Source organism: Luteimonas abyssi (assembly GCF_001482195.1).
In the GTDB taxonomy this organism is placed as follows: Bacteria; Pseudomonadota; Gammaproteobacteria; order Xanthomonadales; family Xanthomonadaceae; genus Luteimonas; species Luteimonas abyssi.
In genome coordinates, this window is sequence record NZ_KQ759763.1 from 1,146,992 (window position 1) to 1,377,677 (window position 230,686).

Here is a 230,686-nt window from a genome sequence, read left to right on the forward strand (position 1 = left end):
GCGCCTCCGTGGCGCCTTCCGGGCGCTCGTACTGGGCGCGGAACTTCGCCAGCAGCGGCAGGCCGAGCGCTTCGGCCAAGCGCGCATTGTCCTGGTTGCCCCAGGCCAGTGCGACCGGCAGGGCACCGGCCTCGCGCAGCGCCGCGAGCAGCCGTTGCGCGTCTTCGACGGGCGGCGTGGCCGGCAGCGCGCCGAAGTCGATCACCACCGCCGCACGGGCGAACAGGTTGGGGGCGCGGGTGATGCGGTCGCGCATTTCCGCGGCCAGGCGCTGGGGATCGAGCCGGCGCACGCGCAGGTTGGCGATGCCGACCTGGCCGAACTTCAGCTCGCCGGCCGGTTCGAAATCGAGGGCGTTCGCGGCCATGCTCAGACTCCGACCTGCTGCGGCGGCGCCTGCGGGCGCCGCGCGCGCGGCAGCCAGTCCACGTCCGGCAGCGCGTCGCCGTAGCGCTCGTGCACCCAGGCGTAGCTGCACAAGGGCTTGATCAGCATCGAGGCGCGCACGTCGGAGGCGGGCATCACGTGCTGGCCGACTTCCTGAAAGCCGAAGCTGCCGTGGAACAGGCGCGCGGGATCGCTGTCGTGCTCGATGAAGACCTCGCAGGCGAGCGCCGGGTAGCGCAGTTCGGCATAACTCTGCACGTCGGCGTAGAACGCGCGCCCGACGCCGCCGCCGCGACGGCGGCTGGCGACCACGATACGGTCGATGTAGAAGAACGGGTCCTCGCTGTGCTGGAGGAACCATTGGAAATTGCTGCTGTCGTGCCCGCTGCGGGCACCGAAACCGACCAGGAAGCCGGCCAGGTTGCCGTCGCGCTCGGCGACGCGGAAGTACTCGGCGCTGTCGTGAAAGCGCCGCAGGCGGGCCGCGTCGAGCGGCAGGATCGAGAGGCCGGCAGCGTTGTTGAGGGCGAGGATGGAATCCAGCTCGTGCTCGCGCACGTCGCGGATGACGATCGACATTACAGGGCTTCCTCGGGATGCCGCCGGCAACGGGCCGCGGCGGTACACGGAACAGAAGCCCGAATTATCGCACGAGCGCCCATGCCGGCGGGCGTCTCCCCGCCGCGCCATGACTTCCGGCAAGCTCGCCGCCTGCCGGCTTGGCCTAGCATCGCGCCTGGATGATCCAGAATCTCAACCACAATCGCCTGCTGCGCTATGCCGGCCTGTTCACCTGGGTGGTCATCGGCCTGCCGTTGCTGGTGCTCACGATCTCGCATGCCGATCTGGCGGTGCCCGATCCCGAGGAGAGCGTGCTGTTCGGCAGCGCGCTGCGCGCATGGCTGGCGTGGGGCGCGTTCGGGTTCTGCTACGCCTGGCTCACCCGCGGCCTCGGCGAGCGCCGGATCGGTGCGCTCGATCACATGCTTGTGGTGTTGCTGACCGGCAGCGCGATCGCGATCAGCTATTACAGCCAGAGCGGCCTGGGCAGCATCCTGTTGATGGTGGTGGCCTGCGTGCTGCCGTGGCTGATGCCGGTATGGCTCGGCATCGTGCTGCTGGTGGTGTGCGAGTTCGTGATCGTGCCGGTCTACATGCGCGGCCTGCAGTTCTCCTGGCTGGAAGCGGTCCTGCAAGCCAGCTTGTACGTGGGTTTCACCGGTTTCGCCTTCGTGACCGGCATGGTCGCCCGTCAGCAGGCGCAATCGCGCGACGAGCAGCGGCGGCTGAATTCGGAACTGCGCGCCACCCGCGCCCTGCTCGCCGAGAGCGTGCGGGTCAATGAGCGCACCCGCATCTCCCGCGAGCTGCATGATCTGCTGGGCCACCACCTGACCGCGCTGAGCCTGAATCTGGAAGTCGCCAACCACCTGACCGACGGCGTCGCCCAGGAGCACGTGCACCAGGCTCATACGCTGGCCAAACTGCTGCTCAGCGACGTGCGCGAGGCGGTCAGCCGTCTGCGCGACGACGACGCCATCGATCTCGGCGCCACCTTGCGGCCGCTGGCCGAGAATGTGCCGACGCTGCGCATCGAGATGGACATGCCCGAGCCGTTCCTGCTCGACGATCCCGAGCGCGCCCACGTGCTGCTGCGCTGTACGCAGGAGATCGTCACCAACGCGGTCCGTCACGCCCAGGCCGAGCACCTGTGGTTGCGCTACAGTCTGGCCGACGACGATGTGCGCCTGGACGCGCGCGACGACGGGCGGGGGGCGGAAATCACGACGATCGGCAACGGGTTGCGCGGCATGCGCGAACGGCTGGCGGCCTACGGTGGGACGGCGGAGATCGAAACCTCGACCGGGCGCGGTTTTCATCTGCGCCTGCGCCTGCCGCTGTCGGCACCGGCCGAACGCGTCGCCCGCGCGGCGCAGGGCGCCCGGGTCGTCCCGCGCGCGGGCGCGCAGTCATGACAACAGGCGTCGCCGACCGGGGCGTCGCCGCAGTGAGGAGAACCGCATGATCCGTGTGTGTCTGGTCGACGATCAAACCCTGGTGCGACAGGGCATCCGTTCACTGCTGGCGCTCGACGGCGGCATCGAGGTGATCGCCGAGGCCGGCGACGGCCGCCAGGCGGTGGACACCATTCCGCAGGTGAAGCCCGATGTGGTGCTGATGGACATGCGCATGCCGGAAATGTCCGGCCTGGAGGCCTTGCAGACGCTGTCGCGTGCCGGACAACTGCCGCCGACCATCATCCTGACCACGTTCGACGACGATCAGCTGGTGCTGGCCGGTCTGAAGGCCGGCGCCAAGGGCTATCTGCTCAAGGACGTCTCGCTCGATCAACTGGTCGGCGCGATCCGGACCGTGGCCGGTGGCGGGTCGCTGGTGCAGCCGGCGATGACCCAGCGCCTGCTGTCGGGGCTCGAGCACATGCGCAACGAATTCGTCAGCCTCGATCGCCCGGATCCGCTGACCGACCGCGAGACCGAGATCCTGCGGCTGATGGCCGGCGGCTTCTCCAACAAGGAGATCGCCAACTCCCTTGGTGTGGCCGAGGGCACGATCAAGAACCACGTGTCCAACATCCTCTCCAAGCTCGGCGTGCGCGACCGCACCCGCGCGGTGCTCAAGGCGTTCGAGCTCAAGCTGGTCTGAGGTGAGGATGCCCGGCCCGCCGCGGGGCGGCGGGCGCTCGCGGCCACGCGAGGCGGTGCCTCGCAAGCGGTGGCCGTTCGCCCTCTCCAGGCTCGGCGCGCGCGACCGCACCCGTACCGCGCTCGAGGTGTTGGCTCGAGCTTGTCTGAGGGGCGCCCTGTATGGGCAGTCGCAGGTTCGGCCTGCGGCCAGGACCGCCCGCGGCGGCAGGCGTTCATGTTGCCTAACATCCGCCGGTACCCGCCTCTGGACGGGCCGGGGCGCGTTACCGGTCACTTCGGTGCACGTAACCTGTCGCCCGTAGCGAAACATCTTGATACGATTGAGGGTCTGCGCCCCGGCACTGCCCGGTTCTGGTCCTGGAGAACCCTGAATGACCCGTCTGATTGAGCTCCTGATTTCCCTCGCCATCACCGCCGTGCTGTTCGTGGTGATCGGCGTGATTCTGCCCGCCAACCGTTCGCTGGAGGAGCAGATCGAGACCAACCGTCGCCAGACCATCGTCTTCGACACGCTCAACAGCTTCCAGCGCTTCCATTCCTGGCATCCGTTCGCGGTGCAGGATCCCGGCATCGACATCGAGCTGTCCGGCCCGCAGTCGGGCGTGGGCGCCACCATGCGCTACAGCTCGGACGTGAGCGCCATCGGTTCGGGTTCGTGGGAAATCGTCGAGTCCGAGCCGCGCAGCCGCGTGGCCATGGCGATCGAGAACGAGCAGCGCGGCAATAACAAGCGCACCGAGTTCATCCTGCGCCCGACCGGTCGCGGCGGCCGCAATATCGAAATCACCCAGACCTACAACGTCGAGTACGGCTGGAACCTGCTGGGCCGTTATGCCGGTCTGTACGTCGCGCGCAACGTCGGCGACAACATGCAGTTCGGCCTGCGCCGCCTGAGCACGATGCTGGCTGCGGTGCCCAACGTCGATTACGCGGTCGAGGACAGCAAGCTGGTCGGCCTGCGTGTCGAGGACCTGCCGGCGGAGAACCTGCTGGTGGTCAAGGCCGGTGCCGTCGAGCGCCGGAACGAGGCGATCCGCGCGTCGATCAACGACAACGTCGAGTGGATCAACCGCACCATCGCCGCCAACGATCTCGAAGCCGCCGGCCCGCTGCGCATCATCACCTCGGAGCTGGGCAGCAATACCTACACCTTCGACATCGCGATGCCGGTGCGTCCGGCGGGCAGCGGTCCGGTCGAGACCAGCGACGAGGCCGCCGAGGGCGATGCCGCCGAGACGCCGGCGCCTGCCGTGGCCGACGCCGGCGAGCTGCAGGACCTCGATCTGCTGGGTCCGGTCGAGTACCTGCGCACCGAGCCGACCCGCGTGGCGCGTGCCGAGTACACCGGCTTCCTGGCCGAACTCGACAATGTCCGCAACGCCGTGCGCGCCTGGGCCTTGACCCAGGGCTACGAAGTGACCGGGCGTCCGTTCGAGAACTACGTCGCCGGCGCCGATGCGGCCTTCACCGCCGACGGCCAGTACGAGGTGTTCTGGACCATCAAGTGATCCGGTCCTATCCATGACGAACCGCCACACGCCGCGCCTTCGGGTGCGGCGTGTGCGTTTGTGGGATCTACTGTCGCGATCCGGAGGCGAGCGGCGATGAGCCACGAGACATCCCCTGGGCCCGGTCCTGCCTGGCTCGCGGCCGCCGGCGCGGTCTGCGCGGCGCTCGGTGTCGGGCTGTCGGCCTATGCGGCACATGCCGTGGACGGCCCGGCGCAGGCGCGGTTGTCGCTGGCCGCACTGTTCGCATTCGGGCACGGCGTGGCGCTGGCGGCGCTCGGCGCGCGCCGTCGCCACACGCTGGCGCAGGTGGCGCTGTGCATGCTGCTGCTGGGAATGCTGTTGTTTTCCGGCAGCCTGGCCGGTGCCGTGCTGGCCGGGTGGGGCACCCGCGCCGCGCCATGGGGCGGGATGTTGATGATGCTCGGTTGGCTGGTGCTGGCGTTCGACTTTCTGCGACGCTGATGGCACATGCCGCAGTTCGCACGAGCATCGGTGCGGAGCGGTCCTTGAAGGGCTGGATGTCGGCTGACGGTCGCTGCGGTCGATCCCTGACCGGTCAGACGATGCCGGTCAGACGAGGCTGACGGTCGCGCTTTCGTAACGCCAGTGCCACGGCTCGTAGACGATGCCGTGCGGATTGTCGCGCGGGTAGCTCAGCACGAAGCCGTACGTGCCGGCATGCGCATCGAGCCAGGCGTAGGCGTCCGTCGCCTCGAAACTCTCCTCGGCCGATGGTTCGCCGGGAGTGCCGATATCGAGTGCCCGGCCGGTGTGATGTTCGCTGAAGCCGGGCGCGGCGTTGACCGCCAGGATGTCGCGCACCGACTGACCGCGGGCGCGTTTGCGCGCGAAGATGCCCAGCTGGTAGTCGTGACTGCGGTATCCGGAGATCGCCTCGAGGGCAATGTCGTCGGCGCGCGCGGCGCTGCGCATCCGCGCCCACGCGCGTGCGGTGGCGGCGTCCAGCCAGAGCGGCCGCCGGTAGCGGTCGTATCCGGCGAAATCCAGCCAGGCAGGCTCCGGCAGCAGGGCCAGCCCGGTGTCGTCCGCATAGTCGTCGGCGTCGAGGCCGAGCACCGCCAGGCGCGCTTCCAGCCCGTGTGGAGACAGAGTGTGGCCGCGCGGCATGTCGTGACGCGCGCTGCGCGGCGCATGGTCGAGCGCATCGAGTGCGACATCCACGGACAGCCCGGCCGTCCACCGCGGCAGCAGCGGCAGCAGGCCTGCGTCCATGGCAACCGCGAGATAACGTCCGTCCGACTTGCGACGCAGCAGCCAGCGACCCTGGGCCAGCGCGCGTGCGTCGTGATTGCTGCGGGCCCTGAGCAGGTCCGCGGGCCACAGCTCGATATCGGGCGTGTTGATCAGGATGCGGGGCGGCGTACGCATTGCGGAATCCGGGAGCCTTGTCCGGCTCAGTGTAGGCGCTTCACCGATGAACCGCTGGCGGGCCGTGCGGCAGTGCCGTGCGCGAGCTGGCCCCGCGGCGCGGACATCGGAGACATTGGTTTACGCAGGCACGCGGCGAGCGGTGATTGCCGCTCTGCGGAGCGACGTGTCGAATCTAGGACGTGCGATGCGCTCGCACGGATATGCCGATGAAAGAATGGGGGCGCGATCATGGATCGCGCCCCCATCGGGTACTGCAAGCGGCGGCGTCCTGAAGCGCTACATCGGATCCAGCGATGCGAGGTAGCGCCGCGGAGCGCGGCTGGCCCGGTCGATGCGCTCGATCAGGACGACGGCTGCGCCGGAGCCGGCTGCGGGGCGGCCGGCTGGCCGTCCGGACCGGCCGGCGGCTGCGCGGGCTGCAGCATCAGACCGGCGATCGCGCCTTGGGCGTCGAACGAGACGATGGCGTTGAGCACGCCATTCTCGAACTGCAGCGGCGTCACCACGATGTCGTAGCCGTCCTGCTGCAGGAACAGCGGCTCGCCGCGTGCCTGCAGGGCGCCAGCCTGTTCGGAGAGACCGGTCCAGCCCTCGCGCAGTTGGGCGGCGTCGACCTGGGCGCTCATCTCCGCGTTGAAATCCGAGGCGAGCGCATCGAACTGCTGGGCCTCCAGACGGTCGATGGTCGCGCTCGCGCGCTGCTTTGCCGCGGCTTCGGCTGCGGGATCGGCAGCGGGGGCCGGAGCGGCCGCCGGCGCCGCTTCCGGTGTCTGCGCGACGGCGACCGATGCGGTGGAGGCCGTGGCGAGCGCGACGAGCAGTGCGGTGATCAAGGGCGTGGTCTTAGCCTTCATGGGGATGGTTCTCCTGGAGGGGTGGGCTGGGCGCAAGCCGGGTCGACTGGCTGCCGCGCCGTGCGATGGAGGCCGGAGCCCGATGAATTGGGGCGACGACTGCGGGCGCAGGATAGCGGGCCGAATGTAAGTCTTTCGGTAGCATCGTGTGAGCATTGGCGAAGACGAGCCGCCTGTGCGGGGCTGTAACCGGTTCCGGCGGGCGCCTGCGGCTATCGCGCGTGCAACCAGGCGGCGATATCGTCGATGAGCGCAGCGTCGACATGGCCGGGTGCGGTGTAGTCCTGCAAGGAACCCGGCCCGGTGCCGGCGATCCCCAGATGACTGAGTGCGGGATAGGCGCGCAGCGTCGCGTCGCCGTCATGCCCGGCGAAGGCGTCGGACCAGAGTGCCCAGTCGGTGTCGGTGACCTGGATATCGCGCCCGCCGTGCAGCAGCAGCAGCGGCTTCCGCAGCGCGAGCGCCTCCGCGACGGGCGCGACCGATTCGAGATCGCGCCAGTACGAGGCCGGCTGGCCCAGCGGGGACTCGGTGTCCGCCAGCGCCTCGCCGGCGCGCAGCCGCGCGATCGAGCGGCGCAACCTGTCGACCGTCCCGCGCCCGGCATCGTCCGGCCCTGCGCGAGTGGCGATCGCCCGCTCGGTCTGTTCGACCAACAGGTCGAGTACCGGCCGTGCGGGTGCCGCGAACAGGATCGCGCCGCTCGCGTCGGACGCCTGCGCGATCCGCGGCGCGAGCATGCCGCCCAGGCTGTGGCCCAGCACGAACACGCGCCCGGGGTCGATGCCGGGTTCGGCGCGCAGCAGGAGGATCGCGGCCACGGCGTCGTCGACGACTTCGTTGTCGATGGTGACGCCCTGCGGGAAATCGAAGGGGCGTGCGCGGGTGCGCTTGTCGTAACGCAGGGTCGCGACGCCCCTTGCCGCCAGTCCGTGCGCGATGTCCCGGAAGGGTGCATTGGGACCGATGCTCTGGTCCCGGTCCTGCGGACCGGAGCCGTGGACCAGCACGACGGCGGGCGCGCGGGTTGCGCCGGCGGGGATCGTCAGCGTGCCGGGCAGTGCGCGTGCCGGGTTGCCGATCGCGATGTCGCGGACCTCGATGCCGGGCGGAACCGCCGGTGCCGGGGGCGTCGCGTCCACGGTCGCCGCGGCGTGCGCGTCGGGCAGGGTGCCCGACGCGGGTGCCGACGCAGTCGCGAACGCCGCCGCGACCGCGAGGAGCAGCCGAGCACACGACGTGTGGCGGAACGGGAGCGGGTTCATGGGAGCAGGGTCACGGGACTGGGCGCGGGCCCATCGGGAACCCTCATCCCGGACGCTTCAGGAACAGCAGCGTCGGCCCCCATTGAGTGACGTGGACGGCGTTGACCAGTTCCCAGCCCTGCTGGCCGAGCGTACGCAATCGTTCCTCGATCGCCGCAGGTTTGACGACCCGCATGATCGTGCCGCCCTTGATCTCCTCGACCTTGTACTGCCAACGCTCACTCATCGCGATCGTGCTCCTTGTCTGGATGCTTGTCGGGGTCTGGATGTTCGTCGTGATTCGCCTGCAATCGCCCGGCCTGACGCAAGGCGTCGCGCAGGACGTATTCGATCTGTGCGTTGGCGCTGCGCAGTTCATCGTCCGCCCAGCGTTGCATCGCCGCGAGGACCTCGGCATTGATGCGCAGCGGGTAGCTTTTCCTGGCCGTCATCCGCGTCCGCGCCGACGGCGCACTACGTCGAACAGGACGACCAGACCCAGGCCGTTGACCGCGATCGCCAGGGCCAGGGCCACGGCCAGAATGCGATTCTGGTCGCCGGCGGCCCAGGCGAGTCCCGCGCCACCGGCCAGCATCGCCAGCCCGACCAGACGCAGCAGGGTCGCCATCCGGCGCCGCTCGCGCGCGAAACTCTGCGCGAGAAGAAACGCCGGCACGCTGCTGGCGGCGATCACCAGGGCGGGGAGCAGGCCTTCGCGCATCAGTACAGCGAGCCCGCGTTGACCACCGGCTGGGTGCCGCGGTCGCCGCACAGCACCACCAGCAGATTGCTGACCATGGCGGCCTTGCGCTCCTCGTCGAGCTCGACCACGCCGTTCTTTTCCAGTTCGGCCAGGGCCATCTCGACCATGCCGCAGGCGCCGGCGACGATGCGCGCCCGTGCGGCCACCACCGCGTTGGCCTGCTGGCGCTGCAGCATGGCCTGCGCGATCTCGGGAGCGTAGGCGAGGTGACTGATACGGGCTTCCAGCACATCCACGCCGGCCTTGCTCAGGCGCTCGTCGAGCTGTTCCTTCAGGTGCTCGGAAATCTCGTTGGGATGGCTGCGCAGCGACACCTGACCCTCTTCATGCTGATCGTAGGGGTAGCTGGTGGCCATGGCGCGCAGTGCCGCTTCGGACTGGATGTGGACGAAACTCTCGTAATTGTCGACGTTGAACACCGCCTCGGCGGAGTCGACCACCTTCCACACGATCACCGCCGCGATCTCGATCGGGCTGCCATCGAGTTCGTTGACCTTGAGCCGGCCGCTTTCGAAGTTGCGAACGCGCAACGAGATCTTGCGCTTGGTGAAGAAGGGATTGTTCCAGCGTAGGCCGTTGTCGTGCACGGTGCCGGTGTACTTGCCGAACAGGCTCAGTACCGCCGACTGGTTGGGCTCGAGCATGTACAGCCCCATCAGCCCGCCCAGGGCGAGCGCGCCGAGCAGGATTGCCCCGGCGAACACCGCAATGCCGCCCCCACCGAGCAAGCCGACGCCGGCGAAGAGATAGGCGCTGCCCAGCAGCACCGCGAGCAGCACCAGCAGGACCGGGATTCCCGGCAGCGAGCGGGTCGGGTTTTCCTTCATGACAGCGTCTCCAGCGGCCTCGGTGATGAGGCCAGATATTCAAGTGATATCCAAATGATATCTCTGTGTCAAATTCGCTCGGGCCGACGCCTGCGTTGCACCGCCTACAATGGGCGCCCGTTTTTTCGCCTGTCCTAAGGAATCCCGATGGTCCGTCTCGGCACGCCGCTGTCCCCGTCCGCCACCCGCGTCCTCCTGCTCGGTTCGGGCGAGCTCGGCAAGGAAGTGGCGATCGAGTTGCAGCGTCTCGGCGTGGAGGTGATCGCCGCCGACCGCTATGCCGATGCGCCGGCCATGCAGGTCGCGCATCGCAGCCACGTGCTGAACATGCTCGATGGCGCGGCGATCCGTGCCCTCGTCGAGCAGGAGCGGCCGCACCTGATCGTTCCCGAGATCGAGGCGATCCACACCCCGACCCTGGTCGAACTGGAGCGCGAGTTCGCCGAGGCCGGCGCCGACACCCGCGTCATTCCCACCGCCCGCGCCGCGCGCCTGACCATGGACCGCGAAGGGATCCGTCGGCTGGCCGCCGAGACCCTGGGCCTGCCCACGTCGCCGTACCGGTTCGTCGACACCGTGGAGGATTACCGGGCGGCCGTGGCCGAGATCGGCCTGCCGTGCGTGGTCAAGCCGGTGATGTCCTCGTCGGGCAAGGGGCAGTCGCTTGTGCGCGGCGAAGACGACATCCAGCACGCCTGGGATTACGCCCAGACCGGCGGCCGCGCCGGCGCCGGGCGGGTGATCGTGGAAGGCTTCGTCGACTTCGATTACGAGATCACCTTGCTCACCGTGCGCCACGCCGGAGGTACCGCGTTCTGCGCGCCGGTGGGCCACCTGCAGCGCGATGGCGACTACCGCGAGAGCTGGCAGCCGCAGCCGATGTCCGATACCGCGCTGCGACGCGCGCGGGACATCGCACGGGCGATCACCGACGATCTCGGCGGCTGGGGCCTGTTCGGGGTGGAGTTGTTCGTGAAGGGCGATGAGGTCTGGTTCTCCGAAGTCTCGCCGCGGCCGCACGACACCGGTTTGGTGACGCTGGCGTCGCAGACGCTGAGCCAGTTCGCGCTGCACGCGCGGGCCATCCTGGGGTTGCCGGTGCACGCCGGTGCGGATGGCATGATCGCCGCGCTGGGGCCGGCGGCCTCGTGCGCGCTGCTGGCCGAAGGTCACGGCGTACCGGAGTTCTCCGGCGTGGACGACGCGTTGCGGCAGCCCGAGACCCAGTTGCGCCTGTTCGGCAAGCCGCGCGTGGAAGGCCAGCGCCGGGTCGGTGTGACCCTGGCGCGCGCCGAAGACGTGGAGACCGCGCGTGCGGTGGCGCGGGATGCCGCGGCTGCGATCGATATCGCCCTCGTGTAGACCATGTGCGTTGCCCCCTAGGGTCGACCCCGGGATGATCCCGGCGTCGACAGCGGCGACACTCGGGCGAGACATCCGTTTACGGAGATCCGCCATGACCGTGTCCGCCGTGACCGATCGTGCTGGCTGGCTGCCGCCGCCGGAGCCGCCGATGCCCCGCCACACCGTCGCCCTGCACGACACGCTGGGCGGCATCGCCAGACAGTACGGGCTGACGCCCGAGGCCCTGCTGTCGGCCAATCCGCAGATCGCCAATCCGGATGTGCTGTACCCCGGCGATGCGTTGGCATTGCCGGGGCGCGTCGAAGTGGGTGCGGGACAGACGCTGTCGGAGATCGCCCGCGACCATGGCGCGTCGCTGGAGGCGACCATCGCCGCCAATCCCGGACTGGCCGATCCACACCGGATCGAGCCCGGTCAGCTGATCGCGTTGCCCGGCGCGCACAATGCGCCGCTTCCGCCATCGACACCGGATGTCGCGACGCCCGGAGTTCCGACGTCCGACATCGCGACGCCGGGTGCCGTCCCGGCGAGCGGCGATTCCGGCCAGACGCCGGCGGCGAACGACGACCACGTGCCCGGCGGACTGTCCGAGCAGTACGAGACCAGCGGTCGCGGCCCCGGCACGGTCTCGACCGGCGAGGGCGATCCCGGAGGGGTGTCCTACGGCAGCTACCAGCTGGCCACCAACCGTGGCCGGCCGCAGGAGTTCATCGCCAACGAGGGCGCGCCCTGGGCGGCCGAGTTCGGCAACGCCGCACCGGGGACGGCGGCGTTCTCCGATGCCTGGCGCGCCATCGCCGCGCGCGAGCCGGAGGCGTTCGCCCAGGCCCAGCACGCGTTCATCCAGCGCACCCATTACGATGTGCAGATGAACCGCATCGAACGCAACACCGGGATCGACCTGCGCACGCACGCGCCGGCAGTCCGCGATGCGGTCTGGTCCACGGCGGTGCAGCACGGTCCGCAGACGCCGGCGATCACCCGCGCGATGGCCGACGTCGAAGCGCAGGGGCTGGCACCGGCCGACGGCGACGCCTACGACCGCGCGTTGATCGATGCGATCTACGACGAGCGCGGCCGGCGCGGGGCGGACGGTGCGTTGGTGTACTTCGGCAGCGCGCCGGTGACGACGCAGGAAAGCGTGGCCGATCGTTTCGTCCGCGAGCGCGCGGATGCGCACGCCATGTTCGATGCGGGCTGACCCCATGGTCGCGAATGCAGCGCCTTCTGGATGCTGGGACCGGAGACGACCGCCGGGCGTGCATCGCCTGCGCGTGGCCGCCGTGGTCGCCATGCTCGGCGGGGCGCTGGCCGCATGTGGACCGGCGGGCCCTGCTGCAGGGGGGACGGACGCCGGGCGAGCTTCTGCATCCGATCAGGTGTCCGCCGAAAACGCCGCGGTCTCGAACGCGACGGCCTCCAACGATCCCTTCTCCGCGTCCGCCGCGGAAGTGTCGTCACCCGCGGGAAATTACGTGCGCGAGGGACGCAGCTTCGCCCGCCTGGCCTTGGCGCCCGATGGCGATGCATGGGAGATCCGTCTGCATGCGGGAGGCGATCCGGAGGACGGCGCGGGTATCGCGGCCGATTGCGAGGTCCACGCCCGCGGTCGCCTGCGTGACGGCCGGATCGACGCGGCGGTGGTGCCGTTCGAAGGCCAGACGATCAGCGTGAGCGCAGCCGATCTGGACGCGTCGCCGGCCAGCATCGTCGTGGCGCTGGACGGCGATGTCGCGCAGGTGGAGAGCGACTTCGATGGCTGCAGCCTCGGTCTGACGCTCGGCGGGCGGTTCCAGCGCGAGGACTGACGGCGTCCGGGTGTCAGCGCCGGGGAGTATCCACGGCTGGAATCCCGATGCCGATCGCGACCGGTCGCTCAGCGCGCCAGATCGAGCCACACCAGCCGGTGGTCGCTGCCGTCGACGATTTCCGCGCCCGGCGTGCCCGGGGCCGGCCAGTAGACGCCACTGTCGATCAGACGCATCCCCGTGGAGGGCAGGGCGTAGTCGAGGCGCAGCACACCGACCCGCGGGCCGAAGTCGCCGGTGCCGTGTGCAGGTGTGCCGCGACGGTCGGCGTGGGCTTCGCGCCTGGCGCCTGCGGCGGCCAGCCCACCTTGGCTGGCGGGCGTGGCATGCCGCATGACCCGTGGGTGTTCGATCAGTTCGACGATCGCCTCGTGCCGACCGTCGCCGTCGGCCGGATCGTTGTTGAGATCGCCCAGGATCACGAAACGCGCCTCGGCGTCGAGCCCGCCGCAACGGCCCGCGTCGTCGCACAGCCACGGGTGCTCGCCGGGCGACAGGTAGTCGGTCCATAGCCGGATCTCGTCGGCGTTGCGGCGGCCGTTGCGGTCCTCGGGGCCGTCGAAGACCGGTGGCGTCGGATGCGAGGCGAGCACGTGCACCGTGCCCAGGGGCGTGCGTACCGGCACGTCCCAGTGCGATTTGGACGAAAGCCGAAGCTGCGACCACACCGCATCGGTGTGGAACGGGCGGCCGTCGTCGGGCCAGACCGGGCGTCGGGCGTCGGGCATCTCGCTCCAGCGCAGGTGCTGGAAGGTGCGCGCCTGCGCCGTATCGATGGGGTACTTCGACAGCAGCAGCATGCCGTACTGCCCGGGATGCAGGCCGTAGCCCCAGGCATCGTTGCCGTAGGCGCGTCCTTCGGTGCCGATCCGGCCATCGCCATCGAGGTCGAGCCCGCTGGCCACGCCGGTGTTGACCGGGGCGAAGTAGCGGTACGGATAGCGCAACGCCTCGCCGCCGCCGGCCTGGGCGACCTCCAGATAGCGGCGCTGGAACACGTCGGCGGCTTCGCCGGCGGCGTCGTGGTCGAACTCGTTGAGCAGCACCACGTCCGGACGCACACGTTGCAGCACGGCGGCGACCTTGCGGGCGTCGTCGTCGCCGGCGCGCAGACGTGCGACCAGGCCCCCGGCCGTTTCGGCGTAGAGCGACGCGTTGTAGGTGGCGATACGCAGATCGGCGTCGGACATGGCGCGGCGGTAGGCGGCGGGGTCGCCGTGGACGTGGACGCGAACGCAGCCGGCCAACAGGCACAGGGCGGCGGCGGACAGGAGCAGGAATCGGATCATCGGGAGGGTTCGGGTTCGGTCATGTCGTGCCAGCCGCGGCCGTCGAAGGATTCCAGCGGACGGAAGCGGCGTTTGTAATCCATCTTGCCGTGGCCGTCGATCCAGTAGCCCAGATAGAGATGCTGCCGGCCTTCGCGCAGGCCCCATTCGATCTGCCGCAGGATCGCCAGCGTGCCCAGGCCGCGCGCGACCTCGTCGGGCTCGTAGAAGGTGTAGACCGCCGACAGCGCCCCCTCGACCAGGTCGGTGACCGCGACGGCGAGCAGACGCTCGCGCGTGCGCAGTTCGAGAAAGCGACCCTCGGTCCAGCGGCCGAGCAGGAACTGGTCGAACTCGGCCGCGCCGTGGCCGTCCATGCCGCCATCCGGATGCCGTGCGCGCAGGTAGCGGCGATACAGTGCCAGTCGCTCGTCATTGCGCTCGGCCGGTTGCACACGCATTTCGACGTCCGCATTGCGGGCCAGGCAGCGCCGCTGGCTGCGGTCGGGCGCGAAGCGCGCCAGCGGAATCCGCACCGGCACGCAGGCGCGGCAGTCGATGCAGTGCGGCCGGTAGACGATGTCGCCGGAGCGGCGGAAGCCCCAGTCCAGCGCCTGGGCGTAGAACCGCGGCAGACGCGGGTCGCGCGGGTCCAGCACCAGATCGCGCGCGTCGCGCTCGGGCCAGTAGCCGCAAGGATGGGTACCGGTGTGAAACAGGCGCAGGCTGTCGGTGTCGACGGTCATGGTGCCGTGCCTCCGATCACCGGCCACCATCCTGCGAGGGCGCCCGCCAAGGTGCCGGCCACGACATCACGCGGCGTGTGCCGCCGCAGTGCCAGCCGGGATGCCGCCACGGCCACCGTCAGCGCCGCCATCGCCAGGCCGGCGACCGGTTGCCAGGCCCATAGCAACACCGTGGCGTAAGCGGCGAAGGCGGCATGCAGCGACAGCTTGCACAGGCGTGTGGTCAACAGGGCGACGGCGACGATCGCCGCGGCCATGGCCAACCGTCGTGCCAGCGCGGGATCGGGCAGCGCCAGCAGCGTGCCGATCGCCAGGAGCGGCAACAGGAACCGGTTGAGGTCGCGGCGTTCGCCGTCGCGGCTGGCGTCCACATGCGCCCAGCGTCCCTGCCGGACCCGCCACCACGACCAGCCCATCACGGCGGTGCCGGCAATCGTCAGGCCGGCCATTGCGCCGGCCGTGCCGGCGGCGCCGACGGCGGCCATCGGCAGCAGCAGCGCGAGCGCCAGCACCGGCAACGGATGGCCGGCGATCGAAACCAGACGGGCGATAGGGGTCGACATGCCTGTGCAGCATACCGAAGCGGTTCGCGCGACCTGCGACTGTCGAGGCGCTGAACACGCGCCCGCGCCGGTCAACCGTGTCGTGGCGGCAGGCGTTGATGGGACACCTGCGGTCGGAACGGCCGCCTCTTGGAGATTGGACACGATGAAGATCCGGATGCTCGCCGCGGCCACCGCCGCGATGTTGATCAGCCTGGGCGCCCACGCGGCCCCGCAGGAGGGCGGACCGCGCCAGAACGCGCGCGCGATGCAGCTCGACACCAACGGCGACGGCGTCGTGGACCGTGCGGAGGCGGCGCAGTCGCCACGTCTGGCACGCCATTTCGAACGGCTCGATCGCGATGGCGATGGCCGCCTGACCGCGGACGAGTTGCGTCAGGCGCGTCAGGGCAAGGGGCCGCGGCACGCGCGCGGCCCGCAGGGTGTCGACGGGCTGGCACGTCTGGACACCGACGGCGATGGCCGCATCAGCCGCGCGGAACTGGAGGCCGCCCAGGCCCGCCGCGAGGCGCACCGTGCCGAGCATGCGCAGCGAGGCGAACGCGAGCGTGGGCCGCGGTCCGCACGCTCCGGCGAGCGTCCGCAGCGTCCGGACCTGCTGGCGAATTTCGATGCCATCGACACCAATCGAGACGGTGTGCTCGACCGTCGCGAGCTGCACACCTGGCTGGAGGCGCAGCGTCCGCAGCGCGAGGCCGAACGCCGGCAGCGGCTGGAGGCGCGCTTCCGCGCTGCCGACCTCAACGGCGATGGGCGGCTGAGCCGGGTCGAAGTGGCGGAGGCGATGCCGTGGCTCGAAGACCGCTTCGCCTGGCTCGATGTGGATGGCGACGGTTTCCTCAGCCTGGAGGAATTGCGGCCGCCGGCGGCGCGCTGAGGCCGACGCAACGCGCCGCGGCTGAGGACGCATGGTGGATTGTGGGGTCGCCCGGGTCACGATGGCCCGGGCTTTTTTTGCGTTCGTCGCCAGACTGCAGGATCGTCGGCGACAAGGAAGCCCATCGGTGTCGTGCTTTTTTCCTGAGGTCCCGTTCGGGGAAAGACCCTGTCCACTGGCCACAGGTTTTCCCGAATGCCGGGGGAGGTCGCATGCATTCCGTCCAGGGCGAACTGCGCGAGCCGCGCACTCCGAACGGCATTCGGAGGGTGGACAGGTCAGGGGGTGGACAGGAACGCGATCGCCAGTGCGCCGAGGACGGTGATGTTGCTGATCAGGACGCCACTCGGGCCGAACGACAGCCGGTAGCCCAGCTGGCGCCAGTAGGCCGACTCGGGATTGCGGGCGGCATCGCGCGCGGCCAGCGGTTTCATCACCCTGGGCAGGGTGACCAGCATCATGTAGTTCAGCACCACGAGCGAGGCGACGATCGCGATCGCCATCGGAACGCGCGACGCGAACGCGAGTGAGCAGAGGACGGACACGCCGATGCAGGCCGCCCCCACCACCAGGTAGCGGTCGTAACAGCGCAGGATCGCCTTGCGTTCGGCATCGTTGTCGGCGTAGCGCACCAGGACCTTGCGGAACAGCCAGGCGGTCAGGGCGCCGCTGAGAACGCCGGTCACCACCGCACCGACGGTGCCGAACACCAGTTTGCCGACCAGGCCACCGGCCATGGTGCCGCCCGTGGTCGCCATGCCGGCCGCGGCGGCCGGCTTGCTGATGCTGCCCAGTCCGGCAGTGACCGCGACGGCGAATGCGGTACCCGGTGCACTGCCGCCGGCGAAATCGCGGAAGCGCTCCAGCAGTTCCGTGCGCAGGCAGCGGCGCGCGCGCGACAGGCGCTTGCGCACGGCCGCGTCCGACAGGCCCAGCAACTCGGCGACCTGTTTCGAGTTCTGGCCCTCGCGGTAGTACAGCAGCAGGACCTCGCGGCTGTCCTCGGGCAGCTCGGAGATGAGCTCGGCGGCGATGGCGTCGCGTTCCTGGTCAAGCAGGCGCCCGGCGGGACAATGGTCGGGATCGGCCGCCCGCGCGATGGCGAGTTCGGCGACCTCGCCATCGAGCGGGCGGTTGCGGTTGGCGCGCAGGTGGTCGCGGGCCAGGTTGCGGGTGATCTGCCGCAGCCAGGGCAGGAAGCTGTTGGGATTCTGCAGGCGGGGCAGGTGGCGCCAGGCGGACAGGAAGGCCTCCTGCGCGATGTCCTCGCTGGTGCCCACGTCGCGGGTGATCGCCAGGGCCACCGAGGTGACCGTGTTCTGGCTGGCGGCCACGATGCGCCCGTAGGCATGCGCGTCACCGCGCGAGGCGGCGGGCAGCTCGCGGCGGATCAGGTCGTCGATGTGCAGGGGGCAGGCGGCGTCCATGGTGCATTCCGGCAGGGCGGTCCTTCCCCGACGACGATGGGCGGCAAGTGTGACCCGCGCCGTCGCCGGGGGCCAGTGCGCCGACGTGCCGAAGTCCACGGCGGTCGCCGCGATCCGCCGGGCAGCCCGATGACCGGGCGGTGGCCACGTGCGCCGCGCTGCGGCCTCAGAAGGTGTAGATCACCATGGCGGCGATGATCGCGATGGCGATCAGCAGCACGCGGCGATAGCGCATGATCGTCTGCTGGGTGCTACGCGGGAGGACCGGGTCGGCCGGGGCCGGTGGGACGGCCTGGTGGCTGCCCAGCGGCGAATCGGCGACCGGCCGGGTGGTGGGCCGGGTCAGCCCGGTGGCGCGCATGATCTCCCGCGCACGCGGCTGGTCCTCGGAATGGATCACCCATACCGCCGCGTCCGGGCCGTTGCCGCCGTTGGCCCGGTAGCTGAAAGGACGGCGGCGCTTGCCGTGGTACGAGCGGCCGTTGGTGATGCGTACCTCGATCCCCTCGTCCTCGAGGAGTTGGGCCACTTTTTCCGCGTTTTCCAGCCGCGGGCTGCTGAATACTTCTCTCACGTCTTCAGTCTCTCAATTCACTCGTTCGAGGGCACCTGGGCCGCCGCGGCGGCGTCGCGCACGACGCGGATCAGGCCTTCCTGTGCAGTGCTGGCGACCAGCCGCCCCTGGCGGTCGTAGATGGACCCGCGGGCCAGCCCGCGCGAATCCTGGGCATTGGGGCTGTCGATCGCGTACAGCAGCCAGTCGTCGACCCGGAACGGCCGATGGAACCAGAGCGCATGGTCGAGCGAGGCCATCTGCACGTTGGGCTGGTAGTAGCTGATGCCGTGCGGGAAGGTCGCGGTGCCCAGCAGATGGAAATCCGATGCGTAGGCGAGCAGGGCGCGGTGCAGCTCGGGCGCATCGCCGACCCGCTCGCTCAGGCGGAACCAGACCTGCTGGTAAGGCGGGCGCTTGGGTGGGTCGAGCTCGTCACGGGGGTAGACATGACGGAACTCGAACGGGCCGGTGCGGCTGAGCCAGCGCTGCACCTTGGTCGGCAGGGTCGCGAAGACCTGCTCGGGTACCGAGGGCGCGGGTGCGATGTCTTCCGGTGCGGGCACCTCGGGCATCGAAAGCTGATGGGTGGCGGCCCCGGCCTCCTCGCCCTGGAACGATGCCGCGCAGAAGAAGATCACCCGGCCGTGCTGGATCGCGGTGACCCGGCGCACCGAGAAGCTGCCGCCCTCGCGGGTGCGATCGACCTCGTAGACGATCGGGTGTTCGACATCGCCGGCGCGCAGGAAGTACGCGTGCAGCGAGTGCGCGGCGCGCGGTTGCGTGAGCGTGGCCTGTGCCGCCGACAGCGCCTGGCCCAGGACCTGGCCGCCGAACACGTACTTGGTGCCGATGTCGCGGCTCTGGCCGCGGAACAGATCCTGCTCCAGGCGTTCGAGGGTCAGCAGGTCGACCAGTTCGGAAACGTGCGCGTTCATGCGATGGCGGGGCGAGCGGGGACCGTGAATTATAGGGCGCGACCGCTGCACGCCCTGCCAACGCGGCTTCGCTCGCATCGGCCGCGTTGCCGGAGGCGGCACAATGCCGGCGTTGCGCGACGCAGCGGGGCACGTCCGGCGTCCGGTGCGTCACGCGGTGCGGGGCGGGACCCAGCGTTCCAGACCGCAGTGCGCGAGTACCGTGTCCCAGGGAAACATCGGGCCGGGATCGACCTTGCGCGCCACCTCGACCGCGGGATCGTCGGCGGAGGGAACGCGTTCGGTGTCGAGGTCCTCGTGGCCGGCGATCCGGCGCAGTGCCGGCAGGCGCGCACGCAGCTGCGCCAGCAGGTCGAGCAGGCCGGCGATCTGGGTGTCGGGATACGGCTCGTCCATGGTTTGCCGGTCGCTGTGGTACCAGTGCGGATACCGGCCCCGGTTGACCAGCTCGATACCGACCGAATCCGCGTTCCAGCCGCGCACGTGATGTGCGACGCGTTCGGCGGGCACGTACTCGACCAGTCGGCCGTCGCGATCGATGTACCAGTGCCCACTGGCGCCGGTGCCGGCATCCGGATAGAGCACGCGCTCTCCATACTCGCGGGCCATGGCCAGGTCGGGCAGCTCGGTGCAGTGGATCACCACGAGATCGACCCGTGCGGGGTCGCGTGCGACCAGACGTTCGACGTAAGGCAGCGGCTGGAGATCGATGGGGCGGGAGCTCGTCATGTCCCGATGCTATCAGTGCGGCCGAGACGGCGCGCGATGCCCGCTGCTAGCATTCGGCGGATGACCAGACTGCCTCCGCCCGGTTCCGATCTGTATCGGCTGATGACCTGTTTTCCCGTGCCCGGTCGCGTCGATTGGCTCGGCCTGCGCCCGGCCCGCGATGTGGACATGATCGAGGTCGGGGCGGCCACCGCCCGGGCCGGCGGCGGTCTCGAAGGCGATCGCTACGCAGGCGGCAGCGGCAAGCGCGGGGTGACCTTGATCCAGGCCGAGCATCTGGCCGCGATCGCCGCGCTGGCCCGGGTGCCGGACCTCGCGCCGGCACGCCTGCGACGCAATGTCGTGGTGGCCGGCATCCCGCTGATCGCGCTGAAGGGACAACGGTTCCGGATCGGCGACGTCGTTCTCGAAGGCACCGATCCCTGCGATCCGTGTTCGCGCATGGAGGCCACCCTGGGCGCAGGTGGCTACAACGCGATGCGCGGCATGGGCGGTCTGTGCGCGCGCGTCGTCGAGGGCGGCGTGCTGCGCGTCGGTGACGCGGTCGTCCATCTCGATGCCGCCGGGGCTTCGGCGTGAGCGCATGCGGTCATTGCATCCTGTCGCACGGGTTCGAAAGCGGACCCGATGCCGCCAAGGTCACCGCGCTGGCCGAAGTGGCCGAGCGCCTGGGATGGAGCCACGAACGGCCCGACTACACCGATCTCGACGCGCGTCGCGACGTGAGCCGGTTCGGCGATGTGGCAGCCCGGCTCGCCCGCCTGCAGACGCTGGCCCAGGATGCGGCCGCGCGCGGACCGGTGGTGCTGGCCGGTTCGAGCCTGGGGGCGTGGATCTCCGGCCGGGTCTCGCTGCAGGTGCCTGTCGCCGGGATGTTCCTGATGGCGCCTCCGGTGCGCATGGGAGAGGCGCCACCGCTGGAAGCCGCGGCGGTGCCGGTGTCGGTCGTGCACGGCTGGGGCGACGAGCTGATCCCGGCGGCGGATGTCGTCGCGTGGGCGTCTGCGCGGCGCGCAGCGTTGCTGCTGGTCGACGATGGTCATCGGCTGGCCGCGCACGTCGAGGCCTCGGCGGAGGCGTTCGCGCGGCTGTTGGCCGCACTCTGACTGATCGCGCCTGCGCGCGGCCGCAACCGCGCATCGATGCGCGCGCATGCGCGTGCGGGACGCCGCATCGGCGACAATGCGCGTTCCCCGTGTCCGGACCCGAGATGAAGTTCTTCGCCAGCTGCGCCAAAGGCCTCGAATACCTGCTTGCCGACGAACTGCTCGCGCTGGGCTGCGAACGGGCGACCGCGGCCGTGGCCGGGGTGAACGTCGAGGGCTCGCCGGAGGACGCGCAACGGGCGGTGCTGTGGTCGCGTATCGCCAGCCGGGTCCTGTGGCCGCTGGCCGAGTACGACTGTCCGGACGAGGCCGCGCTCTACGCCGGCGCGCGCGCGGTGCCGTGGCAGGAGCACCTGTCGCCGGGCATGACGCTCGCGGTGGATGCGCACGTCTCCGGCGACGCCATCACCCATGCCCGTTACGCCGCACAGCGGGTGAAGGACGCCGTGGTCGACGCGATACGCGCCCACGACGGCACCCGCCCCGATGTCGATCTCGACGCGCCGGACCTGCGCCTGAGCCTGGTGGTGCGGAAGGGCCGGGCGTTGCTGTCGGTCGATCTCGGCGGCGGCCCGCTGCACCGTCGCGGCTGGCGTCAGGCGCGCCATGAAGCGCCGTTGAAGGAGACTTTGGCGGCGGCGGTCCTGGCTCGCGGCGGCTGGGGACGATTGCACGGGCAGGGCGCGGCCCTGCTCGATCCCATGTGCGGCAGCGGCACGCTGCTGATCGAGGGGGCGCTGATCGCGGCGGATGTGGCGCCGGGGCTCCAGCGCGACGATGTGCCGGGCCTGCCCCCGAGCCGCTGGACCGGTTTCGACCGCACCCAATGGCGTGCGCTGTACGACGATGCCACCCAACGCGCTCAGGTCGGACTCGCTGCGCTGACGCCGCGCTTTCTCGGCACCGATCTCGATCCGCAGGCGATCGCCGCTGCCCGCGACAATGCGGAGCGGGCCGGCGTCGCGCACGCGCTCGACCTGCGCGTGGCCGACATGGGCAGCCTGGCATCGTCCGATCTGCCCGTGGCCGGTGCTTCCGGTCCAGCCGCGGTCCCCACGCCCGAGGCCGTGGCGGCCGCTGCGCAGGATCCGCTCGATGTGGACGGCGGTCGCCGCGAACAAGGCTCCGACCGGTCCGGACACCGCGATGCCGATGCATCCAGACCCGAGGCCGCCGCTCCGCCGCCTGCCGGTCTCGTCGTGGCGAACCCGCCCTACGACGCCCGCCTCGCCGCGGACCCCGCGCTCTACCGGGCATTGGGCCGTACCCTGCAGCGCGTGGTGCCCGGCTGGCGCGCCAGCCTGCTGTGCGGCGACGACGAGCTTGCCCGTGCCACCGGCCTGCGCGCGCGCAAACGCTACAAGGTGTTCAACGGTGCGCTGGAGTGCAGCCTGATCGTGGTCGATCCGGTGGCCGAGCCGGTCCGCGAGGACGCCGCGCCGCGGCCGTTGTCGGAGGGCGCGCAGATGGTCGCCAACCGTCTGCGCAAGACCCAGAAGGCGAGCCGGCGTTGGCGGAGCCAGGACGGGGTCGACTGCTATCGCGCCTACGATGCGGACCTGCCCGAGTACGCCGCCGCGATCGACGTCTACACGCCGCTCGATACCCCGGATGCGCCCTGGCTGCATGTGCAGGAGTACGCCGCGCCGGCCGAGATTCCCGAGCACGTGACACGCCGGCGCCTGGCGGACCTGCTGGCCGCCGCACGCGATGTGTTCGGCGTGCCGCGCGAGCGGGTCGCGGTGAAAACCCGTGCGAAGGGCAAGGGCGGCAGCAAGTACGGTCGTTTCGATGCGCGCAGCGAGTTCCTGCGAGTACGCGAGGGCGATGCCGTGCTGCAGGTCAACCTGTTCGATTATCTCGACACCGGGCTGTTCCTCGATCATCGCCCGTTGCGTGCGCGCATCGCGCAGGAGGCCGACGGCAGACGGTTCCTCAATCTGTTCTGCTACACCGGGGCGGCCACGGTGCAGGCCGCCGTCGGCGGCGCGGTGCAGACCACCAGCGTCGACTTGTCGGGCACCTACCTGCAGTGGCTCGCCGACAATCTGGCGGCCAACGGGATCGGCGGCCCCGCACACCGGCTGGTACAGGCCGATGCGCTGCACTGGCTGGAGGCCGAACGCGGCGAGTACGACCTGATCTTCTGCGACCCGCCGACGTTCTCCAACTCCGCGCGTGCCGACGATTTCGACATCCAGCGCGAACACGTGCGCCTGCTGCGTGCCGCGGTGGCGCGGCTGGCACCCGGCGGGGTGCTGTACTTCAGCAACAACTTCCGTCGTTTCCGCCTGAGTGCCGACGAGGTCGAGGTGTTCGCGGTCTGCGAGGAGATCAGTGCCGCGACCATCCCCCCGGACTTCGCACGCAACCCGCGCATCCATCGCGCCTGGCGATTGCAGCGGCGCTGACGAAGAAGGGAGCCGATGGCTCCCTTCTTCCGTTGCATGGCGCGATGAGGCTTGGTTCAGCGCCAGATCGTGACCTGGTCGTCCTCCGCGCGCTGCATCGGCGTGTCGGCCTTGCAGGAGAACGCCGCGCCGAACGCCGGCAGATTGGTCAGCGGACCGTTGACGCGCCACTGACCCGGTGCGTTGGGCGCCTCCTGCGCGGCACGGGTGGCGGCGAACGCCGCGCTCTGCTGACGCCACAGCTCCGCCCAGGCGGCGAAGAACTGCTGTGCCTGCGTCTCCTCGGGGTCCGGAACCGCGGTGCTGAAGGCCTGCCAGGCGAGTTCCACGCCGGCCAGGTCGGCGGCGTTCTCGTCGCGGGTGCGCTCGCCGTCCACGCTGACGGCGGTCAGACCGGGGTAGGGGAATGCGGAGTACTGCCGTGCCAGCACCGAGGTGATGCCGTCCCAGCCATTGCGGTCGGCCTGGCTCCACCAATCGCGGATCTCGCCTTGCGCATCGACCGCGCGACCGCGCACGTCGACGCTGCGGCCGAGTTCGTGGCCGACCAGCGCGCCGTAGGCACCGTAGTGGGCAGGGCCTTCGCGGGTCATGTCGAGCACCGGCGGCTGCAGCACCGCGGCGGTCACCAGCAGTCGGTTCTGCACGATGTCGTAGGCGAGCGCGGGGTGCTGCGGCAGCACGTCCCAGCGCCGCGGCACGTCGGTGCGGCCGATGCGCTGCATTTCCTCGCGGTGACGCCAGGCCGAGGCCTGCAGCATGTTGGTGCCGAAGCTGGCGCGGTCCATGGCCGGCAGTGCAGCGGTCAGGTCCTCGTTCGGGGCGCCGATGTCGATGCGCAGCGCTTCGACCTTGGCCTTGGCTTCGGTCTTGGCCTGTGCGCTCAGCCAACTGCTGCGCTCGATGCCGTCCAGCAGCGCGTCGCGCACCTGGTCGGCAATGATCTCGGCTCGCGCCCGGGTGCCGGACGACAGGTGACGGGCCACGTACTCGCGGGCCAACAGCGGCCCCGCGGCGCGGTCGATCGCTTCGAGCACCTGCACTTCGCGCGAGTCCGGCTGCGCCTCGCCGCGCAGGATCTGCCCGCGGAAGGCGTAGTCGGCATCGCGCCACGGTTGCGACAGGTAAGGCGCGACCGTGGCGCCGAGGTGGAAGCGCAGGTAGTGCTGCCACTGCGGAACGGGCAGTGCACCGACCAGTGCGTCGAGCTCGGCGAACAGTTCGGGATTGGCCAGCGAGATGTTCTCGTCCTCGACGCCCTGCGTCTTGAGGAACCCGGTCAGCTGCAGGCGGCGATAGCGACGATCGGTGTCGCGCACCGGCGCCAGCGCGTAGTTGTTCTTCGGATCGCGCGCGGTGAGCACGTCGCGCGACTTCTGCGCGATGCGCATTTCCAGGTCCAGCACCTGGGCGGCGGCATCGGCCGCGTCCTCTTCCGAGACGCCGGTCAGGCGCAGGATCGGAATGATGTACTCGTCGCGATAACGCACCAGCAGTGCCTGGCTCTCGGCATCGGGGCGGGTGTAGTAGGCCGGATCGGGCAATCCCAGCCCGCCCTGGGTGAAGTAGCCGATGTGGCGCGTCGGGTCGGCGAGGTCGAGGTCGGCGCTGAAGTTGAACAGCACCGGGATGCCGATCTGGTGCAGGCCGGCGATGACCGCAGGAATCTGGCGGACGCGACGGATACCGTCGATCTGGCCGAGCAGCTGCGCGATCGGCTGCGCGCCTTCGGCTTCGACCGCGGCTTCGTTCATGCCGCTGGCCCAGAAATCGCCGAGCACGCGCTGCACGTCGTTCTGGGGCTGCTGTGCGGCCTGCAGGAGCTCGATCTGCTGGCGCTGGGCCAGCTGTCGCAGTTCGCCCAGCGCGCTGACGGTACCGCGTGCCGGTGCCGGGGTTGCGGCCAGCCAGTCCTTGTTGTGGAAGCTGTAGAAATCGGTGCAGGCGGTCGGCCCGGGCGGCGTCCGCGGTGCGCTGCCGCGGCGTTGCGCATCGGCGTCGGGGACGATGCCCACCAGCAGGGCGATGCCCACGGCGAGAAGGGTGGGGCGGGCGAAAGCGGTCATGCGGTCGATCGGCATCAGCGAGCTCCGTGGCTGCGTGTGGCGTCCTGGCGGCAGTGCCGCGGGTGGCGCGAAGTCTAGCAAGCCGCAGGCCGCCGCAGACGGTCGGCGAAAACGAAAAAAGCCCGGCACTGCCGGGCTTTTTCCTTAGGAACGTGCCGCGTGGCGGCGGGCGTCACCAGATCACGATGCGCTCGTTTCCATCGCGGACCATGGCGTCGCCCGGCTGACACGAGAACGCCGCCGCGAATGCCGGCAGGTTGGACGGCGCGCCGATGGCCCGGAAGCGTGCCGGCGCGTGCGGGTCGGTGGCCAGGCGGACGCGCAGCTCCTCGGGGGTGAAGTTGCGGCGCCAGACGGTCGCCCAGTTCAGGAAGAAGCGCTGGTCCTGGCTCAAGCCGTCGACCATCGGGTCGTCCTGACCCTGGCGGGCCTGCTGCAACGCGTCGAAGGCGACGGCCAACCCGCCGAGGTCGGCGATGTTCTCGCCCAGGGTCAGGCTGCCGTTGACGTGCTCGCCGTCGGCGGCCTCGTAGCCGTCGAACTGCGCGACGAGGCGATCGGTGAGGGTCTTGAACCCGGCCGCGTCGGCCTCGGTCCACCAGTTCTCGAAGTTGCCGGTCGGACCGAAGCGGCTGCCCTGGTCGTCGTAGCCGTGGATCATCTCGTGACCGATCACCGCGCCGATGCCGCCGTAGTTCATGGCGTCGTCGGCCTCGGGATCGAAGAACGGCGGCTGCAGGATCGCCGCCGGGAACACGATCTCGTTGGCCTGCGGGTTGTAGTAGGCGTTGACCGTCTGCGGCGGCATGAACCACGCGTTCGGATCCACGGTCTCACCGATCTTCGACAGGTTCCAGCGGTAATCGAACTCGCGTGCCGCCAATACATTGCCGATGTAGCTGTCGCGTCCCGTCTCCAGGCCGCTCCAGTCGCGCCAGGCGTCCGGATAGCCGATCTTGGGGGTGAACGTCTCCCACTTCGCCATCGCCTTGCGCTTGGTGTCGTCGCTCATCCACTCCAGTCCTTCCAGACGCGCACGCAGGGCCTGGCGGAGGTTGTCGACGAGTTGCTCCATGCGCGCCTTGGAATCGGCCGAGAAGGCGGCGCCGACGTAGAGCTGCCCCAGCGTCTCGCCGGCACCGTCGTTGAGCGTGGCGAGGGTGCGCTTCCAGCGCGGCTCGATGTCCTGCTGGCCGCGCAGGGTGCGGCCGTAGAAGGCGTAGTTTTCCTGCGCGAAGGCTTCGGCCAGGTAGGGCGAGGCGTCGTCGACGGTGTGGAAGCGCAGATAGGCCTTCCAGGTCTCGACCGGCACGTCGGCCAGCATCGCGCTGACTTCCTGGTGGAATTCGGGCATCGCCAGCGAGAACATCGTCGGCACCTCGACATCCTGCGATTCGAAGAACGCGGTCCACGGGAAGTTGGGCGTGAGCGCGTCGGCGTCGGCGGGGCTGACCGGGTTGTAGTACAGCGACGCGTCGCGCGAGAGCTCCACCCGCGAGCGCGACTTGTCGGCCAGCCGGGTCTCGAGGGCGACGACCTGTTCCGCCTGCCCGGCGGCTTCGGCCGCGGGTACGCCCGACAGCTCGAGCACGCGGGCGACGTGTTGTCCGTAGGCCGCGAGCTTGTCGGCGTGGTTGGCCTCGAAGTAGTAGGTCTTGTCGGGCAGGCCGAGGCCGCCTTGCGAGGCGTAGGCGATGTTGACCGTGGAGTCGGCGAAATCGGCGTTCGGGCCGAAGCCGAACACCAGGCCCTCGCCGCGCGAGGCGGCGGCGCGCAGGTATTCGGCGACGGCGGGACCGTCGGCCAGCGCGTCGATGGCATCGAGATGGGACTGGATCGGGGTCAGGCCCTGCGCCTCGATGGCGGCCTCGTCCATCCCGGTGGCCCAGAAGTCACCGACGATCTTCTCCACGCCCGAGGCGTCGGGATCGGCCGCGGCCTGCTCGGCGAGCTGGCGCTGGGCCGCCAGGGAGCGCTCGACCAGCATTTCGAACGAGCCCCAGGTGGTGCGATCGCCGGGGATCGGATGGTCCGCCAGCCAGCGGCCGTTGGCATGGGCGTCGAAGTCCTGGCACGCAGCGACGCCCGGGTCGAGATCGCTGGCCTGGAAGCGGTTGACCGGCGGCAGGCTGGCCTCGTCGAGGCTCAGTGCGTTCGCCGCGGGATCGGATGCGGCGCCTTGTGCGCCGGTCGCGGGCGCAGGGTCGCGGTTGCAGGCGGCCAGCGACAGCGAGACGGCCAGCGAGAGGGTGAGCAGCTTGGGGAGCTTCGGCATAGGGGTGGACTCCGCCCGTGAGGGCCGTCGGATGGAAAAGGGGCCCTGGACCGGGCATCCGCGCAATCTACGCCTGTCGCACCGCGGGCGATGGGTGTCGAAGGTCATGCGTGAGCGTCCTCGGCATCTGCCCGCACCGATCCGCCAGGTGCGGCCATCCGGTGTGCCCGATGAGGCAAAGTCCCCATTCGGGCGGGGACCCTCCGGTCGGAGCGGTGCATCCACGGCCGGCACCGGCATGCCTCGGCGCCGCCTGGGCGCTTCGGCCGCTGGCGTTCTGGAACGGGCGCTTCAGCCCAGGCGGGGCGCGCCTAGTCCGCGGTCCGTTCCGGGGATTCCGAGGCCGCTTCGGCGCCGCTGTTCAGCGCCTGGCTTTTGCGGCGCGGGGGAGTGAAGGGTGTCGGCTGCGGGTTGAAGCCGGTGTTGGTCCGCATGATCTTCATCCCGGCACGGACGTCGGCGCCGGCGGCCATTTCCAGATCGAAGCGTTCTTCGTCGAGGCGACGGACCTCGGCGGCGATCTCGGCGGCCTCGTCGGGATCGACGCCGAGCTCGCGCAGGGCGGCTTCACCGAACAGGACGGCGGATTCGAACGTCTCCCGCACCTGGTAGTCCACGCCGGCGCTGGCGAGCTCGAGCGAGTGCCGGCGGTCGTAGGAGCGCACCAGCAGCTTGGCCTGCGTGAAGTTGTGGGTGGCCAGTTCGACGATCAGGTTGGCTGCCCGACGGTCGTCCACGCAGACGGCGATCGCGCGTGCCTGGCCGGCACCGGCGGTGCGCAGCACGTCCAGGCGGGTGCCGTCGCCGTAGTAGAGCTTGAAGCCGAATCGGGTCGCGCTGCGGATGCGGTCGACATCGATGTCGATGATGGTCACGTCCACATCCCGCGCCAGCAGCGCCTGGCTCATGACCTGGCCGAAACGGCCGAAGCCGATGATCAGCACCGAACCGGATTGCTCGTGGACTTCCTCGATCCCGTCCAGCGACGGCGGGGCCTGCTTCCTGAAATGCTTGAGCGCCAGGACGGCCAGGGGCGTCAGCGCCATCGAAATGACCACCACCGCAGTGAAGTTGTTGTTGGTCGGCGCGTCGATCACGCCGGCGCTGCTGGCGGCCGCGTAGAGCACGAAGGCGAACTCGCCGCCCTGCGCCATCAGCACTGCGCGGTCGAGCGCTTCGTCGTGCGAGGAATCCAGCGCGCGCGCGACCAGGTAGATGCACAGTGCCTTGGCGAGCATCATCGCCGGGACGAGCAGGGCGATCAGCTGCCAGTTCTCGGCGACCACCGACAGGTTCAGCGCCATGCCCACGGCGATGAAGAACAGCCCGAGCAACAGCCCGCGAAACGGCTCGATGTCGGTTTCGAGCTGGTGCCTGAAGGTGGACTCGGAGAGCAGGACGCCGGCCAGGAAGGCGCCCATCGCGGTGGACAGGCCACCCATGTCCATGAGCAGCGCAGCGCCGAGGACCACCAGCAGGGCGGCGGCCGTCATGACCTCGCGCGCACCGGTCTTGGCCAGCAGGCGGAACAGGGGGTTGAGCAGATACAGACCGGCGGCGACCAGCGCGGCCAGCGACATCGCCGCGATCAGGATGCCCGCCGCCCGCCCGCCTGCGCCGGTGTCCGCGGGCAACGGCGACATCAGCGCCACCACCGCCAGCAGCGGTACGATCAACAGGTCCTCGAACAACAGGACGGACACGATCTTCTGCCCGCGAGGCTGGGCGATGTCGCCGCGCTCGGCGAGCAATTGCATGACGATCGCGGTGGAGGTGAGCACGAAACCGGTGGCGCCGACGAAGGCCGCCGCCAACGGCATGCCGAAGAGCCAGGCGATGGCGGTCAGCGCGGCGCTGCAGCTGCCGATCTGCAGCGCGCCCAGGCCGAAGATCTGCCGGCGCAGGCCCCACAGGTGCGACGGCCGCATTTCCAGTCCGATCACGAACAGGAACATCACCACGCCCAGTTCGGCGAAATGCAGGATCGCCTCGGGATCCGCGAACAGCGCGAAGCCGAACGGTCCGACCACCAGGCCGGCGCAGAGGTAGCCCAGGACCGAGCCCAGGCCCAGCCAGCGGAACAGCGGCACGGCCACCACGGCCGCGCCCAGCAGGGCCACGGCATTGAGCAGTTGATGGCTCTCGGCACCGGCGGCCATCAGGCGACTCCCGGCAGGTGGCGGCAGGCGGGCGGCGGCATGGACACCGCCTGGGGAATGGGCTTCATGACGTGATGCCGGGCCTGCCAATGATGAACCGATCGTGGCACAGATCGAGAGCACAGATCGATATCCCGGCATCGGGCGTCCGGCAAGCGGTCCGTATGGCGTACAATGGCGGGGTTCTGCGACACGGCTGTCCCTGCTCCGGCAGCGACGATCCTGGTGGTCACGCGGCTTCGCGCCCGGTCCATCCCGCACGTCCGTCGTCGCGCAGACACGGCCCGGAAGCCTTCCAGGCTGTCATCCACGTCACCCGCAGCGCGGTACCGGATAGCGCGGGGACGGCCTCGCGCCATGTCGGCCGGAGATCCCGGCCGCGTGCGCGCGTTCGCTTCAGGAGATCGCTTCATGACGTTCGAAACCCTCGGGCTTTCGCCCGCGTTGCTGCGTGCGCTGGCCGACGCCGGCTACACCCAGCCGACGCCGATCCAGGCCCAGGCCATTCCGCTGGTGTTGTCCGGGCACGATCTGCTCGGCGGTGCCCAGACCGGCACCGGCAAGACCGCCGCCTTCAGCCTGCCGCTGCTGCAGCGGCTGTCCAAGCTCACTCCGGCCAAGGGGCCGCGCAAGCCGCGTGCCCTGGTGCTCGTGCCGACCCGCGAACTGGCGGTGCAGGTCGCCGACAGCCTCAAGACCTATGGCCGCCATCTGCGCCTCAACGTGACCATGCTGTTCGGCGGCGTGGGCATGCAGCCGCAGATCGAGAACCTGCGCCGTGGTGTCGACATTCTCGTGGCCTGTCCGGGCCGCCTGCTCGATCACATGCAGACCGGCCACGCCAAGCTCGACGCGGTCGAGATGCTGGTGCTCGACGAGGCGGACCGCATGCTCGACATGGGGTTCCTGCCGAGCATGAAGCGGATCCTCGCCCGGGTGCCGGCGCAGCGGCAGACGCTGCTGTTCTCGGCCACGTTCGAGGCCCGCATCAAGGCGCTGGCGCTGGAGTTCATGCGCGACCCGCAGCAGGTACAGGTGGCCGCCAACAACACCATCGCCGAAACCATCGTGCACCGTGCGCATCCGGTGGATGCTTCGCGCAAGCGCGATCTGTTGATCGATCTGCTGAGCCGTCGCCATACCGACCAGGTGCTGGTGTTCGGCAAGACCAAGCATGGCTGCAACCGGCTGGCCGAGCAGTTGGACAAGGCGGGACTGACCGCGGTGGCGATCCACGGCAACAAGAGCCAGGCGCAGCGGCAGAAGGCGTTGGATGCGTTCAAGGCCGGCAAGGCGCGCATCCTGGTCGCCACCGACGTGGCCGCGCGCGGGCTCGACATCCCGAACCTGCCGCTGGTCATCAACCACGATCTGCCGATGGTCGCCGAGGACTACGTGCACCGGATCGGCCGTACCGGCCGCAACGGTGCGAGCGGCGAGGCGCTGTCGCTGGTGTCGGCCGACGAGGCCGGCCTGCTGCGCGATGTGCAGAAGATGCTCAAGGCCGAGATCGCGATGGAGGAGGTCGAGGGCTATGCGCCGACCCAGCCGCTGCGTCTCGACGGCCCCATGCCGCGTGGACCGAAGCGCCCGGGCGGCGGTGGTGGGCCGCGTCCGCAGCGCAAGCCGGGTGCCCGTGGGCACGGCAAGCCGCAGGAGCGCGGTGCGCAGGGGCATGCCGGCCCGCGTCAGCCGCGTGGGGACGGCGAGCGTGGCCCACGGCGTCGGCGTCACGCGGGCGGCGGCGCGCAGGGCTGATACCTGCCGGATCGCCTGAGCGATCCATCGAGGTCAGGCGGGCGGGTCCGGTCGTACCGGATCCGCCCGTTCGCGTATCGGGGGCGGTCGGTGCCGGGTTGCGGAATGCCTCAACGCGGGCGAGACGAGTGCGCGGCCGTGTCCGTCGCGTCGGGATCCTGGCCGGATGCGGAGCTGGACCGGGCGGCGGGCGGTGCGAACGGAATGGTGTCGGGCGCCGAGGCGCCGCCGGAAATGATGAAGCTCATCGCCTGGTCCACGGTCCAGTCGGTGGGCGTGAGCTTTTCCACCGGCACGACTTCCAGATAGCCCGACGTGGGGTTCGGCGTGGTCGGTACGTAAACCGCCGCCAGTTCGCGGCCGGTACCCGCCTCGTGCATGACCCGGGTGACCAGGCCGATCGATTTCATCTGGTCGTGGGGGAAGTCGATCAGCACCACGCGTTGGGTCGTGCCCGGCTTGGTCTGCAGGATGTCGAGCAGCTTGCGGGCGCTGGCGTAGATGGTGCTGGCCAGCGGCACGCGCGCGATCAGGCGCTCCAGCCAGCGCAACAGGGTCTGGCCGACGACGCGACGGGTCAGCCAGCCGACCGCCAGGATCGCCACCACGGTGGCCAGCAGGGCGATGGCGTTCTGCACCCACAAGGCGTTGGCCCAGCCGGCGCCGTCCGGGAACACGTCCGCGATCCGCTCCGACAGCGGCGCCACCCACGGCAGGCTGATGTTGCTCAGCAGGACGAACACGAACTTCACCACCACCCAGGTCAGCCAGATCGGCAGCAGGGTCAGCAGGCCGGCGAGAAACAGCCGCTGCAGGCGGCGGGCGAAGGAGATCGATTCGGACATGGAGACGTCTACGGTTCCCGGATCAGGCGGAAGCCGACATCGTCGTAACCGCGGTTGACGTCGCGGGCGCGCTCCTGCTCGCCGCGGCGCCAGCTGTCGCCGCGCACCCGGCGGCGTTCGCAGCCGTTGTCGCAGTCCAGCAGCCATTCCGCGACGGCACGCTCGCCGGCCTGGACGGGTGCGGCGGCGTCGGCCTCGGTGGCGGTGGGCAGCCGGTAGCGGTGCCCGTTGCGTTCGCTCAGCCATCGCGCGTAGGCGCTGGCGTCGTCCCAGGACACGCAGACCACCGGGTCGCCGTCGGCCTGCTCGAAACCCGGCGACGTCCAGTCGCGATGGGACAGGACGCGCAGGACCGACGCGCGTTCGCGACACAACGTCACCGAGCGCCCGCTCGCCTCGGCGAAACGTCCGTACTCGCTGCGACTGATCGGACGCCGGGTCATCGCGTAGGCGCCGTCGCCGTCGCGCACCACGGTCATCTGCGCGGGGTCGCCGGACAGGGTGTCGCCCACGCGGGGGATCGCGTCGACCCGGCGCTTCAGGGCGGCGTACGCGGACGGGTCGAGAGCGGCGGACTCGGCCAGGACCAGGGTGGCGTGCGCGGTCTCGCGTTCGAAACGCAGGGCGGCGGCGTCGGCGCGGGCCGAGAGGGCCGCGATCGCCTGCCGGCGCAGGTTCGCCAGAGCCGGGTGCGCCTGTTGGCCGGTCGCGTCGGCCAGGCGCGCGATGCGCTCGAAATGGCGGCGGGCCAGGTCGTCCTGGCGGTCGGTGATCGCCTGCACGGCCTGGGTGCCCAGGGCCGCGAGCAGGCGGCCGCTGAGGTCGGGCAGCTCCAGGTGATCCGGGGTGGCGGCGGCAACGGCGAGCAACCCGTCGTAGGCGTTGTCGCCGGCCGGCGCGACGAGGCGACGCTCGCGCAACTGGCGCTTGGCGTTCTCGATCAGCACGCTGGCTTCCGATGTCGGCGCCGCGCGCAGCAGCGCGCTCTCCGGATGTTCGAAGGCTTGCCGGGCGTTCTCCTCCTGCGCCACGACGGTCTCCTGCGGCACGGTCGCCGCCCGGAAGAACTCGGCAGGCCCGCCATCCATCTGGCGCAGCGCCATACCCGCACCGGCGGCGACGATCAGCGTCAGCGCGACCCAGGCCGCGACCGGCAGGCGCCGGATCCGGGTCAGCCCGGCGACGGTCGCGTCGCGCGGCGAGAAGGCGCGCTGGGTGCCCCGGGGAACATGCTCCAGCGCCTGGCGCATGTCGTTGGCGTCGTGGAACCGCTTGAGCGGGTACTTCGCCATCGCGCGGTCGATGAACTTCTGCCAGTGCCGCAGGGCAGGGGGCAGGCGCGGGATCGGATCCTGCGCATGCATCACCGCCATCGACAGCGCATCCTGCGCTTCGAACGGCAGGTGTCCGGTGAGCATTTCCCAGGTCAGCACGCCGACGGCGTACAGGTCGGCGCGCATGTCGACCTCTTCGCCCCGGGCCTGTTCCGGCGCCATGTACGCGGTGCTGCCCAGCGCGAGGCCGGCGCTGGTCACCCGGCTGCCGTAACCGCGTCGCAGGGCGATGCCGAAATCCGCCAGAAGCGGACGGTCGGCCTCGTCGAACAGCACGTTCTCCGCCTTGACGTCGCGGTGGATGACGCCTCGGGCATGCGCGTACGCCAACGCGGACAGCAGCGCGCGCAGGATGTCGCGGATGCGCGTCGGGTCGTCGCGCAGGTCGCGCTCGCCCAGGTGCCCGCGCGGCATGTAGGGCATCACGAAGAAGGGACGGTCGTCGCCGGTGCGGCCGATCTGGTGGATGCCGACGATGTGCGGATGGTCGAGCCGGCCGATGGTGCGCGCCTCGTTCTCGAAGCGTCGCCGGCTGACCTCGTCGGCCAGGGCTTCCGGACGCATCACCTTGATCGCGACCTCGCGCCCCAGCGCCTCCTGCCGGGCGAGGTAGACCGTGGACATGCCGCCTTCGGCGATCAGGCGCAACAGCCGATAGCCGGCGATGTCCGGCAACGGCGTGCGCGTGTCGTTGGGCCTGTAGCGATCCGGCATGCCGCCCCCTGTCAGATGCGAAGCATAGCGGTGCGGTGGCGGGTACGGGTGAATCCTGTCACAGCCTCCATCCCGTCGACGTGCGGGAAGGCAGGCGCGTGCGGTCGGTCAACGACGATCGCGCTTGCGCCGGACATAGACCTGCTTGCGGACCCTTGCCACCGGTTCGCCCGCGGCATCCAGGATCTCGGTGTCGAACCAGTGCAGATGCTTCTCGCCGCTCGCGGTGGCGCTGCGGATCGTGTCGAGGGTGGCGTCGTCGAGATGGAATTCGGCATGCACCACGCCGCGGCCCGGATTGATGAATTCGATGTTGCCCGCGCGATCCCATACGTAGTAATCGCGGCCGAGCGCCCGCATGACCAGCAACATCCAGAACGGGTCGGTCATCGCGAACAGGCTGCCGCCGAAGTGGGTGCCGACGTAGTTGCGGTTCCATGGCCGCATGCGCAACTCGACCCGAGCGGTGCGCCAGTCGCGATCGAGTCGGGTGACGTGGATGCCGGTGAACAGGAACGGCGGCCACAGGTTGAGCAGTGAGCGGAACACGAAAGGCGACATGCGGTTCGGGGGCTGGCGGCGCAGGGCCACCAGCTTACCATTCGCATGAGTATGGTGGGCCTCCCGGGTCAGAACAGCAGCGAGGCCATCCGCCGACGGTACTGACCCACCAGGGCCGCGTCCTCGATGATCCGGAATGCGTCAATCAGGCTGCGTCGCGGCAGGCCCTCGTCGAAGTCGCGGTCCTGTCGCAGCATGTCCAGGAACTGCTCCAGGCCGGCCTCGGGTCGGCCCTCGACGATCTCGCGCACGCCGAGCAGATGGCGCGCCCGCAGGTCGGCTGGATCGGCCGCCACGGCGCGCTCCAGGGCCTCGCGCGACGGCGCGTCCTTGAGCAGCGCGGAAAAGCCGAGGCGGGCGCGTGCCTTCACGCTGCGGTCGTCGGTGGCGAGATTGGCGGGCAGGGCATCGAGCAGGCGCTGGGCTTCGTCGGCCTCGCCGGTATGGAGCAGGGCGAGCGCCAGGTCGAGCTTGAGTTCCTCCTTGTCCGGCTCCGCGGCCACGGCGTCGCGCAGACGGAGGACTTCGGCGGCAGGGTCCACCGGCGCGGCGGTGTCCGCGTGGCCGGGATCGGTGTCGGCGGCCGGGGCCGGCTCGATGCCGTGGCGGGTCAGGAATTCGCGCAACTGGCCTTCGGGCAGGGCGCCGGGAAAGCCGTCGACCGGCTGTCCGTTGACCAGCAGGAAGACCGTCGGCACCGAGCGGATCTGGAAGGCGGCGGCGAGTTCCTGCTGCTGATCGACATCGACCTTGGCCAGCACGAAGGCGCCGTTGTACTCGGCGGCCAGCTTCTCGAGCAGGGGGCCGAGGGTCTTGCAGGGGCCGCACCAGGTCGCCCAGAAATCGATCAGGACCGGCGTCTGCATGGACTTCTGCAGCACCTCCGTCTCGAAATCGGCGGCGGTGGCATCGAACACGTGAGGCGTCGGGTCGGACATGCGCGGGTTCCTGGATCTCGGCAAAGCTCCGACAATGGAGCCGTCGCGGCAGGAAACCAAGTCCCGATGCCCGCTCCGCATCCATGCGATCGCCCATGCCAACTCCTGCACCACATCGTCCGTCCCACTCCTACGGTCCCGTCGCGACCGGCCTCCTGGTCACGCGCGCGCTGTCTCTGGTGGCCGCGGCGTCGGCGCTGGCGGGCGCCGTGCTGGCGGTCCTGGTCTGGCCGGAGTTCTCCCACGCCGAACATCCGTTGCCGCTGCCCGGCGCTGCGGGCCTGCGATCAGCGGGGCTCTACAACGGGCTGGTCTTCGTGCTGCCCGGCGCACTGGGCGCACTGCTGGCATGGCGGCTTTACGGGGACCTGGACCGGGCGGATCCAGACGCATCTCCGGGCGCGCGCGGCGGCTGGAGCGGATGGTGCGCGCGCATCGGCAGTCGTCTGCTGTTGATCGCCGCGCTGGCGCTAGCGGCGCAGGGCGTGTGGTCGCTGGATCTCCAGGACCTCGATGGCGGTGGCGGCCATGCCGCGTCCTGGCTGGTGTGGTGGCTGACCGCGGCCGCCGGCCTGCTGCTGATCGGTATGCGCCACTGGCGGATACCGGCGTGGACCGCGGCGGCTTTTCTCGTGGCGTTGTCGTCCTGGCCGCAATGGCCGTGGCCGGAAGCGTTCAGTCAGCGGTTCGCACTGGCGATCTGGCTGGCGTGCTGGATCGCCTGGGCGTGGCGGCGGCATCCGCGGCGCGTGCAGGGCTAGGGCCGGCCCTGTCCGCGCGCGCCGGCGACTGCGCCGGCAAACCGGCGCTCAGAGCGTGTGCGAGGTATGCAGGACCCGGTTGCGCCCCGCGGCCTTCGCACGGTAGAGCGTGGCGTCGGCCAGCGCTTGCAGCCGTTCGGGGTCGGTGCTGTCCTCGGGGGCGGTGGCGATGCCGAAGGAGGCGGTGATCGGCCCCAGCGGTTTGCCCATGTGCAGGATGCTGGACCCGGCGATCGCCTGGCGGATCTCCTCCGCCCGCTGGATCGCGGTGGCGGCGTCGGTCTCGGGCATCACGATGGTGAATTCCTCGCCGCCGTAGCGGCAGGGGATGTCCTCGCTGCGCACCAGCGTCCGCAGCGACTGGCCGACGTGGGCGAGCAGGGCGTCGCCGGCCGCGTGTCCGTGGCGGTCGTTGAAGCGCTTGAAGTGATCGATATCGAGCATCAGCAGCGACAACGGCAGGCGACGGCGTTCGCAGCGCAGCATCTCGCGGGAGAGGTTCTCTTCCAGATAGCGCCGGTTGAACAGGCCGGTCAGCGGGTCGCGGATCGATTGCACGCGCAGGGTTTCGCGCAGTTGCAGGTTGGCCAGCGCCATGCCCATCTGTTCGGCGATCGAAATGATGATGGCCGCATCGTTGTCTTCGTCCGCTGTCGGGCTGCTGGGGGCGCTGACGTGCAGCAGGCCCAGCGCGTTGCCCTGGGCGACGAGGGGCACGCACAGCGTGGAGATCCCCTCCACTGGCGCATCCGGATCCACGTGGGCACAGCGCAGGCCGCCACTGCGGCCGCGGATGTAGTGCGGCTGGCCGCGGCGCAGGGCCCAGCACTGGTCCTGCAGCAGCACGTCGTCGTTGCTGATGATCCGCTCACCGAAACCGCCGACGCTTTCGAGGAAGTTGCGCGAGGCGCGCGACAGGTAACAGCGTCCGTTCGCACCCGGCACGATCTCGGTGATGGTGCGTGCGGTCAGGGCCATGATCTCGTCGCGGGTCTGGCAGCTCTGCAACATGCCGGCGTAGACGCTCTGCGCGCGACGCTGTTCGGACAGCGCATCGCGCGCGGCGAGCGAACGCTGCAGGTCGCCGACGGCGGTCCGGGCCTCGCGCTCCAGTTGCAGGCTGCGCCGGTTCTCGCGCAACAACCCCCAGACCAGCAGGCCGAGCAGGGCGAGCGCGACCGACAGCGCCAGGACGACGAAGACGACCAGCAGGGTGGCTTCGCGTTCGCTGTGCTGCTGCCGGACCTGAAGAAGATCGGATTCGGCGGCCATGATCTGGCGGCTCAGGACGCCCAGGCGCTCCATCCGGCTCACGCTCTGGTCGATCCGGCGTTCGCGCTCCGCCTCCGTCAGCGCGTCCACGGCGGGCAGGTCCATGAGGATCTCTATGGCCTGGAGGTGTTCGCGGACCGCCGAGGCGTACTGGCCGGCGCGGGTGTGCTGGGTCGGGTTGTCGCGGGTGAGGACCGCCAGTTCGTCGGCCTGCCGCGCCGCGCGGGTGGTGGCCTCGAAGAACATCGGTCGGAAGTTGTCCCGCGCGGTGATCCGGTAACCGCGGGCGCTGGCCTCGGCCATGTGCAGGGCCGCCTCGGTGGAGACCAGAAGGTTGATCACCCGGTAGGTGTGTTCCAGCGAGCGGTTGGCCGCTTCCAGGTTGCGCACCCCGACGACCGCTGCGATGCCGGCGCCCAGCAGCAGCGCCAGCGCGACCAGGACCGATGGGAGCCGGAGCTGTCTGCTGCGCAGGGAGCGCAGTCGGGGACGGGCGAGGGACATGAGCGGCAGTCTACCCGTGAGTGCGCGCCAAGTTGTTGAACTCACGGGATTGTGTGCGGCTGGCCCGGCGCCTGGGTTAGTCTTGCCGGCTGTTCCGAACTCCAGCAGCCGCCGTGTCCATCGACGCCCCCGCATCCGAAGCCCCGCACGCCTACCGACCGGACACCGTGGAGGCGGCCGCGCAGCGGTTCTGGGACGAGACCCGGGCCTTCGAGGTGGTCGAGGACGATCGTCGCGCCAAGTTCTTCTGCATGTCGATGCTGCCGTACCCGTCCGGGGCGTTGCACATGGGCCATGTGCGCAACTACACCATCGGTGACGTGATCAGCCGTTATCAGCGCATGAACGGCCGCAACGTGCTTCAGCCGATGGGCTGGGACGCCTTCGGCCTGCCGGCGGAGAACGCGGCGATCAAGCACGGCACCGCGCCGGCCAAGTGGACCTACGCCAACATCGAGCACATGCGTGGCCAGCTCAAGGCGCTCGGTTACGCGATCGACTGGAGCCGGGAGTTCGCGACCTGCCAGCCGGACTACTACGTGCACGAACAGCGCATGTTCGTGCGGTTGATGAAGCAGGGCCTGGCCTACCGCCGCAATGCCGTCGTGAACTGGGACCCGGTCGACCAGACCGTGCTCGCCAACGAGCAGGTGGTCGACGGGCGCGGCTGGCGTTCCGGTGCACTGGTGGAAAAGCGCGAGATTCCGCAGTGGTTCCTGAAGATCACCGACTACGCGCAGGAGCTGCTCGACGGCCTGGACGCGTTGCCGGGCTGGCCGGAATCGGTCAAGACCATGCAGCGCAACTGGATCGGCCGCAGCGAGGGCCTGGAGATCCGGTTCCGGGTGGAGGGCGCGGAGGCGCCGCTGACGGTCTACACCACCCGTCCGGACACGCTGATGGGCGTGACCTTCATCAGCGTCGCCGGCGAGCATCCGCTGGCGCTCAAGGCCGCGGAAGGCAATCCCGAGCTGGCCGCGTTCCTGGACGAGCTGAAGCAGGGTGGGGTCTCCGAGGCGGAGCTGGAAACCCAGGACAAGCGCGGCATGGCGACCGGCCTGTGGGCGATCCACCCGGTCACCGGCGAGGACATCCCGGTCTACGTCGCCAACTTCGTGCTGATGGGCTACGGCACCGGTGCGGTGATGGCGGTGCCCGCGCACGACCAGCGCGACTGGGAGTTCGCCAAGGCCTACGGGCTGCCGGTGCGGCCGGTGATCGTGCCGGCGGCGGTGCGCGATGCGCTGAACGAGGTGGTCGGCGACGTCGCCCACGACGCCGACCCGTTCCAGGCCGCCCTGGCCGGCGGTTCGGTCGATGCCTACGACACCTCGGCCGCGGTCGCGGTGGTCCAGCGCTATCTCGACGCGATCGAACAGCAGGGCGCCTACACCGAACGCGGGTTCCTGATCAATTCCGGCGAGTACAACGGGCTGGATTTCGATGCGGCGTTCCGGGCCCTGGTGACGCGTTTCCAGGCCGACGGCCACGGCGCGCACAAGGTCAATTTCCGTCTGCGCGACTGGGGCGTGAGCCGGCAGCGCTACTGGGGCTGTCCGATCCCGGTGATCTACTGCGATGCCTGCGGCGCGGTGCCGGTGCCCGAGGACCAGTTGCCGGTGGTGCTGCCCGAGGACGTCGCCGACGCGTTCAAGGCCGGCGTCGTGCGCTCGCCGATCAAGTCCGACCCGTCCTGGCGCCAGACCACCTGCCCGCAGTGCGGCGGTGCGGCCGAGCGCGAGACCGACACCTTCGACACCTTCATGGAGTCGAGCTGGTACTACGCCCGTTACACCTCGCCCGGCGCGACCGACATGGTCGACGCACGGGCGAAGTACTGGACCCCGGTGGACCAGTACATCGGCGGGATCGAACACGCGATCCTGCACCTGCTGTATTTCCGCTTCTACCACAAGCTCCTGCGCGACCAGGGACTGCTCGACAGCGACGAACCGGTCGTCAACCTGCTGACCCAGGGCATGGTGATCGCGGAGACGTTCTTCCGCGAGACCGCGAACGGTGGCAAGGACTGGTTCAACCCCGCGGACGTGGCGGTGGAACGCGACGACAAGGGCCGGGTGACCGGTGCCACCCTGGTGGCCGACGGCCAGCCGGTCTCGGTCGGCGGCATCGAGAAGATGTCCAAGTCCAAGAACAACGGCGTCGATCCGCGCGCCATGGTGGACAAGTTCGGCGCCGACACGGTGCGCCTGTTCTCGATGTTCGCCGCGCCGCCGGAGCAGTCGCTGGAGTGGAACGAGGCCGGCGTCGAGGGCATGGCGCGTTTTCTGCGTCGGCTGTGGAACCAGGTCTCGCGTCATGTCGAGGCGGGACCTGCGCCCGCGCTCGACATCGCCGCGCTGGATGCCGGGCAGAAGACCCTGCGCCGCCAGTTGCACGAGACGATCCAGAAGGTCGGCGACGACTACGGCCGCCGGCACAGTTTCAACACCGCGATCGCGGCGGTCATGGAACTGCTCAACCATGTGGCGAAGTTCGACGACGCCAGCGACAACGCCCGCGCGCTGCGCCAGGAGGTGTTCGAGGCCATGGTGCTCATGCTCAACCCGATCACCCCGCACGCCAGCCACGCCCTGTGGCAGGCGCTGGGCCATGCGCAGACCCTGCTCGAGGACAAGGCGTTCCCGGTCGCCGACGCAGCCGCGCTGGCCCGCGACGCGGTCACCCTGGCCGTGCAGGTCAACGGCAAGCTGCGCGGTACCCTGGAGGTGGCGGTCGACACCGAGCGTGCCGCCATCGAGGCCGCCGCCCTGGACGAGCCCAACGTCGCCCGGTTCCTGGAAGGGCTCCAGGTCCGCAAGATCATCGTCGTTCCCGGCAAGATCGTGAACATCGTGGCCGGCTGAGCCGGTCCGCTTGCCGCCCCCCTCCACGTCGTCCAGACTCCCGCCATGCGCAGATTTCTCCGGTCTCTTCCGCTCGTCCTGTTGTCGGCCCTGCTGCTCGCCGGCTGTGGGTTTCACCTTCGCAACGCGTTGACGTTGCCGCCTGACCTCGGGCCGGTGCGGGTGATCGCGAGCGACCGCTTCAGCCCGCTGATCGATCCCATCGAAATGGCGCTGCAGCGTGCCGGCGCCCAGGTGGTGCCCGCAGCCACGCGGGATGTGGCGACGCTGGAAGTGCTGTCCGAGCGCTGGGCGACCACGCCCATCGCGATCGACGAAGCAGGGCGTGCGCTGGAGTACTCGCTGCGTTACGCGGTCGTGTTCAGACTGAGCGACGCGCAGGGCCAGGACATCGTGCCGCAGCAGGCGATCGAGATGGCGCGCGATTTCACCCAGAGTGCGGACGAGCTGATCGGCACCGAGAGCGAGCGCGAGCTGCTCAGCCGCGAAATGCGTCGGGAGATGGTGGCCTCGATCGTGCGCCGGATCGACGGGGCCTCGCGCCAGCCGTGAGCGGCCGGGCGGCACGATGGAACTGACGCCCGAGCGCCTGGCCGGCCAGCTGGGGCAGGGCGCCTTGCGACCCGTGTACCTGATCGCCGGTCCCGAAATGCTGCGCGTGCTCGAAGCCGCGGATGCGGTGCGCGTCGCCGCGCGTGCGCAGGGCTACGCCGAACGCGAGGTGTTCGAGCCGGACGGGCGCGACATCGACTGGAGCGGCCTTGAAGCCAGCCTGCGTGCGCCGAGTCTGTTCGCCGCCCGCCGGGTGATCGAGATCCGCCTGCCCACCACCAAGCCGGGCAAGGACGGCGCCGCGGTCATCAGCGGGTTCTGCGAGGCGCCGCCGGACGATGTCCTGCTGCTGATCACCGGCGGCGAGTGGAGCCGGCAGCATGGCGGCAAGTGGAGCGAGGCGGTCGCCCGGGTCGGCTTGGTCGCGGTCGCCTGGAGCGTGAAGCCTCACGAAATGCCGGAGTGGATCGAGCGGCGCCTGCGCGGGCGCGGGCTGGCCGCCGACCGCGAGGCCGTGCAGCGCCTCGCCGACCGGGTCGAGGGCAATCTGCTGGCGGCGGCGCAGGAGGTCGAAAAGCTCGCGCTGCTGGCCGAGGGCGGCATACTCGATGCTGCCCGGATGGACGATCTGGTGGCCGACGCGGCGCGTTTCGACGTGTTCCGCCTGGTCGATGCCGCCCTGTCGGGCGCGGCGGCGCAGGCGGTGCGCATGCTCGCCGGCCTGCGCGCCGAGGGCGAGGCGGTGCCGGCGTTGATGGGCATGGTGGTGATGGAGCTGCAGCGCGCCGCGGCGCTGGCGCGGGTGCAGGCGCGCGGTGGCAATCTGGCCAGCGAGTTCCGTGCGCAGCGCGTGTGGGAATCGAAACAGGCGGTGTACCGGCGCGCCCTGCAGCGGCACCCGCCGGCGCGCTGGGAACGGTTCATCGCCGAGGCGGGTCGGATCGACCGCATCGCCAAGGGCCGCGCGGCCGGCGACGCCTGGCAGGCGCTGGAGCGACTCCTGGTCGCGGTGGCGGAGCCGAACGCCGTGACGCTGGCGAACTGAACGATGGGCGAGGCCCCCCCGCTGCTGGTGCTCTACGGCGGCACCTTCGATCCCGTCCACGAGGGGCATCTCGCCGTGGCGCGCGCCGCGCGCGATCTGCTCGGGGTGCCGATCCACCTGATGCCGGCCGCGGACCCGCCGCACCGCCCGGCCCCGGGAGCCGGCGTGTCGGCACGGGTGGCGATGCTCGAACACGCTGTGGCTGGCGAGCCGGGCCTACAGGTGGACCGCCGTGAAGTGGAACGTCCGGGACGCAGCTGGACCGTGGACACCCTGCGCGCGCAGCGGGCGGCCGAACCGGGCAGGCCTGTCGCGCTGTTGCTGGGGGCGGACGGTTTTCGCGGTCTGCCGCGATGGAAGGAGTGGCGCGCACTGCTGGACCTGAGCCATTTCGTCGTCGCCGAACGCGACGGGGACGACGATGCCGGACTCCCAGCCGTACTGGTCGAAGCGCTCGCCGGGCGCTGGGTGACGTCGCCGGATGCGTTGCGCACGGCGCCGGCCGGTCTCGTACTGCGGCTTCGCCAGCCGTTGCACCCCGCCTCGGCGACCGAAGTCCGGCGCAGGATCGCCGCGGGCGAGCCCTGGGCGTCCCTGGTGCCGCCGGCGGTCGCGGCGGAAATCCGTGAGGCCGGTCTCTATGCACACGGCGCGGACGCGGACGCGCGGCTATAATCCGCCCCAAATCCAAGAGTTCATCGCTTTGACCAGCCCCGCCCAAGTCATCAAGACCCGCCTGCCCAACCCGCCGCCGGCTGCCGACGATCTGCTCACGCAGGTGCGCGCCGCCACCGAAGAGCTCAAGGCGAAGGACACCGTCGAGATCGATGTCCGCGGCAAGACCAGCGTCTGCGACTACATGGTGGTGGTGTCCGGCACTTCCAGCCGGCACGTGAAATCCATCGCCGACGAAGTCGTGAAGTACGCCAAGCGCCTGGATGTGCAGCCGCTCGGCGTCGAGGGCGAGCGCGAGGCGGAGTGGGTGCTGGTCGACCTGGGCGATGTCGTGGTCCACGTGATGCTGCCGCGCGTGCGCGAGTTCTACGCGATCGAGCGGCTGTGGACGGTCGGCGACGAGCCGCCGGAGCGCTGAGCCGGCGGTGAAGGCCCGCCTGATCGCCGTCGGCGAACGTGCGCCGGCCTGGGTGGCGGACGGCTTCGCCGAGTACCGCAAGCGGCTGTCGCACTGGCTGCCGCTGGATCTGACCGAGATCGAGCCCGGCCTGCGCGGCAAGAGCCGCGACCCGGTGCGCGCCTGTCAGGACGAGGGGACGCGAGTCCTGGCCGCACTGCCGAAACAAGCCACGGTGGTCGCGCTCGACGGTCGTGGCCGCATGCATTCGTCCGAGGATCTCGCACGTCGCCTGGAGCACTGGCGCGGACAGGGGCGCGACCTCGCGATCCTGATCGGTGGCCCTGAAGGCCACGCCGATGCGGTCCTCCAGCGAGCGGACGAGCGCTGGTCGCTCGGTCCGCTGACGCTGCCGCACATGCTGGTGCGGCTGGTCGCCGCCGAACAGCTCTATCGCGCTGCCGCGCTGCTGGCCAACCATCCGTATCACCGCGCCTGAGCGCGCGTCGCCGGTCCGGACGGCATCGCCCGGACCGGAGGCGCGCCGGGGCGTGCGACCTGCTGGCGGTCCAGGTGGAAGTCCGCCGGGACCTACCCGTTCGAACGACCGCGATGCCGTCCTGACGTGCCGCCTCGAAGCGCCATTGCCGGAGCACGTGGCGACGTGCCGCCTCGTCGAGGACGCGATGCCCGCTGCTGCCGTGGATGGCGACCTCCAGCGGGCGACCGTCGATGTCCACCAGCACCCGCAGGACGACGGTGCCCTGCAGGCCATGGCGGAGCGCTGCCGGGGGGAGGGCGGTGCCGTGGCGTGCGCGTACCGCAGGACGTTGCCGTCGGCCGTCACCGCGGAAACCGGCGCGGGGCCCGCGGCCGGGTGCGCGAGCGTCGGCGCGCTCGGGGCGACCGCAGGACGCGCCGGACGGCGTGTGGATCCGATGACGGTTCCGCCCGCAACGAAAAGACCAGGCCCGCGGACGCGGGCCTGGCCGATGGTGGTCCCGATGCCGGTGCGGCGATCTGCGCCGCCGCTCCGGGTCAGTCGCCGTCCGCAGCGGGATCGGGGTCGTCGCCGGGGGTGCGGTCCAGTCCGCCCTGATCGGGATCGGGCTTGCGGCGCTCGCCGCGATGGCGGGCGTCGTCGTGATCGCGGGGCTGGCGTTCGGCGTAGCCCGAGTCGGCCGCGTCATCCTTGCCGGGAGTGCCGTCGTGGCGGGAATCGTCCGATTCGTGCGGGGTCGTGTCGCGCGGGGTCATACGTCCTCCTCAGCGGCCGAGCTCGAACACCACATCGAGGGAAATCGACACGGTGTTCTCGCCCGGAGAAATTGGGCTGCCCGTCGCCTGGACTGCATCCATCGCCGCCATGCGCATCATCGGCACCGGCGGGTTGAAACCGCCGCCTTCGCTGACGCTGACGATGCGGCGCACGCGCAGGCCGAGCGATTCGGCATACATGTCGGCCCGCTTGCGAGCCAGCTCGATCGCCTTGCGGCGCGCCTCGTCGTAGGCCTCCTCGGGCTGGTCGATCTCGAAGTTGGGACCGTTGACCTGGTTGGCGCCGTTGGCGACGAGGGCATCGATCACATCGCCGATCCGGGCCACGTCGCGCAATTTCACGCTCACCGTGTTGTTGGCCTGGTAGCCCGTGATCGTGGGCGATTCGTTCTCCGAATGGCGGTACTGCGGGTAGATGTTCAGGCCGGAGGTCTGGATGTCGCGGTCCTGGAGGCCGGCCTCGCGGATCGCACGCATCAGGCGGTTCATCTGCTCGGCGTTGGCACGCAACGCGGCGTTGGCATCGGCCGCCTGGGTCACGACACCGGCGGACATCGTGGCCACATCCGGCGTGCGGCTGGCCTCGGCCTGCGCGCTGACGGAGAGCAGGGTGCTGTCGGGCGCGGTCTGGAAGGCTGCGGCGTTCGGCGTCTGGGCGTGGGAGCTCATGGCGGCGGTGGCGAGGGTCGCGGCGAGGAGGGCGGCGGCAAGCGGGCGCAGGATCATGCGGGATGTCTCCGGTTTCGAATGAAAGGGTCGGTGCGTAGCGGTGAACGGGCCGTGAGCCTGAACGGGGTTAATCGCGTTCGCGGCGCAGTGGCCGGCGATGTGGACGGGTATCCTTGTCGGCATGCTGCTGCTGGCTTCGAAATCGCCCCGGCGGGCCGAATTGCTGGGGCGTCTGGGCGTCCCGTTCTCGGTCCTGGACATCGATGTTCCCGAATTGCGCGCACCGGGCGAGACACCGGAGGCTTACGTGTGCCGTGTCGCCCGCGACAAGGTCGAAGCCGGCTGGCGGGCGGCGTCGACCACCGCGGAAGCGGTGCTGGCCTCGGACACCGAGGTGGTGCTCGACGATCGGGTCTACGGCAAGCCGGCCGATGCGGCCGATGCCGTGGCGATGCTGGAAAGCCTGTCGGGGCGCACGCACCGGGTGCTGTCGGCGGTCGCCTTGCGCACTGCGCAAGGACTGAGCGAAGCGCTGGTGGCCACCGAAGTCACGTTCGAGCGGATCGATCCGCGCGACATCGCGGCCTACGCCGCCAGTGGCGAGCCATTCGGCAAGGCCGGCGCTTACGCCATCCAGGGTGGCGCGGAGCGCTTCGTCCGGCACCTGTCGGGCAGTCACTCGGGCGTGATGGGGCTGCCTCTGCACGCCACTTCGGCGTTGCTGCGGGCAGCCGGACTGTTGCACGCGGGCGGCGTGCGATGAGCGGAACCCCGACGCACGGGTGCAGCACGGACACGGCGGCGCCCTGCGTCGCTTTCGGCCGCGACCGCGGCATCACCTTCGAATAGGGCCGGGCATGTCCGAGGAAATCCTGATCAACGTCACGCCGCGCGAGACCCGGGTCGCGGTGGTCGAGAACGGCATGCTGCAGGAACTGCACATCGAGCGCGGTGGCAGCCGTGGGGTGGTGGGCAACATCTACAAGGGCCGTGTGCAACGGGTGATGCCGGGCATGCAGGCGGCGTTCGTCGAAATCGGCCTGGATCGGGCGGCGTTCCTGCACGCCAGCGACGTGATGCGCGCGCTGCCGCCGCCTGAGATGGATGCCGAGGCCGGCGCGCCGTCGGTGCCGACCCCGGTGCCGCCGATCGCCGAATTGCTGCGGGAAGGACAGGATGTGGTGGTGCAGGTGGTCAAGGAGCCGATCGGCACCAAGGGTGCGCGCCTGACCACGCAGATCAGCATCCCGTCGCGCTACCTGGTGCTGCTGCCGCAATCGAGCGTGGTCGGCATTTCCGCGCGGATCGAGGACGACGGCGAGCGCCGTCGCCTGAAGACGCTGGTGTCCGATCTCGCCCAACAGGCCGGCGCGCACGGCTACATCGTCCGGACCAATGCCGAGGGACAGCCGCCGGAGGCGCTGGCCGAGGACATCGCCTATCTGGCGCGGGCCTGGGCGCTGGTGGGCGAGGCGGCGCAGGCCGCACGCCTGGGCACCTGCGTCTACGAAGACCTGACCCTGCCGATGCGCGCGGTGCGCGATCTGATGCGTCGCGACGTGGACAAGGTGCGGGTGGATTCGCGCGAGACCTTCGAACGCCTGCGCGGGTTCGCCGCGCAGTACATGCCGGCCTTGGCCGACGGCGACGGCGACGCGTTGGCCGAGCGGATCGAGCATTACACCGGTGCGCGGCCGATCTTCGATCTCTACGGCGTGGAGGACGAGATCCAGCGTGCCCTCGACAAGCAGGTGCCGTTGAAGTCCGGCGGCTACCTGGTGATCGACCAGACCGAGGCGATGACCACCGTCGACGTCAATACCGGGTCCTTCCTCGGACAGCGCAATCTCGAGGAAACCGTCTACCGCACGAATCTGGAAGCGGCGCAGGCGGCGGCGCGGCAGTTGCGGCTGCGCAATCTGGGCGGGATCGTGATCATCGACTTCATCGACATGGTCGATCCGGAGCACCGGCGCCAGGTGCTGCGCACGCTGGAGAAATCGCTGACCAAGGATCACGCCAAGACCACGGTCTACGACTTCTCGCCGCTGGGCCTGGTCGAGATGACCCGCAAACGCACCGTCGAGAGTCTGGAGCGCCAACTGTCGGAGACCTGCACGGCGTGCAGCGGTCGCGGTGTGGTCAAGACCGCCGAGACGGTGACCTACGAGGTGTTCCGCGAGATCGTGCGCGCGGTGCGCCAGTTCGAATCCGCGCGCCTGCTGGTGATCGCCTCGCCCAAGGTCGTGGCCCGGATCACCGACGAGGAATCCACCGCCGTTGCCGAGCTGGAGGAATTCCTGGGCAAGAGCATCCGGTTCCAGGCCGACGAGCAATACCTGCAGGAGCAGTTCGATGTCGTCCTGCTGTAGCGCCGGTCCGGTCCCCTCCCGATGAGCCCGGCGATCCGTCGGCATGCCCGGCGCGCCGGGCGTTGGTCGTGGTATCTGCTGGCTGCGATTCTGGTGACAATGGCCGTGGTGGCCGGGATCGCGTCGCAGCTCATGCCGCTGGCCGAGCGTCACCCCGAGCGGGTCGCCGCCTGGTTGAGCGAGCGTGCCGGCCGGCCCGTGCGTTTCGATGCGCTCGAGGCCGAGTGGACCCGTCGTGGACCGCTGTTGCGCGTGGACGGGCTTCGGGTCGGGGCCGACGACGATGCCGTGGAGATCGGTGCTGCGGAGATCCTGGTCGCCCAGTACGCCGGCCTGCTGCCGGGACGTTCCCTGACCGAATTGCGGCTGCGCGACGTGCATCTGGAACTGGAGCGCCGCGACGACGGCAGCTGGCATGTGCACGGGCTGCCGGGCGAGGGGCCCGGGCGCGACGATCCGTTCGCCGGCCTGGAGCGGCTCGGGGAGGTGCAGGTGCTGGGCGGCAGTCTGGATCTGCACGCGCCTGAGCTGGGCATTCGGACCCATGTGCCGCGAATCGACCTGCGCCTCCAGGTCGAGCGCGACCGCGTGCGCATCGCCGGGCGCGCCTGGCGGGTGGAAACGCACGCGCCGGTGCAGGTGGCGCTGGAGCTGTCGCGCAGCAGCGGCGATGGTCGGGTGTGGGCGGGTATCGAGCGTGCCGAACTGGACGGCTGGTCGCCGCTGTTGCGTTATGCCGGTGTCGCGGTGGCCGGCGGGCAGGGCGACGTGGGGGCGTGGATCACGTTGACGGCCAGACGGATGGTCGCGGCGCGGGCGACGGTCGCGTTCGAGGGCCTGACGCTGAAGGCGGTCGATGCCACAGACGCCGCCGAGGTCCAGTTCCAGCGGCTGGAGGCGGATCTCGACTGGCGGGTTACCCCGGGCGGCTGGCGCCTCGACGCCCCCCGCCTGCGGCTCGGGTCCGCGGACGACGTGCAGTCGCTGGACGGCATCGCGATGGCGATGGGTGTCCAGCAGGCCGTCGCCGCGGCGCGGGTGGACCTGGGTCCGTTGCTGGCGCTGCTGCCGCTGTCGGACCGGCTGCCCGACGGGGTGCGGACCTGGCTGCGCGATGTGCAGCCGGGGGTGGTGGCCACCGATGTGGCGTTCGCGCGTGATCCCGCCACGGGTGCCATGCGGATCGCGGCGCGGCTGGACGATCTCGCGTTCGCCAGCCGCGGCGAAGCGCCCGGCATGTCGGGTGTGGCGGGAACGCTGAAGGGCGATGCCGATGGCGTGGTGTTCACGCCCGACCCCCGGGCGCGCTGGCGCTTCGACTGGCCCGCCGGCTTCAGCGCGCCGCACGACATCCGCCTGGCCGGCTCCATCGTGGCCTGGCACGGTGACGGTGGCTGGGAGATCGCGACGCCGGCGTTGCGCGTCGAAGGCGAGGGCTATGCCGCCACCGTGCGGGGAGGGCTGGGCTTCGACGCCGATGGCAGCCGCCCGCGCATCGACCTGGCCGCCGAGCTCGACGATGCCGCCGTGCCGGTGGCCAGACGCTTCTGGGTCCGGCACCGGATGCCGGAGGCGGCCGTTGCATGGCTGGACGCGGCGCTCGTCGACGGTCGGGTGCGCAACGGCCGCGCGGTGGTCTCCGGCGACCTCGACGACTGGCCATTCCGGGCCGCGCCCGGGCAGCCGGCCCCGGGCCTGTTCCAGGCCGAGGGCGATCTGGCCGGCGCGGTGTTGCGGTTCCAGCCGGACTGGCCTGCGATCGACGCGCTCGAGGGCCATGTCAGGTTCGTCGCCGACGGCTTCGAGGTGAGCGGCCACGCGGCCATGGCCGGGGTCGAGATCCCGGAGATCGAGGGCGGCATCGCGAGCTTCGCCGACGCCGAGCTGCAGGTCCGCGCCCAGGCGCAGTCCGATGTCTCGGCGATGTTCGACATGCTGCGCCAGACCCCGTTGTACGAGGGGCTTTCGGCGCTGGACGAGCTGCAGGCGGTGGGGCCGGCGCGGGGGCGTTTCGCGATGACGCTGCCGTTCGGGGAGGGCGTCCCGCCGCAGATCGACGGCGAGGTCGATCTCGACGATGTGCGGGTCTCCGAGCGCACATGGACATTGGACCTCGAGCAGGTCAACGGCACGCTGCGCTACGACGAGCACGGATTCAGCGCGCCCACATTGCGCGTGCGCGCCGAAGGCGGCGACGGTCAACTGCGGCTCGCCGCCGGCGAAGGCCATGTGGAGGATCCGGCGCAGGCGCTTGAAGGCGCCTTGCAGGCCGATTTCGCCATTGCCGCGCTCCTCGACCGCGTCGATACGCTGGCATGGCTGCGCCCGCACGTGGATGGGCGCTCGGGTTGGACGGTCGGCGTCCGGGTCCCGCGCACGGTGCAGGCGGGCACCGCGCCGGCCGAGCTGAGCCTGCGCTCGGACCTGCGCGGCACCGCGCTGGCGTTGCCGGCGCCGCTGGCGAAGCCCGCCGATGTTCCGTTGCCGACGGAGGTGCGCGTGGGCCTGCCGCTGGAGGACGGTCACGAGATCGTGGTGGCACTGGGCGACCGGCTGCAGGTGCGTGCGCGCGAAACGCCGGCTGGTACCGGCCTGGGAATCGCGCTGGGCGGCGAAGCGGCGCGGCCGCCGCCGGCATCCGGCATTGTGCTGGCCGGCCGCACGGACGCGCTGGATGCGCTGGAGTGGGCGGGTCTGTTGGCCGCAGGCGACGGCGACGGGCTGCCGCTGCGGCGCATCGACCTGGTCGCCGATCGCCTGGTGCTGCTGGGCGGGACGTTCCCGCAGACCCGGATCCGCGCGGCACCCGGCGCCGCAGGGACGGAGCTCGGCTTCGAAGGCCCGGCGTTGGTGGGCGCGGTCCGCCTGCCCGAAGGCGGCATGCCGCTGGTGGGCCGGTTCGAGCGGTTGTACTGGCAGCGTCCCGAAGCCGAAGGCGCACCCGTGGCGCCGGCGCAGGCGGCCGCGTTGCCGCAGGCCGACCCCGCGGACGACGGCATCGACCCCTCGCGGGTGCCGGCGCTGCAGATCGACGTGACCGAACTGCGATTGGGCCGGGCGCGCCTGGGCGAAGCCTCGCTGCGCACGCGTCCGGTGGCCGATGGCCTGCAGGTCGATCACCTGCGCGCCCAAGGCGTGGACGGGCGGGTCGACATCACCGGTGCCTGGCGCGGTCGGGGCGTCGACCAGCGGACGCAAGCCGACGTGGAGATCGAAAGCGGCGACTACGGTGCGTTGATGGCCGCGCTGGGACAGGGCGAACTGCTGCAGGGCGGCAACGGGCGGATCGATTTCGAAGTGGACTGGCGCGGCAGTCCCGCGAACCTCGATCTGGCGAGTCTGTCCGGACATCTGGCGCTGTCGATCCGCGACGGGCAGCTGGTCGACGTGGAGCCGGGTGCCGGGCGCCTGCTCGGCCTGCTCAGCGTGGCCGAACTGCCACGCCGGTTGATGCTCGACTTCCGCGACTTCTTCGACCGTGGTCTCGCATTCAACCGAATGTCGGGCGAGGTCCACTTCGCCGGTGGCCAGGCGCGCGGCGAGGGTTTGACCATCGACGCGCCGGCGGCGGAGATCCGGATCCGCGGCAGCGCCGACCTGCGCGGGCAGACGTACGATCAGACCATCGACGTGCATCCCAAGTCGGGCAACCTGCTGACCGCGGTGGGTGCGTTGACCGGCGGCCCGATCGGCGCGGCCGTGGGCGCGGCTGCCAACGTGGTCCTGCGCCGGCCGCTGGGAGAGATCGGCGCCACGACCTACCGCGTCAGTGGCCCGTGGCGCGACCCCGAGGTCGAGGTGATCCGGCGTGAACCGCAGCGCGCCGCCGGATCGCGCCGACAGCCGGCGGGCGATCCGGCGCCATCGGAACCGCCAGTCGACGCAACGGAACCCTGAAGAGCGGGCCGTGAACGCCCGTCGGATGCCATGGTCCGTGCTGTTCTTTCTTGCCAATGGCGCCTAGCGCGTGACGGCTCGTCATCGACGCCGCTTGTTCCGGCGGCCTTCGCCCCCCATCCTGAGCGGATGTCCGAATCCCCCATCGCACTCGCCGAACGCCGCCTGCTGACGCCCGCAGGCCTCGATGTCCGTCAGCTCGACAGTACCTTCTCCGCGCTGCTGGGGCCGGGCGTCGATTTCGGCGATCTCTACTTCCAGCACAGCCGGCGCGAGAGCTGGAGCATGGAGGATGGCATCGTCAAGGACGGCGCCCATGCCATCGAGCAGGGCGTGGGCGTGCGCGCCATCGCCGGCGAGAAGACCGGCTTCGCCTACTCCGACGACATCGATGCGGCCGCGCTGCTGGCGGCGGCCGGCTCGGCGCGCGCGATCTCGCGCGATGGCCGTGCGCACGCGCCGCTGCAGGTGAACGCGCGCGGGCGGGATCGTGCGCGGCTGTACCCGGCGCTCGATCCGATCGAGGGCCTCGACAGCGCCGCCAAGGTCGGGGCCCTGCGCGATCTCGATCGTCTGCTGCGCGCGGCCGATCCGCGGGTCAAGCAGGTGATGGTCAGCCTGTCGGGCGTGGTCGATACCGTCCTGGTGGCGCGTTCGGACGGCGTGCTCGCCGGCGACGTGCGACCGCTGGTGCGGCTGAACGTGCAGGTCATCGTGGAACAGGATGGGCGCCGCGAATCGGGCTATGCCGGCTACGGCGGCCGCCACGGGTACGACGTGCTGCTGGCCGACGGCAAGCCGGAGCACTTCGCGCGCGAGGCACTGCGGCAGGCGTTGGTGAACCTGGACGCGGTCGATGCGCCCGCCGGGGTCATGCCGGTGGTGCTGGGCGCAGGCTGGCCCGGCGTGCTGCTGCACGAGGCGGTCGGCCACGGGCTGGAAGGCGACTTCAACCGCAAGGGCACCAGCACCTATGCCGGGCGCCTGGGCGAACAGGTGGCGGCGAAGGGGGTGACCATCGTCGACGACGGCACCCTGGCCGGGCGTCGCGGTTCGCTCGACGTCGACGACGAAGGCACACCGACGGGCTGCACCACGCTGATCGAGGACGGCGTGCTCGCCGGCTACATGCAGGACACCCACAACGCCCGCCTGATGGGCGTGGCGCCGACCGGCAACGGGCGGCGCGAATCGTTCGCCCACCTGGTGATGCCGCGCATGACCAACACCTACATGCTGGCCGGCCAGGACGATCCCGAGGACATGATCCGTTCGGTGAAGAAAGGCCTGTACGCGGTCAACTTCGGGGGCGGACAGGTCGACATCACCAGCGGCAAGTACGTGTTTTCGGCCACCGAGGCCTATCTGATCGAGGACGGCCGGATCACCGCGCCGGTCAAGGGCGCGACGCTGATCGGCAACGGGCCTGAAACCATGCGCAAGGTCGCCCGCATCGGCCACGATCTGGCGCTCGACGATGGCGTGGGCGTCTGCGGCAAGGACGGACAGAGTGTGCCGGTGGGCGTGGGCCAGCCGTCGCTGTTGATCGATGGCCTGACCGTGGGTGGGACCCAGGCGTGAGCGGCCGGCGATCGCGACCGGACGCTCCCGGTACGCTGCGCGCAGCGGCGCTCGATGGTCTCCGGGAGGCCTACGGGTCGCCGGCGTCGGCGTCCTCGTCTTCGTGTGGCGACGCCTGCGCCTGCAGCAGGTCGCGCAGCGCGCGGAACAGTTCCCGATAGGCATGCGGCGGCTTGTTTTTCGCGCGTTCCTGCATCGCGTTGCGGACCAGCTGGCGCAGGTGCTGGCGGTCGGCGTCCGGATGCGCGGCGAGCAGCTCGCCCAGCGCAGGATCGCCTTCGTCCAGCAGCCGCTCGCGCCAGGTCTCGGCCCGGTGCAGGAGCGCGGTTTCCTGACGCGCCGCTTCGCCGCCGGCATCGAGCGCATCGCGGATCGCCTCGAGGGTGGCGTCGTCCTCGCGGCGCATCTGCTTGGCCAGATAGGCGAGCTGGCGCTTGCGCGCGATGTGCGAAGTGATCCGGCGCGCTTCCTTGATGTGCGGCAACAGCGCCTCGGGCAGCGGCAGCTTTTCCAGCTGCGCATCGCTCAGGCGCGCCAGTTTCTCGCCCAGCGCCAGGGTCTCCAGGGCGCCGCGCCGTTGTTCGCTGCGGCTGGGCGAGAAGTACTCGCCGGTGTCTTCGTCGATTCCACGCATACCCGTTCCCGTCTCCGGTCCGATGCCGGCCTGCAAACCAGAAGGATAAGCCATTGAACCAGGTGCTCTCGCACGCGTCCGCTGCCGGCGCCACCGACGACAGCCGCGTGCGGCTGGATCGCCTGCAGGCGATCGCCGGCCAGGTGCTGGCGCTGTGCCGCGCGCGCGGCGCCGACCAGGCCGAGGTCGCCTGCTCGGAGGAGCGCGGCCTCAACATCGGCGTGCGCCTCGGCGAGGTGGAAACGGTGGAGGCCACGCGCGATCGCGGGGTGTCGCTCACGGTCTATTTCGCCCAACGCAAGGGCAGCGCGAGCACCGCCGATCTGCGCGAAGAGAGCCTGGTCGCCACGGTCGAACAGGCCTGCGCGATCGCCCGCTTCACCGAGGCCGATCCCGCGGCCGGTCTGGCCGATGCGGCGCTGATGGCGCGCGACCTGCGCGATTTCGACAGCTGGCATCCGTGGGCGGTCGATGCCGACGAGGCCGTCGCACTCGCACTGGCCTGCGAGCAGGCCGGACGCGACAGCGATCCGCGCATCGACAACTCCGACGGCGCCTCGTTCGGCAGCGGCCAGTCGTTGAGCGTCTACGCGAACTCGCATGGTTTCGTCGGCGCCGGCCGCGACACCCACCACAGCCTCGGATGCGCGCTCATCGCCGGCAAGGGCGAGGCGATGCAGCGCGACGGCTGGTACACCCTGGGCCTGGCGCGCGAGGACATGGAAGCGGCCGACGCGGTCGGACGCAAGGCCGCCGCCCGCGCGCTGTCGCGGCTGGGCCCCCGGCCCATGCCCACCGGTGCCTTGCCGGTCCTGTTCTCGATGGAAACCTCGCGCTCGCTGGTGGGGCACCTGCTGGGCGCGGTGTCCGGTGGGTCGCAGTACCGACGCGCCAGCTTCCTGCTCGACGGCGCGGGCGAGCGGATCCTGCCGGAGTGGTTCTCCATCCGGGAGCGGCCGTTCCTGCCGCGCGGACTGCGCTCGGCGGCGTTCGACGACGAGGGCGTGGCGACGCGCGAGTCGTCGCTGGTCGAGGATGGCGTGCTGCAGCGCTACGTGCTGGGCAGTTACTCGGCACGCAAGCTCGGCCTGCAGACCACCGCCAATGCGGGCGGCGTGCACAACCTCGAAATCGGCGCGAACGCCGGCGATCTGGCGTCGATGCTGCGCACGATGGGACGAGGCCTGCTGGTGACCGAGCTGATGGGGCAGGGCGTCAACGGCGTGACCGGCGATTACTCGCGCGGGGCGGCGGGCTTCTGGGTGGAGCACGGCGAGATCCAGTACCCGGTCGACGGCCTCACCATCGCCGGTAACCTGAAAACGATGTATCAGGGCATCCAGGCGGTCGGCGGCGAATGGGATCCGCGTTCGCACATCCGCGTCGGACCGATCCTCCTGGATCGCATGACCGTCGCCGGCGGCTGATGTCCCGCCCGCGCAGTCGCGTGTAGGCCATCGGTTGGGTTGGTCCGGGATGCCGGCGTACCCATGATGGGAAAGACGGCGCGATCGGCGCGACGACCAGGAGACGGACCATGTCGACCTTCGACCCCATCACCACCCAGGAAGAGCGCGGCTGGGCCATGGCGGCGCATCTCGCGGCGCTGGTGCTCGCATTGTTGACCAGCTGGCTGGTCGGCGTGGCCGGCGTCATCGGCGCCGGTGCGATCTGGCTGCTCAAGCGCGACAGTTCGCCGTTCATCGCCGAGCATGCGCGCGAGGCGGTCAACTTCAATCTGTCGATGCTGGTCTACGCCGCCGTGGCGCTGGCGTTCGGCGCGGTGCTGGTCGGTGCCACTGTGCTCACCCTGGGGTTGGGCGTGATCCTGACCCTCCCGGCCGGACTGGCCCTGCTGGTCGCGGTCATGGCCATCGCGGTGATGTGGCTGGTGTGCAGCATCCTGGCTGCGATCGCGGCATGGAACGGACAGCGCTATCGCTATCCGCTGAGCATCCGGATCCTGAACTGACGGGAGGCAGGCGAACGGGAGGAAACGGGCGCAGCGGCCGTTCCTGGCGGGTGTTCCCCAGCATCCCTTTTCGGGTTCCGGGTGCTGACGCCGGCATCGTTCCGCGGGCGGTCAGCGGTCGCGTTCGATCGCCAGCCGTCCCAGCGCGGCGAGTGTCCGCGCGCGCGGACCGAACGATGCCAGGGCGGCATCCATCGTGTCGCCCAGGCCCTGCAGGCGCGCACGGGAGGCGTCCAGGCCCAGCAGCGCGGGAAACGTCGTCTTGGCCTGGGCGATGTCCTTGCCGGCGGTCTTGCCCAGGGTGGCGGTGTCCCCCTCCACGTCGAGCAGGTCGTCGCGGATCTGGAACGCGAGCCCGAGCGCATCGGCGAAACGATCGAGGTGGGCGACATCCTCCGCGTCGGCATCTGCGGCGAGGGCCCCCAGCCTCACTGCCGCACGCAGCAGTGCGCCGGTCTTGAGCGCATGCAGACGTTCGAGAGCGGATACCCGCTCGGAAGCGGGCTGATCGTCATCAGGGTGCCCGGATGCGGGCTGATCGGATGCGTGATCGGCGCCGCTGTTCGGAGGCTGCGCCCGGAGCGGCGTCTCCTCGTGACCGGAAGCCCGACCCGCACCGGGTGTTCCTGGCGCCCCGCCCCCGGTCGCGGCCAGGTCGAGGGCCTGACCGCCGCACATGCCCGCCGCACCCGCGGCGATCGCGAGTTCGCCGAGCATCGCCACGCGCCGTTCCGCCGGCAGCGCCGCGCCGGCGAGTCGTTCGAAGGCCAGCGCCTGCAGGGCGTCGCCGCACAGGATCGCCGTGGCCTCGCCGAACGCGACGTGGACGGTGGGTTGGCCTCGGCGCAGGGCGTCGTCGTCCATCGAAGGCAGGTCGTCGTGGACCAGCGAGTAGGCATGGATCAATTCGATCGCCGCGGCCGCGTCGTCGAGCGCATCGGCCGGCAGCCCGAAGAGGTCGCCGGTGGCGTAGACCAGCAGCGGACGCATGCGTTTGCCGCCGAGCAGCGCCGCGTGGCGCATGGCGGCATGCAGATGGGGCTCGGCCGCCGGGCGGGCGTCGAGCGCGGTCGCGAGCGCGGCATCCGCGCGTAGGCGCCAGTGCGCGATGCGGTCGAGCGGCACGGCCGTGGCGTCAGGCATCGTCGCCGGCGGGCGGAAACGGCTCCGATACCTCCGGTCGGGCCGGATCGGCGAGCAGACGTACCCGGAGCTCGGCCTGTTCCAGCGCCTGCTGGCAGCGACGGTACAGACCGACGCCGCGCTCGTAAGCGGCCAGCGAGTCCTCCAGGCTGAGTTCGCCGCCTTCCATGCGTTCGACCAGCGTCTCGAGCTGGTCGAGCGACGATTCGAAATCGGCGACCGGCGATGCGGGGGTGTCGTCTTCGGACACCTGTGGGGTCTGCTTGCGTGCCATGGACGGATTCTACCGTGCCGGCGTGCGCCTGCCGTGGAGATCGTGCCCCGGCGACGTCCAGCGCAGGCGGGCCTCGCGGCTGCGCAGCCAGGCGTCGAGGGACGCTGAGATCGCCAGGTCGCCGGCAGCCAGCAGCGTTGCGTCCGGTGTCGAGAGCAGCGGCAGGTGGGCTCGCTCCCAGGGCGGGACATCGAGCGTCTGCAGCACGTGCTTGAGCGCATGTGCGTGCGTGCGACCGGGGAGGCGGATGCGCTCGCCGCCGCGGCGTGCGTGGACACGGACCGGTGCCTCGAAGCGCACCCCGCGAGGGCCTTCCAGAACGAGGCATCCACCATCGGGCAGGTGGAGCGCCGTGTCGCCCCACCATGGCAGATCCAGGTCCGGCGCGAGCGGTGGCTGCGTCCGCGCGGCGTGGAGCAGGCCGCGCCAGGACAGCACCCGTGCATCGGCCCAGGCGAAGGCTGCATCCGCATCGGGGCGCGCGGTCAGCAGGTCGCGCTCGATCCGCGCGACGCCCTGCGCCGGCAGGGACGGCAGGCCAAGCGTGTCGATCCAGCGCCGCAGCACCCGTGCCCGGCGCGCGGCGGGCAGCGCGAGCACGATCTCGGCCCGCAACACCGCGGGATCCAGCGTCGCGGCGCTCGCCAGTGCGCCTGCGTCCTCGTCGGCGAGCAGGTCGACGGCCTGTGCGGACAGCCGCGCGCTACGCGCCAAGGCGGCACCCGCGTGCGGCCAGCGGTTACGCAGCACGGGGAGGACGGCATTGCGGAGGAAGTTGCGATCGGCGTCGACGGCCGCATTGCTGGGATCTTCGACCCAGCGCATGTGCCGCGCATGTGCCCAGGTGGCCAGGTCCGTGCGCGGCGTGTCGAGCAGCGGCCGCCACAGCCAGCCGCGGTCGTGGCGGCGCCAGGAGCGCATCGCGCCCAGGCCGTCCGGGCCTGCGCTGCGCAGGGCACGCAGCAGGAAGGTTTCGGCCTGGTCGTCGAGATGATGCGCGAGCGCGAGGATCTCGCCATCGGCGAGCAGCCCGGAAAACGCCGCGTGGCGTGCCAGGCGTGCCGCGCCCTCCGGCCCATGGCCACCGCTGCCGTCCACCCGCACATGCACGATCTGCAGCGGTACGCCGACATCGGCGCAGACCGCGGCGCAGTGCGCGGCCCAGCCGTCCGCGGCCGCATGCAGGCCATGATGCACGTGGACCGCGCGCAACCCTCGCGCGCGCTGGTCGGGACGATCCGCCAGGGTGTGCAGCAACACGGTGGAGTCGAGGCCGCCGCTGTATCCGACCAGCACGGGTCCGTCGCGCTCGGCGTCGATCCACGGCGCGGGGGTGGGGGCGGACGTCATGCGTGCATGGTGCCATGGTGCGCAATGCTGCGATTCGCCTGTCGCATCGAGCCGGTCGCGACGATGCCCTAGAGTGGGGCTTCTGGAATGTCCCGGTGCTTCGGAGTCCGCGATGAGTGTGTTGTTCGAACCCCTGCCGCAGCGTGCGCTCACGTTCCGCAACCGGATCGTGGTCTCGCCGATGTGCCAGTACAGCGCACGCGACGGCCTGCCGGATGCCTGGCATCTGGTGCACCTGGGCAGCCGCGCGGCGGGCGGCGCCGGCGTGGTGATGGCCGAAGCCACGGCGGTCTCGCCGGAAGGGCGCATCTCGCCCGAGGACACGGGGCTGTGGAACGAAGCCCAGGTGGCGGCATGGCGACCGGTGACCGATTTCATCGCTGCCCAGGGTGCGGTGCCTGCGATCCAGCTCGCGCATGCAGGCCGCAAGGCCAGCACCTGGGCCCCGCGGCGCGGCCGGGGTGCCGTGCCGGTCGTCGAGGGCGGCTGGGAGGTGGTGGGTGCGACCGACGCCGCCTACGATTCGGCCTATCCGGTTCCGCGCGCGCTCGACGAGGCGGGCCTGGAGCAGGTCGTGGACGACTTCCGCGCCGCGGCGCTGCGCGCGCTGGAGGCGGGTTTCACCCTGATCGAGCTGCATGCTGCGCACGGCTACCTGCTGCATCAGTTCCTGTCGCCGCTGACCAATACCCGGACCGACGGCTGGGGCGGCGCGTTCGAGAACCGGGCACGGTTGGTGCTGGAGGTGACGGCGGCGGTGCGCGCGGTGTGGCCGGACGAGTTGCCGTTGTGGGTGCGCCTGTCGGCCACCGACTGGGCGCCGGGCGGCTGGGATCTCGCGCAGAGCATCCGATTGAGCGAGCGCCTCCAAGCGCTCGGCGTCGATCTGATCGACGTGTCCAGTGGCGGTCTCGTGCCGTGGCAGGAGATCGAGGTCGCGCCGGGCTACCAGGTGCCGTTCGCGGCGGGCATCCGTCGCGAGGCGGGGATCGCGACCGGTGCGGTGGGGCTGATCACCACGCCACGGCAAGCCGAGGCGATCCTGGCTGCCGGCGATGCTGACGTGGTGCTGCTGGCGCGCGAACTGCTGCGTGACCCGTACTTCCCGCAACGGGCCGCGCATGCGCTGGGCGCGGAGGTCCCGGCGCCGGTGCAGTATCTGCGCGCGTGGTGACCGTCGGTCGGGGATCCGCGCGCTGCGGCGCGTGACGGGCGGGAATGGGGTGATCCCGCAGGTCGCGGGAGCATCCCCCCGATGATGCGAGTGCGAGTGCGAGTGCGAGTGCGGCGGCTCAAGCCGCCTCGTAAGCACCGTAGCCGCGCAGGCGGCGGTAGCGGCGGTCGAGCAACTCGGTCGTCGGCAAGGCGTCGAGCGATTCGAGTTCGTTGAGCAGGACCGACTTCAGCCGGATCGCGGTCTGGCGCGGATTGCGATGCGCGCCGCCGATCGGTTCGCGGATGACCTTGTCGACCAGGCCCAGCCCGTGCAACCGCCGTGCGGTGAGTCCGAGCTGTTCCGCGGCATCCTTGGCCTTGGCCGCATCCTTCCACAGGATCGAGGCGCAACCTTCAGGCGAGATCACCGAATAGGTGCTGTACTCGAGCATCAGCGTGCGGTCGCCGACGCCGATCGCGAGTGCGCCGCCGGAGCCGCCTTCGCCGATGACGGTGCAGACGATGGGAATCTTCAGCTCCGCCATTTCCATCAGGTTGCGCGCGATCGCTTCGGACTGGCCGCGCTCCTCGGCACCGATGCCGGGGTAGGCGCCGGGCGTGTCGATGAACGTGAGCAGCGGCAGGCCGAAACGTTCCGCCATCTTCATCAGGCGCAGCGCCTTGCGATAGCCCTCGGGCCGCGGCATGCCGAAGTTGCGGCGCACCTTGGTCTTGGTGTCGCGGCCCTTCTGGTGACCGATGATCATCACGCTGCGCCCGTTGATGCGGCCCAGACCGCCGACGATGGCGGGATCGTCGGCGTAGGCGCGGTCGCCGGCGAGCTCCTGGAACTCGTCGCAGACGAAGCGGATGTAATCGCTGGTGTAGGGGCGAGCCGGATGGCGGGCGAGCTGCGAGACCTGCCAGGGGCTGAGGTCGCGGAAGATCTGCGCGGTACGACGGCGCAGCTTCTCCTGCAGGGCAAGCACTTCGCTCTCGACATTGACGGCGGGACCGGTGCTGGCCTGGCGCAGTTCCTGGATCTTCGCCTCCAGATCGGCGATGGGCTGCTCGAAATCGAGGTAGTTCGGATTCATCGGCGGACTCGGCCGGAAAAGTGCGACAGTCTACCGCGAAGGGCGCGGTCCCCCCGTACGACCGGGTAGGGATGGCCGGACCCGGTCGTACCTGAATCGCGATGGCGCAATGCGGGTGGCACGGGCGGCCGCAAGCGCGGTCAACCGTTTGCCCAGGGCCGCGACATCGCCACGCGCACGTCCACGCCGTCGCGCGCGCGCAGCGCGCCGATCAGCTCGGCGTCCACCCGCACCGACCGCGTGCCGTTGAGATCGAGCAGGCCGGCGGCACCGGCCGGGACGGTCAGGTCGTAACGCAGTGGCGTCTGCCCGGGGCGGTGGGCGTCGAGCAGGGCCTCGACATCACGCAGCAGTCCGGGGACGCGCAGATCGAGGCGCAGCGCGAGGCGCTTGGCGATCTGCGGGCACAGTTGCTGGTAATCCCAGGCCCGCCGTGCGCGCAGCGCGAAGCCGCCGCTGAATTCGTCCTCGCGCAAGCCGCCCTCGACGATCAGGATGCGGTCGCGGGTCAGCAGCGATGCGTATTCCTGGCCGGCCTCGGCGAAGAATGCACATTCGAGCCGACCGCGGCCGTCTTCCAACTGCACGAACGCCTGCGAGTCGCCGCGCTTGCGCATGCCGACGACGAGCCCCGCGACGATCGTCGGCACTTCCGGGCGCCAGCCGCCGCGCCCGGAATCCGGGCGGCCGGCCCAGACCGCATCGAGTTCGCCGAGGTGATGCCCCAGCAGGTCCTTGAGTTCGGCACGATAGGGGTCGAGCGGATGGCCACTGAGGAAGTGCCCGAGCGTTTCGCGTTCGCCGGCCAGCAACTGGGCCAGCGGCCACTCGGTGCTCTCGGCGAGTTCGATGTGGATCGGGGCGGATTCGGACGGTCCGCCGAACAGCGACACCTGACCGGCATCGCGCTCGCGCGCGAGCTGCTCGCAGGCTTTGAGCACCTCCGGCAATTGCAGCATCAGCGAGGCGCGGTTCTTGCCGAGTGCATCGAGCGCACCCGCCTGGATCAGCGCCTCCAGCGTGCGCCGGTTGAGGCGCGCGGTCTCGCAGCGGCGGCAGAAGTCGAGCAGATCGACGAACGGACCGCCCTGCGCACGCTCGGCAGCGATCGCCTCGCAGGCACCGCGGCCCACGCCTTTCACCGCACCCAGGCCGTAACGGATCGTCGTCGCCTTGCCGACGTCCGCGTGCGCGGCGGGGTCCGCCTCCGGCGTATCGATCGCCTCGAACATGTACACCGACGCGTTGACGTCGGGCGGCAACACGTCGAGCCCGATGGCACGGGTCTCCTCGAGGAAGCCGACGACCTTGTCGGTGTTGTCCATGTCCGACGACAGCACCGCGGCCATGAACTCGGCCGGGTAGTGCACCTTCAGCCACGCGGTCTGGTAGGCGACCAGCGCGTAGGCGGCGGAGTGCGACTTGTTGAAGCCGTACTCGGCGAACTTCTCCATCAGGTCGAAGATCGACGTCGCGACCTTGGGGTCGATGCCGTTCGCGGCCGAGCCGGCCTCGAACTTGGCGCGCTCCTTGGCCATCTCCTCGGGCTTCTTCTTGCCCATCGCACGGCGCAGCATGTCGGCGCCGCCGAGCGTGTAGCCGGCCAGGACCTGGGCGATCTGCATCACCTGTTCTTGGTAGACGATGACGCCGTAGGTCGGCGACAGCACCGGCTCCAGCGACGGATGCGGGTAGGTGACCTCGGCGTTGCCGTGCTTGCGGTCCACCCAGTCCTTGTCCATCCCCGAACCCAGTGGGCCGGGACGGAACAGCGCGGCCAGCGCGATGATGTCCTCGAAGGTGTCGGGCTTCGCGCGCTTGAGCAGCTCGCGCATGCCGCGCGACTCGAACTGGAACACCGCGACGGTGTCGCCACGCGCGAACAGTTCGTACGATGGCCTGTCGTCGAGCGGCAGCGCGGCGATGTCCAGCGCATCTTCGCCGGCGGCCGCGCGGCGGGCGTTGATGGCCTTCACCGCCCAGTCGATGATGGTCAGCGTACGCAGGCCCAGGAAGTCGAACTTCACCAGACCGACGGCTTCCACGTCGTCCTTGTCGAACTGGGTGACCGGGTTGCGGCCGCGACCGTCGGCGTCGTGTTCGGCGAACAGCGGGCAGAAATCGGACAGCGGACTGGGCGCGATCACCACGCCGCCGGCGTGCTTGCCGGCGTTGCGGGTGAGGTCTTCGAGCTGCAGGGCCAGGTCGATGAGATCGCGGACGTCGTCCTCGTCCTGGTAGCGCTGGATCAGGTCGCTGGAACGCCAGTTCTCGTCCTTCTTCGACTTCTCCGTACGGCCCAGCGCGTCGGGCAGGGAGATGCCCAGCACATTGGGCACCAGCTTGGCGATGCCGTCGACCATGCCGTAGGGATGGCCGAGCACGCGGCCGACGTCGCGCACCACCGCCTTCGCGGCCATGGTGCCGTAGGTGATGATCTGGCTGACCCGGTCGCGACCGTACTTCGCGGCGACGTAGTCGATGACCTCGTCGCGGCGGTCCATGCAGAAGTCGATGTCGAAGTCCGGCATCGACACGCGTTCGGGGTTGAGGAATCGCTCGAACAGCAGGTCGTAGGGCAGCGGATCGAGATCGGTGATCTTCAGCGCCCAGGCCACCAGCGAGCCGGCGCCGGAACCGCGGCCGGGACCGACCGGGATGTCGTGTTCCTTGCCCCACTTGATGAAGTCGGACACGATCAGGAAGTAGCCGGGGAAGCCCATCTTGATGATCACGCCGAGCTCGATGTCCAGGCGCTCGATGTAGCTTTCGCGGGTGTGGCCCGGTGCGAGCGGATACTTCGCCAGGCGCTCTTCGAGGCCGTCGTGGGCCTCCTTGCGGATCCAGGTGTCGAGCGTGTGGTCGTCGGGCACCGGGAACTGCGGCAGGTGGTACGTCCCCAGGCTGAGTTCGACGTTGCAGCGCTGTGCCAGCGCCAGCGTGTTGTCGATGGCGTCGGGCAGGTCGGCGAAGAGTTCCGTCATCTCCTCGCTGGACTTCAGCGACTGCTCGCGGCTGTAGTCGCGCGGTCGCTTGGGGTCGTCGAGCACCCGGCCCGAGGCGATGCATACGCGTGCTTCGTGCGCTTCGAAACCCTCGGCGTCGAGGAAGCGCGCATCGTTGCTGGCGATCAGCGGGATGCCGCGCAGGGAAGCCGCATGGACCGCGAAGTCGTTGAAATGCGCCTCGCCGTCGCGGCCGGTACGGGTGACTTCCAGATGCAGGCGGTCGTCGAACGCGGCCTGCAGATCGGCCAGCCAGCCGAGCGCGAGTTCGTGCTTGCCGGCAGCGGCGAGACGTCCGGCCTCGGTGTGACGGCCGACCAGGGCGAACAGGTCGCCGGCGCCCGCCTTCAGCCACTCCGGACGTACCACCACGCCATCGTTGCGATGACCCTCCATCCACGCGCGGGTGAGCAGGCGCGACAGATTCAGGTAGCCGTTGCGGTTCCGGCACAGCAGGGTCACCGGGTAGGCCGGCTCGTTGTCGACGGCGACCATCACGTCGGCGCCGGCGATCGGCTTGATGCCGGCGGCTTCGCACTTGCGATAGAAGCCCACCAGTCCGAACAGGTTGTTGCGGTCGGTGACCGCGAGCGCCGGCTGGTTCAGCGCAGCGCAACGCGCGACCAGCTGCGGAATGCGGATCGTCGAGTCGACCAGCGAAAATTCGCTGTGGAGATGGAGATGGACGAATCGGCTGGACATCGGACGGGCATCGCGTCAGCCCGCAGGTTAGGCCCAGCGGGTAGGGCGAACAAGACTTGACAGGGCAGGGATCGCGCCGCGGCGCGAGACGGCGTTCAGGCGGGCTGCAGGAGACCGGGCGCGACGTCGAACAGATCGGCCGGTGCGGGCTCCGGCGGCGCCAGTGCCTCCCGGACCGGCGCGAAGCTGCGGCGGTGTGCCGGACAAGGGCCGTGCGTGCGCAGCGCGGCCAGATGTGCGGGGGTGGAGTATCCCTTGTGGCCGTCGAAGCCATACTCCGGATGGAGGGCATGCAGCGCCACCATCGCACGGTCGCGTGCGACCTTGGCGAGGATGGACGCGGCCATGATCGTGCGGTCTCGGGCATCGCCGCCGATCCAGGCTTCGCCACGGCAGGGCAGCGGCTTCGGCAGATGGTTGCCGTCGATGCGGGCGACGCACCGCTCCGGATCGAGGCCGGCGGTCACCGCGGCCACGGCCTGGCGCATGCCGTGCATGGTGGCCTGGAAGATGTTCATGCGGTCGATGTCGTCGACCTCGACGAACACGATGCTGTAGGCGAGCGCGCGCTCGACGATGCGCGGGTACAACGTCTCGCGCCGCGCGGCTTTGAGTTGCTTGGAATCGTTGAGACCGTTGATGCGCGGCCGTGTCGGATCGAACACGACCGCGGCGACCACGACGGGACCGGCCAGAGGTCCGCGGCCGGCTTCGTCGACGCCGGCGATCCAGCCGAGCGAGGGCGACGCGACGGCGGCGTTGGCGGGTTCTGGCGGAGACATCGGCACGCGGGAAGGGTATCGAGGGGCGGATGGAGGGGCAAGACGTGAACGCGCGTCAGCGGCGTGCGATCAGGGTCTCGATCACGTCCGCGGCGCGCGTCGACGCATCGCAGCGCAGGCTGCGGTGGATCTCGGTGAAGCGCGGTTCGAGCCGGGCCGCCAGCGCGGGATCGCGCAGGTAGTCGAGAACTGCCGCCGACAACCGCTCCGGCGTGCAGGCCTCCTGCACGAGCTCCGGCACCAGGCGCTCGCCGGCGAGCACGTTGGGCAGCGAATACAGATCGACCTTCAGCAAGCCCAGTGCGCGCACGATCGCCGCGGTCGTACGCGACACCCGATAACCGACCACCATGGGACGTTTCGCGAGCAGGCCTTCGAGCGTGGCCGTCCCCGAGGCGATCAGCACGACGTCGGCGGCCACCATCGCGTCGCGCGCCTGCCCGTCGAGGATCCGGAGCGCATCGCCGCGCAACGGCGATGCCGCGGCGAGGGCCTCGAGCATCTCGCGGCAGCCTGGATTCGCCGCGGGCACGACCACCTGCAGGCCCGGCACCTCCGCGGCCACACGTGCAGCCGCCTCCAGGAACACCGCGCCCAGGCGGCCGATCTCGCCGCGTCGCGAGCCGGGGAGCACCGCCAGTACGGGGCCCTGACGGGACAGGCCGAGACGTCGCCGCGCTGCCTGGCGGTCGGGCTGCAACGGCATCTCGTCGGCCATCGGGTGGCCGACGAAGCGGGCGTCCACGCCGTATGCAGCGTAGATCGGGGGTTCCATCGGAAACAGGCACAGCACACGGTCGGCGCTGTGTCCGATCTTGGCCGCGCGTCCGCGCCGCCAGGCCCAGATCGAGGGACTCACGTAGTGCACCGTGCGCAGGCCGTGCCGGCGCAGGCGTCGTTCCAGGCCGAGATTGAAATCCGGTGCGTCGATGCCGATGAAAACGTCCGGCTGCCAAGCCAGCACGCGCCGTTGCAGCCGGGCTCGCAGCTTCAGCAGGCGCGGCAGGTGCGCCAGCACTTCGGTCAGGCCCATCACCGCGAGCTCGGAGGCATCGTGCCACGCATCCAGGCCGGCGCGTCGCATCGCATCGCCGCCGACACCGGCGAAGGTCGCTCCCGGAAAGCGGGCGCGCAGGGCCTGGATGAGAGCGGCGCCGAGTTGGTCGCCGGAGGCTTCGCCCGCGACCAGCGCGAACCGCGGTGCAGCGATCACCGTCGGTGGCGACGACTCACGGAAGGCGGGAGAGGCCAGGTCGACTGCCGGTGCGGTCTGCGTGTCGCGATTCACGGTCGGGCGTCGCCTGGGCCGGGGCGGTCATCTTAGCAAGGGGCGTTGCCCGGACTCGACGAACTCCAGCAGGTGGCGCACGTCCTCGCTGTCGGCCGCGAGTGCACGCAGCTTTTCCCGGGCGTCTTCGCTGGAACCACCGGACATGTACAGGGCACGGTAGGCACGTTTGATCGCGGCGGTGCGGGTGGCGTCGAAGCCGCGGCGTTTGAGGCCTTCGCTGTTGATGCCACGCGGGCGACCGTAGCCGTCCTGGGCCACCATCACGAACGGGGGCACGTCGCCGTTGACGAACGCGCCCATGCCGATGAACGCGTGCATGCCGATCCGGCAGAACTGGTGGATGCCGACGAAGCCGCTGAGGATCACGTGGTCGCCGACCTCGACGTGGCCGGCCAGCGTGGCGTTGTTGGAGAACACGCAGTGGTTGCCGACGACGCAATCGTGGGCGACGTGGGTGTAGGCGAGGAACCAGTTGTCGTCGCCGATGCGGGTGACGCCGCCGCCGTCGCCGGTGCCGCGGTTGACGGTGACGAACTCGCGGATCGTGTTGCGGTCGCCGATCACCAGTTCCACCCGCTCGCCCGCGAACTTCTTGTCCTGCGGCTCGCCGCCGATGGCGGCGTGACCGTGGATATGGTTTTCGCGCCCGATCCGGGTCGGGCCGTGAATACTGCAGTGCGCGCCGATCCGGGTGCGGTCGCCGATTTCGACGTCGGCGCCGATGTAGGTGAAAGCGCCGACCTCGACGTCGACACCGAGTCGTGCAGCCGGATCGACGGCCGCAGTGGGGTGGATGCCTGCGCCGCCTGCGCTCATCTCAGCTGGCCGCCCGGGCGCAGACGATATCCGCGCAGGCGACATCCTGGCCATCCACGCGGGCGACGCCGCCGTACATGGTCATGTTGCGGATCTCGCGGTTGATGCGGACTTCCAGTTCCAGGCGATCGCCGGGCAGGACCATGCGCGAGAACTTGGCCTTGTCCACCTTGACCAGATAGGAGAGGTCGCCGCCGTGGGCCCCGCCGAGATCGAGATGACTGAGGATGCCGCCGGCCTGGGCCAGCGCCTCGATCACCAGCACGCCCGGCATGACCGGCTTGCCGGGGAAGTGGCCCTGGAAGAAGGGCTCGTTGCCGCTCACGCTCTTGTGGCAGACCACGCGCGTCTTCGCCTCGTAGGCGACGACGCGGTCGATCAGCAGGAACGGGTAGCGGTGCGGCAGCAGCTTGAGGACGCCGTCGTGTTCGATCGGCAGCGTGAAACCTTCGGTCATTCTCTTCCCTTCTCCAGCGCGCCGACACGGCGCGCGAGCGTATCCAACTGGCGGATGCGCGCCGCGTTGCGGCGCCATTCGCGGGTGGCCATGGCCGGCATGCCGGACGAGTACTCGCCCGGCTCGGTGATCGAGGCGGCCACCATCGACATCGCATGCACGAGGACGTTGTCGCAGATCTCCAGGTGACCGGAGATGCCGACCTTGCCCGCGATCAGGCAGCGGCTGCCGATGCGGGTGCTGCCGGCGATGCCGACGCACCCGGCCATCGCGGTGTGGGCCCCGATGTGGACGTTGTGTGCGATCTGGATCAGGTTGTCCAGGCGCACGCCGTGTTCGAGCACGGTATCGTCCAGCGTGCCGCGGTCGATGGTGGTGTTGGCGCCGATCTCGACGTCGTCGCCACAGACGACCCCACCGAGCTGGGGCACCTTGATCCAGCGACCGCCCTCGTTGGCCATGCCGAAGCCTTCGGCGCCTAGGACGGCACCCGGCTGGATCTGTACGCGCGCACCCAGGCGTACGCGGCGATCCAGCGTGACCCGGGCGACCAGCACGCAATCGCGATCGAGCACGCAATCCTCGCCGATCACGCAGCCGGGGCCGATCACGCAGCCGGCGGCAATGCGGGTGCGCGGGCCGATATAGCACTGGGGGCCGATCTCGGCCTCGGGATCGACCTGCGCGGTCGCGTCCACCACCGCGCTGGGGTGAATGCCGGCCACGAGCGGTCGCCGCGGTTCGAACAGCGCGGCGACCTTGGCATAGGCGACATACGGATCGTCGGCCAGCAGCAGGGTCCTCGCGCCGAGGCCCTCGGCATCGGCCGGACGCACGATCGCCACGCCAGCGCCGCTGTCGAGCAACTGGGCGCGCAGGCGCGGATTGGACAGGAAGGCGAGCTCCTGCGCCCCCGCGCGGGCGAGCGGCGCCACGCCTTCCACCCGGATCGCACCGTCGCCCTGCAGGCGCAGGCCGAAGCGCTCGGCGAGATCGGCGGCGGTGAACGCCGTCGCGGACTGGTCCGGATTCGTCATGCGCGCTGGATCAGAACGCGCCGCCGAAGGTGAACTGCAGGCGTTCGGTCTCGTCGCCACGGCGGATCAGGTCGCCGGCGCCGCCGTGCACGTCGCGCTGGTAGTCCAGCGGGAACGCGTAGCTGATCGAGATCGGGCCGACCGGCGCGCGCCACATCAGGGCCACACCCGCCGAGATGCGCAGGTCCTTCGCCTCGAACGCGTCGAAGTCGCGATAGACGTTGCCGAAGTCGACGAAGGCCGAGATGCGCGCGGCCGGCGAATCGAGCAAGGTCGGGAAATACATCTCCAGCGAGCCCACCGTCTTCAGCGCGCCGCCCAGCGGCTGGTCGAAGGACGACAGCGGCGGCCGTTCGCGCGGACCCAGCGTGTTGTCGCGGAAACCGCGCACCGAGCGGGTGCCGCCGGCGTAGAAGTTCTCGAAGAACGGCAGGCCGCTGGCGGTGATGGTGCGCTGGTAGTCCGGCGAGCTGGGATCGCAGGGATCGCTGGCCGGCGGGTTCGGGTTGGCTTCGGTCGGCTGGGTCCAGCAGATGTTGCGGACCACGTCGTCGCCGTAGCTGTCGCCGTAGCCCACTTCGGCGCGGGTGTTGAGCACCAGCGCACGGCTGATCGGCCAGTAGCGCGAGAACTCGTAGTTGATCTTGTAGAACTCCGCGGTCGACCCGGGCAGCGTGGTCTCCAGCGCGATGCGCTGGTACGTGCCGCGGGTCGGCTGCAGGAAGTCGTTGCGGCTGTCGCGCGCCCAGCCGATCTCGGCGCGCCAGGCATGGAACGTGCGGCTGCCGAAGGCGTCGATGTAGTCGACGATCGAGTCCGGGGTGAAGCCGCGGAACGTGTTGATCTCGTTGCGATCGATGCCGAACATCACCGAAATGCTGTCGTTCTCGGTGATCGGCACGCCGAAGAACGCCTGGCCGGCGGCGCTGGTCGACGAATACTGCGCGGTGTTGAACTCGGAGTTGTCGAACTCGCGCCACCACAGGTTGTAGCCCAGCGACACGCCGTCGTCGGTGAAGTACGGATTCACGTACGAGAACGAGTAGCGCTGCATGTAGGTGTTGCGGCTGGCCTCGATGGACATGCGGTTGCCGCTGCCCAGGAAGTTGTTCTGCGACAGCTGCACCGAGGTGGTGATGCCGGCCAGCTGCGAGTAACCCAGGCCGAACACGAAGCTGCCCGAGGTGGTCTCGGTGACGTTGAAGACCACATCGACCTCGTCGTCGCTGCCCGGCACCGGCTGGGTCTCCACGTTGACGCTGCCGGACTCGAAGAAGCCCAGACGCTGCAGACGCACGCGCGAGCGGTCGATGGCCGCCTGGGAGAACCAGCTGCCCTCGAACTGGCGCATTTCGCGGCGCAGCACCTCGTCGGCGGTTCGGGTGTTGCCGCGGAACAGGATGCGGCGCACGTTCACGCGCGGACCGGGCACGACCTGCATGTTGATCGACACGGTGCGGTCTTCGCGGTTGACCTCGGGGATCGGGTTCACCTGCGCGAACGCGTAACCGATGTTGCTCAGCGTGGCGATGATGGCGTCGGAACTCAGCTCCAGCAGCGCGCGCGAGAACGTCATGCCTTCGCGGATGAACACGCGCTCCTCGATCTGCTCCTTCGGCAGGATCGTGTCGCCGGTGACCTCCACGTCGGACACCGTGTAGACCTCGCCCTCGGTCACGCCGGCGGTGATGTACATGTCGCTGCGGTTGGGACTGATCGAGACCTCGGTGCTGTCGACGGAGAAGTCGACGTGGCCGCGGTCGAGATAGAAGTTGTTGAGCTTCTCCAGATCGCCCGACAGGCGCTCGCGCGAGTACTGGTCGTCGCGGCGATACCAGCTCAGCCAGTTGCTCTCGCCGGACTCCCAGTTGTCGGTGATCGTGTCCTGGTCGTAGATCTCGTTGCCGATCAGATTGATGTGGCGGATCTTCGCGGCCTTGCCTTCGTCGATGGCGATGGTGACGTCGACGCGGTTGCGGTCGAGCTGCGAGACCGTGGGCACGATCGAGACGTTGTACTTGCCGCGGTTGTTGTACTGGCGGGTCAGTTCCTGGGTCACGCGGTCGAGCGCGAGCCGGTCGAAGGTGTCGCCTTCGGACAGGCCGATGTCCTGCAGGCCGCGCTGCAGGTCCTCGGTGCGGATGTCGCGATTGCCGGTCAGGGTGAGCCGGTTGATCGCGGGGCGCTCGGTGACCGTGATCACCAGGATGTCGCCCTGGCGGCCGACCTGGACGTCCTCGAAGAAGCCGGTGCGGTACAGCGCCCGGATCGCCTCGCCCACGCGGGCCTGGTCGACGGTGTCGCCGCGCTCGACCGGGAGATAGGTGAACACGGTGCCCGCGCCGATGCGCTGCAGGCCGTCGACGCGGATGTCGGACACGGTGAACGCGCCCGGTGCGGCCTGGGCGACCGGTGGCATGCCGGGCAGCGTCTGCGCCCAGGCGGGTGACGAAATGGCCGCGGTCAGGGCAAGGGCGAGCAAGCGGCGGCTGGGAATTCGCGTCATCTAATACGTCCGGTTGGGAAAACGCCGTCGCGTGCGTTCGCGAGGCAGGGGTCGGCGGTCAGCGTTGTACCAGTTGCAGGATGTCGTTGTAGAACGCCAGGCCCATCAGGCTGGCCAGCAACGCGAGGCCTACGTACTGGCCGGCGATCATGACCTTTTCGCTCACTGGGCTGCCTTTGACCAACTCGATAAGGTAATACAAGAGGTGGCCCCCATCCAGCATGGGGATCGGCAGCAGGTTAAGAATCGCCAGGCTCAGCGACAGCAGGGCGAGAATGGTGAGGTACCAGGCCGCCCCTTGCTGGGCATAGGCATTGGTCGCCCGGGCGATGGTGATCGGGCCGGCCACGGTGTTCTCGACCGCGATGCGGCCGGTGAATGCGCGGCCGATCATGCCGAACAGCTGCCCGGTGAGGTGGCCGGTCTCGCGCACCGCGGCGGGGAACGCCGCCAGCGGCCCGTAGCGCTGCAGCGCGTCGCGCTCCGGGGCGGTGCCGCGCGCGGCCTCGATGCCCAATGCCCAGAATTCGCCACGGTGGTCGTCGTGCATGCGCTGCGGCGTGATTTCCAAGGCCAGGCGGTCGCCGTTGCGCTCCACCTCGATCATGCCGGCGCCGCCCTGTTCGCCCAGCGCCTGCACCAGGGCGGCGATCTGGTCGAACGATTCGATCCGTACGCCATCGATGGCGGTGATCCGGTCGTCCTCGGCGAGCACGCCCCAGGCGGCCGAGTCCGGGTGCACGCGACCGACCACCGGTGCGGCCAGCAAGTGGCGCGGCAACAGACCGATCGAGGGCAGCAGGGCGCGGTCGTTCAGGTCGGCGCCCAGCCGGGACAGCGGCAGCGTGCGTTCCTGCGTCGCGCCGCGCTCGTCGACGATCGAAACGCGTACGTCGGCGCGGTCCAGCGCCGCCGGCAACAGGGCCAGCTGAACCTCGTTCCAGGTCGGGGTGGCGCGGCCACCGACGGCCTCGATGCGATCGCCGCGGTTCAGTCCGGCCTCGGCCGCGATGCTCTGGACGTGGCCCACCACCGGCGCGTAATCCGGCCGGCCGATCACGAACATCGCCCACAACAGGGCCACGCACAGGATCAGGTTGGCGGCCGGTCCCGCCGCCACGATGGCCATGCGCTGCCAGACCGTCTTGCGGTTGAATGCCTGCGAGGCTTCCTCCGGGGCGATCGGCGCCTCGCGTTCATCGAGCATCCGCACGTAGCCGCCGAGCGGGATCGCCGCGATCGCGTACTCGGTGCCGTCGCGGCCGCGCCGCATCCACAGCGGCCGGCCGAAGCCCACGGAAAACCGCAGCACCTTGACTCCGTTGCGACGGGCGACCCAGTAATGGCCGAACTCGTGGAAGGTGACCAGAAGGCCGAGACTCACGATCAGCCACCACACCGAACCGAGAAAAGTGCTCATCGTGGCGTTCTCATGCGGCGGCGTAACGGTTCAGGAAGCGGGTGGCGAGCTGCCGCGCCTGCGCGTCCGCCTCGCGGGCGGCCAGCAGGGATGACGCCTCGACCGGCGGGAGGGCCGCGAGGACGGATTCCACGATGGCGGGAATGCTCAGGAAACCGACCTGGCCCTGAAGAAAGGCTGAAACCGCGACCTCGTTGGCGGCATTGAGCACCGCGGGAGCGGTACCACCGGCCTCCAGCGCGTCGCGCGCCAGGCGCAGGCAGGGGAAACTGTCCAGGTCGGGTGCCTCGAACTCTAGGCGACCGTGCTCGAGAAGATCCAGAGGCGACACGCCCGAGGCGATCCGTTCGGGCCAGCCGAAACCCACCGCCAGCGCGGTGCGCATGTCCGGCAGCCCGAGCTGGGCGAGGGTGGAGCCATCGACGTACTCCACCAGCGCGTGGACCAGGCTCTGCGGGTGCACGAGCACGCCCAGTTGCGCACTGCCCAGGCCGAACAGGTGGTGCGCCTCGATGACTTCCAGGCCCTTGTTCATGAGGGTGGCCGAGTCGACCGAGATCTTCGCGCCCATCGACCACTTCGGATGCGCCACCGCCTGCGCCGGCGTCACGCCGGACAGGCTCGCACGCGAGCGTCCGCGAAACGGACCGCCGGACGCGGTCAACACCAACCGGCGCACGCCGTCGTCCACGCGCCCGCCCGGCAGACACTGGAACAACGCATTGTGCTCGCTGTCGATCGGCAGCACCCAGGCGCCGCCGTGCGCGGCCTCGGCCATGACCAACGCCCCGGCCATGACCAGCGATTCCTTGTTGGCGAGCAGGAGGCGCTTGCCCGCGCGTGCGGCCGCGAGGGTCGAATCGAGCCCCGCCGCGCCGACGATCGCCGCCACGACGGTGTCGCAGACTTCGCCAGCGACCAGTTCGCACAAGGCGGCATCGCCCGCGTGGGCCTGTGTCGACAGGCCTGCCGCGGCGAGCCCGTCGCGCAGGGCCGGATACAGCGCCGGGTCGGCGATGACGGCGTGCTCGGGACGGTGCGTGCGGCACAGGGCGACGAGCGCGTCCACCTGGCGCCCGGCGGCCAGGATGCTGGCATGCAGGCGCTCCGGGTGGCGGGCGATCAGATCCAGCGCGGAGCTGCCGATCGAGCCCGTCGCACCGAGCACCGCCACGCGGTGCGGCGGCGCTGCGGTCTCCATGGCGGGCAAGGCCGCGGACATGCTCAGAAGCCGAGCCAGATCTGGCCGATCGCGAAGATCGGCAAGGCCGCCAGCACGCCGTCCACGCGGTCGAGCAGGCCGCCGTGGCCGGGAATCACCTGACCGGAGTCCTTCACGCCTGCCTGGCGCTTGAGCAGGCTCTCGAACAGGTCGCCGACCACGGATGCCAGCACGGTCAGCGTGGCGATCGCGGCGACCTCCAGCAGCGACGGCCCCGACACGCCGAGCAGCGCCGCGCCCACGAGCGCGACGGTCAGGCCGGAGGCCAGTCCGCCGAGCAATCCCTCGACGGTCTTGTTGGGGCTGATCGTCGGGGCGAGCTTGCGGCGTCCGAACCGGCGCCCGGCGAAGTACGCGCCCGAATCGGCGGCCCAGACGATCATCAGTGCCACCAGCAGCCAGCCATGGCCATTGGGTTCGCCCGCATGGATCAGGGCCAGCGCGGCCCAGGCGGGAATGACCGCGGCGGTGCCGGCGGCGAGTTTGAGACTGCGGGCGAGCCCCGACGGGGAGGCGCCGAAGCGGGCCCAACGCAACCATGCCAGCGCCAGGCACCACCAGACCAGGCCGACGATGCACAGGAGTTTGAGCAGCACCAGCGAACCGCCGGGGTCGCCGGCCGAGGCCCAGATGACCGCCACCATGAGCAGGAGGTTGGCCAGCAGCAGGACACCGCGCGCCAGCGAGTCGTCGACTTCGGCCAGTCGGTACCACTCCCACAGCGCACCCAGGAACAGGATCGCCGCGAGCGCCGCGATCCAGGGCGTGGGCAGCAACAGGACGGCGGCGATCGCCAGCGGTGCCATCACGAGCGCTGCGAGGACGCGGGTACGGGTCATGCGATGTGGGTATCCGTGTCTGCCTGGGCCGGGTCTGGGGTGACCTGGGCGCCGGTGAGGCCGAACCGGCGCTCACGCGCTGCGAATGCGTCCAGGGCCTGATCCAGGATCGAGGCGTCGAGGTCGGGCCACAGGGTATCGGTGAACCACAGCTCGGTATAGGCCAGCTGCCAGAGCAGGAAGTTGCTGATGCGCAGATCGCCGCCGGTGCGGATGAACAGATCGGGGGGCGGCTGGTCGGCGAGCGCGATCCGGCTGCCGAGCAGGGTTTCGTCGATCTGTTCCGGCTGCAGCCGGCCCGCGGCGACGTCCTCGGCGAGCGAGCGAGCGGCGGCGGCGATGTCCTGACGCCCGCCGTAGCTGACCGCGATGTTGAGGCTCAGCCGTCGATGCTGGGCGGTGCGCGCCTCGGTGGACGCCATGCGTGCCTGCAGGGCGGGCGAGAAGCGGCTCCGGTCGCCGATGAAGCGCACGCGCACGCCGCGGCGATCGAGCTCTTCGACCTCGCGTTCCATCGCGCCCATGAACAGTTTCATCAGGGCGCCGACTTCGTCTTCCGGTCGGCCCCAGTTCTCGCTCGAGAATGCGAACAGGGTCAGCGCGCCGATCCCGCGCTCCAGGCAATGGTCGATGCACAGGTTGACCGCGCGCGCGCCGGCGCGATGGCCGATCATGCGCGGCCGGCGCCGGCGCGACGCCCAGCGCCCGTTGCCGTCCATGATGACGGCGAGGTGGCGGGGCAGGGTCATGCGAGCCCGGAACCGGCCCGGCCCGGTGCGATTCCGCGACCGGGACCGGCGCCATGCAGGCGAAACGTGGACACGATGGACATGGAGAAACCGTGGCGTGTCGGACTCAGACCGCCATCAGCTCCTGTTCCTTGCCCTTGACCACGTCGTCGACGTCGCGGATCGCCTGGTCGGTGATCTTCTGGATCTCGTCCTCGCCGCGGCGCACTTCGTCCTCGCTGACCTGATTGTCCTTGTCCTTGAGCAGGTCCTTGAGCTGTTGGTTGGCATCGCGGCGGATGTTGCGGATCGCGACCTTGGCGTCCTCGCCTTCGCCGTGCACGACCTTCGACAGCTCGCGACGGCGCTCTTCGGTCAGTGCCGGCAGGTTCAGGCGGATCGTCGTACCGGCGGTATTCGGCGTGAGGCCGAGGTCGGAGGCCAGGATCGCCTTTTCGATCGCGCCGACGATCTGCTTCTCCCACGGAGTGATCGTGAGCGAGCGGGCATCGCTGACCGCGATGCTGGCCACCTGGCCCAGCGGCATGTCGGAGCCGTGGTAGTTCACCTTGATGCTCTCGACCAGGGCGGTCGAGGCGCGGCCCGTGCGGATCTTGACCAAGGCGTGACGGAGCGCCTCGACGCTCTTGGCCATACGGGTCTGAGCGTCTTTCTTGATTTCGTTGAGCATCGCCGGCTCCAGGAGTGACTCGGATAACCGCCGGATTATAGCCGGGGAAGCCGTCGCCGGCCCTCCCTCACAGGTGTCGGCGACGCGATGTCGGTGCCGGGATCAGTTCCGGCCCGACACCAGGGTGCCGATCGGCTCGCCGTTCAGCACCCGAAGCAGCACGCCGGGCTGCCCCATGTCGAAGACCCGCAGCGGCAGGTCGCTGTCGCGCGCGAGCGCGAACGCCGCGGTGTCCATCACTTCCAGTCCGCGGGTGATGACCTCGTCGTAGTTCAGGCTCTCGAAGCGGACCGCGTCGGTGTGCCTCTTCGGGTCCTTGTCGTAGACGCCGTCGACCTTGGTGGCCTTGAGCAGCAGGTCGGCGCCGATCTCGATCGCGCGCAGCGCGGCGCCGGAGTCGGTGGTGAAGAACGGGCTGCCGACGCCCGCCGCGAAGATCACCAGGCGCCCTTTCTCGAGATGGCGGATCGCGCGGCGCCGGATGTAGTCCTCGCACACGTCGTTGATCTTGATCGCGCTCATCACCCGTGCCTTGGCGCCGAGCTTTTCGAGCGCATCCTGCATGGCCAGGGCGTTGATCACCGTCGCCAGCATGCCCATCTGGTCGCCGGTGACGCGGTCCATGCCGCTGGCGGCGAGCCCGGCGCCGCGGAAGATGTTGCCGCCGCCGATCACCAGGGCGACTTGGGCACCGGCCTGCTGGGCCTCGATCACCTCGCGCGCGAGCCGGGTGATGACCTTCGGATCGATGCCGTAATCCTCGTCGCCCATCAGGGCCTCGCCGGAAAGTTTGAGCAGGACGCGGCGATAGGCGAGGGTGGGCATGGGGAAGCCTCTGGCGGTGTAGGGGGATCCCTCTGATTCTAGCTGATCGTCATCCTGCCGCGCCGGCCAGGGGCGGCGCGGCGTCGCTGCGCTCGGCGCGCATCGCAACCTGGTTGCGGCCTTCGCGCTTGGCGCCGTAGAGCGCTTCGTCGGCGGCCTGCAGCAGGTCCTGGGCGGTGGCGAACCGGACATCCTCGCCGTGGGTGGCGACGCCGGCGGAGAAGGTGACGTGGATGGCGCGCCCTTCCACGAAGGTCATTGCACGACGTGAGATCTCGGCCAGAAGGCGTTCGAGGATGTGCCGGCCACGGTCGGCGCCGCAGCGGCCCAGCACGATCAGAAACTCCTCGCCGCCGTAGCGCGCGAGCAGGTCGCTGCTGCGGAGCATGGCCATCAGGGCGGCGCTGAACTCGCGCAGGACGGTGTCGCCGACCAGGTGACCGTGCTGGTCGTTGATGCGCTTGAAGTCGTCCAGGTCCACGAATGCGATGGACAGCGGCACGCCGAGCCGGTCGGCGTCGTCGAAGGCCTGCTGCAGCAGGTCGTCCAGCTGGCGTCGGTTGTACGCGCCGGTGAGGTGGTCGCGTCGGGCGAGGTCGTCGAGTTCGCGCGCACGGCTGCGCAGGCGATCGGTCTCGCGCTGTGCCTGGGCGAGATCCTGGCGCTCGAGCAGGTGATGGATCATCGCCAGTTCGCGACTCTGCTGTTCGATGTCGCGAACCTGCTCCTCGCGCTCGACCTTCACGTCGAACAACATCGAGATTTCGGGGGCGAGGGCCGACAGACGTTCGAGCATCTCCACGAGATCGGCGGCGGTCATGTCGAGCGCGGTCGCCGCCACGCGTTCGAGCTGTTCGCTCGCGTCCTCGTCCTCGCCGTCGACCCAGACATCGGCCAGCAGGCCCGCGGCGACGACGCACCCCAGGGTGCGGTCGCGGGTGTCGACGGTCTCGCTGCTGCGGATCATGCGCTGCAGGTACGGCGAAAGCCCCCAGCGACCCGCCAGCCAGGCACCGACCTCGGTGTGATCGCCGCCGAGATGGTCGTGTTCGAGCTGCAGGCGGACGGCGCCCTGCAATCCTGCGGGTGGCAGTTGCGCATAGCGGTCGGGCACCGCGTGCAGGAGGGCGAGGATGCCGATGTCCTGCAACAGCGCGCCCAGCATCAGCTCCTCCGGCCGGTCGAGCTGGAGACGTTCGGCGAACAGGCGTGCGGCCATCGCGGCCAGCGCGCTGCGCCGCCAGACGCGCTCCTGCAGGCCGGCCAGTGCGTGGCCGGGCCGCAGCGTGCGCGCGACCGAGAACCCCAGCGAGAGGCTGACCGCTGCATTGAAGCCGAGCAGGCTCGTGGCCTGCGCCAGGGTGTCCACCCGGCGGCGGTGCTTGCTGGCGTACAGCGGCGAGTTGGCGATGCGCAGCATGCGCGCGCTGAGTGCGGGATCGAGCGCGATCGCGTCGGAGATCGTGTCCAGATCGCTGCCCGGATCTTCGGCCAGGGCGATGATCTTCAATGCCACGCCCGGCAGGGTCGGCAGGGTCCTGCAATGGGACAACAGCGAAACGAGGTCCGGATGCATCGGGTTCTTCGAGGTCGGGTGCGTCTGCTTCCGCTATCGGCCCGGCATCCGCCTCCTGAAGACGAGAATTATGAATGCGCTCGCGCAAAACGAAGAAAGCCGCGGGCGACCGCGGCTTTCTTCCGGACTGCGACAGATGGCGGAATCAGGCCAGGCCGGCCTGCTTCATCACCTCGGCAGCATAATCCTCGACCACCTTCTCGATGCCTTCGCCCACGGCCAGGCGCTGGCTGCTGACGACATCGGCGCCGGCGGCCTTGAGCACCTGCTCGACGGTCTGGTTGGTGTCGAGCACGTACGGCTGGCCGTACAGCGTGACCTCGTTGACGATCTTGGCGAGCTTGCCGCCGATGATCTTCTCGAGGATGTCGGCCGGCTTGCTCTTGTCCTTGTCGGACATCTTGGCCAGCTCGATTTCCTTTTCCTTCTCGATGAAGTCGGCCGGCACGTCGGACGCCTTGATGTGCGGCGGGTTCATCGCCGCGACGTGCATCGCCAGGCCGCGGGCGAGTTCGGCATCGCCGCCCTTGAGCTCGATCAGCACGCCGATCTTGCCGCCGTGGACGTAGGCCGCGACGTTGTGGTCGCCACCGTCGACACGGACCAGGCGACGCACCTGCAGGTTCTCGCCGACCTTGGCGATGACCGCGGCGCGGGTTTCTTCCACGGTGTCGCCGCTGTCGAGCTTGACCGTCTTCAGCGCTTCGGTGTCGGCGGCGCCGGAGGCGAGGGCGGCCTGGGCGACGGTGTCGGTGAAGCTGACGAAGTTGTCGTCCTTGGCGACGAAGTCGGTCTCGGAGTTGATCTCGACCAGCACGGCGCGGGCGCCGTCCTGGGCCACGGCGATGCGGCCTTCGGCGGCCACGCGGCCGGCCTTCTTGTCGGCCTTGGCCAGGCCGGACTTGCGCAGGGCTTCGGCAGCGGCGTCGATGTCGCCGTTGCTTTCGGTCAGCGCCTTCTTGCACTCCATCATGCCGGCGCCAGTGCGCTCGCGCAGTTCCTTGACCAGGCTAGCGGTGATTTCCATCGGGGTACCTCGGAAAAATAGCGGAAAGGGGTCGCGGGCGGCAGAAGCGCCCGGAGGCGCCGCCGGCCAGGAGGCCGGGGCGCGGACGTACGCGGTATCGCCGGGCCGGAGCGCGGCGATACCTGCCGGGATTACTCCGCAGCGGCAGCCGGAGCCGGAGCCGCAGCGTCCTCGGTCTGTTCGGTCTTGCCCTTCTTGGCGGGCTTGCTGAACTCTTCCTCGCGGACCACGGCAGCGGTCGGCGCAGCGGCCTTGCCTTCGAGCACCGCGTCGGCGGCGGCATTGGCGTACAGCTGCACGGCGCGGATGGCGTCGTCGTTGCCCGGGATGGCGTAATCGACCAGGTTGGGGTCGTAGTTGGTGTCGACCACCGCGATCACCGGAATGCCGAGCTTCTTGGCTTCCTTGACCGCGATGTCTTCGTGGCCGATGTCGATCACGAACAGCGCGTCGGGCAGGCGGTGCATGTCCTTGATGCCGCCCAGCGAGGCTTCGAGCTTGTCGCGCTCGCGACGCAGGCCCAGCACTTCGTGCTTGACCAGCTTCTCGAAGGTGCCGTCGGTCTCGGCGGCCTCGAGCTCCTTCAGGCGGGCGACCGACTTCTTCACCGTGGCGAAGTTGGTCAGCGTGCCGCCCAGCCAGCGCTGGGTCATGAAGGGCTGGCCGCAGCGCTCGGCTTCTTCCTTGATCGCCTCGCGCGCGCTGCGCTTGGTGCCGACGAACAGGATGATGCCGCGCTTCTGTGCGATCGACGAGATGAAGTTCATCGCATCGTTGAACAGCGGCACGGTCTTTTCGAGGTTGATGATGTGGATCTTGCCGCGGGCGCCGAAGATGTACGGCGACATCTTGGGGTTCCAGTAGCGGGTCTGGTGGCCGAAGTGGACGCCGGCTTCCAGCATCTGGCGCATGGTGATCTGAGGCATTGCGGATGACTCCAGTGGTGGAACCTGCCGCCCTCGGTCCGTCGGGACCGGGCAAGGGACGGGCGCGCGGCGGACCGCGCACGGGGTTCCGGGGTTGGGCCTCCCTGTCGCCTCCGTGGCCGAACGCAGCAGCCGGGCGTGTGATCGCTCGGCCATGCGCACCCCGGCACGGGGGATTGCGACAGGTGTGGATTTGCCGGTGACGTCCGGCATGGACGGCCCGTCCAGGAGGACGGACAGCCGCCGATCATACGCGCCGAGCCGGGGCCGGGGCAAGTTGCGTGAGCGGGCTCAGAACTCGATCAGCAGGATGTCCGGCGCCCGCGTGGCGTCCGAGGCAGGCGGCGGCGCGGGCAGGGCCGCTTCCCGGGGCTGGCGTTCAAGGCGTGCGCCGCAGGTCGGTGCGACCTTCGGGCCGATGGATGCCGCGGTCGTGGCGGCAGTGGCCGCAGCCGTTTCGTGTCCGCGGCAGGCCGGCAGGATGGTCAGGCCGATGCCCAGGCTGCTGCGCTGACTGGAGGCCGGGAGGGCTGGCGGAGCGAGGGCGGCGCCCAGGAACAACAGGGCGAGCGTCATGCAGCAGGTCGGTGACGGTGGCGGTCGCATGCCCCGTTAGCGGCCGTCGAGGAGCCGGCTTGAACGATGGCGCCGGCTGGCGCCGGGTTCGCCGCGCCCGGCAGGGCCGACTCAGTAGGTGATCGTGACCAGCACCGTATCGGTGTAATTGCCTGCAGGCGTCACCTGGGAGGCGGGGACGCGTCCGTGGACGGTCAGCGACTGGCTGGCGCCGGTTCCTGTCCCGGTGACCGCGCCGGTGGCGGCCGTCGCCCCCCAGCGCTGGGTGCGGTTGGCGTCGCTGTAGAGCTCGTAGGTGACGTAGTTCGACGACGTTCCCTGGCGCATGCGTCGCGTGGTGCCGACCGGGTTGTTGCCGTTGTTCAAGCCCACGGTCCACGGAGTGCGGCCGGTGCAGGTGAAGGTCAATGTGGACGTCCGGTCGACATTGGACGACACCCGTCCGGGCACGGTCCCGAACGCCATCGGCGTGGCGCTGGCGATCGTGCAGCGGTTGGGCACCGGTGCGGTGGCGGTGAAAGGAAAGGTGATGCTGCCCCCACCGGTGCCCCCGGTGGTGCAGGATGCGGGAAAGGGCGGAGCACCGACGACCGGTTCGTTGTAGCGGTAGTCCAGCCGGGTGTTGGTCCCGGTGAAGGCGTTGCTGTAGTTGCCTGCAGCCAGGCCGGCCTGGGCGGGGACGCGTCCGTACATCGGAATGTTCAGGGTGTTGCCGCCGCCGATCACCAGCACGGTGTACTCGAATGTGGTCTCCAGGGGCGTGGGCGCAGCGGCGGCGGCGGTGTTGCCCCACACCAGCGTCCGTGCCGGGTCGCGGAAGATCTGGAACTGCAGCGCGTCGTTGCTGGGGTTGAGCATGCGCCTGGGCACGTATTGGCCGCCGCCGGACACGCCGGGTCCGATGTTCAGGCACATCCTGAGGCGGATCACCGACAGCAGCGAGACGGCGGTGGTGGAGCAGGTGATGGAGACCGTGCCGTTGGCGTCGACCGGCGCAGTGCCGGCCACACTGCCGAAAGCGAGCGGGGTGGCCGACGCCGTGCAGGTCGTCAACGCCGCGGCCGGTGTCGCCCACGCCGCCAGCGCGATGCCGGCGAGGATGGGTGCCAACGCGCCGAGGCGGCGATAGGCGCGGTGGCGGGCGCGGCCGCTCATCTGCGCGCCTCGTGTTCGCAGCGCAACGGCCCCAGGCGCTGCAGTGGATCGTGTTCGGGCAGTGCCGGCAGGAGGGTCGTGCAGACATCGCCATCGGGCAGCCGGATCCGGAGCAGGCTGCCCGCAGCGGGGCTTTCGAGGTAGGCCTGGCCGCCGTGGCCGACGATGCCCGGCGTGGTGCCGGCACCGTGTTCGATCCGGCTGCCGGGCGGCAGCGGCACGTCGTCGGTGTCGTGCAGGAGCAGGCGGACGCCGCGGACCCGGCGGACTTCGAAGCCGACGCGCACCCCGGCGCGGTCGGCCGGCGTCACGACCCGGGCGGCGTCGGTCACCCGGATGTCGGCGGGCAGATCCATCGGATCGATCGACAGCCGGTTGCGCTGCCAGGCGTTGAGTGGGGTGACCAGGAGCAGGCCGCGCGCATCGGCGAGGCCGATCAGTCGGTTCTCGAGCGCGACCGGGATGCCGGGGATGCCGTCGGTGGACACCACGGCGAACGCGTCGACGATTTCGCGCGCGGCGAACCAGCCGCCGCCCATGCGCACGAGGCTCCCGGCAGCCTGCGCGTAGGCGAAGCGGCTGTCGCCGAATCGCGAGACGCCGGCGCCCACGCGCCCGCGCGGCCCCAGCCACGCACCCTCGGCGAGCCCCCCGGAGGCATCGCCGCTGCGGGCCTGGACGCGCCAGCCCACGCCGCCGTCGCCCGGCACCGGTTGCGCCACGTCCACGACAGCGCTGTCGAGGTCGCCGTCGCGTTGCCAGGACAATGCCGCCTGACGTTCGCGCTGGCGGCCGAGCGGAATCATCAGGCCGGCATATGCGCTGCGGTCGGCACGGGTGTCCAGGTTCTGGTTGATCGCGGCATTCGCATACCACCCGCTGCCGAACGCGTGACTCCAGTACAGGCCGGCGTAACGGCCGCGTTCGATCCTGGCGAAGGGTGCATCGTCCTCGCGGTGCGGCAGGACCTGGTCGAGGCGGACGTAGGTCAGGCCGAAGTTGCCGGCACCGGTGCTGACGCCGGCGGTGGCGCGATCGCTGCGGGGCGGCGGTGGCGGTCCGTACAGCGCGGCGATGTCGCGATAGTCGTCGTGGGTGCGGCGGGTGTCGGCGGCCAGCTGGTAGCGATCGTTGTTCCAGGACCAGCCTAGGGTGCTCTGGCCGCCCTGCCGATGACGGTCGCGGCTGCGGGCATGGGCCGTGTTGACGACGCCCGCCATGCCGAGCAGGTAGGCGCCCCCGACGCCCACGCTCGTCAGCCCGTCGCCGCCTTCGGCATGCGCCTCCACCGTCAGGCGCGGGGTCGCCCCGTAGCGCCAAGTGCCGCTGCCCACCAGGGCATCGGCGTATTCGAACGAACGCAGACCGTACTGTTCGCGTACCCAGCCCAGCGCGAGCGACCAGTCGCTGAGGCCAGGCGCGAGCAGGCGCTGTGTGGCGTAGAAGGGAAAATCGAGCGTGTTGACCCGTCCATATGCATCGGTGATCACCACCTGCGCATTGCCGGCGCCGGTCACGCCGGGCACCGGCGCCAGACGGAATGGCCCGGTGGGCGTGCTGCCGCTGTACTGGCGCAGCCCGTTGACGTACAGCTCGACCTCCGACGGTACTGCGGCCTCGCCGAGGAACTCCGGCAGGGGCACGGTCACCCGGTACGGCTGCAGGGCGAAGTTGCGCCCGACCTGCACGCCGCCGATGCGGACCGGCCGGGTCCAGTCGAGAAACCCGGTGAACGCGTCGCCGGCGATCACCGAGACCGCCGCGCCGGGAAACGACCACTGCAGCCGGGTGTCGAGGCGGGTGCTGTCGTGCTGCCGGCGCCCGCCCTCGCGCTGGAACGTCCGGGTGATGCCCGTGGTCGATGCGACCGCCCGACCGAGGCCGAAGGCGCGCAGTTCGCCGAAGCCGGTGAGGTTCCAGCCGCCGTCGCCATCGCTGCCGTACAGGTCGTAGTTGAGCAGTACCCCGGGCGCGTGGTCGGTGACCACGGCGATCTCGTTGGCGGGCAGGCCGAGGTCGGTCGAAGAGAGGGCGAGGATGTCGAGCGGTGCGTCGATCCGTACCGACTGCCGCGACGGGTCGTAGCGCACACGCACGCCAGGAAGGGCGTCGAGGGGTACCGGCGCGTCGCCATCGCGTCCGTCCAACTGGAAGCCCAGGCCGCGCAGCGTGTCGACGGTCGCATGCAGTCGGCCGTCGCGATACTCGAACGACACCGGCTCGGCGACCACGGTTTCGTTCAGGATCACTTCGAGGTAGAGATGCGTCGCGGCCAGCGACGCGGGCCCGGCCTGCGGGATCGTCTCGGCGCGAGCCAGGGACAGCGCGGCGGCCATGAGGATGGCGCTAGCGATCCGGCAGCAGGGTGCGGGCGTCCGGCTCGCCATTGATCCTGGCCTGGATGTCGGTGGCGTGGCCGGGCTTCGCGCCCGGCGGAAGCGGCCAGCGTCGCTGCCGGCCGGGAAGGACGTAGCCTGCGAGCCCGGGTGCGATCTGCTGCCGGAGCGCGGGATCCACATGGACGATGTCGGCAATCTGCGCCCGTGCGGTGCCGAGGTTCTCGACCTCCAGCGCTCTGCCTTCCGCAACATCGACCAGGCGCGCATGCAGGACCGATGTAGCGGGCTGGACCGGCTCGAGAAACACCGGTATCGAGTAGCGGAAGACGAAGTTCAGCCCCATATCGTCGGCAACGGGCCGGGTCGGGTCCGGCAGTTCATCGACGATGACCCGGTAGCTGCCCTCGATGGCGTCGGGCGCGTCGATACGGCGAACCACCCGGACCAGTTGCTCGGCCCCCGGCGCGATCTCGATCATCGGCGGGCTGACGGCGAGGTCTTCCGTTTCCGTCAGACGGTCCTCGCCGGCGTCCTGTGTCCACGCGAACACCCTGACCTGGGCGATCAACGGGCGCTCGCCGCTGTTGCGCAGCATGAGGCCGTCGGCCGCACGCTGCGGGGCGATGGTCACGAGTGTCGGCGCGACCTGCAGGTCGGCTGCGAAGAGTGGCATCGTCGGCCACGCGGCTGCCAGGGCCAAACACGCCGAGCGTAGGTACGTACGGGCGACGTCACGGACGCCGCCTCCGGGGCGGAGAGGAGAACCCATGCGATGGGCGCCCCTCAGTACGTGATCGTCGCGGTGACGGTGTCCGTGTAGGTCGCGGCGGGGAAGTTGGCACTGGGCACGCGGCCGTAGACCGGAACGGTCTGCACCGCGCCGGAGCCGGTGCCGGCGACGGTATCGGTGCCGGGCGTCTCGCCCCAGACGGTGCTGCGTGCAGGGTCCTGATACAACTGATACGGCACGAGCGTGCCGTCGGGACTGGCCATGGCGCGCGCGGCGATACCGCCGCCACCGGCGTTCAGACCGGGGCTCAGCGCAATGGCGTAGCCCGTGCCGGGCGTGCAGTTGACATTCAACTGGCCGGCGGCATCGATGTTGGTGGCACTCGAGGGTTGGCTGCCGAAGGCGACGTCGGTCGCGGCAGGGGCGTCGATGGTGCAGGCCGCGGTGATGGTGAGCGTGACGTCGAACGTCGTGGATGCCGACTGGCCGAACGCCAGCGGCGTGGCGGCGGCGAGCAGGCTGCCTGCGAGAAAACGGGGAAAACGGCGACGAGATGTCTGCACGGCGATATCCTTTCGTTGTGCGGTCGAATGGAGCTGGGTCATCCCGGAGCGCGCCGAGCTCGTGCGTCCAGCGCGAACCTCGCGCACGAGGTTTGCACGAGCGCTGCATGCGCGGCGTGATGGCTGCGTGTCGGCGCGCAGCGCCGCAGTCGCTCCGGGAGTGCTCCGTCGGCGATCCGCTCCGCCCCCGCTTGGTCCCGCGCCCCGGGCCGCGAGACGTCCTGCGCGCTGCCGCGGCTGGATCCGGGCACGGAACGACGCGATCGGAGATAATGTGCGGATGGCGATTTCCCTGAAGACCCCCGAACAGATCGAGAAGATGCGCGAGGCTGGCCGCCTGGCGGCCGAGGTGCTGCAGATCGTCGCGCCGCACGTGAAGCCTGGCGTGACCACCGACGAACTGGACCGCATCTGCCACGAACACATCGTGCAGGTGCAGGGCGCGGTGCCGGCCAACGTCGGCTACCGCGGCTACCCGAAGACGACCTGCATCTCCGCCAACAATGTGATCTGCCACGGTATCCCGGGCGACAAGGTCCTCAAGGACGGCGACATCATCAATATCGACGTCACCGTCATCAAGGACGGCTGGCACGGCGACACCAGCCGGATGTACTTCGTCGGCACGCCGTCGGTGATGGCGCGGCGCCTGGTCGAGGTGACCCGGCAGGCGTTGTTCGAGGGCATTCGCGCAGTGCGTCCGGGCGCGACCCTGGGCGACATCGGTCATGCCATCCAGACCTTCGCCGAGGCCGAACGCTTCAGCGTGGTGCGCGAGTACTGCGGCCACGGCATCGGCACCGTCTATCACGACGAGCCGCAGGTGCTGCACTACGGCCGCCCCGGCGCCGGGCTGGTGCTGGAGGCCGGCATGACCTTCACCATCGAGCCGATGATCAACGAAGGTACCCGTTTCACCCGTGTGCTGCCCGATGGCTGGACCGTCGTGACCAAGGACCGCAAGCTTTCGGCCCAGTGGGAGCACACGATCGCGGTGACGCGCGACGGTGCGGACGTGCTGACCCGCATTCCCGGGGACGACAACGAGTCGTTCCTCTAGGGGCGGGGCGTGGCCTCGCCGCTACCGCCGCAGACGCCGCCCGGCGATCAGGCGAACGATCCATCCAGCGATCAGGCCGGCGATCAGGCTTGGGCCGCCGAGGCCCGTGCGGCGCTCGCCGACCACGATGCCCGGCTCGCCGCCCGCTTCGACGCCGGCGAAGCCATCGACCGGTTGCTGGCCGCGCGCGCGAATGCGGTGGACGGCTGGGTCCGCCAGGCCTGGGCGCGCTGCATTCCCGCCGAGGCGCCGCTGGCGCTGTTCGCGGTCGGCGGTTACGGGCGCGGCGAACTGTTCCCGCATTCCGACATCGATCTGCTCGCACTGGCGGAAGAGGGCGAGCAGGCGGCACATGCCGAAGTGCTCGGCCGTTTGTTCGCGTTGCTCTGGGACGCCGGCCTGCCGGTCGGGCACGCGGTGCGCAGCCCGGACGAGTGCACCCGCGAGGCGGCCGCTGACCTGACCGTGCTCACCAACCTGCAGGATGCGCGGCCGTTGCTGGCGAACTTCCGCGAGGTGCAGACGCTCAACGCCGCCATCGCACCGGAGCGGACCTGGGACGCGGCCCGTTATTTCGAGGGGAAGCGCGAGGAGCAGCGGCGGCGGCATGCGCGCTATGGCGACACCTCGGACAATCTCGAGCCGAACCTGAAGGACGGCCCCGGTGGACTGCGCGACCTCCACACGCTGCGCTGGATGGCGCGCGCGGTGTTCGGCGCGCACGGCTTCGACCAGTTGATCGCATTGGGGCAGCTGGGCGTGGACGAGCAGGCCACGCTGGAACGCGAGCGGCAGGGACTGTCGCGCCTGCGCTTCGGCCTGCACCTGGTCGCCGGCAAGGCCGAGGAGCGGTTGCGCTTCGACCATCAGAAGGCGCTGGCCGCCCGGCTGAATCATGTGGACGAGGCCGACAACGCCCTGGTCGAGCAGATGATGCAGGGGTTCTACCGCAGCGCGTCGGTGGTGCTGCGGATCAACGACCGCCTGCTGCAGCGCTTCGAGGAACAGATCGAGGGTGAGGGCGAATTGGCCGTGATCGACGCCGAATTCGCCACCCGCCGCGGCTACCTGGCCGCGCGCGACGAGGTTTGGCCCGGCGGCGACATCGGCCGGGTGTTCGATCTGTTCGCGATCTGGGCCGAGCATCCGCAGGTGCGCGGCCTGCATTCGCAGAGCGCCCGTGCGCTGGCCGAGTCGCTGCATGCCCTGCCGAGCTGGCGCGATGCCCCGGACACGCTGCGTGAGCAGTTCCTGGAATTGCTGCGGGGACCGGTGCCGGTACGTACGCTCGAACGTCTCGCGCGCATGGGCGTGCTGGGTGTTTGGATCCCGGAGTTCGCGCGGGTTTCCGGGCGGATGCAGTTCGACCTGTTCCACGTCTACACGGTGGATCAGCACACGCTCGCGGTGCTGCGCAACATCGCCAGTTTCGCCGACGAGTCGCCGGATCCGCGTTTTTCCGCCGCCCACGAGGTCTGGCCGCTGTTGCGCAAGCCCGAGCTGTTGCTGCTCGCTGGCCTGTTCCACGACATCGCCAAGGGGCGCGGCGGCGACCACTCCGAGCTGGGGGCCGTGGATGCGCGCGAGTTCTGCGAGGGCCATGGGCTGCCCGAGGCCGATGTCGCCCTGGTCGAATGGCTGGTGCGCCGGCACCTGCTGATGTCGACAGTGGCGCAGAAGAACGATATTTCGGATCCGGCCGTGATCCACCGCTTCGCGCGGGAAGTCGCCGACCGCGAGCGCCTGGATTATCTGTATCTGCTGACCTGTGCCGACATCGCCGGAACGTCCCCACGGTTGTGGAACGCGTGGAAGGACCGTCTGCTGACCGATCTGCGCATCGCCACCCGGCTCGCGCTGCGGCGCGGACTGGAACATCCCGTCGCCGCCGGGCAGCGTATCGACGAGACCCGCGACCGCGTGCGCGGACTGCTGTCGGCCTACGGCGTGGAGCAGGCGGAGGCCGATGGGTTGTTCGCACGCATGCCGGTCGATGCGTTTCTGCGTGGGCACCCCGACCAGGTGGCCTGGCAGGCGCTGGCGTTGCGCGACACCGCGCCCGGCGGGACGGCGGTCCGCCTGCGGCGTCTGGCGGCCGGTGCACACGCGCTCGAGGTATTCGTGCACTCGCCGGATCGCGACGGTCTGTTCACCGCCATCGCGATCACCCTCGACCGCAGCGGGCTGGCCATCCAGCAGGCACGCGCGCTGGACGGCCCCGACGGCACCATCTTCGATCTGTTCCAGGTGCTGCCTTCCGATCCGCGGCACGTGCCCGATCTGGGTGCGATCGAGCGGAAGCTGATCAATGTGCTGGCGGGCTCGCTCGACGTGAAGCCCGCCCGGCGCACGCAACCGCGGCATTTGCGCCACTTTCGCATCGTCCCCAGCATCGCCTTCGACGACAGTGCCGATGGTCGGCAGACGATCTTCAGCCTGGTCGGTACCGATCGCCCCGGCCTGCTCGCGGATGTCGCGCATGCGTTGCGCCGCCAGCACCTGCGTGTCCACGATGCCCGTATCGCCACCTTCGGCGAGCGCGTCGAGGACGTGTTTCGGCTCAGCGACCGCGACAACCGTGCGCTCGACGACGCCGCCCGCGAGGCCTTGCGGGCCGCGCTGCTGGCGACGCTCGACCCGACCCCTTGACCCTCTCGCCCCACGTACCACTGAACGGAACGACTCCATGACATTGCCCAGCTTCAACGCCGATCCCGCGACCGTCGCCCTGTTGCACACCACGCTCGACAGCGCTTTCGAGCGCCGTGCCGCGTTGACGCCCGAAGAGGTCGAAGGTGCCGTGCGTCCCGCCGTCGAGCAGGCGATGATCGGTCTGGAGACCGGTGCATTGCGCGTCGCCGAGCCGGACGGGCAGGGCGGCTGGACCGTCAACGAATGGCTGAAGAAGGCCGTGCTGCTGTACTTCCGCATCAACGAGATGGCGGTGATGGACGCCGAGCCGGCGCCGTACTGGGACAAGGTCGAAGCGCGCTTCGCCGATTTCGACGAAGCCATGTTCCGGGAGACCGGCGTACGCGTCGTGCCGGGTGCGTTCGTGCGCCGCGGGACCTACCTCGGTCGCGATGTCGTGCTGATGCCGAGCTTCGTCAACATCGGCGCGCATGTCGGCACCGGCACCATGGTCGATACCTGGGCCACGGTGGGTTCGTGCGCGCAGATCGGCCAGCACTGCCACATTTCCGGCGGCGCCGGCATCGGTGGCGTGCTGGAGCCGCTGCAGGCGTCGCCGACGATCATCGAGGACCACGTCTTCATCGGCGCGCGCTCGGAAGTCGTCGAAGGCGTCGTGGTCGGCCACCACAGCGTGATCGGCATGGGGGTGTTCCTCGGCCAGTCCACGCGCATCTACAACCGCGCCACCGGCGAGGTGAGCTACGGCTACGTGCCGCCGGGCAGCGTGGTGGTCGCCGGCTCGCTGCCGTCAGCCCACGGCAGCCATTCGCTGTACTGCGCGGTGATCGTCAAGCAGGTCGACGAGCGCACCCGCGCCAAGACCAGCGTCAACGACCTGCTCCGCGGCCTGGCCGGCTGATCGCCATGACCACCCTGTATGGACTGAAGAACTGCGACACCTGCAAGAAAGCCCGCAAATGGCTGGATCGCTTCGGCGTGGCGCACACCTTCGTCGACTACCGCGACGAGAAGCCGGCGCCCGAAACGCTGGTCGCCTGGGCCGACGCGCTCGGCGGCTTCGAGGCGATGGTCAACAAGTCGTCCACCACGTGGCGCCAGTTGCCCGACAATCGCAAGGCCGCCGCCAGCGATGCCGAATGGAAGCTGCTGTTGCGCGAGCATCCGCAGCTGATCCGGCGCCCGGTGGTGGTCACCGACGACGGCGTGATCACGCAGGGCTTCAGCGACAACGGATTCAAGAAGCGCTTCGGCGTCGAGTGAGCCGTCGGTGCGCCGCGGCGGCACGTCGCCGTCGAGCGCGTGCCGCCGCCGCCCGGTCCGCTCTCCTGTCCGCCACCTCCGCACCCACCGCCCGAGCCAGAAGCGCATGTCCGACGTCCTCGAACTCACCCGCGACCTGATCGCCCGTGCGTCGGTCACGCCCGACGACGCCGGTTGCCAGGCGCTGATCGCCGGGCGGCTCGCCGGTGCCGGTTTCGCCTGCGACCCGTTGCGCTTCGGTGCCGTCGACAACCTCTGGGCCACGCACGGGCGGGGCGACGGTCCGGTGCTGGTATTGCTCGGTCATACCGACGTGGTGCCGCCCGGCCCGCGCGAGGCCTGGCGAAGCGATCCCTTCGAACCCGAAATCCGCGACGGCGTGCTGTACGGTCGCGGCGCGGCGGACATGAAGAGCGGGGTGGCGGCGTTCGTGGTCGCCGCCGAGCGTTTCGCCGCCGCGCATCCGGATCACGTCGGCACGCTGGCCTTGCTGCTGACCTCCGACGAGGAGGGCGATGCCATCGACGGTGTGCGTCGGGTGGCCGATCATTTCCGGCAGCGCGGTCAGCGCATCGACTGGTGCATCACCGGCGAACCGTCCTCGAAGACGGTGCTCGGCGATCTGCTGCGGGTCGGCCGCCGCGGGTCGCTGTCGGCTGCGCTCACCGTGCGTGGCGTCCAGGGTCACGTCGCGTACCCGCACCTGGCCCGCAACCCGATCCACCTGGCGCTGCCGGCCTTGGCCGAGTTGCAGGCGCGGGTCTGGGACGACGGTTACGAATCGTTCCCGCCGACCAGCCTGCAGATCAGCAACTTCCACGCCGGTACCGGCGCGAACAACGTCGTGCCCGGTACGCTCGAGGTGCAGTTCAACCTGCGCTACAACCCGCATTGGACCGCCGATCGGCTGGAGGCGGACATCGCGGCGCTGTTCGCGCGCCACGGCCTCGATCACGACCTGCGCTGGCATCGCAGCGGCGAGCCCTTCTACACCCCGGAGGGTCCGCTGCGTGCCGCCGCCCGCGAGGTTCTGGCTGCGTTCGCGGGCGCGCCGCCCGAGGAGAGCACCGGCGGCGGCACCTCGGATGCGCGCTTCATCGCACCGCTGGGTGCCCAGTGCATCGAAGTCGGCCCGGTCAACGCCAGCATCCACCAGGTGGACGAGCACGTGCGCGTCGCCGACCTCGAGGCGCTGCCGGACCTGTATCTGGCGATGATCGAGCGGCTGCTGCCGGATACCGGCACCTGAGCCGGTCGATCGTGTGCATCGCCGACCTCCGGTTGCACATGAAACAGTTGCGCTGCGGCCTCGGGGCGGAGTAGCTTCGGCGCATGCACTCCGCCGCCCGTCCCGCGAACAACCGCAATCGTCGCAACAATGCGCGCGCGAACAATCGTGCGCGCCCGATGCGGGGAAGCGGACAGGCGTAGCGAGACAGCACAACGCCCGGACAGCCAGGACCCGCATCGCTCGATGCGGGTTTTTTGTTGCCCGCACGCCGCCACGGATTCCAGCCGCCCGGGATCGACCGCTTCCCATCACAGGCAAGGACCCACCCATGTGTTCGATCTTCGGCATCTTCGATCTGCAACCCGGCGACGATCTGGTCGCCCTGCGCCGGCAGGCGCTGGAATGTTCGCAACGCCAACGTCACCGTGGCCCGGACTGGAGCGGTGTGCATGTCGACGCCGGTGCGATCCTGGTCCATGAGCGCCTCGCGATCGTCGATCCGGCCGGCGGTGCGCAGCCTCTGCTGTCGGAGGACGGCACGCTGGTGCTGGCGGTCAACGGCGAGATCTACAACCATCAGGCGCTGAAGGACGGGCTGGATACGGCGTATGCCTTCCAGACGGCATCGGATTGCGAAGTGATCAATGCGCTCTACAGGGAGCATCTCGAACGGGACGCGACGCCCGCGGATTTTCTCGAACGGCTCAACGGCATCTTCGCGTTCGCGCTGTGGGATCGCGCGTCCGGCCGTGCGCTGATCGCACGCGACCCCATCGGCGTGGTCCCGCTGTACTGGGGTCACGACCGCGAAGGTCGCTTGCGTGTCGCGTCGGAGATGAAGGCGTTGGTGGACAGCTGCTCCGACGTCGCGCCGTTCCCGCCCGGTCACTGGTACGACAGCGCGACCCGGACGCTGACCCGCTACTACGAACGTCCCTGGCGCGAACACACCGCCGTGGAGGGCGTGTCGGTGTCCCCAGGCGAGCTGCGCGAGGCGTTCGAGGCTGCGGTACATCGGCAGCTGATGACCGACGTGCCTTATGGCGTGTTGCTGTCGGGAGGGCTGGATTCGTCGCTGGTCGCGGCGGTCGCGGCGCGTTATGCCCGTCATCGCATCGAGGATGGCGATCGCAGCGAGGCCTGGTGGCCGCGCCTGCATTCCTTCGCCATCGGCCTGAAGGGCTCGCCCGATCTCGCCGCCGCGGCCATCGCGGCCGAAGCCCTGGGCACGGTGCATCACGGGTTCGAGTACAGCTTCGAGGAAGGCCTCGACGCGTTGCCGGAGGTGATCCGGCACATCGAGACCTACGACGTCACCACCATCCGCGCCTCGACGCCGATGTTCCTGCTGGCCCGGCGGATCAAGGCGATGGGGGTGAAGATGGTGCTGTCGGGCGAGGGCAGCGACGAGATCTTCGGCGGGTATCTCTACTTCCACAAGGCACCCGATGCGTGCGCGTTCCACGAAGAACTGATCCGCAAGCTCGACGCGCTGCACCACTACGATTGCCTGCGTGCGAACAAGTCGATGATGGCCTGGGGCGTGGAGCCGCGGGTGCCGTTCCTGGATCGGGCGTTCCTGGACGTGGCGATGCGCATGGATGCCGCGCACAAGATGGTCGGTCGCGGCGGGGATGGCCGGCGCAGGATCGAGAAGGCAGTGCTGCGCGAAGCGTTCGAGGGCTATCTGCCGGAGGAGATCCTGTGGCGACAGAAGGAACAGTTCAGCGATGGCGTCGGCTATGGCTGGATCGACGGCTTGAAGGCATCTGCCGAGGCGCAGGTCAGCGATCGCGAACTTGCCGCAGCCGCGCGGCGCTTCCCGCACAACCCCCCGCAAACCAAGGAAGCCTACTGGTATCGGAGCCTGTTCGACCAGCATTTCCCGGGTGCGGCGGCTGCGGCCACGGTGCCCGGCGGCAAGTCGATCGCGTGTTCGTCGCCGGCGGCGATCGCCTGGGATGCGACGTTCGCGCAGGCGGCCGATCCATCCGGGCGCGCGGTGGCCGGCGTGCACAATGCGGCCACCGCGCCGCCGCCGGCACCCGCGGCGGCCTGAGCGCGGCGGTCACCATCGACCCGCGTACGGGCGCTCCCGTGCCGCGGGGCAGTAAACTGGCCGCCGGTTTTTCAGACGACGAGCGCACAGTGATCATCCAGCCCAAGGTCCGCGGTTTCATCTGCACCACCACCCATCCCACCGGGTGCGCGCTCAACGTGCGCGACCAGATCGCCGCGACGAAGGCGCAGGGCGTGCGCAGCGACGGACCCAAGAAGGTGCTGGTGATCGGCGCATCGAGCGGCTACGGACTGGCGGCGCGGATCAGCGCCGCGTTCGGCTTCGGCGCCGACACCCTGGGCGTGTTCTTCGAGAAGCCCGGCACCGAGAAGAAGGCGGGTACCGCGGGCTGGTACAACGCTGCCGCGTTCGACCGCGAGGCCAAGGCGGCCCGCCTATACAGCAAGTCGATCAACGGCGACGCGTTTTCCGACGCGGCGCGAGACAAGGTCATCCAGCTGATCCGCGACGAGATGGGCGGGCAGGTCGATCTGGTGGTTTATTCGCTGGCCTCGCCGGTGCGCAAGATGCCTGAAACCGGCGAGGTGAAGCGGTCGGCGCTCAAGACCATCGGCGCGCCGTACACCTCCAGCGCGATCGACACCAACAAGGACCAGGTGATCGAGGCCACGGTGGAGCCTGCGACCGAGCAGGAGATCGAGGACACCGTGGCGGTGATGGGTGGCCAGGACTGGCAGCTGTGGATCGATGCGCTCGACACCGCCGGTGTCCTCGCCGAGGGCGCGAAGACGGTGGCCTTCAGCTACATCGGCACCGAGATCACCTGGCCGATCTACTGGCACGGCGCACTGGGGCGCGCCAAGGTCGACCTCGACGCCACCGCGCGACGGCTGGACGCCAAGCTGGGCGCCAGGGGCGGCGGGGCTCATGTGGCGGTGCTGAAGTCGGTGGTCACCCAGGCCAGCGCGGCGATCCCGGTGCTGCCGCTGTACATCGCCATCGTGTTCAAGGTGATGAAGGCGCAGGGCCTCCACGAAGGCACCATCGAACAACTCGACCGGCTGCTCCGCGAACGCATGTACCGTGCAGACGGCCAGCCGGGCGCGCTCGACGACGAGCGTCGCTACCGGCTGGACGACTGGGAATTGCGCGACGACGTGCAGGCTGAATGCAAGGCGATCTGGCCACAGGTGAGCACGCAGAACCTGTTCGAACTGACCGACTACGCCAGCTACAAGCACGAGTTCCTGAAACTGTTCGGCTTCGAGCGCGACGATGTCGATTACACCGCCGAGGTGGATCCGGTGGCGGCCTTCGACGTCGTCGAGCCCTGATCCCGCCATGTACTGCCGGACCGCCGCGGCAGGGCTGGCGATGGTCGGGATGGCAGGGTGCGCCTCGCCGGTCCCGGCGTCGCAGGCACTGCCGGCGCTGATCCTCGCCATGCAAGGCGATCCGGCGGCCGTGCTGGCGCGACTGTCGCCGGAGTTCGAACTGGTCGAGCACTTCGACCGGCACGACGCGACGCCGGTCTCGCGCACGCTGACCTGCGATCTCGCAACCGTGGCGGCGGCCGGTTGGCACGTGGTCCCCGACGCGCAGGTGCTGTCCGAGACGGGGACACAGTACGCGCCACCGCAGCGGCGGCCCGATGGGTCGTGGTCGGTGGCACTGGCGACCGGGAGCGGCGAGGAGATGGCCCGTTATGGTTTCGTGGCCGGGTCGCGCGGGTGGCAACTGGCGCGAATCGACGTTTTTTCCGTGCTGGAGACAGGCGACCCGGTCCCGCCCTCGCCATGCCCCCGGTCCGGAAGCAGAGAGCCAGGCTGATTGATCGCGGCTCATCGTTCCGAATATACATATCCGGAACAATTCATTTCGGATGTCGTTCTATTTTTGCAATTCAACCGGGCTAACCTGCCAGCATCCTTTCCTTCGAGCCCGACGCCATGTCCCAGACATTCATCGACGCCATCCGCCGCCGCCGCACCCAGTACGCGCTGGGCCGCGAGATTCCGCTGTCGAACGACGACACCAACGCGCTGATCCGGGAAGCGGTGCGTCAGGCCCCCTCGTCCTTCAATTCGCAGAGTTCGCGTGTGGTGATCCTGTGGGGCGCGCAGAGCGTGCGTTTCTGGGAGATCACCAAGGATGCGCTGCGCAAGATCGTGCCGGCCGACGCATTCGCGTCGACCGAGGAGAAGATCGACAGCTTCGCCGCCGGCGCGGGAACCGTACTGTTCTACGAAGACCAGAACGTGGTGAAGGGTCTGCAGGAGCAGTTCCCGCTGTACGCGGACAATTTTCCCGTGTGGTCCGAGCACTCCACCGGCATGGCGCAGTTCGCGGTCTGGACCGCGTTGGCCAACGCCGAGATCGGCGCCAGCCTGCAGCACTACAATCCGCTGCCCGACGAAGCCGCGGCGGCCGAGTGGGATCTGCCGGCGCACTGGACGCTGCGTGCGCAGATGCCGTTCGGCGCCCACGCCGGCGACATCGGCGACAAGACCTTCATGGACGACGCCGAGCGCTTCCGCATTTTCGGTTGACCGGCGGGCCGGGCATCATCCACACCAGATGCGGGTGATCCGGTTGTCGGCGTCGACGTCGACATTGATGCGGTCCGCGCGATGGTCGTGCCGGACCGCCTGACCGGGCGCGATCGGGCGTAACAGGCCGGCATGGCTCTCGCGCCAGATCCGGCCGGTGATCGTCGGCGATGCCTCCTCGCCGACCGCCCACTGCACGGGCTCGACACGGCATTCGCCTGATTGCGCGGCGCGTCGATCCGGTTCGCCCGCTGGCGGTTGAAGGCTGCTGCAGGCAGCCAGCGCGGCGGTCAGTACCGATGCGAGCATGATCGGTGTCGTCCGTTGCATGTTCATCCGTTGCATCTGTCGCTCCTGGTCGTGCGAGGCTCAGGGGGCATCGTCGAGCTGTGCCGGGTCGCGCAGCGACAGTGTGTACCGGGCCGCGCCCGGGAGGAACGGGGTGGCCCTGCCGGCCGCCCAGTCGTCGTGACCGGCGCCCCAGAACGGCGACAGCGGGTGGCCGCTCTGGCCGCCTGGCATGTGCGCGATGCCGTCGGCCTCGTGGCCCGGCGCCACCACCATGCGCTGCGATGCGCCGAACGCGGGACCTTGTACGCGCGGCGTGTTGCCGTCGCCCGGCAGGGCCTGGGCAGGCATGCACAAGAGCCGCCGACCCAGCCACGGGACCGCGCCCGCCAGCGGATGGCAGATCGCGGTGGTGTTGCGCGCGCCCCAGGTCCATTCGGCCAGCGGGCCATCGGCCTGCGCGCTCTCGACGACTTCGCGCGCGGCCGCTTCGAGCAACGCGGTCCAGCCGTCGCGCGCATCGTCGCAATCGGCGCCGGCATCGTCGCGCGAGGCGCACGCGAACGCGCGCGGGAGCAGATGCGCCGGGCGCGCCTGCAACAGCGGCCAGGCCACGCCTTCGAGATGGGGCTGGTCGGGCAGTTCGAACGCATCGTCGAGCACGGCCAGGGCGGGTGCGGCCAGCCCGTCGGCGATCCGGCGATGTACGGCCAGGCGCCATGCGCGTACCAGTCGGTAGGCGACGCTGTCGATGTCGGCATGTCCCGACCATGCCTCCGCCGCCGCCGCGAGCGCATGAAGGGCGGGCGCCGCATCCGGCGGTGTTCCTGTTGCGGACACATCGGCCTGTACCGGGGCGTCCGCAGGAAGCGGATGTCCCGTTTCCCGTCGCAGCAGTGCCCACCAGCGGGTGAGCAGGACCGCACGGTCGTCGAGCTGGATGGCGAGCAGGGCGTGCTCGTCGAACCGGTCGGCGGCGCGCAGCGCGTCGCGGATCTGGTGCGAGCGGATGCCCAGTGCCGCGCCGCCGTCGCCCAGTCGTCGGGCGACAGCGCCGCTCGTCACCCGGCTGTTGGCGGTCCAGAGCCGGCTGGCCGTGGGCGAGCGCAGTAGGGGCGAGGTGTCGGTGCGAATCGGCCAGGGCGGGCAGCCGCCATCGGCGTCGGCGCGATCGACCTCGTCGAGGACGTCCTCGCAGCCGGCAGCACGCTGCGGAATCGGTCCGAGCAGACGCCAGGCGATCTGTCCGCTCCGATCGGCCACCAGCAGGTTCTGGGTGGGCACCGCGGCGTGGTCCGCGAATCGCAGGACCTCGTCGAGTGTGCGCGCGCGTATGAAGTCGGCCAGGCCGAAATCGAGCGCGCCGGGGAGGTGGGCGGCCCAGCGCAGCGCCAGTGCGCTGCCGTCGTCCTCGCGATGCAGGATCGGCCCCCATTCGGTTTCGTCGACCTGCAAGGTTCGCGGATCGCCGCCGGCGACGGCGATCGACTCCTGGTGGGAGACGATCGGTGTGCAGCCGTTGCGCCCGGCGGCGGCCGGTTCGCCGGGATCCGGGGCGGTCTCGCCTGCCGCTTCGTCCGGGCACGGCGACAGGCGGCGCCAGTCCGCGGTGTCGACGTAGCTGTTGGTGAACGCCCAGGCCACCTGGCCGTTGCTGCCGACCACGACAGCCGGCAGGCCGGGGAGGGTGAAGCCGGTGACGTCGACCCGACCGCCCGGCGCGCGGGTATCGGGATAGCGCAAACGCGCGCGGAACCAGATGTTGGGTGCGCGCAGGCCGAGATGCATGTCGTCGGCGAGCAGGGCGCGGCCATCGGCGGTCAGGCGTCCGGATACGGCGAAATTATTGCTGCCCGGCCGCAGGTCGGCCGCAGCGCGCCTGCGTCGATCCGGGGCTGCCGGGCCTGGATCCAGGAAGGCGCTCGCGTTCTTTGCCGCTGCCGATCCATCCTCGTCCGGGGCCGGCATCGGCAATGTGCGCAGGTCGAGCGTCCCGGGTGCCGGCAAGGCCGCGTCGCCCAGGCTGCCACCCAGCAGCGGTGCATCCCAGGTGCTGCCGTCGTGGGTCAGCAGGGCGTACAGCGGTGCGGGCAAATGCGCGCGCAGGCGCCAGCGCGCCAGTTCACGTGCGTTGTCTGCATCCTGCAGATCGAAGTACATCGCGAAGCCGGTGAGCGCGGAATCGACCGGCGTCCACGGCGTCGGCGATTGGCGCAGCAGCAGATAGGGCCAGGGACGGACCCGCAGGTCGCCGAGCCCCGCATTGACGCCGTCTGCGTACGCCTGCAGCTGCGGCATCCGCTCGCCGACGATGGTCTCCAGGTCGGATTCGACGCGCGCGCGCATGCGATGGACGCGGCGACGCCGGTCGGTGTCCAGCGCGCGGTCGCCGAACAGCGCAGCCAGCTCGCCGGCGGGGACGCGCCTCATCAGGTCCATTTCGAAATAGCGTTCCTGCGCATGGACATAGCCCAGCACGCGCATGGCGTCGGTTTCGCTGGCGGCGTCGATGGTCACCGTCCCTTGCGCGTCGCGGGTGATGGTGGCCGGCGCGGACAGCCCTTGCAGCGGCGCGTCGCCTTCCAGGCGCGCGAGACTGCCGCGCACGAGCAGCAGCACGATGAGGGCGGCCACCGGCACGAGCAGCAGGAGCGTCGCTGGCACCAGCCAGCGCGCGCGTCGGATCCACGGTCGCATGTCGCTATTCCCCTGGGCGATGGCCCGATTGTAAGGGGGGCGTGCGGCCTGCCGCAGGCTCCGCGTGAGGGCGATGCGAGGTTCGCGAATGCGAGTCGGAGGGATTCTCATCCGATCATCGGCGTGGAGGGATCGGCATACTGGAGGCCCCGCCATCCGAGACCGCGTCATGAAGGGCCAGCCCGAAGTCATCGAATACCTGAAGGAACTGCTGCGCGGCGAACTCGCGGCGCGCGACCAGTACTTCCTGCATTCGCGCCGCTACGAGGATCTGGGCCTGCACAAGCTGTATGCGCGGATCAACCACGAGATGGAGGAGGAAACCCAGCACGCCGATGCGTTGCTGCGGCGGATCCTGTTCCTCGAGGGCAATCCCGACATGCGTCCGCACGGTTTCGAGCCGGGGCGCAGCGTGGAGGAGATGCTGGAAAAGGATCTCGAGCTCGAATACAAGGTGCGCGCGGACCTCGCCCGTGGCGTGGCCCTGTGCGAACAGCACCAGGATTTCGTCAGCCGCGAGGTGTTGGTGCTGCAGATGAGCGACACCGAGGAGGATCACGCGTACTGGCTGGAGCAGCAGTTGCGGCTGATCCGGATGATCGGGTTGGAGAACTACCAGCAGAGCCAGATGGGCGAAGCGGCAGGCGGCCACGCCGGTACGCCCTGATCGCCCTGATCGCCGTGTCGCGCTGGACGGGTGACACGCGCCGCGTGTGATTCCGCCAGTCCGGGCGCGTGCGCGGGCATGCGATTCCGCGTTACCGGCATCACGTGCCCGGGCGGCGCTCGAGCCGCCAGATGGCGGTCGTCAATGCATCGACGCCTCGGGCGGAGAAACCGGGCTCTTCCGCCAGGATGTCGTGCCGCTCCAGCAGATGCATGGTCCAGTCGGATGCCAGCAGCAGCGCCACCTCGGGCGGCTCGACGGAAAACGGCGGGCCGTCCTTCTGTGCCTGCGGGTACTCCAGCGTGATCAGCAGTCCGCGGCAGCCTGCCGGCAGACGATGCAGGCAGGTATCGGCGTAGGTCGCGCGCAGCGCCGGCGGCAGCGCGACGAGCGCGGCGCGATCGTAGACGCCGGCGCAATCGGCCAGCAGCCCGGCATCGAGCGAGAACGCGTCTCCGCACAACAGTTCGTACGGCCCGGCCCGGTAGAGTCGCCCACACGGGGTGGTGTGCTGCTCGGGGGTCAGGTCGCGTTCGTCGAAGAACTGCCGGATCGCCAGCTCCGAGAGTTCCACGCCGAACACGCGATGGCCGCGCTCGGCCAGCCACACCATGTCCAGCGATTTCCCGGCCAGCGGTACGAACACGCGGCTGTCCGGCGCGATGCCCAGGGCGGGCCAGCAGGTCTCGAGCAGAGGCGAGGGATGCGGCTGGTGAAAACCGATGCGTCCTTCAGCCCAACGTTCGTGCCAGAACGCAGCGTCCATCAGCGGACCGCGTTCCGAGGGCGCAGGCGATCATTCGACATCCAGGGCTTCCACCTTCTGCCATCCCCGCGGCAACAACCCCCCGCGCGACGCCCTCGGCCCCAGATAGGTCTCCAGATCCCGGTACGAAAGACCCATCGTGCGTGCCCCGGACTTCACCTGCAGGGTCTGCCCGCTGCCGACCACGGCCACCGCCACCACGCGTTCGGTGCCGCGCTTGGCCTTGGGAATCTCGATGATCTTGTTGCCCTTGCCGCGATCGAGTTCGGGCAGTTCCGCGACCGGGAACGCCAGCAGGTGGCCGGCGCTGGTCACCGCGACGATGCGGTCTTCCTCGCCGCCCGGCAGCAGGGCCGGGTGCAGGACGGTGGCGCCTTCGCCGAGGCTCAGCATCGCCTTGCCGGCCTTCTGGCGGCCGACCAGATTCTCGAACCGGGTGACGAAGCCGTAGCCCAGGGACGAGGCCAGCACCAGCCTGGCGGCGGGCTCGCCGGTGGCCAGGGTCTGGAATGCCGCGCCTGCCGACGGTGAGAAGCGGCCGGTCAACGGTTCGCCGTTGCCGCGTGCCGAGGGCAGGCTGTGGGCGATCGTCGAGTAGCTGCGGCCGCTCGAGTCCAGGAACGCCACCGCCTGCGTGCTGCGACCGCGCGCGGCGGCCAGCAGACGATCGCCGTCGCGGTAGGACAGGGCGGCGGGATCCACCTCGTGGCCCTTCGCCGCGCGCACCCAGCCTTTCTCGCTGAGCACGACGGTGACCGGTTCGCTGGGCACGAGATCGGTTTCGGCCAGTGCCTGCGCCGCGCCGCGCGCCACCAGCGGCGAGCGGCGTTCGTCGCCGAACTTCTTCGCATCGGCCAGCAGCTCGTCCTTGACCAGCTTGCGCAGCTTGGCCTGCGAGCCGAGGATCGCGGCGATGCGCTCGCGTTCCGCGGCCAGCTCGTCCTGCTCGCCGCGGATCTTCATCTCCTCCAGCCGGGCCAACTGCCGCAGGCGGGTCTCGAGGATGTAGTCGGCCTGGTCCTCGGACAGGTCGAAGCGGGCGATCAACGCGGGCTTCGGCGCGTCCTCGGAGCGGATGATGCGGATCACCTCGTCGAGGTTGAGGAAGGCGATCAGCAGGCCTTCGAGCAGGTGCATGCGCCGCTCGACCTTGTCCAGGCGGTGCTGCAACCGGCGGGTCACGGTGCCTGCCCGGAACTGCAGCCACTCGGTCAGCAGGGTCTTGAGGTCCTTTACCTGCGGCCGGCCATCGAGGCCGATGACGTTGAAGTTGGCCCGGAAGCTGCGCTCGAGATCGGTGGTCGCGAACAGGTGGCCCATCAACTGCTCGGCGTCGACCCGGTTGGAGCGCGGCACCATCACCACGCGCACGGGATTGGCGTGGTCGGACTCGTCGCGGATGTCCTCCAGCCACGGCAGCTTCTTGGCCCGCATCTGGGCGGCGATCTGTTCGATCACCTTGCTCGGCGAGACCTGGTGCGGCAGCGCGGTGACCACGACATCCTGGCCTTCGCGGGTCCAGGTGGCACGGGCGCGGATCGCGCCGTGGCCGGTCTCGTACAGGGTCAGCAGGTCGGCGGCCGGGGTGATGATCTCGGCCGTGGTCGGATAGTCCGGGCCGCGCACGTGCTCGCACAGGTCGCGCACGGTGGCGTCGGGGTCGTCGAGCAGACGCACGCAGGCGCTGACCACCTCGTTGAGGTTGTGCGGCGGCACGTCGGTGGCCATGCCCACGGCGATGCCGGTGGTGCCGTTGAGGAGCAGATGCGGCAGGCGCGCGGGCAGCCACGAGGGTTCGTCGAGGGTGCCGTCGAAGTTGGGCGTCCAGTCCACGGTGCCGTGGCCCAGCTCGGCCAACAGCACCTCGGCCAGCGGGGTCAGCTTGGACTCCGTGTAGCGCATCGCCGCGAACGACTTGGGGTCGTCGTTGGAGCCGAAGTTGCCCTGGCCGTCGATCAGCGGGTAGCGGTACGAGAACGGCTGGGCCATCAACACCATCGCCTCGTAGCAGGCGCTGTCGCCGTGCGGGTGGTACTTGCCGATCACGTCGCCGACGGTACGCGCGGACTTCTTCGGCTTGGCCGTCGCCCCCAGGCCGAGCTCGCTCATGGCATAGATGATGCGGCGCTGCACCGGCTTCAGACCGTCACCGACGAAGGGCAGGGCGCGGTCGAGCACCACGTACATCGAATAGTCGAGGTAGGCGCGCTCGGCGTACTCGCGCAACGGAATCTGCTCGAAGCCGTGGAAGACGGCGCGGACGGGTTCGTTCATCGGATCCGGTACTGCGGGGGAATCCGACGATTCTACCGGGGTGGCCGGCGGTTCGCGTCACTGGCGGGCAGCGGCGGACGCGGCGCCCGACGCCGAGGGCGGACATTTCGCCATACCTGGGCGCATCCTCGTGTGCGTTAAAATCCGCATGTACAAGGAGCCCCCACCATGAGGACCCGCGCTCGCCTGCATGCCGTGGCGGAGGGACCGCGCCGCTTGCCGGACGTCCCGCATCGCGAACCGCATACTGGGTGTCGCGGCTGCCTGACGCGGCATCTTGCGGTATGCGCCTCGCTGCCGGCCGAGGACACCCACGACCTCGAAGCCGTCGCCGGACGACTGCGCCTGCCGGCCGGTGCGACGCTGGCGCGCGAAGGGGCGCCGCGGCGCGAGGTCTACACGCTCACCGCGGGCATGTTGCGGCAGGTGCGCCTGCTGCCGGACGGCCGCAGGCTGGTCGCCGGCTTCCTGCTGACTGGCGACTTCATCGGCCTGACCGGATCGGCCCGCCATCGCCACACCATCGAAGCGATCACCGATACGGTGCTGTGCGCGTTTCCCCTGCAGGACATGCGCGCGCTGTGCGCGCGTCATCCGGCGCTGGAGTCCGGTCTGCTCGGACATGCTTGCGAGGAGCTCGACGCCACCCGCGCCAATCTGATGACGCTGGCGCGGATGACGCCGCTGGAGCGCCTGGCGGGCTTCCTGCTGCACATGGCCGATCGGCAGCACCCGCGCGGCGGCGCGCGTGGCTGGGTGGATCTGCCGATGACCCGGGTCGATATCGCCGACCATCTCGGATTGACGGTGGAGACGGTCAGCCGCAGTTTCACCCGCCTGCGGCGCGACGATGCGGTGCGTTTCGACGATCCGCACCGCATTGCGCTGCACGCGCCCGATCGGCTGCGTGCGCTGGCCGCGCCGGGGGCCTGATCCGGCGTCGTACCGGCAACGCCGGATTCTCATCCGGTGTCTTTCCTCCGGCGCCCGGTCGCAGGTCTCGCGTCCAGGGCGTCGGGCGCGTTCGGCGATGCCGCATCCTGCACCCCGCATCCGGGCCGCGGTCGAACGTCAGTCTTCGAGCAACTGGCCGTCGCGCAGCCGGTAGCGCGCATGCACGACGCCCTCGGGCAGCGTGTCGTGGCTGATCATCAGGACGCTGCGCCCTTCGGCCAGCCGGGCCAGATCGCGCAGCAGGGCGTGCGCGGTGTCGACGTCGAGACCCTCGGTGGGCTCGTCCAGCAGCAGGATCGGCGCGTCGCGCAGCAGGGCGCGCGCCAGCGCCAACCGCCGCGACTGCCCGCCCGACAGACTGCCGCCGCCTTCGTCGATCCAGCCGTCCAATCCGTCGGGCAGGGCGCGCACCGCCTCGCCCAAGCGCACCGCGTCGAGCACGCTCCACAGGCGTGCATCGTCGGCAGCGTCCGCACCCAGGAGCAGGTTGTCGCGCACGCTGCCGGCGAACACCGGTGCGTCCTGGGGCAGCCAGGCCAGCCGGCGGTGCCAGTCGTCGAGCGAGGCGTCGCGCAGGTCGACGCCGCCGAAAGCGATGCGGCCGCCATCGGGGTCGCGCAGACGCAGCAACAACGCCATCAGCGAGGACTTGCCGGCGCCGCTGTCGCCGACGATGGCGATGCGCCGTCCTGGCGGCAGTTTCAGGTCGATGCCGTCGAGTACGCGCCGGGGCGCGGCCCCGCCCCAGTCGAAGCGGACATCCGACAGGTGCAGCATCCCGTGCGCGGGCAGGTCGGTCGCCTGCTCCGGCGAGTCCGCCGCCGGTGTGCGCAGTGCGATGTCGTCCAGCCGTGCCAGCGATGCCCGTGCCGCGCGCAGAGCCTGCCAGGACTGGCCGATGCCGGCGGCGAGTTCGAACACCGCGATGCCGGCGAACAGGAGACCGGCCGCGGCGGCGGCGCCGATGCGATCGGCGGCGTGGGCGTCGAGCAGCAGCCACAGCAGCACGGGCAGGGCGAGCGCGACCACGAGCGCGTGCAGGCCACCGGCCAGGGAGAGTCGGCGCTGCAGCCGGGTCTCGCGGCGGGCCAGCGCGTCTGCGTCCGCGTCGATCCGGGCGAGTTGGCCGGCGACGGCGTCCAGGGCGATCAGGTCGGCGGCGCCTTCGACACCTTCCTGGAGGGACTGCCGCAACGCCGCACGCGCGGCGGCGCGTGCGCGTTCGGCATCGCGCGCGCCCCAGGCGGTCGCCAGCGGTACGCCGATGCCGATCGACAGCGCGGCCAGCAGCAGGCACAGGGCGGCGGCCGGCAGCACCAATGCCGCGACCGCGACGACGACGGCGACGATGGCGGCCAGTGCCAGCAACGGGCCGAGTGCGCGGACCAGCAGACCGTCCGCGGTCTCGATGTCGGCGACCAGGCGTGCCAGCAGATCGCCCATGCGCTCGCGGCCCAGCCCCAGCGGCGCCAGAGGCAGCGCACGCGCGAAGAACCACACCCGGAGATCGCGCGCCAGGCGCAGGGTCACGTCGTGCCCGAAGAGTTTCTCGCCGTAGCGCGACACGATGCGCACGAAGGTCAGTGCGCGGATACCGGCGGACGGGCCGAAGAAGTTGAAGCCCGACGCGATGCCGCCGGCCAGCGCGGCGGCGGTCAGGAAGTGGCCGGACAGCGCCAGCAGCCCGGTGCCGGCGGCCATCGTCACCGCCAGCAGCACAATCGCCAGGACGATCGCATAGCGGTGGCGGGCGAAGACGGTCGCCGCGCCCATGCCTGTGCCGACGCCCGGGCCGGGGCGATCACGGCGGGCGCTCATGACCGTTCTCCGTCGTCGAGCCGGACGACGCGTCCGGCCGCGGCCAGCGCGACATCGCTGTGGGTGGCGACGATGACGGTGCGGCCGCGTGCGAAGTCCGCCAGCGCGTCGAGCACCGAGCGTTCGGTGTCGGGGTCGAGGAAGGCGGTGGGCTCGTCGAGCAGGGCCAGCGCGGGGGCGCGCAGGAACAGGCGCGCCAGCGCGATCCGACGGGCCTCGCCGCCGGAGAGGCCGAAGCCGCGTTCGCCGATCACCGTGTCCAGGCCGTCGGGCAGGCAGGCGGCGAACCGCATCACCCGCGCGGCCTCGGCCGAATCGCGGAGGGCGGCATCGTCGGCATCGGGGCGGGCGATGCGCAGGTTGTCGGCAATGCTGCCGTGGAACAGGAACGGTCGTTGCGGCGCATAGCCGATGCGGCTGTCCTGCGGGGTGACGGCGAGACGGCCCTCGCTCGGCACATGCCAGCCCGCGATCGTTTCCAGCAGCGTGCTCTTGCCGCTGCCGCTACCGCCGGCCAGCGCGACGTATTCGCCGGCCGCGATGGTCAACGACAGGTCCGACAACGCATCGCGCGTGGCGCCGGGGTAGCGCACGCCGAGCCGGTCGAGCGAGATGGCCGCCGCCCGCGTCGTGTCCACGGTCCGGGTGGCGATCGGGTGCGCTCGGGGATGCGATGCGTCCGCCCGGCCGGCGTGTCGGAGCGCCTGCTCCGGATCGGCAACCGCGCCCGGTCGGTCCATGCCGCGGCCCGCCGCCAGTGCCTGCTCGATCTCCTCGAGTGCCGCCAGTGCGCCGGCGCGGTCGTGGTAGTGCGCCGCCAGCCGCCGCATCGGCGCATAGAACTCGGGCGCGAGCAGCAAGAGAAACACGCCGGTGCCCAGCGGCAGGGCGGCACCGCCGCGCAGGTCGATCAGGCCGAGATAGCTCAGCCCCAGATACAGTGCGATCACCGCCACGCTGACCGAGGCGAAGAATTCGAGAACCGCAGAAGAAAGGAACGCCAGTCGCAGGACCTTGAGCGTGCGTTCGCGCAGCCCCTCCGCAGCCTGACGGATGCCGTCGAGCTCGGCCTCGCCGCGCCCGCACAGACGGATCAGACCGAGTCCGCGCAACCGGTCGGCGAAATGGCCGCCCATGCGTGCCAGGGCCCGCAACTGGCGTCGGCTGGCCGCCTCCGCCCCCCAGCCGACCAGCATCATGAACACCGGCACCAGCGGCATGGTCAGCAACAGCACCGCGCCGACCACGAGATCCTGCGAGAACGCCACGGCCAGGATCGCCAGCGGTACCAGCACCGTCTCCACCCGCACGAGTGCGTAGCCGCCGAAGTAGCCCTCCAGCGCATCGACATGGGTGCCGGTGAGTTCGCTCAGCGCGCCGCTGCGCTGGCGTCGCAGCCAGGGGGCGCCGGCGGCGAGCACGCGCCGCGCCAGTTGCTTGCGCAGGTCGGTGCGCAGGGCGGTGGTCGCGGCGTCGGCGCAGCGGCGTGCGCCGAAGGCCAGTACGGCCCGGATCAGGCCGATGACCAGCAGCGCGGCGAGCGCAGGCACCAGGGCCTGGGGCGCGGCGCTGTCGACGAAACCCTGCTGGATCAGCCACGCGATCAGCGCCGCCTGCGGCACCAACAGCCAGCCGGCCGCCACCGTGCAGGTCGCCGCCATGCGCAGCGTGCCGCGGACGGGCGATGCGAGGGCGTCGAGGCGGCGGAGCTGGTCTGCGCGCGAAGCGGCGGGAGGCGGCAGCGTGTCCGCCGCGAGCGTGTCGTCCATCGAAAAGTGTGCGAGGCGGAAATCGTCGTGCGGGGCAGCGCGCTCATTGTAGTCGCCACGTCCCGCGGGCGTCGGGCGTCGGGCGCCGGGTCGTGGCGGCCGGGACCGCCCGAACAGGCCGATCGGCATGCTCCGGGCGGCCGCGAGGTCGGCCCCGCAGCGTACATCTGGAACGGGGGCGCGGCATTGATCACGATCAATGCGCGCAGGTGCGGGCGGTCGCGAGAATGCGCACATCGTTTCCGTGTGGACACCGCCGTGATTGACATGACCGTCGTCGAACTGTCGCGCCTGCAGTTCGCGCTGACCGCGATGTACCACTTCCTGTTCGTGCCGCTCACGCTCGGGCTCTCGTTGCTGATGGCGATCATGGAGAGCATCTACGTGATGACCGGACGCGACGTCTGGCGGCGGATGACGTTGTTCTGGGGCGTGCTGTTCGGCATCAACTTCGCGATGGGCGTGGCGACCGGCATCGTCATGGAGTTCCAGTTCGGCATGAACTGGGCCTACTACAGCCACTACGTCGGCGACATCTTCGGGGCGCCGCTGGCGATCGAGGGGCTGATGGCGTTCTTCCTCGAGGCCACCTTCATCGGCCTGTTCTTCTTCGGCTGGAACCGGATGACCCGGGTCCAGCACCTGGTGGTGACCTGGCTGGTGGCGCTGGGCGCCAACTTCTCGGCGCTGTGGATCCTGGTCGCCAACGGCTGGATGCAGAACCCGGTGGGCGCGGTGTTCAACCCGGACACGATGCGCATGGAGATCGTGGATTTCGTCGCGGTGCTGATGAACCCGGTGGCGCAGGCCAAGTTCGTGCACACGGTGTCGGCCGGCTACGTGACCGGCGCGATCTTCGTGATGTCGATCAGCGCGCTGTACCTGCTGCGCGGCAAGCACCGCGAGATGGCGCGACGCTCGATCGCGGTGGCGGCCAGCTTCGGCCTGGCCGCGGCGCTGAGCGTGGTGGTGCTGGGCGACGAGAGCGGCTACGCCGCCACCGAGCACCAGAAGATGAAGCTGGCGGTGATCGAGGGCATGTGGCACACCGAGCCCGCGCCGGCCGGCTTCACCGCGTTCGGCCTGCCGGACCAGGCCGAGCAGCGCAACCGCTTCGAGGTCAAGATTCCGTGGCTGATGGGCGTCATCGCCACGCGCTCGCTCGATGGCGAGATCCCCGGCATTCTCGAGCTGGTCGAGCGCGCCGAGCACCGCATCCGCGGCGGCCAGCTCGCCTACGCCGCGCTCGAACAGATCCGCGAGCACCGCGACGACGCCCAGGCCCGCGCCGCCTTCGACCTGCACTGGGCCGACCTCGGCCACGGTCTGCTGCTCAAGCGTTACCGCGAGGACATCGCCGACGCCACCGAGGAGGAGATCTCGATGGCGGCGATGGACACCGTGCCGCGGGTGGCGCCGCTGTTCTGGACGTTCCGGGTGATGGCCGGGCTCGGGTTCTACTTCATCGCCTTCTTCATGGCCGCCTTCTGGCTGGTGAGCACCGGGCGGATCGAGCAGCGACGCTGGTTCCTGTGGGCGGCGCTGTGGAGTCTGCCGCTGCCGTGGATCGCATCGGAATGCGGCTGGTTCGTGGCCGAATACGGCCGCCAGCCGTGGGCGATCGAGGGCGTGTTGCCGACGTTCTATGCGGTTTCAGGGCTGGCGCTGCACGACATCCTGATCTCGCTGACCGGCTTCGTCCTGATCTACACCGTGCTGCTGGTGGTGGAGGTGAAGCTGATGCTCAAGGCGATCCGCAAGGGGCCGGACGCGTTCGCGCCGCCGCCGCCGCCCGTCGACGACCCGCCGCGGGTGCTGTCGCCGCTGCCTCCTTCCCGCGCCTGAGCGCGCCCCGATCCTCGAGGACGACACGTCATGGAATTCATCCCTCTCGACTACGCCACGCTGCGGGTGGTCTGGTGGCTGCTGCTGGGCGTGCTGCTGATCGGCTTCGCGGTCATGGACGGCTTCGACCTGGGCGTGGGCGCGCTGCTGCCGTTCGTGGCCCGTACGGACATCGAGCGCCGGATCGTGGTCAACACCATCGGCCCGGTGTGGGAAGGCAACCAGGTCTGGCTGGTCCTGGGTGGCGGCGCGATCTTCGCCGCGTTTCCGCCGCTGTACGCGGTGAGCTTCTCAGGGTTCTACCTGGCGATGTTCGTGATCCTGTTCGCGCTGATCCTGCGGCCGGTGGGCTTCAAGTTCCGCGGCAAGGTGGAGGACACGCGCTGGAAGGCGACCTGGGACTGGGCGCTGTTCGTCGGCGGCGCAGTGCCGGCACTGATCTTCGGCGTCGCGGTGGGCAACGTGCTGCTGGGCGTGCCGTTCGGCTTCACCCCCGAGTTGCGCCCGGTCTACGCCGGCGGCTTCTTCGGCCTGCTCACCCCGTTCGCGCTGCTGGCCGGCCTGGTCAGCGTGGCGCTGCTGGTCGCCCACGGCGCCGGCATGCTGGTGATCAAGACCGAAGGCGCGATCGCGGCACGCGCCGCCCGCTACGGCAGCGCGGCCGCGCTGGTCGGCGCGGTGCTGTTCGTGCTGGCGGGGGTGTGGATCGCGACCGGCATCGGCGGCTACCAGGTGACCTCCGCGGTGGACGGCGCGGCCGCATCGAATCCGCTGCTGAAGACGGTGGCGCAGGGCGACGGGCTGTGGATGCGCAACTACGCGGCGATGCCGGCGACCTGGCTGGCGCCTGCTGCCGGCACGCTGGGCGCGCTGGGCGCGGCGTTCTTCCTGTGGCGCCGGCAGGGCATGGCCGCGTTCCTGGCCTCGGCGGCGTCGCTGGCCGGGGTGATCCTCACCGTCGGGTTCGCGATCTTCCCGTTCCTGCTGCCGTCGTCGATCCAGCCCGGCGCCAGCCTGACGCTGTGGGACGCGTCCAGCAGCCACCTCACGCTGTGGATCATGCTGATCGCTACGGCGGTGTTCCTGCCGCTGATCGTGGTCTACACCGCCTGGGTGTACCGCGTCCTGCGCGGCAAGGTCACCGAGGCCACCGTCGACGACACCCCGAACGCTTACTGAGCCCGCTTGCCGAGCCGCGCGCTCGATCCGATCACGACCGAAAGGAGGTCGCACGCCATGTGGTACTTCTCCTGGATTCTCGGTGTCGGCCTGGCCGCCACCTTCGCCATCCTCAACGGCATGTGGTTCGAGATGCGCGAGCTGGCGCGCGAGGACCACCGCGAGGACTGACGATCTGCAGGACGCGTCACGCTGAGGGCCCCGCATGTGCGGGGTCTTCTGCGTTGAGGAGCGACGAAGACGTTCCTGTCCGGGTCGAGGGCAGGGACTGCAGGATTGCCGGAACGATCGACTGTCGGGTGTCGAAGGGAAGACGCGAGGCCCTCCCGGCGCCACCAACTTCGCGGTCCTTCGGGAAGCCGGCGGCAGTTCGGCACGACCCTCGCGGTCCTCACGTTCCGCAGGCCGAAGCCCCGCCGGAACCGGTGGCCTCCTCCTTGACTTCGCCGAGGAGGCCACCGGTTCCGGCGGGGCTCGTCAGGTCGCGCCGAAAAAAAGGTTTCTCGACGATTCGCGTGACTCAAAGGGGGCGGGGTCGCGTGGTGTGGGCTCAATCAGGACGCCGCGCCCAGGCGGTCGGGTATCGCTCTTCCCTCGACAGGGCATCCTGCCCTGACTCGGGCGCGCGCCATCCATGGCGCGCTGTACGCGATACCCGGCCGCCTGGGCACGGCTCACCTCAACGTTCGCAGCGATGCTTCGATCATCGGCAAGAACGAAGCCGCGCCAGTGACTGGCCGACGCGGCGTCGCGGCCGGGGTATGCGGAGAGCAGGCCAGGGATGGCCTACGGCGGCGAGTCAGACATGGATGTCTGACCGAGCCGAGGAGCATGCCCCGGCTGCGACGCCGCTCCCTCCGAAGCCCACACACCCACCTGCTTTTCTTCATGATGAAAGAACGCATGGGCACAGATTCGCGACGGCACAGGGCGATGCAGTTCCGTCACGCGCATCAATCGCAGGAGAAAGCACGAAGCAAGGCGCTGTTCGCGGTACTGAACGAGCCACCGTCACCCGGCACCGCACGCACATCCCCGACGCGCAGACACAAAAAACCCCGCGTGAGCGGGGTTCCTTGTCATCGTTGAGACGTGGTAGTCGTCTCGATGTCGACCGATGGTGCCCAGGAGAGGACTCGAACCTCCACGGAGTTGCCCCCGCTAGCACCTGAAGCTAGTGCGTCTACCAATTCCGCCACCTGGGCATCGGCGAGGCGCGTATGTTGCGTTGCAGTCCCTGCCTTGTCAACGGTTTTTTTCCGTCGCGTCATCTTGCGCGCGGTGAACCTCCGCGCCGATGCATCACGGCGTGTCGGACAGGTGGGCTGTACCATCGCGGCATGGCAAAAACTCCCAGCAAGCGCGGCGCCAAGCGCCCAGGCAACGCCCCGGCCAAGACCGGAACTCCCCCGAAATCCAAGGCCGGTCAGACCGGTCCGGCACGCCGCAAGGCCGGTCCCGGCAAGGCCGGCGCGAAGCCGGCGCTACCGGCGTGGATGCCGACGGCCTCGACCCCGTCGCCGCGCACCGGCGACGCCAGGCCTGCCAAGGCGCCACGGCGCGGCGCGGCGCGCTTCCACGATCCGCAGGCCGAGCGCGAAGCCGACCGCTACGCCAATCCCATCGTCAGCCGGGAGGCGATCCTGCTGCGGCTGGGCGAGGCCGACGGTCCGCAGACCGCCGACGAACTGGCCGCACACTTCGAGCTCACCGCGCCGGACCGTTTCGACGCGCTGGGCAAGCGCCTGGGCGCGATGGTCCGCGACGGACAGCTGCTGCAGAACCGGCGTGGCGGTTTCGTGCCGGTCGAGCGGCTCGACCTGATCCCCGGCACCGTGATCGCCAACCCCGATGGCTTCGGCTTCCTGCGCCCGGATACCGGGGCCGGCGACGATCTGTTCCTGCCCCCCGGCGAAATGCGCAAGGTCATGCATGGTGACCGCGCGATGGCCAGCGTGACCGGCATGGACCGGCGCGGCCGTCGCGAAGGCGCGATCGTGGAAGTGCTCGAGCGCCGACTCAACCGGCTGATCGGCCGCTTCACCATCGAATCCGGGATCAGCTTCGTCGTCCCCGACGATCGCCGTATCCAGCGCAACGTGCAGGTGCCGCAGGATGCCCGCAACAACGCCGAGCACGGTCAGTTGGTGGTCTGCGAGATCGCCCAGCCCGGTGATGCGCGACGGCCGCCGATCGGCCGGGTGCTGGCGGTACTTGGCGATGCGCTGACGCCGTCGCTGGTGGTCGAGGCCGCGATCCACGGCCACGAGCTGCCGCACGAGTTTCCGCAGGCCGTGCTCGACGAGGCGACCGCGATCCCGATGGCGGTCGATGCGCAGACCGCGAATGCACGCCGCGATCTGCGCCGGCTGCCGCTGGTGACCATCGATGGCGAGGATGCGAAGGATTTCGACGACGCGGTGTGGTGCGAGCCCAACCGCGACGGCTTCCGCCTGGTGGTGGCGATCGCCGACGTCTCGCATTACGTGACGCCCGGCGCGCCGCTCGACGACGAGGCGCAGCTGCGTGCGACCAGCGTCTACTTCCCCGGTTTCGTGGTGCCGATGCTGCCGGAAACGCTGTCCAACGGCATCTGTTCGCTGCGCCCGCAGGTGGATCGATTGTGCTTCGTGTGCGACATGCAGGTCGGACGCGACGGTACGGTGCAGACCTCCGAGTTCTACGAAGCGGTGATGCATTCGCACGCGCGCTTGACCTATACCCAGGTCTGGCAGGCGGTCGGCGAGGACGACCCGGATGCCCAGGCGCAGGTGGGCGACGCGCTGATGCCGCAGCTGCGTCATCTGCACCAGTTGTACAAGGTGCTGTCGAAGGCGCGCACCAAGCGTGGCGCGATCGAGTTCGAGACCTCGGAGGTGCGCTTCGTCCTCGACAACCGCGGCGAGGTGGTCCAGGCCGGCATGCTGCTGCGCAACGATGCGCACAAGCTCATCGAGGAGTGCATGATCGCGGCGAATGTCGAAGCCGCGAAGTTCCTGCTCGGCTCCGACGTGCCGGGCATGTACCGCATCCACGACAAGCCGCCGGAATCCAAGTACGCCGACCTGCTGGAGTTCCTGAAGGAGTTCAACCTGCGGATGCCGGCCTGGAGCAAGGTGCGGCCCAAGGACTTCACCCAGTTGCTGGCGAAGGTACGCGAGCGCCCCGACGCGGCCCTGCTCGAATCCGTCCTGCTGCGCAGCCAGAGCCTGGCGGTGTACTCGGCGGAGAACATCGGCCATTTCGGTCTGGCGCTGGAGGCGTACTCGCACTTCACCTCGCCGATCCGCCGCTATCCGGATCTGCTCGTGCATCGCGCGATCAAACATGCGTTGTCGAAGAAGAAGCCGGGCGCGTTCCGTTATTCGACCTCGGACATGGCCTCGCTCGCGCTGCAGTGCTCGGAGCGTGCGCGGCGCGCCGACGAGGCCGAACGCGAGGTGGACGAGCGCTACCGCGCGGCATGGATGGAGCAGCACGTCGGCGGCGAGTTCGAGGGCGTGATCAGCGGCGTGACCAGCTTCGGGCTGTTCGTCGAGCTCGACCAGTCGAAGGTCAACGGCCTGATCCACGTGACCCAGCTGCCGCACGACTTCTACCACTTCGACCCGGTGCGCAAACTGCTGACCGGCGAGCGCACCGGGCGTGCCTTCCGGCTCGGCGACCGGCTGCACGTGCGGGTGCTCAAGGCCAGCCTGGAAGAGCGCAAGATCGACTTCGGCCTGGTCGGCGAGCCGCGTGGCCCGAAGGCGCCGCCATCGCGGGGCAAACCGGCCAAGCGCACCAAGCAGAAGTACTAGCGGTCCGCACCCGCCGGGGGCGGCGGGTCGTTCCTCCGCCCCGATTCCGAGTCGCCGGGACGGGCGCTTTACAATAGGCGTCCGATTCCCTCCGATACGCCCCGAATGAGCAAGCAGAACCAGTGGATCGCCGGCATCAACGCCGTGGCGGCGGCCGTCGAGCACGACGCCGACAATGTCCGTGAGGTCCTGCTCGAAGCGGGCGCGAAGAATCCTCGGGTGGTCGCCATCGAGGGCGAAGCGCGGCGACGCGGCATCGATGTCCGGCGGGTGACCCAGCAGGCGCTCGACGGCGTCGCCGGCGGCCTGCGCCACCAGGGCGCCGCCGCGCGCTATGCCGCCGCGCGGACCTACGAGGAACAGGATCTGCCCGGCCTGCTGGAAGCCGCCGGGGGGCGCGCCCTGGTGCTGGTGCTCGACGGCGTGCAGGACCCGCACAACCTGGGCGCCTGCTTGCGCAGCGCCGCGGCGGCGGGTGCGACCGCGGTGATCATCCCCAAGGACAAGGCGGTCCAGGTTACCGCCACCGTGCGCAAGACCTCGGCGGGCGCGGCCGATACGGTGCCGGTGATCCGGGCCACCAACCTCGCGCGGATCCTGCGCGACCTGCAGAAGCTCGGCGTCTGGATCTACGGCCTGGCCGGCGACGCGGAGCAGTCGCTCTACGGGCTGGATCTGCGCGGCAATGTCGCTCTGGTGCTCGGAGGCGAGGCCGACGGCCTGCGTCGTCTGACCCGGGAGCACTGCGACGGTCTGGTGGGGATTCCCATGCCCGGCGGGTTCGAGAGCCTCAACGTGTCGGTGGCGACCGGCGTGGCATTGTTCGAGGCGGTGCGTCAGCGTCAGCCCGGCTGACGTCGACGGAGCCAGGTGATGATGTCCTGCGGCCGGTCGCTGTCATGACCCCGTGCGGATGCGAGGCACTCGCGTGGATGCGCGTCAGGGGCGCGCCGTCCCGGCTGGCGGCCGCCTGGGTGGCCGTGCTGCTACTCATTGCCCTGTTGGCTGCCCCGGCTTCCGCCCTGCGTGCCGCGGGCCAGACGGTTGGCGCAGGGGATCCGGATCCCACCGGTGCGCCGCCGCTGCGCGATTACGTGGTCGATCGCTGGACATCGCGCCAGGGCCTGCCGCACAACTCGATCCGCGACGTGGCCCAGACCCCCGACGGCTATCTGTGGCTGGCCACATGGGAAGGGCTGGTGCGCTACGACGGCCTGGATTTCACCGTCTACAGCCGGGCGACCAGCGAGCCGGCCCTGCCCGACAACGGGGTCGGCGCGTTGTACGTCGACCCCGCCGGCGCGCTGTGGATGAGCGATTCGCGCGGCAACCTGGGTCGTCGGACTCCGGACGGACAATGGCGGTTCTGGATCGGTGTGGACGAAGGGTGGCCGCAGGCCTTGATCCATGCCATGGCGATGGATGCCGACGGTCGTCTGTGGCTGCTGTTCGAAGGCCATGGCCTGGGGCGCCTGGATGGCGACGGCGACTTCGAGTATGTCGCGCCGCCGGACGATGTCCCGCTGCGGGCGAGCTTCTCGCGGATGGCGGTGGACGATGCGGGGCGGATCTGGATCGGCGGTATGGACGGGCTGATGGTGCGGGATCCGTCCGGCTCGGTGCGCAGGGCACCGGCGTCCTTCGGCATGGGGTCCGGACTCGCATGGCCGTACCGTGCGCCCGACGGTGCGATCTGGCTGGTCGCCGGCGACGGCGTCCATCGCCTGGACGGCGATACGCCGCGCCAGGTGCACCGGGTGTCGGGTCAGGGCGTACTGACATCGATGCTGCAGGATCACCACGGCGACCTCTGGATCGGCAGCGAGAGCCGCGGATTGCTGAGGTTGAGCCGGCACGGCGTCGAGGCGCCGCCGTCCGAGTCGACGCAGCCGCCCGGTCGGATCGTCGCCTTGCTCGAGGATGCCGAGGGCAGCCTGTGGGTTGGCGCCAACGGTGGGTTGTTCCGATTCCGCGAAACCCTGTTCACCCGCTGGACTCGTCGCGACGGTCTGAGCGGCGACTATGTGCGCGCGGTGCTGGAGGACCGGGACGGCGCGCTCTGGATCGGCGGCGCGGGTGGGCTGGACCGGATGGCACGCGATGGACGGATCGCGCCGGTCGCCCTCGAGGACGGCGTACCGCCCTCGGTATTGAGCCTGGCTCTGGATGATGCCGGCGATCTCTGGGTAGGGACCTATGGCGGCCGGGTGTACCGACTGCGCGGCGATCGTGTCGTCCAGCGCTTCGAGGCGGCGGACGGCCTGTTGCCCGGACATGCGCGAGCGCTCGCAGTCGATGGGACCGGCGGCGTCTGGGCCGCCACCCAGCACGGACCGGTGCGGATCGCGGAAGGCCGCGTCTCGCGCCCGCGTGCGGAGGGAATGCCATCCGGCCTCGTGACCGCCCTGGCCTGGATCGATGGCGCGCTGTGGATCGGCTCGGTGGAAGGGGCCAGCGTGCTCCGCGCGGGCCTCGTCCGCCGCATCGCGCTGGAGCGCCTGAGCGGCGCGCGCAGCGTGTTCGGGTTCCAGTCGGTGGGTGGCGACGTCTGGATCTCGACCGACCGAGGCCTGTACCGGGATCGCGACGGCACGCTGGCGCGCGTGGGGCTGGAGCAGGGGCTGCCGGTGGATACGGTGTTCCAACTGGTGCCCGACCGGTTGGGCAATGGCTGGATCACCACCAATCGGGGTGTGCTGCGCGCGCGGATGGACGATCTCGACGCGGTGGCCGACGGTCGCCTGGAGCGCCTGCCGCTGGAACGTTACGACGAGACCGACGGCATGGCGAATGCGCAGGGCAACGGCAGCTCCGGCCCTTCGGCGATCCTGCGCGCGGACGGCAGTGTCTGGGTGACGACGGCCGGGGGGCTGAGCGTGGTCGATCCGCGCCGCTGGCAGGGATTCAGCGAACGGCCGTCGCCGCGGCCGGCGATCGAGTCGGTCCGGGTGGACGGCCTGGACCGCCACTGGCACGACGGCGACCGGCTCCCGGGCGGTGCGCGGATCTCGGTGTCCTACGTCGGCCTGAGTTTTCTGATACCCGAGCGCATCCGCTACCGCACCCGGCTCGACGGTCTCGACGCGCGCTGGATGGAGCATGATCGCCAGCGCCGGGTCGAATTCGTCGGTCTGCCCCCGGGCGACTACACCCTGCGCATCGCGGCCGCGCATCCCGAGGGCGAGTGGAGCGCCGACGAGGCCAGCTGGCAGTTCTCGGTCGCACCGTTGTGGTGGCAGCGTGCGGAAGTGCGGACGCTCGCCGTCGTCGCGCTCCTGCTGACGCTGTTCGGGCTGTACCGAATGAAGATGCGCCGCTACGAGGCGGCCAACGCGCGTCTGGTCCGCCTCGTCGACGACCGCACCTCGGCGCTGAAGACCCAGACGGATCAGTTGCTTCTGGCCGACAGCGAGAAGAACGAGCTGTTGCAGCAACTGCGCGCGCAGTCCGATACGTTCGAACGTCAAGCCTACGAAGATGCGTTGACCGCCCTGCCGAACCGGCGCAGTTTCGATGAGGCCCTGCAGCGCGAATTCGCGCTCGCACGGCGCCGGCCGCAGCCGTTGTGCGTGCTGGTGCTGGACGTCGACCACTTCAAGTCGATCAACGATCGGCATACCCATGCCGGTGGCGATGCCGTGCTGCGCGAGATCGGGGCATTGCTGGCGACCACGACGCGCGCTTCGGATGTCGCCGCCCGTGTGGGAGGCGAGGAGTTCGGCATCGTGCTGGTCGATGCGACCCGCGACGACGCGATCGCGTTGTTCGACCGGCTGCGCGAACGTCTGGCCGCGCGTGCCGACTGGGGCGGTGTGGATGGTCTGCAGGTCACGATCAGCGCGGGCACGGCCGTGCTCGAACCCGACGACACGTCGCCCTCGCCGATGCTGCGGCGCGCGGACGAGGCGCTGTACCGGGCCAAGCGCGACGGCCGCGATCGCATCCATGTCGGATAGGCCGGCACGGGGTTACGCAGGGGTCATCCAGGCGATCCACGCAGCGCTAGACTGCGGGTCGTAAAGTCGAGGACGCGGGGACGACCCCGCCTCTCCAGCTCGCACGGGGACGGCCCCATCCATCGGGACTGTCGTCATGCACTGGACCATTCTCTTCCTCGCCGGCCTGTTCGAAATCGTCTGGGCGGTCGGTCTCAAGTACACCGAGGGTTTCACCCGGCTCTGGCCCACCGTCGGCACCTTCGCCGCGATGGCGGTCAGCTTCGCCCTGCTCGCGCACGCGATGAAGGGGTTGCCCCTCGGCACCGCCTATGCGGTCTGGGTGGGCATCGGTGCGGTCGGTACCGCCCTGGTGGGCATCGCCGTGCTCGGCGAACCCGCCAACCCGGGCCGTCTGCTCAGCATTGCGCTGATCGTGGCCGGCGTGGTCGGACTCAAGCTTGCGGCCTGATCGCGCCGCGCAGCCGGTCATCCGGGCCACCTCCGCGGCATCGGTGGGGACGCCGATGCCGTGGACGGGGTGCGCCGTACCGGTTTGAAGAACGCTTGAAGTCGTCGGTGCAGGCTGCTCCCGTCTTCCAAGGAGCCTGCCCATGACCATGCGTTTCGGCGTTTTTTCATCCCTTCTGCTGTGGGTCGCGATCGCGCACCCGGCCCAGGCCGCGTCCGCGCCCACCACCGACACGGTCCTGATCGTGGTCAGTGGAGAAGGGCGCGACGACGGTAGCCGACCAGGCTACGAATTCGACGAGCTGTCGCAGGCATGGCTGATTTTCCGCGACAACGGCCTGGAGGTGGAGATCGCCAGTCCTCGCGGCGGCGCCGTGGTTGCCGATCGTTACGATCCGGAAGCACCCTACAACGCGCGCTTGCTGGCCGATGCGGCGGCGATGACGGCGCTCCAGGCGACCCGGGCCACCGGCGAGCTGTCGGCAGCCGATTACGCCGCGATCTATGTCGTCGGTGGCAAAGGCGCGATGTTCGATCTGCCGGTGGATACCGCATTGCAATCCCTGATGGCGGATGTCTACGAGCAGGGTGGGGTGCTGGCCGCCGTCTGCCACGGGCCGGCTGCGCTGGCCGAGGTGCGACGACACGACGGTTCTCTGCTGGTCGCCGGACGCACCGTCACCGGATTCACCAACGAGGAGGAGGCGTTGTTCGGAAAGAAGTGGGCCGCAACGTTTCCCTGGCTCCTCGAGGATGCGATGCGCGAGCGCGGCGCGCATTGGCGAGAGGTGCCGCCGGTCCTGTCCGGCATCGTCGTGGATGGGCGCCTGATCACAGGGCAGAACCCGTACTCCACGCCTGCGCTCGCCGAAGCCCTCGTACGCGCGACCGGTCGGACGCCGGTCGTGCGCGCACCGTGGCGCGAGGAGCGCGCCGTGGCGCTGGTGCAGCGGCTGCTCGACGGCGAAGACGATACGGTCGCGACCGAATTGGCATCGGACCGGGAGAACATCCACGTCGATCTGATCGGCATGATCGGCTATTACCACCTGCAGGCCGCGGAGTCCCCCACGGCGATCGAGAGCGCGGTGGCCGTGATGGCGCTGGCGGCGCCTTACATGGACGAGCCGCGTCTCCATCTGGCGATCGCCGAGGGCTGGTGGCGGCTGGAGGACGCGACGCGGGCACGGGACGTGCTGCACCCGATGCTGGTGCGCTGGCCCGACTTCGCTCAAGCTGGCGAACTCCTGCAACGGATCGACGGCACACGATGAGCGGTGATGCCCTGCACGTGCTGGTGGTGGAGGACAATCCGGCGCTGCGCGACCAGTTGCGGACGCTGCTGGAGGCGAGGGGGCATCGTGTCGGGCTGGCGGCGGACGGGCGCAGCGGCCTGCAACTGGCTCTGGCCGACCCGCCCGACGTGCTGGTGCTCGATCTCGGCCTGCCAGGGCTGGACGGCCTCCGGGTCTGCGCGCGCCTGCGCGCCGAGGCCGATCGCCACGTGCCCGTCCTGATGCTCACCGCACGCGATGGGATCGACGACAAGCTGGCCGGTTTCGCGACAGGGGCCGACGATTACCTGACCAAGCCTTTTTCCGGGGACGAGCTGCTGGCGCGCTGTACCGCCCTGTCCCGACGCCATCGCTTGGGGGATTCGCACGTGCTGCGTATCGGCAGTCTGCACATCAATCGCCGCAGCGGCGACGTCGTGCGCGACGGACATCGGCTGGAGCTGCACCCCACCGCGCTGCGTCTGCTGCTGGCGCTGGCCGAGGCGTCGCCACGGACCTTGACCCGCAGCGAACTCAACCGGCGTCTCTGGGGCGAGGACGCGCCGGCGTCGGACCCGTTGCGCTCGCACCTCTACCTGCTGCGGCAGGCGCTCGACCGGCCGTTCGCGGTACCGATGGTGCGCACCGTCCACGGGGTGGGCTTTCGTCTGGAGGCCGACGCGTGAGTGCGCCGAAGCGATGGCTGCATCGGCGCATCATGTTGGCCTTCGCCGGTTTCACCACGCTGGTGACGCTGGTGTTCGGGCTGTACGTGTTCGTCTTCGCCTACAGCGTCGAGGACCTGTTCTTCGATGCACTGCTCGAACAGGAGGCCGGCATCCTGCTCGAGCAGTACCGCGAGTCCGGACACTGGGGCGAACCGCGCGCTGCGGGCATGTCCCTGGTCGAGCACGTCACGGCGCTGCCGGACGGCATTCATGCCCGCCTCGTCGCCGAGCCGGGCAGAACCGAGTTCGCCGGGGACGAGGGGCGTCACTTCCATCTTCGTGCGCTCGAATTTCCGTCCCAGGGTTCGCTGCCGGCCACTGCGCTGTCGGGCGCATGGCTGGTGGCGGAAGTCAGCGACCAGCTCGTGGTGCGCCCGCGTCGCGGCGCGTTGATCGCACTGCTCGGCTGGTCCGGTGCGGCAATGATCGGATTGGCGCTGTTGCTCGGTGCCTGGCTGGCGCACCGGATCGCGACGCCGTTGTCGCGGTTGGCCGTACGGGTCGATGCCTCCGACGCGGACGCGTTGCCGCGCGGTCTGGCCGACGACTTCCCCGACGACGAGGCGGGGGTGCTGGCGCGGGCCCTGGACCGCATGGTGGCGCGTGTCGAAGCGTTCGTGCTGCGGGAGCGGGAGTTCACTCGCGATGCGAGTCACGAATTGCGCACCCCGCTGACGGTCATCCGCAGCGCCGCCGAACTGCTCGCGCGGGAGCCGCATCTGTCGGTGGTAGGTCGGACGCAGGTCGAGCATGTGCTGCACTCGGCCCGGCAGCTCGAACAGACGGTCGCGACGTTGCTGGCACTGGCACGCGAAGACCGTGCGGCCGGAGTAGGGTCGGACGAACGAACGGCGGTGCTGCCGGTGCTGGAGCGGGTGATCGTCGAGCAGTCGTCGCTGCTGGAGGGGAAGCCGGTCGAGGTCGACATCGCCGTGTCGCCGGATGCGCGGATCGCTGCGCCCGAGGCGGCGGTGCACATCCTGCTCGCGAACCTGGTCGGCAACGCCTTCGCGCATACGGACGACGGCGTCGTCCGCATCGATGTCGACGACGGTCGCTTGCGCATCGTCAATCCCGGCGGGGGCGTGCAGGAGGCGGATTTCCAGCCGCACGTCCGGGGCGAGGGCAGCGCGGGACACGGTCTCGGTCTCGCCATCGTGCGCAGGCTGTGCGAGCGATACGGGGTCGACCTGCGAATCGGGACACAGGCAGGGCGCACGGTGGCCGGTATCCGTCTGCTCCCGCCGTCGCCGGCGACATCGATGGGCAGGTGACCGCCGTCGGCGGATGGGGTCCGGCGCGACGTTCAGCAGGAGGTCGGCACCGTTCGTGCGTCCGGGGTACGGCCGCTACGGCTCAGGCCGACGGCCCCGCCGGGCCTGGCCATGCGTTGACGATGTTGCAGAACAGCCGTGCGGTCTGTTCCGCGTCGTAGACGGCGGAGTGGGCCTCGTCCTGGTTCCAGTCGAATCCGGCGGCCTGGACGGCACGCGCGAGTACCGTCTGGCCGTAGGCCACGCCGGCCAGGGTGACGGTGTCGAAGACGCTGAAGGGATGGAACGGGTTGCGTTTGTGGCCGCTGCGGGCCACGGCGGCGTTGAGGAAGTTGAGGTCGAAGTGCGCGTTGTGGCCGACCAGGATGGCGCGCTGGCAGCCGTGTTTCTTCACGGCGTTGCGCACCGGGCCGAACACGTGGTTGAGCGCCTCGCGTTCTTCCTTGGCCAGCCGGAACGGGTGGTCGAGATCGATACCGGTCACTTCCAGCGATTTCGGATCGATGTCGGTGCCGGGCGCGGGGACGACGTGCGCGCACGAGGTGTCGCCGAGGATCAGCTTGCCGGCGGCGTCGAGATCCAGCGGGACGACCGCGATCTCCAGCAGCGCGTGGCGGTTCCAGTCGAAGCCGCCGGTTTCAACGTCCACGACCACCGGCAGGTAGCCGCGGAACCGCTTCGCCAGGAGACTCGGCGTCGAGACGTCGCGCTCCGGAGCGTCCGCGGCGGACAGGGCGGCGCCGGGGAGGTCCGAGGGATCGGAAGTCTGCATACGAGGCGATCAGTCCGCGCGGCCGGAGAACTCGCCGGTGGTCGTGTTGACCAGCACGCGCTCCCCATTGGTGATGTACTCGGGCACCTGGATTTCCAGGCCGGTGGACAGGCGCGCGGGCTTCGGACGCTTGGTCGCGGTGCCGCCCTTGAGCTCCGGCGGCGTGTCGACGACCTCCAGAGCGATGGTCTGCGGCAATTGCAGGCCGACCGGCTGATCGTCGATCAACTGCACGTGGCAGCCGCCCAGGCCTTCGGTGATGTAGCCCGAGGCATCGCCGACGACGTCGGCATCCAGCGGATAGGAGGTGTAGTCCTCGTCGTCCAGGAACACGAACGCATCGCCGTCCATGTACGAGAAGCTCGCCTGTCGACGCAGCAGCTCGACCTCGGACAACTGGTCGTCGGAGTCGAAGCTGGCATCGAGCTTGTTGCCGCCGGGTACGCTGTACATGGTGAAGCGGAAGCGGACGTTGCCGCCCCGGCCCTGCGGCGAGCTGCGGTCGATGTCGCGGATCTGGTAGACGCCGCCGGCGTGCTCGACGACGTTGCCCTTCTTGATGTCGCTGGCTTTCATGATGTGGATGGTTCGCTCGTGGTCCGCAGCGACTAATCGAGGGCCGCCTGGGAGGGTGGAATCGGATGGATGTGGAGAATGCAGTGTCGGCTTACTTCGGGGCCAGGCGCACCGCGCCATCGAGGCGGATGGTCTCGCCGTTGAGGTAGGGGCTGCCCAGAATGTAGGCGACCAGATCGGCGAACTCGGCCGGCTGGCCGAGACGCGACGGGAACGGGATCGAGGCCGACAGCGCGGTCTGCACGTCCTCGGGCATGCCGTCCACCATCGGGGTCCAGAAGATGCCGGGAGCGATCGTGTTGACGCGGATACCGAAGCGGGCGAACTCGCGCGCCATGGGCAGGGTCATGCCGACCACGCCGGCCTTGGAGGCGGAGTAAGCGGCCTGGCCGATCTGGCCTTCGTAAGCGGCCACCGACGCGGTATTGACGATGACGCCGCGCTCGCCGTCCTGGCCCGGATCGTTGTGCTGCATCACCGCCGCAACGGCCTTGGCGACATTGAAGCTGCCGACCAGATTGACCATCACCGTGGACGAGAAGTGCTGCAGCGCCATCGCGCCGTCGCGGCCGAGCACGCGGCCCGCACCGAGAATGCCCGCGCAGTTGATGCAGGCATTGAGGCCGTCGAGGGCATCGCGCGCGGCCGCGACGTTCGTCGCGACGCCGGCCTCGTCGGTGACGTCGGTGCGGAAGTAGCGCGCCTTGTCTTCGCCGAGCCGCGCGACCGCGTCGGCGCCCTTGGTGTCGTTGACGTCGAACAGGGCGACCTTGCCGCCCTGGGCGACCAGATGCTCGGCGACCGCCAGGCCGAGCCCGGAGACGCCTCCGGTCACGATGGCGCGGATGTCGGAAAGCTGCATGGGCGCTCCTGCTGCGTTGCGTAAAGACCGCAATTCTACCCGGCCGCCTCTCCCGGGGTGGGGACGGCGGTTCGTTGCAGAACGACATGGCTGCGCCCCAGCGGGCGTCCTTCCGGGCCGAAGCGGCGCTCGGCGAACACGATCGCGCAAGGGCCGGCCAGCACCACGCTGCTGCAACGGGTGCCGTAAGCGGCGTCGCGGATGAACGCGGGGGACAGGCGGCGTTCCAGCGCCACGCCCACGCCGGTGTCGGGCAGGGCGTGGTCGGGTGCGGGTGTCGCATCGGCCAACGCCTCGAACAGCGGGGCCAGCCGGTCCGCGTCGAGGGCCTCGACGCCGGGGTCGGCGGCGAGGTCCTGTGCCAGCCAGGTGCGCAAGGCCTGGGTGGCGTGGGTGCTCTTCGGCCAGGCGGCATCGAACGCGCCGTTGGACATGGCATGCCATCCCGGTGCGACCGGCATCGATGTCGGCTCGGGCGCGTTGCCGGCGAAGCACAACGCCTCGCCGTCCCAGGCCAGCAGGTTGAAGCGGCCGTAGTCGCGCGCCTCTGCCTGCAGGCGGTCGGTGAACCCGGCCGCATCCTCGTGTCCACGGACGAAATCGCGGACCAGCCAGCCGCGCGAACGCGGGGCCTGCTCGGGCATCAGGCCACGGCGGACATTGGTGACCGCGGCGAGGCGTCCGCGGTTCGATACCTGCAGCCAGCCACCGCCCGCGACCAGGTCGCGTCCACCGTAGACGTCGTCAGCCTCCGGGTCGGGCTCCGCGGGCGTGGCGGGGCGATCGTGCGCCTCGTCGCGATTGGCGATCAGCACCAGGGGCCAGCGCGGATGCTGGCGATAGGCGAGGGCGATCAGGCACATGGCGGCATGCGGGGCGGGCGAACCGGAAACGGGCCCCGCGAGTGTGGCAGAAGGACGACGGCGAACCTCTTCATTCGTCCGGGCGGGGGCGCGTGTGCACCGGCGCGGGACGGGGCGACACCCAGACCTCAGCGTGGGCAGACGGCGAGTTTGCCCGCGTGCGGGGTGCAGATGCGGTCGCGGCAGGCGATCCCCGCCGGCGTGTTGGCCCGGGGGCATGCGGCCAGGGCCTGTTCGACCTGCTCGCGGATGCGTGCGGCACCGCGAGGCTCCCGGGCGGCGGCCGTTTGCTGTGGTCCGCCCAGGCTCTCCAGCCGGGCGCGTGTCTGGTCGCGGGTGCGCGCGTCGTCGTCGCGGATCTGCGCTACCAGGGAATCCATGGATTCGTGCTGGTCGCCGGCGGCGGCCGTGCTGCCGTCCGGATGGATGATCCGCATCAGCGTATTGAACAGGCCACTGTCCACCGCCGCGCCGTCCTCGGCGGCGGGCGCTGCGGCGGTGGCGCCGGTGGCGCGGCGCGCGACCGCGGGCCGGCGTGCGGCCGGAGCCACCGCGACCGGGGCACCGGCTGCCGCAGCCGCGGCCGTTGCGTCCGGGCCGGGGTCGGTGGCGGTCGCCGAAGCCGCACCGAGACGCCGGAACGGATCGTCGCCGGCACCGGCGATGGGCGCATCGACGATCCGGGCGACATCGGGCGCGGCGTCATCGATCGCCGGGGCAGGCGAGGCTTGCGTCGGCAGGGGGCGATCGTCGAAAGTCTGCGCCCGATCGAGCGGTGCGCCCTGCCAGGCGCGGAACACCGCCAGGAGCAGGAGGACAAGGACGATGAGACCGGCGCACCACAGCAGCACCCTGCGCTGCGACGTCGGAGCGGCAGGCGCGCGCTTGGGCGCACGCGGACGTTCCGGCGCACGCTGCTCCATGTCGGCCAGGATGCGGCCGCCGCCGGACGCCGGGCCGTGTCCATTCCCGCCGACCAGGCTGGGACGAGTCGATTCGCCAGTATTCAAGGGCAATCCTGCGCTTGTCCGGCGTTGGCCGGCTTCATTCCATCGTCCGCATTCTATGCCGCGACCGCGGCGCGTCAACGGCGCGTGAGCCGGAGAGACCGCCGATGATCCTGTTGCTTCTCGCGATTTTCTTCCTGCTGGCGTGCATCGCGACCTGGCTGTTGATGTTCCCGTCGGGCCGCGACGCCGTGGCGAGCTGGCTCGCGCGGCTCGGCGGGCAGGCCTCGCGGCGCGGGCAGAATCTCGGTCGGCGGGTGGCCCGCGGGGTCGATGCGGGCAGTCGCGCCGCGGCATCGGGCGGCAATGGATTCGTGGCGTTCGTTCGCAATCGCCGCTGGGTCCTGCTGGCCACGGCGGGTCTGTTGCTGCTACCTCCGTTGCTGATCCTGGGATTCCGCCAGCAGGTGGTGCTGCCCGGCTTCCAGGGCGACGACCTCGGTGAATCGCGCAGCATGGTGGCGTCGCTGCTGCGCGGCGAGCGGCTGGTGCCGCCGCCCGCGCCGCCACCGGCGGTGTTCACCACCCGGGAGATCCTGGAGGAACGGCCTGAGATCGTGACCGCGGACCGTCGCTGGGACAATGTCGATCCCGACCTGCAGCAGCGCGTGCTGGCGATCTACCAGGTCATGCGGCAGCAATACGGGATCCAGATGGTGCTGGTGGAAGGCTACCGGTCGCCGGAGCGCCAGGCCGAACTGGCCAGCGAAGGGCGCGCCACGCTGGCCGGTGCCTGGGCCAGCTGTCACCAGTACGGGCTCGCGCTCGACAGTGCGCCCATGCGCGACGGCAAGCTGCAATGGAACATGGAGGATCCGTGGACGCATCGGGCCTACTTCCTCTATGGCGAGCTGGCCGAGCAGGCGGGGCTGACCTGGGGCGGGCGCTGGACGCGGATCAAGGATTTCGTCCATGTCGAGGCCACGCAACGGTGTCGCGAGGCCCGCAACGCCCGCCAGCGCGGGGGCTGAGACGCGCGTCCCAGAGTAGAGCGGCAACGCCGCCGGGCGGGCCCGGTGCCTGGTGGCGTTGCCGGATGCGACGCAAGAGGTGCGAAGCGGCTTGGAGTCCTGCTATCTTGGCGACCGGACTCGCCGCGGTCTTCAGAGGAGCGGCATACATAGGGAGACCACGCGATGTCGCGTCCAATCATCGTTACAGGCGACCGCATCGACCACGGGGGAAGCGTGGTGGCGGGCGCACCGACCAGCGACATCGGTGGCAAGCAGATCGCGCGCGTCGGCGATCGGGTCGTCTGCGAGCGTCATGGCCCGACCACGATCGTCTCGGGCGATGCCACGCTGCTCGTGGACGGCCAGCCGGTGGCGCGGCATGGGGACAAGACCGCGTGTGGTGGAACGTTGCTGTCGAGCCAGTCCGGCGCGTTCATCGATTGATCGGGGACGTCGGATGAAGCAGTACGCGGGGTGGGCGGTACGGCAGGGACCGGGGAAGCAGGATATGGCCGCATGATGCGGGCCGTTCTGGTTGTGTTCGTGGTGTTCGCCTGCATCTGGGGTGCGGCGATCGCGTTCTGGCGGATCCGCGATGTGGCGCCGGGCGGCCTGCAGATGGTCCTGGTCCTGGGCGCGTTGCCGCTGGCGATCCTGGGCACCATCGTGCTGATCCGGCGCGCGCGTGCAGCGCGCCGGGATGCGCCCACGCCCCAGGCTGCGGCCCCGGCGTCGGTCGACGCGAACATCGGCGAAGGTCCGCAGCCACCGCCGTTCGCGGTGCTGGCGGGTGCCGTTCGACTGGCATCGGGCACCGATCCCGCCGCGGCGCTGGAGGCCCTGACCCACCCGGAGCGTCCGGGGCTGCATCCGGTGCTGCGCGACCGCGACGGCTTGCCGGTGTTCGCGGCCTGGATCCAGGATCTCGATGTGACCCAGGGCGAGGCGCTTCTGGCGCATTACGCACCGGCCGCTCGTGTCGGCACGGATGTCGCGCGCGCGTTCGCGCTGCTCGACACCACGGCCGAAGAACTCTTTCTCGAGGCGCTGGCCGCGCTGCCGGCGGCGCCGGACGTCGCCAGCCGGGTGGTCGCGGGCATGCACCACCGGCAGACGCCGCAGGCGCGCGAACGCATCGACGTCCAGGTCCTGGTCCCTGCGACCTGGCCGACCGCCGTGCGCGACGGGTGTGCCGCACTGCTGGCCGAGCGGGCCGGCGAGTGCGGCCTGGCGCCGGAGCAGGTGCGTGTCGAGGCGGTGGCGGTGTCCGCCGCCGTCGACGTCTGGCGCCATTTCGAACGCCTGACCGAAGGCGAGGTCGGCCGTCGGGACCGCTGGCATCTCGTCCTGACCGCGGACTCCCAGCTCGACGAACGCAGGTTGCGCGCGATCGAGGCCGGTAGCGGCCTGATGTCCGCGCGGCGCGAGGACGGCGCGGTGCTGGCCGAAGGCGCGGCGGGCGTATTGCTCGCGCCGGCGACCGGCGGGATTCCGGCCGTGGCCGCACTGCACCGGCCGTTGCGCGAGGAGACTTCGCTGGCGTCGTTGCGGGCCGCCGCGCGTGCGACTGCCGATCTCATGAGCGGCGCATTGCGACGTGCCGATGTGAGCGCCGACGCGGTGACGTGCGTGCTCAGCGATGCCGATCACCGGCCCGCCGCGTCCATCGAGGCGACCTCGGCCGCATCGATCGCCTGTCCGGAACTCGACACCGCCACGCAGTGCCCGTCGCTGGGCGTGCCCAACGGCGGACTCGGCATCGTCGCGCCGATCGGCCTGCTGGCGCTGGCGACCGCGCACGTCGCCGCGACCTCGGCGCCCGTGCTGGCGCTGTCGGTCGCCGACGAGCGGCTGCGCCATGCCGTGGCCGTGGTCCCGCCGCCGACGCCAGACCACGCGGCTTCTCCTTCGCAATCCGGCGCCGAATCTCCGGCCGCCGCCTGACGGATCCTCCAGATGTACTTCTTCAGCAGATTCCGCTACTACCTCACCGATTACCGCGTCCTGGCCGCGGTCGCGATCGTTTCGGCCGCGGCCATCGCCATGTTCGGTGCCGACGGCCTGCGCACCATCGGCGTGTGGGTGCTGGCGGTGCTGGTCCTCGGCCTGCTGATCTGGCTGCTGGTCTGGCTGGTGCGCCGCCTGCGCGCGCGACGTGCGGCGAAGGGGATCGACCAGATGGTCGCCGACGATGCCGACCGCGCGGTCGAGCACGCGCGGCCGGCCGCGAAGGCCGATACCGAGGCGCTGCGCACCCGGATGATGGAGGCGGTGTCGGCGATCAAGTCCTCGCGCATCGGCGTGCTCAAAGGCAAGGCGGCGCTGTACGAATTGCCGTGGTACGTGATCATCGGCAACCCGGCGGCGGGCAAGAGCTCGGCAATCCTCAACTCCGGCCTGAAGTTCCCGTTCGGCGACAGCCGCGGCAATGTCATCCAGGGCATCGGCGGCACCCGCAACTGCGACTGGTACTTCACCACCGAGGGCATCGTGCTCGACACCGCGGGCCGTTACTCGGTCAGCGTCGAGGACCGCCTGGAATGGCTGACCTTCCTCGACCTGCTGAAGAAGAACCGCCCGCGCGCGCCGCTCAACGGCATCCTGATCGCGGCCAGCATCGCGGAGCTGTCGGGCAGCAAGCCCGAGTTCGCGATCGAACTCGCCAAGAACCTGCGTCAGCGCGTGCAGGAGATCACTGAGCGGCTGGAAGTGTTCGCACCGGTGTACGTGGTGTTCACCAAGGCGGATCTCATCGCCGGTTTCACCGAGTTCTTCCGCAGCCTGGATCCGTCGGAGCGCGAGAACGTGTGGGGTGCGACCCTGCCGTTCGAGCCCAAGGCCGAGTCGGATGCGCTGAACGCGTTCGACAGCCATTTCGACGAGCTCGCCGAAGGGCTCAAGGAGATGAGCCTGACCCACATGGCGATGCAGCGCGGCGGCCAGGTGTCGCCGGGGCTGCTGACGCTGCCGCTGGAGTTCGCGGGCATCAAGCCGGCACTGCGCACGTTCATCGCCACCCTGTTCGAGGACAACCCCTACCAGTTCAAGCCGGTGTTCCGCGGCTTCTACTTCACCAGTGCGCTGCAGGAAGGCCACTCGGTCCATTACGCGTCGGAGCGGGTGGGTCGGGAGTTCGGCCTGCGGACCGACGGCAGCGCCGTGGCCGAGCCGTCGACCAGCGGGCATTCCGCGCACTTCCTGAAGGACCTGTTCCGCAAGGTCATCTTCGCCGATCGCGACCTGGTCCAGCAGTATTCGAGCCCGCACCGCACGCGGTTGCGGTATGCGGTGTTCTTCGGCTCGATCGCGGTGTTGGCTCTGGTGCTGGGCACCTGGGCCTGGTCGTACACGACGCATCGCCAGTTGGTGGAGAACGCCTCACGCGATCTCGAGCAGGCGGTGCGGGTGCAGGAGAACCGCGTCGATCTGCAATCGCGGATCGAGGCCCTGACCCTGCTGCAGGACCGCCTGGAGCAGCTCGCGCGGCATCGCCAGACCCGCAACCCGCTCACCCGACTGGGCATGTCGCAGGGCGAGCTCATCGAGCGCAAGCTGCTCGACGAGTATTTCCACGGCATGCGCCAGGTGATGCTGGTGCCGACCACTGCGCGCCTGGAAGACTTCCTGGGCGAGGTCGTACGGCGCGACGATGTCCAGCAGGCCGAAGGCGCCAGCGAAACCGCACAGGAGGCGACGCTGTACCAGGAGGCCTCGCCCGACGACGCCAACGACGCCTACAACGCGCTGCGTACCTACCTGATGCTGGGCAATCGCGATCGGGTCGAGCAGGCGCACCTGTCGCATCAGCTCACCCGCTTCTGGCGCGGCTGGCTGGAAGCCAATCGCGGCCAGATGTCGCGCGAAGAGATGGCGCGTGCGGCGGAGAAACTGCTCACGTTCTACGTGGTGCGCGCCGACGACCCCGCCTGGCCGCAGATCGAGACCCGCGTCTCGCTGGTGTCCGACAGCCGCGAGACGCTGCGCCAGGTGATGAAGGGCCAGCCGGCGCTGGAGCGCGTGTTCGCCCAGATCAAGGCGCGCGCGGCGACGCGTTTTCCGACCATCACGGTGGCCGGCCTGATCGGCGAGGACCGCAACCGCGACACCATCGCCGGCAGCTATGCGATTTCCGGCGCGTTCTCGCGCAGGGCCTGGGAGGATTACATCCAGGCCGCCTTCAACGAGGCCGCCGGCAGCCAGCTCAGCACCACCGACTGGGTGCTCGACACCACCGAGCAGAGCGATCTCTCGCTGGCCGGCAGCCCCGAGCACATCTCGCGGCAACTGGCGGCGATGTACAAGCAGGAGTACGCACAGGAGTGGCAGACCTTCCTGCAGGGCGTGAGCGTCAACCGGTTCGAGGACTTCGAGGCCGCCGTACGCCGGATGAACGCCTTGGGCGATCCGCAGAATTCGCCGCTGCGCACGCTCCTCGAGGCGGTCAACGAGCAGACCATCTGGGACAACCCGGCGGCGCTGCGTGCGACCCAGGGCGGCGCCAGAGGCGGCTTCGTCGCCTGGTTCCAGCGTGTGATCCTGCGCCGCTCGCCGTCGATGCCCACGCAGATCAACCCCGACACCGGTCGCCCCGAACAGGCGCCGATGGGGCCGATCGGCAAGACCTTCGAGGGCTTCGCGCGCCTGGTCAGCACCGGTGATGGTCCGGCGCTGATCGACAGCTACTTCCAGACCCTGGCCAAGTTGCGCAGCCGGCTCAACGCCATCAGCAACGAGGGCGAGCCGGGGCCGGGCACCCGTCGGCTGATGCAGGACACCCTGGGCAACGAAGGGTCGGAACTCAATGCGGCGCTGGCGCTGGTCGACGAGCAGATGCTCAACGGCCTCGACGAGACCCAGCGCAATGCCCTGCGCCCGCTGCTGTTGCGGCCGTTGACCGAAACCTTCGCGGCGCTGGTGGCTCCCACCGAGGCCGAGATCAACAAGGTCTGGACCGCACAGGTCTATCGCCCCTTCCGCGACGGCATCGCACGCCAGTTCCCGTTCGACCAGGGCGCCGACGTCGATGCCGCGCAGACCGACATCGCCGCGATCTTCGGCAACAGCGGTGCGGTGGCGAGCTTCAACAAGGAAGCGCTGGGCACCCTGGTGATCCAGCGCGGCAGCTTGCTCGAACCGCGTCGCTGGGCCGGGATGGGCATCACCCTGTCGCCCGACCTGGTCAGCGGTTACGGCGACTGGGTGAGCGGCAGCGCCGCCGGTGCGGGCGGGCAGGAGACCACGATCTTCCAGATCCAGCCGTCGCCCGCGATCGGTGCGGTGGAGTACACCCTGGAGATCGACGGGCAGACCATGCGTTATCGCAACACGCCGCCCACCTGGACCACGTTCCAGTGGCCGAATGCCGGCGCCGTGCCCGGTGCCACCTTGTCGGTCGTGACCAGCGACGGGCGGACCCTGCGGCTGGTGGAAGCCCCGGGCAGCAACGGCTTCGTCCGTTTGATGGAAGCCGCGCGCGTGGAGAGCCGCGCCGACAGCAGCACGGTGACCTGGAGCGCGGAAGGCGTCTCGATCACCATGGAGATGCGTATCACCCGGCGCGCGGGTGCCACCAGCGGTGGCAGCGGCGAGTGGCAACGCGGGCTGCAGCTGCCGTCCACGGTCGCCGGCGACGACAACGCCACACCCAGCCCGTCCGCGACCGCGGCGCCGGGCGCAGCCACGGAGGAGGGCGCATGACGCAGACGGTGAGTGCCCCGGTCAGTTACTTCGGCAAGATTCCCGGGCGCGGCGATTTCGTACGCACCGCCGACAATCATCAGCTGATGGCGCTGCTCGATCGCTGGGCCGGTGGCAGCATCGAACTGCTCAGCCGCAACCCCGACTGGAAGCGCCTCTACGACGCGACCCCGGGTGTGGCCTACGCCTTCCTGGGCTCGCGCAGCCGGCTGGTGGTGTGCGGTCATTTCCGCCCCAGCCACGATGCGTCGTCGCGTCGCTTCCCGCTGCTGTCGGCGGTCCGGATCGAGGTCGCCCAGCCGCTGCCGTTCCTGGCCCGCAGCCCGCTGGCGCTGTCGCGCGTGTGGTCCGGCCTGTCGCGGCTGTCGGGCGACGCGGTCGCCGCGGCCGACGCGCCCGAGGACGCCCTGCGTGCGCTGGGCGAGGCCCGCTACGATCTCGCGATCGAAGCCGGTGCCTACCAGGCGCCGTTCGACGACTTCCTGGAAATGGAAACCGTGGGTTCGCTGGAGACGCGCCTGCGCGAGTCCGGACACCCCGAAGTATCGCTGCGGCGTATGCTGCCCGCGCTGGGGCTGCTGCTGCAGCCGCTGCTGACCGGCGGCGGCGTGAGCATCGACAAGGGACTCGAGTTGCCGCTGCCGCGCGATTCGCTGCATCGGCCGCTGGTGGCGTCGTTCTGGCTGGACCTGGTGTCCGGGTTCATCGGCCGTGGCGATTTCGAGATCGCGGTGCTGATCCGGGACGAGGACGCCCCGCGCCTGATCCTGGGCTTCAACGGTGCCGAGGAGCAGGTGCTGGGTTCGGTGCTCGATCCGGCCGTCGCGCAGGAGTACCTGATCCGGGGCAGCCAGGCCGACTGGGTGGACGACTACCTGCCCGGCGATTACGCGCTCAACAAGCTGGCGAGCTATCTCGATCGCCACGATCTCTCGCTGAAGACCGCGCGCAAGCTGTTCGGCGAAACCTTCATGGGAACCTGACATGCGCACGATGACGTTCCGCACGCTGTGGCTCGCCGCCCTGTTCGCCGCCAGCGCGGCCGCGCAGGATGTGGGCGCGCCGGTCGTCGCCGAAGGCGTGGTGCCCGACCAAGCGACCAAATCCCAGATCCTCGACCGCCTGCGCGAGGTCTACGGCGCCGAGCGCGTGGTCGACCGGATCCAGGTCGAGTCGATTCCCACGCCGCCCAACTGGGGCGATTACGTGTCCAACATGATCGGCCCGGGCTTGCGCCGGGTGTCCGGCGGTGCGCTCGAAGTCAACGGCCAGGCCGTGCGGATCACCGGCGACGTGGTCAACGAGGCCCAGCGGCAGCAGGTGGCCAGCGAGCTCAGCCTCGCCAGCAGCAGCCGCTATACCGTCACCAACAGCCTGGGCACCGGCGGGTCGGGACAGGGCCTGCTGGATGCGACGCTGGGCGATCGCATCATCGAGTTCGAAAGCGGCAGCGCCACGTTGACTGCGGTCGGCCGGGGCATTCTCGACGAGATGGCCGGGGGGTTGCGCGAGATCGGCGATGCGCGCGTGCAGATCGTCGGACATACCGACAACGTGGGTGCGCGACAGGCGAACGTCGCCCTGAGCCAGGCGCGTGCGCTGGCGGTGCGCGATTATCTGGTCGGCCAGGAGATCGCGGTCGAGAACCTCAGCGTGCTGGGCGTGGGACCGGACGATCCGATCGCCGACAACGACACCGACGAGGGCCGTGCCCGCAACCGGCGCATCCAGTTCAGGGTGCTCTGACGGCGGTCGCCCCGAGGCCGCCGCGCATGCAGCGATCGGCATGCGGGGAGGTGTCGACGGGATGCGGCGGTCGTCACGGGGCGGCGCGGGTCGCGTCGCAGGCATGCTCCCGCATCGCGCGTCCATTCATGAAAGCGCGATTGGCCGTCGGGTCAATGCGCTCGGCGCGAGGCGCCATAAGGCTCGGAATGGCCGGGTCGGCCCGACCAGCGGACGCGGTCGGTCAGGCGTAGGGATCCTGCGGGTTGTTGTCGACGTCGAGCATTTCCTCCATCTGTTCCAGCGTGGAATGGTCCTTGATGACCCGCTTGAGCCAGATGTGCAGCGGCATTTCGCCCCAGCGTGCGGCCTTGTCGGCCAGATAGGCGACCGGGCTGTGCGGCTCGGTGCGACGGAAGAATTCCGCGACCTGCCGGAGTTGCGCCAGCGCCTGCTTGCGCGAGGTGGGCGGACCGCCAACGGGGCCGCCCGCGGCCGGAGCGGCGGACACCGCACCGTCGGCCGAGGCCGCATCGGCGTCGTACGTCGACGTTTCGGTGATGCCGGCCCCGCCGTCGACCAAGACGCCGGCTTCGCGCGCGAAGCGGCCGACCATGCGGCGGAGGTCGTCGATCTGGTCGGTGGCGGCGGCGAAGCTCGGGCCGTCAACGCCCAGGCGCGCGTCCACGGCCAGTTGCAGTTCGCGCAGCGCATCGGCGCACTCGTCGACGTTCGCGGAGAGTTGCTGATAGAACGCGTGCGGGGTATCGCGACGCGCGGCCTCGAGCAGTTCGAGACCCGGTCGCCCGTCGTGTGCGTCCTGCTCGCCGCGCGCGTGTGCGGACTCGAAGTCGCCGAGGCCGTAGCGACCTTGCGGCGCCTGCACGATCGGCAGCATGCGCAGCCACTGCAGCGAATTGCTCAACAGCCAGCTCAGATTGCCGATCCGCTCTTCGTGGTCGTCGCCGTCGGGCAGGGGATGCAGGCTGTCCCAGTAGCGGTCGCACAGCCCCGCCACGAGGCGGAAGCCGGCGGCCAGGCCTGCGAACCCGTGCAACTGGCCATTGGCCTCGGCCAGCCAGCCGGCCACGCGCAGATCCTTGGTGCGGGTGCGCAACAGGTCCGTGCACAGGCGTGCGGCGGTGGTCCAGTCGGCCACCTTGATGTCGGTGACCCACTCGCCCTGTTCGATGGTCGGGTCGTCCGCGCGCCGCGCGTCCTGGATCGCATCGAGCTCGATGGAGAAGGCGAGATCCTCGCCGGCGGGATACGCCTCGTCGATGGGCGCGAGCAGGTCGTCCAGGTCCAGCATGTCCGGGAGAGTCCGTTCCAGAATCCGGTCCCGATTCTACCCGCTCCGGACCTCGCGCAAACCCCGCTGCCCCGTGGCCCGTCCGGGCCTGCGGACCACGGGCCCGGCTGTGGCGACCGGCGCGGCGCGGGCTCAGCCCGCCGCGAGCGCGCGTTGCGAGGTGTCCGCGGCGGGGTCGAGCATGCGTGCGTACTCGCGCGGCGACTGTCCCATGACGCGCTTGAAGGCGGTGCCGAACGCGCTTTCGGATTCGTAGCCCAGGGCGGGCGCGATCTTGGAGATCGGATCGTCGGTGTGCTCGAGCCGGTCCGCGGCCAGCACCATCCGCCAGCGGGTGACGTATTCCATCGGCGGTGCACCGAGTGCGTCCCTGAACTTCAACGCGAACGACGAGCGCGACATGCACGCACGCTCGGCCAGCGCCTGCAGGGTCCAGCGATGGGCGGGGTCGGCATGGACCGCGCCGATGGCCGCGCCCAGTTGCCGGTCGGCGAGCGCGAACAGCCAGCCCACCGCATGGGCCGGGGTGTCGTGGACGTGCAGGCGCAGCGCCTGGACGAGCATCAGGTGGGCCAGATGCTGGGCGACCAGCGCGTGGCCGGGCAACGGCTCGCGCAACTCCTGCATCATCCGTTCGACCGACCAGCGCAGTGCCGCCTGGTCCGCCTGGCGATGGATGTGCACGATGGGCGGCAGCAGTCCCATCAGGATGCCGGCATGCCGGCCCTGGACCTCGAAGCGGCTGCCGACGATGAAGAAGTCGCCGCCGCCATTGACCCGGATCACGCTACCCGGGCGTGGCGGCGGAAAGTACCGGCTCGACGGCTCTGGCGACAGCGCGGGGTCGCTGGCAAGGCGGAACGCGCGCCCGGTGGGCAGCACGAAACAATCGCCCTGGCGCAGGTGCGCGGCGGCGTCCACGCCGTCCACGGCCAGCCAGGCCGCGCCGGAGACCACGGCATAGCATTTGATGGTGCGGTTCTGGTCCGGGAACTGGATCGACCAGTCGCCGCCCGCATCGAAGCCGGAGGACACGTGGCTGCGGGGCTTGAGCAGGGACAGGACGTCGGACAGGGGATCCATGCGTAGTTCGGACGATCGCGAGTAATCGGATCAATCTAACCGGGCGATCGTCCGGCCTCAACGTGGAAGCGGGCGTTCTGGACGATCGCGCATGCGGGTCGGACCTTCCCGCATGGGCCGCGCGTCGATGATCGCCTAACGTCGACCCACCGCAGGATGCGGCCGATGCCGCCGGCCGGTGTCGTCGACATGCGTGCCGATGCCGCGGTGTCCGCGGTGCTACGCACGGGGCGCATCGCATGCGGCATCCGCCGTGGTCGCCCCGCCTTCCAAGTCGGTCGGACAGTGTCCGGTCGGCGTTCGCAGACCCGATGACCTTGCCCACTCAGCTCCCGACCTTCCCCGCGCCCGACACCTGCTCACGAACCGCGCTGCTGTCGCTGTGTGCGTTGCTGCTCTCGGCGTGTGGCGCCTCGAACGACGGTTCTGCCGACAACGAGGACCCACCCGTCGAGGTCGCGGTCGCCAGCGTGGCCAGCGCAACGTTCGGTGAGCGGTTCTCGCTGACCGGCACCGTCACCGCCGAGCGTGAAGCACGCCTGTCGCCACGAGTCGACGGCCTGGTCGCCCGCGTTCACGTCGACGCGGGCGATCGGGTGCATGCCGGACAGGTCTTGATCGAACTCGACCCGGCGGTCGGCCGGGAGGCCCTGTCGCGTGCCCGGGCGCAGGCGGTCGAAGCCGAAGCCGCCTCGCGCGAGGCCGAGCGGCTGTATGCCGAAGCCGAGCGGCTGGTCGCCGGCAGGTTCATCGCCGCCACCCAGGTCGAGGCGCGCGCGTCGGCCCTGGAGCGGGCACGCGCGGCTGCCGGATCCGCGCGCGCCGGGGCCGCCGAGCAGCAGGCGTTGCTCGAACGTCACCGGCTTCCCGCGCCGTTCGACGGGGTGGTGGCGGAGAAACGGACCGAAGCCGGCGAATGGGTGGAGCGTGGCACCGAGGTGCTGTCGCTCGTCGCCACCGACCATGTCCGGATCGATGTCCGGGTCCCGCAGGAGCGGTTCGCCCGATTCGACGACGACGTGGTCGTGCGTGTGGCCACGGATGCGCCGGGTGGCGCGTGGCTGCCCGCGCGCATCGTTGCCCGGGTGCCGGTGACCGAGGTCGGCGCGCGCACGTTCCTGTTGCGGCTGCAGGTGGACGATCCGCACGCAGGTCTGTTGCCGGGGTCGTCTGCACGTGTCGAAGTGGCGTTGCCGCCTGCCGCCGACGCCCTGGCCTTCGATCGCGACGCCCTGTTGCGCCAGCCCGACGGCGGCCATGCGGTGTTCGTCGTCGAGGACGATGCCACGCGCCCGGTCGCGCGCCGGCATGCGGTGCGGGTGATCCACGAGCATGCCGGTCAGGCCGCCGTGGTCGAGGGCCTGGCGGTGGGGCAGCGTGTGGTGGTCCGCGGCAACGAGGCGCTCGAGGACGGACAGGCGGTCGCGATCGTGGAGCACTGAGCGATGGGGTTCGAGCGCATGCTCCGCCACGGCACGTTGATCGCGGTGGCGGTCCTGATCTTCGGCGTGCTCGGCATCGCGGCGGCGCTGCGAGTGCCGGTGCAGATGATCCCGGACCTGGAAGTGCGCACGATCAGTATCGAGACGCACTGGCCGGGCGCGACGCCGCAGGACGTGGAGCAGGAGATCCTGATCGAGCAGGAACAGTACCTGCGCCGGCTGCCCGACCTGCGCCGGATGGTGTCCACCGCCAGTGCCGGACGCGGACTGGTCGAGCTGGAGTTCCCGTTCGGGGTCGACATCAACCAGGCGCTGATCCGGGCCGGGAACGCGCTCAGCCAGGTGCCGGCGTATCCCGAAAACGTCGACGAACCGGCGTTGACGACGCATTCGTTTTCCGACAATCCGTTCATGTACTTCCGGGTATCGGCACGGCCGGGCAGCGCGACGACGCTGGACCTCGACATGCTGCGCGACTTCGTCGAGGACCAGGTGCGGCCACGCCTGGAGCGGGTGCCGGGCATTTCGCTGGTGGAGGTCGGGGGCGGCGCCGAACGCCAGGTCCGGGTCGAGATCGATGCCGCGCGGCTGGCGCAGCGTGGCCTGGACATGAGCGACGTGCGCGACGCGCTGCGCGCACGCAATGTGGATCGCTCCGGTGGCGATCTCGACAACGGCAAGCACCGCGTGCTGGTGCGCACCGTGGGGCGGTTCCGCGACGTCGAGGCGATCGGTGGACTGGTGGTGGCCGAGCGCGACGGCGCGCTGGTGCGCCTGTCCGATCTCGGTACCGTCCGCCTCGACCACCACGAGCGGCGGGAGGCGTCGTTCTTCGACGGCGAGCCGACGCTCAGCCTGGCCCTGCGCCGCGGCGCGGGTTCCAACATCATCCAGACCAAGTACGCGGTCCTGCCGGAGGTCGAGGCCATCAACGCCGACCTGCTCGCGCCGCTCGGGCTGGTGTTGGCGCTGAGCAACGAGGACGTGCGTTACGTCGAGGCCTCGATCGCCAACGTCTGGCGCAATCTGGCGCTCGGCGCGCTGCTGGCGACGCTGGTGATGTTCGGTTTCCTGCGCTCGTTCCGATCCACGCTCGCCGGCGTGGTGGCGATCCCGTTGTGCACGCTGGTGGCGTTCGTGGGCCTGTTGCTGGCCGGACGCACGCTCAACGTGATCTCGCTGGCCGGCGTGGCGTTCGCGATCGGCATGACCATCGACAACGCCATCGTGGTGCTGGAGAGCATCGATCAGGCCAGGCGTGCCGGCATGTCGCGTTTCGACGCCGCGGTGGCCGGGGTGCGCCGGGTCTGGCAGGCGGTGCTGGCGTGCACCCTGACCACGGTGCTGGTGTTCGCGCCGACACTGTTCGTGCAGGAAGAAGCCGGCCAGCTCTATTCGGACATCGCCATCGCGATCTCGGCCGCGATCCTGGCCTCGATGGCGGTCGCGATCACCGTGGTGCCGGCGTTGCAGGCACGCACCGCGGCGACGGCGCCGACGCCGGGACAGCAGCGTGTGGACGCGGCGATCGAACGGCTGGGCCTGCGGCTCGGCCGGCTCGGGCAGGGAGCTGGCCGGCGCGCCGTGCTGATCGGGGGCACGGTGGCGCTCTCGGCTTTCGCGGTGGTGGCGCTGACGCCGCCGGCCGAATATCTGCCCGAAGGCGAGGAAGCGCGCGTGTTCTCGCGCATGATCGCGCCACCCGGCTACAACCTCGGCGAGATGGAACAGGTTGCGCAGGCGCTCATCGCCGATCTCCGGCCGCGCCTGGACGACCCGGACCACTGTTTCGCGCGCGGCGCCTGCGACATGCCGGCACTGCGCTTCTTCAACCTGCGAGTGGATGCGCAGGGCCTGATGGTGGTGGCCGATCCGAAGGTCCTGTCGGAGGTGGATGCGCTGATGGATGCGTTCGATGCGCGCTTCCGCGCCTGGCCGGGCATGCGCGCGTTCTCCTCGCGTGGCTCCATCATCTCCAGCAACGACGGTGGCACGCGCAGCATCAACCTGGACGTGTCGGGCACCGACCTGGCCGACGTCTATGCAGTGGCCAGCGCGGCGTATGCGCGTGCCGAGCAACTGTTCGACGGCGCGCGCGTGGGGGCGGATCCCGCCTCGCTCAGCCTCGACCAGCCGATGCTGGAACTGCATCCGCGCTGGGAGCGCCTGGCCGAGGTCGGGCTCGACGCGCAGCGTTTCGGTTATGCGGTGGCGGCGTTGAGCGACGGCGCGTATGCCGACGAGATCGTGCTCGACGACCGGCGCGTGGACATCTACCTGTTCGACGCCGCCGGCGGCGGGCAACGGCTGGACCGCCTGCGCGACCTGCCGGTGGCGACGCCGTCGGGCGCGGTGCTGCCGCTCTCGGCGCTGGCGGAACTGCGCGAGACGATCGGCACCGACAGCATCCGCCGGCTCGACGGGCGTCGCACGGTGACACTCAACATCGTGCCGCCGCGGTCGGTGGCGCTGGAGACGGGGGTGGCGCGGGTCCGCGACGAACTGGTGCCGGCGATGCGTGCCGGAGGCGAGATACCGGCCGGTGTCACCGTGGAGATCTCCGGCGCCAGCGACCAGCTCGACGCCACCCGCGAGGCGGTGACCGGCAACTTCATGATCGCCATCGTGCTCGCCTATCTGATGCTGGTCGCGATCTTCCGGCACTGGGGCCGGCCGTTGTTCGTCATGGCGACGGTGCCGTTGGGGCTGGCCGGCGGCATCATCGGACTGGCGTTGTTCAATGGTCTCGGCGCGCTGCTCGGGCGCATCGGCCTGGGATGGGCGGCGCAGCCGTTCGACATGATCACCGTGCTCGGCTTCCTGGTGCTGCTCGGCGCGGTGACCAACAATCCGATCCTGATCGTGGTGGAGGCCTACAAGCGCCTGGAGGAGGGCGCGGCCTCGGTGGTCGCCGCCGTCGACGATGCGGTGCGCCTGCGCCTGCGCGCGATCCTGATGTCCACGCTGACCACGATCTTCGGTATCGCGCCACTGGTGATGATCCCCGGTGCCGGCACCGAGCTGTATCGGGGTCTGGGCGTGATCGTCTTGTTCGGCGTGGCGTTCTCGGCGCTGGTGACGGTGACCTTCCTGCCCGCGCTGATCGTGACGACGCTGTCGCTGCGCGGTCGTTGGCGGGCCGTATGGCGCCGGCGCTCGGGCGCCGGGAGACACGCGCGCAGCGGTTGAGCGGACGGGTACCCATGCGGCGACGGGCCTGGCCACATCCGGATGATCTCGACGATCGTCTGGACGGTGAAGGATGGGGCGGGCGGCAGGCGCGGCCTAGTCTGCTCCAACGGCCGCATTCGGCCACATCGGAGCGTTCAGAGCATGCAGATTCCGCCATCCACAGCCGACCGCGCTTCTGCCCGGACCCGTCGACGCTTCCTGCGCGATCTCGCATGGGGTCTGGGCGGCGGCGTGCTGGCCGGCGTCGGTGCGGCCGGACCGGCGATGGCCGGCCGGGCCGGAGCGACGGCATCGACGGCCGGCACCGACGGATCGACGGCCAGCCCCGGCGTGCCCGATCGCCGGATCGTGGTCACCACGCCCACCGGGACCCTCGGTGCGCAAGTACTGCACCATCTGCTCGCCGCGCCGGTGCGCGTCCGCGTGGTGGCGCGCGATCCGGACCGGTTGCCGGCCGAGGTCCGCGCACGGGCGGAGATCGTGGTCGGTTCGCATGGCGACGCCGCCGTCATCGCGCAGGCCTGCGAGGGCGCGGATGCGGTGTTCTGGCTGTGTCCGCCGGATCCGCAGGCATCGAGCGTCGCGTCGGCCTACGTCGATTTCGCGCGCCCCGCCGCCGCCGCGTTCGCCCGCTATCGGGTCCCCCGGGTGGTCGGCATCTCCGCGCTCGGCCGCGGCACCCCGCTGGCGGCCGAGGCGGGATTCGTGACCGGCTCGCTGGCCATGGACGACCTCATCGCCGCCAGCGGAGTCCACTTCCGCGCGCTGGTCATGCCGTCGTTCATGGACAACATCGCCCGCCAGGCCCCGGCGATCCGCGAGCGCGGGGTGTTCTTCGGGCCGATTCCCGGTGACGTCGCCATGCCGGCCGTGGCCTCGCGCGACATCGCCGGGGTTGCGGCATCGCTGCTGCTGGCCGCGGACTGGACCGGGCAGCGCGAGCAGCCGGTGCTGGGTCCCGAAGATCTTTCCTTCGATGCGATGGCCGCCATCGCGTCCGAGGTGCTCGGCCGTCCCGTGCGCTATGTGCACACGACCTACGAGGCCTATCGCGACGGTTTCGTTCAGCGCGGCATGTCGGCGGCGATGGCCCAGGGGATGGCCGACATGGCCCGGGCCAAGGCGGGCGGGCTCGACAACGCGGTGGCGCGCACGCGGGACAACCGGACGCCGACCACCTTCAGGACGTGGTGTCTGGACACATTGCGGCCGCTCGTCGATGGCGACAGCCGGCAGGCGACGTGATCGGGCGGTGGCGCATCGCATGTATGCCGGTGGATCGGCTGTCAAGACGACCCCGTCGGGCCGCAGCTCCGCTATACTCGCCGTCCGCGCCGAAGTGGCGGAATCGGTAGACGCAGCGGACTCAAAATCCGCCGCCCTTAAAAGCGTGTGGGTTCGAGTCCCACCTTCGGCACCAGACACGAGGCCCGCGTATGCGGGCTTCGTCGTGTCTGCGCCCGGGCCGCCGTCCTGCGGCCTGCCTCAGGCCGCGCGATCCTGGCTGAGGACGCTGTCGCGACGCAGGTACCACTCGCCATCGTCGTGGACGAACTTGGCGCAGTGGTCCATCGGCGCCTGGTAGATGTGCACGGAGACCGCGATGCGGTCGGGGCTCGGATTGCCGATGGTGTGGTACTCGTGCGGCGGGATCAGGCTCCCGGCGCTGCCGGGGCCGGCCTGCATGCCGCCCGCGGCGCGGAAACGGAAACGCTCGTGGTCGCGCTCGAGCAGCTCGAACTGGGTGATCTCCAGCTCGCCGTTCCAGACCCCTTCCACGCACCATAAGCCGCAGTGGTCGTGGATCGGCGTGCCCTGGCCGGGGCCCCAGGTCATCGCGACGATGCTGTAGCCGTGAGTGGGGCTGCGGTAGATCTCGCGGCGTGCGTAATGGTCGCTGATCGGCTCGTGGACGCAGGCCGGCAAGGCGATGTGCGGGTCGCGGATCATTTCGCACAGCACGCTGCGCAAAGCCGCGGTGACGACGTGTTCGTCGCCATGGGCGACTGCGGCGTCGACCGCTCGGATCAGGCGTTCGCGGCCGTCGAAACGGATGTCGGGCGTGGCGATAGTCATCCCGCCATTCTACGCCCGACCTTGCTGGACCCGGCGCGATGCCGCCGTGGCGGCCTGAATGCGCATGACGGCGAAACTTCACAGCGCGTCGAGAAAGCCCCGTATCGCCGGCCCGAAGCGGGCGATGTCCACCAGGAAAGCGTCGTGCCCTTGCGGCGAATCCAGCGGCAGGAAGTGCGACGCCGCACCGCCGGCGCGCAGGCCGTCGGCAATCTGCTCCTGCTGCTGCAGCGGAAACAGGATGTCGGTGCCCACGCCGATGGCGAGCGCGCGTTCGATGCGGATCGCGGCCAGGCCGGCGTCGGTGTCGCCGCCGAACGTCTCGCCGATATCGAACCAGTCCATGCTGCGGCTCAGGTAGAGGTAGCAGTTCGGGTCGAAATTGCGCACGAAACGCCGGGCGTGCGCCTCCAGGTAGCTTTCGACCTCGAATTCCAGCCCGAACGGGTCGTCGTCGGCGCGGCGGTCGGAGTCCAGCCGCACGCGACCGAAACGGCCGTCCCACTCCAGCGCCGAGCGATACGTGATCACGCCGAGCTTGCGGGCCATGCGCATGCCGCTTTCCGGGTAGTGCGCCTGATCGTATGCACCGTCGTTCCACGCCGGATCGAGGCGGATGGCCTCGCGCTGCAAGGAGCGGATCGCGATCGAGAAGGGCAATGCGCGGGCGGCGCCGGAGATGTTGATGTGCGCCCGCGCGCGGCCCGGATGGCGCAGCAGGAAGGCGAGGGCGCTCATGCCGCCCATCGAGTTGCCGATCACGCAGGCGAGCCGGTCGATGCCGAGCGCGTCGACCACGCGGCCGGCGGCGTCGGCGACGTCCTCGACGGACAGCTCCGGAAAGCGCAGGCGGTAGGGTGCCGCGGTCTCGGGATCGAGGCTGGCCGGCCCGGTCGAGCCCTTGCAACTGCCCAGCGAATTCACGCAGACGACGTGCCAGCGATCGGTGTCGATCGGCTTGCCCGGTCCGAGCATGGCCTCCCACCATCCCGGCGCCGGATTGTCGGCATGGGCGGCGGCATGCGCATCGGGCGAGAGCCCGGTGAGGATCAGGATGCTGTTGTCGCCGGCCGCCGATGGCGTGCCCCAGGTCTCGTAGGCCAGGCGGCCCTGCTGCAGGCGGCCCCCGCGTTTCATCGGCAGGGGGGCGTCGAGGGCGAGGAAACGGGTGCCGGGCGGGATGAATTCGCTCATCGGACAAGTGTAGGACAGTCGCCGCATGCCACGGACGCGATGCATGCGCCCACCGTGTTGCGCGCGCGTGCGCAACACCTGCGCCAAAATGCGTCGGGCTTCGGTGGGCTGTAGGAGAATGGGGACCTTCCGTCCTGCACGCCGCGATGACCGATCCGACCCATGCCTCTCCCGTCCTGCGCGCTGCCGTGCCGGTGGCCGGCGCCGGGATGGCGCTGTTCGCGACCATGGCGGTCGTCGTCCATCTGCTGCGACCGGACCTGCACTGGTGGGATGCACAGATGAGCCGTTACCTGCTGCAGCCGCACGGGAGCTGGCTGCAGGCCGCGTACTGCGCGCTGGCGGCGACCATCGTCGCCATCGCACTTGGCGTGCGCGCGACGCTGGCGCCGGCCGCGCGCAGCATCGGGCCGTTGCTGCTGTTCGTGGCCGGTGCGGCGGCGCTGGTGGTGACCGCCTTCGCGCCGATGGATCTCGACGGCGTCGCCCCCACGTTCGTCGGCTGGCTGCACGGGCTGTCCGCGCACGCGGCCTTCCTGTGCACGATCGTGGCGATGATCCTGCAGTCGGTCTGGATGCGGCGCGACCCGGTGTGGCGCCGCAGCGCCGCTGCGGCGTTGGCGATCGCGGTGGCGGCCTTCGTCGCGATGTGGATGTTGGTGCTGGTCCAGGCGCTGCCGTCGGGCGTATCGCAGAAGGCGGTGATCGCCATCGTTGCGGCGTGGTTCTGCCTGGCCTGGGCGCGCCTGCGGGCGCAACTCGCCGTGCGGCAACGGACCGAGGCACTGCAATGACCGCGGCACCCGACGTCTACGCGTTGCCGAGCATGCCGGCGCTGCCCGTCGCCCAGCGGGAGGCGCTGGAGGCGGCGTATGCTGCGCCGCCCCGCGCCTATCATCACTTCGGCCATGTCGGCGACGTGATGCGCGAGGTCGCCGCGGTGCATGCGGGCGGGGGCTGGTCGCGGCCGCGCGAAATCTGGCTGGCCACCCTGTATCACGACGCGGTGTACGAGCCGGGTGCGCGCGACAACGAAGCGCGTTCGGCGGCGATGGCGCGTGAGGCGATCGCGCGCTGGCTGCCGGACGCGGGGCTCGATGCCGAACGCGTCGTCGCGCTGATCGAAGCCACGGCGCGTCACGGCCAGCATGCGCCGGGGGATTTCGCCGACGACGGCGACGGCGAGGACATGCGTCGCTTCCTCGACTGCGACATGGCGATCCTGGGTGCGCCTGCAGCCGCCTTCGACGCCTACGACCGTGCGATCGCCACCGAGTACCGCGGCCGGGTGCCGGGCTGGCTGTACAGGATCAACCGGCGCCGGTTCCTGGCGGGTCTGCTGCGACGTCCGCGCATCTTTCTCAGCGAAGCATTCCATGCGCGCCTAGATGCGGCGGCACGAGGCAATCTCCGCCGGGTGCTGTTCACCAAGCGCTGAGTGCACGTCGTCCGGTCGACGGCTGGATGGACGGCAGGTCGCCCGTGATCGGCTTTCTGCGCCCGATCATCGCGTTCCGGTGATCGACAGCCGCACGCCGAAGACGTCTGTGGCTGCCGTCGAGGGGCTCCAGGGCCCCGGGTGCGGCGGTGCGAGAAATCCCCTGGCGGCCGTCGCGACCGGGAGCCTCGGCAATCATCAGAGGGAAAAACGCGCCGGCGCTCGTGACGAGTGCCGGCGCGCGGGTACGGGCGAAGGGTGCGGCTGCGTCAGGCCGCCTGTTCGGGCTCGGGCCGGCCGGCTTCCTTCTCGGTGGCCGAGGCGTCGCGGACAGCGGCGATTTCCACGGCGAAATGCAGATTGCGCCCGGCGAGCGGGTGATTGCCGTCGATGCGGACCTCGTTCTCGGCGACCTCGACCACGGTCACCAGCAGCGGACCGTTCTCGGTCTGCGCGCGGAACTGCATGCCCGGACGGACATCGTCGACGCCCTGGAAGGCCTGCTTCGGCACCGACTGCACCAGCCCGTCGTTGCGCACGCCGTAGGCCTGCTCGGGGGCGACGTCGACATTCAGCGCATCGCCGGCCTTGCGCCCGACCAACGCATTCTCCAGGCCGGGCACGATATTGCCGGCGCCGTGCAGGTAGCTCAGCGGGCGTCCCTGCGGCGACTTGTCGATGACCTGACCGTCGTCGTCGGTCAGGGTGTAGTGAAAGCTGACGACGCGTTCTGGCGCGATCTCCATGGATCTCTCCTGTGGCAGTGGGGTGGGGATGCACCGGCGGATTCACGGTGCGAAAAGAAGCGGAACGAGGCGATCAGGCTAGGCAATGCGCGCGCGCATCGCAACCGCACGCGTTCATGGATGTCGCCGCGTGCGACCGCTCGACGGGCCTGCGCCGCATCGCGGGCCGGTACTGCTGCACCCGTGCAACGGTGTGGCAAAGTGAGGGTTTGGTTCATCGAAGGGGTGGGGCAATGAGGCGAATCGGGTACCTCTGCCTGTCGGCGACGCTGCTGTGGCCGATGGGGGTATGGGCGCAGGCGCGCGACGGCATGACGCTGGAACAGGTCGCCAAGACGCGCACGGCGGTCAGTGCCGTGATCGGCCCGGACGGCAGCGAGACGGCGTACGTGCTGGCGGTGCCGCGGCAACCCGGCACGGACGACGATGGCCCGGCGTGGACCGAACTGCATGTGGTCTCGCGCGACGGCCGCAGTCGGGGTTACGTGACCGGCAAGACCCAGGTCGCCAGTCCGTCCTGGTTCCCCGACGGGCGCGAGCTCGCGTTCCTGTCCAAGCGCGAGGGCGACGATGCGCGCAGCCTCTACCGCATCCCGCTTTACGGCGGCGAGGCGGTGCGGTTCGCGTCCCTGGACACCGACATCGCCGGGTACAGCCTGTCGCACGACGGACGGCAGGTCGCGCTGCTCGCGCCGCAGCCCGAGAGCGACGAACTCAAGGCCCAGCGCAAGCAGGGCTTCACCCAGAAGGTGTACGAAGAGGACTGGGTGCCGCGGCAACTGTGGATCCAGGACGTGGCCGAGGGCGCCGAGCCGCGTGCGGTGCCGATCGAGGGCAGCGTGCAGAGCGTGCACTGGAGCCCGGCAGGCGATCGCCTCGCCCTCGTGGTCACGCCACGGCAATTGACCGACGACACCCTGGTGTTCGCGCGCGTGCGCATCGTGGGGACCGATGGCCGCGAGCTCGGGCGGGTGGACAATCCCGGCAAGCTCGGACAACTGGCGTGGAGTCCGGACGGCGAGCACCTGGCCATCGTGTCGGCGGCCGACGAGCACGACGCCGCCGAGGGACGCCTGACCGTGGTCGGCAAGGCCGGCGGTGCGCAGCGCGACGTGCTGCCCGGGCTGCTGGGCCATGTCTCCCATGTCGGTTGGCGGGAGAACGGGCGCGTGCTGTTCCTGAGCCAGGAAGGTGTGCAGACGCGCATCGGCGAGGTCGGCGTGGACGGCAGCGGACAGCAGACGTTGCTGGCGGCCGAGGGGCCGGTCTGGGGCGGGTTGAGCGTCGCCCGCGGCAGCGGCGATCTGGCGCTGATCGGGCACTCGCCGGCGCATCCGCAGGAAGTGTTCCAGCTCGGTCGCGACGGGACGGCGCCCGTGCGGCTGACCGACAGCAACCCCTGGCTGGCCGATGTCCGCCTGGCACGGCAGGAAGTCGTGCGCTACACCGCGCGCGACGGCCTGGACATCGAAGGGCTGCTGGTGCATCCGTTGGAGCGTCGGGGCGACCAGCGCGTGCCGCTGATGCTCGTCGTGCACGGCGGGCCGGAGTCGCATTACTCCAATGGCTGGCTGACCGGGTACTCGCAGCCCGCACAGGTGGCCGCCGCGCGTGGCTTCGCCAGCTTCTTTCCCAATTACCGCAGCAGCACGGGGCGCGGCGTCGAGTTCTCCAAGGCCGGCTTCGGCCGTCCCGGCATGGAGGAGTTCGACGATCTCGTCGACGGCGTCGATCACCTGATCGACATCGGCCTGGTCGATCGCGACAAGGTCGGCATCACCGGTGGTTCCTACGGCGGCTATGCCAGTGCCTGGGGGGCGACCTACTACAGCGAACGCTTCGCCGCCTCGGTGATGTTCGTGGGCATCTCCGATCAGGCCAGCCTGGTCACCACCGGCGACATCCCGCAGGAACAATATCTGGTGCACATGGGGACCTGGCCCTGGGACGACCCGGAGATGTTCCGCCAGACCAGCCCGATCACCCACGCGCAGAAGTCGCGCACGCCGACGCTGATCCTGCACGGCGAGGCCGATCCGCGCGTGCCGGTGATGCAGTCCTACATGATGTATCGCTACCTGCAACTCGCCGGACAGGCGCCGGTGCGGCTGGTGCTGTATCCGGGCGAAGGGCACGGCAACCAGCGCGCCGCCTCCCGATGGGACTACGCGATGCGCCTGATGCAGTGGATGGAGCATTACCTCACCGGACCCGGGGGCGAACCGCCGGCATACCGGATCGATTACGCGTTGCCCGCGACCGATTGAGCTGAGACTGCGGTGTGTTCCGATTCAGGCCGGCGCTCTGCGCCGGCCTTTTCATGCGTGCACCGCAGCTAAAACGCCGATAAATGCGGGTTTCGTAAGCGAGGCGTGAGCGTTTCGGATCACGTCTTCTTGAGTCGGTCGAACGTATCGTCCGTCGCGTCGTCCAGATGGCCCAGCGATGCGAACGACGCTTCCGGTTCGCGATCGTCGCAATGCCGTCGAGGACACCCCGGTCAGGTGTGCCCGGGCCGATCCGCGGCATTCGCCGGGGATGCGGAACGCGACCCTGCGACACCGACACACATCACGACTCAGGAGTTACACCATGAGCACCCAGAGCAAGACCACGCACACTCTCAACGACCTCATCGCTATCGCGCGCGACGGTCGGGACTTCTACCAGGAAGCCGCCCAGAAGGTCGACGATGCCGAGCTCAAGACCTTGTTCGTGCGCATCGCGGGCGTCAAGGAATCGATCATCGCCGACCTCGGCTCCGCTGTGCAGTCGGTCGGCGGCGAGCCGGAGGACTCCGGCACCCTGCGTGGCTCGATGCAGGAAATGTACGGCAAGATCCGCGCCGCGCTGGGCGACAAGGAGTACGGCTACGTGGCCGAACTGGAAGAGTCCGAGGATCGCCTGCTGCACGCCTTCGAGGACGCGATCAAGGACGAGAAGACCCCGCCGGCCGCCCGTGACGTGGTGACCCGCCTGATGCCGGAAGTGCGCTCGTGTCACGACGTGATGCGGACGCGCAAGCTGGCGATGAAGAACTCCGCCTGACGGTTCGTGGCGCCGGTGTCGCCGGCGCCGCATCCGTCTGCATGCGCCGGGCGGGAACGTTCCGGCCGAACAGGCCCGCCCGGTCGCCGTGGCGGGCCTGTTCACGTCGGGTGGCCGGGACGCGTGGTCGCTGTGCGATGCCGGGCATGGCTTCCTCGCCCCAGCCCGCCGGCTGCGGTTCCTTGAGGGCCGGGATCCCGGCTGGAGGAGCATCCGGATCTCCCGGTGTGGCGCGGCGGCATCCGGGCAAGGGCGAGCCGGCGCGGCCGGCTTGCGCGCAGCCGCTTAGAATGGCCATTCCTCCAGCGACCGCCGTATCGATGTCCAAAGTCCTGCTCCACCTGCGCAACGTGCCCGATGACGAGGCCGACGGCGTGCGCGCGTTCCTGGATGCGAACCGCATCGTCTGGTACCAGACCCGCCCGGGTCCGTTGGGCATCACCGGCGGCGCGATCTGGATCAAAGACGATGGCGACTGGCCGCATGCCAGGCGCCTGATGGACGACTACCAGGCCGCCTTGCGCGATCGCGTCCGCAACGAACAGGCACAAGCCGAGCGGCGCGGCGAGGCGGAGACGTTCGCAGGCATGTTGCGCGAACGGCCGATGTGGGTGATCGCGCGCGTCGTGGCCATCGTCCTCCTGTTCGCGCTGATGGCATTGCCCGGCTATCTGATCTGGCGGTAGCGACGGTCTGCCGGTAGCGTGCGGGGCGGTGCCATTGTCGGCCCGCCTCTCCCCACCGGTCACCGATGAGCGTCTCCCCATCCGCGTCCAGCCGGACGCCGGCCAGCAAGCGTCGCGTCCTCTTCGCGAGCCTGGTCGGTACCACCATCGAGTTCTACGATTTCTACATCTACGCCACCGCGGCGGTGCTGGTCTTTCCGCACCTGTTCTTCCCGGCCGGCGATCCCGCCTCGGCGATGCTGCAGTCGCTGGCGACCTTCGCACTGGCGTTCGTGGCCCGCCCGATCGGCTCGGCCGTATTCGGCCACTTCGGCGACCGGATCGGGCGCAAGGCCACCCTGGTGGCGGCACTGCTGACGATGGGCGTGTCCACCGTGCTGATCGGCCTCCTGCCCACATACGCCCAGATCGGTGTGATGGCGCCCGCCTTGCTGGCGCTGTGCCGCTTCGGCCAGGGCCTGGGCCTGGGCGGCGAGTGGGGCGGGGCGGTGCTGCTGGCCACCGAGAATGCGCCGCCCGGCCGGCGCGCCTGGTACGGCATGTTTCCGCAGTTGGGCGCGCCGATCGGTTTCTTCCTCGCCACCGGGAGTTTCCTGCTGTTGACCGCGTTCATGGACGACGCGGCCTTCATGGACTGGGGCTGGCGGATTCCGTTCATTGCATCCGCGGCGCTGGTCGCCGTGGGATTGTGGGTACGGCTGCGCATCGAAGAAACACCGGACTTCAAGCGCGTGCTCGATCGCAGCGAGCGCGTGCGGATCCCGATCGCCGATGTGCTGTTGCGGCACCCGCGCGCGTTGGTGGCCGGCACGCTGCTGACCCTGGCGACGTTCGTATTGTTCTATCTGATGACGGTCTTCTCGCTGAGCTGGGGCACCTCGGCGCTGGGATACACGCGCGATGCCTTCCTGTGGTTGCAGATGCTGGGTGTGGTGTTCTTCGCGCTGACCATCCCGATGGCGGCCCTGTACGCCGATCGTCACGGCCGGCGCCGGGCGATGCTGCTGGCGACGGCGGGGATCTTCGTGTTCGGACTGCTGTTCGAGCGGCTGTTCGTGGGCGGGTCGACCGCCAGTACGCTGGCCTTCCTGGTCATCGGACTGTCGCTGATGGGGCTGACCTACGGGCCGGTCGGCACCCTGCTGGCCGAGCAGTTCCCGGCGGAGGTGCGCTACACCGGGGCGTCGCTGGCCTTCAATCTGGCGGGCATCCTGGGCGCGTCGTTCGCACCCTACATCGCCACCTGGCTGGGTGTGCATCACGGGTTGGGCGCGGTCGGCCTGTATCTCTGCGCGGCGGCCACGTTGACCTTCGGCGCCTTGCTGACACTGCGCGACGACGGCCCGTCCGCCGGTGTCGCGGCGGACGCTCACACGTCTTGAATGCCCGAGGTCCAATCATGCGGACCGCAGGGAACCCGCCAGGAGCCGTGAAGATGTCCCCAGCCGTTCGCCCGTTCGCCATGACCTCGCTGTTCGCGCTGGTGCTCGTCGCCTGCGGGGGGCAGGACGCCCCGGCGCCGACGTCGGAGCAGCGTGGCGCCGGTTCGGCGCCGCCGCCGAGCGGGCTCCAGGAGCCGGATCCCTCCGTCAGGCGCATCGAGCGCGCGGCGCCGCCCGAACTGCAGGCGCTCGCCACTGGCCGTTTCCAGCCACGCGGCGAGCGTGCCGACGCCGCGACCGGCGTCCTCGAGATCGGCGACGACGTCCTGACCGGGACCGTCGGCGTCGAGCTGCGCACCGAGCGCATCTCGATCGTGCGCGGCGACGACCAGTTCAGGCCCGGCGAACGCTATTCCAATGTGCTGATGGTCGGCGCGGCCCAGCCGGTCGAGTTGCGTCGTGTCGTGCCCGGCGAGGATGCGGAGGTCGAAGGCGCCGAGGCCGGAGCCGGCGATCCGGCATCGCCGGCGGACGTGCCGCCGGGGCGGGAAGAGACCTCGGTCGCGGCCAGCGACGAGGGCGCCGAGGCGTCGAACGAAGGTGAGATGTCGCCGGCGCCCGAGCCGCGGGGACCGGGTATCTGCGCCAGCGGCGAGCCCGATTTCATCGCCCTGGTGGCGGTGAGCGAAGGCGACCGTAACGTGGTGCGGCTGGTCGGCCTGCAGGGCCGCTCGACGCCGGCATCGGGTGCGGAGGACATCCGTGCCTGCGACACCCTCGAGTATGAGATGCAGCGACGTCGCTGACCGTTCGGTGTCGTCGGGTGCCGATGTGAGCTCGGAGATGGATGCCCGATCACTGAAGTTCAGGCAACGGATTACAAGATGTGAACATCTCTTCGCGTTCATTTTTGGATAATGGGCGCCTGCATCCGGAGTCGTCGATGAAAGCTTCCCAGTTCAGCCAGGTATTGATCACCCTGTCAGCAGCCGCTTTCTTGAGCGCCTGCTCGCAGACCGGGGCCGACGTACCCAGCCATACGTCGACGACCGCGCCGGTGCTGGTGACGCCCGCGCCCGCGCCGGCGGATGTGCCTAGCCACGACCCCAGCCAGCGGCCGAGCAATCGTGCCGCGCCGCCGATGTTGCATCCGGTGGCGCTGGGTCTGTTCGAGACCGGCAACCCGATCGCCGAGTCGGTGACCGGGCGCCTCCAGATCGAAGGCTCCCGCATCGTCGGCGAGAACGGTGCGGAGTTCGTCACCGAGCGGATCGCGATCCTGCGCGGCCGCGACGAATTCCTGCCGGGCAAGCGCTACGCCGATGCGCTGATGATCGGTGGCGAGCATCCGGTCGAACTGCGTCGCGTGGTGAGCGAGACCTGGCCGACCAGCGCGCCGGGCAACGCGATCTGCCGCGACATGAAGACCGGTTACCTGGCGATCACCAAGGTTGCCCAAGGCGAGAACGATGTGGTCCGGGTGATGGGGCTGCGCGGCCACGACATGCCGGCGCCCAGCGCGCAGGACGTGGTGGTCTGCGCCTCGTCGTCGTATTACGCCCGCCGCTGACGGGCGTGCCGGCCGGCCGTTCGGGTCGGATGCGTCTCAGGAAAAGGGCCCGCTCGTCGGGCCCTTTGCTTTTTCATCGCGGCCGGGCGCGGTCGCCGGGCGATGCCTCGGATCTCGGTAACGCGTTTCCAGCGCCCCGTGGAGCGGCCAGAAGTCGGGCGGTCGGGGCCGCGCAGGCGCCGGATCAGGATCGCCAGATGCGGCGGCTGCCGGCGAAGCTCGTCATGGCGTGGCCCGCGGGGCATGTACCGCATGGATCGGACCGGGTGCGGTGTGTCGCTCCACGCGCGGGCGAGGCGTCTGGGACCGGATTCGGTCGGGCATGGGGCGATCTCCTCAGCGTCTGGGTGACGCGGAATCTTCGGTCTCGAGCAGCGCGGCCAGGGCGTTCAGGCGCGCGTTCCAGAAGTGCTCGTAGTGGCGCAGCCATTCGACGCCGGCGTGCAGGGGCAGGGGATCGAGACGGACGCGGTGGGTGCGGCCGTCGATCTCGCGACGCACCAGCCCGGCGCGTTCCAGGACCCTGATGTGTTTGGACGCCGCCGCCAGCGACATGGCGAACGGTTGCGCCAGCTCGCCGACGGTCCGGGTTCCCGCGCCCAGGCGGTGCAGCATGGCGCGTCGGGTCGGATCGGCGAGTGCGCCGAACACCGCATCGAGCACGGGGTCGGCGTCGGCGGCACCGGGTGCCTGCAGGCGTGATCTATGCGCAACCATGCAGTCGAATATCTCGCGGACCGTCCTGAAGATCAACCACTCGGTTTAATATCGTGACCAACGGCACCCCGCTCATCGTGACGATTTCGTTAAGGTGTAACGGTTGATCGTCCGCATCGTCCCGCTTGGAGTCCGCATGTCCCGAATCCTCTCGCCGCAGCGTTGGCTGCTGGCGCTCTTCCTGTCGTGCCTGGCGCTGCCCGCCGTCGCCGAGCGCGAGATCCGTTTCGACGCCTACGCAGTCCCCGAGGGTGGCACGGTCGCCGTGGTGATGCAGGGCGACGGTGCGCAGTCGGGCGCGTTCGCCGCTGTCGACGGCGCCACCCAGGGCGCGTTGTCGCGCGCGGTCGCGGCCGCCGGTTTCAAGGGGCGCGCCGATACCCGTCTGGATCTGCCGGGTCTGGCGCCGTTCGATCGGGTGCTGGTGATCGGCGCCGGTCGCGAGACGCTCGATGCCCGCGCGTTCGAGGACATCGGCGGCCGTGCCGGCCATTTCGCCGCACGCAGTACCGCACCCGTTGTGGATCTGCTGTGGGCCGGCAACGAGACGGATGCGGCCTCGCATCTGGCCTTCGGTGCCGCGCTGGGTGCGTACCGCTTCGACAAGTACCGCAGCAACCGCAGCGGCGAGAGCGACACGCCGCGTGCGGGCGAGGGCACCCTGGTGGTGCGCACGCCCGTCGGCGCCGCCGCCGGTGAGACCTACGCGCAGCAGTGGGCGCCGGTCGCCCATGGCGTGAAGTTCGCGCGCGACCTGGTCACCGAGCCCGCCAACGCGGTGTGGCCGGAAGAGTTCGTCCGCCGCACCCGCGAGGCGTTTTCCGGCATGGCGAACGTGAGCATCGAAGTGCTCGACGTGCCGGCGATGGAGCGGCTGGGCATGGGCGGCATCCTGGCCGTGGGCCAGGGCAGCGAGCGCCCGCCGCGCCTGTTGGTGGTGCGCTACAACGGCGGGGCCCGCGGCGAGGCGCCGGTCGCCTTCGTCGGCAAGGGCATCACCTTCGACAGTGGCGGCATCTCGATCAAGCCCAGCGCCAACATGTGGCGGATGAAGTACGACATGACCGGTGCGGCCTCGGCCACCGGGGCGGTCCTGGGCCTGGCCGGCCGCGGTGCACCGGTGAACGCGGTGGCCGTGGCGGCGCTTGCGGAGAACATGCCGTCGGGAACCGCGAGCCGTCCGGGCGACGTGATCCGGACCGCGTCGGGCAGGACCTTCGAGATCATGAGCACCGATGCCGAGGGGCGCATGGTGCTGGTGGATGCGCTCTGGTACGTGCAGGAGCGGGACCGCCCGCGCGCGATCATCGACATCGCCACCCTGACCGGCGCCATCGTGACGGCGCTGGGCAACGATTACGCGGGTCTGTTCTCGCGCGACGACACGCTGGCCCAGCAGCTGACGGCCGCGGGCGAGACCGCGGGCGAGCGCGTCTGGCGCATGCCGATGCATCCGGGCTACGGCAAGATGCTGGAGTCGCCCATCGCCGACCTGCGCAACGGCGGCGGCACGCCGGGGTCGGGCACCGCCGCGCACTTCATCGGCGAGTGGGTGGCCCGTGACACGCCGTGGGCGCACCTCGACATCGCCGGCATGGCCTGGATCGAATCCGGCGGCACGGCGACGTCGCCGGCCGGTGCGACCGCCTTCGGCGTGCGCCTGTTCGATCGCTGGGTCCGCGACAACGTCGAAGGCGCGGCCGCGCCCTGACGCGTCGGCGCTCACCGCACGACGACGACGGCCCCGGAATCATCCGGGGCCGTTTTCGTTTTCCGCCGAGGGGCCGATGCGCCGCGTGCTGAACGACCCGAAATCGCGCCCCAAGCCCTGGCAGCGCGACAATCCGAAGCCGAAGGCGGCGCGCACCCGACTGACCACCGCGCAGCGCGACGCCGCGCAGGCGCGCGCACGGGACGCCGGGCGCCGCTATCCGAACCTGGTCGACAACATGTGGGCGGCGACCCACCTGGATGCGCAGGGCCACCCCAAGGACGGCTGAAGCGGCATCGCCTCGCGGCGGCGGGTCGCGCGGTGGCGCGTAGAATGCGCGCATGTACGCCAGCATCGCCGCCTACCGTTTCGTGTCGATCGAGGATCCGCGCGCAGTCGCCGACGCCATCCGTGACCGCGCGCAGGCGCGGGCGCTGCTGGGCAGCGTGCTGGTGGCGGGGGAAGGCGTGAATCTCTTCCTGGCCGGCACCGCCGACGACATCGCGGGTTTTCTCGGCTGGTTGCGAGCGGATCCGCGCCTGGCCGACATCGAGGTCAAGCACAGCTCCAGTGCGACGCGCCCGTTCGCGCGGCTGAAGGTCAAGGTGAAGGCGGAGATCATCGCGTTCCGTCGCGACGATGCCTCGCCGCTCGACGGCCGCGCGCCGTCGGTGGCGCCGGAGATCCTGGCGCGCTGGATCGAGCGCGGTACCGACGATGCCGGGCGTCGCCTGGTGCTTCTCGATACCCGCAACCGCGAAGAGGTCGGCCACGGCACCTTCGCCGGCGCCACGACGCTGCCGATCGACAATTTCACCGATCTTCCCGATGCCGTGGACGCCCTGCGCGACAGCCTGGCCGATGCCGCGGTGGTCAGCTTCTGCACCGGTGGCATCCGCTGCGAGAAAGCCGCGCTCTGGATGCAGGCACGGGGCATGGACAACGTGCTGCAGCTCGACGGCGGCATCCTCGGTTATTTCGAGCGCGTGGGCGGCCACGGCTACGACGGTGGCTGCTTCGTCTTCGACGAGCGTGTGGCGCTCGCCCCCGACCTGAGCGCCATGGCCGATGCGACCGCATCGGGGGAGGGCGCATGAGCTGGCTCGGTCTGCTGGTGCTGGCGGTCGGCCTGTATCTGGCGTTCAAGCTGGTCGGCGTGGTCCTCAAGCTGCTGGTGTTCGTCGTCGCGCTGGTGCTCGGCTACGCGCTGATCGCGCCGCAGATGGGCTGGCCCGGCCCGATGGAGATCGCCTACGTGATGGGGCCCGATGTGCAGGGACTGGGGCCGGACGGTTTCGTGCTGCCGGACGCCGCCGCGATGCGCGATCGGGTGGTCCAGGACGTGACCGGTGCGGTCAGCGAGCGCGTGGTCCAGAACGTCGGCGATGCGGTGGCGGAGCGGTTCGGCTCGTCGAACGACGCGGCCGCGCACGCTGCCGAGGCGCTGCCGTGTCCGGAACCCGAGCCGCGCGAGTCGGAGGCCGTGGACTCGGCACGCGCCGCCGCCGACCCCTGCGGCTGACGTCGTCGCGCGACCGAGCAGGCGCATGCGCGCGCCGCACGCGGGCGCCACATCGTCGAGCCTGAACCGTACAGGCGCGGCATGCCGGGCTTCACCGTCCCTTTCGCCGTGCTGGGTTGGGATGAAGCCCCGAACGACCGAGTCTTCCATGTCTTCTCCCGACCGCGGCGAACAGATCCGCACCCTTGCGGACCTCATCAAGGACATCCGCATCGCGATGCTCACCACCCGCACCCCCGAAGGACGGCTGGTGACCCGGCCGCTGGGCACGCAGGAGGTCGAATTCGACGGCGATCTCTGGTTCGCGACCGCCGTCGACAGCGGCAAGGTCGAGGAGATCCAGCGCGAACCGCAGGTCAGCGTGGCCTACGCCGATCCGAAACGGAACACCTATGTCTCGGTGAGCGGGCGTGCCAGCATCGTCGACGATCGCGCGAAGATCGATGCGTTGTGGTCGCCTGCGATGAAGGTGTTCTTTCCCGAAGGCAAGGACGATCCCAAGCTGCGGCTGATCCGCGTGCAGGCGCAGAGCGCCGAGTACTGGGACGGCCCGAGCGGCGCGATCGGCGCCGCGCTCCATTTCGCCGCCGCGGCGGTGACCGGCAATCCAGGGGCGATGTCCGACAACGAGAAGATCGACCTCCGTTGAAGGCGTATCCGCTCAGATGAATTCGCGGCTGGGCAGGACGATGCGCCGCTGCGGACGACCCACGAGATCCAGGAAACGGTTGAACACGACGTCTGCCCGCGCCTGCATGCCGAGGATGTGCGCGCGGGTGGCGGCCCGGATCGCGTCGGCATCCTGGGGCAGTCCAGCGCGTGCGAGTTCCTCCCCGTAGGCCGGGTTGGCCAGCCAGCGCTCGATCAGCGGCGCGTCCATCTCGAGATGGAACTGGAAACCGTAGGCGTTATCGCCCCAGCGGAAGGCCTGCTGCTCGCAATCGTCACCCCGCGCGAGATGCACCGCGGTGCGCGGGATCTCGAAATGATAGCGGTGCCATTGGAACACCCGGGTGTCGCTGTCGAGCGTACCGAGCACGGCGTCTTCCCGCCCTTCGGTGGTGGTGCGCAGGTCGTACCAGCCGATCTCTGGACGCTCGCGTCGATGCACGCCCGCGCCCAGTACGTGTGCCAGCAGTTGCGAACCCAGGCAGATGCCGAGCACCGGCCTGCCCTGCTGCAGCATGCGCTCGATGGCGCGCAGCTCGGTACGCAGATGCGGGCGCGTCGCCTGGTCGTCGACGTTCATCGGGCCACCGAGCACCACCAGACCGCGATAGCGGTCCACGTTCGGCTGCGCGTCGGGCTCGCGTTCGAAGTTGACGAAACGGATCCGATGGCCGCGCGCGCGGATCAGCGGATCGAGCGTGCCGAGCGGCTCGGCGGCGACGTGCTGGAACACGAGAATGCGGGACATGCGCGCCATTCTAGGCGGATGCGCCGCGGGCGCGGGCCGGGGGGCTCACGCCACGGCACGGCGACACGGCCGCTCCGCCGCGCGGTGCCGGGGATCAGTCGTCCCGGCGCGGCGGCTTGCGCGGCCCGCTGCGGAAACCGCCCGCGCCCGGGCCCTTGCCCTTGAAGCCGCCCGGGCGCTTGCCCGGCGCACGCGGCGGGCCGCTCCGGCGCGGCGCGGCATCGTGGTCGCCCGCTTCCGCGCGGCGCATGCGGATCTGCTGGCCCGCCACGCGAACACGCTTGAGGTGGTCCAGGATCTCGCGCGGCATGCCTTCGGGCAGATCGACCAGGCTGTAGTCGTCGCGGATGTCGATACGGCCGATGTAGCGGCTCTCGAGATCCGCCTCGTTGGCGATGGCCCCGACGATGTTGCCCGGCTGCACACCGTGCTGATGGCCGACCTCGATGCGGAAGGTCTCCATGCCGGCTTCGGGCGTGTGCGGCGCGCGCTGCGGACGCGGCGCGGCATCGTGCGATTCGCGGCGTTCGCGCGGTCCCGGTTCGGCCCTGCGCTCGCTGCGTTCACCACGCTCGCGTTCGCGGAACTCCGGCTTCGGTCGCTCGCGCGGCGGCTCCAGCAGCAGCGGCGAATCACCCTGCAACAGCGCCGCGAGCGCGGCGGCGATCTCGATCGCAGGCACGTTCTGCTCGCGCTCGTAGCGCTCCACCAGTTCGCGGAACACGCCGTGCTGCGGGTTCTCCAGCCCTTCGCCGATCCGATCGAGGAACTTCGCCACCCGGCGTTCGTTGACGATCTCCACGCTCGGCAATTCCATCGGCTCGATGGGCTGGCGGGTGGCGCGCTCGATCGCGCGCAGCATGCCGCGCTCGCGCGGGCTCACGAACAGGATCGCCTCGCCGGCACGGCCCGCGCGGCCGGTGCGGCCGATGCGATGCACGTAGCTCTCGGTGTCGTAGGGAATGTCGTAGTTCAGGACATGGCTGATGCGCTCCACGTCCAGCCCGCGCGCGGCCACATCGGTGGCGACCAGCACGTCGATGCGGCCGTCCTTGAGTTGCTGGACGATGCGCTCGCGCTGCTTCTGCTCGATGTCGCCGTTGATCGCGGCGGCGGCCAGGCCGCGTGCGGCCAGCTTGTCGGCGAGTTCCTCGGTGGCGAGCTTGGTGCGCGCGAAGACGATCATCGCGTCGAAGGGCTCGGCCTCCAGGATGCGGGTCATCGCGTCGAGTTTGTGCACGCCGCTGACCGACCAGTAGCGCTGGCGGATGTTCTTGGCCGTGGTGGTGCTGGCCTTGATCGCGATCTCGACCGGGTCGCGCAGGTAGGTCTGGGCGATGCGCGCGATCTGGGTCGGCATGGTCGCCGAGAACAGCGCGACCTGGCGCGACTCGGGCGTGCGCTTGAGCACCGCCTCGACGTCGTCGATGAAGCCCATGCGCAGCATCTCGTCGGCTTCGTCGAGCACCAGCGCGCGCAGTTCCGACAGATCGAGCGAACCGCGTTCGACGTGGTCGACCACGCGGCCCGGCGTGCCGACCACGACGTGCACGCCGCGCTTGAGCGCGCTCAGCTGCGGGGCGTAGCCCTGTCCGCCATAGATCGGCAGCACGTGGAAACCGGGAATGTGGTGCGCGTACTTCTGGAACGCCTCGGCCACCTGGATCGCCAGTTCGCGGGTGGGCGCGAGGACCAGCACCTGCGGCTTGCCGGCGCGTGCCTCGAGGCGCGCGAGCATCGGCAGTGCGAAGGCGGCGGTCTTGCCGGTGCCGGTCTGTGCCTGGCCCAGGACGTCGCGTCCGTTCAACAGCGGCGGAATGGTCGCCGCCTGGATCGGCGACGGCGTTTCGTAACCGACTTCGGTCAGGGCCCGCAGCAGCGTCTCGGGCAGGCCGAGGTCGGCGAAGGTCGGGGTGGGAGTGTCACTGGCGCTCATCGCGGTCTCTCGCACCGGTGAGGGCGCTGTTCGGGGGAACCGCACAGTATACGGGGTCGGCGTCCGGTTTCCGTCGGCGCCTCGTGTCGACATTCAGTGAAGGCATCGGAGCGTGCAGGGCGGGCGGTGCGATGCGCGTACCCTGAGACGCACGTCCCTTCCCAAAGCCTGCTGCACGTTGTCGCCAGCCGGCGCAGACACCGACGATCCCATGAACGACCTCCGTTTCGACAATGCCTTCCTGCGCGAGCTGCCCGGCGACCCGTCGCAGGCGCCCGGCGTGCGCCAGGTCGAGGCGGCGGCATGGTCGCGGGTGCGACCGACGCCGGTCGCCGGCGCGCGCCTGCTGGCCTGGTCGCCGGACGTGGCCGAGGCGATCGGCTTCGCTCCGGAGGACGTGCTCGATCCGGCCTTCGCCGAGGTCTTCGCGGGCAATGCCCTTCTGCCGGGCATGGAGACCTGGGCGGCGAACTACGGCGGCCACCAGTTCGGCCACTGGGCCGGTCAGCTCGGCGACGGGCGCGCGATCGGGCTGGGCGAGGCGATCGGCCGCGACGGGCGCCGCCACGAGTTGCAGCTCAAGGGGGCGGGACCGACGCCGTACTCGCGCACGGCCGACGGGCGCGCGGTACTGCGCTCGTCGCTGCGGGAGTTCATCTGCAGCGAGGCCATGCACCATCTGGGGGTGCCGACCACGCGTGCGTTGAGTCTGGTCGCGACCGGCGACACCGTGGTGCGCGACATGTTCTACGACGGTCGTCCGGAAGCGGAGCCGGGCGCGGTGGTTTGCCGGGTCGCGCCCTCGTTCGTGCGGTTCGGCACGTTCGAGCTGCCCTATGCGCGCGGCGATGTCGATCTGCTGCGGCGGCTGGCCGACTTCACGATCCGGCGCGACTTCCCGCACATCGCACCGGGGGAGGGGCGTTTCGGCGACTGGTTCGTGGACGTTTGCGAGCGGACCGCCCGCACGGTGGCCGAGTGGATGCGGGTCGGTTTCGTGCACGGGGTGATGAACACCGACAACATGTCCATCCTCGGCCTGACCATCGATTACGGTCCCTATGGCTGGATCGAACCCTACGACCCGGACTGGACGCCCAACACCACCGATGCCCAGGGCCGCCGCTACCGGTTCGGCTGGCAGCCGCGCGTGGCCCACTGGAACCTCGGCAGGCTGGCGCAGGCGCTGTCGCCGCTGTTCGCGGACACCGCACCGCTGCAGGCGGGCCTGGAGGCCTACGGTCGCGTGTTCGCCGAGGCGGATCGTGCCGCACAGGCCCGCAAGCTCGGGCTGAGTCGTCTGGACGACGACGATCTGCCCCTGCTGCAGGATCTGCTCACCCTGCTTCACGACGGCGAGGCCGACATGACGCGGTTCTACCGTGCGCTCGGGACGTATGTACCCGAGCGACCGCCCGCGCCCGCGCTGCTGGAAACGTTCCACGACGGGGCGTCGCGCGTGGCCGGCGTGCTCGCGGACTGGCTGCGCCGCTACGACGCACGGCTCGAGCGCGACGGACTCGGGCCCGCGCAGCGGCAGGCCCGCATGCAGCAGGCCAATCCTCTCTACGTACCGCGCAACTGGCTGCTGCAGGAGGTCATCGAGGCCGCCACGGCCGGTGACATGGCGCCGCTGCGGACGTTGCAGGAGGTGCTACGCCGTCCCTACGACGAACAGCCGGGCCGGGACGTCCATGCGCGGATGCGCCCGGACTGGGCGCGCGACCGGGCCGGATGCTCGATGCTGTCGTGCAGTTCCTGACCGGAACGCCAGGCGCCGGATATCCTCGATGCGTGGGCCGGTTGCGGGCGCGATGACACCGGCCGGCGGCGCCAGCCGGGCGCGCACCCGTGGCGGGGAGTGCGCCGGTACACTGGGCGGATGACTCTGATCGCCTTGAATGCCGTCGACGTGGGCGTCGGCGGCCCGCCGCTGCTCGAACGTGCCGACCTGGCCATCGAACCCGGCGAGCGCATCGCCCTGATCGGCCGCAACGGCGCCGGGAAATCCACCCTGTTGCGAGTGCTGGCGGGCGAGCTGGAGCCCGAGGATGGCCAGATCCGCCGTCGTGATGGCCTGCGGGTCTCCCGCCTGGAGCAGGAAGTGCCGCACGGCGCGGCCGGCAGCGTGTTCGACGTGGTCGCGGCGGGGCTGGGAACCGAAGGCGCGCTACTGGCCGAGTACCACCGGCTCACTCATGCCGACGCGATCGATACCGATGCGCTCGCCGCGGTGCAGGCGCGTATCGAGGCGGCCGGTGCGTGGGAGGTCGAGCGGCGGGTGGACGACACCCTGATCCGGCTCGGCCTGGACGGCGAGGCGGTCTTCACGGCATTGTCGGGCGGCCTGAAACGTCGCGTGCTGCTGGCGCGCGCACTGGTGTCCGCGCCCGATCTGTTGCTGCTCGACGAACCCACCAACCATCTCGACATCGCCGCGATCGACTGGCTCGAAGGGTTTCTGCTGGGGTGGGGCGGGGCGCTGGTGTTCGTCACCCACGACCGCCGCTTCCTGCGTGCCCTGGCGACGCGCATCGTCGAGATCGATCGCGGCCAGGTCACCAGCTGGCCGGGCGACTGGGCCAACTACCTGCGCCGCCGCGAGGAGCGCCTCAACGCCGAAAGCCAGGCACAGGCCCGGTTCGACAAGATGCTGGCACAGGAAGAAGCCTGGATCCGGCAGGGCATCAAGGCCCGGCGCACCCGCGACGAGGGTCGGGTGCGCCGGCTCGAGGCGATGCGGGTCGAGCGCGCGGCCCGTCGCGAGCAGACCGGCAATGTGCGCATGCAGGCCGCGCAATCGACCGCGTCCGGACGCAAGGTGGTCGAGGCCAAGGAGGTCGGCTTCGCCTTCGCCGATGGCCGCCCGCTGTTGCGCGATGTCTCGATCACGGTCCAGCGCGGCGACCGCATCGGCCTGATCGGCCCCAACGGCAGTGGCAAGACCACGCTGTTGCGCCTGTTGCTGGGCGATCTGCAGCCGCAGGCCGGCCAGGTCCGCGTGGGCACCCAACTGGAGGTCGCCTACTTCGACCAGTACCGCGCGACGCTGCGCGAGGACTGGAATGCGCTGGAGAACGTGGCCGAGGGCCGCGAGTTCGTCGAGATCAACGGCGCACGCAAACACGCCATCGGTTATCTGCAGGACTTCCTGTTCACCCCGGAACGCGCCCGCGCGCCGATCACCCGCCTGTCGGGCGGCGAGCGCAACCGGCTGCTGCTGGCCAAGCTGTTCGCGCAGCCGTCGAATCTGCTGGTGATGGACGAGCCCACCAACGATCTCGACGTGGAGACGCTGGAGCTGTTGGAGGAGTTGCTGCTCGACTACACCGGCACGCTGCTGCTGGTCAGCCACGATCGCGACTTCCTCGACCATGTCGTGACCTCCACGCTGGTCATGGAGGGCGATGGCCGGGTAGGCGAATACGTGGGCGGCTACAGCGACTGGTTGCACCAGCGTCCGGCGACCGGGGGCGCACCGAGCGCCGGCGCGCAGGGCGATGGCGTCGCGGCGTCGCGTCGTACGGTGGGCACGCATGGTGCGGCGTCCGCCGGACCGCCCGCGACCGACCCGGCACCGTCTCCGGCGAAACGCAAACTCAGCTACAAGGACGCACGCGAGCTGGAGGCCTTGCCGGCGCGGATCGAGGCGCTCGAAACGCGCATCGCCGCGATGACCGATGCGATGCAGGCGGCGGGCTTCTTCCAGCAGCCGGCCGACGCCGTCGCCGCGCACAATGCCGAACTGGCGCAGGCGCAGGCCGACCTGGAAACCGCCTACGCGCGCTGGGAGGCGCTGGAGGGCTGAGATCCGGACCCGCGTCGGGTGCGTGTCTGACATGTCCCCGGCAGGCGCACGGGCCCGGTCGGCGTGAACGGCGCGGAGCGTGTGCGCGCAATCGGGATGGACGTTCGCCGCCATCGCATTACCATCGCCGGATCACCCGTGGAGGGATTGCCTTGATCGTCGTCCATCATCTGGAAAAATCCCGGTCGCACCGGATCGTCTGGCTGCTCGAAGAGCTCGGACTCGACTACGAGGTGGTGCGCTACGCCCGCGATCCCGCCACCTTGCGGGCATCGCCCGAGCTCAAGGCGGTGCATCCGCTCGGCCGCGCGCCTGTCGTGGTCGAGGGCGGGGAGGTGTTGTCCGAATCCGGTGCGATCATCGAGACCCTGCTCGACCGGCACGATCCAGAGGGCCGCTTGCGGCCGCCGGTCGGCTCGCCCGAGCGGGTGCGCTGGCAACACTGGATGCATTTCGCCGAGGGCAGCGCGATGCCGCCCCTGCTGCTGACCCTGGTGTTCGGCCGTATCCGGCAGGCGCCGATGCCGTTCTTCGTACGCCCGATCGCGCGCCGCATCGCCGATGGCGCGATGCAGGGGTTCGTCGGTCCGCAGGTCCGCGCCAATGGCGACTACATCGAGTCCGCACTGCGCGAGCGTGCCTGGTTCGCCGGCGACGCCTTCAGCGCCGCGGACATCCAGATGAGCTTCCCGTTACAGGCCATGGCCGCGCGTGCCGATGTCTCGGCATGGCCCGCCTTGAACGATTGGCTGCGGCGCATCGAAGCGCGCGCTGCCTGGCAGCGCGCGGTCGAGCGGGTCGGACCGTTGGCCTTGCTGGGCTGACGACCAAGGTCGACGCCCGCCGACGTGGCCGGCCTAGTGTTGCCGCCGGCAGTCGCGTTGGGCTTCGCCGGCCAGGGTCAGCATGGCGTTGTCGCCGCTGTCCCAGAACTCGTTGCCGACCTCGTCGGCATAGCGGGCGCCGGAACCGGAGCGCTGGCTCGGCAGGGTCAGCGTACCGCCCGAGTGGCTGAGCGTGATCGCCTCGGCCGCGGGATCGTAGGTGGCCGACACCGTCACGTTGCCGCATATCCAGTTCGTCGGGGCGGGCGCTTCCGAGGCGGCATCGGCGGCGGCATCGGTATCGCCGCGTCCCTCCATGCCCGCGTCTGCGGGCGCGGCCGGATCGCCGGTGGGCGGCGTGGCCGCGGGATCCGCTGCGTCAGGTTGGCCGCCGCAGGCACTCAGGGCCAACGCCAGCGCGGCGGAGATGGACAGGGCGAGCGTACGAACGATGACTTTCATGGACGTGCTCCTCTCGGGTGAGACGCGTGCGCCGCGTCAGCGGCTCAAGGCAAGTGGAACATGCGAAACGTTTCCGGCTCGGTCCGGGCGCCGTTCACGGGGATCGGCGAGGGCGTGGCGAACACGCGCTCGCCGTCGGGATGGGACAGCGTCGCGCGGATGCCCAGACGGGCGTCCGGCGGCAGGGCATGCGGGTCGTAGCGCAGCTCGAACGCGTACGGCGGACCGGGGTGTCCGGCGAATTCGGCGTGCTGGATCGTCGCGCCACGGCTCAGGTCGATCAGGTCGATCGCAAGAACCGCGTCGACGGGCATGAGCAGCTTTTCGTAAAAGGTCGCCTGGCCGCTCACGGACGCGTCGCCGTGCCCGTGCGACGGGCCGGGCGATGCGCATGCCGCCGTCGCGAGGGCCGCAAGGCAGGCGAGGGTCATTCCGGAACGCATGTCACGACCTCCGGTGTCGCTCTGAGCACAGCCTACGCCGCACGCGTCGCCGGTGCAAAACGAGCTCCGGGTCAAGGTTCCAGTGCGACGTCGGCGTGCACGCCGAAATGATCCGATGGCCAGGTGCCGTCCGCATCGGGGCGGTCGAGCACCCGCTGGGCATCGAGCACACGCAGGCCGCGCGCGAAGACGTGATCGATCCGGCGGCCGCGTTCGAAGTAATGGGGATTGAGCGTGGTCTGCGAGGCAGCGGCCGGATTCGCCGTCGCCAGCGCGTCGACGAAACCCGCCCCGGCGAGCGCGCCCAGCTCCGGGGTGTCGGCTTCGGCGTTGAAGTCGCCCAGGACCAGTGCGGGACCGTCGCCGGCATGTGCGTCGACGTGAGCGAGCAGATCCTGCAGCTGGCGCGCACGGATGGCGCCGCCGTCGTCGGAGGCATGCAGATGGGTGACGAACACGTCCAGCAGGCGTCCTTCGACATCGATCCGGACATGCCCGACGGTGCGCGCGTCCTCCAGCGGGGCCAGGCGCCGTTCGCTGCGCGCGCGCACCGGCAGCCGGGTGAGGATCGCGTTGCCGTAGCGACGGGGCTGCCCGGCCGGATCGGTGGACACGAACAGCGTCGTGTAACCGAGCGCGTCGGCGATGTCTTCGGCCTGGTTGCGGAGGTCGTCGTCCTGCAGGACTTCCTGCAACGCGATCACGTCCGGCGACAGCGCGCGCAGCCCTTCGATCACCAGGGGCCGGCGCCGCTCCCAGTGGTCGCGATCGTGATACAGATTCAGGGTGACCGCCGAGACGCGCCCTGCCGGCGTCGCGCTCGGCGCGGGCTCCGCCCCTGTCGCGGCCGCCGTCCAGAGGGTTGCCAGCAACGCGGCGATCCTCAGCACCCGCCAGCGGCGCGGCGTGTCCGGGCGGGCGCTCATGGTGCGGCATCCACGCGGTACACCGGATACAGGGCGAAGCGCTCGTCCCATGCGCTGTGGCGCCGGTAGAAGAAGTCCAGCCGTGCGCGTGGATCCGCCGCGAAGACGGGGTCTTCGCCCAGGCGGCGGTCGAATTCGGCCTGCAGGCCCGGCTCTTCCGCCAGCATGCGGCGCGCGACGTCCTCGGCCACGTAGGCTTCCATGTACTCCTTGCGTTCGAAGTGATTGTTGAACAGGCCCCAGGCGGCCAGCGCGTCGGGCGCCTGCGGTTCGAGCAAGGCCATCACCAGGCGTGCCTTGGGTTGCGCGATCGGCACGAACAGCGCGCCGGCCGGCACGTCCCGACGTTCGCCGCGCCAGTGCCCGTCCACGCTCAGGCGCTGGTGGCCTTCGACGCTGGTGGAGGCGAGCGCGTGGCTGTCGGCGCGGAAGACCTGCACGTCCGCGCCCGGCATCGCGGCCTCGACGGTGCGGTAGGCGATGGCGTGCGCGTCCAGCCGGGCGGCGACCAGCGCGGCCTGCGCCGGCGGCACCAGATAGCCCGCGCGCGGTGCGTCCACGATCAGGCTGGGTTCGACGACATCGCGCAACGGCACCCGCCAGATCTCCGGCGTGGTCTCGTCGTAGCGCGTCATCAGCGCGCCGGACACCTCGGAGCGCGCGCGCGTGTAGGCGTAGCCGCGGAAATCGACATCGCGCGCGTCGTCGCGCGTGCGGTAGTCCAGCGGCACGGGCTGTCCGCCCAGCGTGGACGCGCGGGCATCCGCGGCACGTACGAGGTCGCGCCACGCCTGCCCATGTGCCGCGACCTGCTCGAGTACCGAGACGATGGTGTTGCGGGTGATGCGCACACGCACCGGGTACGCCTTCCACGAGTGTGTCTCCACCAGCATCGACAGCCGGTTGCGCAGCAGGAAGTAGCCGGTGGAGAACCTCGGCGGCGACACGCCATCCTCGAAGCCCGACGACGGATCGTCGGCGCGCACGAACGAGGGATAGAACGGCAGCGGCATCGATCCCTGGGCGGCGAGGTCGGCGATCACGCCGTCGCGCAGCTGCCGGCCGGCGGCGCGCAGGGCGTCGTCGCCGGCATGCAGGGGCTCGACCTGGATCGAGATGTCGTGTTCGAACTGCGCACCGTTGGTGGCGTGCAGATCGATCACCGCCAGCGGATCCCATGCCTCGACGAGTGCCAGCATGGCCTGCATCTCCGGGCTGTCGGCCTTGGCGTAGTCGCGGTTGAGGTTGTAGTTCTGCGCGGTGGTGCGCCAGCCCATCTCGCGCGGGCCGCGCTGGTTGGGCCGGTTCCAGGCGCCGAAGCGCTCGTGGCCGTCGACGCTGAAGACCGGCACGAACAGCCACACCAGCCGCTCCAGCGTGCCCGCCGCGGCGGTGCCGTCGAGCACCTCGCGCATCGCCAGGAAACCGGCATCCTTGCCGTCGATCTCGCCGGCGTGGATGCCGCCCTGCATCAGCACCACCGGCACGCCGGCCTCGCGCGCGGCCTCGGGCGTGAGCGCGCCGCTGCGCGAGATCGCCATCGCCTTCATCGGCCGGCCTTCGGGGGAGGTGCCGAAATCGAAGCAGCGCACCGCGTCGGGATGGGCGCGGGCGAACGCGTCGCACAACGCGATCGTCTCGGCGTAGCGGCCGGTCTCCACGAAGCCGCTGCGCTCGGCGACGGTGGTCAGCGCGGTGTCGGCGCGTGCGGGCGCGGCAGGCGATACCGCCAGCAGCAAGGCCGCCAGCAAGGCGAGAGGCGAACGGCGAAGCAGGGCAGGGCGTGTCGGCATGGCGAAATCGCGGATTGGAAAGTCCCGGATGGTACTCCCGCGACCGAAGCACCGATCGAGGCCCCGCGAGCCGGGCCGATGCAGGACAATGGTGCATCGCCAGACTCCGGAACCGCCCCTCGCATGAACGTCGGCCCCATCACCCTCGTCCTGATCGCGATCACCGTGCTGGTGTCGTGGCAGGCCTTCGGCAATCCGCGCCTGCTCGAACGGCTGATCCTGTGGCCGCCGGCGGTCGACCGCAAACACCAGTACGACCGCCTGATCACGCACGGCTTCATCCATGCCGACTGGGGTCACCTGCTCTTCAACATGATCACGCTGTTCTTCTTCGGCGGCCTGATCGAGACCGCGTTCTCGCCCTACATCGGTCCGATCGGCTTCGCGCTGTTCTATCTCTCGGCGATCCTGGTCGCGATCCTGCCGACCTACCTGCGCCATCGGCACGACCCCAACTACCGCAGCCTCGGCGCTTCCGGCGCGGTATCGGCGGTGCTGTTCGCGTTCGTCCTGCTCAGCCCGTGGTCGCTGATCTTCGTGTTCTTCGTGCCGCTGCCGGCGATCCTCTACGCGGTGTTCTACGTGGGCTACTCGATCTGGATGGACCGTCGCGGCGGCGACAACATCAATCACAGCGCGCATCTGTGGGGCGCCGGCTACGGCGTGCTCTTCACCGTGATGATGGAGCCGCGCGTGATCGGTTCCTTCCTCGAGCGGTTGGCGAGTCCTTCGTTCTTCTGACGGCTGCGTTCGGTTCCGCGATCACCCGGCATGAATTCCCGCTGTGCTAAGTCTTGCGCTCGGACACATACGAAACGGAGCCCGAACCGATGCCCATGACCCGAGCGAAGGCCACCAGTCTGCTCAACCAGAAGGAAATGTCGCTGTACGACGACAGCCGGGTGAACACCCTGCGGCAACTCGACGCCAAGGCGCTGACCACGCGCATCACCCGCGCCCGCGCCTCGCGCGATCGAGCCAGGGATCTGGTGCAGCGACAGAAGCTCGCCTCGCGCGACCGCACCGGCAACAAGCGTGGCACCAGCGGTGTGGCCAACCAGCGCAGCAAGGACAAGGCCGAGCTGATGGCCGATATCCTCAAGCGGTTCGAGGACCAGCTGAAGCAGGCAGAGCGTGCCGAGCGCAAGGCCGCCAAGACCGCATCCAAGGGCGCCGTCAAGGACAAGGCGACCGTCACCAAGTCGGCCGCCCCGGCGGCCCGCCGCAAGACCTCCAGCCAGACACGTGCGAGCGTCCGCCTCGCCACACGCGACGCCGCGGCGGGCAGTGCCGCATCGCGCAAGACGGTCCGCAAGGCCACGAAGAAGAAGACGGCGAGTGGTGCGTCCACCGATGCCGGTGCCAGGGCGACGGGTAAGGCATCGAAAGCCGCGGGCGCGACCACGAAGCCCGCGAAAAAAGCCGAGAAGACGACCGCCGGCAAGACGGCGAAGAAAGCCGCGAAGCAGGGGGGAGCCAAACCTGCAGCCCGCGAGGCAGGGAAGGCTGCCAAACGGACCGGGAAGCGGTTGACGCCGGAACAGGCGCTCGAGCGCACCCGCAAGTTGCTGGAAGACAAGCAGGCACGCGATCGCGAGCCCAAGGCCTGGGAGGCCGCCGGTCAGGGCGAGGCGGCCGAGGGGCGGCCCGGGTTCCAGTCCGGTGCGGCGGCCCGGCGCGCCGAACAGTTGCACGCCGGCGAGACCCGGCTGCCGGCGATCCAGGGCAGCATCAGCACCCGCGACCGCATCAACCAGGGCAAGCGCGACCACCGCCGCGCTCCGGGCGGCGAGGACTGAGCCGTGGCGCAGTACGACAACATCGAACACGACCCCGCCCGGGGTCTGTTCGAACTCGTCCTCGACGGACAGACCGCGCACATCCAGTATCGCCGCGAGGGCGATGTGCTCGCCGTGCTCCACACCATCGTGCCGGAGGCCATCGGAGGGCGTGGCATCGCCGGTGCGCTGACCGAAGCCCTGGTGGCGTACGTCCGCGACGCGGGACTTCGGATCGACCCGCGCTGCGCCTATACGGAGGCCTGGTTCCGCCGCCATCCGGAGGCCGCGGATCTGTTGGCGTAATGGCGTGATGCCGGGCAATTTGCCTATTCACACACCGGCGTCGAGTTGAGGTATTGTGCGAGCACTGTTCAAAGCCGGGATCACGGTACATCGTGGCTCCGATGCGGTAGATCTGCGCTGCAGGGCCGGCCCACCGGTCCGGACGATCCGCTCCATCGCCTTCGCGTTACCCCTTGCTCGACAGTCGCGGTGCCGCCGGAACGGTTCCGTGTAAACACCTCAACATCACTGTTTGCATCAAGGAGTAACACCATGTCTGATCGTCAGACCGGCACCGTCAAGTGGTTCAACGACGCCAAGGGCTTCGGCTTCATCACCCCGGAGAGCGGCCAGGACGTGTTCGTCCACTTCCGTTCGATCCAGGGCAACGGCTTCAAGACCCTGCAGGAAGGCCAGAAGGTCTCCTTCAAGGTCGTGCAGGGCCAGAAGGGCCTGCAGGCGGACGAAGTCCAGCCCGAGTAATCCGGGCCGCAACGCCTGAGATGACGAGCCCGGCTTCGGCCGGGCTTTTTCGTGGTTGCAGCATGCATGGTGCCGTCACGTCGTGATGTCTAGCCTCGACGCCATCGCGTCCGGATCGCCGGAAACTGGAATGGACAGGGGAGTTTCGACATGAAGCATTGGTGGATCGGTCTGGCCGTGATCGCGCTGGCCGCCTGCGGCCGCGGCGAAGACCCGGCCTCCGGGACCGCGCCGGCGGCGGCGCCCCAGGCGCCCGCGCTGCCGGAGGGTCCGGCCGCCGGCCTGGAGGCACCGCCTACGCTCGACGACGTGATCGAGCACACGCCGCGCTACATCGTGGGCATCAGCTACCCCGAGGAAGCCAAGGGCTATCCGGGGCTGGCGGGCGCGTTGCACGACTATGCGCAGGCCGCGCGCGAGGAGTTGATCGCGGCCGCGCAACAGGCCGGCGACGCACCCGGGGCCGGTGCCTACGACCTGTCGCTGGAATTCCGGATGCTGGCGGAGACGCCGCGCCTGGTCGCCGTCGCGGCCGACGGCAGCAGCTACACCGGCGGTGCGCACGGCAGCCCGCTGGTCGCGCGCTTCGTCTGGCTGCCCGAGCAGTCCGCGCTGCTGCGTGCGGAGGATCTCATTCCGGACGAAGCGGGGTGGCGCGAGGTGTCGGCTTACGTCCGCGACCGTCTCTATGCCGCCTTGAGCCAGCGCATCGACGCCGACGTGCTCGAGCCCGAGGACCGGCAGGAACTGATGCGTTCCGCGGGTCGGATGATCGACGAGGGCGCCACGCCCGAGCCCGACCGCTTCGACCTGTTCGAACCGGTCCTGCGCGACGGCGGGCCGATCGAGGCGCTGCGTTTCGTGTTTCCGCCCTACCAGGTCGGGCCGTATGCGGAAGGAACGCAATACGTGGTCGTGCCGGGTGCGGTCCTGCTGCCCCACGTCGCCGAACGCTACCGCGACCTGTTCGCGGCGCCGCGACCGCAGCTTCCGGCGCCGGTGCTGGAAGACGTCCCTGCCGGTTGACCTCGGCGGGCGAAGCCGGTCGCCCGGCAGCGGGCGAAGGCGTGGGACGACTGGCGACGATCTGCCGGCGGCGGTCTGCATCGCAGGCGCCGGCGGGCCTCGATACTTCAGGAACGGCGGCGTTGGCCCGGCTCAGGAGATGCCGCGTGTTCCGACCGGGGCAGCGGGGGCGACGTCCCCGCCCGGGTTGGCGCCATAGGATGTGGGTGCGGCCAGCGCGCGTGCGGTGTTCCACAGCACCGCGCCCACCTCGTCGATGAGCTTGAGGTCGGCCAATGCGTCGGCGCGGGTGATGCCGCGGTTGAGGATGGCCAGCGGCAGCCCGGCGTCGTGCGCCCGGCGCGCGAACCGGAACCCCGAGTACACCATCAGCGACGAGCCGACCACGAGCATCGCGTCGGAGCGGTCCAACGCGTCGCTGGCGGCGCGATAGTGTTCCCGCGGTACGTTCTCGCCGAAGAACACGACGTCCGGTTTCAGCAGACCGTCGCAGACCGGACAGTAGGGGGCGACGAAGCGCCGCTCGGCGGCCGGATCGATATCGGCATCGCCGTCGGGTGCGGTGTTCGCCTCGCCGGGGCGCCATGTCGGATTCAACGCCTCCAGCCGCGGCTGCAGTGCGGCACGATCGCTGCGCTGTCCGCAGCCCAGGCAGATCACCCCGTCCAGGCGTCCGTGCAGATCGATCGCATCGACGCTGCCGGCGCGTTGGTGGAGCCCGTCGACATTCTGGGTGACCAGTGCCGACAGCCGCGTCCGCAGCGACGGCAGTGCGAGCGCGTGATGGGCGGCACCGGGGAGCGCGCGGCCGAAGCGCGGCCAGCCCACATGGCTGCGCGCCCAGTACCGCCGGTACACCGCGGGATCGCCGGTGAAGGCCTGCCAGGTGACCGGAGCAGGGCGCTTCCACGCACCGTCCTCGCCGCGGTAGTCGGGAATGCCGGACCCGGTACTGCAACCGGCGCCGGTGAGCACGAAGACGCGGTGGTACCGCGAAAGCCAGTCGGTCAGGGTCGCGACGGCGTCGGACGCGGTGGCGGTCGGCACGGCGGACATGCCCGCCATCGTACCCGGTCGCCGGCACGATGCCGATGTCCTGCCGGTCGATCGCCCAAGCGCGCCGCGCCGGGCGAGGACACGAAAAAACCGCCCGGATTGCGCCGGGCGGTTTCAGGTGTGGCAAGGCCCGGCCGATGCCGGGCCGCGGCCAGGGCTTACTCCTGGCCGGACACGTCCGGCTCGGCAGCGCTGTCGGGGGCGGCCGAGTCGTCTGCGGTCGCCACCAGGCCACGCTTCTCCAGCAGCGGCTGGATGTCGGGCTCGGCGCCGGAGAAATCACGGAACAGCTGCAGCGCATCCTTGCTGCCGCCGCGCGAGAGCAGGGTGTCGCGGAGGCGGTCGCCGTTGGCGCGGCTCAGGCCGCCGTTCTCCTCGATCCACTTCACCGTGTTGGCGTCGAGCACTTCCGACCAGATGTAGGCGTAGTAGCCGGCCGCGTAGCCGCCCATGATGTGGCTGAAGTACGTCGTGCGATAGCGCGGCGGCACCGGGGCGTAGTCGATGCCGTCGGCGGCCAGTGCCTGGGCCTCGAAGTCCAGGATGCCGGCGGCATCCGGGATCGCGTCGGCGGCCACCTGGTGCCAGCGCTGGTCGAGCATCGCCGCGGCGAGGTACTCGGTGGTCGCGAAGCCCTGGTTGAACTGGGCCGCGGCGGTGACGCGGTCGAGCAGCGCCTGCGGCATCGCTTCGCCGGTCTCGTAGTGCTTGGCGTAGTTGGCGAAGATCGACGGCCAGTCGGCCCACATCTCGTTGACCTGCGAGGGGAACTCGACGAAGTCGCGCGGGACGCTGGTGCCGCTGAAGTAGGGGTAGGTGACGTCCGAGAACATGCCGTGCAGCGCATGGCCGAACTCGTGGAACATGGTGGTCACCTCGTCCCAGGTCAGCAGGGTCGGCTCGCCGGCCGGCGGCTTGGTGATGTTCTGGTGGTTGGCGACCACCGGGTGGGTGCCCATCAGCTCGGACTGCGACACGTAGGAGTTCATCCATGCGCCGCCGCGCTTGGAGTCGCGCGCGTAGGGGTCGAAGATGAAGATCGCCAGCTTGCTGCCGTCGTGGTCGAACACGTCGTAGACGCGGGTGTCGGGGTGGTACAGCGGCAGGTCGGTGCGACGCTGGAAGGTGATCCCGTAGAACTCGGTGGCGGCGAAGAACACGCCGTTCTCGAGCACGTTCACCATCTCCAGGTACGGCTTGAGCTGGGCTTCGTCGAAGTCGTAGCGCGCCTGGCGCACCTTCTCGGAATAGAACGACCAGTCCCACGGCGCGAGTTCGAAGGTCGCCTCGCCCTTGGCGGCCTGCTCCTGGTCGATCATCGCCTGCAGGTCGGCGGCCTCGCGGCGCGCGTTGGCGACCGCAGCCGGGGCGAGTTCGCCGAGCATCTCGTTGACGGCCTCCGGGTTGGCGGCGGTCTCGTCGGCCAGCACGTAGGCGGCCGAGGTCGGGAAGCCGAGCATCCCGGCGCGTTCGGCGCGCAGGCGCAGCACGCGCGAGACGATCTCGCGGTTGTCCCACTCGTTGCCGCGCGCGCCGCGCACGACCGAGGCCTCGTGGAGGCGCTGGCGCAGGGCGCGGTTGGTCAGCTGCGACAGCGGCGGCTGGCCGGTGGTGTTGAGCAGGGTGACGACGTACTTGCCCTCGTGCCCGCGCGACCTGGCGGCATCGGCGGCAGCATTGATCTGCTGCTCGGTCAGCCCGTCGAGCTCCTCGCGGGTGTCGACCACGACGGCCGAATCGTTGACCTCGGCCAGCACGTTCTGGCTGAAGGTGGTGCCCAGGGTGGCGAGCTCGCCGTTGATCGCCTTCAGGCGGGTCTTCTGGGTCTCGTCGAGATCGGCGCCGGCGCGCACGAAGTCGTTGTAGTAGCGCTCGACCAGGCGGGTGCCCTCGGCGTCCAGGCCCAGCGAGGCGCGGTTGTCGTACAGCGTCTTGATGCGCTCGAACAGCTGCGGGTTGAGCGAGATCGCGTCGCGGTGCGCGGCCAGCTTCGGCGAGTACTCGGCCTGCAGCTTGCGGCGCGCATCGTTGGTGTCGGCACCCACGAGGTTGAAGAACACCCGCAGGCTGCGGCCCAGCAGCTGACCGGACTTTTCCAGTTCGACGATGGTGTTCTCGAAGGTCGGCGCGTCCGTATTCGTGGCGATGCGCTCGATCTCGGCCAGGTTCTCCTGCATGCCGGCGTCGAACGCGGGCGCGAAGTGCTCGTCCTGGATGCGATCGAACTGCGGGTACTGGAACTCCAGCGGGCTGACCTCGAAGAACGGATTGGCCTGCTGGGCCTGCGCGGCGGCCGCGGGGGCCTGCTCCGACTGGGCGAGGAGGAGGGTCGGGGCGCTGAGGCCGGCAAGGGCGGCGGCGAGCGCCAGGCTGAGCGGATGCTTCATTCTGCGGAGTCCTGGTACGTCGGAATCCCCAAGAATAGCCCACCGCCCGCGGCGGGCACCCATGACCATCGGCACGGTTGTCCGTGGTCCTGTAAGCTGCGCGCGCCTTGCTCGCGCCCCCGTCGCGTCCCGCCCGGAGCCTCGCCGATGACCACGCTGTCCGACTTCGAAGCCGATACGCTCGACGGCCGCCGCGTGGCGTTGTCCGCCTACGCCGGGCAGGTGGTGCTGATCGTGAATGTCGCCTCGGCCTGCGGTTTCACCCCGCAATACACCGGCTTGCAGGCGCTGTGGACGCGCTACCGCGACCGCGGATTCGCGGTGCTGGGGTTCCCCTGCAACCAGTTCGGCGGCCAGGAGCCGGGCGGCGCCGACGAGATCCGCGAGTTCTGCGACACCCGGTTCCGGGTGGACTTCCCGATGTTCGACAAGGTCGACGTCAACGGCCCGGCGGCGGCACCGCTGTGGCAGTGGCTGCGTGGCGAGCGCCGCGGCCTGCTGGGGACGTCGGCGATCAAATGGAACTTCACCAAGTTCCTGGTCGGCCGCGACGGCCGGGTGCTGGACCGGTTCGGGCCTGCACGCAAGCCCGGGCAACTGGAGACCGCGATCGAAGCGGCGCTCAAGGCCGTGCCGGGCTGATGCGACGCGGCGCGCAGGTCGGCGCCGCGCATCCACTGCCGGAGCGGCCGGTCACTTCTCGACGAAGGCGCGCTCGAATACGTACTGCCCCGGCGTACCGATGCGCGGCGCGGCAGTGAAGCCGCGGCCGTCGAGCAGGCCACGGAAGTCGGCCAGCATCTGCGGGCCACCGCAGATCATCGCGCGGTCGTGTTCGGGGTCGAGCGCCTCGATGCCCAATTGCGCCATCATCCGGCCGCTGTCCATCAGCGCGGTCAGCCGGCCCTGATGGTCGTGGCCGCCGAACACGAACGGCTCACGCGTCACCGCGGGGTAGTAGTGCAGCTTCGCCGCGATCTGCTCGCCGAGGAACTCGTGGTGCGGCAGTTCGTTGACGAAATAGTCGCGGTAGGCGAGGTCGCGAGTGTGGCGAACGCCGTGACACAGGATCACCCGCTCGAAGCGCTCGTAGGTCTCCGGGTCCTTGATCACCGACAGCCACGGCGCCAGGCCGGTGCCCGTCCCCAGCAGATACAGGTTGCGGCCGGGATGCAGGTCGTGGATCAGCAGGGTGCCGGTGGGCTTGCGGCCGACCAGCACCCGGTCGCCGGGGCGGATGTCCTTCAGTCGCGAGGTCAACGGGCCGTCGGGCACCTTGATGCTGAAGAACTCGAGCTGCTCTTCCCAGTTCGCGCTGGCGATGGAGTAGGCGCGCAGCAGCGGCTTGGCGTCGGTTTCCAGGCCGATCATCACGAACTGGCCGTTGTCGAAACGAAAGCCGTCGTCGCGGGTGGTGGTGAAGCTGAAGTAGTCGTCGGTCCAGTGACGGACGTCGAGCACCGTTTCGGCGCCGAATGCAGAGGACATGCTGGGGTGGGGGCGTGCGAAAGTCCGGCATTCTAACAGATGCGAACCATTCTCATCATTTGGCCGCGCGGTCTCCACGGCGCGCGGCGCAGACTGGAGGCATGGCGACCCTCTGGACCCTCGGTCACTCGACCCGCGACCTGGCGACGCTGGCCGGCATGCTGACCGAAGCCGGCATCGCGCGGGTGGCCGACGTCAGGCGATTCCCCGGCTCGCGGCGGCATCCGCAGTTCGGGGCCGGAGCGCTGGCCGACGCACTGGCCGCAGTGGGCGTCGCCTATGTGTCGATGAGCGCACTCGGCGGGCGACGGACGGCGCGTCCGGATTCGCGGAATACGGCATGGCGCAACGCCGGGTTCCGCGGTTATGCGGATTACATGGACACCGATCCGTACCGCCAGGCGCGCGACGGGCTCGCCGCGTTCGCCCGTGAGGCGCCGACCGCGGTCCTGTGCGCCGAGGCGATGTGGTGGCAGTGCCACCGCAGCCTGATCGCCGACGATTTCAAGGCGCACGGCTGGGAGGTCATCCACTTGATGGCGCCCGGCAGGACGCAATCGCACCCGTGGAGCGCCGCGGCCCGACTGGTGGACGGGCGACTGGACTACGGCGATCCGGCCGACGGTCAGGGCGTGTTGTTCGAATCCTGACGATGGTCGCGCGCTGGCTGTCCGCAGACGGCGGGCCGGTCGCGCTGGAAGGCGCCTGTGCACGGGGTGCAGGTGCGGCGTGCGTCCGCGGATCGATGGCGGTGTGCGGTCCGAAGTTCCGGGTGGTCCGGGCGCGCGGCGAGAAACGCATGCGTAAAAGCGAAAAGCCCTGCTTGTGCAGGGCTTTCGTCGTGCCTTGGTATTGCCCGTGACTCCGCGTCGCGGAAGCCGGAGGTAGTGGGCCCGCCCGGACCGCAGGCGACGGCGATCAGTAGTAGCGCAGGAACGTCGCCGGTTCGGGTCTCGTGGGGACCGGTGCCACGATGTCGGGCGACGCGGCCACCGGCAGGGGCGAGGCCGGCGACTGGGCCGGCGGGACGAATGCCGGCGTGGGCACCGGCGTCGACGGTGCGGTGGCGAACGGCGTCGACGCAGGCGGGGTGAGCGGCGTGGTTGGCGGCGTCCACGGCGCACCGAACGGCGTGCCCGGCAACGGCGTCGAGGGCGTCGGCGTGGGCAGCGGGGTGGCCTGCGGCGTCGGCACCGGCATCGGAATCGCCGGCGTGGGGCTCGGCGTCGGCGACGGGGTGTTGAACGGGCTGCCGGCCGGTGTCGTGGAGACGGGCGTCTGCGGCACCTGCGGGGCCGGCGCGCCGGGCGTGCCCTGTGTCGACGGCGTGGGCGTGTTGCCGTCGGCCGGGGTGCGGAACGGCGCCGACAGCGGGGTGAGGTGCGGCACCACGCCGTTGGCGAAGCCGTTCATGGCGTTGGCGGGGCTGGAGAACGTGTTCGGGTCCAGCATCGTGTTGGTGATGCCGATGCCGCCGGCCACCGCCTGCGCGGCCGGATGCGGGATCATGCCGGCGATCGCGCCGCCGAGATTGAGGGCGGGTCGCAGGTAGTCGTCGCGGATCACCTCCCAGTTGTCGCGGTTGGTGCCGTTGGCGTTGACGTGTTTGTCGTTGGTGCTGTCGAGCGTGCCGTTGGCGCGCTCCAGATGGCCGAGGCCGTACTTGTTCACGTCCTGCAGCATGCCGGCCTCGGTGCCATGACGCGCGTGCCCGTCCTTGGTGAAGCCCTCGATCTTGCCGTTGCCCATGACCTCTTCGGAGCGGGCCGTGCCGTCGGCCTGGCCGAGGCTCTTGATGTGGGTGAGGATCGCCGCGGCCTGGAAGGCCTGGTCGGGATCGTTGTACATATCGCCGCCGACCAGCTCGTTGAGGTTGTCGCGCACGCTGCTCTGGTTGCCCAGGTTCGCCAGGACGGGGTTGTCCACCCGGATCTCCTCGGCGCTGCGGGTATCGCCCGGCGGGCGCGCGGTCGACGCATCGGGCGGGACCATGGTGTACATCGTCATGGTGCGGTCCGAGGTCACCGGATTGCGCAGCTGGGTGTAGTCGATCTGGCCCTGCTGCATGCCGCCGTAGGCCTGCGGCTGGGCGTACATCGCCAGGTCGGGCGGCATGCCGTAGGCCTGCATGCCGGGCGGAAGCTGGCCGGCCGGGGCATACGGATTGACCATGCCGGGCGGGAGGGCTTGCGAGGGCAGCGGGTTGGCCTGTGCGTACATGGCGGGATCCTCATGGCTTGGGGGAATGCGGCTGCCGGCCGCATGGCCACGGAATCTAGAGCGCCCGGAACGCCTCGTGTATCCGGGCTGTCCCCATGTTGCCAGCGCCCGCCACGCATGTTTTGGTGTCCTGTTGACCATGATCCGGTGGCGCGCCCGCCGGGAACTGCGACCGGTTCGACAGTGGGGCGGTGAGCGTCGTCACGCCCGCCCGGGCGACCGTCGCGCGGGGCCGGTGCCGCGGGCGCATGCGTCATCGACGTGGGCCGGCGGCGTCCCGTCCTGCGCTCAGCGGTAGCCGGCCGCCTGCAGTTCGAACAGCTCCGCGTAGCGGCCGCCCTGCGCCATCAGCTCGGCGTGCGTACCGCTGGCCTCGATGCGGCCCTGGTCGAGCACCAGGATGCGATCGGCCATGCGCACGCTGGAGAAACGATGCGAGATCAGCACCGCGGTGCGCCGGTGCGAGAGTTCCTTGAAACGGCGGAACACCTCGTACTCGCTGCGCGCATCCAGCGCGGCGGTGGGCTCGTCCAGGATCACCACCTGCGCATCGCGCATGTAGGCGCGCGCGATCGCGATCTTCTGCCACTGCCCGCCGGACAGGTCCATGCCGGTCCGGAAGCGACGGCCGATCAGTTGGTCGTAGCCGCCGGGCAGGCCGTCGATCACTTCGTCGGCCATCGCGCGGTGGGCGGCGTCGTGGATGCGCGCGCGATCGTCCATGGCGTCGATCCGGCCGACGCCGATGTTCTCCGCCGCAGTCAGGTGATAGCGCACGAAGTCCTGGAAGATCACCCCGGTGTTGGCGCGCAGGTCGTCGAGGTCGTAGTCGCGCAGGTCGCGGCCGTCGAGCAGGATGCGGCCCTCGTCCGGGTCGTACAGCCGTGCCAGCAGTTTGACCAGGGTGGTCTTGCCGGCGCCGTTCTCTCCGACCAGCGCCAGCACCTCGCCGGCGCGCAGTTCGAAATCCAGCTGTCGCACCGCCCAGTGCTCGGCATCCGGATAACGGAAGCCGACGTTCTCGAACGCGAAACCGCGCGCGATCGGGCGCGGCACCGGCACCGCGTCGGGCTTGCTGCGGATTTCCGGCTCGATGGCGAAGAACGAGAACAGGTCGTCCAGGTACATGGCCTGGCCGGCGACCTGCGAGAAGCCCACCAGCAGGCCCTCGAGCAGCTGGCGCAGGCGACGGAAGCTGCCGGCGAGGAAGGTCAGGTCGCCGATGGTGAAGTCGCCGCGCAGGGTGCGCCAGACGATGTAGGCGTAGGCGACGTAGTAGCCCAGCGTGCCGAGCGCGGCCAGCAGCGTGCCCCAGGCGGCGCGGCGGCGGGCCAGCGCGCGGTTGGCGCGGTAGAAGCCGTCGGCGAGGGTGCGGTAGCGGCCGATCAGGAATCGGTGCAGATCGAAGATCTTCACCTCCTTGGCGGTCTCGACGCTGGCGCCGGTCTGACGTACGTACTCGAGCTGGCGCCGCTCCGGTGTCCACTGGAAGTTGAGCGAATAGCCCAGCGCGTTGAAGTGCGACTCGCCGATGAAGGCCGGCAGCAGCGCCAATGCCAGCAACAGGATCAGCCAGGGTGCGTAGACCAGCAGGCCGGCGGCGAAGGCGAGCACGGTGACCGTGTCCTGGGCCTGGCCGAACAGTTGTCCGAGCAGGTTCATCCGGCCCACCGTCTGGCGACGGGCGCGATCGAGCCTGTCCTGCAGTTCCGGATCCTCGAAGTCCTCCAGGTCCAGCGTGGCGGCATGCTCCATCAGGCGCACGCTGGTGGCGTTGGTGAACAGTTCCGACAACAGGCTCTCGGCGTAGGACACCACCCGGCCCAGCAGGTCGGAGACCACCGCCAGAACGAACTCCAGCAGCACCAGCCAGGCGAGGTGGTCGAGCAGGCCGGCCTGCCAGGCGGCCCCGAGGTCGGCGGGCGCCACGCCGGCACCGGCCAGGCGCACCACTTCGTCGATGATCAGTTTGCCGATGTAGAGCATCGTCACCGGCAGCAGGGCGCGGACCAGGCGCAGGCCGAGGCTGGTCAGGGTGAGGCCGGGACTGGCGGCCCAGATCTGGCGCAGGAACGGCGGCAGGTTGCGCAGCGCATCGAAGCGTTCGCGCAGGCTGGGCTGGGCGCTGCGCGACGGCGTGGCCGGGGCGGGCGATGCGGGGGGCGCAGGGGGAGCGGGCATCGCGAGATTCTGCACGATGAGGAGGGCGGGTACGCCCGATGCCGCAGCGCCATCGCGGGATGCGCGTGGCCTGCCGCGCGCGGCGATCGCCGGCGATTCCCGCGCCCCGGAGCGGACCGGGAGGCACGCCCGGTCCATTCTGGCGCCGGGGGCGCAGCTGCCTGCGCGGACCCGCCACAGGCCCTATACTGCCGGATGGCGCCGCCATCGGCGGGGCCTTGCGCCATCCAAAACAACGCGTTACAGAACATTCTTCAACCGGAATCCCACACCAGTGCGGTCCATCCGGGGACCGCAGAGGCACCCACTGCCGCATGCGCCTGTCCACGATCAAGCTCGCCGGATTCAAGTCCTTCGTCGATCCCACCACGCTGCACCTGCCGACCAACATGACCGGCGTGGTCGGTCCGAACGGGTGCGGCAAGTCGAACATCATCGACGCGGTGCGCTGGGTCATGGGCGAGAGCACCGCCAGCCGGCTCAGGGGCGATTCGCTGACCGACGTGATCTTCTCCGGCTCCACCGCGCGCAAGCCGGTGTCGCAGGCGATGGTCGAACTGATCTTCGACAACGCCGACCACACCATCACCGGCGAGTACGCCTCGTTCAACGAGATCTCGGTCAAGCGCACGGTCAGCCGCGACGGCCAGAGCGCCTACTACCTCAACGGCACCAAGGTCCGCCGCCGCGACATCACCGATCTGTTCCTCGGCACCGGCCTGGGGCCGCGCAGCTACTCGATCATCGAGCAGGGCATGATCAGCCAGATCATCGAGGCCCGGCCCGAGGACCTGCGCGTGCATCTGGAGGAGGCCGCCGGCATCTCCAAGTACAAGGAGCGCCGCCGCGAGACCGAGACCCGCATCCGCCACACCCGCGAGAACCTGGATCGCCTGAACGACCTTCGCGAGGAAGTGGGCAAACAGCTCCAGCACCTGGCCCGGCAGGCGAAGCAGGCCGAGCAGTACACCGCCATCCAGGCGGAGCGGAAGATCCGAGACGCCGAGTGGAAGGCGCTGGAGTTCCGCACCCTGGACCGCGAACTGCAGGCGCTTCGCGAGGGCCTGGCGCAGGAAGAGACGCGGCTGGAGCAGTTGGTCGCCGAGCAGCGCGACGCCGAACGCCGGATCGAGACCGGGCGCGTGCGCCAGCAGGAGGCCGGCGAGGCGCTGGCCAAGGCGCAGGCCACCGTCTACGAAGTGGCCGGCAGCCTGGCCCGCATCGAACAGCAGATCGCCCACCAGCGCGATCTGTCCGCGCGTCTGCACCGTGCCCGCGACGAGACCGCGAACGCCCTGGCGGAGATCGGTGCCCACATCAGCGGCGACCAGCAGCGACTGGACGCGCTGCAGACGGCCATGATCGATGCCGAGCCGCGCCTGGAGGCCTTGCGCGCCGAGGACGAGGATCGCCAGGAGGCCCTGCGCGAGGCGGAGGCCGCGCTGGCCGACTGGCAGCAACGCTGGGAAGCCCACGCGCGCGAGACCGCCGAGGCGACGCGCGCGGCCGAGGTCGAACGGACCCGGACCGATTACCTGGACAAGCAATCGCTGGAGGCGGACCGCCGCCGCGAGCAGTTGCAGGCCGAGCGCGCGGGGCTGGATGTGGATGCGCTGGCGGAAAGCTTCGCCGGGATCGAGCAGCGCCACGAGGAGCAGCGCCTGTCGCTGGACACCCTCGGCGAGGATGTCGAAACCCGCAAGCAGGCCGCGCTGGCGCTTCAGGATGAGCAACGTGGCGCGCAGGACGCGCTGGCGGAGGTGCGCAAGCGCGCCCAGGAAGCCCGTGGTCGGTTGTCGTCGCTGGAGACGCTGCAGCACGCCGCGCTCGGTCAGGAACAGGGCGCGGCCGTCGAATGGCTGCGCCGGCACGGCCTGGACGGCTCGACCCGCGTGGGCGAGCGGCTGCAGGTGGAGGCGGGTTGGGAGAACGCGGTCGAGGGTGCGCTCGGGCAATTGATCGAGGGCGTGCTCGTCGAGGCTCCGGAGGCGCTGGTCGAGGCCCTGGCCGATCTCGGCGAGGGGCGTCTCGCCCTGGTGTCGTCCGCGACCGACGCTGGCGCAGCGGCCTTCGCGCCGACCTCGCTGGCGGCGAAGGTGCAGGGGCCGCTGGCGATCCGTCGCCTGCTCGCGCGCCTGCACGTGGCCGAGACCCTGGCCGATGCGCGCGCGCTGCAGGCCGGACTGCCGGACGGCGACTCCGTCATCACCCGCAACGGCGAGCGTCTGGGCGCCGGCTGGGTGCGTGTGCTGCGTTCGGGGGCCGCCAAGCAGGGCGCGCTGCTGCGCGAACGCGAGATCCAGTCGCTGCGGGCGGAAATCGAAAGTCTGCAGGACCGCGAGGCCGAGCTCGAAGAGGCGGCGGTGCAGCGTCGCGAGCGCCTGCTGGCCGCCGAGCAGGCGCGCGAGGAGGCGCAGCGCCAGCTCTATGTCGCCCATCGCGCCGCCTCGGAGCTGGCCGGCCAGCTGCAGAGCCAGCAGGGTCGGCTGGATGCCGCGCGCAACCGCATCGAGCGCATCGATGCCGAACTCGAACAGTTGATCGAAGCCCTCGACGGTGCCGGCACGCAATCGCGCGAAGCGCGCGCGCGGCTCGACGACGCGGTCGAGCGCATGGCCGAGCAGGAGCAGGCACGCGGTGCGCTGGAAGCCGAGCGCGCCGCCCTGGTGCAGGCCCGGGACACCGCCCGCGATGCCGCCCGCGCCTCGCGCGATGCCGCGCACGCGCTGGCGCTGAGCCTGGAATCGCAGCGGGCCCAGGTCACCGGGCTGACCCAGGCGCTGGAGCGCATGGGCAGCCAGCGCGGCCAGCTCGACAGCCGGCTGGAGGACATCACCGTCCAGCTCAGCGACGGCGACGCGCCGGTCGGCGACCTGGAAGAACAGCGTCAGGCGGCGCTGGAGCAGCGGGTGGTGGCCGATGGCGCATTGTCCGAGGCGCGCTCCGCGCTGGACGGCATCGAGAACGAGTTGCGTGGTTTCGAGCAGACACGCCAGCAGCGCGATGCGCATGCGCTCGCCCAGCGCGAGGCGATCTCGCAGCGCCGGCTCGACCAGCAGGCGCTGGTGATCCGCGCGCAACAGCTGTCCGCGGCGGTGACCGAGGCCGGCTACGAGGTCGAGAAGGTGCTGGCGGAGGTCGCCGAGGATGCCCGCGCACCGGTCTGGGAAAAGACCGTGGCCGATCTCGACGCGAAGCTGCGCCGCCTCGAGCCGGTGAATCTCGCCGCGATCCAGGAGCACGCCGAGGCCGCCCAGCGCAAGGAATACCTGGACAGCCAGGACGCCGATCTCAACAGCGCCCTGGAGACGCTGGAGGACGCGATCCGCAAGATCGACCGCGAGACCCGTGGCCGGTTCAAGGAAACCTTCGACCGCGTCAACGCCGGCGTGCAGGAGCTCTATCCGCGCCTGTTCGGTGGCGGCCATGCCTACCTCGAGCTGACCAGCGACGACCTGCTGGATGCCGGCGTGGCGATCATGGCGCGCCCGCCGGGCAAGCGCGTGTCCAGTATCTCGCTGCTGTCGGGTGGCGAGAAGGCGATGACCGCGGTGGCCCTGGTGTTCGCGATCTTCCGCCTCAACCCGGCGCCGTTCTGCCTGCTCGACGAAGTGGATGCGCCGCTGGACGAGGCCAATGTCGGGCGCTTCACCGCGATGGTCACCGAGATGAGCGAGCAGGTGCAGTTCCTGTTCGTCAGCCACAACAAGGCGACGATGGAAGCCGCACATCAGCTCAGTGGCGTTACCATGCGCGAGCCGGGCGTGAGCCGGCTGGTGTCGGTCGACCTGGCCGAGGCCGCGCGCCTGGCCGGTGCGGCCTGAGCCGCTTCGCGTACGTGGATGACCATGTGCACCGTTGATGACACAAGGGAGAGAGTTCGATGTCCGACGCCGGGCTGATGCGGATCGGGATTGCGATCGCAGGCGTGATCCTCTTCGCCGCGATCTGGTACTTCGGGACCCGGCCACGTCAGGGCGGGGGACGCCGGGTGCACCACGACGAGCGCGGCGGGAACGGCGAACGCGACCGCATGGAGCCCACGCTGGGTGCCCAGATCGAGCAGGAGCTCGACGCCGCGGAGTCGCCGGCCGAAGAAGCCCGGGCGCCCGAGGAACTCGACCTGTTCGACGACGCCGTCGGCGAGCCGGCCACGCCGAACGCCGAGCTCGGCCGTCGGGTCAGCGAGGATTTCGACAAGATCGTCACCCTGTACATCGCCGCGCGTGCCGGCGAGGTGCTGCGCGGGCCGGACATCGTGGTCGCGGCGGAGAAGGCCGGCCTGACCTACGGCCACATGAACGTGTTCCACCGGCTGGTGGAAGGCCATCCGGAACGCGGACCGATCTTCAGCGTCGCCAACATCCGCAAGCCCGGCAGCTTCGAGATGTCCGAGATCCAGGCGCTGGAGACTCCGGCGATCGCCTTCTTCCTGACCCTGCCGGCACCGGTCAGCGCGCTCGATGCCTGGGAGATGATGCAGCCCACCGCACAGCGCATGGCGGAGTTGCTCGGCGGCGTGCTGCTGGACGAACAGCGCAATGCCCTGGGCCGCCAGCGCATCGCCCACATCCGCGACGAGCTGCGCGCCTACGACCGCGAGCGCGAAGCGCCGCCGGTGACCCGCAGCCCGCGCTGGTAACCGGGCGCGGCGGGCACAGTGTCCGCTGACGATCCACAGGCCCGGCTGCGGCGTATCGCTGCGGACAGCGCCTGGTTCATGGAGGCCCTGCGCGCCGCCCGCGATCTCGGCCTGCCGGCCTGGTGCATCGGCGCGGGGGCGGTGCGCAACCTCGTCTGGGATGCCCTGCACGGCCATCGGCGGCCATCGCCGCTGGCGGACATCGATCTGGCCTGGTTCGATGCCTCGGACCTGCGACGCGCACGGGACGCCGCCCTGCAGGCGCGCCTGCCACGGTTGCCGATCGCGCCCTGGGAGGTGACCAACCAGGCCGGCGTGCATCTGTGGTTCGAAGCGCACTTCGGACATCCGGTCGCACCGCTGGCGTCGCTGGAGGAGGCGGTCGCGTCCTGGCCCGAGTTCGCCACCAGCGTCGGGATCCGGCTCGACGACGGCGATCGCCTGAGCGTGATCGCGCCGCACGGCCTCGACGATCTGTTCGGCATGGTGGTGCGCCGCAATCCGCGCCGCGTCGACGTTGCCACCTACCGTCGGCGCATCGCCGGCAAGCGTTACGCCGAGCGCTGGCCGCGGGTGCGCGTGGTGCCGGAATGACGGTCGGCGGGCCGCGCCATCGGCGTGGGGCGGTGACCTACAATGGCGCGATGTCCAAGCCCGCCGCCCGCGTCGCCGACCTCCGCCGCCGGATCGAGGCCGCCAACCACCGCTACTACGTGCTCGACGATCCCGCGATCCCCGATGCCGAGTACGACGCGTTGATGCGCGAGCTCGAAGGGCTCGAAGCCGAGCATCCCGATCTCGCCTCGGACGACTCGCCTACACGCACCGTCGGCAGCCGGCCCGAGGGCGGTTTCAACGAGGTCCGGCACGCGATCCCGATGCTGTCGCTGGCCAACGCGTTCGAGGATCCGAATGGCGGCGACGACGATCGCCTGCGCTACCGCGAAGTGGCCGAGTTCGAACGCCGGATCGAGGATCGCCTGGACACGCGTGCGCCGCGGTTCTCGGTCGAGCCCAAGCTCGACGGCCTGGCGATCAGCCTGCGCTACGAGGACGGGGTGTTCGTGCAGGGCGCGACCCGCGGTGACGGGGCGACCGGCGAGGACGTCACCGCCAACCTGCGACAGGTGCGCTCGGTACCGCTGCGCCTGCGTGCGGACGACGCCCTGCAGGTGCCGGCGGTGCTGGAGGTGCGCGGCGAGATTTACATGCCACGCAAGGATTTCGAGGCCTGGAACGCGCAGGCGCTGGCGCGCAACGAGAAGCTGCTCGCGAACCCGCGCAACGGCGCGGCCGGTTCGCTGCGCCAGCTCGACCCCGCGGTGACCCGCCGGCGGCCGCTGGCGTTCTTCGCCTACGGCGTGGGCGAGGTGACGGGGCTCGAACTTCCGCAGACCCATTCGGACACACTCGCCCTGCTGCGCCGTTTCGGCTTTCCGGTGGCGCCCGAGGTCGACACCGCGACCGGCTTCGACGGGTTGATCGCCTATTACCGCCGCATCGGCGGCGTGCGCGACGACCTGCCGTACGACATCGACGGTGTGGTCTACAAGCTCGACCGCTACGACCAGCAGCGCACGCTGGGTTTCGTGTCGCGCGCGCCGCGCTGGGCGCTGGCGCACAAGTATCCCGCGCAGGAACAGGCCACCGTGCTGCGCGCGATCGAGATCCAGATCGGTCGCACCGGCGCGGCCACGCCGGTGGCGCGGCTGGAGCCGGTGCAGGTGGCCGGCGTCACCGTCACCAATGCCACCCTGCACAACGCCGACCAGATCGCGCGGCTGGATGTCCGCGAGGGCGATACGGTGATCGTGCGTCGTGCCGGCGATGTGATTCCCGAGATCGTGCGCGTCGTCGAGGACCGGCGGCCCGACGGCACCACCGCGTGGACGATGCCGGCGACGTGCCCGGTCTGCGGCTCGGAGCTGGTGCGCGAAGAGGGCGCGGCCGCGTTCCGCTGCACCGGCGGGCTGACCTGCGGCGCCCAGCGCAAGGAGGCCGTGCGACATTTCGCTTCGCGCCGCGCGATGGACATCGAGGGCCTCGGCGAAAAGCAGGCCGATGCGCTGGTCGAGTACGGGTTCGTCGATTCGATCGCCGACCTCTACGCGCTCGATGTCGCCGATCTGGTGCGGATGAAGGCCGCGCTCGACGCGCCCACTGCCGCCGATCTGCTGCAGATGGTCGACGACAGTCGCGGCGCGCTCGTGCTCGACGACGACACCCGCACCGCGCTGGCGCAGGAGCCGCCCGAGTGGCGCCGCGCCGACTTCCTGCGCACGCATCTGCAGGTCGCGCCGGAGGGGGGGCGTGTCGCGGTGAAGTGGGCGGAGAACCTGCTGGCCGGCATCGATGCCAGCCGCCGCACCACGCTGCCGCGGTTCCTGTTCGCGCTGGGGATCCCGCATCTGGGCGAAACCACGGCCAGGACCCTGGCCCAGTGGCTGGGGTCGCTGGATTTCGTGCGCGCGACGCCGGCGCTGGTGCTGCAGGCGTTGCCGGATATCGGCGCCGAGGTGGCGCGATCGATCGCGACGTTCTTCGAACAGCCGGGCAATGTGGCCGTGGTCGATGCGTTGCTCGCCGCGGGGATCGCCTTCGAGGACGAAGGGCGGCCGGATCCCGGCCTGCACGCGCGTCTCGGGCTGGCGCAGGTGCTGTCGTCGCTGGGCGTCAACAAGCTCGGCGGCAAGAGCGCCGAACGGCTGGCGCAGACCTACGGCGATCTCGACGCGCTGCTCAAGGCGAATGCGAGCGGCTGGACCGGCGCGGGGCTGTCCACGGCCGGCGCCGACAATCTGCAGGCATGGCTGGACGACGGCGATGCGCGGGCGCGCCTGGTTGCGGCCTGGGAGGCCACGCGCCGGCTGCTCGATGCCGCACCCGCACGCGCGCGCACGGCCGCCGGCCCGCTGGACGGGCAGACCGTCGTACTCACCGGCACGCTGTCGGCGATGACCCGGGAAGAGGCCACCGAACGGCTCGAGGCGCTGGGCGCCAAGGCGACCGGCAGCGTGTCGAAGAAGACCACGTTCCTGGTCGCCGGCGAGGCCGCAGGCTCCAAGCTCGCCAAGGCCGAGGCGCTGGGGATCGACATCTGGGACGAGGCGAAGCTGGTCGCGTTCCTGGACGCGCAGGCATGAGGACCGCGCACGTCGCCGGTGCCGCGGAGCCTGCGGCGAGCGCCGGCGATGTCACGCGCGCGGCCGAGCTGCACGCGGCGGCCGTGCCTGCGGCCGCGCATGGCCGGCGCCTCGATTCGGCCGTCATCCGGTGAGCGACTGGCAGCCCTCGGCATCGCTGGACACCCTGCGCCTGCGCGCTCGCCTCAACGCATCGTTGCGCGACTTCTTCGCCACCCGCGGCGTGCTGGAAGTCGAAACGCCGGTGCTGTCGGCGGCCGGCAACACCGAGCCCAACATCGCGTCGTTCTCGTTGGCCTTCAGCGGTCACCGCGACGCCGGGCCGTCGCAGCGCTGGCTGCGGACCTCGCCGGAGTATCCGCTCAAGCGATTGCTCGCGGCCGGTCTCGGCGATTGCTACGAACTCGGCCGCGTGTTCCGCGACGGCGAGGCAGGCGGCCGGCACAACCCGGAGTTCACCATGCTGGAGTGGTACCGGGTGGGCTGGGATCATCGTCGCCTGGCCGAGGAAGCCGCGCTGTTGGTGCAGAGCGCGCTGCGCCTGGTCGGGCGGTCGGCCGGTGTCCGGCATGTGTCGTACCGCGGGTTGTTCCGGGAAGCGCTGGGCCTGGACCCGATGCGTGCGGACGTGCCGGTGCTGCGCGAGGCGCTCGGCGACATCGGCGTCGTCGACGCCGCCGGCCTGACGCGCGACGACTGGCTCGACCTGCTGATGTCGCATCGCATCCAGCCGCAGTTCGCCGCGGACCAGTTGCTGGTCCTGCACGACTATCCGGCCTCGCAATGCATGCTGGCCCGGGTGCGCGACGACGACGGCGATCCGCACGACCCGGTGCCGGTCGCCGAGCGGTTCGAGCTGTTCCTCGGCCCGCTGGAACTGGCGAACGGCTATCACGAGCTGGCGGACGCGGCCGAGCAGGGCGCGCGGTTCGAACGGGAGCGTGCCGCACGCGCCACGCGGGGCGATGCGCTGCCGCCGGTCGATACGCGGCTGCTCGCGGCGCTGGACGCGGGCCTGCCCGATTGCGCCGGTGTGGCGCTGGGTGTGGATCGTCTGCTGATGGCACTGCTGGGAACGGTTTGCATCGCCGATGTCGTCGCGTTCGATTTCCGGCGCGCCTGAGCGCGTTCCGCGCCCATTTGTCGAAATGTTTACATGTCCCGTCACACGGCTTGTGTAGATTGTGCGCAGCGAATGGTGGTGCGGGGGAACGTGCATGATCCAGCGTAGGGTGGCGTTGACGCTGACAGTGCTTGGCATCGTGTTGGCGGGCAGCGGGTGCGCATTGACGTCCAAGTTCGGTTGGGGCGGCGACAAGCGTGCGACGCCGGAGGGGCCGGCGCGGGTGTTTTCCTGCGACTCTCGCGACCACCGCCGCAATTACTGCGCCGCGGATACGCGTCAGGGCATTCGCCTGCTGGAGCAGCGATCGTCGTTCGACTGCGTGCTGGGCAGCACCTGGGGCTACGACAATCGCAGCGTGTGGGTGGCGCGCGGTTGCAGCGCCGACTTCATCGAAGGCCCGTACGATCTCGCCGGCAAGGCGCCGGCCCAGCGTGTGCAGTGCGAGTCCCGCAACAACCGCATGACGCGCTGCAATGCGGTGGTGCACACCGGCGTCCGTCTGGTCGAGCCGTTGTCGGACACCCGCTGCGTGCAGCGCCAGAACTGGGGCTGGGACCGCACTGGCGTCTGGGTGTCGGGCGGGTGCGGCGCGATGTTCGAAGCGCAGTGAGCGGCATGGGGAGGGTGGTCCACGCGTCGCGGGCCGGTGCGGTTCATCGTCGCCGGATCTAGAATGGCGGCATGACCGATCCGATCGACCGCTCCCCCGGCGATACCGCCGACTTCGCCGATATCGACTACGCACGTTACGACCGGATCCGACCGATCCGATGGACGGGCGATGCGCTGGAACTGCTCGACCAGCGCAAGCTTCCGTTCGCCGTCGAGTACGTGCGCTGCGACACGTCCGATGCCGTCGCCGATGCGATCCATGCGCTGATCGTGCGCGGTGCGCCGGCGATCGGCATCGCCGCGGCCTGGGGTACGGTGCTCGCCGCACGCGCGCTCGAGGCGAGCGATGCGGCGGCCGCCGTCGATGCGATCGAGCCGGCCATGCAGCGCCTCAACGCGGCGCGACCGACCGCGGTGAACCTCGCCTGGGCCCTGGCCCGCATGCGCAAGGCGCTGGCCGGTGCGGTCGGTGATGAGGGGGCGGACGACTGGCGGCGCGTGCTGGAGCGCGAAGCCCAGGCGATCGCCGACGAGGATCTGGCCGCCAACCGTCGCATGGGCGAGCTGGGCGCGTCGCTGATCGCACCCGGCTCGGGCGTGCTCACCCACTGCAACACCGGCTCGCTGGCCACGGCGGGCTTCGGCACCGCGCTGGGCGTGATTCGTGCCGGTGTGGCGCAGGGCCGGGTGGGACGCGTGTTCGCCGACGAGACGCGGCCGTGGATGCAGGGGTCGCGGTTGACCGTCTGGGAGCTGCAGCAGGACGGCATCGATGCGACCCTGATCGCCGATGCGGCGGCCTCGCACCTGCTGCGCAACGGCGAGGTGGAGTGGGTCGTCGTCGGCGCGGACCGGATCTGCGCCAACGGCGACACCGCCAACAAGATCGGCACCTACCAGCTGGCGATCTCGGCGCGCTTCCACGGCAAGAAGTTCATGGTGGTCGCGCCGTCGTCGACGGTGGACATGCAGACGCCGTCCGGCGACCGCATCGAGATCGAGGAGCGCGATCCCGGCGAACTGCTGGGCGTGGGCGGCACCCGCACCGTGGCCGAGGGCGTGGCCGCCTGGAATCCGGTGTTCGATGTCACCCCGGCCGACCTGATCGACGCGATCGTGACCGAGAAGGGCATCGTCGAGCGGCCGGACACGGCGAAGATGCGTGAGGTCTTCGCACCCGGCGAGGCGCGGGACGCCTGACGCGAACGCCGTGGCATCCGCCCCGGATCCAGCCGGTTTCGTCCATCGCCTCGACCCCCGGCCGCGGCTCGCGGGACCGGTCGTGAGAATGGGATGGCCGGCGCGGGTGCGCGGGGCCGCTCGGATCCTGCGCCGGGGACACCCCGGGAGCGCCAGAATACCCGTAAGTCATTGTTTTTAGTCTGGATCGACTTGGGGCGAAGCGTCCCCGCGTGGTATCATCGCGTGTCTTTTTCCACGCGTTGCCGGCGGCCGGCACGCGACCCGCGCGGGTCTCTCCGCTGCGGCCGACACGCCGAACCGCGTAGCCAGGATGCAAGCACCCTCGATGGTCGATTCCGCGAAAGAAATCATTCCCGTCAATCTCGAAGACGAGATGCGCCGCAGCTACCTCGATTACGCCATGAGCGTGATCGTCGGGCGCGCGCTTCCGGACGTCCGAGACGGTCTCAAGCCGGTCCACCGCCGCGTCCTGTACGCGATGAACGAGCTCGGCGCGCACAGCAACAAGCCGTACTACAAGTCGGCGCGTATCGTCGGTGACGTGATCGGTAAGTACCACCCGCACGGCGACTCCGCGGTGTACGACACCCTGGTGCGCATGGCGCAGCCGTTCTCGCTGCGCTACATGCTCATCGACGGGCAGGGCAACTTCGGCTCGGTCGACGGCGACACCGCCGCGGCCATGCGTTACACCGAGGCGCGCATGTCGCGCCTGTCGCACGAGCTGATGGCCGACATCGACAAGGACACCGTCGATTTCCAGCCCAACTACGACGAGAAGGAGCTGGAGCCGTCGGTGTTGCCGGCGCGTGCGCCGAACCTGCTGATCAACGGCTCGGCCGGCATCGCGGTGGGCATGGCCACCAACATCCCGCCGCACAACCTCTCGGAAGTCATCGACGCGACCATCGCGGTGATCGACAACCCGGACATCGACATCGACGGCCTGCTCGAACTGGTGCCGGGCCCGGATTTCCCCACCGCCGGCATCATCAACGGCGTGGGCGGCATCCATCTGGCCTACCGCACCGGCCGCGGCCGCGTGCGCATGCGCGCCCGGGCCGAGATCGAAGTGACCGACAACGGGCGCGAGGCGATCGCGGTCTCGGAGATCCCGTACCAGGTCAACAAGGCGCGGCTGATCGAGAAGATCGCCGAGCTGGTCAAGGAAAAGAAGCTCGAAGGCATCAGCGAGCTGCGCGACGAGTCCGACAAGGACGGCATGCGCATCTACATCGAGGTCAAGCGCGGCGAGTCGGCCGAGGTGGTGCTCAACAACCTCTATCAGCAGACGCAGATGGAGTCGGTGTTCGGCATCAACATGGTGGCGATCGTCGGCGGCCGCCCGCAGCTGCTCAATCTCAAGCAGATCCTCGAAGCCTTCGTGCGCCACCGCCGCGAGGTGGTCACCCGCCGCACGATCTTCGAACTGCGCAAGGCGCGCCAGCGCGCGCACGTGCTCGAAGGCCTGACCGTCGCGCTGGCCAACATCGACGAGATGATCGAGCTGATCAAGACCTCGGCCAACCCGAACGAGGCGCGCGAGCGGATGCTCGCCCGGACCTGGGACCCCGGCCTGGTGGGCTCGCTGCTCGAGGCCGCCGGCGCCGAGGCGTCGCGGCCGGAAGACCTGCCGAAGGGCGTGGGCATGGTCGACGGCGGCGGCTACCAGCTCACCGAAGTCCAGGCGCAGCAGATCCTGGAAATGCGCCTTCACCGCCTGACCGGGCTGGAGCAGGACAAGCTCACCGACGAGTACCGTCAGCTGCTCGACACCATCCGCAGCCTGATCGAGATCCTCGAGAACCCCGACGTGCTGCTGGATGTGATCCGCACCGAGCTGCGCAACCTGAAGGAAGAGTTCGGCGACGCGCGGCGCAGCGAGATCCGTGCCAGCGAGGAGGACCTCGACATCCTCGACCTGATCGCCCCGGAAGACGTGGTGGTCACGCTGTCGCACGCCGGCTACGCCAAGCGCCAGCCGGTGACCGCCTACCGTGCGCAGAAGCGCGGCGGTCGCGGCCGCAACGCCGCGGCGACCAAGGACGAGGATTTCATCGACCAGCTGTGGCGGGTCAACACCCACGACACCCTGCTGACCTTCACCAGTGCCGGCCGCGTGTTCTGGCTGCCGGTGCACCAACTGCCCGATGCCGGGCCGAACGCCCGCGGTCGGCCGATCATCAACTGGATTCCGCTGGAGAATGGCGAGAAGGTGCAGGCCGTGGTGCCGGTGCGCGAGTACACCGAGGGGCACTACGTGTTCTTCGCCACCCGCAACGGCACGGTCAAGAAGACCCCGCTCAAGGAATTCGCCTTCCGGCTGCAGCGCGGCAAGATCGCGATCAACCTCGACGACGGCGACGCGCTGGTCGGCGCGGGCCTGACCGATGGTGGGCGCGACATCCTGTTGTTCGCCTCCAACGGCAAGGCCGTGCGTTTCGACGAGAACGCGGTGCGTTCGATGGGCCGCACCGCCACCGGCGTGCGCGGCATCCGTCTGGCCAAGGGCGAGTCGGTGGTGAGCCTGATCGTGGCCGAGTCGGCCGGCGACATGATCGAACACGACGGCGACGAGGCCGAGCAGGCCGAGACCGCGGCGCCGGCGAATGGCAACGGCGAGGCGGTCGAGGTCGAGCGCGACGACGAGCCCGATGCCTACATCCTCACCGCCACCGAGAACGGCTACGGCAAGCGCACCCGGCTGGGCGAGTACCCGCGCAAGGGCCGGGGCACCCAGGGCGTGATCGGCATCCAGACCACCGAGCGCAACGGCGCACTGGTGGCCGCGGTGCTGCTGAGCCGCCGCGACGAGGTGCTGCTGATCTCCGATGGTGGGACGCTGGTCCGCACCCGTGCGGCCGAGGTGTCCGTGGTCAGCCGCAACACCCAGGGCGTGACCCTGATGCGGGTATCCGACGGCGAGCGCCTGCAGGCGGTGGAGCGCGTGGACGCGTGCATCGACGATGCAGCGGACGGCGACGAAGTTGCGCTGGATGCGGGCGAGGTGGTCGCCCCTGATACGCAGGGCCCGACGACCCCCGAGGCCTGACGGCGGCGGATGCGTGGCGCCAGGCGCCTCGCATCCCGTGCAGCGGTCCACAAGACCGCCCACTCCGGTGGGCGGTTTTTTTTGGATGTCGTCCCATCACGGAAATGCCGACGGCAACGTGCGTCGGTGCCACGCTTCGCGTCCCTTCGTCGAGGCGCGCCGGTGGCGCACCACCAGGCAAGCGGACCTCCGAGGTGTGCGTCCGGCCGGCGACCCGGCCGATCCGCGATGCCGCCGGGGTCACCCCCGTACGTCAGTCCGTCGTCGTCTCGATGGCCCGACCCACCCGACTGCCCGTCTCGCGGCCGAGCGCGGCGGCCAGCCAGCGACCGGTGTCGGCCAGCGCCGGCAGATCGATGCCCGTGTCCAGGCCCATGCCGTGCAGCATGTAGACCACGTCCTCGCTGGCGACGTTGCCGCTGGCGCCGCGTGCGTAGGGGCAACCGCCGGTGCCGGCCACGGCGGCATCCACGACGCGCGCGCCGAGCTCCAGGCACGCGAGGATGTTCGCCAGGGCCTGGCCGTAGGTGTCGTGGAAGTGCAGGGCGAGCGCCCGGATCGGCAACTCGGCGGACACGGCGCGCAGCATCGTGGCGGCCCTGGCCGGCGTGCCGACGCCGATGGTGTCGCCCAGCGAGATCTCGTAGCAGCCCATGTCGTGCAACGCACGGGCGACGCGGACCACGTCGGTCAGCGGCACGTCGCCCTGGTAGGGGCAGCCGAGGACGGTCGACACGTAACCGCGCACGCGTACGCCGTCGGCGCGCGCGCGTTCGAGCACCGGCGCGAAACGCTGCAGCGATTCGTCGATGCCGGCATTGATGTTGGTGCGGTTGAACGCCTCCGAAGCCGCGGTGAAGACCGCGATTTCCTCCACGCCGACCGCCACCGCGCGTTCGTAGCCGGTGAGATTGGGCACCAGCACCGGATAGGCGATGCCCGGGCGTCGTTCGATACCGGTGAACACGTCGGCGGCATCGGCCAGCTGCGGCACCCACTTCGGGCTGACGAAGCTGGTGGCCTCGATGGTGCGCAGCCCGGTCCGGGCGAGGCGGTCGATCAGTTCGATCTTGGTCGCGGTGGGGACCTGGGTTTTCTCGTTCTGCAGGCCATCGCGCGGCGAGACCTCGACGATGCGGACGCTGTCGGTCATGGGGAGGAACTCCGGTGTCGGGGCGTGCCGTGCGCCTGGTAGTAGAAAGAGGAAGCGCGCGTGCGCGGTCAGGCCAGCCGGGCCAGCGTGGCGTCGGCCTCGACGAAATCGCCCGCGGCCACCGGCAGTTCCGCCAGTTCGCCGTCGCGCGGCGCCTTGACCGAGATCTCCATCTTCATCGCTTCCATCACCAGCAGTTCCTGGCCTGCGGCGACGGTATCGCCGACGGCCGCACGAACCACCACGATCCGGCCCGGCATCGGTGCGCGCAGATCGCCGGCGGCGGCACCGCCGTCGCCGCCACGGGTTTCGCGGGTGACGAAGACGAAGGCCTGACGGGCGTCGCCATCGTGAATCAGGACATGGTCGCCGTGCCCGCCGATGCGGAAGCGTCGGGCCTGGCCGTCCATGCGCAGCGACAGGGTGTCGCCGTCGAGGCGGGCACCGGCGATCTCGACCGCAGGCGCGTCGCCGATCGCGATGCGGCCCTGGCCGCCACGGCCGACCACATGCACGTCGAGCACGTCGTCGCCGTCGCGCAGACGCAGGCGGGTGCGATGGCCGGCCCGGCCGCCGCCGTGCCAGCCGTCGGCCAGCGCCCACGGCGAATGCGGATCGTCGTCGGTTCCGCGCGTGGCGGTCGAGTCCGTCGCGGCCGTGCCCGACCCATGGTGCAGCAGGCGTGCAGCGACCGCGGCGATGCGCCGCGCGCGCACGGCGTCGGCATCTTCCGGCGCCTTCAGCGCATCGTCGCGGCGGTCGAGATAGCCGGTGTCGATGGTGCCGTCGATCACCGCATCGTTGCGGACCAGACGCTCGAGGAAGACGAGGTTCGACTTCGGTCCCTCGATCTCGCAGGCCGCCAGCGCCTCGCGCAGGCGCGCCAGTGCACGCGGGCGGTCGCTGTCGTGGACGATCAGCTTTGCGATCATCGGGTCGTAGAAGATCGTCACCGTGTCGCCTTCCACCACGCCGGCATCCACGCGCACGTGGGCGTCGTCGGCGGGCAGGCGCAGGCGGGTGAGGGTGCCGGAGCCGGGCAGGAAGCCGGCGTCGGGGTCTTCGGCGTACAGGCGCAGCTCGATGGCGTGCCCCTGCTGGGCGATGGCGTCCTGCGCCAGCGGCAGCGGTTCGCCCGCGGCCACGCGCAACTGCCATTCGACTAGATCCAGCCCGGTGACCTGTTCGGTGACCGGATGCTCCACCTGCAGGCGGGTGTTGATCTCCATGAAGAAGAACTCGCCGCTCGGCGCGACGATGAACTCCACCGTGCCCGCATTGGCATAGTCGATGGCGTGCGCTGCGGCCACCGCGGCCTCGCCCATGCGCGTGCGCAGCTCGGAGGTCAGGAACGGGGAGGGCGATTCCTCCAGCACCTTCTGGTAACGGCGCTGCGCGGAGCACTCGCGCTCGAACAGGTGGATCGCGCGGCCGTCGTGATCGCCGAAGACCTGGATCTCGATGTGCCGCGGCTGTTCGATGTAGCGCTCGAGCAGGACACGATCGCGGCCGAACGCGTTCGCGGCTTCGCGCTTGCAGCTTTCGAGCGCGGCCTCGAAGGCGTCGGCTTCGCGCACGATGCGCATGCCTTTGCCGCCGCCGCCGTGTGCGGCCTTGATCATCAGCGGATAGCCGATGCGGTCGGCTTCGCGCGCCAGCGTGGCCGGCGTCTGATCCTCGCCGGTGTAGCCGGGCACCACCGGCACGCCGGCGGCCGCCATCAGGTCCTTGGCGCCGGCCTTGCTGCCCATCTTGCGCATGGACGTGCCGGACGGGCCGATGAAACGGATGCCGGCCGCGGCCACGGCATCGGCGAAGTCGGCGTTCTCGCTGAGGAAGCCGTAGCCGGGATGGATCGCCTCGGCGCCACGTGCGCGGGCGACCTCCAGGATCGCGTCGCCGCGCAGATAGCTGTCCTGCGGGCGCGGCCCACCGATCGGCCAGGCCTCGTCGGCCAGGCGAACATGTTGCGCGTCGGCATCGGCCTCGGAATACACGGCGATCGTGCGGATACCCAGCCTGCGGCACGTGCGGACGACGCGGCAGGCGATTTCGCCGCGATTGGCGATGAGGACGCTCGAAAACATGGTCTAGCTCTCCCCTTCGAGAGACGGGCGGGGAGGGGGTGGTGTCCGGGCCTGGTCGGCCAGCGCGCGCATGATCACTTCGATGACTCCCTTTGCATTCTTGAAAATCTCGTCGTTCCAGAACTTCGGCACGGTGAACCCTGCGGACCCGAGGCATTCGGTGCGGCGGACACCATTCCCTTTCCGGCCCTTCCCCCGCAGGAGAGGGCTCGAACGCTCATCCGCGTCCGTCCGCGTCCGGCGTCCGCTTCGCCCAGGCCGGCGTGCGCTTGTCGAGGAATGCGGACAGGCCTTCCTGGCCTTCCGCCGAAACGCGCAGGGTGGCGATGAGGGTGGCGTTGTCGTGGTCGCGGCGGTCGCGATCGGGCTGGGCCAGGACTTCGCGGACCAGGCGCTTGGCATCCGACGCGGCGAACGGCCCGGCCTTGAGCAGCAGGCCGATCTGGCGCTCGACCGTGGCGTCCAGTGCATCGGCGTCCACCACCTCGTGCAGCAGGCCCATCCGGTGCGCCTGTGCGGCATCGAACACCTCCGCGGTGGCGAACCAGCGCCGTGCCTGGCGCGCGCCGATGGCGGCGATCACGTAGGGCGAGATCACCGCCGGCAGCAGGCCGAGCCGGCTCTCGGTCAGGCCGAACTTCGCCTCGGGCACGCCGATGGCGATGTCGCAGCAGGCCACCAGGCCCACGCCGCCGCCGAAAGCGGCGCCGTGCACGCGGGCGATGGTCGGCTTGGGCAGTTCGTCGAGGGTGCGCATCAGTTGCGCCAGGCGCAATGCGTCCTCGCGGTTGTCGGCCTCGCTGGCCGTGGCCATGCCGCGCATCCAGTTGAGGTCGGCGCCGGCGGAGAACGATGCCCCGGCGCCCTCGATCACCACCACGCGCACGTCCGGATCCTGGGCCGCCGCCTCCAGTGCGGCGGTGAGCGCCGCGATCAGGCCGTCGTCGAAGGCGTTGTGGAGCTCGGGGCGGTCGAGGCGGAGCCTCGCCACTGCGCCGTCGCGCTGCACGTGCAGGGCCTGGGACATCGGGCATGATCCTTGTGGGCGATCCGGGGCCTCGATGATAACGGGCCGGCGCGCCCGCGCCGATGATCAGGCCGTCTGTCGCGAACGCGGTGACGATCCCGGGTCACGGTCTCCGCGCGCCGGGCGCGGCCGGACTCGACGGGAGCCGATCGGAACAACGGGCTCTGCCGGCCTAATGCCGGATCCCGCGTTTGACCGCCCGCGGCCCGCGGCGCTTGTCATGGGTCGGGACGACTTCGACCGACAGGCTGAAGGTGCGTTCGTCGCCGCCGAACATCGCGCCGACGCCGACCACCTGGCGGTTGATCTCCTGACCCTCGTCGTCGCGCACGACCAGCACGACCGAATACTCCCAGGCGCCACCCTCGGCGGGGTGGCGGATGGTGCCTTCGACCTGCAGCGCGGTCGTGGCGTCGCCGGCCGTGCTGGCCGGCGCATCGAAGCGGAGGTAGTGCCGGCACGACGGGCAGATCACCGCACTCTGCAGGATCGTCGTCTTGCAGTGCGGGCAGACGCGGGTCGCGCCTGCCTCGCCGGGCCGGCCATTGCTCACGAGGCGACGGCTTCGCGATCCGCCTTCGCATCCTTGGCGCTCGGGGTGCCCTTGTCCCTGGCGGACGCCGGCGCGTCTTCCCAGCCGCACTCGATGTGGCCGCGGATCTTGGCGCCGGACGCTACCGTCAGGGTGCCGGCCTTGAGATCGCCGGTGAGCGCCGAGCTGTCGAGCAGCTCCACGCGCTTGGCGGATTCGATGTTGCCTTCCAGATCGCCGGCCACCACGACCTTGTCGGCGCGCACGCCGCCGGTCAGCTTGGCGCCGCGTTCGATCGACAGGTTGCCCTGGACGTTGACGTCGCCCTTGAACTTGCCGGCGATCCGGACGTCGCCGGTGCCTTCGATCTTGCCCTCGATGGTGAGATTCGAGGCGATCAGTGATTCGCTGGCCTCGCTCTGCGCGGCCGCGCGCGGCGGGGCGCTCTGGCTGGGCCTGAAATCGGCTGGCGCGGGGGCGCTGGCGGACGGGGCCGGCGGCGGGTTGTCGCGAGCCGGCGGTGCGGGCTCGTTGGCGAAGGACGGGGTGTCCTTCTTCGCGCTTCCGGGCTGGTTGAAGATGGCCATCAAGAGAGCTCCTCGGCAGAACGGCAGTAAGCGCGTCGACCGGCGATGCTGCACGACCGGACGGCGGCGCGGAACGGGGCACGCGCAGTGCACGCGGCGGCGGGAGGCCGCTGGCCGAGACTAGCACGCGCGCATGACCGCCCGAATGTGACCGCGCTCACCAATTCGCCCAAAGCGCTCAATACGTTAGAAGCACCTGTTCAGTCCCAACCTGCGGTGCGTGCACGCCATGTCCACATCGCTTTCCGTCTGGACGTCACATGCGGAACACGCCGAACCTGGCCGGCTCGATGGGGGCGTTGAGCGAGGCCGAAATGCCCAGGCCCAGCACCCGGCGGGTGTCGGCGGGGTCGATGATGCCGTCGTCCCAGAGGCGGGCGGTGGCGTACCACGGGCTGCCCTGGCGCTCGTACTGGTCGCGGATGGGCGACTTGAACGCGTCCTCGTCGTCGGCGCTCCATGCGCCGCCCTTGCCCTCGATGCCGTCGCGCTTCACCGTCGCCAGCACGCTGGCCGCCTGCTCGCCGCCCATCACGCTGATCCGCGCGTTGGGCCACATCCACAGGAAGCGCGCACCGTAGGCGCGGCCGCACATGGCGTAGTTGCCGGCACCGAAGCTGCCGCCGATGACCACGGTGAACTTCGGCACGCTGGAACAGGCCACCGCGGTGACCATCTTCGCCCCGTCCTTGGCGATGCCGCCGTTCTCGTACTTGCGCCCGACCATGAAGCCGGTGATGTTCTGCAGGAACACCAGCGGGATCCCGCGCTGGTTGCACAGCTCGATGAAGTGCGCGCCCTTGAGCGCGCTCTCGCCGAACAGGATGCCGTTGTTGGCGACGATGCCCACCGGGTAGCCGTGGATGTGGGCGAAGCCGGTGACCAGGGTCTTGCCGTAGCGCGCCTTGAATTCCTGGAACTCGCTGCCGTCGACCACGCGCGCGATCACCTCGCGGATGTCGAACGGGCGCCGGGTGTCCTTGGGCACGATGCCGTAGAGCTCGTCGACGGGGTACCGCGGCGGCTGCGGTTCGCGCACCGCGACGGCGACCTGCTTGCGGCGGTTGAAGCTGCCGACGATGTCGCGCGCGATCTGCAGCGCGTGGCGGTCGTCCTCGGCGAAATGATCGGCCACGCCGGACACGCTGGTGTGCACGTCGGCGCCGCCGAGCGATTCGGCATCGACGACTTCGCCGGTGGCGGCCTTCACCAGCGGCGGGCCGCCGAGGAAGATCGTGCCCTGTTCCTTGACGATCACCGATTCGTCGCACATCGCCGGCACGTAGGCGCCGCCGGCGGTGCACGAGCCCATCACCACCGCGACCTGGGGAATGTTCTCGGCGCTCAGGCGGGCCTGGTTGTAGAAGATGCGGCCGAAGTGCTCGCGGTCCGGGAACACCTCGTCCTGCAGCGGCAGGAACGCGCCGCCCGAATCGACCAGGTACACGCAGGGCAGGCGGTTTTCGCGGGCGATCTCCTGCGCGCGCAGATGCTTCTTGACCGTCATCGGGAAGTAGGTGCCGCCCTTGACCGTGGCGTCGTTGGCGGCGATCACCACTTCCTGGCCCATGACCCGGCCGATGCCGCAGATCATCCCCGCCGCGGGTGCGGCGCCGTCGTACATCTCCTCGGCCGCAAGCGGCGCGATCTCCAGAAACGGCGAGCCGGGATCGAGCAGGGCGAGCACGCGCTCGCGCGGCGGCAGCTTGCCGCGCGCGGCATGCCGGGCCTGGGCCGCCTCGCCGCCGCCGGCCTCGGCGCGCTGCAGGCGCTGCGCGAGCTCGTCGGCGAGACCGCGGTGGTAATCGGCGTTCTCGCGGAACGCTTCGGAGCGGGCATCGATCTGGGTGGACAGGACCGGCATGGGCACGACTTCGAAGACGGGAAGCCGGCAAGGATAACCGCTGGCCGGCCGCGCTTCCGGATGGGCGGCCGGCGGCGACATGTCGGCGAGGGTCTGCGCGGACGGGAGGCTGTCCGGGTGTCGGCGCCAGGTGCGATCAGGCGCGGTATCGCGGTAAAGCGCGGGGCCCGCTGCTGCGGGCCCCGCGGCGACGGCATGGCGACGATGCTGCCGACGCGGCCGGCACGCGCCGCGTCGGCAGTCGCGATCAGTGGTCGTCGGTCCGTGCGTCGTGTGCGGCCTCGTCGGCACGGTCGGCCGCGCGGTCCAGCGCGTTCGAGGTGGCGCGTGCGCCGGACGCGGCGGCTTCCGACGTGTCGGCCGCGACCTCGCGTGCGGCGGCGCTGGTGCGGTCGCCAGCGCGGGCCATGGCTTCGCGACCATCGGCGGCGGCCTCGCGGCTGCGTGCGGCGGCGGCATCCGCACCGGACGAGATCGCCGCACCGGTCTCGTGGAGCGCCTCGGAGGCGGCGTCGCGGGCACGCTCGGCGGAGGCTTCGGCCTGCGCCGCATCGTTGCGGGCGGTGTCGGATTCCGGTTGGCAGGCAGACAGCGCCAGGGCGGCGGTGGCGGCGAGAACGATCAGCTTGGCTTGCATGGTGATGCTCCCGTAGGCCCGGAATGGGCGGTTGGCGGGCGCAGTTTTTGCCGCGAACGGTGAAGGGCGCGTTGACTTCGCGGCGCGCCATTCAGGTGGCGCGGGCAGCGCGGATACCGGCGGCGGATCCGCGCAACGAAACGAGATAACCGCCCGCACGTTCCGGACGCGGACCGCGACGCGGTGGCAGCGGCGATCCGGCGCGGTGTCCGGAAGCGGTTCCGATGCCACGCGATGAACCGCCGTGCGCGGAAAATAAAAAAGGACCGCCGTTTTCACGGCGGTCCTTTCGATCGCTACAACGTGCGGGATCGAATCCCGCAGCGCCGAATTACAGCTGCGGCTCTTCGTCGGCAGCCTGCTCGGCGTTGTCGGCAGCGTCCTCGGCCACGTCGGCAGCAGCCTCGGCAGCGTCGGCAGCGGCGTCGGCAGCGTCGTCGGTGGCAGCGGCGGTGGCGTCGGCAGCCGCGTCAGCGGCGGTGTCGGCGGCCAGAGCGGCGGTGTCGGCCGACTCCTGGGCCAGATCGCCCGCGGTGCCCGCGGTCGCGTCGGCCTGGGCCTGAGCCTCGGCAGCGGCGTCGGCGGCGTCAGCCGCGGCGTCCTGGGCGGAGTTCTGGTTCGAGCAAGCAGCCAGGGCGAAACCCATAGCCAGGGCCAGCAGAGCCTTGTTGATGGACATGTTGATTTCCTCGTCGTGGTTTGAACAAAACGCGCCTGAATCGCGCGCCGGGCAACATCATGACAATCGGATGATGGGTGTCAAGCGGGCGCTTGATTTTTTTCGTAAAGAGCCCGTTAACCGCATTCACACGACCTCGACAGCGATCGCCGTGGCCTCTCCGCCGCCGATACACAGGGAAGCGATTCCACGCTTGAGATTACGCGCTTTCAGGGCATGGATCAGGGTCACCACCAGGCGGGTGCCGGAGGCGCCGATCGGGTGCCCGAGCGCGCACGCGCCGCCGTTGACATTCAGCTTCTGGTGGGGGATTCCGAGGTCTTTCATGGGCGCCATCGCGACGCAGGCGAAGGCTTCGTTGACCTCGAACAGGTCCACATCCTCCACGCGCCAGCCGGCGCGCTCCAGCACGCTGCGGATCGCCGCCACCGGGGCGGTGGTGAACAATTCCGGCGCCTGGGCATGGCCGGCATGGGCCACGATCCGGGCCAGCGGCTGCAGGCCGCGGCGGGCGGCGTCGTCGGCGCCCATCAGCACCGTGGCCGCGGCGCCGTCGGAGATCTTCGACGACGAGGCGGCGGTCAGCCGGCCCTCCTTGCCGAATGCCGGGCGCAGGCCGGGAATGCGCGAGACGTCGATCTTGCCCGGCTCCTCGTCGGTCCCGACCACGGTGTCGCCCTTGCGGCCCTTGACCGTCACCGGAACGATCTCGCCCTTGAACGCGCCGTCGGCGATCGCCTTCTGCGCGCGCTCGGCGCTTTCGGTCGAGAACGCATCGAGATCCTCGCGGCTGAGGTCGTAGCTCACGCAGGTCTGGTCGCCGAACACGCCCATCGCCTTGCCGTCGTACGGGTTGGTCAGGCCGTCCCAGGCCATGTGGTCGAGCATCTCGGCGTTGCCGTAACGGATGCCGGTGCGCGAGCCGTTGAGCACGTGCGGCGCATTGGTCATCGACTCCATGCCGCCGGCGACGACGACGGCGCTGGAGCCGGCCTTGATCAGATCGTGACCGAACATGATCGCCTTCATGCCCGAGCCGCAGACCTTGTTGATGGTGGTGCAGCCGGCGGCATCCGGGATACCGGCCGCGCGCGAGGCCTGACGCGCAGGCGCCTGGCCGAGGCCTGCCGGCAGCACGCAGCCCATGATGACTTCGTCGACCTGGTCGGCCGCGAGGCCGGCATGCTCGAGCGCACCCTGGATGGCGGTCGCGCCGAGGGTGGGCGTCGGCACGCCGGTGAACTGACCCAGGAAGGAACCGATGGCCGTGCGCTTGGCGCCGACGATGACGACATCTTGCATAGGGGTAACTCCGATCTGGCCCCGGGGGGCAGGGTGTCCGGCCATTATCCGCGCCGGGCATGGGCACGGGCAAACCGACAGGGGTTCGGCCCATCGGCCTGCGGCACGGCCGCCGCCACGGACATGCAGACCGGAACGAGCGCCGGTGCCGCGTGCCGGGACGTGAACGCGCAGCAGCGGCGTCCGTGCTGGCGGCGGCGCCGCATGCCGGGTATAGATGGGCGACGCGATGGAGCGTGGCTTGATTGGGGAAAGGTGATGTCGGGAACCGGAACGACGGCCGGGCGTGCCGTGCGCAGATCGCTGCTCGCCGTGTCGATCGCGACCCTGTTGGTCGCGTGCGGCGGTGGCGGCGGTGGGAACCGTGGCGAGACGCCGGCGCCGCCGCCCGAACCGCCACCGCCCCCGGCGCCGCCGCCGACCGTGGTCGAGCCGCCGGATCCCGCCTTCAGCCGCCACCTCGAACTGACCAATGCCTATCCGGCGCTGGACATGGGCCTGACCGGTGCGGGCGTGGTGGTCGGCGTGGTCGACAGCGGCGTCAACCGCGACCACCCGAGTCTGGTCGGGCGGGTCAACGACAACCTGGTCTATCTCGATCCGAACCGGAACGACCTGTCCGTCGACGACAAGGTCGGGCACGGCACGGCGGTGGCGCAGATCATCGCCGGCACGCCCTTCGGCGCCTGGCCCGGCGGTCTGGCGCAGGGGGCGGAAATCGTCTCGGCGCGCATCATCGGCGACACCCGGCCCGACGACGACGGCAGCGGCGACGGCAATGCCGTCGACGGCGCGCTCGGGCTGGCGTCGGTCCATCGCGACCTGATCAATCGCGACGTGCGGATCATGAACAACTCCTGGGGTGGCTTGTACTGGGACGATGCGCGGGCGACCGCGCCGATCGCCGAGGAGTACCGGCCCTTCATCGTCCAGCACGGCGGCCTGGTGGTCTTCGCCGCGGGCAACCGCGAGCCGGGCGACGCCCTGGCGCTGACCGACATGGCCGGCCTGCCCAGCCAGCTCGGTCCGGACGGCACCACGCCCGCCGCGGATCTCGAGCGCGGCTGGCTGGCGGTGGTGGCGGTGGACACCGATCGGCCGAGCGAACTGGCGTCGTTTTCGCGCACCTGCGCCTACGCGATGCACTATTGCCTGGCCGCGCCGGGGACGGTGATCGTCACCGGCACCGACGACGCGCCGGACCAGCCCGACTACTGGCAATGGAGCGGCACCTCGTTCGCGGCGCCTGCCGTCTCCGGCGCGGCCGCGCTGGTGTGGGAGGCGTTCCCGTACTTCGATGCCGACCTGGTCCGGCAGACCCTGCTCGGCACCGCCACCGACATCGGCGCGCCGGGTGTCGACGAGGTGTTCGGCTATGGCCTGCTCGATGTCGGCAAGGCGATCCAGGGACCCGGCCGTTTCGACTGGGGCCGGGTCACGGTGCGGTTGGACAACGTCGAGTCGGTGTGGTCGAACGACATCGCCGGCGCGGGCGGCCTGACCAAGCGCGGCAACGGCCTGCTCGAACTCGCCGGCGACAACGCGTATCGCGGCAGCACCCGGGTGGAGGGCGGCACCCTGGCGGTGACCGGCACGCTGCGGGCGTCGGACGTGATCGTCGCCCCGGCAGGCACGCTCGGGGGCGGGGGTCGCGTGGGCGGCGACGTGATCAACGACGGCACCCTCGCGCTCGATACCGGCGAAGGCTTCGCCGTCGGCGGCGACTACACCCAGGGCGCCAGCGGCCGGTTGTCGGTCACCGTCGGTCACGGCGCGCTCGAGGTCGCCGGCGATGCGCAACTGGCCGGTACCGCGCACGTCGCGGGCGTGCGCCAGGGATACCGGCACCGCGGACGCGAGGACATCCTGCGCGTCGACGGCAGCCTGAGCGGCCGCTTCGACCAGGTGACCTACGATGCCGCGCGGGTGTTCTTCGACGGCATCGTGCGCTACGGCGCGCAATCGGCCTGGCTCGACATCATTCGCCTCGACGTACTGAGCACCGCGACCGCGATGGGGGGCATGAGCCCGGCCTCGCTCGGCGCCGCGGCGCGGGTGGAGGACGCGTTCCGGCGCATCGACGACCAGCTCGACGGGCGCCCGGGCGCGGGCGCGGTGACCGATGGCTTCATCGGTGCGGCCGGCGCGTTCCAGGCCATCGGCGACGTCGCCACCGCGCGCGCCGCGCTGGCGAGCCTGTCGGGCGAAGCGCATGCGCTGGCGTCGAGCGCCGCGTTCGACACCGTCGACATCACCCGGCGCGCGCTGTCCACGCAGTTGACCGGCAGCCTGGACCGGCCGTCGATTGGCGGTGCCTGGCAGACGCGCCTCGGCGAGGGCGGCGAGGGCGGTTTCGCGAGCGGACGAACCGCGTTGCAGGGCTTCCTGATCGGTCAGGACATGCGGCTGGCCAATGGCCTGGTGGCCGGTCTTGCGTTCGGCGAAACCCGGGCCGACAGCCGCCGCGACGACAGCGGCGATCGCGGTCGCGACCGGCAGGTGCAGGCCAGCCTGTACGCCGGCCAGACGTTCGGCGCCGCGCACGTGATCGGCCAGGTCGGCGTGGGCCGCTTCGACCGCGACCTGCGCCGCGACCTGTTCACCGGCGCTGGCTGGTCGGGCGTGCACAGCGCGTACTCCGGCGAGACCTTCAACGCCGCGGTCGAGGGCGGCTATCGCGTCGCCCTCGGTGCGGATGCGCAGCTGACGCCGTATCTGGGTGCGGAGTACACCCGGCTGGCGAGCGACGGCTTCGAGGAACTAGGTGCCGACGGATTCGGCCTGCGCGCGGATGCCTGGCGCTCGAGCCGCAGCCAGGCGATCGCGGGCGTGCGCGGCGCGTGGACCGGCGCCTGGGCCGCGCGTGCGTGGACGCTCGGCGGCTATGCCGAGTGGCAGCAGACGCTGTCGGCGGACGGGCTGGAGGTGGCGGCGCGGTTCGTCGGTGCCGACGCCTGGTCGCCGCTGGCCGGCTTCCAGCCCGAACGCTCGGGCGGCCTGTTCGGTCTCGGTCTGCAGACGCAGCTGGGCGGCAATGCCGCGGCTGGCTTCGGCTACGACCAGCGCTTCGGCCCGCGTGGCAGCGACCGCATGGTGTCGCTGCGTTACGTGCAGGGGTTCTGACGCGGGGGAGCGCCCTCATCCGGCGCTGCGCGCCACCTTCTCCCGCAGGCGGGAGAAGGGAAGGGCGGAGGCGGCGCGGCTATGGCTCTTCTCGCGCGAGCGCGACGAGAGAGGAGGGACACAGGTGGTGTTGCCGTGACCCTTCTCCCGCTTGCGGGAGAAGGGAAGAACGTACGCGGCGCTGCTGTGGCTCTTCTCTTCGGGAGGAAGGAGGGGCGACGGCGGCGCTGCCTTCTCGCGTAAGCGCGACGAAAAGGGATGGGTGCAGGCGGTGTTGCCGTGACCCTTCTCCCGCTTGCGGGAGAAGGTGCCCCGAAGGGGCGGATGAGGGCACGTCGGTCAGGCGCGGCCTTCGTACAGTTCCCGGCCGATCAGCATGCGGCGGATCTCGTTGGTGCCGGCGCCGATCTCGTAGAGCTTGGCGTCGCGCAGGATGCGCCCGGTCGGGTACTCGTTGATGTAGCCGTTGCCGCCCAGCGTCTGGATGGCCTCCAGCGCCACGCGCACCGCGGACTCCGAGGCGTGCAGCAGGCAGCTGGCCGCATCCACGCGCGAGTCGTGGCCGCCGTCGTAGTCGCGCGCCACCTGGTAGGCGAACGCGCGGCTGGACTGCAGCGCGGTGTACATGTCGGCGATCTTCGCCTGCATGATCCCGAACGTGCCGATGGCGGCATCGAACTGCTTGCGCTCGCGCACGTAGGGCAGGGCGATATCGAGTGCGGCCTGCATCAGGCCCAGCGGACCGCCGGTCAGCACCAGGCGCTCGGTATTGAGGCCGCGCATCAGCACGCGCACGCCCTGGTGCACTTCGCCCAGCACGTTCGCCTGCGGGATCTCGCAGTCCTCGAACACCAGTTCGCAGGTGTTGGAGCCGCGCATGCCCAGCTTGTCCAGCTTCTGTGCGGTGCGGAAGCCGGGCATGCCCTTCTCGACCAGGAACGCGGTCATGCAGCGGCTGCCCGCGTCCTTGCCGGCGGTGCGCATGTAGACGATCAGCACGTCGGCCTCGGGGCCGTTGGTGATCCACATCTTGTTGCCGTTGGCGACCCAGACATCGCCCCGCAGCTCGGCCCGGCAGCTCATCGAGCCGACCACGTCGGAGCCCGCACCCGGCTCGCTCATCGCCAGTGCGCCTTTCCACTCGCCGCTGCACAGCTTCGGCAGGTAGGTCTCGCGCTGCGCGGCGGTGCCGTTGGCGTAGAGGTTGGACACGCACAGGTTGGAGTGCGCGCCGTAGGACAGGCCCACCGAACCGGACGCGCGCGAGATCTCCTCCATCGCCACCATGTGAGCCAGGTAGCCCATCTCGCTGCCGCCGTACTCGCCCGGCACGGTCATGCCCAGCAGACCCAGCTCGCCGAGCTTGGGCCACAGGTCCTGCGGGAAGACGTTGTCGTGGTCGATCGCGTCCGCACGCGGCGCGATCTCGGCTTCGGCGAACCGCCGCACGGCATCGCGAAGCGCGTCGAGGTCTTCGCCCAGGGGAAAGGTGCGCATACGGCAGGGTCCGCGTCTGGAAACCCCGCATTGTAGAGCAGCGGCCGCCGGCATCCGTCATGCCGGCACGGCCGGCCCGATGGGGACGGGACGACCGCGGCCGAGACAGCCGAGCAGCCGACCGGTGGCTCAGTGCGCCGCGAAGTGGACCAGCGGGCGGTCGTTGAGCGGCTGCACCTTGCGGTTGTTGTGGCTGTAGCGCGCGTTGAAGCCGGCGATCTGGTCGGCCGACAGCGTCACCGGCGTGTCGAGCACATACCACTCGACGTTCTCGGTCAGCGGCGGCGTGGTCAGCGAGCCGAGGTAATGGTGGTAGCTCTTGTCGCGCGGCAGCATGATCGCGATGTCCTCGCGTTCGATCTCGCCCTCGCTGGCATCGCCGAGCGCATCGAGCACCTCGCCGGCGAGCGCGTTCGCCTCGCCCTCGACGTACATCACGCCGACCACCGCCAGACGTCCGTCCTGGGCCTTGAACACGAAATGGCCTTCGAGCGGGAACGATTCGCCGTCGATGGTGTGCTCGCTGGCGGCGTGGAAATGGAACTGCATCAGCTCGAAATGGCGGCCGCGGATCAGGGCGTCGGGCCCGTGCGCCTCCACTTCGACCGCATGGCCGTTGTCGACGATGCGCAGCGTGGCGACGGTGTCGCGCAGCTCGATCGACTGCACTTCCTGGAGGTCGCCGTCGATGGCGACGCCACGCTGGATGTCGATCGGCGATTGCGCCAGTGCGGCCGGATACTGCCATTGCTCCTGGCGGTCGTAGTCGTACTGTTGCGCGGCGGCGGTGGTGATGGCGCCGAGCAGGGCGAGACCGAGCAGGGCGCGCTGGAACGTGCGGGACATGGAAACTCCGAGGTGAAGGGGTAGGAGCGCCCGGGACCGGGCCCGGCTACGCTACGCCCGTCCACACGGGCCCGCCATGCCCATTCTGGCGGTTTCCTTCGCCGCAACGCAGGACGCCACCCGAAGGTGGCGTCCCTGGCGACACGGTGTGGGCAGCGCGGTCAGGCGCCGCGCACGCGGCCCTGGAAGCGCGGACGCGCACGGCCCAGCGGCAGCTTCAGCTTGCCGATGATCTCGATGCGCTCCTCGGCCAGACGGTCGGCCGCGCGGTAGGTCGGGATGCCGTCGCGCTCGGCGATCTCGAAGATGCGGGTGAGGTTGTGGTAGATCGTGCGCATCATCCGCATCGCGCGCTCGCGGTTGTAGCCGTCGATCTCCAGCGACACGTTCATCACGCCGCCGGCGTTCACCGCGTAGTCCGGCGCGTAGAGGATGCCGCGTTTCTCGACTTCGTCGCCGATGGCATTCGTGGCCAGCTGGTTGTTGGCCGCGCCGCAGATGATCTTCGCCTTCAGGCGCGGCAGGGTGTCCTCGTTGACGGTGCCGCCCAGGGCGCAGGGCGAATACACGTCGGCCTCGACGTCGTAGATCTCGTCCAGGCCCACGGCCTCGGCGCCGTACTCGTTGACCGCACGCGCGACGCGGTCGGCGTTGATGTCGGTCACGAACACCTTCGCGCCGCGCTCGGTGAGCAGCTTCACGAACTCGATGCCGACGTGGCCCAGGCCCTGCACGGCGTAGCTGTAGTTGCCGACTTCCTCGTTGCCGTACTTGCGGTTGAGCGTGGCCAGCAGGCCCTGCATCGTGCCGTAGGCGGTGAACGGCGACGGATCGCCCGAGCCGCCGTGGACCTGGTGCACGCCGGTGACGTACTCGGTCTCGCGGTAGACGAACTCCATGTCGTTGACGTCGATGCCCACGTCCTCGGCGGTGATGTAGCGACCGCCCAGCGACTCCACGAACTGGCCGAACGAACGGAACAGCGCCTCGGACTTGTCGGTGGCCGGATCGCCGATGATCACCGCCTTGCCGCCGCCGATGTTCAGGCCGGCCACGGCGTTCTTGTAGGTCATGCCGCGCGACAGGCGCAGCACGTCGTTCAGCGCGTCCTGCTCGCTCTTGTACGGCCACATGCGGGTGCCGCCCAGGGCCGGGCCGAGCACGGTGTTGTGGATGGCGATGATGGCCTTCAGGCCCGCATCCTTGTTGTGGCAGAACACGACCTGCTCGTGGCCGTAGGTGTCGAGGTGTTCGAAAATCATCACAAACTCCGCTGCGGCGCTGGTCGCATGGGCGAGCCCGCCGTTCGCTGTGGTGGTAGAAGAGGTGGCGCGCTGCGGCGGCAGTGAAGGGCCCGCCGATGGGGGCGGCATGATACGCCGGTCACACCACAAAAGCCCGTTCCGCCGGGTACGGCGCCGGTAACACGTGACGCGCTGCGGTGCAGCAAAATCAAGGAGATAGTGCCATTTTCGATGTGTGGCGCGGCGCCCGGCGGCCGCGCGGAGGCTGAACGCCCGCCGAGTCGATGGATGGCGCGGTGCAGCATTCGACGATCGAGAAATGCCCTTCCCCCGCTCGCGGGGGAAGGTGCCCGAAGGGCGGATGGGGGCACGCCGGCGGCGCGTTGGCGCCGCGCAAGCGCCCCTCATCCGGCGCTGCGCGCCACCTTCTCCCGCCTGCGGGAGAAGGAATGCGCGTGCACCGCAGGTCGGATCGCGATGCGGCTACAGCTGCGATTCGATCGGCAGCAGCTTCAGTCCCCACACGAACAACCGCTGCCACACGCTGGCCTCGGGTTCGTTGTCGTGGACCACGGCGGGATCGGGCGCGCTGTCGAGCCAGCGCTGGCGGCCGCGGCTGTCCACGTAGACCCAGTAGCTGAGTTCCGGGCCCGACAGCTCCAGGAAGATGTCGCGCACCGCCGCGCCCAGTGCGGGATCGTCGAAGAACACGCCCATCTCGGTGTTGAGGTCGATCGAGCGCGGATCCATGTTGAACGAGCCGACGAAGCCGCGGCGGTCGTCGATCACGTAGGCCTTGGTGTGCAGGCTCGCGCCGCTGCTGCCGAACAGGCTGCTCTCGGCGGTCGCTTCGGCCTTGCTTTCGTACAGGGCCACCCCGTGGCGCAGCATCTGCTTGCGATAGCGGCTGTAACCGCTGTGCACGGCCAGCACGTCGTTGGCGACCAGCGAGTTGGTGACCACGGCGGCGTGCACCCCGCGGCGGACGAGTTCCGCCATCAGCGTCACCCCATCGGGGCCGGGCACGAAGTAGGGCGAGACCACCAGCGCCTTGTGCCGGGCGCTCTGCAGGTCGTCCAGGATCGGGCCGATCAGCCAGTCGTCGCCGCGCTCGCCCGCGCGCTTGACCGGCGGGTCGGACACGATGCGCAGGCCGGCGCTCCAGTACGGCTCGAGCTCCTGCAGGAAGTAGCGGCGCACGCTCTCGGCGCCGTCCATGCGCTCCAGGAACGCCGCCGCCTCGCGGCTGCGCGCCTCGGCCCGGATCTCGCCCATCACCGTGTCCAGGCGCCGCTTGGACTTGCGCGTGAGCGCGGCGATGGGCACCACCGCCTGGCTGTTCCAGAAGCTGTCGAAGATGGTGTTGGCGCTGTTGACCGCCGGCCCGAACAGCAACAGGTCGAGGTCGCGGAAGTTGGTGCCGTCGGCAGCGTCGAAGTACTCCTCGCCCACGTTGCGCCCGCCGACCACCGCCACCCGCCCGTCGGCGATCCAGGCCTTGTTGTGCATGCGGTGGTTGATGCTCCACGCGCGCTGCACCATCTCCACCAGCCGGCCGATGCCGTCGCGGTTGCGGAAGGGGTTGTACACCCGGATCTCGATGTTGGGGTGCTGGTCGAACGCCAGTAGCGCGCCGTCCTTGCCGCGGGTGCTGATGTCGTCGAGCAGCAGGCGCACGCGCACGCCGCGCTCGGCGGCCTCCCACAGTTCGAGCAGCAGCAGGTGCCCGGCGAGGTCGTCCTTCCAGATGTAGTACTGCACGTCCAGACTGCGCCCGGCCTGTCGCGTCGACAGCGCCCGCGCGGCGAAGGCATCCAGCCCGTCGGACAGCAGGATGGTGCCGGTCTTGCCGGGGTTGCGGTCGAGCAGGGGCGCCAGCTCGCGGTCGATCGCGGTGGCGTCGCGTTCCACCGCAAGTGCATGGCTGGGCGCGCCGGTGGCCTGGGGCGTCAGGTGATCGGCCAGCAGGATGCCGCTGGTCACCAGGATCACCAGGGCGATCAGTCCCCAGACGAAGAGCTTCTTCAGCCGTTTGCGCATGCGATGGTCGGATCCCCGGTTCGACGCCCGATTGTAGTGGCAGCGGGTCGGACACGGTGTTTCCGCACCCGCGTGCGGACAGGGGACCGGGATCGCGGCACCGGTCGCGGACGGCGCGACCGGCAGCGGGCATGCTGCGGTCGTCGGTTCCGCCGTTGTCGTGGTCGCGCCCGTCCGCGCCGCATCCATCCCGGGCGGCGCGGCGATCCGGCACCGCCGGCGGACCGTCCGGACATCGTCATCCGTGCCATCCGCATCACCTGCGTCGCCCGCACACCGCCCACCCTGGAGGGATTGCATGCCCGCTCGACGGAACGCCCCCGCGCCGCCCACGCGTCGCCTCGACGCCCGGCCCGATACCGCCGACTTCCGCGACCGCATGTTCGAACCCACCCTGGTCGACGTGCCGCTGACGCTGCCGCTGGAGCAGCACCTGCGCCGCCGCGTGCCCGTGCTCGACCAGGGAGAGGAGGGCGCCTGCGTGGCGTTCTCGCTGGTCACCGTGGCGCACACGCTCCTGCGCATGCGCCGGCCGCGGCCCGACACCACCCGGCTGAGTGCGCGCATGGCCTACGACATGGCCCGCCGCTACGACGAATGGGACGACGACGCCGACGCCGACGCCGGCTCCAGCTGCCGCGGGGCAATGAAGGGCTGGCACCGCCACGGGCTGGCGCGCGAGGCGGTGTGGCCCTGGCGCCCGGGCGTGACGCGCGAGTGCTACACCGAACGCCGCGCCCGCGATGCCCTGCGGCATCCGCTGGGTGCGTATTTCCGGGTCAACCACCGCGACCTGGTCGCCATGCACGCGGCGTTCGCCGAGGTCGGCGTGCTGTACGCCTCGGCCGCCGTGCACGCGGGCTGGCTGGCGCCGCCGGCCAGCGGCCGGATCGCCTGGGCGCGGCAGGCCGTCACCGGCTTCCACGCGTTCGCCATCGTCGGTTACGACGCCCGCGGCTTCTGGCTGCAGAACAGCTGGGGCCCGGGCTGGGGCCGGCGCGGCCATGCGCACGTGAGCTACGACGAATGGCTCGAGCGCGGCAACGATGTCTGGGTGGCGCGACTGGCGGTGCCGGTGGAGGTGCAGCGTCCGGCCACCAGCGCGGTGTTCAATTCGGCCATGGCGCAGCAGTCGGCGGGCTACGCGCAGGCGGACCTGCGCCCGCACGTGGTCAGCCTCGGCAACGACGGCCGCCTGCGCGGGGCGGGGCGCTTCGGCAATACCCAGGAAGACATCCGCAATCTCGTGCGCGACGACCTGCCGCGCATCACCCGCGGCTGGTCGCGCAAGCGCGTGCTGCTGTACGCGCACGGCGGGCTGGTGTCCGAGCAGGCCGCCATCCAGCGCGTGGCCGATTACCGCGAGCAACTGCTCGGCCAGGAGATCTATCCGCTGGCGTTCGTCTGGAAGACCGACTTCTGGACCACGCTCGGCAACATCCTGCGCGACGCCGCACGCCCGCGCAGCCAGAACGTGCTCGACCGCGCCCGCAACCTGCTGCTCGACCGTCTCGACGACACCCTGGAACCGCTGGCCCGCCGCCTGGGCGGCAAGGCCATGTGGGACGAGATGAAGGAGAACGCGCTGCTCGCGACCACTGCGGTCACCCGTGCCGACGCCGGCGGCCTGCAGGAAGCCGGCGGCGCGGCCCAGGTGGCGCGGCTGCTGCACGACTGGCAACAACGCGACCCGGACGTGGAGATCCACATGGCCGCGCACAGCGGCGGCTCGGTGCTGCTGGCGCCGCTGGTGCAGCTGCTGACCACCGACGGCCAGATCGCCGACGGCCCGGCCGTCGGCATGCTCGGCCTCGGCGGCCGCATCGACAGCGCCCACCTGTGGGCACCGGCGCTCACCATGGACCTGTTCCACCAGACCTTCGCCCCCGCGTTGCGCGCCGGCCGCATCGGCCGCGCCAGCCTGTTCACCCTGACCGACCAGGCCGAGCGCGCCGACCACTGCGCGCGCATCTACAACAAGTCGCTGCTGTACCTGGTCGCGCACGCGTTCGAGGCCACCGCGCGCAACTGGATCGACCGCAGCCGCCGCCACGGCACGCCGCTGGCGGGCATGGCCCGCTTCATCGAGGACGCCGAGTTCGGCGATGCCGACATGCGCGCGCTGATCCGCGACGGCCTGATCGACTGGATCCAGGCGCCGACCGTCGACCAACCCCAGGGCGCGCCGGACGCCTCGCACGCCGCCACCCACGGCGCCTTCGACGACGACGCCGCCACCCTGTGCGCGACGGTCGCGCGGATCCTCGACCTCGGCGCCGGCCCCGCCGACGTCGCCCTGCACGCGTCCACCGACGGCCTCGACGATCGCCGCCGCCGGCTGTATCGCGCCATCTGCGAGACCGCCTGATCGCCCGTGCGGCCGGGCGCCGATGGCCCCCGCCGGCACAGGGCAGCGCAAGGCGGCGGTCCGTCCTGGCGGCGACCGTGTGCCGGCCGAGTGCGGCCCTGGGGGCGGTCGCGTGCGGGCGCGGAGCGGGCGCAGCGTGCCTGGGGCCGTGCGCGGGACAGGGCGCGAGGCAGCGAGCCGGGTAGCCAGCCGGGCAGCGGGCCGGGAGGAGGACGGTCAGATGGCCGGGCAGTGAGCGAGCCCGGTGCAGGACGTCGGCGTCGCGAGACGGGCCGAACCGGCCATTGCCAAAAAAGCACGGTCGTTCTATAAAGGCCGCCATGCCGACCGCAGTCGCCACCGCCAAGGGCGTCGCCACCCGCGAGACGATCGTCGCGCAGGCGCATGCGATGGCCGCGCGGGGCGGGTTGGAAAGCCTCTCCATCGGCGAGCTCGCCACCGCCGTGGGCATGTCCAAGAGCGGCGTGTTCGCCCACTTCGGCTCCCGCGAGGATCTGCTGCGCACGGTGCTCGACACGGCCAGCGAACGCTTCTTCGAACACGTGATGCGCCCCGCGTTCGCGCAGCCGCGCGGGCTGGCCCGCCTGCATGCGCTGGTCGACAACTGGTTCGTCTGGCTGGGCGAGAACCCCAACGGCTGCGTGGTGCTCGGGGCCTGCATCGAATACGACGGCCAGCCCGGCCCCATGCGCGACCACGTCGTGGCGTGGATGACGCGCTGGCTGGACGCCCTCGAACGCGCGGTGGGGCTGGCCGTGACCAGCGGCGAACTGCGCGCCGACACCGACACGCGCCAGCTCGCCTTCGAGCTGATCTCGATGATGCACGGCACCCACCAGACCCGCGCCCTGTACCGCCCGGCCGATGCGATGGCGATGGGCCGTCGCGCGCTGCTGGATCTCCTGGACGCGCGGCGCGCGCCTTCCTCCTCCTGACCCGACCACGAGCCACGTCATGACGACGCCCCCGCCTATGTCCGAAAAAAGCACGACCGTTCGAAAAAAAGCCCCGGCCTGGCTGCGCGCCGGTTTCGCGACCGGCAGCTGGCTGGCGCCTGCGCTGACCCTGCGCTATGCGACCCGCCTGTTCGCGACTCCGCACGCAGGGATGCGGCGGCGGGCGCAGAATGCCGATCGGGGGGATGCGCGGACCGATACCGTCGCCTGCGGCGATGCGCGTCTGGCGACCTATGTCTGGGGCGATCCCGCCCGCCAGCCGACGGTGTTGTTCGTCCACGGCTGGTCGAGCTACGGCCTGCGCTGCCTGCCCTGGGTGCGCCCGTTGCGCGAGGCCGGCTATGCCGTGGTCGCGTTCGACCAGCCGGCCCACGGTCGCAGCGGCGGCGACGAGGCCTCGTTGCCGCATTTCGTCGAAGCGACGCTGGCGGTCGCCGCGCAGCACGCGTCGCTGGCCGCGGTGGTCGGCCACTCGATGGGCGGCATGGCCGCGGCGGTCGCGTTGTCGCGCGGGATACGCGCCGACCGCGCGGTGCTGATCGCGCCTGCTGCGGACATGCGCGCCGCCGGCCAGCGCTTCGGCCGGCAGGTCGCCCTGCAGGACCGGCTGGTGACGCGCATGTTCGAGCGCTTCGAGACGCGGCTCGGCGTGCGTCTCGCCGACCTCACGCCCCAGGCCCTCGCACCCGCACTGGGGATCCCGGCACTGGTGGTCCACGACCGCGCCGACGACGAAGTGCCGTGGGAGGAGGGCGAGCGCTACGCCCGCTATTGGCCCGGCGCACGCCTGCTCACCGTGACCGGTGCCGGCCACCACCGCATCGCGGCCGCGCCGGACACCATCGAGGCGACGTTGCGGTTCCTGCGGGGCGGCTCGCCCGGCGTACGCGTGGTGTCGTCGCTGGCGTTGCCGTACGGCGTGGCCTGACACCCGCATTCACGCAGGCAGGACACGGCCATCGCCAGCATCGTCTCCACCGGTTTCAGGCAACGCGCACCGGGCCCGCCACCGGGCGGGACGTGCGCCGCGCCGCCGGTCTCTCACCAGGAGTTCGACATGATCAAGTGGGCCATCATTTTCGCCGTCATCGGCCTCATCGCCGGTGCGCTCGGCTTCTCCGGCATCGCCGGCGCCTCGATGGGCATCGCCCAGTTCCTGTTCTGGGCGGCGATCATCATCGCCGTGGTGTTGTTCCTGCTGGGCGTGACCATCTTCAAGAAGGTCACCTAGCGGAGGAAAAAACGGGGAAAAAACGGGGTCAGAGTCACTTTTCGGGTCACGTTTGCGGAGATGCAGACAGACCGTCACCGAAAAGTGACTCTGACCCCGTTTTCTTTTCTCAGCCCAGCACCACGAAGTGCCGCAGCGTGAACGCCACCAGCACCGCCAGTGCGGCGAGGGCGATGGTCAGCTGCTGGCCGTCGCGCCGCGCCACCATGCCCGCGATCGACAGCCCCACGATGGCCACCACATGCGCGTAGTACTCCAGCCCCAGGCGCGCCATGTAGTCCGCGCCCTTGAGCGCGGTGTCCAGCACGTCGGCGGAGAACAGCAGGATCAGGATGCCGAAGAACCACGCACGGCGTGAGCGGAAGTAGTCGCCGTAACCGGCGTATTCCTCCATCGAATCCGGAAACAGCAGCGCGGTCAGCAGGAAGTACAGGCTCGCGTAGAAGACCAGGAACAGATAGGTGACGAAGGTCCAGTAGGGCAGGTTGCGCAGCTGGAACTCGAACCACCAGAACCGCACGATCGCCGCCAGCAGGAACGCCACCCAGACCAGGTGCGCCGGGTAGATCCGGAACTTGTCGGGATGCTGGATGAAACGCGACACCCCCACCAGCAGCCGCGAGACCGCCAGGCCCAGCACCATGCCGAGGATGATGCGCACGTGGGTGAACGCCGCGCCGGCGTCGACCTGATACAGCTCGAGTGTCGCGTCGTCCAAGAGGCGCGTGCTCCCTGCGTGGCCGCGATGGCCGTCCCGGTCCGATCCTAAGCGGGTCGGGCCGTCGCGGGAACCGCGCGGCGCACCCGCGGACTGCGGAAATATGCCGCACCGCAGCATGTTTTCGTCCGAAACCGTTCCGGGCCCGACCGCTACAATCGGCGCATCCTTCAGTACCCGGGAGCGCGCCGTGAGCACGCCAGCCAATTCCTCCATCGACCAGCGCGCCCCCGAGCGCGAGACCGAGACCGCGCCGCTGCGCTTCGTCACCGCCGCCAGCCTGTTCGACGGCCACGACGCCGCGATCAACATCATGCGCCGGCTCATCCAGTCGCAGGGCGCGGAGGTGGTGCATCTGGGCCACAACCGCAGCGTCGAGGACGTGGTGCGCGCTGCCCTGCAGGAGGACGCCGACGGCATCGCGCTGTCGAGCTACCAGGGCGGGCACGTCGAGTACTTCAAGTACATGGTCGACATGCTCAAGGAGCGCGGCGCCGGCCACATCCGCGTCTTCGGCGGTGGCGGCGGCACGATCACGCCCGAGGAAATCCGCGAGCTGCAGGACTACGGCGTCGAGCGCATCTACCACCCCAACGATGGCATGAAGATGGGCCTCGTCGAGATGATCGAGGACGTGGTGCAGCGCGCCCGCACCGGCCGCGAGGGGAGGGAACGGGAACGTGGGGAACGGGGTCAGAGTCACTTTTCGGGGATCGAGTCTCGGTCTGCCCGGGATGGCGCCCCGAAAAGTGACTCTGACCCCGTTCCCTTTCCTCCCGACATCGACGACGAGATCGGCATCGGCCGCGTGCTCTCGCGGATCGAGACCGGAGAACTGGGCGAGGGCGAGCTCTCGAAGCTCCGCAAGGCATGGCAACTGGCCGGCGGCCGCACCCCGGTCATCGGCATCACCGGCACCGGCGGCGCCGGCAAGTCGTCGGTCACCGACGAACTGCTCAACCGCTTCCTCGCCAGCTTCCCCGAGATGCGCATCGCGGTGATCTCGGTCGACCCCACCCGCCGCCGCACCGGTGGCGCGCTGCTGGGCGACCGCATCCGCATGAACTCGTTGCGCAGCCACCGCGTCTACATGCGCTCCATGGCCACGCGCCGCCAGAACGTCGCCACGAACGCCGTGCTCAAGGACTGCATCGGCTTCCTCAAGGGCCTCGCGTTCGACCTGGTGATCGTGGAGACCGCCGGCATCGGCCAGTCGGATTCGGAGATCGTGGATCTGGTCGATTTCCCGATGTACGTCATGACCAGCGACTACGGCGCTGCCAGCCAGCTGGAGAAGATCGACATGATCGACTTCGCCGAGCTCATCGTGCTCAACAAGTACGACAAGCGCGGCGCCGAGGACGCCCTGCGCGACATCCGCAAGCAGTGGAAGCGCAACCGCGTCGCCTTCCAGACCGCCGACGCCGACGTGCCGGTCTATCCCACCATCGCCAGCCAGTTCAACGACCCCGGCGTGAGCTGGATGTTCGAGAACCTGTGCCGCCTGCTGCGCGAGAAGGGAAAAGGGGAGGGCAAAGGGGGTCAGAGTCACTTTCCCCCCGCTCAACCCGTATCGGGCGAGATCGCAAAGGGGGAAAGTGACTCTGACCCCCTTTTCCTCTCCCCCCGCTGCGACTTCCGACCCAGCATCGACACCACGCTGAAGGAACCGCGCGCCACCGTGCTGATTCCCGGCAGCCGCGTGCGCTATCTCGCCGAGATCGCCGAAGGCGGCCGCCGCATCAACAGCGACATCGAACGCCAGGCCGAAGCCGCCGACCGCGCGCAATCCTTCTGGCAGGCCCTCAGCGAACTCCAGGACCCCGCACTCCCGAAACCCTTGGATCTCTACGACGGCGACGCCCTTCTCCCCCCCGCGAACTCGAGTGCTTCCCTTCTCCCGCCCGCGGGAGACAAATCGGCAGGGACTGCCGATTTGGACGGCGCAGCCGCCCGAAGGGCGAGCGACATGGATGTCGCGAGTCTAGGTGCCCGAAGGGCGGATGAGGGCGCTCCCGCTCCTGCCGTAGACCGCTCCCTCCTGACCCTCCGCCAGCGCTATAACGACGCCGTCCAGGCCCTCTCCAGCGACCACCTGCGCCAGCTGCGCGAATGGCCCGCACGCCTGAAATCCATCACCGACGACGTCAACGAATACCAGGTGCGCGGCAAGACCATCCGCGTCGAGAACTACCGCGAATCGCTCAGCCACCAGAAGATCCCCAAGATCGCCGCGCCCACCTACAAGAGCTGGGGCGAGCTGCTGACCTTCCTGGGCAAGGAGAACCTGCCGGGCAGCTACCCCTACACCGGCGGCGTGTACCCGTACCGCCGCACCGGCGAAGACCCGATCCGCATGTTCGCCGGCGAGGGCACGCCCGAGCGCACCAACCGCCGCTTCCATTACCTGTCCGTCGGCCAGCCGGCCGCGCGCCTGTCCACCGCGTTCGATTCGGTCACCCTCTACGGCGAGGACCCGGCGCCGCGCCCGGACATCTACGGCAAGATCGGCAACTCCGGCGTCAACATCCCCACGCTGGACGACATGAAGAAGCTCTACTCCGGCTTCGACCTGTGCGCGCCCACCACCAGCGTCTCGATGACCATCAACGGCCCCGCGCCGATGATCCTCGCGCTGTTCATGAACACCGCCATCGACCAGCAGGTGGAGAAGTACCTCAAGGCCGACGACGCCCGCTGGGCCGAGGCCGAGAAGACCATCGACGCCTTCTTCGAAACCCGCGAGCGCCCGCGTTACCACGGCGACCTGCCCCCCACCAACGACGGCCTCGGCCTGGCCCTGCTGGGCATGACCGGCGACCAGCTGGTGGACGCGGACACCTACGCCCGCATCAAGGCCGAGACCCTGGCCACCGTGCGCGGCACCGTGCAGGCCGACATCCTGAAAGAAGACCAGGCCCAGAACACCTGCATCTTCAGCACCGAGTTCGCGCTGCGGATGATGGGCGACATCCAGCAGTACTTCGTCGACCACAAGGTCCGCAACTTCTACTCGGTCTCCATCTCCGGCTACCACATCGCCGAGGCCGGGGCGAACCCGATCAGCCAATTGGCGTTCACCCTCAGCAACGGCTTCACCATCGTCGAGTACTACCTCGCGCGCGGCATGCGGATCGACGACTTCGCGCCCAACCTGTCGTTCTTCTTCTCCAACGGTATGGACCCGGAATACACCGTCATCGGCCGCGTCGCCCGCCGCATCTGGGCGCGCGCCATGCGCGAGCGCTACGGCGCCAACGAGCGCAGCCAGATGATGAAGTACCACATCCAGACCAGCGGCCGCTCCCTGCACGCGCAGGAGATCCAGTTCAACGACATCCGCACCACGCTGCAGGCGCTGTACGCGCTGTTCGACAACTGCAACTCCCTGCACACCAACGCCTACGACGAGGCCATCACCACGCCCACGGAAGAAAGCGTGCGCCGCGCCGTGGCCATCCAGATGATCATCAACAAGGAGCTGGGGCTGAACTTCTGCGAGAACCCCTGGCAGGGCAGCTTCATCGTCGACAAGCTGACCGACCTGGTGGAAGAGGCCGTGTACCAGGAGTTCGAGGCCATCAGCGACCGCGGCGGCGTGCTGGGCGCCATGGACACCATGTACCAGCGCGGCAAGATCCAGGAAGAATCCATGTACTACGAGCACAAGAAGCACGACGGCTCGTTGCCCCTGGTGGGCGTGAACATGTTCCTGCCTAAAGAAGGCGGCGGCGAGGTCGCTACCGAGATCGAGCTGATTCGATCCACGGAGGAGGAGAAGGGGCAGCAGATCGCGAACGTGCAGGCGTGGCAGGCCGGACGGAATGCCCTGGCGCCAGCGCTTCCCCCTCTTCCGCCTGCGGGAGAGGGCCGGGGTGAGGGCGCTCTTGAGCCCGGCAACACCGCCTCAAACGACCACCAACTGGCGTACCTTCAGCATACCGCCCGTGCGCGCGAGAACGTGTTCGCGGCGCTGATCGAGGCGGTGAAGACGCATAGCCTGGGACAGATCAGCCATGCGTTGTATGAGGTGGGTGGGGAGTATCGGCGGAATATGTAGATCTAATCTGATGTGTTCGCATGGAGGTGGAATGCGCGGTTTCAATAGTGTGAGAGTTCATCGGGGAAGGATTTATCAAAGGCGCGCCGCCTTGAAGCGCAGCCGGGGTGGCGGGGTTAAGGCGGCTGTGCGTTTAGTTCGAGGTGCGGAGGGATACGGTTCCTTGTATTCCATTCGCACGCACTTGGCCGAAGTTTATGGCCGGTCCTTGTCCGAGATATTTAACATAATCGATAGTCGGGACAGGTCGCGATATTATATGGTTTCGTACTTGTCGCGTACTCTTTTGGAAACTTCCGCCGCTGCCGCGTTGAGTAGGCTGGATCCTTTTCGCGTTCTGGCACTACGCAAAGCTCAAGCTGATGGTCAGTACGATCCGGGTCGTCGCTCACTCCTTGCCATCGAATGGGGGCGGGATGTCATTACGAAGGATGGCGGGGACAGACCTCAATGGTCGTCTCTGAAAGGCCTAGACGCATATTCGAGAGGTTTGCTCGACAGTCCTTGGCTAAGCTTGGCGTTTGCTGATGCAATAAGTAGATCTGCGGATGCTGCCCGTCAAAATTCGGGCCCTTGGATTAGGGATTTGAGAGAGAAAGATCCCGAATCACTTTGGAGATTCATTCGAGGGCAATGCGCTCAGCTCTACTCAAGTCTTTCGAAGCTTGTGCATGTTGAATTTATGGATAAATTGGCCGAAAGTGATCATGCAGGAATTGTTGATAATGCTATCAGGTCGATCAAAATTTCTATGCTAATCGTATACGTTTCTAACTTCTTAGATCATTCCTCGGGATGTCTCAGTTCGGAAATTGCCGTTGGGGATTTGATGCGAGCGCAATTGGATCTTGCGGAGGTTAATTTTGGCCGGCTATGACGAAGAGCGGGGGTTGATTTTAGCTGCTGAGGACTGTCCTCCAGAGCTGTTTGACTCATACCATAAATTTTCAGCGCATGATTTTGCAATCATAAGAAAACTGGTCGCGCACGGTCCAATATTGATTCGAGGGGGGCGAGGTTGCGGAAAAAGTGCGTTGATGATCGCCGCTTATCGAAAGTTAAAGGTTGAGGATGATTCAGCTTTTGGTGTTTATCTTAGTTTGCGTCACCTGCCCCTTCTGAGGAGTACAGGTGCAGATTACGAGAAGTTTTTCTTAACGCTTCTCATCGAAAGTGTGGCAAATGCCAGTGCTCGCTTCGGATTCGATTTTTCTCCGGAGGCTGACACTCACTCCGTGCGTACGGCGCTTAATGATTTGGCGTCTTCGATAGGCAAGCGCATTGTAATACTATTCGACGACGCGGCTCATATCGGTCGAGAGGCTTCGTTGCAAGAATTTTTTGATCTTTTCAGGACACTTTCTTCCAGTCTAATTTCCTGTAAGGCGTCTATTTATCCAGGTGTGACTAGGTTTGGGGCGCGCTTCGATGTTTATAACGATGCTACCGTTGTGGATGTCGCTCGTAGCGATGAGGATCCCGGATTTCAAGAGTTATTTGCAGATGTAGCTCGCGCTCGATTTCCTAGCGTGGTGAATGTTGTAAAAGTCTCGAAATCTATGAGCCAAGAGGATTTCTTTGGCTTTGTAGGGCAGTCTGTGTTGGGTAATATGCGGGGTTTTGTTTACGCGATGAACGCCGTGGAGCGAGTCAGCGATGAGAGGATAGTTGGCTTGCCCTTACTGGGGCGCGTACTGAAAGAACTTTCTTCGAATTATTATTGGCCTCTTCTGGACGAGTTGCGGCCGAAGCTCGGTGGTTACGAGGACATGCTCGTTGCTTCTACCGATGTTGCTGAGGTCGTTTTCGAAAAGTGCGGTGGGTTGGAGAGTAATTACGCTCTAATTCATAGGGATGTGGTTTCAAAATTTTCAAAAGCCTTGGAAATTCTTGAATACGCCGGTTTTATTGCGAGGCGTGATGTTTCGATGGCAATGAAAAGTGGAGGTCGCGGAGCTCGTTATTCATTGAATTTGTGTGGCCTTCTTGAGAGCGTGCCCGGATCCCGTATTACTCAGGGGCTTTTTGATTACTGGGTGGGCGGGGCTGACTATGTGGAGTTCCACAGAGGGGGCTCAGATTTTTCAGAGGTTGTGGTTCCTGAGGTGAGAGAGAATGCCGATCTAGGTGTTCTTGGTATGGGTATAGATAACTTGCTTCGCTCCAATGCTTATCCGTACGGATTAAGCGAGCAGAAAATTTCTGTTCTTGAAAAGGCTGGCTATAAGACTATCGGGCTACTCGCTGAGGCTAGCGAAGAAGATCTGATGTCGCTCTATAGTGTTGGAGAGGTTATGGCTAAGAGAATCAAGTTTGTCGCCCATCAAGCGATCTGGATGTGATATGCGAGCCAAGATAACGGGGTCAGGTCCACTTATCTAGGATGACGCCGCGCGAGCGGCGACGTAGGCCAGTCAGGGGGACGGCATGCGACAGGGATTGAAGCAGGGGGGCGCATCGCCGGGACGATGCGCTGACGAGGGTGCGGCGATACCGGCTGAGGCATCTCTTCGCCGCTTATCGCCAGGAGGTCGGCTCTACCAGAGCGCCCGGAACACCGGCGGAAGTGCGACGACTTCCATCCAGGGCGCGGCAACTTCGCTGCAGTGGGCGTGCCGTGATGTGCAGCTTCGAATAACGGTTCCAGGTTCACTTAGCCTGCGTTGAGGGATGGGTACCTGCAAAGAGGCGGGTTTCGGCTTCCACGATCGCGCCCCCAGATGCGCTGCTGTTGCAGGTAGGAAACTGCAGTTGGCGCCGTTTCGCCCCCCTTTCGTGCCGCGGGTGGCTCCAACATCTCGGCCTGGTCCCTCGACTAACATCGTTTGCTGACGCCGGGGAAGGAGCCTGCATCGTGAAGCTGTATGCGAACGCGTTGAACCGTAACTACCTGCGGAGTGTTTTGCCGGGCCCGAACGACGAAGTCGAATGGGTCAAGGCAGCGATCGCCTACGGTGACGACGAGAGGACCCTAGTGCAAAGCTGCTTGGACAAGCGGAAGCGGCTCGACATCTGGATGCGGTATGACCATACGGTTCCGGTGGCACCGAAACTGCTTAGGCACCTGTTGTCATGTGCATCGAGGAACGTCTTCTGCAGGCTTGTACCGGATGTCCTGCACGCGAAGGTGATCTGGTGGCGGGGCTATGGGGTCTACATCGGCTCCGCGAACCTGACGGATCGCGCCTGGATGACCAGCATCGAGCTAGGGGCTTTCCTTCCAGAAAGTGAGCTCGAAGCGGGGCAGCAGATGGGCGAACTGGAAAGGTTCTTCGACACGCTGGACGGCTATGACCGAGTGTTCGACCTGACGGAGGAGGTGATTCGGGAACAGGAGGCAATCCAGCGCGAGCGCAGCAAGGACGACGCTGAAGTTAACGCGAAAGCGCGCAGGCGCAGGAGCGTGCCGGAGTGGAGCGGTCCTGACTTCGCGGGCGACAGGCAGAACGTAATCAATCGCCAGAGAGATCAGTTCGTCAAGGAATGGAGGAGCGGCGTAGCGATTCTCGATGGCCTCGCGGAACAGGCGCCGCACTATCGGCCGGTTTGGCTGCACGCGGACGTTCCGTCGCGCTGGCAGGCGGATCAGTTCCTTCACGCGTACTACTACAACAGAGTCGCCGAAGGTGCGGCGCATCCATTCGAGGACCACTATCGTGCCAATTTTCGCGATCCTCAAGGCGCGTCGAAGGCCGCACTTGAATGGTGGGCTGACTTGCCGTCACCACCCTCCGATGAAGACATCAACTGTCATGAGCGCGCGCCTACGATCCGCCGGATTCTGCATCAGGATCGCCATCATCTGATGTCAAGTGACGACCTTTACGAACTGCTTCAAGCGAACCATTCCAGCAGAGACCATATCCGGCGAATGACCCTTAGCCAGCTGCATGTCGATGTCGCCGATGCCGATGGCGTTGATCGTATTCGTGCCTTCGCAGACTGGCTCTGGAAGCAACGTAACGCGAGCGGGGAGTCGTTTTTCGAGCTAATTAGATACGTGATCGATGGCGGTACGGTGGCGGATCTACCCATTAGGCTGTTCGATGCGACTGAGGCCCGTGCCTTTGCACACGTAGGCAAGAATCAGCTCGCAGAGATTGCTGGCTGGGCACGGCCCGAGAAGTACGGACCGCGAAATGGCCGTACCAGCAAGGCGCTGCGGGCACTCGGCTACAACGTGCGAGTGTACTGACGCCGCGTAGCAATGGGTGCTGAGCGCGTCTATGCCAGGCTCGAAGTCCCAGCGGACACGACGACGTATGCGGAGAGCCTCCTCTCCGCACGCCGGAAAAACAGGCGGCGTCGTGGAAGAGTAGGGTGCCAGAGATAACGGGGTCAGGTTCACTTATCTAGGATGACGCCGCGCGAGCGGCGACGTAGGCCAGTCAGGGGGACGGCATGCGACAGGGATTGAAGCGGGTGGCGCATCGTCGGGACGATGCGCTGACAGGGGTGCGGTGGGATCGGCTGGAGCATCTGCTCGCCAGCTATTACCGCGATGCTGGCTACGCGGTCGATCACGTCGGCACGGGCGGCACGTCCGCGGCGTTCGATGGCGGCGTGGATCTCGAACTGCGGCGTGGGGATGAGGTCGTGCTGGTGCAGGTCAAGCACTGGAATGCGTACAAGGTGCCGCACAACGAGGTGAACCAGTTGATCGGGCTGATGATCAACGCACGGGCGACCGGCGCGATCTTGGTGACGAGCGGGGAGTTCACCAAGGCCGCCATCGAGGCGGCCACGCGACACGGCCATGTGCGGTTGATCGATGGCGACGAGTTGCGCGCGATGCTGGGGGCGTTGCCCGAGCCGCCGGCATCGTCGGATCTGCCGGCCGATGCGCCTGCGCTATCGAGAGGTGAGCGCATCGCCACACGGGTGGGCGAGCATCTGGTGCACACGGCGATGGACCGGCTGGTTCCTGGGCCGCGCGGGGGGCGGGGCGGGGGCATCAAGCTCACGCTCGGGCTGATGGCCGCGAAGGCGCTGTTCTCGTTGGCGGTCCTGGCCGGCGGGTTCTTCATGTTCAAGCAGCTGATCGAGGGGCTGAATTTCGGCGTGCCGCGCTCGGCAGCGACAGCACCTGCATCCGGCGCACCGTCGCAGGCCCGCGGTGCGCCCGCGGCCATGCAGTCGGCCCCGGCGTCGATGTCGGTCGCAACGCATGCAATGCCGATTGCGGCAGAGGGAGCCGACTGTCGGGAGGTGATCGATCATTTCTCCGGCACGTTCATCGATCACTGCGCCCAAGCACGCGCATCACGCACGCCGTCGAGCGCGGATCAACAGGAGGCCCGGCGCAGGGCGGATGCCGCGATGGAGGTGCTGCGGGCGTCCACACCCGAGTTCTGATGCTCGTTGTGGGTGCTTGATTGACCGGCTCGTGCCTTCGCGTGCTGCGTCCGGTGTGTCAGACGTTTGTGTTGTTCCCATCCGCCAGGCGCCAGACGGCACTTGGCGATTCTTCTAGTCCCTATATCCACAGGATGGATGTCGATGAAGCGTTGCATGGCACTGTGTTTCGGCGTGATGTTGGCGGTGATGAGCGGGGCGGCGAGCG

Annotated in this window: 190 protein-coding genes, 2 tRNA genes and 4 pseudogenes (2 of these 196 cut by a window edge); 99 read left to right on the forward strand and 97 right to left on the reverse strand. The window is 69.7% G+C overall.

The window, feature by feature from the left end; genetic code table 11:
• Both minC and RG19_RS04695 read right to left on the reverse strand, forming a co-directional pair.
• Positions 1 to 367: the 5' portion of a septum site-determining protein MinC gene (gene minC / locus RG19_RS04690; RefSeq protein WP_058834256.1), read on the reverse strand. Its footprint begins 416 nt before the window's first position; 367 of the gene's 783 nt are visible here — the first part of the coding sequence; it begins with the start codon at positions 365 to 367; the stop codon falls past the left edge of the window.
• Between the two features lie 2 nt (positions 368 to 369).
• Positions 370 to 966 carry a GNAT family N-acetyltransferase gene (locus tag RG19_RS04695; RefSeq protein WP_058834257.1) on the reverse strand — a complete coding sequence of 199 codons (597 nt, stop codon included), beginning with the start codon at positions 964 to 966 and terminating at the stop codon, positions 370 to 372.
• A gap of 161 nt (positions 967 to 1,127) precedes the next feature.
• Between RG19_RS04695 and RG19_RS04700 the strand changes: the two genes are divergently transcribed.
• The 4 genes from RG19_RS04700 (at position 1,128) to RG19_RS04715 (ending at position 5,026) form a co-directional block, all read left to right on the forward strand.
• Positions 1,128 to 2,363, forward strand: a complete 1,236-nt coding sequence (locus RG19_RS04700; RefSeq protein WP_058834258.1) for a sensor histidine kinase — start codon at positions 1,128 to 1,130, stop codon at positions 2,361 to 2,363.
• Between the two features lie 46 nt (positions 2,364 to 2,409).
• On the forward strand, positions 2,410 to 3,051 hold the full coding sequence (locus tag RG19_RS04705) for a response regulator (protein ID WP_058834259.1): 642 nt from the start codon (positions 2,410 to 2,412) through the stop codon (positions 3,049 to 3,051).
• 373 nt (positions 3,052 to 3,424) lie between these two features.
• Positions 3,425 to 4,561: a polyketide cyclase gene (locus tag RG19_RS04710; protein WP_058834260.1), complete on the forward strand. Its 1,137-nt coding sequence runs from the start codon at positions 3,425 to 3,427 to the stop codon at positions 4,559 to 4,561.
• 96 nt (positions 4,562 to 4,657) lie between these two features.
• Entirely contained in the window at positions 4,658 to 5,026 is a 369-nt protein-coding gene (locus RG19_RS04715) for a DUF423 domain-containing protein (protein WP_058834261.1), read from the forward strand.
• 108 nt (positions 5,027 to 5,134) lie between these two features.
• On the opposite strand, the gene RG19_RS04720 is transcribed toward RG19_RS04715, so the two are convergent.
• The 7 genes from RG19_RS04720 to RG19_RS04750 all read right to left on the reverse strand — a co-directional run bounded on the left by RG19_RS04720 (position 5,135) and on the right by RG19_RS04750 (position 9,644).
• Positions 5,135 to 5,953, reverse strand: a complete 819-nt coding sequence (locus RG19_RS04720) for a M15 family metallopeptidase (RefSeq protein WP_058834262.1) — start codon at positions 5,951 to 5,953, stop codon at positions 5,135 to 5,137.
• Positions 5,954 to 6,297: 344 nt separating this feature from the next.
• Entirely contained in the window at positions 6,298 to 6,810 is a 513-nt protein-coding gene (locus RG19_RS04725; RefSeq protein ID WP_157515161.1) for a DUF3887 domain-containing protein, read from the reverse strand.
• Between the two features lie 212 nt (positions 6,811 to 7,022).
• Complete coding sequence (locus RG19_RS04730; protein WP_058834264.1) at positions 7,023 to 8,075, reverse strand: alpha/beta hydrolase family protein; 1,053 nt, start codon at positions 8,073 to 8,075, stop codon at positions 7,023 to 7,025.
• 43 nt (positions 8,076 to 8,118) lie between these two features.
• A complete protein-coding gene (locus tag RG19_RS04735) occupies positions 8,119 to 8,301 on the reverse strand; it encodes a DUF4177 domain-containing protein (protein WP_058834265.1) in 183 nt (60 codons plus the stop codon).
• A complete protein-coding gene (locus RG19_RS04740) occupies positions 8,294 to 8,506 on the reverse strand; it encodes a type II toxin-antitoxin system antitoxin (RefSeq protein ID WP_058834266.1) in 213 nt (70 codons plus the stop codon). Before RG19_RS04740 ends, RG19_RS04735 begins: the two co-directional genes overlap by 8 nt.
• Complete coding sequence (locus tag RG19_RS04745; protein ID WP_058834267.1) at positions 8,503 to 8,775, reverse strand: hypothetical protein; 273 nt, start codon at positions 8,773 to 8,775, stop codon at positions 8,503 to 8,505. Before RG19_RS04745 ends, RG19_RS04740 begins: the two co-directional genes overlap by 4 nt.
• Positions 8,775 to 9,644, reverse strand: a complete 870-nt coding sequence (locus RG19_RS04750) for an SPFH domain-containing protein (protein WP_058834268.1) — start codon at positions 9,642 to 9,644, stop codon at positions 8,775 to 8,777. The genes RG19_RS04745 and RG19_RS04750 overlap by 1 nt, the downstream gene beginning before the upstream one ends.
• A gap of 147 nt (positions 9,645 to 9,791) precedes the next feature.
• On the opposite strand from RG19_RS04750, the gene purT reads away from it, so the two are divergent.
• The 3 genes from purT to RG19_RS04765 all read left to right on the forward strand — a co-directional run bounded on the left by purT (position 9,792) and on the right by RG19_RS04765 (position 12,817).
• Complete coding sequence (gene purT, locus RG19_RS04755) at positions 9,792 to 11,006, forward strand: formate-dependent phosphoribosylglycinamide formyltransferase (protein WP_058834269.1); 1,215 nt, start codon at positions 9,792 to 9,794, stop codon at positions 11,004 to 11,006.
• A gap of 94 nt (positions 11,007 to 11,100) precedes the next feature.
• Positions 11,101 to 12,210, forward strand: a complete 1,110-nt coding sequence (locus RG19_RS04760) for a LysM peptidoglycan-binding domain-containing protein (RefSeq protein WP_058834270.1) — start codon at positions 11,101 to 11,103, stop codon at positions 12,208 to 12,210.
• Positions 12,211 to 12,388: 178 nt separating this feature from the next.
• Positions 12,389 to 12,817 carry a hypothetical protein gene (locus tag RG19_RS04765; RefSeq protein ID WP_058834271.1) on the forward strand — a complete coding sequence of 143 codons (429 nt, stop codon included), beginning with the start codon at positions 12,389 to 12,391 and terminating at the stop codon, positions 12,815 to 12,817.
• Positions 12,818 to 12,885: 68 nt separating this feature from the next.
• Here RG19_RS04765 and RG19_RS04770 read toward each other — a convergent pair whose 3' ends face one another.
• The 3 genes from RG19_RS04770 to RG19_RS17525 are packed head-to-tail and all read right to left on the reverse strand — an operon-like array spanning position 12,886 to position 15,394.
• Positions 12,886 to 14,106 carry an endonuclease/exonuclease/phosphatase family protein gene (locus tag RG19_RS04770; protein WP_082672475.1) on the reverse strand — a complete coding sequence of 407 codons (1,221 nt, stop codon included), beginning with the start codon at positions 14,104 to 14,106 and terminating at the stop codon, positions 12,886 to 12,888.
• Complete coding sequence (locus RG19_RS04775; RefSeq protein ID WP_058834272.1) at positions 14,103 to 14,831, reverse strand: arginyltransferase; 729 nt, start codon at positions 14,829 to 14,831, stop codon at positions 14,103 to 14,105. The genes RG19_RS04770 and RG19_RS04775 overlap by 4 nt, the downstream gene beginning before the upstream one ends.
• Positions 14,828 to 15,394 (reverse strand): phosphatase PAP2 family protein, encoded by a 567-nt coding sequence (locus RG19_RS17525; RefSeq protein ID WP_058834273.1) that lies wholly within the window; start codon positions 15,392 to 15,394, stop codon positions 14,828 to 14,830. The genes RG19_RS04775 and RG19_RS17525 overlap by 4 nt, the downstream gene beginning before the upstream one ends.
• Before the next feature lie 145 nt (positions 15,395 to 15,539).
• On the opposite strand from RG19_RS17525, the gene RG19_RS17875 reads away from it, so the two are divergent.
• Positions 15,540 to 16,271 carry an EF-hand domain-containing protein gene (locus RG19_RS17875; protein ID WP_058834274.1) on the forward strand — a complete coding sequence of 244 codons (732 nt, stop codon included), beginning with the start codon at positions 15,540 to 15,542 and terminating at the stop codon, positions 16,269 to 16,271.
• 278 nt (positions 16,272 to 16,549) lie between these two features.
• On the opposite strand, the gene RG19_RS04790 is transcribed toward RG19_RS17875, so the two are convergent.
• The 4 genes from RG19_RS04790 to RG19_RS04805 all read right to left on the reverse strand — a co-directional run bounded on the left by RG19_RS04790 (position 16,550) and on the right by RG19_RS04805 (position 19,918).
• The gene (locus tag RG19_RS04790) at positions 16,550 to 17,698 is read right to left on the reverse strand and encodes an RNA polymerase sigma factor (RefSeq protein ID WP_058834275.1); all 1,149 of its coding nucleotides are present in this window, start codon (positions 17,696 to 17,698) and stop codon (positions 16,550 to 16,552) included.
• Positions 17,699 to 17,864: 166 nt separating this feature from the next.
• On the reverse strand, positions 17,865 to 18,227 hold the full coding sequence (locus RG19_RS04795; protein ID WP_058834276.1) for a putative signal transducing protein: 363 nt from the start codon (positions 18,225 to 18,227) through the stop codon (positions 17,865 to 17,867).
• Between the two features lie 62 nt (positions 18,228 to 18,289).
• Positions 18,290 to 19,189 carry an acyl-CoA thioesterase II gene (tesB, locus tag RG19_RS04800; protein WP_058834277.1) on the reverse strand — a complete coding sequence of 300 codons (900 nt, stop codon included), beginning with the start codon at positions 19,187 to 19,189 and terminating at the stop codon, positions 18,290 to 18,292.
• Between the two features lie 150 nt (positions 19,190 to 19,339).
• Positions 19,340 to 19,918 (reverse strand): N-acetylmuramoyl-L-alanine amidase, encoded by a 579-nt coding sequence (locus RG19_RS04805; protein WP_058834278.1) that lies wholly within the window; start codon positions 19,916 to 19,918, stop codon positions 19,340 to 19,342.
• Between the two features lie 60 nt (positions 19,919 to 19,978).
• Between RG19_RS04805 and RG19_RS04810 the strand changes: the two genes are divergently transcribed.
• From RG19_RS04810 to rlmKL, 4 genes and pseudogenes are all read left to right on the forward strand, one after another.
• Complete coding sequence (locus RG19_RS04810) at positions 19,979 to 20,497, forward strand: MOSC domain-containing protein (RefSeq protein WP_058834279.1); 519 nt, start codon at positions 19,979 to 19,981, stop codon at positions 20,495 to 20,497.
• Entirely contained in the window at positions 20,494 to 21,024 is a 531-nt protein-coding gene (locus RG19_RS04815; RefSeq protein ID WP_058834280.1) for an alpha/beta hydrolase, read from the forward strand. The genes RG19_RS04810 and RG19_RS04815 overlap by 4 nt, the downstream gene beginning before the upstream one ends.
• A 104-nt stretch (positions 21,025 to 21,128) precedes the next feature.
• Positions 21,129 to 21,971 (forward strand): annotated as a pseudogene (locus tag RG19_RS18470) (THUMP domain-containing protein); the annotation flags it as partial.
• A 243-nt stretch (positions 21,972 to 22,214) separates the two neighbouring features.
• Positions 22,215 to 23,435 (forward strand): annotated as a pseudogene (gene rlmKL / locus RG19_RS18475) (bifunctional 23S rRNA (guanine(2069)-N(7))-methyltransferase RlmK/23S rRNA (guanine(2445)-N(2))-methyltransferase RlmL); the annotation flags it as partial.
• 56 nt (positions 23,436 to 23,491) lie between these two features.
• Here the strand turns inward: rlmKL and RG19_RS04825 are convergent.
• From RG19_RS04825 to RG19_RS04835, 3 genes are all read right to left on the reverse strand, one after another.
• Complete coding sequence (locus tag RG19_RS04825; RefSeq protein WP_058834282.1) at positions 23,492 to 25,501, reverse strand: M13-type metalloendopeptidase; 2,010 nt, start codon at positions 25,499 to 25,501, stop codon at positions 23,492 to 23,494.
• 172 nt (positions 25,502 to 25,673) lie between these two features.
• Entirely contained in the window at positions 25,674 to 27,776 is a 2,103-nt protein-coding gene (locus RG19_RS04830; protein ID WP_058834283.1) for a M13 family metallopeptidase, read from the reverse strand.
• 311 nt (positions 27,777 to 28,087) lie between these two features.
• On the reverse strand, positions 28,088 to 29,935 hold the full coding sequence (locus RG19_RS04835) for a monovalent cation:proton antiporter-2 (CPA2) family protein (protein ID WP_058834284.1): 1,848 nt from the start codon (positions 29,933 to 29,935) through the stop codon (positions 28,088 to 28,090).
• Between the two features lie 411 nt (positions 29,936 to 30,346).
• On the opposite strand from RG19_RS04835, the gene RG19_RS04840 reads away from it, so the two are divergent.
• On the forward strand, positions 30,347 to 31,693 hold the full coding sequence (locus tag RG19_RS04840) for a DEAD/DEAH box helicase (RefSeq protein ID WP_058834285.1): 1,347 nt from the start codon (positions 30,347 to 30,349) through the stop codon (positions 31,691 to 31,693).
• Between the two features lie 179 nt (positions 31,694 to 31,872).
• Here RG19_RS04840 and RG19_RS04845 read toward each other — a convergent pair.
• From RG19_RS04845 to trxA, 4 genes and pseudogenes are all read right to left on the reverse strand, one after another.
• Positions 31,873 to 32,538 (reverse strand): annotated as a pseudogene (locus RG19_RS04845) (DUF502 domain-containing protein); the annotation flags it as partial.
• 8 nt (positions 32,539 to 32,546) lie between these two features.
• The gene (locus tag RG19_RS18360; RefSeq protein WP_058834286.1) at positions 32,547 to 34,586 is read right to left on the reverse strand and encodes a bifunctional serine/threonine-protein kinase/formylglycine-generating enzyme family protein; all 2,040 of its coding nucleotides are present in this window, start codon (positions 34,584 to 34,586) and stop codon (positions 32,547 to 32,549) included.
• Between the two features lie 108 nt (positions 34,587 to 34,694).
• A complete protein-coding gene (locus RG19_RS04855; protein ID WP_058836413.1) occupies positions 34,695 to 35,147 on the reverse strand; it encodes a DUF4442 domain-containing protein in 453 nt (150 codons plus the stop codon).
• A 68-nt stretch (positions 35,148 to 35,215) separates the two neighbouring features.
• Entirely contained in the window at positions 35,216 to 36,085 is an 870-nt protein-coding gene (gene trxA / locus RG19_RS04860; RefSeq protein WP_058834287.1) for a thioredoxin, read from the reverse strand.
• Between the two features lie 95 nt (positions 36,086 to 36,180).
• Between trxA and RG19_RS04865 the strand changes: the two genes are divergently transcribed.
• Positions 36,181 to 36,846, forward strand: a complete 666-nt coding sequence (locus RG19_RS04865) for a hypothetical protein (RefSeq protein WP_058834288.1) — start codon at positions 36,181 to 36,183, stop codon at positions 36,844 to 36,846.
• A gap of 48 nt (positions 36,847 to 36,894) precedes the next feature.
• On the opposite strand, the gene RG19_RS04870 is transcribed toward RG19_RS04865, so the two are convergent.
• Complete coding sequence (locus RG19_RS04870) at positions 36,895 to 38,622, reverse strand: sensor domain-containing diguanylate cyclase (protein WP_058834289.1); 1,728 nt, start codon at positions 38,620 to 38,622, stop codon at positions 36,895 to 36,897.
• Positions 38,623 to 38,741: 119 nt separating this feature from the next.
• Here RG19_RS04870 and leuS point away from each other — a divergent pair, with 119 nt between their 5' ends.
• The 6 genes from leuS to rlmH are packed head-to-tail and all read left to right on the forward strand — an operon-like array spanning position 38,742 to position 44,657.
• Positions 38,742 to 41,489, forward strand: coding sequence for a leucine--tRNA ligase (gene leuS / locus RG19_RS04875; protein ID WP_058836414.1), 2,748 nt, complete (start codon positions 38,742 to 38,744; stop codon positions 41,487 to 41,489).
• A 45-nt stretch (positions 41,490 to 41,534) separates the two neighbouring features.
• Positions 41,535 to 42,041, forward strand: a complete 507-nt coding sequence (locus RG19_RS04880; protein ID WP_058834290.1) for an LPS-assembly lipoprotein LptE — start codon at positions 41,535 to 41,537, stop codon at positions 42,039 to 42,041.
• 16 nt (positions 42,042 to 42,057) lie between these two features.
• A complete protein-coding gene (holA, locus tag RG19_RS04885) occupies positions 42,058 to 43,086 on the forward strand; it encodes a DNA polymerase III subunit delta (protein ID WP_058834291.1) in 1,029 nt (342 codons plus the stop codon).
• Between the two features lie 3 nt (positions 43,087 to 43,089).
• Positions 43,090 to 43,761, forward strand: coding sequence for a nicotinate-nucleotide adenylyltransferase (gene nadD, locus RG19_RS04890; protein ID WP_058834292.1), 672 nt, complete (start codon positions 43,090 to 43,092; stop codon positions 43,759 to 43,761).
• 28 nt (positions 43,762 to 43,789) lie between these two features.
• On the forward strand, positions 43,790 to 44,179 hold the full coding sequence (gene rsfS, locus RG19_RS04895; protein ID WP_058834293.1) for a ribosome silencing factor: 390 nt from the start codon (positions 43,790 to 43,792) through the stop codon (positions 44,177 to 44,179).
• A 7-nt stretch (positions 44,180 to 44,186) separates the two neighbouring features.
• Positions 44,187 to 44,657: a 23S rRNA (pseudouridine(1915)-N(3))-methyltransferase RlmH gene (gene rlmH / locus RG19_RS04900; protein ID WP_058834294.1), complete on the forward strand. Its 471-nt coding sequence runs from the start codon at positions 44,187 to 44,189 to the stop codon at positions 44,655 to 44,657.
• 118 nt (positions 44,658 to 44,775) lie between these two features.
• On the opposite strand, the pseudogene RG19_RS18480 reads toward rlmH, so the two are convergent.
• From RG19_RS18480 to RG19_RS04910, 3 genes and pseudogenes are all read right to left on the reverse strand, one after another.
• Positions 44,776 to 45,288, reverse strand: a pseudogene (locus RG19_RS18480) (energy transducer TonB); the annotation flags it as partial.
• Positions 45,197 to 45,415 (reverse strand): hypothetical protein, encoded by a 219-nt coding sequence (locus RG19_RS18165; RefSeq protein ID WP_058834295.1) that lies wholly within the window; start codon positions 45,413 to 45,415, stop codon positions 45,197 to 45,199. The gene RG19_RS18165 and the pseudogene RG19_RS18480, both read right to left, overlap by 92 nt.
• Positions 45,416 to 45,424: 9 nt before the next feature.
• Positions 45,425 to 46,162, reverse strand: coding sequence for an SIMPL domain-containing protein (locus tag RG19_RS04910; protein WP_058834296.1), 738 nt, complete (start codon positions 46,160 to 46,162; stop codon positions 45,425 to 45,427).
• Positions 46,163 to 46,286: 124 nt separating this feature from the next.
• Between RG19_RS04910 and RG19_RS04915 the strand changes: the two genes are divergently transcribed.
• The 4 genes from RG19_RS04915 to tldD all read left to right on the forward strand — a co-directional run bounded on the left by RG19_RS04915 (position 46,287) and on the right by tldD (position 53,955).
• Positions 46,287 to 46,868 carry a Maf family protein gene (locus RG19_RS04915; protein WP_058834297.1) on the forward strand — a complete coding sequence of 194 codons (582 nt, stop codon included), beginning with the start codon at positions 46,287 to 46,289 and terminating at the stop codon, positions 46,866 to 46,868.
• Between the two features lie 94 nt (positions 46,869 to 46,962).
• Positions 46,963 to 48,477, forward strand: a complete 1,515-nt coding sequence (gene rng, locus RG19_RS04920) for a ribonuclease G (protein WP_058834298.1) — start codon at positions 46,963 to 46,965, stop codon at positions 48,475 to 48,477.
• Between the two features lie 21 nt (positions 48,478 to 48,498).
• Positions 48,499 to 52,374: a YhdP family protein gene (locus tag RG19_RS04925; protein ID WP_058834299.1), complete on the forward strand. Its 3,876-nt coding sequence runs from the start codon at positions 48,499 to 48,501 to the stop codon at positions 52,372 to 52,374.
• 129 nt (positions 52,375 to 52,503) lie between these two features.
• Positions 52,504 to 53,955 (forward strand): metalloprotease TldD, encoded by a 1,452-nt coding sequence (tldD, locus tag RG19_RS04930; protein WP_058834300.1) that lies wholly within the window; start codon positions 52,504 to 52,506, stop codon positions 53,953 to 53,955.
• 70 nt (positions 53,956 to 54,025) lie between these two features.
• Here the strand turns inward: tldD and yjgA are convergent, their stop codons facing one another.
• Positions 54,026 to 54,589, reverse strand: a complete 564-nt coding sequence (gene yjgA / locus RG19_RS04935) for a ribosome biogenesis factor YjgA (RefSeq protein WP_058834301.1) — start codon at positions 54,587 to 54,589, stop codon at positions 54,026 to 54,028.
• A 62-nt stretch (positions 54,590 to 54,651) separates the two neighbouring features.
• Between yjgA and pmbA the strand changes: the two genes are divergently transcribed.
• Together pmbA and RG19_RS04945 are read left to right on the forward strand one after the other, a co-directional pair.
• Positions 54,652 to 56,016, forward strand: a complete 1,365-nt coding sequence (gene pmbA / locus RG19_RS04940; RefSeq protein ID WP_058836415.1) for a metalloprotease PmbA — start codon at positions 54,652 to 54,654, stop codon at positions 56,014 to 56,016.
• A gap of 110 nt (positions 56,017 to 56,126) precedes the next feature.
• Positions 56,127 to 56,561: a DUF4870 domain-containing protein gene (locus RG19_RS04945; RefSeq protein ID WP_058834302.1), complete on the forward strand. Its 435-nt coding sequence runs from the start codon at positions 56,127 to 56,129 to the stop codon at positions 56,559 to 56,561.
• A 111-nt stretch (positions 56,562 to 56,672) separates the two neighbouring features.
• Here RG19_RS04945 and RG19_RS04950 read toward each other — a convergent pair whose 3' ends face one another.
• From RG19_RS04950 to tilS, 3 genes are read right to left on the reverse strand one after another with little or no spacing between them, the layout of a single operon-like run.
• Positions 56,673 to 57,704 (reverse strand): polyprenyl synthetase family protein, encoded by a 1,032-nt coding sequence (locus RG19_RS04950; RefSeq protein ID WP_058834303.1) that lies wholly within the window; start codon positions 57,702 to 57,704, stop codon positions 56,673 to 56,675.
• Entirely contained in the window at positions 57,697 to 57,978 is a 282-nt protein-coding gene (locus RG19_RS04955) for an exodeoxyribonuclease VII small subunit (RefSeq protein WP_058834304.1), read from the reverse strand. The genes RG19_RS04950 and RG19_RS04955 overlap by 8 nt, the downstream gene beginning before the upstream one ends.
• 9 nt (positions 57,979 to 57,987) lie before the next feature.
• Positions 57,988 to 59,328, reverse strand: coding sequence for a tRNA lysidine(34) synthetase TilS (tilS, locus tag RG19_RS04960; protein WP_058834305.1), 1,341 nt, complete (start codon positions 59,326 to 59,328; stop codon positions 57,988 to 57,990).
• Between the two features lie 112 nt (positions 59,329 to 59,440).
• Here tilS and RG19_RS04965 point away from each other — a divergent pair, with 112 nt between their 5' ends.
• Entirely contained in the window at positions 59,441 to 60,502 is a 1,062-nt protein-coding gene (locus tag RG19_RS04965) for an NADH:flavin oxidoreductase/NADH oxidase (protein ID WP_058834306.1), read from the forward strand.
• Between the two features lie 118 nt (positions 60,503 to 60,620).
• Here RG19_RS04965 and RG19_RS04970 read toward each other — a convergent pair whose 3' ends face one another.
• From RG19_RS04970 to RG19_RS05075, 22 genes are all read right to left on the reverse strand, one after another.
• The gene (locus RG19_RS04970) at positions 60,621 to 61,580 is read right to left on the reverse strand and encodes an acetyl-CoA carboxylase carboxyltransferase subunit alpha (RefSeq protein WP_058834307.1); all 960 of its coding nucleotides are present in this window, start codon (positions 61,578 to 61,580) and stop codon (positions 60,621 to 60,623) included.
• Positions 61,581 to 61,720: 140 nt separating this feature from the next.
• Positions 61,721 to 65,287: a DNA polymerase III subunit alpha gene (dnaE, locus tag RG19_RS04975; RefSeq protein WP_058834308.1), complete on the reverse strand. Its 3,567-nt coding sequence runs from the start codon at positions 65,285 to 65,287 to the stop codon at positions 61,721 to 61,723.
• 95 nt (positions 65,288 to 65,382) lie between these two features.
• On the reverse strand, positions 65,383 to 66,069 hold the full coding sequence (locus RG19_RS04980; protein ID WP_058834309.1) for a ribonuclease HII: 687 nt from the start codon (positions 66,067 to 66,069) through the stop codon (positions 65,383 to 65,385).
• A gap of 55 nt (positions 66,070 to 66,124) precedes the next feature.
• The gene (gene lpxB / locus RG19_RS04985; protein ID WP_082672480.1) at positions 66,125 to 67,357 is read right to left on the reverse strand and encodes a lipid-A-disaccharide synthase; all 1,233 of its coding nucleotides are present in this window, start codon (positions 67,355 to 67,357) and stop codon (positions 66,125 to 66,127) included.
• A gap of 27 nt (positions 67,358 to 67,384) precedes the next feature.
• The gene (lpxA, locus tag RG19_RS04990; protein WP_058834310.1) at positions 67,385 to 68,176 is read right to left on the reverse strand and encodes an acyl-ACP--UDP-N-acetylglucosamine O-acyltransferase; all 792 of its coding nucleotides are present in this window, start codon (positions 68,174 to 68,176) and stop codon (positions 67,385 to 67,387) included.
• A gap of 1 nt (position 68,177) precedes the next feature.
• Positions 68,178 to 68,633: a 3-hydroxyacyl-ACP dehydratase FabZ gene (gene fabZ, locus RG19_RS04995; RefSeq protein ID WP_058834311.1), complete on the reverse strand. Its 456-nt coding sequence runs from the start codon at positions 68,631 to 68,633 to the stop codon at positions 68,178 to 68,180.
• A complete protein-coding gene (gene lpxD / locus RG19_RS05000; protein WP_058834312.1) occupies positions 68,630 to 69,670 on the reverse strand; it encodes a UDP-3-O-(3-hydroxymyristoyl)glucosamine N-acyltransferase in 1,041 nt (346 codons plus the stop codon). The genes fabZ and lpxD overlap by 4 nt, the downstream gene beginning before the upstream one ends.
• 10 nt (positions 69,671 to 69,680) lie before the next feature.
• The gene (bamA, locus tag RG19_RS05005; protein ID WP_058834313.1) at positions 69,681 to 72,176 is read right to left on the reverse strand and encodes an outer membrane protein assembly factor BamA; all 2,496 of its coding nucleotides are present in this window, start codon (positions 72,174 to 72,176) and stop codon (positions 69,681 to 69,683) included.
• 58 nt (positions 72,177 to 72,234) lie between these two features.
• Positions 72,235 to 73,596: an RIP metalloprotease RseP gene (gene rseP, locus RG19_RS05010; protein WP_058834314.1), complete on the reverse strand. Its 1,362-nt coding sequence runs from the start codon at positions 73,594 to 73,596 to the stop codon at positions 72,235 to 72,237.
• Positions 73,597 to 73,606: 10 nt separating this feature from the next.
• Entirely contained in the window at positions 73,607 to 74,797 is a 1,191-nt protein-coding gene (gene dxr, locus RG19_RS05015; protein WP_058836417.1) for a 1-deoxy-D-xylulose-5-phosphate reductoisomerase, read from the reverse strand.
• Between the two features lie 23 nt (positions 74,798 to 74,820).
• Positions 74,821 to 75,657, reverse strand: coding sequence for a phosphatidate cytidylyltransferase (locus tag RG19_RS05020; protein WP_058834315.1), 837 nt, complete (start codon positions 75,655 to 75,657; stop codon positions 74,821 to 74,823).
• Positions 75,654 to 76,406 carry a polyprenyl diphosphate synthase gene (gene uppS, locus RG19_RS05025; protein ID WP_058834316.1) on the reverse strand — a complete coding sequence of 251 codons (753 nt, stop codon included), beginning with the start codon at positions 76,404 to 76,406 and terminating at the stop codon, positions 75,654 to 75,656. Before uppS ends, RG19_RS05020 begins: the two co-directional genes overlap by 4 nt.
• Before the next feature lie 106 nt (positions 76,407 to 76,512).
• Positions 76,513 to 77,076: a ribosome recycling factor gene (gene frr, locus RG19_RS05030; RefSeq protein WP_058834317.1), complete on the reverse strand. Its 564-nt coding sequence runs from the start codon at positions 77,074 to 77,076 to the stop codon at positions 76,513 to 76,515.
• Positions 77,077 to 77,178: 102 nt separating this feature from the next.
• The gene (gene pyrH, locus RG19_RS05035; RefSeq protein WP_058834318.1) at positions 77,179 to 77,901 is read right to left on the reverse strand and encodes a UMP kinase; all 723 of its coding nucleotides are present in this window, start codon (positions 77,899 to 77,901) and stop codon (positions 77,179 to 77,181) included.
• Positions 77,902 to 77,950: 49 nt separating this feature from the next.
• The gene (locus RG19_RS05040) at positions 77,951 to 79,477 is read right to left on the reverse strand and encodes a GGDEF domain-containing protein (RefSeq protein WP_082672481.1); all 1,527 of its coding nucleotides are present in this window, start codon (positions 79,475 to 79,477) and stop codon (positions 77,951 to 77,953) included.
• Between the two features lie 145 nt (positions 79,478 to 79,622).
• Positions 79,623 to 80,504, reverse strand: a complete 882-nt coding sequence (gene tsf / locus RG19_RS05045; protein WP_058834320.1) for a translation elongation factor Ts — start codon at positions 80,502 to 80,504, stop codon at positions 79,623 to 79,625.
• Between the two features lie 131 nt (positions 80,505 to 80,635).
• The gene (gene rpsB, locus RG19_RS05050) at positions 80,636 to 81,430 is read right to left on the reverse strand and encodes a 30S ribosomal protein S2 (protein ID WP_058834321.1); all 795 of its coding nucleotides are present in this window, start codon (positions 81,428 to 81,430) and stop codon (positions 80,636 to 80,638) included.
• Between the two features lie 291 nt (positions 81,431 to 81,721).
• On the reverse strand, positions 81,722 to 82,006 hold the full coding sequence (locus RG19_RS05055) for a hypothetical protein (RefSeq protein ID WP_058834322.1): 285 nt from the start codon (positions 82,004 to 82,006) through the stop codon (positions 81,722 to 81,724).
• Positions 82,007 to 82,117: 111 nt separating this feature from the next.
• On the reverse strand, positions 82,118 to 83,161 hold the full coding sequence (locus tag RG19_RS05060) for a Csu type fimbrial protein (protein ID WP_058834323.1): 1,044 nt from the start codon (positions 83,159 to 83,161) through the stop codon (positions 82,118 to 82,120).
• Positions 83,158 to 85,497 carry a fimbria/pilus outer membrane usher protein gene (locus RG19_RS05065; RefSeq protein WP_162267050.1) on the reverse strand — a complete coding sequence of 780 codons (2,340 nt, stop codon included), beginning with the start codon at positions 85,495 to 85,497 and terminating at the stop codon, positions 83,158 to 83,160. The genes RG19_RS05060 and RG19_RS05065 overlap by 4 nt, the downstream gene beginning before the upstream one ends.
• A 10-nt stretch (positions 85,498 to 85,507) precedes the next feature.
• Positions 85,508 to 86,173: a fimbrial biogenesis chaperone gene (locus RG19_RS05070; protein WP_238376588.1), complete on the reverse strand. Its 666-nt coding sequence runs from the start codon at positions 86,171 to 86,173 to the stop codon at positions 85,508 to 85,510.
• Positions 86,174 to 86,283: 110 nt separating this feature from the next.
• A complete protein-coding gene (locus tag RG19_RS05075) occupies positions 86,284 to 86,835 on the reverse strand; it encodes a Csu type fimbrial protein (RefSeq protein ID WP_082672483.1) in 552 nt (183 codons plus the stop codon).
• A gap of 238 nt (positions 86,836 to 87,073) precedes the next feature.
• Between RG19_RS05075 and map the strand changes: the two genes are divergently transcribed.
• The 9 genes from map (at position 87,074) to RG19_RS05120 (ending at position 97,568) form a co-directional block, all read left to right on the forward strand.
• Positions 87,074 to 87,853 carry a type I methionyl aminopeptidase gene (gene map / locus RG19_RS05080; protein ID WP_058834326.1) on the forward strand — a complete coding sequence of 260 codons (780 nt, stop codon included), beginning with the start codon at positions 87,074 to 87,076 and terminating at the stop codon, positions 87,851 to 87,853.
• A gap of 9 nt (positions 87,854 to 87,862) precedes the next feature.
• Positions 87,863 to 90,502 carry a [protein-PII] uridylyltransferase gene (glnD, locus tag RG19_RS05085; RefSeq protein ID WP_058834327.1) on the forward strand — a complete coding sequence of 880 codons (2,640 nt, stop codon included), beginning with the start codon at positions 87,863 to 87,865 and terminating at the stop codon, positions 90,500 to 90,502.
• Positions 90,432 to 91,406 (forward strand): 2,3,4,5-tetrahydropyridine-2,6-dicarboxylate N-succinyltransferase, encoded by a 975-nt coding sequence (gene dapD / locus RG19_RS05090; protein ID WP_058834328.1) that lies wholly within the window; start codon positions 90,432 to 90,434, stop codon positions 91,404 to 91,406. The genes glnD and dapD overlap by 71 nt, the downstream gene beginning before the upstream one ends.
• A 5-nt stretch (positions 91,407 to 91,411) precedes the next feature.
• On the forward strand, positions 91,412 to 91,768 hold the full coding sequence (locus RG19_RS05095; RefSeq protein ID WP_058834329.1) for an arsenate reductase: 357 nt from the start codon (positions 91,412 to 91,414) through the stop codon (positions 91,766 to 91,768).
• Between the two features lie 106 nt (positions 91,769 to 91,874).
• Positions 91,875 to 93,017: a succinyl-diaminopimelate desuccinylase gene (dapE, locus tag RG19_RS05100; RefSeq protein ID WP_058834330.1), complete on the forward strand. Its 1,143-nt coding sequence runs from the start codon at positions 91,875 to 91,877 to the stop codon at positions 93,015 to 93,017.
• Positions 93,018 to 93,327: 310 nt separating this feature from the next.
• Positions 93,328 to 95,058 carry an asparagine synthase B gene (asnB, locus tag RG19_RS05105; protein ID WP_058834331.1) on the forward strand — a complete coding sequence of 577 codons (1,731 nt, stop codon included), beginning with the start codon at positions 93,328 to 93,330 and terminating at the stop codon, positions 95,056 to 95,058.
• An 89-nt stretch (positions 95,059 to 95,147) separates the two neighbouring features.
• Entirely contained in the window at positions 95,148 to 96,353 is a 1,206-nt protein-coding gene (gene fabV / locus RG19_RS05110; RefSeq protein WP_058836419.1) for an enoyl-ACP reductase FabV, read from the forward strand.
• 7 nt (positions 96,354 to 96,360) lie between these two features.
• Positions 96,361 to 96,849: a hypothetical protein gene (locus RG19_RS05115; protein WP_058834332.1), complete on the forward strand. Its 489-nt coding sequence runs from the start codon at positions 96,361 to 96,363 to the stop codon at positions 96,847 to 96,849.
• Between the two features lie 119 nt (positions 96,850 to 96,968).
• Positions 96,969 to 97,568: a nitroreductase family protein gene (locus tag RG19_RS05120; protein WP_058834333.1), complete on the forward strand. Its 600-nt coding sequence runs from the start codon at positions 96,969 to 96,971 to the stop codon at positions 97,566 to 97,568.
• Between the two features lie 15 nt (positions 97,569 to 97,583).
• Here RG19_RS05120 and RG19_RS05125 read toward each other — a convergent pair whose 3' ends face one another.
• Both RG19_RS05125 and RG19_RS05130 read right to left on the reverse strand, forming a co-directional pair.
• Positions 97,584 to 97,877 carry an I78 family peptidase inhibitor gene (locus RG19_RS05125; protein WP_058836420.1) on the reverse strand — a complete coding sequence of 98 codons (294 nt, stop codon included), beginning with the start codon at positions 97,875 to 97,877 and terminating at the stop codon, positions 97,584 to 97,586.
• Between the two features lie 60 nt (positions 97,878 to 97,937).
• The gene (locus tag RG19_RS05130; protein WP_058834334.1) at positions 97,938 to 100,553 is read right to left on the reverse strand and encodes a penicillin acylase family protein; all 2,616 of its coding nucleotides are present in this window, start codon (positions 100,551 to 100,553) and stop codon (positions 97,938 to 97,940) included.
• Positions 100,554 to 100,722: 169 nt separating this feature from the next.
• Between RG19_RS05130 and bfr the strand changes: the two genes are divergently transcribed.
• Positions 100,723 to 101,220, forward strand: coding sequence for a bacterioferritin (bfr, locus tag RG19_RS05135; protein WP_058834335.1), 498 nt, complete (start codon positions 100,723 to 100,725; stop codon positions 101,218 to 101,220).
• 100 nt (positions 101,221 to 101,320) lie between these two features.
• Here the strand turns inward: bfr and RG19_RS05140 are convergent, their stop codons facing one another.
• Together RG19_RS05140 and parC are read right to left on the reverse strand one after the other, a co-directional pair.
• Positions 101,321 to 101,986 (reverse strand): thiopurine S-methyltransferase, encoded by a 666-nt coding sequence (locus tag RG19_RS05140; protein ID WP_058834336.1) that lies wholly within the window; start codon positions 101,984 to 101,986, stop codon positions 101,321 to 101,323.
• A gap of 30 nt (positions 101,987 to 102,016) precedes the next feature.
• Positions 102,017 to 104,260, reverse strand: a complete 2,244-nt coding sequence (gene parC, locus RG19_RS05145; protein WP_058834337.1) for a DNA topoisomerase IV subunit A — start codon at positions 104,258 to 104,260, stop codon at positions 102,017 to 102,019.
• 168 nt (positions 104,261 to 104,428) lie between these two features.
• On the opposite strand from parC, the gene RG19_RS05150 reads away from it, so the two are divergent.
• Complete coding sequence (locus tag RG19_RS05150) at positions 104,429 to 105,193, forward strand: Crp/Fnr family transcriptional regulator (RefSeq protein WP_082672485.1); 765 nt, start codon at positions 104,429 to 104,431, stop codon at positions 105,191 to 105,193.
• Between the two features lie 138 nt (positions 105,194 to 105,331).
• On the opposite strand, the gene cydC is transcribed toward RG19_RS05150, so the two are convergent.
• Positions 105,332 to 107,032, reverse strand: coding sequence for a thiol reductant ABC exporter subunit CydC (gene cydC / locus RG19_RS05155; protein WP_238376589.1), 1,701 nt, complete (start codon positions 107,030 to 107,032; stop codon positions 105,332 to 105,334).
• On the reverse strand, positions 107,029 to 108,801 hold the full coding sequence (gene cydD, locus RG19_RS05160; protein WP_058834339.1) for a thiol reductant ABC exporter subunit CydD: 1,773 nt from the start codon (positions 108,799 to 108,801) through the stop codon (positions 107,029 to 107,031). The genes cydC and cydD overlap by 4 nt, the downstream gene beginning before the upstream one ends.
• A 258-nt stretch (positions 108,802 to 109,059) precedes the next feature.
• On the opposite strand from cydD, the gene RG19_RS05165 reads away from it, so the two are divergent.
• The 3 genes from RG19_RS05165 to cydX are packed head-to-tail and all read left to right on the forward strand — an operon-like array spanning position 109,060 to position 111,996.
• On the forward strand, positions 109,060 to 110,646 hold the full coding sequence (locus RG19_RS05165) for a cytochrome ubiquinol oxidase subunit I (RefSeq protein WP_058836422.1): 1,587 nt from the start codon (positions 109,060 to 109,062) through the stop codon (positions 110,644 to 110,646).
• Positions 110,647 to 110,676: 30 nt separating this feature from the next.
• Complete coding sequence (cydB, locus tag RG19_RS05170; RefSeq protein ID WP_058834340.1) at positions 110,677 to 111,825, forward strand: cytochrome d ubiquinol oxidase subunit II; 1,149 nt, start codon at positions 110,677 to 110,679, stop codon at positions 111,823 to 111,825.
• 57 nt (positions 111,826 to 111,882) lie between these two features.
• Positions 111,883 to 111,996 carry a cytochrome bd-I oxidase subunit CydX gene (gene cydX / locus RG19_RS05175; RefSeq protein ID WP_058834341.1) on the forward strand — a complete coding sequence of 38 codons (114 nt, stop codon included), beginning with the start codon at positions 111,883 to 111,885 and terminating at the stop codon, positions 111,994 to 111,996.
• A 947-nt stretch (positions 111,997 to 112,943) separates the two neighbouring features.
• Here the strand turns inward: cydX and RG19_RS05180 are convergent.
• A tRNA-Leu gene (locus tag RG19_RS05180) sits at positions 112,944 to 113,030 on the reverse strand.
• A 135-nt stretch (positions 113,031 to 113,165) separates the two neighbouring features.
• Between RG19_RS05180 and rnr the strand changes: the two genes are divergently transcribed.
• The 7 genes from rnr (at position 113,166) to RG19_RS05215 (ending at position 123,307) form a co-directional block, all read left to right on the forward strand.
• On the forward strand, positions 113,166 to 115,625 hold the full coding sequence (rnr, locus tag RG19_RS05185) for a ribonuclease R (RefSeq protein ID WP_058834342.1): 2,460 nt from the start codon (positions 113,166 to 113,168) through the stop codon (positions 115,623 to 115,625).
• A 105-nt stretch (positions 115,626 to 115,730) separates the two neighbouring features.
• Positions 115,731 to 116,480: a 23S rRNA (guanosine(2251)-2'-O)-methyltransferase RlmB gene (rlmB, locus tag RG19_RS05190; RefSeq protein WP_058834343.1), complete on the forward strand. Its 750-nt coding sequence runs from the start codon at positions 115,731 to 115,733 to the stop codon at positions 116,478 to 116,480.
• A gap of 77 nt (positions 116,481 to 116,557) precedes the next feature.
• A complete protein-coding gene (locus tag RG19_RS05195; RefSeq protein ID WP_157515163.1) occupies positions 116,558 to 119,581 on the forward strand; it encodes a ligand-binding sensor domain-containing diguanylate cyclase in 3,024 nt (1,007 codons plus the stop codon).
• A gap of 136 nt (positions 119,582 to 119,717) precedes the next feature.
• Positions 119,718 to 120,032 carry a quaternary ammonium compound efflux SMR transporter SugE gene (sugE, locus tag RG19_RS05200; RefSeq protein WP_058834344.1) on the forward strand — a complete coding sequence of 105 codons (315 nt, stop codon included), beginning with the start codon at positions 119,718 to 119,720 and terminating at the stop codon, positions 120,030 to 120,032.
• Positions 120,033 to 120,174: 142 nt separating this feature from the next.
• Complete coding sequence (locus RG19_RS05205) at positions 120,175 to 121,305, forward strand: type 1 glutamine amidotransferase domain-containing protein (protein WP_058834345.1); 1,131 nt, start codon at positions 120,175 to 120,177, stop codon at positions 121,303 to 121,305.
• 11 nt (positions 121,306 to 121,316) lie between these two features.
• Positions 121,317 to 121,991 (forward strand): response regulator transcription factor, encoded by a 675-nt coding sequence (locus RG19_RS05210; RefSeq protein WP_058836424.1) that lies wholly within the window; start codon positions 121,317 to 121,319, stop codon positions 121,989 to 121,991.
• Complete coding sequence (locus RG19_RS05215; RefSeq protein ID WP_058834346.1) at positions 121,988 to 123,307, forward strand: sensor histidine kinase; 1,320 nt, start codon at positions 121,988 to 121,990, stop codon at positions 123,305 to 123,307. The genes RG19_RS05210 and RG19_RS05215 overlap by 4 nt, the downstream gene beginning before the upstream one ends.
• 82 nt (positions 123,308 to 123,389) lie before the next feature.
• Here RG19_RS05215 and rnt read toward each other — a convergent pair whose 3' ends face one another.
• From rnt to RG19_RS05240, 5 genes are all read right to left on the reverse strand, one after another.
• Positions 123,390 to 124,079 carry a ribonuclease T gene (gene rnt / locus RG19_RS05220; RefSeq protein ID WP_082672488.1) on the reverse strand — a complete coding sequence of 230 codons (690 nt, stop codon included), beginning with the start codon at positions 124,077 to 124,079 and terminating at the stop codon, positions 123,390 to 123,392.
• 9 nt (positions 124,080 to 124,088) lie between these two features.
• The gene (yeiP, locus tag RG19_RS05225) at positions 124,089 to 124,655 is read right to left on the reverse strand and encodes an elongation factor P-like protein YeiP (protein ID WP_058834347.1); all 567 of its coding nucleotides are present in this window, start codon (positions 124,653 to 124,655) and stop codon (positions 124,089 to 124,091) included.
• Between the two features lie 91 nt (positions 124,656 to 124,746).
• Entirely contained in the window at positions 124,747 to 125,517 is a 771-nt protein-coding gene (locus tag RG19_RS05230; RefSeq protein WP_058834348.1) for an SDR family NAD(P)-dependent oxidoreductase, read from the reverse strand.
• Positions 125,518 to 125,552: 35 nt separating this feature from the next.
• A complete protein-coding gene (locus RG19_RS05235) occupies positions 125,553 to 126,380 on the reverse strand; it encodes an NRDE family protein (protein ID WP_058834349.1) in 828 nt (275 codons plus the stop codon).
• 128 nt (positions 126,381 to 126,508) lie between these two features.
• Positions 126,509 to 127,390, reverse strand: a complete 882-nt coding sequence (locus RG19_RS05240) for a hypothetical protein (protein ID WP_157515164.1) — start codon at positions 127,388 to 127,390, stop codon at positions 126,509 to 126,511.
• A 104-nt stretch (positions 127,391 to 127,494) separates the two neighbouring features.
• On the opposite strand from RG19_RS05240, the gene RG19_RS05245 reads away from it, so the two are divergent.
• The 6 genes from RG19_RS05245 (at position 127,495) to RG19_RS05270 (ending at position 135,783) form a co-directional block, all read left to right on the forward strand.
• The gene (locus RG19_RS05245) at positions 127,495 to 128,358 is read left to right on the forward strand and encodes a M15 family metallopeptidase (RefSeq protein WP_058834351.1); all 864 of its coding nucleotides are present in this window, start codon (positions 127,495 to 127,497) and stop codon (positions 128,356 to 128,358) included.
• A gap of 165 nt (positions 128,359 to 128,523) precedes the next feature.
• Positions 128,524 to 128,784 (forward strand): PAAR domain-containing protein, encoded by a 261-nt coding sequence (locus RG19_RS05250; RefSeq protein WP_058834352.1) that lies wholly within the window; start codon positions 128,524 to 128,526, stop codon positions 128,782 to 128,784.
• A gap of 72 nt (positions 128,785 to 128,856) precedes the next feature.
• Positions 128,857 to 130,284 (forward strand): hypothetical protein, encoded by a 1,428-nt coding sequence (locus RG19_RS05255; RefSeq protein WP_058834353.1) that lies wholly within the window; start codon positions 128,857 to 128,859, stop codon positions 130,282 to 130,284.
• Positions 130,285 to 130,296: 12 nt separating this feature from the next.
• Positions 130,297 to 134,037 carry a type VI secretion system membrane subunit TssM gene (tssM, locus tag RG19_RS05260; protein WP_058834354.1) on the forward strand — a complete coding sequence of 1,247 codons (3,741 nt, stop codon included), beginning with the start codon at positions 130,297 to 130,299 and terminating at the stop codon, positions 134,035 to 134,037.
• Positions 134,034 to 135,020: a type VI secretion system-associated protein TagF gene (tagF, locus tag RG19_RS05265; RefSeq protein ID WP_058834355.1), complete on the forward strand. Its 987-nt coding sequence runs from the start codon at positions 134,034 to 134,036 to the stop codon at positions 135,018 to 135,020. The genes tssM and tagF overlap by 4 nt, the downstream gene beginning before the upstream one ends.
• 1 nt (position 135,021) lies before the next feature.
• Positions 135,022 to 135,783: an OmpA family protein gene (locus tag RG19_RS05270; RefSeq protein WP_058834356.1), complete on the forward strand. Its 762-nt coding sequence runs from the start codon at positions 135,022 to 135,024 to the stop codon at positions 135,781 to 135,783.
• A gap of 223 nt (positions 135,784 to 136,006) precedes the next feature.
• On the opposite strand, the gene tssA is transcribed toward RG19_RS05270, so the two are convergent.
• Both tssA and RG19_RS05280 read right to left on the reverse strand, forming a co-directional pair.
• Positions 136,007 to 137,074, reverse strand: a complete 1,068-nt coding sequence (tssA, locus tag RG19_RS05275; protein ID WP_058834357.1) for a type VI secretion system protein TssA — start codon at positions 137,072 to 137,074, stop codon at positions 136,007 to 136,009.
• Between the two features lie 132 nt (positions 137,075 to 137,206).
• Positions 137,207 to 138,157 carry an AraC family transcriptional regulator gene (locus RG19_RS05280; protein ID WP_058834358.1) on the reverse strand — a complete coding sequence of 317 codons (951 nt, stop codon included), beginning with the start codon at positions 138,155 to 138,157 and terminating at the stop codon, positions 137,207 to 137,209.
• Positions 138,158 to 138,468: 311 nt separating this feature from the next.
• Between RG19_RS05280 and RG19_RS05285 the strand changes: the two genes are divergently transcribed.
• From RG19_RS05285 to RG19_RS05300, 4 genes are all read left to right on the forward strand, one after another.
• Positions 138,469 to 139,599, forward strand: coding sequence for an efflux RND transporter periplasmic adaptor subunit (locus RG19_RS05285; protein WP_082672489.1), 1,131 nt, complete (start codon positions 138,469 to 138,471; stop codon positions 139,597 to 139,599).
• Between the two features lie 3 nt (positions 139,600 to 139,602).
• On the forward strand, positions 139,603 to 142,788 hold the full coding sequence (locus RG19_RS05290; RefSeq protein WP_058834359.1) for an efflux RND transporter permease subunit: 3,186 nt from the start codon (positions 139,603 to 139,605) through the stop codon (positions 142,786 to 142,788).
• Between the two features lie 144 nt (positions 142,789 to 142,932).
• On the forward strand, positions 142,933 to 144,036 hold the full coding sequence (locus RG19_RS05295) for an NAD(P)H-binding protein (protein WP_202905317.1): 1,104 nt from the start codon (positions 142,933 to 142,935) through the stop codon (positions 144,034 to 144,036).
• 88 nt (positions 144,037 to 144,124) lie between these two features.
• Positions 144,125 to 144,211: transfer RNA gene (locus RG19_RS05300), tRNA-Leu, on the forward strand.
• Positions 144,212 to 144,276: 65 nt separating this feature from the next.
• Here the strand turns inward: RG19_RS05300 and RG19_RS05305 are convergent.
• Together RG19_RS05305 and metX are read right to left on the reverse strand one after the other, a co-directional pair.
• The gene (locus RG19_RS05305) at positions 144,277 to 144,867 is read right to left on the reverse strand and encodes a cysteine dioxygenase family protein (RefSeq protein ID WP_058834360.1); all 591 of its coding nucleotides are present in this window, start codon (positions 144,865 to 144,867) and stop codon (positions 144,277 to 144,279) included.
• 78 nt (positions 144,868 to 144,945) lie between these two features.
• Entirely contained in the window at positions 144,946 to 146,061 is a 1,116-nt protein-coding gene (gene metX / locus RG19_RS05310; RefSeq protein WP_058834361.1) for a homoserine O-acetyltransferase MetX, read from the reverse strand.
• Between the two features lie 146 nt (positions 146,062 to 146,207).
• Here metX and RG19_RS05315 point away from each other — a divergent pair, with 146 nt between their 5' ends.
• Entirely contained in the window at positions 146,208 to 146,855 is a 648-nt protein-coding gene (locus tag RG19_RS05315) for a DUF998 domain-containing protein (protein ID WP_058834362.1), read from the forward strand.
• Between the two features lie 32 nt (positions 146,856 to 146,887).
• On the forward strand, positions 146,888 to 147,499 hold the full coding sequence (locus RG19_RS05320) for an HD domain-containing protein (RefSeq protein ID WP_058836428.1): 612 nt from the start codon (positions 146,888 to 146,890) through the stop codon (positions 147,497 to 147,499).
• 269 nt (positions 147,500 to 147,768) lie between these two features.
• Here RG19_RS05320 and RG19_RS05325 read toward each other — a convergent pair whose 3' ends face one another.
• Entirely contained in the window at positions 147,769 to 148,245 is a 477-nt protein-coding gene (locus RG19_RS05325) for an FKBP-type peptidyl-prolyl cis-trans isomerase (protein ID WP_058834363.1), read from the reverse strand.
• A 233-nt stretch (positions 148,246 to 148,478) separates the two neighbouring features.
• On the opposite strand from RG19_RS05325, the gene RG19_RS05330 reads away from it, so the two are divergent.
• The 6 genes from RG19_RS05330 (at position 148,479) to RG19_RS05355 (ending at position 154,931) form a co-directional block, all read left to right on the forward strand.
• Positions 148,479 to 150,512 carry an alpha/beta hydrolase family protein gene (locus tag RG19_RS05330; RefSeq protein ID WP_058834364.1) on the forward strand — a complete coding sequence of 678 codons (2,034 nt, stop codon included), beginning with the start codon at positions 148,479 to 148,481 and terminating at the stop codon, positions 150,510 to 150,512.
• 325 nt (positions 150,513 to 150,837) lie between these two features.
• Complete coding sequence (locus tag RG19_RS05335; protein WP_058834365.1) at positions 150,838 to 151,293, forward strand: PA2169 family four-helix-bundle protein; 456 nt, start codon at positions 150,838 to 150,840, stop codon at positions 151,291 to 151,293.
• A gap of 320 nt (positions 151,294 to 151,613) precedes the next feature.
• A complete protein-coding gene (locus tag RG19_RS05340; protein WP_058834366.1) occupies positions 151,614 to 151,979 on the forward strand; it encodes a DUF6164 family protein in 366 nt (121 codons plus the stop codon).
• Positions 151,980 to 152,044: 65 nt separating this feature from the next.
• Positions 152,045 to 153,361, forward strand: a complete 1,317-nt coding sequence (locus RG19_RS05345; protein ID WP_058834367.1) for an MFS transporter — start codon at positions 152,045 to 152,047, stop codon at positions 153,359 to 153,361.
• A gap of 53 nt (positions 153,362 to 153,414) precedes the next feature.
• Positions 153,415 to 154,167, forward strand: a complete 753-nt coding sequence (locus RG19_RS05350; protein WP_157515165.1) for a hypothetical protein — start codon at positions 153,415 to 153,417, stop codon at positions 154,165 to 154,167.
• Positions 154,168 to 154,304: 137 nt separating this feature from the next.
• A complete protein-coding gene (locus RG19_RS05355) occupies positions 154,305 to 154,931 on the forward strand; it encodes a hypothetical protein (RefSeq protein WP_157515166.1) in 627 nt (208 codons plus the stop codon).
• 336 nt (positions 154,932 to 155,267) lie between these two features.
• Here the strand turns inward: RG19_RS05355 and RG19_RS05360 are convergent, their stop codons facing one another.
• Positions 155,268 to 155,648 (reverse strand): ArsR/SmtB family transcription factor, encoded by a 381-nt coding sequence (locus RG19_RS05360; protein WP_058834370.1) that lies wholly within the window; start codon positions 155,646 to 155,648, stop codon positions 155,268 to 155,270.
• Positions 155,649 to 155,784: 136 nt separating this feature from the next.
• Between RG19_RS05360 and RG19_RS05365 the strand changes: the two genes are divergently transcribed.
• The 5 genes from RG19_RS05365 (at position 155,785) to RG19_RS05385 (ending at position 159,530) form a co-directional block, all read left to right on the forward strand.
• A complete protein-coding gene (locus RG19_RS05365; protein WP_082672491.1) occupies positions 155,785 to 157,359 on the forward strand; it encodes a leucyl aminopeptidase in 1,575 nt (524 codons plus the stop codon).
• Between the two features lie 76 nt (positions 157,360 to 157,435).
• The gene (locus RG19_RS05370; protein ID WP_058834371.1) at positions 157,436 to 157,648 is read left to right on the forward strand and encodes a hypothetical protein; all 213 of its coding nucleotides are present in this window, start codon (positions 157,436 to 157,438) and stop codon (positions 157,646 to 157,648) included.
• A 52-nt stretch (positions 157,649 to 157,700) separates the two neighbouring features.
• Entirely contained in the window at positions 157,701 to 158,456 is a 756-nt protein-coding gene (locus tag RG19_RS05375) for a sulfurtransferase (RefSeq protein WP_058834372.1), read from the forward strand.
• Positions 158,453 to 158,881, forward strand: coding sequence for a hypothetical protein (locus tag RG19_RS05380; protein ID WP_058834373.1), 429 nt, complete (start codon positions 158,453 to 158,455; stop codon positions 158,879 to 158,881). Before RG19_RS05375 ends, RG19_RS05380 begins: the two co-directional genes overlap by 4 nt.
• Before the next feature lie 148 nt (positions 158,882 to 159,029).
• Complete coding sequence (locus RG19_RS05385; protein WP_058834374.1) at positions 159,030 to 159,530, forward strand: pyridoxamine 5'-phosphate oxidase family protein; 501 nt, start codon at positions 159,030 to 159,032, stop codon at positions 159,528 to 159,530.
• 12 nt (positions 159,531 to 159,542) lie between these two features.
• On the opposite strand, the gene RG19_RS05390 is transcribed toward RG19_RS05385, so the two are convergent.
• Complete coding sequence (locus RG19_RS05390) at positions 159,543 to 160,298, reverse strand: type 1 glutamine amidotransferase (RefSeq protein WP_162267051.1); 756 nt, start codon at positions 160,296 to 160,298, stop codon at positions 159,543 to 159,545.
• A 94-nt stretch (positions 160,299 to 160,392) separates the two neighbouring features.
• A complete protein-coding gene (locus tag RG19_RS05395) occupies positions 160,393 to 162,234 on the reverse strand; it encodes a DEAD/DEAH box helicase (RefSeq protein WP_058834376.1) in 1,842 nt (613 codons plus the stop codon).
• Positions 162,235 to 162,445: 211 nt separating this feature from the next.
• On the opposite strand from RG19_RS05395, the gene RG19_RS05400 reads away from it, so the two are divergent.
• The 3 genes from RG19_RS05400 to RG19_RS05410 all read left to right on the forward strand — a co-directional run bounded on the left by RG19_RS05400 (position 162,446) and on the right by RG19_RS05410 (position 166,866).
• Entirely contained in the window at positions 162,446 to 163,996 is a 1,551-nt protein-coding gene (locus RG19_RS05400) for a protein adenylyltransferase SelO (RefSeq protein ID WP_058834377.1), read from the forward strand.
• Positions 163,997 to 164,116: 120 nt separating this feature from the next.
• A complete protein-coding gene (locus RG19_RS05405; RefSeq protein WP_058834378.1) occupies positions 164,117 to 166,042 on the forward strand; it encodes an ATP-binding cassette domain-containing protein in 1,926 nt (641 codons plus the stop codon).
• Between the two features lie 152 nt (positions 166,043 to 166,194).
• The gene (locus RG19_RS05410) at positions 166,195 to 166,866 is read left to right on the forward strand and encodes a glutathione S-transferase (RefSeq protein ID WP_058834379.1); all 672 of its coding nucleotides are present in this window, start codon (positions 166,195 to 166,197) and stop codon (positions 166,864 to 166,866) included.
• A 33-nt stretch (positions 166,867 to 166,899) separates the two neighbouring features.
• Here RG19_RS05410 and RG19_RS05415 read toward each other — a convergent pair whose 3' ends face one another.
• From RG19_RS05415 to RG19_RS05430, 4 genes are all read right to left on the reverse strand, one after another.
• Positions 166,900 to 167,328: an MliC family protein gene (locus RG19_RS05415; RefSeq protein ID WP_058834380.1), complete on the reverse strand. Its 429-nt coding sequence runs from the start codon at positions 167,326 to 167,328 to the stop codon at positions 166,900 to 166,902.
• Between the two features lie 44 nt (positions 167,329 to 167,372).
• Positions 167,373 to 167,759, reverse strand: coding sequence for a YbaY family lipoprotein (locus tag RG19_RS05420; protein ID WP_058834381.1), 387 nt, complete (start codon positions 167,757 to 167,759; stop codon positions 167,373 to 167,375).
• An 83-nt stretch (positions 167,760 to 167,842) separates the two neighbouring features.
• Complete coding sequence (locus tag RG19_RS05425; RefSeq protein ID WP_058834382.1) at positions 167,843 to 168,697, reverse strand: endonuclease/exonuclease/phosphatase family protein; 855 nt, start codon at positions 168,695 to 168,697, stop codon at positions 167,843 to 167,845.
• On the reverse strand, positions 168,694 to 170,490 hold the full coding sequence (locus RG19_RS05430; RefSeq protein ID WP_157515168.1) for a M14 family metallopeptidase: 1,797 nt from the start codon (positions 170,488 to 170,490) through the stop codon (positions 168,694 to 168,696). Before RG19_RS05430 ends, RG19_RS05425 begins: the two co-directional genes overlap by 4 nt.
• A gap of 123 nt (positions 170,491 to 170,613) precedes the next feature.
• On the opposite strand from RG19_RS05430, the gene RG19_RS05435 reads away from it, so the two are divergent.
• The 5 genes from RG19_RS05435 (at position 170,614) to RG19_RS05455 (ending at position 174,062) form a co-directional block, all read left to right on the forward strand.
• On the forward strand, positions 170,614 to 171,231 hold the full coding sequence (locus RG19_RS05435; RefSeq protein WP_058834383.1) for a rhomboid family intramembrane serine protease: 618 nt from the start codon (positions 170,614 to 170,616) through the stop codon (positions 171,229 to 171,231).
• A 137-nt stretch (positions 171,232 to 171,368) separates the two neighbouring features.
• Positions 171,369 to 172,289, forward strand: a complete 921-nt coding sequence (locus RG19_RS05440) for a hypothetical protein (protein WP_157515169.1) — start codon at positions 171,369 to 171,371, stop codon at positions 172,287 to 172,289.
• A 3-nt stretch (positions 172,290 to 172,292) separates the two neighbouring features.
• Entirely contained in the window at positions 172,293 to 172,574 is a 282-nt protein-coding gene (locus RG19_RS05445) for a GNAT family N-acetyltransferase (RefSeq protein ID WP_058834385.1), read from the forward strand.
• 252 nt (positions 172,575 to 172,826) lie between these two features.
• Positions 172,827 to 173,036 (forward strand): cold-shock protein, encoded by a 210-nt coding sequence (locus RG19_RS05450; RefSeq protein WP_058834386.1) that lies wholly within the window; start codon positions 172,827 to 172,829, stop codon positions 173,034 to 173,036.
• 150 nt (positions 173,037 to 173,186) lie between these two features.
• A complete protein-coding gene (locus tag RG19_RS05455; RefSeq protein WP_058834387.1) occupies positions 173,187 to 174,062 on the forward strand; it encodes a DUF3298 and DUF4163 domain-containing protein in 876 nt (291 codons plus the stop codon).
• 132 nt (positions 174,063 to 174,194) lie between these two features.
• Here RG19_RS05455 and RG19_RS05460 read toward each other — a convergent pair whose 3' ends face one another.
• Together RG19_RS05460 and RG19_RS05465 are read right to left on the reverse strand one after the other, a co-directional pair.
• Positions 174,195 to 175,118: an NAD-dependent protein deacetylase gene (locus RG19_RS05460; RefSeq protein ID WP_082672790.1), complete on the reverse strand. Its 924-nt coding sequence runs from the start codon at positions 175,116 to 175,118 to the stop codon at positions 174,195 to 174,197.
• A gap of 158 nt (positions 175,119 to 175,276) precedes the next feature.
• Complete coding sequence (locus RG19_RS05465; RefSeq protein WP_058834388.1) at positions 175,277 to 177,505, reverse strand: M3 family metallopeptidase; 2,229 nt, start codon at positions 177,503 to 177,505, stop codon at positions 175,277 to 175,279.
• A 147-nt stretch (positions 177,506 to 177,652) separates the two neighbouring features.
• Between RG19_RS05465 and RG19_RS05470 the strand changes: the two genes are divergently transcribed.
• The gene (locus tag RG19_RS05470; protein ID WP_058834389.1) at positions 177,653 to 178,147 is read left to right on the forward strand and encodes a glutathione peroxidase; all 495 of its coding nucleotides are present in this window, start codon (positions 177,653 to 177,655) and stop codon (positions 178,145 to 178,147) included.
• A gap of 51 nt (positions 178,148 to 178,198) precedes the next feature.
• Here the strand turns inward: RG19_RS05470 and RG19_RS05475 are convergent, their stop codons facing one another.
• On the reverse strand, positions 178,199 to 178,993 hold the full coding sequence (locus tag RG19_RS05475; protein WP_058834390.1) for a ferredoxin--NADP reductase: 795 nt from the start codon (positions 178,991 to 178,993) through the stop codon (positions 178,199 to 178,201).
• A gap of 101 nt (positions 178,994 to 179,094) precedes the next feature.
• Here RG19_RS05475 and RG19_RS05480 point away from each other — a divergent pair, with 101 nt between their 5' ends.
• A complete protein-coding gene (locus RG19_RS05480; RefSeq protein WP_058834391.1) occupies positions 179,095 to 179,643 on the forward strand; it encodes a DUF488 domain-containing protein in 549 nt (182 codons plus the stop codon).
• Positions 179,644 to 179,911: 268 nt separating this feature from the next.
• On the opposite strand, the gene RG19_RS05485 is transcribed toward RG19_RS05480, so the two are convergent.
• A complete protein-coding gene (locus tag RG19_RS05485) occupies positions 179,912 to 181,213 on the reverse strand; it encodes a hypothetical protein (protein WP_058834392.1) in 1,302 nt (433 codons plus the stop codon).
• Between the two features lie 288 nt (positions 181,214 to 181,501).
• Positions 181,502 to 183,394: an ABC transporter ATP-binding protein gene (locus tag RG19_RS05490; protein ID WP_058836431.1), complete on the reverse strand. Its 1,893-nt coding sequence runs from the start codon at positions 183,392 to 183,394 to the stop codon at positions 181,502 to 181,504.
• A 314-nt stretch (positions 183,395 to 183,708) separates the two neighbouring features.
• Between RG19_RS05490 and smc the strand changes: the two genes are divergently transcribed.
• The 8 genes from smc (at position 183,709) to gyrA (ending at position 197,172) form a co-directional block, all read left to right on the forward strand.
• Entirely contained in the window at positions 183,709 to 187,218 is a 3,510-nt protein-coding gene (smc, locus tag RG19_RS05495; RefSeq protein WP_058834393.1) for a chromosome segregation protein SMC, read from the forward strand.
• 59 nt (positions 187,219 to 187,277) lie between these two features.
• Entirely contained in the window at positions 187,278 to 188,036 is a 759-nt protein-coding gene (zipA, locus tag RG19_RS05500; protein WP_058834394.1) for a cell division protein ZipA, read from the forward strand.
• An 18-nt stretch (positions 188,037 to 188,054) separates the two neighbouring features.
• Complete coding sequence (locus RG19_RS05505) at positions 188,055 to 188,630, forward strand: nucleotidyltransferase family protein (protein ID WP_202905318.1); 576 nt, start codon at positions 188,055 to 188,057, stop codon at positions 188,628 to 188,630.
• 50 nt (positions 188,631 to 188,680) lie between these two features.
• Positions 188,681 to 191,179 (forward strand): NAD-dependent DNA ligase LigA, encoded by a 2,499-nt coding sequence (ligA, locus tag RG19_RS05510; protein WP_058836432.1) that lies wholly within the window; start codon positions 188,681 to 188,683, stop codon positions 191,177 to 191,179.
• A 130-nt stretch (positions 191,180 to 191,309) separates the two neighbouring features.
• On the forward strand, positions 191,310 to 192,302 hold the full coding sequence (gene epmA / locus RG19_RS05515; protein WP_058834396.1) for an EF-P lysine aminoacylase EpmA: 993 nt from the start codon (positions 191,310 to 191,312) through the stop codon (positions 192,300 to 192,302).
• A 94-nt stretch (positions 192,303 to 192,396) separates the two neighbouring features.
• Positions 192,397 to 192,915, forward strand: a complete 519-nt coding sequence (locus RG19_RS05520) for a DUF3011 domain-containing protein (protein ID WP_082672494.1) — start codon at positions 192,397 to 192,399, stop codon at positions 192,913 to 192,915.
• Positions 192,916 to 192,986: 71 nt separating this feature from the next.
• Positions 192,987 to 194,117, forward strand: coding sequence for an S-methyl-5-thioribose-1-phosphate isomerase (mtnA, locus tag RG19_RS05525; protein WP_058834398.1), 1,131 nt, complete (start codon positions 192,987 to 192,989; stop codon positions 194,115 to 194,117).
• Between the two features lie 328 nt (positions 194,118 to 194,445).
• The gene (gene gyrA, locus RG19_RS05530) at positions 194,446 to 197,172 is read left to right on the forward strand and encodes a DNA gyrase subunit A (protein WP_058834399.1); all 2,727 of its coding nucleotides are present in this window, start codon (positions 194,446 to 194,448) and stop codon (positions 197,170 to 197,172) included.
• 253 nt (positions 197,173 to 197,425) lie between these two features.
• Here gyrA and RG19_RS05535 read toward each other — a convergent pair whose 3' ends face one another.
• The 10 genes from RG19_RS05535 to RG19_RS05575 all read right to left on the reverse strand — a co-directional run bounded on the left by RG19_RS05535 (position 197,426) and on the right by RG19_RS05575 (position 207,040).
• The gene (locus tag RG19_RS05535) at positions 197,426 to 198,325 is read right to left on the reverse strand and encodes a hydroxymethylglutaryl-CoA lyase (RefSeq protein ID WP_058834400.1); all 900 of its coding nucleotides are present in this window, start codon (positions 198,323 to 198,325) and stop codon (positions 197,426 to 197,428) included.
• Between the two features lie 68 nt (positions 198,326 to 198,393).
• Positions 198,394 to 200,412, reverse strand: coding sequence for an acetyl/propionyl/methylcrotonyl-CoA carboxylase subunit alpha (locus RG19_RS05540; protein ID WP_058834401.1), 2,019 nt, complete (start codon positions 200,410 to 200,412; stop codon positions 198,394 to 198,396).
• Between the two features lie 3 nt (positions 200,413 to 200,415).
• Positions 200,416 to 200,613: a DUF559 domain-containing protein gene (locus RG19_RS18485; RefSeq protein ID WP_425599721.1), complete on the reverse strand. Its 198-nt coding sequence runs from the start codon at positions 200,611 to 200,613 to the stop codon at positions 200,416 to 200,418.
• A gap of 16 nt (positions 200,614 to 200,629) precedes the next feature.
• A complete protein-coding gene (locus tag RG19_RS05545) occupies positions 200,630 to 201,439 on the reverse strand; it encodes an enoyl-CoA hydratase-related protein (protein WP_058834402.1) in 810 nt (269 codons plus the stop codon).
• Between the two features lie 172 nt (positions 201,440 to 201,611).
• Positions 201,612 to 201,992: a hypothetical protein gene (locus RG19_RS05550; protein ID WP_058834403.1), complete on the reverse strand. Its 381-nt coding sequence runs from the start codon at positions 201,990 to 201,992 to the stop codon at positions 201,612 to 201,614.
• Positions 201,989 to 202,558: a bactofilin family protein gene (locus RG19_RS05555; protein WP_058834404.1), complete on the reverse strand. Its 570-nt coding sequence runs from the start codon at positions 202,556 to 202,558 to the stop codon at positions 201,989 to 201,991. The genes RG19_RS05550 and RG19_RS05555 overlap by 4 nt, the downstream gene beginning before the upstream one ends.
• Before the next feature lie 256 nt (positions 202,559 to 202,814).
• Complete coding sequence (locus tag RG19_RS05560; protein WP_058834405.1) at positions 202,815 to 204,422, reverse strand: carboxyl transferase domain-containing protein; 1,608 nt, start codon at positions 204,420 to 204,422, stop codon at positions 202,815 to 202,817.
• A 247-nt stretch (positions 204,423 to 204,669) separates the two neighbouring features.
• The gene (locus RG19_RS18170) at positions 204,670 to 205,338 is read right to left on the reverse strand and encodes a hypothetical protein (RefSeq protein ID WP_238376590.1); all 669 of its coding nucleotides are present in this window, start codon (positions 205,336 to 205,338) and stop codon (positions 204,670 to 204,672) included.
• A 52-nt stretch (positions 205,339 to 205,390) separates the two neighbouring features.
• Positions 205,391 to 205,738: a hypothetical protein gene (locus RG19_RS05570; RefSeq protein WP_058834407.1), complete on the reverse strand. Its 348-nt coding sequence runs from the start codon at positions 205,736 to 205,738 to the stop codon at positions 205,391 to 205,393.
• Between the two features lie 126 nt (positions 205,739 to 205,864).
• A complete protein-coding gene (locus tag RG19_RS05575) occupies positions 205,865 to 207,040 on the reverse strand; it encodes a thiolase family protein (protein ID WP_058834408.1) in 1,176 nt (391 codons plus the stop codon).
• A 258-nt stretch (positions 207,041 to 207,298) separates the two neighbouring features.
• Between RG19_RS05575 and RG19_RS05580 the strand changes: the two genes are divergently transcribed.
• A complete protein-coding gene (locus RG19_RS05580) occupies positions 207,299 to 210,163 on the forward strand; it encodes a S8 family serine peptidase (RefSeq protein WP_058834409.1) in 2,865 nt (954 codons plus the stop codon).
• 339 nt (positions 210,164 to 210,502) lie between these two features.
• Here the strand turns inward: RG19_RS05580 and RG19_RS05585 are convergent, their stop codons facing one another.
• From RG19_RS05585 to RG19_RS05600, 4 genes are all read right to left on the reverse strand, one after another.
• Positions 210,503 to 211,660 carry an isovaleryl-CoA dehydrogenase gene (locus RG19_RS05585; protein ID WP_058834410.1) on the reverse strand — a complete coding sequence of 386 codons (1,158 nt, stop codon included), beginning with the start codon at positions 211,658 to 211,660 and terminating at the stop codon, positions 210,503 to 210,505.
• A gap of 129 nt (positions 211,661 to 211,789) precedes the next feature.
• The gene (locus RG19_RS05590) at positions 211,790 to 212,506 is read right to left on the reverse strand and encodes a carbonic anhydrase family protein (RefSeq protein ID WP_058834411.1); all 717 of its coding nucleotides are present in this window, start codon (positions 212,504 to 212,506) and stop codon (positions 211,790 to 211,792) included.
• A 161-nt stretch (positions 212,507 to 212,667) separates the two neighbouring features.
• Positions 212,668 to 213,768, reverse strand: a complete 1,101-nt coding sequence (locus RG19_RS05595) for a Glu/Leu/Phe/Val dehydrogenase dimerization domain-containing protein (protein ID WP_058834412.1) — start codon at positions 213,766 to 213,768, stop codon at positions 212,668 to 212,670.
• A 465-nt stretch (positions 213,769 to 214,233) separates the two neighbouring features.
• Positions 214,234 to 215,790, reverse strand: coding sequence for a phospholipase D family protein (locus RG19_RS05600; RefSeq protein WP_058834413.1), 1,557 nt, complete (start codon positions 215,788 to 215,790; stop codon positions 214,234 to 214,236).
• A 298-nt stretch (positions 215,791 to 216,088) separates the two neighbouring features.
• Between RG19_RS05600 and RG19_RS05605 the strand changes: the two genes are divergently transcribed.
• The 4 genes from RG19_RS05605 (at position 216,089) to RG19_RS17150 (ending at position 220,345) form a co-directional block, all read left to right on the forward strand.
• A complete protein-coding gene (locus RG19_RS05605) occupies positions 216,089 to 218,158 on the forward strand; it encodes a C1 family peptidase (RefSeq protein ID WP_058834414.1) in 2,070 nt (689 codons plus the stop codon).
• A 320-nt stretch (positions 218,159 to 218,478) separates the two neighbouring features.
• Positions 218,479 to 219,093 carry a TetR/AcrR family transcriptional regulator gene (locus RG19_RS05610; RefSeq protein ID WP_058834415.1) on the forward strand — a complete coding sequence of 205 codons (615 nt, stop codon included), beginning with the start codon at positions 218,479 to 218,481 and terminating at the stop codon, positions 219,091 to 219,093.
• Positions 219,094 to 219,130: 37 nt separating this feature from the next.
• Positions 219,131 to 220,042 carry an alpha/beta hydrolase gene (locus RG19_RS05615; protein WP_058834416.1) on the forward strand — a complete coding sequence of 304 codons (912 nt, stop codon included), beginning with the start codon at positions 219,131 to 219,133 and terminating at the stop codon, positions 220,040 to 220,042.
• A gap of 129 nt (positions 220,043 to 220,171) precedes the next feature.
• Positions 220,172 to 220,345 carry a DUF1328 domain-containing protein gene (locus RG19_RS17150; RefSeq protein WP_082672496.1) on the forward strand — a complete coding sequence of 58 codons (174 nt, stop codon included), beginning with the start codon at positions 220,172 to 220,174 and terminating at the stop codon, positions 220,343 to 220,345.
• Positions 220,346 to 220,454: 109 nt separating this feature from the next.
• On the opposite strand, the gene RG19_RS05620 is transcribed toward RG19_RS17150, so the two are convergent.
• Complete coding sequence (locus RG19_RS05620) at positions 220,455 to 221,063, reverse strand: hypothetical protein (protein WP_202905320.1); 609 nt, start codon at positions 221,061 to 221,063, stop codon at positions 220,455 to 220,457.
• A gap of 190 nt (positions 221,064 to 221,253) precedes the next feature.
• On the opposite strand from RG19_RS05620, the gene RG19_RS05625 reads away from it, so the two are divergent.
• From RG19_RS05625 to RG19_RS05640, 5 genes are all read left to right on the forward strand, one after another.
• Positions 221,254 to 225,123, forward strand: coding sequence for a methylmalonyl-CoA mutase family protein (locus tag RG19_RS05625; RefSeq protein ID WP_058834417.1), 3,870 nt, complete (start codon positions 221,254 to 221,256; stop codon positions 225,121 to 225,123).
• A gap of 863 nt (positions 225,124 to 225,986) precedes the next feature.
• Positions 225,987 to 227,465 (forward strand): P-loop NTPase family protein, encoded by a 1,479-nt coding sequence (locus RG19_RS17530; protein WP_157515170.1) that lies wholly within the window; start codon positions 225,987 to 225,989, stop codon positions 227,463 to 227,465.
• 512 nt (positions 227,466 to 227,977) lie between these two features.
• Positions 227,978 to 229,318, forward strand: a complete 1,341-nt coding sequence (locus RG19_RS05630; protein ID WP_058834418.1) for a phospholipase D-like domain-containing protein — start codon at positions 227,978 to 227,980, stop codon at positions 229,316 to 229,318.
• A 227-nt stretch (positions 229,319 to 229,545) separates the two neighbouring features.
• Positions 229,546 to 230,478 carry a restriction endonuclease gene (locus tag RG19_RS05635; RefSeq protein ID WP_238376680.1) on the forward strand — a complete coding sequence of 311 codons (933 nt, stop codon included), beginning with the start codon at positions 229,546 to 229,548 and terminating at the stop codon, positions 230,476 to 230,478.
• A gap of 102 nt (positions 230,479 to 230,580) precedes the next feature.
• Positions 230,581 to 230,686: the beginning of a hypothetical protein gene (locus RG19_RS05640; RefSeq protein WP_162267053.1), read on the forward strand. Its footprint extends 719 nt past the window's final position; 106 of the gene's 825 nt are visible here — the first part of the coding sequence; it begins with the start codon at positions 230,581 to 230,583; the stop codon falls past the right edge of the window.

Bases quoted from the DNA above. Each gene is read 5' to 3' on its own strand.
- RG19_RS04955 (WP_058834304.1), bottom strand. From the start codon at position 57,978: ATGGCACGCAAGCAGACCCCACAGGTGTCCGAAGACGACACCCCCGCA.
- RG19_RS05060 (WP_058834323.1), bottom strand. From the start codon at position 83,161: ATGAGCGGCCGCGCCCGCCACCGCGCCTATCGCCGCCTCGGCGCGTTG.
- RG19_RS04710 (WP_058834260.1), top strand. From the start codon at position 3,425: ATGACCCGTCTGATTGAGCTCCTGATTTCCCTCGCCATCACCGCCGTG.
- RG19_RS05205 (WP_058834345.1), top strand. From the start codon at position 120,175: ATGACCATGCGTTTCGGCGTTTTTTCATCCCTTCTGCTGTGGGTCGCG.
- metX (WP_058834361.1), bottom strand. From the start codon at position 146,061: ATGAGCGAATTCATCCCGCCCGGCACCCGTTTCCTCGCCCTCGACGCC.
- RG19_RS17150 (WP_082672496.1), top strand. From the start codon at position 220,172: ATGATCAAGTGGGCCATCATTTTCGCCGTCATCGGCCTCATCGCCGGT.
- RG19_RS05600 (WP_058834413.1), bottom strand. From the start codon at position 215,790: ATGCGCAAACGGCTGAAGAAGCTCTTCGTCTGGGGACTGATCGCCCTG.
- rpsB (WP_058834321.1), bottom strand. From the start codon at position 81,430: ATGCCTCAGATCACCATGCGCCAGATGCTGGAAGCCGGCGTCCACTTC.
- RG19_RS05350 (WP_157515165.1), top strand. From the start codon at position 153,415: ATGTCCCCAGCCGTTCGCCCGTTCGCCATGACCTCGCTGTTCGCGCTG.
- RG19_RS04735 (WP_058834265.1), bottom strand. From the start codon at position 8,301: ATGAGTGAGCGTTGGCAGTACAAGGTCGAGGAGATCAAGGGCGGCACG.
- RG19_RS17875 (WP_058834274.1), top strand. From the start codon at position 15,540: ATGAAGATCCGGATGCTCGCCGCGGCCACCGCCGCGATGTTGATCAGC.
- RG19_RS18165 (WP_058834295.1), bottom strand. From the start codon at position 45,415: ATGACCCCGCGCGACACGACCCCGCACGAATCGGACGATTCCCGCCAC.
- RG19_RS05415 (WP_058834380.1), bottom strand. From the start codon at position 167,328: ATGAAAGTCATCGTTCGTACGCTCGCCCTGTCCATCTCCGCCGCGCTG.
- RG19_RS05020 (WP_058834315.1), bottom strand. From the start codon at position 75,657: ATGACCCGTACCCGCGTCCTCGCAGCGCTCGTGATGGCACCGCTGGCG.
- RG19_RS05125 (WP_058836420.1), bottom strand. From the start codon at position 97,877: ATGCTCGCATCGGTACTGACCGCCGCGCTGGCTGCCTGCAGCAGCCTT.
- RG19_RS04700 (WP_058834258.1), top strand. From the start codon at position 1,128: ATGATCCAGAATCTCAACCACAATCGCCTGCTGCGCTATGCCGGCCTG.
- RG19_RS05075 (WP_082672483.1), bottom strand. From the start codon at position 86,835: ATGACCCAGCTCCATTCGACCGCACAACGAAAGGATATCGCCGTGCAG.
- RG19_RS05575 (WP_058834408.1), bottom strand. From the start codon at position 207,040: ATGCAAGATGTCGTCATCGTCGGCGCCAAGCGCACGGCCATCGGTTCC.
- RG19_RS05595 (WP_058834412.1), bottom strand. From the start codon at position 213,768: ATGATTTTCGAACACCTCGACACCTACGGCCACGAGCAGGTCGTGTTC.
- RG19_RS05475 (WP_058834390.1), bottom strand. From the start codon at position 178,993: ATGTCCTCTGCATTCGGCGCCGAAACGGTGCTCGACGTCCGTCACTGG.
- dxr (WP_058836417.1), bottom strand. From the start codon at position 74,797: ATGGAGACCGCAGCGCCGCCGCACCGCGTGGCGGTGCTCGGTGCGACG.
- RG19_RS04840 (WP_058834285.1), top strand. From the start codon at position 30,347: ATGACGTTCGAAACCCTCGGGCTTTCGCCCGCGTTGCTGCGTGCGCTG.
- RG19_RS05335 (WP_058834365.1), top strand. From the start codon at position 150,838: ATGAGCACCCAGAGCAAGACCACGCACACTCTCAACGACCTCATCGCT.
- rlmB (WP_058834343.1), top strand. From the start codon at position 115,731: ATGAGCAAGCAGAACCAGTGGATCGCCGGCATCAACGCCGTGGCGGCG.
- holA (WP_058834291.1), top strand. From the start codon at position 42,058: ATGGAACTGACGCCCGAGCGCCTGGCCGGCCAGCTGGGGCAGGGCGCC.
- RG19_RS04980 (WP_058834309.1), bottom strand. From the start codon at position 66,069: ATGTCTCCGCCAGAACCCGCCAACGCCGCCGTCGCGTCGCCCTCGCTC.
- RG19_RS05290 (WP_058834359.1), top strand. From the start codon at position 139,603: ATGGGGTTCGAGCGCATGCTCCGCCACGGCACGTTGATCGCGGTGGCG.
- yjgA (WP_058834301.1), bottom strand. From the start codon at position 54,589: ATGCGTGGAATCGACGAAGACACCGGCGAGTACTTCTCGCCCAGCCGC.
- RG19_RS05140 (WP_058834336.1), bottom strand. From the start codon at position 101,986: ATGGACGCTGCGTTCTGGCACGAACGTTGGGCTGAAGGACGCATCGGT.
- map (WP_058834326.1), top strand. From the start codon at position 87,074: ATGGCGATTTCCCTGAAGACCCCCGAACAGATCGAGAAGATGCGCGAG.
- RG19_RS04830 (WP_058834283.1), bottom strand. From the start codon at position 27,776: ATGCCGAAGCTCCCCAAGCTGCTCACCCTCTCGCTGGCCGTCTCGCTG.
- RG19_RS04950 (WP_058834303.1), bottom strand. From the start codon at position 57,704: ATGCCTGACGCCACGGCCGTGCCGCTCGACCGCATCGCGCACTGGCGC.
- parC (WP_058834337.1), bottom strand. From the start codon at position 104,260: ATGAACGAACCCGTCCGCGCCGTCTTCCACGGCTTCGAGCAGATTCCG.
- tagF (WP_058834355.1), top strand. From the start codon at position 134,034: ATGACGCAGACGGTGAGTGCCCCGGTCAGTTACTTCGGCAAGATTCCC.
- rseP (WP_058834314.1), bottom strand. From the start codon at position 73,596: ATGAGCACTTTTCTCGGTTCGGTGTGGTGGCTGATCGTGAGTCTCGGC.
- RG19_RS05285 (WP_082672489.1), top strand. From the start codon at position 138,469: ATGACCTTGCCCACTCAGCTCCCGACCTTCCCCGCGCCCGACACCTGC.
- tssM (WP_058834354.1), top strand. From the start codon at position 130,297: ATGTACTTCTTCAGCAGATTCCGCTACTACCTCACCGATTACCGCGTC.
- RG19_RS05535 (WP_058834400.1), bottom strand. From the start codon at position 198,325: ATGACCGACAGCGTCCGCATCGTCGAGGTCTCGCCGCGCGATGGCCTG.
- RG19_RS05195 (WP_157515163.1), top strand. From the start codon at position 116,558: ATGCGCGTCAGGGGCGCGCCGTCCCGGCTGGCGGCCGCCTGGGTGGCC.
- RG19_RS05590 (WP_058834411.1), bottom strand. From the start codon at position 212,506: ATGTCCCGCACGTTCCAGCGCGCCCTGCTCGGTCTCGCCCTGCTCGGC.
- RG19_RS05580 (WP_058834409.1), top strand. From the start codon at position 207,299: ATGTCGGGAACCGGAACGACGGCCGGGCGTGCCGTGCGCAGATCGCTG.
- RG19_RS05280 (WP_058834358.1), bottom strand. From the start codon at position 138,157: ATGGATCCCCTGTCCGACGTCCTGTCCCTGCTCAAGCCCCGCAGCCAC.
- RG19_RS05095 (WP_058834329.1), top strand. From the start codon at position 91,412: ATGACCACCCTGTATGGACTGAAGAACTGCGACACCTGCAAGAAAGCC.
- RG19_RS05340 (WP_058834366.1), top strand. From the start codon at position 151,614: ATGTCCAAAGTCCTGCTCCACCTGCGCAACGTGCCCGATGACGAGGCC.
- lpxD (WP_058834312.1), bottom strand. From the start codon at position 69,670: ATGACGAATCCGGACCAGTCCGCGACGGCGTTCACCGCCGCCGATCTC.
- RG19_RS05040 (WP_082672481.1), bottom strand. From the start codon at position 79,477: ATGCATCCGGACCTCGTTTCGCTGTTGTCCCATTGCAGGACCCTGCCG.
- ligA (WP_058836432.1), top strand. From the start codon at position 188,681: ATGTCCAAGCCCGCCGCCCGCGTCGCCGACCTCCGCCGCCGGATCGAG.
- RG19_RS05065 (WP_162267050.1), bottom strand. From the start codon at position 85,497: ATGGCCGCCGCGCTGTCCCTGGCTCGCGCCGAGACGATCCCGCAGGCC.
- RG19_RS05615 (WP_058834416.1), top strand. From the start codon at position 219,131: ATGTCCGAAAAAAGCACGACCGTTCGAAAAAAAGCCCCGGCCTGGCTG.
- RG19_RS05605 (WP_058834414.1), top strand. From the start codon at position 216,089: ATGCCCGCTCGACGGAACGCCCCCGCGCCGCCCACGCGTCGCCTCGAC.
- RG19_RS04865 (WP_058834288.1), top strand. From the start codon at position 36,181: ATGCCAACTCCTGCACCACATCGTCCGTCCCACTCCTACGGTCCCGTC.
- RG19_RS05120 (WP_058834333.1), top strand. From the start codon at position 96,969: ATGTCCCAGACATTCATCGACGCCATCCGCCGCCGCCGCACCCAGTAC.
- RG19_RS05555 (WP_058834404.1), bottom strand. From the start codon at position 202,558: ATGGCCATCTTCAACCAGCCCGGAAGCGCGAAGAAGGACACCCCGTCC.
- bamA (WP_058834313.1), bottom strand. From the start codon at position 72,176: ATGACGCGAATTCCCAGCCGCCGCTTGCTCGCCCTTGCCCTGACCGCG.
- RG19_RS05360 (WP_058834370.1), bottom strand. From the start codon at position 155,648: ATGGTTGCGCATAGATCACGCCTGCAGGCACCCGGTGCCGCCGACGCC.
- RG19_RS05380 (WP_058834373.1), top strand. From the start codon at position 158,453: ATGAGCTGGCTCGGTCTGCTGGTGCTGGCGGTCGGCCTGTATCTGGCG.
- RG19_RS05400 (WP_058834377.1), top strand. From the start codon at position 162,446: ATGAACGACCTCCGTTTCGACAATGCCTTCCTGCGCGAGCTGCCCGGC.
- RG19_RS04915 (WP_058834297.1), top strand. From the start codon at position 46,287: ATGCTGCTGCTGGCTTCGAAATCGCCCCGGCGGGCCGAATTGCTGGGG.
- yeiP (WP_058834347.1), bottom strand. From the start codon at position 124,655: ATGAAAGCCAGCGACATCAAGAAGGGCAACGTCGTCGAGCACGCCGGC.
- RG19_RS04770 (WP_082672475.1), bottom strand. From the start codon at position 14,106: ATGATCCGATTCCTGCTCCTGTCCGCCGCCGCCCTGTGCCTGTTGGCC.
- frr (WP_058834317.1), bottom strand. From the start codon at position 77,076: ATGCTCAACGAAATCAAGAAAGACGCTCAGACCCGTATGGCCAAGAGC.
- RG19_RS04925 (WP_058834299.1), top strand. From the start codon at position 48,499: ATGAGCCCGGCGATCCGTCGGCATGCCCGGCGCGCCGGGCGTTGGTCG.
- rng (WP_058834298.1), top strand. From the start codon at position 46,963: ATGTCCGAGGAAATCCTGATCAACGTCACGCCGCGCGAGACCCGGGTC.
- RG19_RS05245 (WP_058834351.1), top strand. From the start codon at position 127,495: ATGATCCTGTTGCTTCTCGCGATTTTCTTCCTGCTGGCGTGCATCGCG.
- RG19_RS05235 (WP_058834349.1), bottom strand. From the start codon at position 126,380: ATGTGCCTGATCGCCCTCGCCTATCGCCAGCATCCGCGCTGGCCCCTG.
- purT (WP_058834269.1), top strand. From the start codon at position 9,792: ATGGTCCGTCTCGGCACGCCGCTGTCCCCGTCCGCCACCCGCGTCCTC.
- sugE (WP_058834344.1), top strand. From the start codon at position 119,718: ATGCACTGGACCATTCTCTTCCTCGCCGGCCTGTTCGAAATCGTCTGG.
- RG19_RS04810 (WP_058834279.1), top strand. From the start codon at position 19,979: ATGACCAGACTGCCTCCGCCCGGTTCCGATCTGTATCGGCTGATGACC.
- RG19_RS18360 (WP_058834286.1), bottom strand. From the start codon at position 34,586: ATGCCGGATCGCTACAGGCCCAACGACACGCGCACGCCGTTGCCGGAC.
- tsf (WP_058834320.1), bottom strand. From the start codon at position 80,504: ATGGAAATCACCGCTAGCCTGGTCAAGGAACTGCGCGAGCGCACTGGC.
- bfr (WP_058834335.1), top strand. From the start codon at position 100,723: ATGAAGGGCCAGCCCGAAGTCATCGAATACCTGAAGGAACTGCTGCGC.
- fabZ (WP_058834311.1), bottom strand. From the start codon at position 68,633: ATGACCGAAGGTTTCACGCTGCCGATCGAACACGACGGCGTCCTCAAG.
- tssA (WP_058834357.1), bottom strand. From the start codon at position 137,074: ATGCTGGACCTGGACGACCTGCTCGCGCCCATCGACGAGGCGTATCCC.
- RG19_RS05270 (WP_058834356.1), top strand. From the start codon at position 135,022: ATGCGCACGATGACGTTCCGCACGCTGTGGCTCGCCGCCCTGTTCGCC.
- RG19_RS05450 (WP_058834386.1), top strand. From the start codon at position 172,827: ATGTCTGATCGTCAGACCGGCACCGTCAAGTGGTTCAACGACGCCAAG.
- RG19_RS04805 (WP_058834278.1), bottom strand. From the start codon at position 19,918: ATGACGAGCTCCCGCCCCATCGATCTCCAGCCGCTGCCTTACGTCGAA.
- RG19_RS05250 (WP_058834352.1), top strand. From the start codon at position 128,524: ATGTCGCGTCCAATCATCGTTACAGGCGACCGCATCGACCACGGGGGA.
- RG19_RS04775 (WP_058834272.1), bottom strand. From the start codon at position 14,831: ATGACCGTCGACACCGACAGCCTGCGCCTGTTTCACACCGGTACCCAT.
- gyrA (WP_058834399.1), top strand. From the start codon at position 194,446: ATGGTCGATTCCGCGAAAGAAATCATTCCCGTCAATCTCGAAGACGAG.
- dapE (WP_058834330.1), top strand. From the start codon at position 91,875: ATGTCCGACGTCCTCGAACTCACCCGCGACCTGATCGCCCGTGCGTCG.
- RG19_RS05320 (WP_058836428.1), top strand. From the start codon at position 146,888: ATGCCGGCGCTGCCCGTCGCCCAGCGGGAGGCGCTGGAGGCGGCGTAT.
- tldD (WP_058834300.1), top strand. From the start codon at position 52,504: ATGTCCGAATCCCCCATCGCACTCGCCGAACGCCGCCTGCTGACGCCC.
- dnaE (WP_058834308.1), bottom strand. From the start codon at position 65,287: ATGTCCAGCCGATTCGTCCATCTCCATCTCCACAGCGAATTTTCGCTG.
- RG19_RS04910 (WP_058834296.1), bottom strand. From the start codon at position 46,162: ATGATCCTGCGCCCGCTTGCCGCCGCCCTCCTCGCCGCGACCCTCGCC.
- RG19_RS05435 (WP_058834383.1), top strand. From the start codon at position 170,614: ATGAACGTCGGCCCCATCACCCTCGTCCTGATCGCGATCACCGTGCTG.
- RG19_RS04835 (WP_058834284.1), bottom strand. From the start codon at position 29,935: ATGGCCGCCGGTGCCGAGAGCCATCAACTGCTCAATGCCGTGGCCCTG.
- RG19_RS04880 (WP_058834290.1), top strand. From the start codon at position 41,535: ATGCGCAGATTTCTCCGGTCTCTTCCGCTCGTCCTGTTGTCGGCCCTG.
- RG19_RS04715 (WP_058834261.1), top strand. From the start codon at position 4,658: ATGAGCCACGAGACATCCCCTGGGCCCGGTCCTGCCTGGCTCGCGGCC.
- RG19_RS04790 (WP_058834275.1), bottom strand. From the start codon at position 17,698: ATGGACGCCGCCTGCCCCCTGCACATCGACGACCTGATCCGCCGCGAG.
- cydC (WP_238376589.1), bottom strand. From the start codon at position 107,032: ATGAGCGCCCGCCGTGATCGCCCCGGCCCGGGCGTCGGCACAGGCATG.
- RG19_RS05305 (WP_058834360.1), bottom strand. From the start codon at position 144,867: ATGACTATCGCCACGCCCGACATCCGTTTCGACGGCCGCGAACGCCTG.
- RG19_RS05390 (WP_162267051.1), bottom strand. From the start codon at position 160,298: ATGTCCCGCATTCTCGTGTTCCAGCACGTCGCCGCCGAGCCGCTCGGC.
- pyrH (WP_058834318.1), bottom strand. From the start codon at position 77,901: ATGCCCACCCTCGCCTATCGCCGCGTCCTGCTCAAACTTTCCGGCGAG.
- RG19_RS05425 (WP_058834382.1), bottom strand. From the start codon at position 168,697: ATGAGCGCCCGCCCGGACACGCCGCGCCGCTGGCGGGTGCTGAGGATC.
- RG19_RS05405 (WP_058834378.1), top strand. From the start codon at position 164,117: ATGACTCTGATCGCCTTGAATGCCGTCGACGTGGGCGTCGGCGGCCCG.
- lpxA (WP_058834310.1), bottom strand. From the start codon at position 68,176: ATGAGCGCAGGCGGCGCAGGCATCCACCCCACTGCGGCCGTCGATCCG.
- RG19_RS04750 (WP_058834268.1), bottom strand. From the start codon at position 9,644: ATGAAGGAAAACCCGACCCGCTCGCTGCCGGGAATCCCGGTCCTGCTG.
- RG19_RS05315 (WP_058834362.1), top strand. From the start codon at position 146,208: ATGACCGATCCGACCCATGCCTCTCCCGTCCTGCGCGCTGCCGTGCCG.
- zipA (WP_058834394.1), top strand. From the start codon at position 187,278: ATGTCCGACGCCGGGCTGATGCGGATCGGGATTGCGATCGCAGGCGTG.
- RG19_RS05485 (WP_058834392.1), bottom strand. From the start codon at position 181,213: ATGTACGCACAGGCCAACCCGCTGCCCTCGCAAGCCCTCCCGCCCGGC.
- RG19_RS05115 (WP_058834332.1), top strand. From the start codon at position 96,361: ATGTACTGCCGGACCGCCGCGGCAGGGCTGGCGATGGTCGGGATGGCA.
- RG19_RS05570 (WP_058834407.1), bottom strand. From the start codon at position 205,738: ATGTCCATCAACAAGGCTCTGCTGGCCCTGGCTATGGGTTTCGCCCTG.
- cydX (WP_058834341.1), top strand. From the start codon at position 111,883: ATGTGGTACTTCTCCTGGATTCTCGGTGTCGGCCTGGCCGCCACCTTC.
- RG19_RS04730 (WP_058834264.1), bottom strand. From the start codon at position 8,075: ATGAACCCGCTCCCGTTCCGCCACACGTCGTGTGCTCGGCTGCTCCTC.
- RG19_RS04855 (WP_058836413.1), bottom strand. From the start codon at position 35,147: ATGTCGCCTTTCGTGTTCCGCTCACTGCTCAACCTGTGGCCGCCGTTC.
- RG19_RS04965 (WP_058834306.1), top strand. From the start codon at position 59,441: ATGAGTGTGTTGTTCGAACCCCTGCCGCAGCGTGCGCTCACGTTCCGC.
- RG19_RS04725 (WP_157515161.1), bottom strand. From the start codon at position 6,810: ATGAAGGCTAAGACCACGCCCTTGATCACCGCACTGCTCGTCGCGCTC.
- RG19_RS05330 (WP_058834364.1), top strand. From the start codon at position 148,479: ATGAGGCGAATCGGGTACCTCTGCCTGTCGGCGACGCTGCTGTGGCCG.
- RG19_RS05470 (WP_058834389.1), top strand. From the start codon at position 177,653: ATGACCACGCTGTCCGACTTCGAAGCCGATACGCTCGACGGCCGCCGC.
- RG19_RS05150 (WP_082672485.1), top strand. From the start codon at position 104,429: ATGAGGACCCGCGCTCGCCTGCATGCCGTGGCGGAGGGACCGCGCCGC.
- asnB (WP_058834331.1), top strand. From the start codon at position 93,328: ATGTGTTCGATCTTCGGCATCTTCGATCTGCAACCCGGCGACGATCTG.
- rnt (WP_082672488.1), bottom strand. From the start codon at position 124,079: ATGCAGACTTCCGATCCCTCGGACCTCCCCGGCGCCGCCCTGTCCGCC.
- RG19_RS04745 (WP_058834267.1), bottom strand. From the start codon at position 8,775: ATGCGCGAAGGCCTGCTCCCCGCCCTGGTGATCGCCGCCAGCAGCGTG.
- RG19_RS04970 (WP_058834307.1), bottom strand. From the start codon at position 61,580: ATGAATCCGAACTACCTCGATTTCGAGCAGCCCATCGCCGATCTGGAG.
- RG19_RS05130 (WP_058834334.1), bottom strand. From the start codon at position 100,553: ATGCGACCGTGGATCCGACGCGCGCGCTGGCTGGTGCCAGCGACGCTC.
- RG19_RS17525 (WP_058834273.1), bottom strand. From the start codon at position 15,394: ATGTCGACCCCTATCGCCCGTCTGGTTTCGATCGCCGGCCATCCGTTG.
- RG19_RS04760 (WP_058834270.1), top strand. From the start codon at position 11,101: ATGACCGTGTCCGCCGTGACCGATCGTGCTGGCTGGCTGCCGCCGCCG.
- RG19_RS05460 (WP_082672790.1), bottom strand. From the start codon at position 175,118: ATGTCCGCCGTGCCGACCGCCACCGCGTCCGACGCCGTCGCGACCCTG.
- RG19_RS05420 (WP_058834381.1), bottom strand. From the start codon at position 167,759: ATGACCCTCGCCTGCCTTGCGGCCCTCGCGACGGCGGCATGCGCATCG.
- RG19_RS05355 (WP_157515166.1), top strand. From the start codon at position 154,305: ATGAAAGCTTCCCAGTTCAGCCAGGTATTGATCACCCTGTCAGCAGCC.
- RG19_RS05070 (WP_238376588.1), bottom strand. From the start codon at position 86,173: ATGCCACTCTTCGCAGCCGACCTGCAGGTCGCGCCGACACTCGTGACC.
- nadD (WP_058834292.1), top strand. From the start codon at position 43,090: ATGGGCGAGGCCCCCCCGCTGCTGGTGCTCTACGGCGGCACCTTCGAT.
- RG19_RS05375 (WP_058834372.1), top strand. From the start codon at position 157,701: ATGTACGCCAGCATCGCCGCCTACCGTTTCGTGTCGATCGAGGATCCG.
- tesB (WP_058834277.1), bottom strand. From the start codon at position 19,189: ATGAACGCGCACGTTTCCGAACTGGTCGACCTGCTGACCCTCGAACGC.
- cydB (WP_058834340.1), top strand. From the start codon at position 110,677: ATGGAATTCATCCCTCTCGACTACGCCACGCTGCGGGTGGTCTGGTGG.
- RG19_RS05540 (WP_058834401.1), bottom strand. From the start codon at position 200,412: ATGTTTTCGAGCGTCCTCATCGCCAATCGCGGCGAAATCGCCTGCCGC.
- RG19_RS05465 (WP_058834388.1), bottom strand. From the start codon at position 177,505: ATGAAGCATCCGCTCAGCCTGGCGCTCGCCGCCGCCCTTGCCGGCCTC.
- RG19_RS05480 (WP_058834391.1), top strand. From the start codon at position 179,095: ATGGCGACCCTCTGGACCCTCGGTCACTCGACCCGCGACCTGGCGACG.
- RG19_RS05455 (WP_058834387.1), top strand. From the start codon at position 173,187: ATGAAGCATTGGTGGATCGGTCTGGCCGTGATCGCGCTGGCCGCCTGC.
- RG19_RS05230 (WP_058834348.1), bottom strand. From the start codon at position 125,517: ATGCAGCTTTCCGACATCCGCGCCATCGTGACCGGAGGCGTCTCCGGG.
- RG19_RS05345 (WP_058834367.1), top strand. From the start codon at position 152,045: ATGAGCGTCTCCCCATCCGCGTCCAGCCGGACGCCGGCCAGCAAGCGT.
- RG19_RS05430 (WP_157515168.1), bottom strand. From the start codon at position 170,490: ATGCCGACACGCCCTGCCCTGCTTCGCCGTTCGCCTCTCGCCTTGCTG.
- tilS (WP_058834305.1), bottom strand. From the start codon at position 59,328: ATGACGTCCGCCCCCACCCCCGCGCCGTGGATCGACGCCGAGCGCGAC.
- RG19_RS05395 (WP_058834376.1), bottom strand. From the start codon at position 162,234: ATGAGCGCCAGTGACACTCCCACCCCGACCTTCGCCGACCTCGGCCTG.
- RG19_RS05440 (WP_157515169.1), top strand. From the start codon at position 171,369: ATGTCGCTGTACGACGACAGCCGGGTGAACACCCTGCGGCAACTCGAC.
- cydD (WP_058834339.1), bottom strand. From the start codon at position 108,801: ATGGACGACACGCTCGCGGCGGACACGCTGCCGCCTCCCGCCGCTTCG.
- RG19_RS05545 (WP_058834402.1), bottom strand. From the start codon at position 201,439: ATGTCCCAGGCCCTGCACGTGCAGCGCGACGGCGCAGTGGCGAGGCTC.
- RG19_RS04945 (WP_058834302.1), top strand. From the start codon at position 56,127: ATGTCGACCTTCGACCCCATCACCACCCAGGAAGAGCGCGGCTGGGCC.
- RG19_RS05295 (WP_202905317.1), top strand. From the start codon at position 142,933: ATGCAGATTCCGCCATCCACAGCCGACCGCGCTTCTGCCCGGACCCGT.
- RG19_RS04740 (WP_058834266.1), bottom strand. From the start codon at position 8,506: ATGACGGCCAGGAAAAGCTACCCGCTGCGCATCAATGCCGAGGTCCTC.
- RG19_RS05255 (WP_058834353.1), top strand. From the start codon at position 128,857: ATGATGCGGGCCGTTCTGGTTGTGTTCGTGGTGTTCGCCTGCATCTGG.
- smc (WP_058834393.1), top strand. From the start codon at position 183,709: ATGCGCCTGTCCACGATCAAGCTCGCCGGATTCAAGTCCTTCGTCGAT.
- RG19_RS05055 (WP_058834322.1), bottom strand. From the start codon at position 82,006: ATGACGCTCGCCCTGTTGTTCCTGGGCGCCGCCCTCGCTCCGCCAGCC.
- RG19_RS04870 (WP_058834289.1), bottom strand. From the start codon at position 38,622: ATGTCCCTCGCCCGTCCCCGACTGCGCTCCCTGCGCAGCAGACAGCTC.
- RG19_RS04825 (WP_058834282.1), bottom strand. From the start codon at position 25,501: ATGACCGCTTTCGCCCGCCCCACCCTTCTCGCCGTGGGCATCGCCCTG.
- RG19_RS05610 (WP_058834415.1), top strand. From the start codon at position 218,479: ATGCCGACCGCAGTCGCCACCGCCAAGGGCGTCGCCACCCGCGAGACG.
- RG19_RS05560 (WP_058834405.1), bottom strand. From the start codon at position 204,422: ATGCCGGTCCTGTCCACCCAGATCGATGCCCGCTCCGAAGCGTTCCGC.
- mtnA (WP_058834398.1), top strand. From the start codon at position 192,987: ATGACCGATCCGATCGACCGCTCCCCCGGCGATACCGCCGACTTCGCC.
- RG19_RS05585 (WP_058834410.1), bottom strand. From the start codon at position 211,660: ATGCGCACCTTTCCCCTGGGCGAAGACCTCGACGCGCTTCGCGATGCC.
- rnr (WP_058834342.1), top strand. From the start codon at position 113,166: ATGGCAAAAACTCCCAGCAAGCGCGGCGCCAAGCGCCCAGGCAACGCC.
- RG19_RS04695 (WP_058834257.1), bottom strand. From the start codon at position 966: ATGTCGATCGTCATCCGCGACGTGCGCGAGCACGAGCTGGATTCCATC.
- RG19_RS05490 (WP_058836431.1), bottom strand. From the start codon at position 183,394: ATGCCCGCTCCCCCTGCGCCCCCCGCATCGCCCGCCCCGGCCACGCCG.
- RG19_RS05385 (WP_058834374.1), top strand. From the start codon at position 159,030: ATGTCTTCTCCCGACCGCGGCGAACAGATCCGCACCCTTGCGGACCTC.
- RG19_RS04705 (WP_058834259.1), top strand. From the start codon at position 2,410: ATGATCCGTGTGTGTCTGGTCGACGATCAAACCCTGGTGCGACAGGGC.
- RG19_RS05370 (WP_058834371.1), top strand. From the start codon at position 157,436: ATGCGCCGCGTGCTGAACGACCCGAAATCGCGCCCCAAGCCCTGGCAG.
- RG19_RS05520 (WP_082672494.1), top strand. From the start codon at position 192,397: ATGATCCAGCGTAGGGTGGCGTTGACGCTGACAGTGCTTGGCATCGTG.
- trxA (WP_058834287.1), bottom strand. From the start codon at position 36,085: ATGTCCGACCCGACGCCTCACGTGTTCGATGCCACCGCCGCCGATTTC.
- RG19_RS04720 (WP_058834262.1), bottom strand. From the start codon at position 5,953: ATGCGTACGCCGCCCCGCATCCTGATCAACACGCCCGATATCGAGCTG.
- uppS (WP_058834316.1), bottom strand. From the start codon at position 76,406: ATGACCCTGCCCCGCCACCTCGCCGTCATCATGGACGGCAACGGGCGC.
- RG19_RS05325 (WP_058834363.1), bottom strand. From the start codon at position 148,245: ATGGAGATCGCGCCAGAACGCGTCGTCAGCTTTCACTACACCCTGACC.
- RG19_RS05365 (WP_082672491.1), top strand. From the start codon at position 155,785: ATGTCCCGAATCCTCTCGCCGCAGCGTTGGCTGCTGGCGCTCTTCCTG.